A 221,924-nucleotide genomic window follows, 5' to 3' on the forward strand; every position below is an offset into this window, starting at 1 on the left:
GGCGCCGAGCTTCACCATCGCGCGGCTCACATGGGTCTTGGCGGTGAGCGGGCTCACGACGAGCCGGCGGGCGATCTCCTCGTTCGACAGCCCGATCCCCACGAGGGCCATCACCTCCCGCTCCCGTTCGGTCAGGGCGCCGAGCGCCGCCGTCGCCGCCGGGGCCTTGGAGCGGGCCGCGAACTCCTCGATGAGCCGACGGGTGACGCCCGGGGAGAGCAGCGCGTCCCCGTGGACGACGGCGCGCACGGCCCGCAGCAGTTCCTCCGGCTCCGTGTCCTTGACCAGGAAGCCGGAGGCTCCGGCGCGGATCGCCTCGAAGACGTACTCGTCGAGTTCGAAGGTGGTCAGCATGACGACCCGGACCTCGCCGAGGTCCGGGTCGTCGGTGATGCGCCTCGTCGCCTCCAGGCCGTCGAGCCGGGGCATCCGGATGTCCATCAGGACGACGTCGGGGCGCAGGGCGCGGACCCGGTCCACCGCCTCGTCGCCGTCGGCGGCCTCGCCGGCCACCTCGATGTCGGGCTGGGCGTCGAGCAGCGCGCGGAACCCCGCCCGTACCAGCGACTGGTCGTCGGCGAGCAGGACACGGATCACGGGGTGCTTCCCTCCGGGCGGAGCGGGAGTACGGCGTGGACGCGGAAGCCGCCGTCCGGGCGGGCGCCCGCCTCGATGGTGCCACCGAGGGCGGCGGCCCGCTCCCGCATTCCGGCGAGTCCGTTGCCGCTGCCGCCCGCTTCCGTGCCGGTGGCGGGCCCGTCGTCGTCGACGGTGAGCTCCAGGCGGCCGGGGCCGTGGTCGATCCGTACGCGGGCGGTACGGGAACCCGAGTGGCGCACGACGTTGGTGAGCGCCTCCTGCACGATCCGGAAGGCGGCGAGGTCGGCGCCGGGCGGCAGGGCGGCCGGTGGGCCGCTCGTCGAGACGGTGACGGCGAGGCCCGCGGCGGCGGCCTGCTCGACGAGTTCGGGGAGCCGGTCGAGTCCGGGTGCGGGGGCGCGGGGGGCGTCGCCGGGGGTACGGAGGGTGGCGAGGACCTGTCTCACCTCGCCGAGCGCCTCCTTGCTGGCCGTCTTGATGGTGGCCAGGGCCGTGCGGGCCTGCTCCGGGTCGGAGTCCAGGAGGGCGAGGCCGACGCCCGCCTGGACGTTGATGACGGAGAGGGAGTGGGCGAGCACGTCGTGGAGTTCGCGGGCGATGCGGAGCCGTTCCTCGTCGGCGCGGCGCCGCTCGGCGGCGGCCCGTTCGGCCCGCTGCTGCGCCCACTGCTCGCGCCGGATCCGGACGGCCTCGGAGGCGGCGAGCACCGCGACGGCGAACGCGGCGGCCGGCAGCTCCTGGCCCCAGGGCGCGGCCCCGTCGCCCGGTGGCGGCAGCCATCGGTAGAGCCAGTGCGAGAGCAGCAGATGGCCCGCCCACAGGAGGCCGATGGCCCACCATGCGGCGGTGCGGTGCCCGTGGACGACCGCCGCGAAGCAGGCGACGGCGATCATGACGAAGACCGGGCCGTACGGATAGCCCGCCGCGAGGTAGCCGAGGGTGACGGCCGCGACGGCGAACACCACCGGCACGGGCCTGCGGTGACGGAACAGCAGCGGGACGGCGCCGAGCAGGAGCAGGACCCGGCCGAGCGCGTCGAGCGCCTCCCGGTCCGGCTGGTTCCGTGCGGAGAACCCGGTTCCCACCATGACGAGGACGGCGATCAGCACCGTCGACGGCCAGGGCAGTCCGCCGCCGCGCTCCCACCGCCGCCAGGGCGGTCCGCCGCCGCGCTCCCCGCGCTCCCAGGGCCGTCCGCCGCCGCGCTCCCCGCGCTCCCAGGGCCCGCGCGGCCGCTCCCTGTGCATCCCGGCGTCCATACCGGTCACGCTAGCCGGGGCCGCCCCGCGCGCACGTCAGCCCGGCGGGGTGGTCACCCGTACTCCCGCGGGAGTAGGCGGCGGTGTCAGCCGCGCGGGAGCAGGCCCACGTCCTGGCCCAGGCGGCGGGCGGCGGTGGCGAAGAAGGTGTCGCGGTCCTCGACGACATTGTTGAACTGGCCGAAGACCTCGAAGGAGACGAGGCCGAAGAGCTGCGCCCAGGCGGCGACGAGCGCGACGGCGAGGGCCGGCGGGAGGTCCGGGGCGAAGTCGGCGCTCATCCGGGCGGCCTCGGGGCGCAGGGCTTCGGCGAGCGGGGGGAGGGCGACGCCCTCGCCCGTGTGGGCCCGGCGGGCGATCTCGATGAGGACGAGGCCGACGCGGGAGGCGGGGACGATCGTGTCCTGCGGGGCGGTGTAGCCGGGGACCGGGGAGCCGTAGATCAGGGCGTACTCGTGGGGGTGGGCGACGGCCCAGGCGCGGACGGCCCGGCAGACGGCGGTCCAGCGGTCGAGGGGGCGCTCCGCCTCGGTCTCGGCGGCGGCCTGTTCGGCGGCGGCGCCGACGGAGTCGTAGGCGTCGACGATGAGGGCGGTGAGCAGGTCGTCGCGGCTGGGGAAGTACCGGTAGAGCGCGGAGGACACCATGCCCAGTTCGCGGGCGACGGCCCGCAGGGACAGTTTGGCGGCGCCTTCGGCGGCGAGCTGGGTGCGGGCCTCGTCCTTGATGGCGGCGGTGATCTCGATACGGGCGCGGGCGCGGGCTCCTCGAACGGTCGTCATGGAGAGCAGTGTGCCACTTTCGGAGCACTGGAACGAAACGAGAGCACTGCTCTTGCTTGTGAGCTCCGAACCGTGCACACTGATCTCAAGCGAGAGCAGTGCTCACACTTTGAAGCCGCAGGAGGCCCTCATGTCCGCTCAGCCCGCTCAGCCCGCAGACTCCTCCCCCGCCACCCACGTCATGAAGCCCGGCTGGTTCACGGTGAACGTCTTCAACCGCGCCGTCGCGTGGATGACCCGCCGCGGCATCAGCGTCTGGGGCTCCCGCGTCCTCGCCGTCCGCGGCCGCAAGAGCGGCGAATGGCGCCGCACCCCCGTCAACCTCCTGACGGTGGACGGCGCCCAGTACCTCGTCGCCCCCCGCGGCCACGTCCAGTGGACCCACAACATGCGGGCCGCCGGTGGCGGGCAGCTCCACCTCGGCAAGCACGTGGAGGAGTTCACGGCCGTCGAGGTCGGCGACGACGACAAGCCCGCCCTGCTCCGCGCCTACCTCAAGCGCTGGAAGGCCGAGGTCGGCGTCTTCTTCGACGGCGTCGGCCCCGACTCCTCCGAGCAGGAGCTCCGGGCCATCGCGCCGAAGCACCCCGTCTTCCGCATCACGACGACGGGCTCCGCCACCCCGGCGGCCTGAAGCGGCCGGGGCAGCGGAGCCCGTGACGAACGGATCGGACGGTCAGACCTCTTCCGGGGCCTCCACACCCTCCGGCTCGGACGCCGCCCGCTCGCGCGTGCTGACACCCCGCCCCGCCGGACCGACACCGGCCGTGGTGTCCATGCGCTTGTCGAGGAGCTCCAGGGCCCGCCGGGCCATGCCGTTCGAGCGGACCATGCCACCGAGCGAGGCCGAGCCGCGGGTGATGTCGGCGAAGGCGTTCCAGGCCGGCCGCAGCCCCGTGATCGTCGCGTGCAGCAGGCCGGGACGCCGCTCGAAGACGGCGAGCATCCGCCGGCCGACCGCCATCTCGACACCGAGCCCCGCCTTGATGGCGAAGGCGTAGTTCAGGGCCTGGCGCCGCGCGTCGACCGCGTCGCTCGACTCGGCGACCCGCACCGCCCACTCGCCCGCGAGACGACCCGAGCGCAGCGCGTACGAGATGCCCTCGCGCGTCCACGGCTCCAGGAGACCGGCCGCGTCACCACAGACCAGGACCCGGCCGCGGGAGAGCGGCGAATCGTCCGTGCGGCAGCGCGTCAGATGGCCGGAGGAGATCGTGGGCTCGAAGCCGGCGAGGCCGAGCCGGGCGACGAAGTCCTCCATGTACCGCTTGGTGGCGGCGCCCTCGCCGCGCGCCGAGATGACGCCCACGGTCAGCGTGTCCCCCTTGGGGAACACCCAGCCGTAACTGCCGGGCATCGGGCCCCAGTCGATGAGGACGCGCCCCTTCCAGTCCTCCGCCACGGACGGCGGCACCGGAATCTCCGCCTCCAGGCCCAGGTCGACCTGGCCGAGCTTCACCCCCACATGGGCCCCTATCCGGCTGGCACTGCCGTCGGCACCGACGACCGCGCGCGCCAGGATCGTCTCCCCGTCGGAGAGGACGACGGCGACCGTCCGCCGGTCCGGCACGGCCGGGCCGTGCTGCTCCACCCGGCTCACCGTCGCACCGGTCCGCAGCTCGGCACCGGCCTTCTGCGCGTGCTCGACGAGCTGCGCGTCGAACTCCGGACGGTTGATGAGCCCGAACAGCATCCGGCGCGAGCGGCGGGTACGGGCGAAGCGGCCCTCCAGGGAGAAGGTGACCGCGTGCACCCGGTCCTGGAGGGGCAGTTCGAAGCCCGGCGGGAGCGAGTCGCGCGAGGGGCCGATGATGCCGCCGCCACAGGTCTTGTACCGGGGCAGCTCCGACTTCTCCAGGAGCAGCACCCGCCGGCCGGCGACCGCCGCCGCGTAGGCCGCGGACGCGCCGGCCGGTCCGGCGCCGACGACCACGACGTCCCAGACCTCCGCCGACTCCTCGGCCTCACGGGCCGACGCCTCGTCCGACACCCTGTCATCCGGAAGGTGCGCCGGCTCCGCGCCCGTACCCTCGGCGGCGCTCCCGCCGGCCTCAGGGGCCGCGCCCGCGGGCTCGATGTGCTCCGGACCGGTGTTCTCTGCGTGCTCGCTGCTCACGTGTGCTTCTGCTCCTGATCCGACCGGTGGTCTGCTCCTGACGCATCCTACGGCGCGGTAGCCAGGGGCCCGCCCGTAGGATCGACGGTGCGTTCGCCGTACCACGACCTACGGTGAACGTCGTCCTCACGTCGTAACGTCGCACCCATCAGGAGCGTGCCCATGACCTCGAATCCGATCGCCGAGACCGTCCGGTCACTGATGCCCCGGGCCAAGGCCGAGCTCACGGAGCTGGTGGCCTTCGAGTCGGTGGCGGACGAGGCCGTGGCGCCCCGCAGCGAGTGCGAGGCCGCCGCGAACTGGGTCGCGGACGCCCTGCGCGCCGAGGACTTCCAGGACGTGGCGCTGCTCGACACCCCGGACGGCTCGCAGTCCGTCTACGGCATCCTGCCCGGCCCGGCCGGCGCGCCGACCGTCCTCCTCTACGCGCACTACGACGTGCAGCCGAAGCTGGACGAGTCCGTGTGGCTCTCCCCGCCGTTCGAGCTGACCGAGCGGGACGGCCGCTGGTACGGACGCGGCACCGCCGACTGCAAGGGCGGCTTCATCATGCACCTGCTCGCGCTGCGCGCCCTCAAGGCGAACGGCGGCGTGCCCGTGACGGTCAAGGTCATCGTCGAGGGCTCGGAGGAGCAGGGCACCGGCGGTCTGGAGCGGTACGCGGAGCGGCACCCCGAGCTCCTGACGGCCGACGCCATCGTGATCGGCGACGCGGGCAACTTCCGCGTGGGCCTGCCGACCGTGACCGCCACCCTGCGCGGCATGACGATGATCCGGGTCACGATCGACACCCTGGAGGGCAACCTGCACTCCGGTCAGTTCGGTGGTGCCGCGCCCGACGCGCTGGCCGCGCTGATCCGCGTCCTGGACTCGCTGCGCGGCCCCGACGGCTCCACCGTCATCGACGGCCTCGCGGGCGACCAGGTCTGGGAGGGCCTGCAGTACCCGGAGGAGGACTTCCGCCAGGACGCCAAGGTGCTCTCCGGCGTGTCCCTGCCGGGCGCCGGCACCGTCGCCGACCGGATCTGGGCCCGCCCCGCGGTCACGGTCATCGGCATCGACGCCCACCCGGTGGCCGGCGCGACCCCGTCGGTCCCGAAGTCGGCCCGTGCGCAGATCAGCCTGCGGGTGCCGCCGGGCGAGGACGCGGCCGAGGTGACGAAGCTGCTCTTCGCCCACATCGAGAAGCACACCCCGTGGGACGCCCGGGTCTCCCTGGAGCAGGTCGGCCAGGGCCAGCCGTTCCAGGCGGACACCTCCAGCCCGGCGTACGCGTCGATGGCCGACGCGATGCGGGTCGCGTACCCCGGCGAGGAGATGCAGACGGCGGGCATGGGCGGCTCGATCCCGCTGTGCAACACGCTGGCCTCGCTCTACCCGGAGTCGGAGATCCTCCTCATCGGTCTGAGCGAGCCCGAGGCGCAGATCCACGCGCCGAACGAGTCCGTCTCACCGGAGGAGCTGGAGCGGCTCTCGGTCGCCGAGGCGCACTTCCTCGTCAACTACGCCCGCTCGAAGCAGGTCTGACGGCGGGTCGGTTCAGCGCTCGGCGAAGCTCGCCGAGAGCGTAGAAGCATACGGCGGACCTGCGTGGATCCGTAGGTTCGCCGTATGACATCCATCGAACTCACCCGGATCACCCCGCGACTGCACCTCCTCGACTTCTCCATCGGCCAGGCCTATCTGTGGCAGGACGAGGAGGAGCTGACCCTGATCGATGCCGGCTGGGCCGGCACGGCCGACGGCATCGACGCAGCGATACGGTCCGCCGGCCTCGCCCCGGAGCGACTGCGCCGGATCGTGCTGACCCACTGTCACCGGGACCACGTGGGATCGGCCCAGGAGCTGGCGGACCGGCACGGGGCCGAGATCCTCGCGCACCCGCTCGACGCGCCGGTGATCCGGGGCGCCGCCCCGGTCCCGGAGCCCGACCTCCTGGACTGGGAGCGCCCCCTCTTCGAGCACGGCCTGAGCACGCCCGAGGCGCCGCCGACCCGGGTCGACCGGGAGGTCGAGGACGGCGAGGAGCTGGGCTTCGGCGACGGCGCCGTGGTGGTGCACACCCCCGGCCACACCCCCGGCTCGATCGCCGTCCATCTGCCCCGTCACGGCGTGCTGTTCGCGGGGGACACGGTGGCGTCGGTGCAGGGCGTGACGTTCGGCGTGTTCCATGTCGACCGCGCGCTCGCCCTGGACTCGATGCGGGCCCTCGCGAAGCTCGCCCCTTCGGTGCTGTGCTGCGGGCACGGGGCACCGGTGACCTCGGACACGGCGGCCCAGCTCACGGCGGCAACCCACCAGTGAGGGGTCAGCCCACGGGGACCCCTGCCTCCAGGTTGAGGACCGTGCCGCGTTCCCGGGCGCGCAACGCCCAGCGGAGGCGGCGGTAGCGGACGGGGGGCAGCAGCTCCTCGGCCTCCTGCTCGGTGACGAACCGCCAGCCGCGGAGTTCGGCACCGGGCAGGCGGAGCCGCTCGGCGTCGGCGGTACGGAGCGTGCCGCCGTCGAAGAGCAGGCGCAGCCCGCCGTAGCCGGGGGGCTGCGGGCGCTCCCAGTCGACGAGCAAGAGCCGGGGCACGGCGTCCAGTTCGAGGCCTATCTCCTCGGCCACCTCGCGCATGCCGGCCCGGGCCGGGGGTTCGCCGGGCTCGACGACGCCGCCGGGGAACTCCCAGCCGGGTTTGTAGGTGGGGTCGACGAGCAGGAAGCGGTCCTGCTCGTCGAAGAGCAGGACGCCGGCGGCGAGGGTCTCGCCGGTGGGCTCGGGCGTCTGGACGATGCCGCAGGACGCGACCTGCCCGGCCCGGACCGCGTCGGCGACGGCCCGGGCGGCCTCGGCCGCGGTGAGTGCCGAGGTGTCGAGCGTGTACGCGTCGGCGGCGAGCCAGTCGAGGGCGGCGCGGTACGGCGGCAGGTGCTGGTGACACCACTCCCGTACGCGCGCGTCGACCTCGGGATCGCCGTACTCCGCGCGGCCGTCGATCCGCTCCCGCAGGATCGTTTCCTCCGGAGCGAGCAGCACATGGCGGACCTCGATCCGGCGGGCCGCGAGACCACCGAAGATCTCGTCCCGGTACTCCTGGCGGAGCAGGGTCATCGGGACGACGAGGACGCCGCCGACCTCGGCGAGCAGGGCGGCGGCGGTGTCGACGACCAGACGGCGCCAGATCGGCAGGTCCTGGTAGTCCTCGACCTCGGCGAGCCGCTTGGCCGGAAGGAGCCGGCGCAGCCCCCCACCGGTGAGCTCGGGGTCGTACAGGGTGCTGTTCGGGATCAGATCGACCAGCTCGCGCGCGGTGCTGGACTTTCCCGCACCGAACGTACCGTTGATCCAGACGATCACGTTTTCCCCCTCTTCGATAGCCCCCAGTGGCTTGCCCGCAACACCCTGCCACGGAAACCACGAACACATGTCTCGGCATGTGCGTGACACTTCCGGGCGGCCGTCGTTGAGAACGGCAAGCACGAGGGGGTGCCGAATGAGTCGTACGGTTCTCGAACGGTTTCCGGCCGGCGGCCCGCGGGGCAGCTGGCCGGCGGAGGAGTTCGCGGGCGCCCGGCGCGAGGAGGGGGTGCCGGCCCGGGTCGTGATGGACCTGGAGTCCGACGCGTTCCTGGTGATCGTCGAGCAGCGGGCGCCGGAACGGGTGCGGGAGTGAGCCCGGGCCGGGTGCGGGAGTGAGCCCCGGGCCGGATGCGGGAGTGAGTGCCGGAGCGGTGCGGGAGTGAGTGCCGGGCCGGCTCAGCCCGTGGGTCCCGCGCCCGCGTGCAGGGCCGCCGCCGCGGCTCCGAGAAGGCCGGCGTCCGTGCCCGTGACCGCCGGGACGACCGTCAGGTCCCGGACGAAGGAGAGCGCGGCGTAGGTGCGGAGGCTGCGCCGGAGGGGGGCGAAGAGGACCTCTCCGGCGCCCGCCACCCCGCCGCCGACGACCGCGATGTCGATCTCGACGAGGGTGGCGGTGGCGGCGATGCCCGCCGCGAGCGCCTGGGCCGCGCGTGCGAACGCGGCGACGGCGATCGGGTCCCCGGCGTGCGCGGCGGCGGCCACCGCGGCGGCGGAGACGTCACCGTCGGGCCCGGGTCGCCAGCCATTCTCCACGGCGCGGCGCGCCAGGTGCGGGCCGGCGGCGATGCGCTCGACGCAGCCGCGTCCGCCGCACGCGCAGGGCTCGCCGTCCAGGTCCACCGGGATGTGGCCGATGTGACCGGCGTTGCCGGTGGGTCCGGGGTGGACCCGGCCGCCGAGGACGAGTCCGCCGCCGACGCCCGTGGAGACCACGAGGCACAGGGCGTCGGCGTGGCCGCGAGCGGCCCCGAGCCAGTGCTCGGCGGCGGTCATGGCGACGCCGTCGCCGACGAGGGTGACCGGCCGGCCGGCCGTGGCCCGGCGGACCCGCTCGACGAGCGGGTAGTCGCGCCAGCCCGGCACGTTCACCGGGCTGACCGTCCCCCGCGAGGCGTCGACCGGGCCCGCGCTGCCGATGCCGACGGCCCCGGCGGACTCCCACAGCGGGGAGGCCGCGAGGTCGGCGAGGACCGCCTCGACCGCCGCCATCACCGTTTCGCCGTCCTCACGCGCGGGCGTGGGCCGTCGCGAGCGGACACGGATGCGGCCCTCGCCGTCGACCAGGGCGCCGGCGATCTTGGTGCCCCCGATGTCGAGGGCGGCGACGAGACCCGTGGCGGAGTCGGTGGGCATGGGTGGCGGGTCTCCAGTCGGCGGCCGGGAAGCGGGAAGTCGTTCCGTACAGTCTCCACAGTCTTTCCCGGGTTGACAACGTTGTCCAGGCTCTATGCTCGAACCGAGATCGACTCGTCACGCTTGGGAGGAACCGCAGATCGTGGCCGACATCGCCCGCCGCACCGAGCCCCGCTACGGCAATCGGCCCACGATGAAGGACGTCGCCGCCAGGGCGGGCGTCGGACTCAAGACCGTGTCCCGGGTGGTCAACGGCGAGCCGGGCGTCACCCCGGACACCGAGCGCCGGGTCCGGGAGGCCATCGAGGCGCTCGGCTTCCGCCGCAACGACAGCGCGCGGGTCCTGCGCAAGGGCAGGACGGCGACCGTCGGGCTGGTCCTCGAAGACCTCGCCGACCCCTTCTACGGGCCGCTCAGCCGGGCGGTCGAGGAGGTCGCGCGGGCGCACGGGGCTCTGCTGTTCAACGGCTCCAGCGCCGAGGACCCCGACCGGGAACAGGAGTTGGCACTCGCGCTCTGCGCGCGCCGGGTCGACGGGCTCATCGTCATCCCCGCCGGCGACGACCACCGGTATCTGGAGCCCGAGATGCGGGCCGGTGTCGCCACGGTCTTCGTCGACCGGCCCGCCGGACGCATCGACGCCGACGCCGTCCTCTCCGACAGCTTCGGCGGGGCACGCGCGGGCGTGGCCCATCTGATCGCGCACGGCCACCGCCGGATCGGCTTCATCGGCGACCGTCCCCGCATCCACACGGCGGCCGAGCGGCTGCGCGGCTACCGCGCGGCGATGGAGGACGCGGGCCTCCCGGTCCGGGACGCCTGGATCTCCCTCGGATCCACCGACCCGGAGCGGGTGAGCACCGCGGTACGGGAGATGCTGGCGGCGCCCGAACCCGTGACGGCCCTGTTCTCGGGGAACAACCGGGTCACCGTGACCGTGGTCCGTGCCCTCGCCCGGCACGGCCGGCCGGTCGCCCTGGTCGGCTTCGACGACATCGAGCTTGCCGATCTGCTCGGCGTCACCGTCGTCGCCCAGGACGCCGCCGCCCTGGGCCGGACGGCGGCCGAGCGCCTCTTCCGGCGCCTCGACGGGGCGGACGAGGCGCCGGAGCGGCTGGTGCTCGGCACGACGCTGCTCGTCCGCGGATCGGGCGAGATCGCGCCGCCGGCCGTCTGAGGCCCTTCGCTCAGCAGATCCGCAGGCCGGCCACGGGGCCGCCGCCGGCACCGCCCGAGAGGTGGAGCACGCTGAGGTAGACGTTGGTGTTGCCGCTGTCGTCGTCGGTGCGGGCGAACCAGCGGCTGGTGCTTCCGCCGTACGTCTCGGTCCGGTCGAGGTCGACCTGGCAGGAGAAGGAGTGCGGGCCGGCGCCGACCGTGCCCATCTCGCCTCCGTCGTACCGGGTCGTGGTGGCGCTCCGGACGACCTGGCAGGTCGCGGAGGAGCCGGAGGCGGTGCAGCCGGAGGCCGCCGGAGGGGCCTCGGTGGTGGGCGCGGCGGTGGTGCCTCCCGCGGAGGAGCCCCCGGCCGTGCTCGTGCCGCCGGCCGTCGTGGTGCCCCCGCCGGGCTTGCCCGGGGCCGTCGAGCCGCCTCCGCCGCCCGCCCCGGACGCGGTGTCCGAACCGGCACCGCCGGCGGTCGAACCGCCCGCCGCCGAGCCCGGATCCGAGCCGTCCGTGCCCGGACCGGCGGTCGCCGGTGCTCCGCCGGCCGCCGCGCCCGACTCCCGACCGGAGGGGGTGGGGCCGCCGGAGGGGGTCGCGGTGCCGCTCGGCTGCCCGGAGGGCGCGGCGCTGCTCCCCGGGTCCAGGACATGGCCGGGGTCGCCCCCGGCGCCGCCCTGGTCCCCGTCCTGCTGGGTCTCGCCGCCGGCCCGCGCGCTGTCGCCGTGGTCCATGAGGGCGTACGTGATGCCACCGCCGGCCAGGAGGACGGCGGCCACGGCGGCGGCGACCAGCACGTTCCCCCGGCGCGGCTTCGTCCCGGCGCGCCGGGCGGCTCGCGTCGCCGCGCGTCCGCCGGTGCCCGCGTCGAGCTGTACGGGCGGCACGGGGAGGGCCGGGCCGAAGGCCCCGCCGTGCGGCGGGGTCGACGGCGTGCCCGCGGCCGCCCCGACGTACGGGTTCGGCTCCACGGGACTCGCGTACGGATGCGACGGAGGCGCCCCCACAGCGGGCGTCCCCAGCGCGGGCGCCCCCACAGCGGGCGTCCCCAGCGCGGGCGTCCCCGGCGCGGGCGTCCCCCCGGCAGGTGTTCCCCCGGCGGGCGTCTCCGCGACGGTCGATTCCGCGACCGGCGGCTCCTGAGCAGTCGTCCCCTGAGCTGTCGTCCCCTGAGCGGCCCCCGCCCCCTCCCCTTCCGGTCCCGGCGCCGTCCGCGCCACCTCCGCGAGCAGGCGCGCCGCCTCGCGTGCGGTCGGGCGGGAGGCGGGGTCCTTGTCCAGGAGGCGGAGCAGGACGGGGGTGAGGGGTCCGGCGCGGCGCGGCTCCGGGAGGGGTTCGGTGACGATGGCGGCGAGGGTCGACCAGGTCGACGTACGGCGGAAGGGCGAGGAGCCCTCGACCGCCGCGTAGAGGGTCGCTCCCACCGCCCACACGTCCGACGCGGGCCCCGGGTCCTGTCCCTGGGCGCGCTCGGGGGCGAGGAAGTCGAGGGAGCCGACGATCTCGCCGCTGCGGGTGAGGTGGGTGGCGGAGCCGTCGCCGGGGTCCTCCATGGTGGCGATGCCGAAGTCGGTGAGGACGATCCGGCCGGACCTGTCGAGCAGGATGTTGCCGGGCTTGACGTCCCGGTGGAGGACGCCGACGTCGTGCGCGGCGGCCAGCGCCTCCAGGACGTGGGCGCCGATGCGGGCGGCCTCGGCGGGGTCGATCGTGCCGCGCTCGCCGAGGACGCCGTCGAGGGAGGGCCCCTCGACGAGCTCCATGACGATGACCGGCCGTCCCTCGTGCTCGGTGACGTCGTGGACGGCCACGACTCCGGGGTGGCGGACGCGGGCGGCGGCGCGGGCCTCGCGGGTCATCCGCAGGCGCAGGTCGGCCAGTTCGGGGGCGGCCGCGTCCGAGTACGTGCGGAGTTCCTTGACGGCCACCTCGCGGCCGAGGACCTCGTCGACGGCCCGCCAGACGACGCCCATGCCTCCGCGCCCGAGCTGCCGCACGATTCTGTAGCGGCCCGCGAGCCGTCCGTTCTCCCCCGATGACACCGCTGCCCCGTCCCCCAGTCGATCATGTGAACTCGACCAGAGTACGGGGCACTTGGCGGAAAAGTGACCGTTTAGCGATCAGTGGTGGCGGTGAGGTCGCCTCGGCGCGGGGCGGCGAAGCGGTCGAGGTCGGCGCGCGTCATGCCGGTGAGGGCGTCGACCTCGGCGGTGTCGAGGGCGCCGCACTGGAGGCCGCGCAGCAGGTAGGAGGAGAGGGCCTTGGCGGTGGCGGGCTCGTCCATGACGTCGCCGCCGGCGTGGTTGGCGTAGGCGGAGAGGCGCTTGGCGGCGGTCTCGAAGCCCTCGCGGTAGAAGGCGAAGACGGCGGCGTAGCGGGTGGGGATGTGGCCGGGGTGCATGTCCCAGCCCTGGTAGTACGCGCGGGCGAGGGCGCGGCGGGTGAGGCCGTAGTGCAGGCGCCAGGCCTCGTGGACGTGCTCGGTGCTGCCGACGGGCAGGACGTTGGTGGAGCCGTCGGAGACGCGGACGCCGGTGCCGGCGGCGGCGACCTGCATGATCGCCTTGGCGTGGTCGGCGGCCGGGTGGTCGCTGGCCTGGTAGGCGGCGGAGACGCCGAGGCAGGCGCTGTAGTCGAAGGTGCCGTAGTGGAGGCCGGTGGCGCGGCCCTCGGCGGCGTCGATCATGCGGGCGACGGCGGCGGTGCCGTCGGCGGCGAGGATGGACTGGCTGGTCTCGATCTGGATCTCGAAGCCGAGGCGGCCGGCGTCGAGGCCGTGGGCCTTCTCGAAGGCCTCCAGGAGGCGGACGAAGGCGGAGACCTGCTCGGGGTAGGTGACCTTGGGGAGAGTGAGGACGAGGCCGTCGGGGAGGCCGCCGTTCTCCAGGAGGCCGGTGAGGAAGATGTCGGTGGTGCGGATGCCGCGGTCGCGTACGGCGGCCTCCATGCACTTCATCCGGATGCCCATGTACGGGGCGGCGGTGCTGTCGGCGTACGCCTCGTTGATCAGGCGGGCGGCGCGGGCGGCGTCCTGATCCTCGTCCTGGCCCGCGTAGCCGTCCTCGAAGTCGACGCGGAGGTCCTCGATGGGCTCGCGCTCCAGCTTGGCCCGTACGCGGCCGTAGACGTCCTCGGCGAGGTCGTCGGAGAGGCCGAGGACACCGGCGAAGGAGGCGGCGTCGGGGGCGTGCTCGTCGAGGGCGGCGAGTGCCTGGTCGCCCCAGGAGCGGATGGTGCCGGCGTCGAAGACGTTGCCGGGTACGTAGACGGTGTGGACGGGCTGGCGGGTGCCGGGGTCTCCCGGGTAGCGCCGGTCGAGCTCGGCGTCCACCGCTGCGAGGGAGGCGCTGATGCCCTCGCTGACCGCGCCTGCGAGGCTCGTCGACACCTTCTCCTGCTGACCCATCCTGCATCCTCCTGTTTTCCGCTTCACGGAATCAACAATCCGTATAGCGAAGTTAGTAGGCCGTCGGGACCTGAGTCAATGGTTGTCCGAAACGGCCGGGGGCCGCACGGCGACAGATCGCCGTGCGCCCCCCGGGACCGACAGAACCGCAGGTCATCAGCCCTTGCGGGACTTGACCTCTTCGGTCAGCTGCGGGACGACGTCGAAGAGGTCGCCGACGACGCCGTAGTCGACGAGGTCGAAGATCGGAGCCTCGGCGTCCTTGTTGATGGCGACGATGGTCTTCGAGGTCTGCATGCCCGCGCGGTGCTGGATCGCGCCGGAGATGCCGGAGGCGATGTACAGCTGCGGCGAGACCGACTTGCCGGTCTGGCCGACCTGGTTGGAGTGCGGGTACCAGCCGGCGTCGACGGCGGCGCGCGAGGCGCCGACGGCGGCACCGAGCGAGTCGGCGAGCGCCTCGATGATCGCGAAGTTCTCGGCACCGTTGACGCCGCGGCCGCCGGAGACCACGATCGCGGCCTCGGTCAGCTCCGGGCGGCCGGTCGACTCGCGCGGGGTGCGGGCCGTGACCTTGGTGCCGGTGGCCAGCGCGCCGAAGGAGACCGCGAGGGCCTCGACGGCGCCGGCGGCCGGGGCGGCCTCCACGGGGGCCGAGTTCGGCTTGACCGTGATGACCGGGGTGCCCTTGGAGACACGGGACTTGGTGGTGAAGGAGGCGGCGAACGCGGACTGCGTCGCGACCGGGCCCTCGTCACCGGCCTCCAGGTCCACGGCGTCCGTGATGATGCCGGAACCGATGCGCACCGCGAGGCGGGCGGCGATCTCCTTGCCCTCGGCGGAGGACGGGACGAGCACGGCGGCCGGGGAGACGGCGGTGACGGCGGCCTGGAGCGCGTCGACCTTGGGGACGACGAGGTACTCGGCGAACTCGGGGGCGTCGGCGGCGAGGACCTTCACGGCGCCGTGCTCGGCGAGCGCGGCGGCGGTGTCGGCGGCGCCGTTGCCGAGGGCGACGGCGACCGGGTCGCCGAGGCGGCGGGCGAGGGTCAGCAGCTCCAGGGTGGGCTTGCGGACGGCTCCGTCGACGTGGTCGACGTAGACGAGAATCTCAGCCATGGGACTTCAATCTCCTGCGAACGAAAGGGGCGGTCTGAGTGGCTCTCGGGAGCCTTAGATGAACTTCTGGCTCGCGAGGAACTCGGCCAGCTGCTTGCCGCCCTCGCCCTCGTCCTTGACGATCGTGCCCGCGGTGCGCGCCGGGCGCTCGGCGGCGGAGTCGACCGCGGTCCAGGCACCCTCCAGGCCGACCTCCTCGGCCTCGATGTCGAGGTCGGAGAGGTCCAGGGACTCGACCGGCTTCTTCTTGGCGGCCATGATGCCCTTGAAGGACGGGTAGCGGGCCTCGCCCGACTGGTCCGTCACGGAGACGACGGCCGGAAGCGAGGCCTCCAGCTGCTCGGAGGCGGTGTCGCCGTCGCGGCGGCCCGTCACGACACCGTCCTCGATCTTGACCTCGGAGAGCAGGGTGACCTGCGGGACGCCCAGGCGCTCGGCGAGGATCGCGGGGAGGACGCCCATGGTGCCGTCGGTGGAGGCCATACCGGCGATGACGACGTCGTAGCCGACCTTCTCGATCGCCTTGGCGAGCACCAGCGAGGTGCCCATGACGTCGGTGCCGTGCAGGTCGTCGTCCTCGACGTGGACGGCCTTGTCGGCGCCCATGGAGAGCGCCTTGCGCAGGGCGTCCTTGGCGTCCTCGGGGCCGACCGTGAGCACGGTGACCTCGGCGTCGTCGGCCTCTTCGGCGATCTGCAGGGCCTGCTCGACGGCGTACTCGTCGAGCTCCGACAGCAGGCCGTCGACGTCGTCGCGGTCGACGGTCAGGTCATCGGCGAAGTGCCGGTCGCCGGTGGCGTCGGGCACGTACTTCACACAGACAACGATCCTCAAGCTCACGCCGGCTCTCCTACTGCATCGGTCATAACTGGGCTGCCTTGTTGCTCGCAGCATAGGCGCCTGAAGGGCGGGTTTCCGGTCGGGGCGCCAGACGCCCCGACCCGAATATTACTCGTCAGTACACCCAGTTCGTTACCGCTGAGCAAGCGCTCAGGCATGTGACCTTGCCAACGCGCGGAGAGCGGCGCGTACGGGAACTCTCAGTCGCGCAGCGCGTTGAAGCGGCCGTGGTGGTAGAGGAGCGGCCGGCCCGCCCCGTCCGGATCCCCGGCGACCGCCTGCGCGATGACGATCCGGTGGTCCCCGGCGGGCACCCGGGCCACCACGCGGCAGACGAGCCAGGCGAGGACGCCGTCGAGCACGGGGACGCCCTCGGGGCCGATGCTCCAGCGGGTGCCCTCGCCGAAGCGGTCGGCGCCGCTGCGCGCGAAGGTGGCCGCGAGCTCCTGCTGGTGCTCGCCGAGTATGTGCACGCCGATGAACTCGGCCTCGGAGACCACGGGCCAGCTGGAGGAGGTCGTGCCGACGCCGAAGGAGATCAGCGGGGGTTCGGCGGCGACGGAGTTGAGGGAGGTGGCGGTGAAACCGACCGGACGTTCGCCGTGCGCGGTGATGACCGCGACTCCGGCCGCGTGCCGGCGGAAGACGGAGCGGAGCAGATCGGGAGAGGCCTGCCGGGGTGCGCCGATCGTGGGAACGGTGCTGAGCTGGAGGTCCGGCGTAACCGTCATGGAGTTGTCCTTCTGCGAGGGCGTCATCAAAGGGGTCCTGGGGTGGTCAGACACCCGGACAGCGCGCGCTCGCGTTGCGGGCCAGATCCACGTGGGCCCGGCCGTAGAGAAGGAGTTCTATGGGCACTCCGTCAGGGTGACGATCGGTGGACGGTGCAGTCAAGTGCGTACCGGGATGTGGGAGAAGTGTCACGGCGTCAGACCGCCGGCCGAGCGGTACGGACCGCCCGTCAGACCGCCCGGCCCAGAGCGGCGATGACGTCCGCCCTGCGCGGCTGTCCGGCGGCCCTGCGGACGACCCGGCCGGCGGCGTCGAGGACGAGGACGGTGGGGGTACGGGCGATGCCGAGCTCGCGCACGAGGTCGAGGCGCTCCTCGGCGTCGATCTCCACGTGCCCCACGCCCGGCACCATCGCGGCGACCTCGGCGAGGGTGCGGCGGGTGGCCCGGCAGGGCTGGCAGAAGGCCGTCGAGAACTGGACGAGGGTCGCCCGCTCCCCCAGTGCGGCGCCGAGCGCCTCCGGCCCCAGGACCTCGGTCATCCCACTCCCCTTCGCTCTCCCGTTCCTCCGGTGCAGCGTCCCACGGGGCCGATCGATTCCCGCCACGACCACCGCGAGTGACGAGAATCTCCCCCTACGAAGCCGTCTGGACTGGTCACGGGGCCGCACATGGGGCACGATCTGCCCAAAGCCGAAAACCTACGGCCGCGTAACTTCGCCGGGAGAACACGCTCCGGGCACATGAAGAAGAGGTTCCTCTCCGATGGCAGAACTCGTCTATCGACCGGTCATCGGCGCCGCTCTGACCATGTTCAAGGCGCTCGACCTGAAGATCGACACGCAGGGTTCGGAGCACATCCCGCGGACCGGCGGCGCGGTGCTCGTGAGCAACCACATCAGCTATCTGGACTTCATCTTCACCGGTCTCGCCGCTCTCCCGCAGAAGCGCCTGGTGCGCTTCATGGCGAAGGACTCGGTCTTCAAGCACAAGATCTCCGGGCCGCTGATGCGCGGCATGAAGCACATCCCGGTGGACCGCGCCCAGGGCGAGCACGCCTACCAGCACGCCCTGGAGTCGCTGCGGGCCGGCGAGATCATCGGCGTCTTCCCCGAGGCGACCATCTCGCAGTCCTTCACGCTGAAGAGCTTCAAGACGGGTGCCGCGCGTCTGGCGCAGGAGGCGGGCGTCCCGCTGATCCCGATGGCGCTGTGGGGCACCCAGCGGCTGTGGACGAAGGGCAAGCCGCGGAACTTCAAGCGGAGCCACATCCCGGTGACCATCCGCGTCGGCGAGCCGGTGGAGGCCCCCGCCGACCAGTACGCGGGCGCGATCACCCGGCGACTGCGCGAGCGCGTCCAGGAGCTCCTGGAGGCCGCGCAGCGCGCCTACCCGGTGCGGCCGAAGGACGCGAGCGACACCTGGTGGATCCCCGCGCACCTCGGCGGTACGGCTCCGACGCCGGCCCAGGTCAAGGAAGCCGGCTGACGGAACCGCTCCCGCCCGGCCGGCGGCGTCAGAGCGCGGCCGGCAGGGTCCGGTCGAGGTACGGGCGGTCCGGGGCGGCCTTCAGCGCGCCCAGGACGGCCGGATGCGGCTCGGCGTACAGCTCGGGGTAGTCCACTTCGCCGAGCTCCGGACGTACGGTCCAGGCGGGCCGCTCCTCCCCCAGCGAGAACCGGGCGTCGATGCCCGGCTTGTTCCCCCGCACGTCCTGCCGGGCCCAGGCGCGCTCGCCGGGCAGCAGGACGGCGACCAGGCCGTGCACCACCGGGTCGGAGCCGTCGTCCTCGGTGAGCCGCTGGTAGCACAGGGCGGCGGGGATGCCGCGGGCCCGCAGCAGCGCCGCATAGGCGAGGGACTTGGCGTAGCAGATGCCGTTGCGCTGCTCCAGGACGTCGGAGGCGCGCCAGGTGACGCGGAGATCGCCGGAGTCCATGGAGTGCGGGATGGCGTCGCGGACGAAGGTATAGGCCGCTTCGGCGTATGAGTATGCGTCGGGGTGATCGTCTGCGAGGCGGTCCGACACCTCCCTGACGAGCGGGTGCTCATGATCGATGGCCTCGCTCGCCGCGAGGTACGCCTCGATGTCAGGGTTCTGCTGGATGAGTTCCATGCGGGACGACCCTATGAAGACGGCCGGACGGAGTCAATGACTTTCCGTCCGGCCGTATATTCATTCACCTGGAGCTAGCGGGCCAGCTCTTCCTTCAGGGCCTGGAGGAAGGCGTCCACGTCGTCCTCCGTGGTGTCGAAGGCGCACATCCAGCGGACATCGCCGGCGGCCTCGTCCCAGAAGTAGAAGCGGAACCGTTCCTGCAGGCGGCGGCTCACCTCGTGCGGGAGGCGGGCGAAGACCGCGTTGGCCTGCACCGGGTAGAGGATCTCCACCCCGTCGACCTCGCGCACCCCGGCCGCGAGACGCTGCGCCATCGCGTTGGCGTGGCGGGCGTTGCGCAGCCACAGGTCCTTCGCGAGGAGGGCCTCCAGCTGCACCGACACGAAGCGCATCTTCGAGGCGAGCTGCATGGACAGCTTGCGCAGGTGCTTCATGTGGCTGACCGCGTCGGGGTTCAGGACGACGACGGCCTCGCCGAAGAGCATGCCGTTCTTCGTCCCGCCGTACGAGATCACGTCCACGCCGACCGCGTTGGTGAAGGCACGCATCGGTACGTCGAGCGAGGCGGCCGCGTTGGCTATGCGGGCCCCGTCGAGGTGCACCTTCATGCCCTTGGAGTGGGCGTGCTCGACGATCGCGCGGATCTCGTCCACCGTGTAGACGGTGCCGAGCTCCGTGTTCTGGGTGATCGAGACGACCTGGGGCATGGCCCGGTGCTCGTCCTCCCAGCCCCAGGCCTGCCGGTCGATCAGCTCGGGGGTGAGCTTGCCGTCCGGGGTCGGGACGGTGAGCAGCTTGAGGCCGCCCATCCGCTCCGGCGCGCCGCCCTCGTCCACGTTGATGTGGGCGGTCTCGGCGCAGATGACGGCGCCCCAGCGGTCGGTGAGCGCCTGGAGGGCGGTCACGTTCGCCCCGGTCCCGTTGAAGACCGGGAACGCCTCGGCGGTGGGGCCGAAGTGGCTGTGCATGATCCGCTGGAGGTGATCGGTGTACTGGTCCTCGCCGTAGGCGACCTGGTGGCCTTCGTTGGCGAGGGCGAGGGCCGCGAGGACCTCGGGGTGGGCGCCGGCGTAGTTGTCGCTGGCGAAGCCCCGGACCGACGGGTCGTGGTGACGACGTGCGTCGGTCCTGGGGCCGAGTGCCGCGGTCACGGCTTGGGGGTCAGCCACAGACGCTGTCCATTCACTTCCTGGGCGGGCTTGTCCCAGAGCCCGGCGATCTCATCGGCCAGGTCCTTGACGTCGGTGAAGCCCGCGAACTTCGCGTTGGGGCGCTCGGCGCGCATGGCGTCGTGCACCAATGCCTTGATCACCAGGATGGCAGCAGCGGCCTGCGGGCCTTCGTCGCCCCCCAGCTTGCGGAAGGAGTCCGCCATGGCCAGGGTCCACGCCTCGGCCGCCGCCTTGCCCGCGTTGTACGCGGCGTTGTTGGCGACCGGCTTGTGCGCGCCGGACTGGCTGATCAGGGCGTACCGGCCGCGGCCGCCGGCCCGCAGCAGCCCGTCGTGGAAGGCGAGCGAGGTGTGCTGGACCGTGCGGATGAGGAGCTTCTCCAGGAAGTCCCAGTCCTTGAGGTCGGTCTCCGTGAAGGAGGGGGCGCCGCGCCAGCCGCCGACGAGGTGGACCAGGCCGTCGATCCGGCCGAACTCCTTCTCGGTCTTCGCGGCCCAGTCGCGGGTGGCGTCCAGGTCGAGGAGGTCGACGGTGTCGCCGACGACCTTGGCTCCGCCGTGGGCGTAGCGGGCGGCGTCGACGGCCTCCGCGAGGCGCGCCGGGTCGGCGTCGGAGGCGACGACCGTCGCGCCGGCCTCGGCCAGGCGCAGCAGCGCCGCTCGGCCCGCGGGGCCGGCCGCGCCGGCGACCGCGATGACGGCGCCGTCGAGCGGTCCGCCGTTTCCGTTGGAGATCATGGGCGACGCCTCCTCGGTGTTCTCGGTGAGGTCGCTCACGCGGCGGCCCGCTCGGTGCTCGGGACGTCGGCGGCGGTGATGCCCTTGGTGTCGGCGATCACGCCCTTCAGCTTCTTGGCGAGGGCCTCAAAGAACATGCTGAGCGGAAACTCGTCGGGAAGCACGTCGTCGACGAGCTTGCGCGGCGGGAGGGAGAGGTCGAGGGCGTCGGGACCCTTGGCCCACTTCGATCCCGGGTGGGGGGCGAGGTAGGTGCTGACGAACTCGTACGCCTTGAACCAGTGGACCAGCTTGGGGCGGTCGATGCCCTCGCGGTAGAGGGTCTCGATCTCGGAGCAGAGGCGGTTGGTGACCTCGGGGGCGCGGTCCCAGTCGATGGTGAGGATGTTGTCCGTCCAGCGCACCACGTCGTTCTTGTGGAGGTACGCGAAGAGGAGCTGGCCGCCCAGACCGTCGTAGTTGCGGGTGCGGTCGCCGGTGAGCGGGAAGCGGAACATCCGGTCGAAGAGGACGGCGTACTGCACGTCGCGACCGTGCCCGTTGCCCTCGGACTCCAGCTTCACGGCCTCCTTGAAGGCGGTGAGGTCGCAGCGGAGCTCCTCCAGGCCGTACATCCAGAAGGGCTGGCGCTGCTTGATCATGAAGGGGTCGAAGGGCAGGTCGCCGCGGCTGTGGGCACGGTCGTGGACCAGGTCCCAGAGGGCGAAGGCCTGCTCGCAGCGCTTCTGGTCGCCGAGCATGACGGCGATGTCCTCGGGCAGCTTCACGCCGAGGGTGTCGACGGCGGCCTCGGTGACCTTGCGGAAGCGCGCGGCCTCGCGGTCGCAGAAGATGCCGCCCCAGGTGAAGCGCTCGGGGACCTCGCGGACGGCGACGGTCTCCGGGAAGAGGACGGCCGAGTTGGTGTCGTACCCGGCGGTGAAGTCCTCGAAGGTGATGCCGCAGAAGCCCGGGTTGTCGTAGCGGGTGCGCTCCAGCTCGGAGAGCCACTCCGGCCAGACCATGCGGAGCACGACGGCCTCGAAGTTGCGGTCGAGGTTGCCGTTCTGCGTGTACATCGGGAAGAGCACGAGGTGCTGGAGCCCGTCGGCGCGTCCGGCGGCCGGGTGGAACTCCATGAGGGAGTCCAGGAAGTCCGGCACGGTGAAGCCGCTCTCGACCCACTTGCGCAGGTCCGCGACGAGGGCGCGGTGGTAGGCGCCGTCGTGCGGGACGAGCGGGGAGAGCTGCTCGACGGCCGCGGCCAGGCGGTCCACGGCGAGCTCGACGAGCGCACGGGCGGGGGCGCCCTCGGCCTCGAAGTCGATGGAGCCGTCGGCGCTCTGCCAGGGACGGATCTCCTCCACGGCATTCTTGAGCTCGGCCCAGGCCGGGTGGTCGATCACGCGGGCGTCGGTGGATATCGCCCCACCGGTCACGTCCTGCACAAGAATTTCCGTCATGCCTCTTCCTCCACAGGAGAACCTTGCGTCAAGACAACGTAACCATCGACGCTTGGTTCCCACAAGAGGAGGCAAGAGAAATTATCCTGTGCGACCCCCCTGACGGCAGAAGTTTTTCCTGTCCGTCAGGGTTGAAGCCACTCTTCCGCCGTACGAGTCAGCTCAGCGGCTTGATCAGCAGCTCGAACTCCAGGTCGTCGCGCTGGGGCAGGCCGAAGCGCTCGTCGCCGTACGGGAACGGGGTCGTCCGGCCCGTGCGCCGGTAGCCGCGCCGCTCGTACCAGGCGATCAGCTCCTCGCGCACGGAGATCACCGTCATGTGCATCTCGCGCACGTCCCACAGCTCGCGCACCCGGCGCTCGGCCTCCGCGATGATCCGCTTGCCCAGACCCGCGCCCTGCAGCTCGGGGCGGACCGCGAACATGCCGAAGTAGGCGGCCTCGCCCCGGTGCTCCAGCTGGCAGCAGGCGACGAGCTCGCCGTCGCGCTCCACGACCAGGAGCCGGCTGCCGGGGGTGGTGATGACCGCGGTCACGCCCTCGGGGTCGGTGCGCTGCCCCTGCAGGATGTCCGCCTCCGTGGTCCAGCCGCCCCGGCTGGAGTCGCCCCGGTAGGCCGACTCGACGAGCGGGACGAGCGCGGGGACGTCGTCGAGGACCGCTTCGCGGTAGCTGATCCGGCCGGTCTCCTGGGACGTGGCGGTGTCCATGTTTCGGGGCTCCCCTCGGGCGCTGACGATCGGCGTGCGCGATCGTCCCGAGCCTAACGCGCGCGCCTCCCGCTCCCCTCGTACGCCTGTGCGCGCCCGTGCGCCCGCGTGCGGCGTCCAGGGGACGGGCATCCCTTCCTGGAGGGGACGGCGTGGAGGGGGAGGTGTGCCGTGCACGGACCGGCCCTGTCCGGGTGGCTGATGGTCGCGCTGTGCGCGGCGACGGGCGTGTACTGCCTGCTGCGCATGCGGGCCTGCGCCGGTGAGGAGCGGAAGGCCGCGGGCGGCGAGGCGCTGATGGGCTTCGGGATGGCGGCCATGGCGCTGCCCGCCGCGGTCCTGACCCCGCCGGAGTGGGTTCTTGCGGGGTACGCGGCGGTGTTCGGCGCGGCGGCGCTGCACGGTCTGCTCGCGGTGCGGCGCGGCGGCCACCATCTGCACCATCTGGTGGGTTCGCTCGCCATGGTCTACATGACGGCGGCGATGGCGGCGCCCGGCACGCCGGGGGCGCACGCGGGGCACACGGCGGGGCCCGCGGGGGGCATACCCGTGCTGACGGGCGGGCTGCTCCTCTATTACGTGGCGTACGTGCTCCGCTCCGGGGCGCGGCTCGTCCCGGTGGCGGCGACGGCCGGCGGCCCGGGTCCGGCCTGGGCGACCCGGCCGGAGCTGACGCTGGCCTGCCGGCTCTCGATGGCGCTCGCGATGCTGGCGATGCTGGTGACCCTGTGAGGGGGCGCTGAAGAGATCCGGCCCGGTGCCGGCGCGTTCCGGCCAACCAAACCGTGGCGTACGTCACTTGCCGTCCCCGCCCATACCCCGGCGCGTACCGCACTCATAGGCTGACGCCATGTGGGTCTCCCTCGCGCTGTTCCTGCTCGGCGTCCTGACCGCCCTCGCGGCCCCCCGGCTGCTGTCCCGGGCCGACTGGGTGGAGCGAGAACCCGTGGTGGCCCTGTGGGTGTGGCAGTGCGTGGTGGCCACCGTGCTGCTGAGCTTCGCGCTCTCCATGACGTTCAGCGCGTCCGCCGCCTGGCAGGCCGTGCGGCGGCCGGTCTTCGCGGGCGCCCCGCGCGCGGTGGTCGACGCGTACGAACTCGGCACCTCCGGGCCCTGGTCCGCGGTGCTCGCGGTGGTCCTGGCGGCCGGCGGGCTCTGGTCCGGGGCGATGCTGGGCCGGGAGATCGGCCAAGCCCGCGCCCGGCGCCGGCAGCGCCGCTGCGAGCTGCTCGTCCGCGCACCCCTGCTGCCCGGGGAGCTGCCGGGCAGCGAGCGGCTCGTCGTCCTGGAGGGCGAGCGGGCGGGCGCCTGGTGGATGGCGGGCTCCACTCCGCGACTGGTCATCACGACCGCGGCGCTCCGGCGGTTGAAGGGGCGTCAGCTGGACGCGGTCCTGGCGCACGAGCAGGGCCACGCCCGGGCCCGGCACGACTGGCTGCTGCACAGCTCGGGGGCGCTGGCCGCCGGGTTCCCGGGGATCCCGGTCTTCGCGGCCTTCCGCGAGGAGATGCACCGGCTGGTGGAACTGGCCGCCGACGACGTGGCCTCGCGCCGCTTCGGGCGGCTGACGATCGCGCTCGCGCTGGTCGAACTGAACGAGGACCGGGGTGTGTTCGGTCCCGGCCCGGCCCCTTCGGCCGATCTGCCGCAGCGGGTGAACCGGCTGCTCACCGCCGCGCCCCGGCTCACCGCCGGACGCCGGCTGCGGCTGACGGCGGCCGCGTCCCTGGTGCCCGTGATCCCCGTGCTCGTGGCCTTCGTCCCGGCGCTCCGCGCGCTGGGATAGCGGCGGGTGACGGCACGCACGACGGACGAGGGCCCGAAGGCCGAGCCCTCGGCGCCCGCGGCGGAGGGGGCCGCGACGGCCGAGCCCACGACGCGCACGGCCGCCGAGGCCCCGGCGGCGACGCGCGCCGGTCGTCGGGAGGACGGCCGGGCGCCGATCGTCGGGCAGGATCGGCGCATGCGCACCTCCGCCCTGGTCTCCGGGGTCCTGGCCCTGACTCTGCTCGTGCTCGTCGCCGTGGGGTGGGCGCCGCTGCTCTCCTTCGACCGGTCGGTCGCGGAGGCCCTCCACCGCAGCGCGGTCGCCCACCCCGGGTTCACCCACCTCAACCGCGTCCTCACCGACTGGGTGTGGGACCCGTGGACGATGCGCGCCCTGGCCGCCGGCGCCGCGGTGCTGCTGTGGTGGCGGCGGGACCGGCGGGCGGCGCTGTGGGTGGCCGGGACGAGCCTGCTGGCCGTCGGGCTCCAGCAGGCCCTCAAGGAACTGGTGGGACGCGACCGCCCGTACTGGACCGACCCCGTCGACTCCGCGCGGTACGCGGCCTTCCCGTCGGGGCACGCCATGACGGCGACGGTCACCTGCGGGCTGCTGCTGTGGGTCCTCGCCCTGCATTGGCGGGAGGAGTGGCGCGGCTGGGGGGCCCTGGCGGGCGCCGCCGTCGTCTCGGTGCTCGGGGTCGGCTGGACACGGGTCTACCTGGGCGTGCACTGGCCCTCGGACGTCGTCGAGGGCTGGCTGCTCGGCTGGTGCTGTGTGGCCGCGGCGGTGCTCACGTACCGGTGGAGCGAGCGGCGCGTCGCCGCCCGCCACTCCCCCGAGGGCGAGGACGGCGGGAGCAGAATGGGAGAAAGACGATGAAGCCGCCTGTTCTGGACGATCCCCCGTGTCGCCCAGAACAGACGGCATCCCCGGCGGTATGCCACACGGGCATGCCGACGGGATGCGCCGAGTATATTGGCCGGCAGCCAGTCAACGCAGGAGTCCAGCATGTCCCCGCGTAGCCCATCGGTCAATGAAGAGCTTCGACGCCGGTCGCGGGAGCGGATTCTCCAGGCCACCGTGGACCTCGTCGACGCCCACGGCTACGAGGCGACCACGCTCGGCGACATAGCGGAGCGGGCCGGTACGGCGCGGGGGCTGATCTCGTACTACTTCCCCGGCAAGCACGTGCTGCTCCAGGCCGCTGTGCACCGGCTGATGCACCTGACCCTGGAGGAGGCGCTCGAACGGGAACCGCGGACGGAGGACGGCCGCGAGCGTCTCGCCCGCGCGATCGACGCCGTCCTGGGGCTCGCGGTGACGCGGCCCACCCTGATGCGGACGCACATGGCGGGCATCCTGCAGGCCGACGGGTTCGTGCAGTGCGAGGAGCAGCAGCGCCTGGCCTTCCTCCTCCGGGACACGGTCGCGCGGTACGGCTCCACGGACGTGGACACGGACTATCCGATGCTGCGCGCCCTGCTGATGGGCGCGGTGGTGGCGGTGCTGCTGCCGGGGGCCCCGATGCCGCACGCGCGCCTGCGGTCGGAGCTGTTCCACCGGTACGGCCTGGACTGGGAGGCGGGCACGCCGCCGGACGGGGGTCCGCCCGACGGCGCGCCGCGGTCGTGAAGCGGTGATCGGCCCGGGAAGGTGACCGGTCCTAGAAGTCGTCGAAGTAGTCCGGCTGGGTCTGGACGTTGAGCTCGTCCATCCGGATCCGCTTCGCCGGGTCCGTACGACGGTCGGAGAGCTTCAGGACGTCGAAGCCCTTCGCGATGTCGTTCGAGTAGATGTGGCCGTTGTAGTAGTACGCGGACCAGGAGCCGCCCGTGGCGATGGTGGTGGCGGACAGCGGGCCGCGCTCGAAGTAGGCGATCTCCTTCGGGGCGGTCGAGTCGGTGAAGTCCCAGACGGAGACACCGCCCTGGTACCAGGCCTGGACCATCAGGTCCTTGCCCTTGACCGGGATCAGCGAGCCGTTGTGGGCGACGCAGTTCTCGGTGTCGGCCTGGTGGCGCGGGATCTTGAAGTAGCTGCGGAAGACGAGCTTGCGCTGGTCGCCCTTGCCGACGATGTCGTAGATGCCGTCGGCACCCCGGTTCGGGCCGACCACGGCGTTGCAGGTGGCGCCGCCGCCACCGCCGAGCTCGTCGGTGAAGACGACCTTGTTCGCCTTCTGGTTGAAGGTCGCGGAGTGCCAGAACGCGAAGTTGACGTTGTCCTGGACCTGGTCGATGACCCTCGGGTGCTCGGGGTCCTTGATGTCGAAGAGGATGCCGTCACCCATGCAGGCGCCGGCCGCGAGGTCCTTGCCCGGCAGGACGGTGATGTCGTGGCAGCCGGTGGTCTTGGAGACGCCCGGGTTGGTGGGCCCGCCCGGGTTGCCGCCGCCGTCCGGGCCCTCGCCCGGGAAGAGGACGGGGAAGTTGACGACCGCCGCCTGCTCGGGAGCCTTGCGCGGGACCTTGATGACGGAGATGCCGTCGTGCGGGGGCTGGCAGTCCGGGAAGGCCGCGTTGGGCGAGTAGGAGGAGACGTAGATGTACACGTTCTTGCCCTTGGGCAGGATCGTGTGGGTGTGGGAACCGCAGGCGGTCTCGACGGCCGCGACGTACTTCGGGTTGGCGATGTCGCTGATGTCGAAGATCTTCATGCCCTCCCAGGATTCCTTGACCGAGGCGGGCTGCGTCGTGCTGGCGCACGAGTTGTCGCTCCGGGAGGAGTCGGTCGAGAGGAAGAGCAGGTTCCCGGAGACGGAGATGTCGTTCTGGGAGCCCGGGCAGAGGACCTGCGCGACGGTCTTCGGTTCCTTCGGGTTGCTGATGTCGTAGATCCGGAAGCCGTCGTAGTTGCCGGCGAAGGCGTACTTGCCCTGGAAGGCGAGGTCCGTGTTGAGGCTCTTGAGGGCGTCCTTGGGGACGTTCGCGAGGTGCTCGATGTTGTCGCTGTGGACGATCTCGTCCACGCCGGGTATCTCGCCGCTCTGGATGGCGGAGCGCGCCTCGGCGGCCTGCTGGGAGGAGACGGCGCCTTGTGCGGGGCCGGCGTCTCCGGGGTCGGGGGTGGCGGCCGCGGGGCCTGCGGCGAGCAGTGTGGCCAGCAGCCCGGCGGCGGCGGATGCCACACCCAGGCGTCTGAACCGGGCACGCGGGTCACGCGTGTCGGACGTGGTACGCGGGGTACGCAACGAAGTCACTCCGTCCTCCCTGGTATCCGTTCAGCTTTGAACGGGTGTTGGACCCCGGCAGTATCTTCCGTGCCATGCACATCTCAACAGATGGCAACACAGACGTAATGAAGGTTTTTGATCGGCCCCTGCGAGAAAGTGCTAGGAACGGTCACTGTTCACGCAAAAACACCTGGAGGTCGCGTTGTTGATCCGCCGTCAGCGTGCCGTCGTCGCCGCGGCCCTGTCCGCCGTCGCCGTACTCGCCCTGGGCGCCTGCGAGTCGGGGTCCGAGAAGGGCGCGCCGCAGGCCGGGGCCTCGACGGGGCCCGCGGTGGTGGCACCGGGGAAGCCCGGTGAACCGGCCCGGCGGATATCCCCCGAGGAGGCGGCCCGGCTGCTGCCCGACGAGAGCCCGAACGGGGCGGACTTCCGGTACGCGCAGATGATGATCGTGCACCACGAGCAGGCCTTGACGATGACGGCGCTGGCCCCGCAGCGGGCGTCCTCGCCGCAGGTGAAGAAGGTCGCCGAGCGGATCGCGGCGGCGCAGCGTCCGGAGATCGACGCGATGGAAGGTTGGCTGAAAAACAACGGCGGTCCGCGCCAACAGGGCGAGCACGATCACCACTCGATGCCGGGCATGGCGAGCGAGGAGCAGCTGACGCAGCTGCAGAGCGCGCGGGGGAAGGCCTTCGACGAGCTCTTCCTGAAGCTGATGATCGCGCACCACGAGGGGGCCGTGACGATGGCCGCCGAGGTGCTGAGCGAGGGGAACAACGTCCTCGTGGAGGAGATGGCGAACGACGTGATCGCCCAGCAGACCTCGGAGATCAACCGGATGCGCTCCCTGTAGTCACCCCGGGAGGCCGGATGCGCTCCCTGCAGCCGCTCCGGGAGGGAGGGTGGCCGTCAGACCGCCGTCTCTCCCTCGCGGCCGGCCTGGGCGCCGGCCGCCGCCAGGACGGAGTCGAGGAGGCCGGGGAAGAGGGCGTCGAGGTCGCTCCTGCGCAGGCAGTTGAGCTTGGCCGTGCCCCGGTACATCTGCCGGATGACGCCGCTCTCACGGAGCACCCGGAAGTGGTGCGTGGTCGTGGACTTGGTCACCGGGAGGTCGAAGTACGAGCAGCTGAGTTCGGTGTCCTCGCGCGCCATGTCCCGCACGATCCGCAGACGCACGGCGTCCGAGAGGGCGTGCAGCACCTCTTCGAGGCGGATCTGGTCGCGCGTGGGGTGTTCGAGGACGCGCGGGCTGGTGGTGGTCGTCATGGCGGCGGCTCCACTTCATCCGGGATGCGGTCCATTGTACGAGAGCCCTCGTAGTTTGACAGGTGCCGTACTACGATGAGTATCGTACGAGCACCCTTCGAGGCATCCCGAAACGGAGTCCGTCATGAGCGTCGCCCTGTTCGAGCCCTACACCCTGCGGTCCGTGACCGTGCCCAACCGGGTCTGGATGGCGCCCATGTGCCAGTACTCGGCGGAGACGAGCGGGCCGAACGCGGGGGTCGCCGGCGACTGGCACTTCGCCCACTACGCGGCCCGTGCCACCGGCGGCGCCGGACTGATCCTCGTCGAGGCGACCGCCGTCGCCCCCGAGGGCCGCATCAGCCCCGCGGACCTCGGGCTCTGGAACGACACCCAGATCGAGGGACTGCGACGGATCTCCGGATTCCTCAAGGAGCACGGCACGGTGCCCGGCATCCAGATCGGCCACGCCGGACGCAAGGCCTCCACCAACCGCCCCTGGGAGGGCCGCGGCCCGGTCGGTCCGGGCGAGGGCTGGCAGCCCGTCGGCCCCAGCCCGGTCGAGTTCGCCGAGGGCTACCCGGTGCCGACCGAGCTGACCGTGGACCGGATCCAGGAGATCACCGGGCAGTTCGCGGACGCGGCCCGGCGCGCGCTCGCGGCCGGATTCGAGGTCATCGAGGTGCACGGCGCGCACGGCTACCTCATCGGCGAGTTCCTCTCCCCGCACAGCAACCACCGCACGGACGCGTACGGCGGCTCCTTCGAGAACCGGACCCGCCTCGCCCTGGAGGTCGTCGACGCCGTCCGGGCCGTCTGGCCCGAGGAGCTGCCCGTCCTCTTCCGGATCTCCGCCACCGACTGGCTGGAGGAGCAGGGCTGGACGGCCGACGAGACCGTACGCTTCGCCGCGCTGCTCCGCGAGCACGGCGTCGACCTCCTCGACGTCTCCAGCGGCGGCAACGGCGGACCGGCCCGGATCCCGGTGGGCCCCGGCTACCAGGTGCCCTTCGCCGCCCGCGTCAAGGCGGAGACCGGGCTGCCGGTCGCCGCGGTCGGCCTGATCACCGAGAGCGAGCAGGCCGAGAAGATCCTCGCCAACGGCGAGGCCGACGCGGTCCTCCTCGGCCGCGAGCTGCTGCGCGACGCCTCCTGGCCGCGCCGTGCCGCCCGCGAACTGGGCGCGACGACCCCGGCGCCGTCGCAGTACGCCTGGGCGATCTGACCGGAGGGGCGGCGGGACGGGGTCCGTCCCGGCGGGTTTCCCGCCCCCGCCCGTCGGGCCGGGCGCCCCGGTGCGTCCTCCGGTGCCGGGCCGGGGTGTCTGCGGGGGCCGTTGTCAGTGGGTGGGTGCAGACTGGCCCGTATCCGCGACAACGGCGTCCTGGAGGTGGCAGCCATGCCCGACGTACTCCTCACCGTAGGCACCCGCAAGGGTCTCTTCATCGGCCGGCGACACGACGGACGGTGGGAGTTCGACGATCCCGCCTTCCCCGCGCAGGCGGTGTACTCCGTCGCCATCGACACGCGGCGGCCGGCCCCACGACTGCTCGTGGGCGGGGACAGCGCCCACTGGGGCCCCTCCGTGTTCCACTCCGACGACCTCGGCAGGAGCTGGACCGAACCGGCCCGGCCGGCGGTGAAGTTCCCCGAGGACACCGGAGCCTCCCTGGAGCGCGTCTGGCAGTTGCACCCGGCCCCGGAGCACTCCCCCGACGTCGTGTACGCGGGGACGGAGCCGGCCGCGCTCTTCCGCTCGGCGGACGGCGGCGAGTCCTTCGAGCTCGTCCGCCCGCTCTGGGAGCACCCGACGCGCTCGAAGTGGGTGCCCGGTGGAGGCGGCGAGGCCGTGCACACGGTCGTCACCGACCCGCGCGACCCGGACGCGCTGACCGTGGCGGTGTCGACCGCGGGCGTGTTCCGGTCGCGGGACGGCGGGGCCGCGTGGGCGCCGTCCAACCAGGGGGTGTCCGCCGTGTTCCTGCCCGACCCGAACCCCGAGTTCGGGCAGTGCGTCCACAAGATCGCCCAGGACGCGGGCGACCGGGACCGGCTGTACCTCCAGAACCACTGGGGGGTCTTCCGGAGCGACGACGCGGGCGCGAGCTGGACCGACATCGGCTCGGGGCTCCCCTCCGACTTCGGGTTCGCGATCGCCGCGCACCCGCACCGCCCCGACACCGCCTACGTCTTCCCGATCACCGCCGACTCCGACCGGGTGCCGGCCGGCCACCGCTGCCGCGTCTACCGCACGAGGGACGCGGGCGAGACCTGGGAGCCGCTGTCCCGCGGCCTGCCCGGGAGCGACCACTACGGCACGGTGCTGCGGGACGCGCTGTGCACGGATGACGCGGACCCGGCGGGCGTCTACTTCGGCAACCGGAACGGCGAGCTGTACGCGAGCGACGACGACGGGGACAGCTGGCAGCTGCTCGCGGAGCATCTGCCGGACGTGCTGTGTGTGCGGGCGGCGGTGATCTGACGGAATCCGAGATTCCGCCGAGCGGGGTCAAGTACCCGTGACGGAAGGGGAGTTCGTTCGCACGGGCATGCGATCATGGGCGCGCCTCCCGGCCGTCGGCCGGGCTTTCCCGATTGCAGAGGACCATGAAGCTCAGCCCGTTCTCCCACGTCCGCCGCGGCCTGCTCGTGCTCGCGGCCACCATCGGCATGCTCTTCGGATTCACGGCCGCACCCGCGCAGGCCCAGGACCTCGTCCTGGACGGCGTCTTCGAGCTCCAGCCGCTGCACACCTCCGGCAAGTGCCTGGAGGTCGCCGACTGGAGCACGAACGACGGCGCCGCCGTCCGTCAGTGGGACTGCACCCACAAGCCGAACCAGCAGTGGGCGCGGTACTACGCACCGGGGTCCTCGACCGGCCCGTACTGGTACGTGAACATGAACAGCGGCAAGTGCCTGGAGATCCGCGACTGGGGCACCTACAACGGGGCCGTCGCCGACCAGTGGGGCTGCCACTACGGCGCCAACCAGACCTGGTACGGGAACTCGGGCATGATCTACCCGGACTTCACCTACGCCTCCAGCAAGTGCCTGGAGATCGCCGACTGGCGCACCGACAACGGCGCCCCGGCGCGTCTGTGGGACTGCACCTACCAGCCGAACCAGAAGTTCTACTTCAAGCGGGTCTGACCCCCGCCACCGGGGCGCCGGTCCGTCCGGCGCCCCTCCGGGCTCAGGGCAGGCGCCAGTCCACCGGCTGGGCGCCCATGCCGAGGAGCATCTCGTTCGCCCGGCTGAAGGGGCGGGAGCCGAAGAAGCCCCGGTCCGCCGACATCGGGGACGGGTGCGCGGACTCGACCGCCGGCAGGTTGCCGAGGAGCGGGCGGGCCCTGCGGGCGTCACTGCCCCAGAGGATCGACACCAGGGGCTTGCCGCGGGCGGCCAGCGCACGGATGGCCTGCTCGGTGACCTCCTCCCAGCCCTTGCCCCGGTGCGCGCCCGCCTTGCGCGGGGCCGTGGTCAGCGCCCTGTTGAGCAGGAGCACGCCCTGCTCGGTCCAGGGCGTGAGGTCGCCGTTCGACGGGCGGGGCAGGCCGAGGTCGGTGTGCAGCTCGCGGAAGATGTTCTCCAGGCTCGGCGGCAGCGAGCGGACCTCCGGGGCGACCGAGAAGCTGAGCCCCATCGGCATCCCCGGTGTGTGATAGGGGTCCTGACCCACGATCAGCACCCGCACCTCGTCGAAGGGCTGCTGGAAGGCCCGCAGCACGTTCGGCCCGGAGGGCAGGTATGTCCGGCCCGCGGCGATCTCGCCCCGCAGAAAGTCACCCATCGCGGCGACACGCTCCGCGACGGGGCTCAGAGCCTCCGCCCAGCCGGGCTCCACCAGTTCGTTCAAGGGTCGCGCTGTCACGGTCCGTCACTCTACCGGCCTACATTGAATCCTCCCCTCCCTGGAGGGAGGGATTCCCCACCTTCCAGGGCCGATATGGGGATTTCTGGCTCACGCTGCCGGGCGAGGCAGCCCCACGCCCGGACTTCCACGATCAGCACCAGCCGGGTCGAGACCGGCCCGGACCAGCATCACGCGGGCGGAGTTCTTGTCCCTGAGGGACACGGCTCCGCACGCGGTGCAGGCATACGTTCGCTCGGAAAGCGGGCGAGCTTCTGCGCCGCGGTCTTGCCGTGCTGGGCATGGGGAAGGTCGTGAGCGTCGGATGTGGTAGTCGCGGTCTCCTTCACGCCCCAGTCGATCCCGATCACACGACCGGGCAACCGGTCTCTGATGTCCTTCTGCGCCTTGGCTCGGGCCTTGCCGAAGTCACGTACGACCTGCTGCTGAGGAACCGAGGACCCGTCACGCAGCCATGCGGTGCGCCTGCGGGCATCGGTCAGCATCTTGTCCAGCTCGGCCGGGCCACAGGTCCGCTTCTCACCAGTGGCTTTGTTGTGCAGGTGTACGGCCCTGGACTTCGCGACGGCCTCGTTCCAGATCCACCGGCACCGGTCCCATTCGCCCATCAGGGCAGTGCGAGCCGTGGACGACACGCGCAGCCGGAAGTTCCACCGAGCTTGCCCGGAATCCCCCGTCTGCGCTTCCTCCGCCATGGGAAGCAACCTACGGAGACCGACCGACAATTGAGAGTAAGTCATCTCAAGCGAATGGCCCACGACCGCATGCGGCATATAATGCCCCGCCCTGACGCCGAAATGACCACCGCTCCCCTGGTCCGCAGAAGTCCGATTCCCATCGGGCCCGAAGGCCGGGACATCTTCGGAGGTATCTGATGAACGAACTCTCCGAGGGCCTTGTCGTCGGCGTCGACTCCGGTGGGTCGGGGCTTCGGGTCGCGCTGGCCGAGGCCGCGGGCGGGGAGGTCCTCGACAGCCGTGCCTCACGCGAACCGGTGCGCACCGGTCCCGACGGGATCTCCGCCGAGCATTTCCTGGAGCAGGTCCTGCCCGCCGTCCGGGCCCTCAGGAAGACCTTCCGCGCGCGGCCGGTCGTCGCCGTGGCCGTGGGCGCCGCCGGGATGGCGACCCTCGGGGACGAGCTGCGGGCCGTGCTCCCGGGTGCCTTCGCGGAGGCCTGGGGGGTGCGCCGGGTCGCCCTCGCGGCCGACGCGGTCACCGCGTACGCCGGTGCGCTCGGGCAGCGGCCCGGCGTCGTCGTCGCGGGCGGTACGGGGCTGATCGCGCTCGGCACGGATCTGACGTCCTGGCGGCGGGCCGACGGCTGGGGGCATCTGCTCGGCGACTGCGGCAGCGGCGCCTGGATCGGCCGGGCGGGCCTGGAGGCGGCGATGCGCGCGCACGACGGGCGGCGCGGGGGTTCGGCGGCGCTCCTGGCCCGGGCCGAGAAGCTCTTCGGGCCGGCGGCCGGACTGCCGGGCGTGCTCTACCCGCGTACGGACCGTCCCGCGGCGCTCGCCTCCTTCGCGCCGGCGGTGCGGGACTGCGCCGAGGCGGATCCCGTGGCGGCGGGCATCCTCGCGCGGGCCGGGACGCACATCGCCGAGGCAGCCGAGGCCGTCTGCCCGGTGGAGCCGGGTGCCCTGGTGGCCCTCACCGGCGGGCTCTTCAAGTTGGGCGAGCCCCTGCTCGCACCGCTCCGGTCCGCCCTCGGGGAGCGGCTGCCGCAGGCCCGGACGGTGCAGCCGGTGGGGGATCCGCTCGGCGGGGCGGTCGCCCTCGCCCGCGCACTCGCCACGGACACGCTGCGCCTGCCGGAACACCCCTCTCTGCTCTGCCAGTTCGGCCTCGGGCCGGCCTAGGCGGAGCCGTCCACCCAGGTGGGAGGCGGGACGCCGGGGCGGGGCCGGGCCCGGACGGCGCTGCGGAGGAAGGGAAGCGGAATCGGATCGGGGGCGGAAGCGAAAGGGCTACGGAACGGAAGTCGGACCCCAGAGCGGACATAGAGGGGCAGAAGGCACGTGAGTGCACCTCAGCCGACGGCGCGGCGGGCGAAACCAGTAGCATGCGGCGCCATGAGCTCCCCCACTGGGCCTGCTTCCGGCCTGCCTGTACGAATGCCTCGACCCCGCCAGTCCGGGCGGCACCGTCGCCCCGAACCCGCGGCGGCGCCCGAGGGCGCTCCCGCACTGGTTCTCGCCGTGCCCGGCGCGCCGTCCGCCGCCATACGCTCGCTGGCCGAAGAGGTCGTGAGCATCGCCCGCTCCGAGCTGCCCGGCCTGGAGGCCGCGATCGGCTTCCTGGAGGGCGACGACACCGAGTACCCGTCGCTCGCGACCGTCCTCACGGCGACCGAGACGCTGCGCACCGAGCGGTACGAGCTGGCGCTGGCCGCCGGCCGTGAGGCCGCCGTCCCGACGGGCCCGGCCGCGGTCGTCGTCCCGCTCCTCGCGGGCCCGGACAGCGCCCAGATGCGCCAGGTCCGCCAGGCGCTGATGGACGGCGGCAACACCGCCGAGCTGACCGACGTGCTCGGCCCGCACCCGCTGCTCGCCGAGGCGCTGCACGTGCGTCTCTCCGAGGCCGGTCTGGCCCGCGCCGACCGGGCCAGGCTGTTCACGGTCGCGACGGCCGCCGACGGCATCATCCTGGCGACGGTCGGTGGCGAGGAGGCCGTGCAGGCCGCCGGGATCACCGGCATGCTGCTCGCCGCGCGCCTCGCCGTCCCGGTGATGGCCGCCGCGCTCGACCAGGAGGGTTCCATCGCCTCCGTGGCCGAGCAGCTGCGCGCCGCCGGTGCGGAGCAGCTGGCCCTCGCCCCGTACCTGATCGGCCCCGAGCTGGCCGACGGTCTTCTCGACGAGGCGTCGAAGGAGTCCGGGTGCGCGGCCGCCGAGCCGCTGGGCGCCTACCCGGCCATCGGCAAGCTGGTGCTCTCGCAGTACACGGCCGCGCTGGGCATTCCGCCGCAGCAGCCGCAGGGCGCGCCTTCGCTCTGACGCGTACGGAAGGGCCCGCTCCGGATCTGTCCGGTGCGGGCCCTTCGTCGTGTGCGGCTCAGCCGAGGACCACGCAGGAGGCCGCGGGGGCGTCGATCGAACCCGCGCGGGACGGGATGCCGGTCTCCGGGTCGAGGGTGAACCAGGTGATGTCGCCGGAGCGCTCGTTCGCCGCGTACAGGCGCCGGCCGGAGGGGTCGAGGGTGAGGTCGCGGGGCCAGGTGCCGCCGCAGGGCACGGTGGCGACGAGACGGGCCTCGGCGCCGTCCGCGCCGAGGGCGAGCACGGCGAGGGTGTCTTCGCCGCGCACGGCGGCCCAGAGGAAGCGGCCGTCGGGGGCGACGAGCACCTCGGAGGGGTAGCTCGGGCCGGTGGTGCCCTCGGGGACGACGGGGGTCTCGCCGAGGGGTTCGAGCAGGCCCTGGGCGGCGTCCCAGCGGCAGACGGTGAGGGTGGGCTCCAGCTCGTTCAGGACGTACGCGTGCGTGCCGGCCGGATGGAAGGCGAGGTGGCGCGGTCCGGTGCCGGGGCGCAGCGCGGTCTCGCCGTGGAGGGTGAGGCGCCCGGTCGCGGGGTCGAGGGCGCAGATCCGTACGGAGTCGGTGCCGAGGTCCACGCTGACGACCCAGTCGCCGCTGGGGTCGGGGAGGACCTGGTGGGCGTGCGGGCCGCTCTGGCGGTCGGCGACGGGGCCGCTGCCCTCGTGAGGCAGGACGGTGGTGGCGGGGCGGGCGGTGCCGTCCTCGGCCAGGGGCAGGGCGGTGACGCTGCCGGAGGTGTAGTTGGCGGTGAGCAGGTGGCCGGCGGCGAGTGCCAGGTGGGTGGGGCCGGCGCCGTCGACGGGGACGGGGGCGCCGAGCGGGCGGGGCGCGGGCCCGGTGATGTCGAAGGCGGCGACGGCTCCCGCGTCGGTCTCGGAGACGGCGTGGAGGACGGGTCCGGCGAGCGCGAGGAAGGAGGGGTCGGCGACGGCGTCGCTGGCGCCGGTGACGGTGAGGGCGCCGGTCTCCGGGTCCACGTCGGCGGCGAGGACGCCGCGGCCGCCCGCCGAGGTGAAGGAGCCGATGTACGCCCGTACCCCGCTCCGGCCCTGATCCGTCCCTGTGCCGCCCACGGCGCCTCCCCTGTCCCCGGGGCCGGTCGTGGTCGACCGGCCCTCGTGTCGTCGGGCCGACGGTAGCAGGCGGTCTAGACCAAAGGGGCGGACGTTCGCTCTCTCAGGAACCCTCTCAGGAACCCTCTCAGGAACGGACCACCCAAGCGCCGGGCGATGTCCGCAGCGGAGCGTCGAGCTCGGTCAGCACGCGGGCGAGCCCCCGTGCGTGGGCGAGAGCCGGCGCGCCCGTGGGGGCCTCACCCTCGGCCCGGTGGTGAGCGTCCGGCTCCACGGCGGCGGCCCCTTCGCGAGAGGTGAGGGCTTCCACCGCGGCCTCGACGCGCCAGCAGGCGGCGGCCAGGCGGGCGTCGTGGCCGGCGTCCGGGTCGGCGGCCACGGCGACCAGTCCCCGCACCTCTCCGGCCGCCTCGTCGAGGAGCACGAGGACCTGGCGGGCCCGCTGCTTCCTCCCCCGGAAAGGGGTCAGGGGATGCACCAGCGGAGCCAGCGAGAGCCGGACGCGCCCGAGGAGCGCCTCCAGCTCGGCGGCGTGGGGCGTCGGGTCGGCGGCGGCGTCGCCGGCGAGACGCTTCACGGACGCCGAGGTGGCGGACCGGACACAGAGGAGCGCCCGCTGGATCCACGCGTCGTTCGTCGTGTGCGTCCGGACGGGGAGGACCAGCGTCACGGCCAGACCGGCGCACACCGCCCCGACGACGGTCTCGGACACGCGCAGGAGGAGCAGCGCGCCGTCCAGCACGCCGAGGAGTCCGTACAGCAGGCTGGCCATCACGGTGACCGCCAGGATCATCCAGCTGTACGACACGGCGGCGGTGTAGAAGATCCCGAACACGCACACGGCGACGAGCAGCGCGGTGACGACGGGCGCACCGCCCAGCGGGATGGCGACGAGGAATCCGGCGGCGATGCCGGTGACGGTGCCGAGGACGCGGCGGAAGCCCCGTACGAGCGTCTCGCCCCGCGAGGCCGTGTTGACGAAGATCCACCAGACGGTGCCGACGGCCCAGTACCAGCGCTGCTCCGAGAGGAACTGTCCGATGACGAGGGCCGCCCCGGAGGCGACGGCGACCTGGACGGCCTGGCGGGTGGTGGCCCGGGCGAGTCCCGTCCCGGGCAGGGCGGCGGGCACCGCCGGGGGCGGGACCCGGCGCTCGATGGGCCACAGCACGAAGCGCACGGCCCCGGCCGCACCGAGGGCGACGCCGGTGGCCGAGTACAGCTGGGGGAGCTGGGCGGGCAGGGCGTGCAGGAACTGGGTCACGAAGAACTGCATGAAGGCGAAGATGCCGAGCGCGTGTCCGCGCGGTCCCCAGCGGCGCGCGTACACGCCCGCGAAGATCACGAGCAGCCAGGTCGTGTCGCGCAGGAGCGGCGCGTCGTGCAGGACGGCCGCGAGGGCGAGGACGGGGAAGCCGACCGTCGGCAGCAGGGCGGTGGTGACGGCCTGACGGCGCACCGTGGGGTCGCCGACCGTGAAGAGGGCGAGCAGCGCGGCGAGGCCGGCGGTGATGGAGGCGACGAGGGACAGACCGAGCAGCTCGGCCAGGGCGACCGCGAGGCCGACGCCGAGGACGGCACGGAGCGAGATCCTGAGCCGGACGAGCCCCGGATCCGGGGCCATGAAGTACTTCTGCACGGCGGCCAAGCCCGCCCCCCTTGATCTGTTCCTCACCGCGCACGGGGCTCCCCTGGGGTGGTGGGGGCTCGGACACGACGAAAGCACCGCGGGCCGGTCCGGCCTCGTCGCCGGACGGCGCTGCGCGGCGCCGAAGGTGTGTGATGGCTACAAGGATAGACAGAAGGGGCCACGTCGGCTCAACTCGCCGCCGAAACGGTGGGCCATTGGCCCAGTGTCGTAGGGGTACGAGTGACCGGACGGGGCCATTGGCTCACGCCGCCACCCCCTTCCCCTCCCCGACCGTCACAGGTGCGCGCTCCGCCGCCGCCGGGCGGTGGTCCGGGAAGGCTTTCGGAAGTGGGGGGATCCGGGGCGTTGACAGCGCCGCGAAGGCCTCTCGATACTGACTGACGGTTCAGTTAACGACCCTGTTGCCACCCCTGGAGGCACCATGTCCGACCTCCCCACCGAGCTGGTTCCGTTCACCCCCGAGCAGCGTGGCATCGTCGAACTCACCCGCGCCTTCGCCCGCGACGAGATCCGCCCGCGGGCGCGCGCCGTGGACGAGGCCGACGTCGAGACACCGTGGGACCTGTGGCACAAGGCCGCCAAGGTCGGCATCACCGGGTTCATGCTTCCCGAGGAGTACGGGGGCGGCGGCTTCACCGACGTCTTCACCCAGTGCCTCGTGCAGGAGGAGCTGTGCGTCGGCGACCTCGGCATCGGAAACCTGCTCTGCTCCAACGGCTTCTTCGCCGACCCGCTGCTCGAACTCGGCACCGAGGAGCAGAAGCGGACCTGGCTCACCCCGCTGACCGGCCCCGACACCCCGATGACCGCCCTCGCCACCACCGAACCCGGCGCCGGCTCCGACGCCGCGTCCATCGTGACGACGGCCACCCGCACCGACGGCGGCTACCTGCTGAGCGGCCAGAAGGCCTGGATCTCCAACGCGGGAGAGGCCGAGCAGTACGTCGTCTTCGCCAAGACCGATCCCACGCTGCGTTCCCGGGGCGTGACCGCCTTCCTGCTGCGCAAGGACACCCCCGGCGTCACCTTCGGCGAGCCGATGCGCAAGATGGGCCAGCGCGCCATCGTCTGCCGGGAGGTCTTCTTCGCCGACGCCTTCGTGCCCGAGGAGAACCGCCTCGGGGAGGAGGGGCAGGGCTTCCGGGGCCTCATGCGGACCTTCGACATCTCGCGCGTGGTGCTGGGCGCGGCGGCGACCGGCGTGGCGCGGGCCGCGTACGAGTACGCACGGGACTACGCGCGCACCCGGCAGCAGTTCGGCAAGCCGATCATCGAGCACCAGGCGGTGGCGTTCCGGCTGGCCGACATGCGGACCCGGATCGAGCAGGCCCGCCTGATGACCTGGCGCGCGGCCAAGCGGCTGGACGCCGGCCTGTCCGCGACGACCGAGGCCGCCATGGCCAAGCTGACCGCCTCGGAGACGGCCGCGTACTGCACCTGGGCCGCCGTGCAGACCCTCGGCGGCTGGGGCTACTCGCGCGAGTACCCGGTGGAGCAGTGGATGCGGGACGCCAAGCTGGAGGAGATCGAGGAGGGCACCTCGGACATCATGCGGCTCGTGATCTCGCGGGGCCTGTGATGACGACGTCACCCACGGCGGGCGAGGCCCTCACCGGTGGAGAGGCCGTCGTCCGCGCCCTCGCCGCGCACGGTGTCACCGACGCCTTCGGGATCCCCGGCACGCACAACCTGGAGATCTACCGCCACCTCCGGGCCCACGGCATACGCCATGTGACCCCCCGCCATGAGCAGGGTGCGGGATACGCCGCCGACGCGTACGCCCGGGTCTCCGGCCGGCCCGGTGTGGCGATCACCACCACCGGCCCCGCGCTGCTGAACATCGCCGCCGCCGTCGGCCAGGCCCACTCCGACAGCGTGCCGCTGCTCGTCGTCTCCCCCGGCATGCCGCTGCGGCACCCCCGGCAGTCCACCGGGCTCCTCCACGAGATGCGCAGCCAGACGGAGGCGCTGCGCGGCGTCGCGGCCTTCAGCCACCGGGTGTCGTCGGTGGACGAGATCGGCTCGGCGGTGGCACGGGCCTTCACCCTCTTCCGTACGGGTCGGCCCCGACCGGTGCACATCGAGGTGCCCCTCGACCTGCTGGAGACCGTCGAGCCGGCGGGGCCCGTACGGCGTGCGCCGCTCACCGGACCCCCCGCGCCCGACCCGGCGGCGGTGGGGAAGGCGGCCGACGTGCTGCGCGCCGCCCGACGGCCCGCGCTGGTCCTGGGCGGAGGGGCCCGGGCGGCGGCCGCGGAGTGCGCGGCGCTCGCCGAGGATCTGGGCGCACCCGTCGTGACCACCGCCAACGGCAAGGGCGTCCTCGACGAGCGCCACCCGCTCTCGCTGGGCGTGTCGCTGCACAGTCCGGCCGTGCAGAAGTGGCTGGCGGACCGCGACGTGATCCTCGCCGTCGGCACGGAGCTGGCCGAGTCCGACATCTGGGGTCCGCCGCCGGCGCTGACGGGCACCCTGATCCGGGTCGACGTGGACCCGGCCCAGATGTACGCGGGGCTCCCGGCGGACGTGCCGCTGGTGGGAGACGCGCGTGTCCTGCTCACGGCGCTGCTCGCCGAATGCCGAGGGGGAGCCCGCGACGTCCCCGCGGACCACGCCGGCGTCCGTGCCCTGCGTACCGCCCGGGACGACGAGACGCGTACTCGCGACGCGCGCTGGCTGCCGTACCTCCGAGCCGTGCGCCGCGTCCTCGCCGAGGACGCCGTCCTCACCTCCGACAGCGCCCAGTGCTGCTACTACGGCGCCCTGCCCCATCTGCCCCTCGGCCCCGAGGGCCGCTATCTGCACCCCACCGGTTTCGGCACCCTCGGCTACGCCCTGCCCGCCGCGATCGGCGCGAAGACCGCGTGCCCCGGGCGGCAGGTCGTCGCGCTCAGCGGCGACGGCGGCCTGCAGTTCTCCGTGCAGGAGCTCGCCACCGCCGCTCAGCTCCGGCTCCCGCTCCCCGTCGTGGTCTTCGACAACGGCGGCTACGGCGAGATCCGCGAGGAGATGGCGGCCCGCGGGGACACTCCCCTGGCCGTGGACCTGCCCGCCGTCGACCTCCCCGCGCTCGCCCGCGCCTACGGCGGCCGGGGCGCCGTGGTCCGTTCGCCGGAGGAGCTCGCCGACGCCCTGGCCCTCGCGCTGACCACTCCCGGACCCACCGTCCTCACCGTTCCAGAAGTTCCCGAAGTTCCCGAAGTTCCCGATGTTCCCGAGGAGTCCTCCCGATGACGCCCGCGCCCGCGACCCCCCTCACGAACACCCCTCTCATCTCCCTCACCTGGACGGACCATGTGACCGGCCGCCAGGGCCACCTGGTGATCGACCGGCTCGTGCGCGGCGTCTCCAGCGGCGGGCTGCGGATGCGGGAGGGCTGCACCCTCGACGAGGTCGCCGGCCTGGCCCGCGGCATGACGATGAAGGAGGCCCTGCACTACAACCCCGAGGGCCGCTACATCCCGCTCGGCGGCGCCAAGGGCGGCATCGACTGCGACCCGCGCGACCCCGAGGCGTACGGGGTGCTGGTCCGCTACCTCCGCGCGATGCGACCGCACATCGAGCGCTTCTGGACCACCGGCGAGGACCTCGGCCTCACCCAGGACCTCGTCGACCGTGCGGCCGCCGAGGCCGGTCTGGTCTCCTCGATCCAGGCCGTGTACCCGCTGCTCGACGACGAGGCCGCGGCCCGGCGCCGGCTCGCGGACGCGTTCGCCGTGGACGTGGACGGCATCGGACTCGACGAGCTGGCGGGCGGCTGCGGCGTCGCCGAATCGGTCCTGACGGCGCTGGACCGGGCCGGTGTCCCCCGCGCGGGGACGCGGGTGTCGGTGCAGGGCTTCGGGACGATGGGCGGGGCGACCGCCCGCTTCCTGGCCCGGGCCGGGCTGAAGATCGTCGCCGTGGCCGACGTCAAGGGGACGATCGTCCACCCGGACGGCCTGGACGTCGAGGCGCTGCTGGCCGCCCGGGACGCGTACGGGACCGTGGACCGCGCCGCCCTGCGCGCGGGCGACCGCGAACTCCCCGGCGACGCCTGGCTGTCCGCCGACGCCGACGTACTCGTCCCGGCCGCCGTCTCGTACGCGGTCGACGCCGGCAACCAGGCCGGCATCACGGCCCGCTGGATCGTCGAGGCGGCCAACATGCCGGTCCTGCCGGAGGCCGAGGAGCTGCTGGCCGCGCGCGGCATCACCGTCCTGCCGGACGTGGTCGTCAACTCGGCCACCAACGCCTGGTGGTGGTGGACCCTCTTCGGCGACATCGGCGCGGACCCGGACGAGGCGTTCGCCCACATCCGGCGCTCCATGCGCGCTCTGGTCGAGCAGGTCCTGGCCCGGGCCGAGCGCGACGGGACCACCCCCCGCGCGGCGGCGCACGGTGTCGTCGCGGACCGGCTGCCGGTGATCGCCGCGCGCTTCGGCTGGTACGCATGAGCCTGGACGCCCTCTTCGATCCGCGTTCCGTCGCTGTCGTCGGTGCCTCCGCCGATCCCGCCAAGTGGGGTTACTGGCTGGCCGCCGGCGCCCTCGCCGGACGCTCCCGGCGCACCGTCCACCTCGTCAACCAGCGGGGCGGCGCCCTCGACGGCGTCCCCTTCCTGCCGGATCTCGGGTCCCTGGCGACCGTCCCCGAGCAGGTCGTCGTCGCGGTGCCGCCGCCGCAGGTGCGGACCGTCGTCGTCCAGGGACTCGCGGCGGGCGCGCGGTGCTTCACCGTGATCACGTCCGGCGGGTCCGGTCCGCAGGAGGAGCGGGAACTCGCCGCGCTCGTCACCTCGCACGGCGGGCGGCTGCTCGGCCCCAACTGCATGGGCGTCGTCGACACCACCACCGAACTCCGCCTGAGCTGGGGGGACTTCCCGTCGGGCGCGGTCGGACTCGTGTCGCAGAGCGGCAACCTCGCACTCGAGATCGGCAGGCTCCTCGCCCGGGCCGGACAGGGGTTCTCCCGGTTCGTCTCGCTCGGCAACCAGCGCGACATCGACGCGGCGGACGCCCTCGACGCGCTGATCGCCCACGACGCGACGCGCGTCGTCGCCGCGTACGTGGAGGACTTCCGGGACGGGCGGCGCCTGGCCCGCACCCTGGCCGCCGCCCACACGGCCGGCAAGCCCGTCCTGCTGCTGACCCTCGGCCGCAGCGAGGCCTCCGGCCGCGCGGCGGCCTCCCACACGGGCGCGCTGGTGAGCGCCCGGGCGGTGGTGGACGCCGTCTGCCGCGACACCGGCGCGATCCTGCTGGAGTCGGCGGGCGAACTGGTGGACACGGCCGTGCTGTTGACGGCTGTGCGACGGGGCCGAGCGTCGTTCCCCGGGGGAAGCCGCGGAAGAAGCCGTGCCGTGCCCGCGGCCGTCGGCGACGGAGCCCTTGCAGCCCCCGAAGCACCGCGCATCACCGCCCACGGAACCCCCGCAGCCCCCGAAGCACCGCGCATCACCGCCGACGGAACCCCCGCGGCCCCCGAAGCGCCGCGCATCGCCGTCGTCGGCGACAGCGGAGGCCAGGGCGCGCTCGCCGCCGACGCGCTCGCCGCCCGCGGGCTCGACGTCCCCGTGCTCGACGAGGCCACCCGGGCCGCCGTCGCCGCGTACCTCCCCGGCCGGGGCGGCTGCGGCAACCCCGTCGACCTCGCGGGCGCCGGGGAGGCGGACCTCCGCAACTACGCCCGGATCACCCGGGCCCTGCTCGACGGCGGGGGCACCGACGCCACGGTCCTCACCGGCTACTTCGGCGACTACGCCACCGCCAACCCCGGCCAGACCCGTGAGGAGTGCGCGGTCGCCGAGGAGCTGGGGGAGGCCGCGCGGAAGGCCGGCCGGCTGCTCGTCGTCCACACCATGGCCCGCGACACCCCGGCCCTGACCGTGCTGCGCGAGCACGGCGTACCCGTCTACGAGCGCATCGAGCAGGCCGCGACGGCCCTGGCCCATGCGGCCCGGACGGCACGCGCGAGACCGTACGCGCCGCCCGAGCGGGTGCCGTCCCCGGCCCGCCCCGTCGCGGACGGGGGGTACGAGAGCGTCCGGGCCCTGCTCCGGTCCCATGGACTCGACTTCCCCACCGCCGAGTTCGTCACCACGGCCGACGAGGCGGCCGGGGCCGCGCGCCGCACCGGATACCCCCTCGCCCTCAAGGCGATGGGCCTGGCCCACAAGACCGAGGCGGGCGGCGTGGCCCTCGGCATCACCGACGAGACCGCGCTGCGCGCCGCCTTCGCCCGGATGCGTGACACCACCGGCGCCACCCGGTACGCGGTCGAGGAGATGGCCGTCCACCCGCACTCCGTCGAGCTCATCGCCGGGGTGCGGTACGACCCGGCGTTCGGGCCCGTCGCCATGGTCGGCCTCGGCGGCGTCACCGCCGAACTGCTCGCCGACACCGCGCTCGCCCTCGCGCCGCTCACCCCGGGACGGGCGCGCGAGCTGCTGCTCTCCCTGCGGCACGCACCGCTGCTCACCGGCTGGCGGGGCGCGCCCGCCGTCGACCTGGATGCCGCCGCGGACGCCCTGTGCGCACTGGCGCGGGCCGCGTCCGAGCACCCCGAGCTCATCGAGCTCGAAGTCAATCCGCTGCTCGTCCACCCGGGCGGCGCGGTCGCCCTCGACGCCCATGGAGTGCTCGTATGAACCGTTTCGACGGACGGACGTACCTGGTGACGGGCGGCGGCAGCGGCATCGGCCGCGCCCTCGCGCTCGCCCTGACGGGGGCGGGCGCCCGGGTCGCCGTCGCCGGCCGCACCCCGCAACGCCTCGACGAGACGGTCGCCCTGGTCGAGAAGGCAGGCGGGGAGGCCCTCGCGGTGCCGACGGACGTGCGGGACCCGGAGGCGGTGGACGCGCTGGTGGCCGCGGCGGTCGAGCGGTTCGGCCGGCTGGACGGGCTGGTCAACAACGCCGCCGGGAACTTCGTCGTCCCCGGCATCGACCTGTCCCCGGGCGGCTGGCGCGCCGTCGTCGACATCGTCCTCAACGGCTCGTACTACTGCACCCGTGCCGTCGCCCGCAGGCTGCGCGAACAGGGCACCGGCGGCTCGATCCTGTCCGTGATCGCCACGTACGCCTGGCACGGCCACCCGGGCACCGTCCACTCGGCCGCCGCGAAGGCCGGCGTCCTGGCGATGACACGGACCCTCGCGGTGGAACTCGCCCCGCTGGGCATCCGCCTGAACTGCATCGCCCCCGGACCGACGGAGACGGAGGGTGCCGGCGCGGCCCTGTGGGCCACCGACGAGGCTCGCGAGGAGGTTCTGGCCACGGTCCCGGCGGGCCGCTTCGCCGACCCCGCCGAGATCGCGGAGGCGGCGCTGTTCCTGCTGGGCGACGGGGCGACGTACCTGACCGGCGAGTGCCTCACGGTGGACGGCGGCCAGTGGCTGGGCAAGCAGGTGTACGGGCGGTCGGCCGGGTAGCGGACCGGACGCGGTGAGGGGCGGCCCGCGGGCCGCCCCTCACCGCGTCCGGTCCGGACCTCAGTTCTTCGTACGGCGGGTCTTCGCGCCCGCCGCGTAGAAGACGAGGCCGATGACCGCGATGATCAGCAGCGGCACGACCTGGCTCAGCGTGTACGCGAGGCGCTCGCCGGCGAAGGCCTCGGGGAGGGAGTCCGCGGGGGAACCCTCCGTGCCGAACCAGCCGATGCCGAAGCCCGGCCAGATCAGTACGACCACCGTGAAGGCGACCAGACCGGTCGACAGCGCGGTGACCGTCCAGACGCCGAGGCGGCCGCCCGGGACGGCGTACGGGCGGGGGGTGTCGGGGTACTTGCGGCGCAGCACCACCAGGCTCGGGAAGGTGATGACGTACGAGATGAAGGTCGTGCAGATCGTCAGGCCCAGGCCCGCCGCGAAGTACTTCTCGCCGTCGCCCTCGGTGAGGTTGAGGGCGGCCACGAGGAGGATCGACGCGAGGACCGCCGAGAGCAGGTTCACCCGCACCGGGGTGCCGTGCTTCTCGGAGATCGTGCCGAGCCAGGCCGGCCCGGCACCGTCGGCGCAGGCGACGGCCTGGGCGCGGTGCGCGCCCATCGCCCAGGTGACGCCGGAGGTCAACAGGCCGATGATGAGCCCGGCGGCGGCGATGCCGCCGAAGACCGCGCCCGCACCGGTGAGGGTGACCGTGCCGTCGGCGGCGATGGAGCCCCCGTAGACCGTGAAGACGGCCTTGCAGGCGTCGATGAAGCCGCCGAGGCTGCCGATCCTGTCGCTGGGCAGGACGAACATGATGCCGAGGATGGGCCCGCCGTAGAGCAGCAGCGAGGCGACGCCGGAGCGGAGGATGGAGAGCGGGATGTCACGGCGCGGGTTGCGCATCTCCTCGGCCGCGGAGCTGGGCAGTTCGAAACCGACGTAGTTGAAGATCAGGACGGGGACGAGCGCCACGAAACCGGCGTAGGTCGGTGAGAACTCGCTCGCGGGCAGGGCGTGCACGCCGTTCCGCACGGCGAAGACGACGACCGAGACGAGGAAGAAGCCGAGCAGCACGATCCGCGCGACGGCGCCGGCGATCGGCACCCACTTGCCGACCCGGACGGACTGGACGACGGCGAGCGCGCCGCCCCAGATGAAGACGAGCCCGGCGGCGTACTTCCACAGGCCGGGCAGCGGCGTGAAGAACTCCTCCCAGGTGGTGAGGGCGATGATGCACAGACTGCCGCCCACCCACACCGGGTTGGAGATCCAGTAGAGGATCTGGTTGAGGCCCGCGGTGAGCCGGCCGAAGGCGAGCCGGGTCCAGACGTACGGGCCGCCCTGGACGGGGAAGGCGGAGCCGAGTTCGGCGACGAGGAGTCCGTAGGGGAGGAAGAAGAGCAGCGCGAGGATGGCCATCCAGGTCAGTCCCTGCGGGCCCTGCGCCGCGACCGACCCGATCGTGTCGAGTCCGACGAGGGTGCATATGAGGAACAGCAGGACGTCGAAGCGGCGCAGCTCCTTGCGGAGCCGGCCTCGCTGTTCGCCCCAGCCCTCGGAGAGGTCGGGGGTCTCGGGTGCGGGCTCTTCGGCCCTGCTGGCGGTGACGGGTGCTTGGGTCACGGGCGGACTCCTACGGCGGCACGGGGGAGGGTCACGTACGGAGCGGCACATCATCTGACTGAACGGCCAGTCAGTAGCCAGCACTGTGAGCCCGGCCACATCGCACTGTCAAGAGCTGTGTAGGGTAAAGCCGTGGCCAGAGTCCGGTTGAGCGTGGAGGAACGGCGCGCGGAGATCCTGCGCGTCGCCGTCGAGCAGATCGAAGCCCGCGGCGTCAGCGGCGTACGCATCGCGGACGTCGCCTCGGCGCTCGGAGTCAGCAGCTCCCTGGTGCTCTACCACTTCTCCACGAAGGAACTGCTCGTCGCCGAGGCCTTCGCCCACGCCGCCGAGGGAGACCTCGCCCACCTGCGCCGACTGCTGGACAGACCCCGCACCAGCGCCGCGCTGCGGCTGCGCTCGGCCGTGCGCTGGTACGCGCCGACCGGGCAGGCGAAGGGCTGGCGGCTCTGGATCGAGGGCTGGGCGGCCGCGCTGCGCGAACCCGCCCTCAGGAAGGTCGCCCACGACCTCGACCAGCAGTGGAAGGCCGCGATCGCCGACGTCGTCGCGCAGGGCGTGGCGGCCGGCGAGTTCGTCTGCGACCGCCCGGAGGACGTGGCCTGGCGTCTGACCGCGCTGCTCGACGGACTCGCCGTGCAGATGACCTCGTACAAGGGACCGCTCGGCCGCGCCACGATGCTGGAGTGGGTGGACGACGCGCTCGTGGCCGAACTGGGCATCGACCGCGAGACGTTGACGTCCGGTCGTTAGGGCCGGACCGGATCCGGTCTCGTCTGCCGCAACCATTGACGCGCCCGTCAGTGTTGCCGCATCCTCTCGGGCCATGGAGAGACAGAGCGGAACGCATCTGATCGCATCCGATGTCGTCGTCGTGGGCGGAGGGTACGCCGGACTGGCCGCGGCACTCCGACTTCACGACAACGCCGTCGACTTCACCCTGGTCGAAGCCGCCGACCGGGTCGGCGGGCGGGTCCTGACCGAGATCCGGCCGGGCGGCGGACCCCTCGACCACGGCGGCCAATGGGTCGGTCCCACCCAGACCCGCCTCGTCGAACTCGCCGCGCGCTTCGGCTGCCCCACCTTCCCGACCTGGGAGAAGGGCAGCCACATCGAGGTCTGGCACGACGGCGCGAGGGTCCCCTACAGCGGTGCTGCGCCCGCCGACGGGCCCGGCATCACCGAGTACGTCCGGATCACCGAACTCCTCGACGCGTTCGCCCGCACGGTCGACACCGTCCGGCCGTGGCGCACGGCCCGCTTCGAGGAGTGGGACGCGCTGACGGCCCGGTCCTTCTTCCGCTCCGAGACCGACGACGTGGACGCCCTGCGCCGCCTGGCCCTCGCCGTCCAAGGACTGTGGTGCGCGGAGCCGGACGAGATCTCGCTCTTCCATGTGCTCTTCTACATCGCCGCGGCCGGCGGCTTCGAGCAGCTGATGGAGACCCGCGGCTGCGCCCAGGACAGCCGGTTCCGCACGGGCGCCGCCGGCCCGGCCCGCGCGGTCGCGGCCCTGCTCGGGGACCGCGTCCGCCTCGGCGAGCGGGTGCTCTCGATCGCGTACGCCGCCGACGGCGTCCGCGTCCGCACGCCGACCGCCTTGCTCCGGGCGCGCCGGGCGATCGTGGCCCTGCCCCCGCACGCCGTACGGGCCGTGGGCTTCGCGCCACCCCTGCCCGCCGCCCGGGACGGCTGGCTGTCGCACAGCCCGATGGGACGCGTCGCCAAGATCCACGCGGTCTACGACGCCCCGTTCTGGCGCGAGGAGGGACTGTCCGGGGTGGCGACCCTGTACGACGACGGGCCGATCGGCGTCGTGTTCGACAACTCCCCGGAGGACGGCTCGCGCGGGGTTCTCGTCGGATTCGTGTACGGCGACCGCGTGGACCGCTTCGCCGCGCTGGACGAGACCGGCCGCAGGGCCGCCGTTCTGGACGGCCTCGTCTCCGTGGTCGGCCCCCTGGCCGGTCGGCCGCGCGACTACACGGAGAAGATCTGGCCCCAGGACCCCTTCGCCCGGGGCGGATACGAGGCCTATACGACCCCCGGCGGTTGGAGCCGCCACGGCGAACGCGGCTGGCGGGAGCCGACCGGGCCCCTGCACTGGGCGGGGACGGAGACCGCTTCGGAGTGGAACGGCTACATCGACGGCGCGGTGTCGTCGGGATACCGGGCCGCCGACGAAGTCCTCGCCGTCCTGGCCGGGACGGAGGGGTCGGACGGGTCGGACGGGTCGGACGGGTCGGACGGGTCGGACGAGGCGAGCGCTTTGGGCGGGTCGGACGAGGCCGTCGAGGCGAGCGGGGTGGGCGGGTTGGACGAGGCCGACGGGGCGAGCGGGTCGGACGAGGTCGACGGGGCGAGCGGGTTGGACGGGGCGGCGCGATGACAGTGATCCGGCAGGCGCAGGACGACGACGCCCGGGCCGTGGCGGACCGGGCGCGTTTGGTGGTGCGCTCGGCGGCGATCAGCCAGCGTGAGTTCGCCGCCCGCATCGGCATGGAGCCCACCGCGCTGTCCAAGGCCCTCAACGGCAGCCGCCGCCTCGCGGACCGCGAGCTCGCCGCCATCGCGCGGACCGGGAAGGTGTCCCTGCGGTACCTGCGGACCGGGGAGGGCCGGCCGCCCGCCGCCGCGGACGACCCGGCGGTGCCCGAGGCGCGGCGCCGTGCCGACGCCGTCGACGCGGAGGTCCGCCGGGCCCAGATCCTGGAGGAGACCGCGCGGCTCATCGCCCGCCGCGGCTTCCACCAGGTGCGGGTCGCGGACATCGCCCGCGCCTGCGGAACCAGCACCGGCACGATCCACTACCACTTCCCCACGAAGGGCGACGCGCTGCGCGCTGCCCTGCACCACTACGCCGAACGGCTCCACCAGCGCCTCGAAGCCGAGTTCCGGGACGCGGACGGGCCGGTCGAGAAGCTGCGGCGGCTGATCGACGTCCAGCTGATCAGCGGCGAGGACGACAACGACGAATGGTCGGTGTGGGTGCAGTCGTGGAACGAGGCGATCCTCGACCCCGCCCTGCGGGAGGGCCAGCGCGAGATCTACGCCCGCTGGCGGCGGACCGTGCTCGACCTGGTGCACGCCTGCCAGTACGAGGGGATGGCCACGGACGCCGACGCGGAGGCGCTGACCAGCCGGTTCACCGCTCTCGCGGACGGCCTGGCCATCCAGGTCCTCGCGGGGAACGGGGAGATGACCCCGGCGCGGATGCGGGACCTGCTCCTCGACGCGTTCGAACCGCACCTCACGCTCCGCTGACGGGGCGCGGCGGCCCTCCCCCGGCACGCCGCCCGTCCGGGCCCGAGAAAGGACGTCCCATGACGACGCGTTTCCCGCACCTGTTCAGCCCCCTGAGGATAGGCGGCGTCACCGTTCCCAACCGGATCCTGTCCTCCGGCCACGACACGGTCCTGGCCGAGGACGGCGCGGTGACCGAGGACCTGATCGCCTATCACGAGGCCCGCGCCGCGGGTGGCGTCGGCCTGATCGTGCTCCAGGTCTCCGGCGTGCACGAGTCCGCCCGCTACACCACGCACGTGCTGATGGCCACGGCCGACGCGTGCGTGCCCGGCTACGCCCGGCTCGCGGAGGCGGTGCACCGGCACGGTACGAAGGTCTTCGGCCAGCTGTTCCACCCCGGCCGGGAGATCCTGGAGTCCCCGGACGGCACGGCGCCGGTGGCGTGGGCGCCGTCGGCGACGCCGAGCGAGCGCTTCCACGTGATGCCGCGCGCCATGACCGAGGCGGAGATCCACGAGGTCGTCGACGGCTACGGACAGGCGGCGCGCCGACTGCGCGAGGCCGGGCTCGACGGCGTGGAGGTCGTGGCCAGCCACGGCTATCTGCCGGCGCAGTTCCTCAGCCCCCACGTCAACGTCCGGACCGACGGCTGGGGCGGCGACCGCGAGGGGCGGCTGCGGTTCCTGCGCGAGGCGCTGCGCAGCGCCCGGGCGGAGGCCCGGCCGGACTTCGCCGTCGGCCTGCGCATCTCGGGCGACGAACTCAGCCACGACGGCCTGGACACCGAGCTGGTCCTGGACACCGTCGCCCGGCTCGACGCCGAAGGACTCCTCGACTACGTCTCGGTGTGCGCGGGCAGCTCGTCCAGCCTGTCCGGGGCCGAGCACATCGCTCCGCCCATGTTCCGGCCCGCCGGTTACACCGCCCCGCTGGCCGCGAAGGTACGCGCGGTGGTCGGGGTGCCGGTGATGGTGGCCGGCCGGATCAACCAGCCGCAGGAGGCCGAGCAGATCCTCGCGGACGGGCAGGCCGACGCCTGCGCGATGACCAGGGCGCTGATCTGCGATCCGGACCTGCCGGCGAAGACCGCCGACGGCCGTACCGAGGAGATCCGTGCGTGCATCGGCTGCAACCAGGCGTGCATCGGCCACTTCCAGCTCGGCCACCCCATCTCCTGCATCCAGCACCCGGAGACGGGGCGGGAGCGTCGCTTCGGGGTCCTGCCGCTCGTGACACGGCGCAAGAAGGTGCTGGTGGTCGGCGGCGGGCCGGCCGGCCTGAAGGCCGCGGCCGTGGCGGCCGCACGCGGCCACGACGTGGAACTGCACGAGGCGGGCCGGCGTGTGGGCGGCCAGGTGCTGCTTGCCGAACGGCTCCCGGGGCGGGCCGAGTTCGGAGGGGTGATCACCAATCTGGCGGGCGAGGCGCAGCGCGCCGGAGTCCGCGTGGTGACGGGTTCGCGGATCGACGCCCCGGAGCTCGCCGCCGCGGCCCCGGACGCCGTGATCCTCGCGACCGGGGCCCGGCCCCGCCGACCGCGCCTGGAGCTGATGGACGACCCGGTCGTGCTCGACGCCTGGTCGGTGATCCGCGGCGACGCCGAGATCCCGCGCGGTCGCCGGGGGCGGATCGTGGTGGCGGACTGGCGCGGCGACTGGATCGGCCTCGGCGTCGCCCTCCTCCTGGCCGGCCAGGGCCGGAAGGTGACGCTCTGCGTGACCGGCTTCGCGGCCGGCGAGCACCTGCAGCAGTACGTGCGCGCCTCCGTGCTGGCCCAGGCGGTGCGCGCCCGGATCGAGATCGTTCCGAACGTCCGGCTCCACGGCGCGGACGACGACACCGTCTACCTCCAGCACACCCTGACCGAGGACCCGGTGGTGCTGGAGGGCACGGCCGGAGTCGTCCTGGCCCAGGGCCACCTCCCGGTCACCGACCTCGACCCGCTCGCCCTGGGCCTCGCGCCCGACCGCGTCTTCGCGGTGGGCGACCGCGTCAGCCCGCGCACCGTGGAGGAGGCGGTACTGGAGGGCCTGACGGTGGCGTCCAGGCTGTAGACGTGGCGCCCCGGGCGGGACTTTCCCGACAGGCCCTAAGCACCGTCCCCGCCCAGCTCGGCCCAGACGGTCTTGCCCTCGTCGGTGTACCGCACGCCCCAGTTGTCCGCGAGGGAGGCGCAGATGAGGAGGCCGCGGCCGCCCTCGTCGACGGCTTTGGCGTGGCGGAGGTGGGGGGCGGCCTGTCCCGCGTCGGTCACCTCGCAGGTGAGGGACGGGCCGTCGGCGATGAGGCGGAGGGTGACGGGGGCGGCGCCGTAGCGAAGGGCGTTGGTGACGAGTTCGCTGACGACGAGCGTGACCGTGAACGGGTCGGCGGGATGCTTCCAGCGCCGCAGCCGGTCCTCGACGTGGGCCCGCGCGGTGCCGACGGCGGACAGGTCGTACGGGACGTCCCACTCGGCCAGTTCGCCCGGCGGCAGATGGCGGGTGCGGGCGAGGAGCAGGACCCGGTCGGGGGCGAGGAGCCGCTCCACGTCGTCGGCCATCGCCTCCGGGTCGCGTTCCGGGTGCGCGAGGGCCGCCATGAGGTCCTCCGCCCGTGGCCCTTCGCCGGCGGAGGCCAGACAGAGGGTGCTGCCCTCGGGAAGGAAGAGCGTCGCGCAGGCGAACGGCGGGCCTTCGCCGCCCAGCAGCGGCCCGTCGTCGAGCGGTCGGCTGTCCGCCGTCCCGTCGGGGTGGACGACGACGAGCAGTGAGGCGCCGGCGCCCGCGATGTCGAGCCGCCCGTCGACGGGGTCGTGGACGGCGATCGTGCATCCGGCGGTGGGGTGGGGGGCGGCGGGGGCGGCCGGGGCGAGCCGGGGCCCGGTCGCGGCGGCGCCCGCGTCGAGGAGCGGCGCCGCCTCGGGGACTCCCGCGGGGGCCGGCGGCGCGGCGGTTCGGATCCCCGTCGTCCCGTCGCCCTCCGCGGCGAGGCGGAGCGTGGTGGCGTGGAGGCGGGCCAGGAGTTCGTGCGGGTCGAGGTCGAGCGTGGTCAGGCTGTGGACGGCGGTCCGCAGCCGGCTCATCGTGGCGACGGCTCCCGGCCCCGGGGACTCGACCTGCCCCACGACGAGGGCCACGCGCGCGCCCGGCAGCGGGATCACGTCGCACCAGGAGCCGGCGCCGCTGCCGCCCGGCCGGTGGCGGCGGGCGACGTCGACGGCGCTCTGGGCGGCTTCCTCCCTGGGCTGCGGCCAGCTCTGCAGGGCGGTCATGACGATGTGCTCGCGGGTGAACCGGAGGGCGTTCTCCAGGCAGTTCGCGGTACGGGACGCGAGTGCGTCGGCGAGGGCGCGGTCCTCGGTGCCGTACGGCTCCGCGTCGTCGAGGCGCTGGAAGGCGACCGCTCCGAAGATCTGCCCCCGCACGGTGAGCGGTACGACGAGGCGCGTCGCCGGGCCGGCGCCCGGCGCCGCCGGAGGGAAGGGGCCTTCCGCCGTCGGCAGCCGGTCCCCGAAGATCCCCGGCAGCAGGACGGCGCCCGCCTCCGGGACCTCCGGTCCGTGCTCCGTCCTGCCGGTGGCGGCGCAGCGCAGCAGCGGGACCGTGTCCCGGGACTGGAGGGCCGGGTCCTGGCCACGGAAGACGGCGTCGGTGAGGGCGACGACGACGGATGCGGCGAACTCCGGCACGGTCACGTCGACGAGTTCCCGGGCGGTGCGTTCCACGTCGAGGCCGGTGCCGATGCGCTCATGGGCGTCGTGCAGGAGCCGCAGCCGGTCCTGCGCCCGTTCGCGGTCGGTGACGTCGGTGCTGGTGATGACCACGCCGAGCACCCGGCCCCTGCTGTCCTGGAGACGGTGCGCGGACGCCGAGTAGACGTGCTCGGTGTGCTCGACACCGGGTGAGTGCCCGGCGACGAGCAGGTCGGCCGCGGAGCGGCCCGTCGCGAGGACCTCGCGCAGGACGGCGTCGTCGATGCGCACACCGGCGTACGCGGCGTACGCCTCGACCGCGGGCATGCCGAGGACCCGGTCGGCGGGGATGCCGTGGATCCCCGCGACGACGGCGTTCACCCGGACGATGCGCAGCTCCGTGTCCAGTACGTGGACCCCGATGTCGGACTGGGTGAAGACGGCGTCGAGGACGGCGTCGCCCCACGCGGTCTCCGCACCCCAGGGTTCGCCGCCCCCGGGCGGGGGTGGCGGACCCGCCTGATCCTGCTCACGGTATGCGTCCACTCGTCGTCGCTCCCGCCGGACGTGCACGGCCGCGCCTCAGCCGGTCCTGACGAGCCTCTCCCAGATCCGGCCGTCCCGCGAACGGAGCAGCGGTGCGCGTGGGCGGGATGGGTAGAGTCGGAAATCGGACGAGCCGGGGCGAAGGAGGCCGACGGAGCATGGCGGTGGACGAACTCGACACGCGGATCCTGCGGCTGCTGATCGAGCAGCCGAGGACGAGCGTGCGCGAGTACGCGCGGATCCTGGGGGTGGCGCGGGGCACCGTGCAGGCGAGGATCGACCGCCTGGAGCGGGACGGGGTGATCACGGCGACCGGGCCGGTCCTCTCCCCCGCCGCCCTCGGGCACCCGGTACTGGCCTTCGTGCACGTCGAGGTGACCCAGGGGCACCTGGACGAGGTCGGAGACGCGCTCGCGGCCGTGCCGGAGATCGTGGAGGCCTTCTCCATCACCGGCGGCGGCGATCTCCTGACCCGGGTGGTGGCCCGGGACGCCGGGCATCTGGAGGACGTCATCCAGCGGCTGATCCAGCTGCCGGGAGTGGTCCGCACCCGGACCGAGATCGCGCTGCGCGAGCGGGTGGCGCACCGGCTGCTTCCTCTGGTGGAGGCGGTCGGGCGGCGTTCGGGAACGGCCTGAGCCACCGCGCCGGTTGGTCGGTTCCTCCAAGTCGGCTGGCAGATGCCATGAGCCTGACGCCGATCCCTTGCAGATGAGATCCACCAGCGCCTAACGTGATCGGTATGCAGTCCTACACGATCGGTCAGGCGGCACGCCTGCTCGGCGTCAGCCCCGACACGGCACGCCGCTGGGCCGACGCGGGCCGGGTCACGACCCACCGCGACGAGAACGGCCGGCGCCTCATCGACGGCCGCGATCTGGCCGCGTTCTCCATCGAGGTCGGACAGGGCGCCCACGGGGACGAGGAGGAGCCCTACACCTCGGCCCGCAACGCCTTTCCCGGGATCGTGACCGCCGTCAAGCTCGGCGACGTCGCCGCCCAGGTCGAGATCCAGGCCGGTCCGCACCGGCTCGTCTCGCTGCTCACCCGCGAGGCGGTGGAGGAGCTGGGCCTTGAGGTCGGCATGCAGGCCACCGCCCGGGTGAAGTCGACCAGCGTGCACATCGACCGGACCTGAAACCTCCGGGACGCGGACCTCCGGAAGCCCCGGAGTCCGTGGGCCCGGAGCGGGCGGTGGGGTCTGCCCGAATCCGGGGGGACGGGCAGCCCCCATACCGTCGCACCGACAACCTCCGTGGCGGATCGTCAACACCACCGTCCCGGAGCGATATTCGCGTGCGTCCCGGAAACGCCTGTGGCAGGGTTCGACCGCCCTGCCCCCCGTGTGATCCGGAGCGTCCCGTGTCCCTGCCCGAGCGGCTCGTCCCCCTTCTCGACCAGTTCGACTTCGCCCGGAAGCGGCTCGCCGACCGGATGGCCGGACCGGTGATGGACAGCGGCAACGGTACGGACGTCGAGGTCGGTCCGATGACCGACGCGGAGTATCTGTGGGAGCCCGCGCCCGGCTGCTGGTCCGTCCGGCGGCACGCCGACGGCCCGGGGGCGCGCGCGACCCTCCTGGTCGGCGCCGGGGAGTGGGGCCGGGACACGACGCTGCCGCCGCACCCCACGCCGCCGCCGTTCACGACGATCGCCTGGCGGCTCAGCCACCTCTCCGAGATGCTCGCGCTGCGCGCCGACCACACGAACGGCAGCCGCAGTCTGACCCGTGACGACCACCCGGTCGGCGGGGACGTCGTCACCGCCCTCGCCGCCTTCGACACCGCCGCCGACGCCTGGCGCGAGGCGCTGCTGTCCGTCGACGACAAGGCGCTCGACACGGTCGGCCACTGCACCTACCCGCACGGCAGCGACGCGGAGAACCCCTTCCTGGAGATCGTCTGGTGGGTCAACCAGGAACTCCTCCACCACGGCGCGGAGATCGCCCTCCTCCGGGACCTCCACCGGCTGCTCCCGTAACGGGGTTCAACGGGTCGTACGGGCCAGGAGCATCGCCACGTCGTCCTGGGCGGCTCCCGGCAGGAGCCGCCCGATGACCTCGTCGCACAGGGTGTCCAGGGGCCGGTCCAGCGGCCGGAGCGCCTCGGCGAGCTGCCGCATGCCCTGGTCGAGGTCCCGGTCGCGGGCCTCGATGAGACCGTCCGTGTAGAGGACGAGGAGTCCGCCCTCCGGCAGGACTACCTCCTCCGCGCCGAAGTCGTGGGCTCCGGTGCCGAGCGGCGTCCCGGGCGGTCCGTCGAGGAAGGTGATGGCGCCGTCCGGGGTGGCGACGGCCGGCGGCGGATGGCCCGCCCGGGCGATGACCCAGCGTCCGTCGGCCGGGTCGTGCACCGCGTACACGCAGGTGGCCATCTCGTCCTCGCCGAGGTCGGCCACGACGGCGTCGAGGGAACGCAGCATGCGGGCCGGCGCGATGTCGTGGCGGGCCAGGGTCCGTACGGCGGTGCGAAGTTGGCCCATGACGGCGGCCGCGTGGATGCCGTGGCCCATGACGTCGCCGATGACGAGGCCCGTCCGGCCGCCGGGCAGCGCGATGACGTCGAACCAGTCGCCGCCGACGTCGTGGGAGCTCGCGGGGAGGTAGCGGCCGGTGAGTTCGAGGCCGGTGACGTCGGGGAGCTCGCTGTTGGTGAGGCTGCGCTGGAGGGTGAGGGCGGCCTCCCGCTGGGTGGTGTAGAGCCGGGCGTTGTCGATGTTGAGGGCGGCGCGGGCGACGACCTCGTCGATGAGGACGCAGTCCTGCGCGTCGAAGGGCTCACGGGTACGGAGTCGGGTCACCGTGATCGCCCCGAGCACCTGCCCCCGGGCCACCAGGGGGACGAGCCGGGCCGAGCCGATGCGGGTGGCGAAGTAGGTGCGGAGCGACTCGGTGCGCGGATCGGTGAAGAGCTTCGGGATGTCGGAGGTGTAGAGGTTCGTGGGGCGTCCGTGGACGACCACCTGCTCGTACACGGAGTCGAGGGGGATCTGGAAGGTCTGGCCCGGGGCGAGGAGCGCCGTGGGTGCGGTCGGGTCGGGGAAGCGGGCCGCGAGGCGCCGCAGCACACCCCGGGTGGAGGCCGCCGGATCGTCGGGTTCGAGGACGGACTCCAGCATCTGCACGTCGGCCGAGTCGGCAAGCTGGGGCACGAGGAAGGCGACGGCCTCCTCGGCCGTCTGCTTCAGGTCCAGGGTGGTGCCGATCCTGGCCCCGGCCTCGGCGAGCAGGGCGAAGCGGTGCCGGGCACGCTCGACCTCGGAGTGCGCCTCCTGGCTCTCGGTGATGTCCACGAGGGAGGCGATCAGCCCGAGCGGCCGGCGCTCGGCCCGGTCGACGAGCGGGGCGTAGGAGCAGGACCAGATGTGGTCGCGGTCGGGGTCGGCGGGGGTACGGCCGACCCGGCGGGCGTCCACCACGGCCGTGCCGCTCTCCAGGACCTGGCGCATCAGGGACTCGAGCGAGGCGGCGTTGACGCCGGGCACGACCTCGGTGAGCCGGAGGCCCACGTGCCGGGCGGCCGACACGCCGTTCATCCGCGCGAGGGCGTCGTTGACGCGCAGGAAGCGCAGGTCGGGGCCGAGCAGGGCGAGCCCTATGGGCGACTGGGTGAAGAGGCTCTCCATCGCCGCCAGGTTCTCCCGCATCCGCAGGACCTCGGAGGTCTCCACGGCGATGAGCATCGCCCCCGGGCGTCCGTCCGGGTCGGTTGCCGGGACGATCCACATCTCCATGGCGACGGTGTGGCCGTCGCGGTGGCGGACGGGCAGCGTGCCGACCATGGTCTCGCCCGCCTGGACGCGATCGGTGAGCCGGTCGGCGAGCTCACGGTTCGCGTCGGGGACCAGGAGCGGGGTCGCGAGCCTCCCGAGGACGTGCTCGGGGCGGTGGCCGAGGAGGTCCTGCGCGGCGAGGGACCACTCGACGATGCGACCCTCGGCATCCTCCCGCCAGAGGGCGATCGGCAGCAGCTCGCGGAGCACACCCGCGTCCCCGACGGCCGCCCGGGGCGGCTGCGGAACCCTGCTCGACGACTGATGAGTCTCCAACGCATCGACCTACGCATCGGCCTGGCCCCAGGGGGCGCAATCCCTACCGAATCACCCTAGCCGAGGAGCTGACGGCGGGCGCTCCGCAGTGCGGCCGTTCGGGACGGGGCGGTGTCCCGGAGCGGGCGGCGGCCCCGTGTCCCGGCCCGCTCCGGTGGGCTCGCTCCGGGACCGGCCTCGGGGCCGGGCGCCGGTGAGGGTTCCGTAGTTCTACGGATGTGCGGGGCGGCGCGGGGGTGCGAGAGTCGGTCCGACCTGTGTGTACGGATCTCCCGCCCCTTCCCCCTTGCCCTCCGGAGCAGCCCGCATGAGCAGCCGCTCGCCCGACGCGTTCCGCCTCGGCGCGCCTCCGTACGACCGGGGGCACGGCGACGGCGGCGAGCCCGAGGACCCGCACGAGCTGCTCCAGCGGGCCCGGCGGCTCACCGCCGACGGGCATCCCTCGGCCGGCGGCGCCTGGGAGCGGGCGGCGACGGCGCTGCGGCGCGCGGGCGGCTCCCTCACGCCCGGTGACCACGCCCACGCCCTGGACGCGACGGCGCTCGACTGCCGGGGCCGGGCGCTGCCGGCGGCGGGCCCGCTCTTCTCCCGCGCCGCCGACCTGCACGAACGGGCCGGTCAGCGCGGCGAAGCCGTGGTCTCCCGGGCACGGGCGCTGCTCACGGGCCCGGAACCGGGGGCGACGGTCTGTGCCGGGCTCGCGGTACTGGGCGAGCGGGCGACCGCCCTGCACGCCGCCGGGCAGGCCACCGCCGCCGAGACCGCGACGGTGCTGCTGCTGCGCTGCCGGGCCCGCGCGGACCTGCTCGACACCGGCCCCGACCCGGTCGCCGAGGCCGCCGCGCTGCGCGCGGAGCTCGTACGGCTGACCGCCTTCGCCGCACCGCACCGGGCCGCACCGGCCGTCCTGGGTGTGCTCGCCGAGGCCCGGGCGCTGCTCGGCCGTGTCACCGCCCCAGACGATCCGGTGGCCGCCCTCGGCCTGCTGCGGTCCGCGGCGGCGGATCACCACGCCGGTGGCGGGCTCCGGCCCGCGGCCGAGAGCGGGCTCCTGCTCGCGGGGGTGCTCCGCGCCACCGGCGCCCACCGGGAGGCCACCGCCGTCCTCCGCGCCGCCCTCGGCCCGGCGGCCTGCGCCACGCCCCCGCGTGGTGCCGACCGGGCGCGGCTCTGCCTCGCCCTGGCGCGGACGCTCGCCGGAGCCTCCGCGGAGCCCGCCGGGGACGGGGAGGTCCTGGCGCTTCTCGGGGAGGCCGTCCGGCATGCCGACGCGCCGGCCGGGGACAGGCGGCTGAGTACCCTGGCGCGCCTCGCGCTCGGCATCGCGCGGGCGGAGCGGGGGCGTTGGCGCGAGGCCACCGCCGTACTGGCGGAGGTCTTGTCCGGGCGTGCCGGGGACGGCGACGGGGCGGCGCGCGTACGGGCCAGGGCCTGGCTCGCGTACTGCGCGCTGTGTCTCGGCGAACCCGCCCGGGCCGCACGGGAGTTCGCGCGGGCCGCGGCGGAGGTCCGCCGGTGGGGGGACCGGCGCCACGGCGCGGCCCTGAGCCGGCTGACGGCGCACGCCCTGGGCGCGGCCGGATCGCCGGAGAAGGCCGCCCGGGCCTACGAGCGGGCGGCCGACCTGTGGCGGTCGGTCGACGACCACGCCTCCGCGGCGAGCGCCCTGCGCGCCCGGGCCCGGCAGGTACGGAGGGTGTGGGGCGCGGCCGCCGCCGAGGCGGTCGAGGAGGAGGCGCTGCGGGAGGCCGGGCGGGGGCGGCCGGGCGACGGCGACGGGGAGCCGGGCGGTGCCCGGGCCTGGCTGCGCGCCCTGCCCGAGCCGTACGGGCCGCCCGGGCGCTACCAGGTGGACGTGTACGGCGAGGTGGGCGGGACCGGGCCGGGCGGCCGTCGGCGCACCGAGGAGCAGGGTGTGACCCGAGTACAGGGGTGCGTGTGAGCAGAGTGATCGACGGCCGTTTCGAACTGGTGGAGCGGCTGGGCGGCGGTGGGATGGGCACGGTGTGGCGCGCCCGCGACCTGGCCCTCCACCGTGACGTGGCGGTCAAGGAGGTGCGTCCGCCGGACCCCGCGATGGCCGAGCACGACGTCGAGGGGGCCAGGACCCTGCGGGCGCGCGTGCTGCGCGAGGCGCGCGCCCTGGCGAGGATCGACCACCCCAACGTGGTGACGATCCATCACATCGTGGACGCGGGCGAGGGCACCTACCCGTGGCTCGTGATGGAGCTGGTCACCGGCGGCTCCCTCCAGGACCGTCTGGATCGGGGCACGATGACCCCGGCCGAGGCCGCCGCGCTCGGCCGTGAGCTGCTGTCCGCCCTGCGCGCCGCCCACGAGCGGGACATCGAGCACCGCGACGTGAAGCCCGCCAACGTCCTGCTGCGACCGGACGGACGGCCGGTGCTCACCGACTTCGGCATCGCGGCGATCCGCGAGTCCACCGTGCTGACGGCCTCGGGTTCGATCATCGGCTCGCCGGACTACATGGCGCCCGAACGGATCCGGGGCCGCACGAGCGGCCCCGCCGCCGACCTCTGGTCGCTCGCCATGCTGTTGTACGTGGCGGTGGAGGGCCACCATCCGCTGCGCCGGGAGAACACCCTGGCCACCCTCGCCGCCGTCCTCTCCGACGACGTGCCCGCTCCGCTGCGGGCCGGTGCGCTGACCGACGTGCTGACCCGGCTGCTCGTACGGGACCCGGCCGCCCGTCCCGACGCGGAGGAACTCGACCGCGCGCTGGCGGCGGTCGGGGCGGAGGGGCCGGTGGCCGAGGAGGCGGCGCCCGCCTCCGAGGGCGGAGGGACCACCTCGTTCCGGCTCGCACCGCCGAGCACCGCACCGGGGAGCGCGGCGCAGGCGGCGGTGACGGTCACGCCGGCGGACGGCGCACCGCCGAGCACCGGACCGGTGGCGGCGGTATCGCCCGCCGTCGCCGGACGGCGCCGGCGCGGGCGCCTGGCCCGGTTCCTGGGGGCGGTCGCCGTGGTCGTGCTCGCCGTCGGGGTTCCCGTGGCCGCCATGAGCGGGGAGTGGCGGCCGGCCGACCCGGGGAGCGGGCCGAGCGCCGCCCCTCCCTCGCGGCGGCCGGTGACATCGTCGGCTCCCGCCGGGGCGGCGGCTCCCGAGAAGCTCGATCTGCTCACGGCCGACGGGGTACGGACCGCCGTGGCCGCCGTCAAGGCGGCCTCGGGCGGGGCGAAGGTCACCGGGTTCGTCGTGTACGCGGACTACGCGGTGGCCGAATCGCTGGTCAAGGGCAGCACGAAGCGGTACGACCGGTACGTGTACCGGGGCGGTGACGTGGCCGTCCGGCAGGGGCCCGGCGGCACCGCCTTCCCGGGCGCGGTCCCGGCCGACCTGGACGCGTTCGCGTGGGACGCGCTGCCGGCGCTGATGAAGCGCGCCGACAAGGAGCTGGGCGTCGACGCGCCGACGAGCCGCTACCTCGTCCTCACCCCCGGTTCGACGCTCCTCGGGAGCGAGGCGGGGCTGAGCGTCTACCTCTCCGACACCTACGGCGTGGCCTATCTGACGGCCGACGCCGAGGGCCGGGTGACCGCCAGCTATCCCCGCAAGGACTGACGGGCCGGCGTCTCGTCCCTGACGACCAGCGAGGCCAGGCCGGCGCGGGTCTCCACGCCCGTCTTGCGGTAGACCCGGGCGACGTGGCTCTCGACCGTGCGGGGACTCAGGCAGAGCCGTTCGGCCACGGCCTGGTTGGTGAGCCCCTCGGCCACCAGGGCCGAGATCTCCCGCTCGCGCGGGGTGAGGACGGCGAGCCGGCCTCCGGTGGCGTCGCCGCGGGGCGGTGCGGTGCGGGTGCGGTCGGCCAGGTCCACCAGCATGCGGGCGCCTGCCTCGGCGGCCAGCCGCCGGCCCCTGCGCCGGAGGGCCGCTGCCTGCGGCGCGTCGCCCGAGGCCTGGAGCTGCGGGGCGGCGAGGAGCAGGCTGTGGGCCTCGCGCAGGACCGCCCCGGAGCGCGCGCCGTCCCGCGCGGCTTCGGTGAACTCCCGGGCCGCGGCGGCCGGTTCACCCCGCCCGGCCAGGACCCGTCCCCAGGCGCGGCGCGCGGCACCCCGCTGGACGGACAGGCCCAGCGGCTCGGCCTCCGCGAGGGCCCGGCGGGCGACCCGCTCGGCCTCCGGAAGGTCACCGGCGGCGAGGGCCGCGGCCGTGAGGACTTCGAGATAGCCGGGGCGCAGGGAGGGCTGGAGCCCGGAGAGGTCGCGGTCGCCGCCCGCACGCACCAGCACCTCACGGACCCGGTGCGGGTCCTGGTCGAGCGGGAGGGTGTGGGCGAGCATGCAGCGGGCCTGGGTGGCCCACCAGCCCTCGGCGGTCCCGACGGTCGCCGCCGCCTCCTCGGCCGCGGCCCGCGCTCCTGGGTCGCCGAGCGGGCGGGCGTGCAGGAGCACGGTGGCCCGCATCGCCCCGCTGAACCCGATGAGTTCGGCGCCGCCGAGGGTGCGGGCCACCGCGAGGGACTCCTCGGCCAGGTCGAGCGCGGTGCCGACCCTGCCGGTCAGGAGGTGGACGTACGCCGAGCAGAGCAGGAGCTGCGAGAGGGCGAAGGGGCGTCCGGCGCGGCGGGCCATCGCGATGCCCCGGGTGGCGTGCCGCTCGGCCGTCCCGTACTGCTCAAGGAAGGCCTCGCTCCAGCCGAGGCGCACCAACGACTCGGGGTGGTGGGCGAGTCGGCCGTCGGTGAAGGAGTCGGTGAGGGCCGCGGCCCCGGCGGCGTGCGCGCGGGCGGCGGCGGTCTCGCCCTCGTACACCTCGCCGAGGGCGGCCAGGGTCAGCAGCTCGGCCGTCCCCTCGTCGTCGCGGCGCCGCCGGGCCTCGTGGAGGTTCTCGGCGACCACGGCGCGGAGTTCGGGGTAACGGGCGGCGAACAGGGCGCGGCAGCCCCATTCGACGACGATCCGGGTCCGCAGGTCCGGCCGGGGGCCGGGGTCCCGCTCCAGTTCGCGGCGGAGCAGGGCGTCCGCCTCGGGGTAGCGGCCGAGGTGGCGCTCCATGAACGCGCAGAGCAGGACGGCCGAGGTCCGCAGCTCCGCGTCCGCGGGTCCCCCTTCTCGGTCGTGGGTGTCGTCGATGAGGTGGTGGAGGATGTCCCGGCTCTCCGCGACGCGTCCCGCCGAGCCCAGGGCGCGGGCCCGGCGGAGCGTCAGTTCGCGTCGGTCGCCTTGGTGTTCGGTGGTGTCGGGCAGCAGGTCGAGCACGGCGCCCAGCCACTCGGCGGCGCGGGCGGGGTCGGCCGCCCCGATCCGCTCGGCGGCCTCGGCCAGCTCGGCGGCGGTGGCCGGGTCCCAGACGGTCGCGGCCCGGACGAGGTGCGGGGCACGCTCGGTCACGGGAGCCCCGGCGCGGGCGAGTGCGGCCGCGGCCCGCCGGTGCAGCTCCCGGCGGCGCCAGGGGGCGAGCGCGCCGAGGAGCAGCTCGGGCAGCGCGGGATGCCGCAGCGCGAGGACGCGCCCGTCCGGCCCGCCCCGCACGAGATCCCGTCGCATCAACTCCCCCAGGGCCTCCCCCTGGGAAGGGCTCGGGGCGTCGTCCCCGGCGACGGCCGCGAGCAGTTCGGTCGTCGCGTGGGTGCCGAGTACCGCGATGGCCTCGACCAGCGAGCGCTCCTCCCGGTCGAGCGCGGCGAGTTCGGTGAGCGGGGTGGCCGCCGGGCCGGTGCCGGACGTGCGGGCGGCCGCGAGTGCCCGGTAGTAGAGCGGGTTGCCGAGGCTGGTGGTGTGGATCTCCCGCGCCTGCTCCGGTGAAAGCCCGGGGCCGAGGCCCTCGGCGCAGTCGCCGGGCGTGAGCGGGGTGGGCGTCAGGCTCGCGAGTGAGCCCGTGTCCCCGGCGCGTGTGAGGACGGAGGCCAGGGCCGGTGGGGTCTGGCGCTCGCGCCGGGCCAGGACGAGGAGGACGGGCGACCGCGGGGGGTGCCGGAGGAGGTGGTCCAGGAGCGCGACGGAGGCGGGGTCCGCGTCCTGGAGGTCGTCGAGCAGGAGCACGAGGCCGGGTGCCGTCACGCGCCCGACCGCAACCGCGATCCGCCGCACGTGTCCGGCGCCCTCGACTCCGGCGCGCTCGACGAGCTCCGCCAGGTCCGCAAGGTCCGGGGCCGTGGCGCGATCGTGGTGGTCCAGGTCGGCGAAGGCGTCCACGAAGGGCTGGAACGGGGTGCCGTGCCCGGCGGCCGATCCCGCACGGCCGTGCAGGACCGTCGCCCTGCGCCGCCTCGCCCGCGCCGCGAACTCCGTGAGCAGGCGGGTCTTGCCGATGCCCGGCTCGCCCGTGACGTCCACGGCCACCGGTCCCGCGCCGCCGGTCCTGGCGCGCACCAGGCCGTCGAGCCGGTCCAGCTCCCGGCTCCGGCCGACGAAGGGCGCGCGGTCGACGCGCCCGAGGTCCGCGAAAGCGTCCATGTCCACCGTCCCCCTGTCCTGCTCCTGCCCCCGCTCCCAGTTGTACGGCACGCCACCGACAACGGCCTCATCCGGTGGTGAGGGACTTGAAGGCGCGGGTCTGTTCCGTGATGGCCCGCTCCGTGGGGAGACGTTCGATCGCCCCGAAGAAGCCGACGACGCCCGTCGTGTGCTCCAGGACGTAGCGCGCGTCCTCGGGTTCGGCGATGGGTCCGCCGTGGCAGAGCACGAGGATGTCGGGGTTCATCCGCCTGGCCGCGCCGTGCATGCCGCGCGGCGCGCGGCGGGGGTGACGGGGCCGCGGCTGCTGAGGTCCCGCTCAGGGATGCATCCTGGCGCCCTTGAGCACCTTGTCCACGGCGTTGCGCGGCCCGTACACGGCGATCCCCGCCAGATCGAGCTGTCCCGCGCCCACGGCCCGTACCGCGGCACGGTTGTCCCGGTCGTTGCCGGTGGTGAAGAGGTCGGTCGTGAAGACCGCGCGGGGCAGCCCGCGCGAGAGGGCCCGGCCGTGGGCGGCGGTCAGCGTCTCCTTGGTCCCCTCGAAGACCAGGACGGGCTGGCGGAACATCGGCAGGTACGGGGTGTCGTCCGCGTCGGCGTACCGTTCGCCGATCACCTCGGGGAGCTCCGTGCCGAGGCCGCTGACCAGGAACGCCGTGACGTTCAGCCGCTGCCAGGTCTCCAGGTCCTCGCGCAGCAGCACGGCGATCTTGGTGTCGAAACGTACGGGGGTGTGGTCGGTCGTCGTCATGCTCCGAGACTGCCGCCGGCCCCTCGGCGCGGTCTTGTACATTTCTTGCATGGTGGCCCGGACGGCGGCCCGTCAGGAGGTCTCGGCGTGGCGCCCGCGCGTGCCGGGTGTTGTGGAGGTCTTCCACGCCCGGTTCACCGAGCACGCGTACCCGATGCACGTGCACGACGTGTGGACGCTGCTCATCGTGGACGACGGCGCGGTCCGCTACGACCTCGACCGGCACGAGCGCGGCACTCCCGGCGACACGGTGTCCCTGCTGCCGCCGCAGGTTCCGCACAACGGCTCGCCCGCCACCTCCGACGGCTTCCGCAAGCGGGTCCTGTACCTGGATCTGACGCAGCTGGACGAGAGCTTCATCGGTCCCGCGGTCGACGCGCCCGATCTGGTCGACCCGCTGCTGCGGCGGCGCGTCGGGCAGCTGCACACCGCGCTCGCGGAGCCGGGCGACGAACTGGAGGCGCAGAGCCGTCTCGCCCTCATCGGCGACCGCCTGCGCGGCCATCTGCGGCCGCGCCTGCTCACGCCCGCGCGTGCGGCCGATCCTGGGGTGGCGCACGGCCTGCGGGAGCTCCTGGACGCGCGCCTCGTGGAGGGCGTGACGCTGGACGAGGCCGCCCTGCTGCTCCACGCCCATCCGGCGCATCTCGTACGGGCGTTCAGCGGGGCCTTCGGCATCGCGCCGCACCAGTACCTGACGGCCCGGCGGATCGACCGGGCGCGGCGGCTACTGCTCGACGGGCAGCCGCCGGTGGAGGTGGCCGCCGCGACCGGCTTCTACGACCAGCCGCATCTGAACCGCTCGTTCAAGCGGATCGTGGGCACCACCCCGGGGCGCTTCGCCCGGGTGCGGGGCGGTCCGTCCCCGCTGTCGTGAACTGGCCACCGGGCGAGGGCGCGAGGCCGTTCCGGAAGCCGTCGACCGGCGCCGGGCGGGCGGCAGGAGCGCGTGAACCCGCCCGGAAAGGCGAGCGATCCCGCGCGGATAAGTGACGAACGCTCCAAGTACGCCCTCCCCGGCCCTGCGGACGACCGAATTCCGCCTACCGTCACTCAAGACGGACCAGATGATGCACAGATGCACGAGGCCCGCGCCCTGGTGCTCTGGGCACGCGCCCGTGAGGCCGTTCGTCCTGGTGCGGCCGGACGGTCACGTGGCCTGGCGCGGGACGGCTCCGCCGACCGACCCCGGGCGGCTCGCGGACCTGGTGCGCGGGGCGGGGACATGAGCCGGGCCCCGGGAGGAGCCGGGCCCTTGGAGGCGTTCGATCCGGCGCGACTCGATCGCGCGGACCCGTTTCCCGTCTGCTCGTCCTGGGCTCGGCGCACCGGGACCCGGCGCGGTTCCCGGACCCCGACCGGCTCGACATCCACCGGGACGGCGGCGCGCGACTGACGCCGTCCCACTGACACACGTGCCCCAGGTGGCGACGGGAACCTCTCCCCACCCTCCCGCGTTATACCCCCCGAGGGTATACAGAACGAGTTGTCCGGAGGGGTTCCATGACGACGAGAAGACTGGCCGCGCTCGCCCCCGAGCAGGCCCCCGGGCGTGCCCGCGAGCTGCTCACCGACATCGTCGAACGGCACGGTTCCGTCGGCGAGATGGTGTCCACGATGGCGCACTCGCCCGCGCTGCTCGACGGCTATCTCAGCCTGTCGCGCGCCATGAAACGGGTGAAGATCCCGCGCGCCCTGAGCGAGAAGCTGTCGCTCGCCGTCCAGGAGTGGATCGGCTGCGGCACCTGCCGCGAGGCGCACCGCGCGGCAGGCCGCGCGGCGGGACTGACCGACACCGACATCGAGCTGGCCCGTCAGGGCACGTCGACCGACCCGCGCGAGGCCGCTCTCATCGGCCTCGCGCTGCGGGTCCTCGCCGAACCGGGCGCGCTCTCCGACGAGGACGTCGCCGAGGTGCGGGCGCACGGCTGGAGCGACCGGGTGATCGCCGAGGTGGTCGGCGTGGTCACCCTCAACCTCCTGACCGGCGCCTTCAACCTCCTCGCGGGCATCCAGCCGGAGCCCGAGGGCTGACGCGGGAAGGGGTGACGACGGGGCCGCTCGCGTCGCCCGCCGCTGATCAGCCGGGCCACGTCGCCGGAGGGCGGCGCCGAGGGGGCCCCGACCGGGAGGCCGGTCAGTCGGCCCACGAGAGGCTTCGATCCGCGAACTTCGCGAGAAGGGCGTGGTACTTCTCCGGCCGTGACGCGAAGTCGACCGACGCGGCCAGTCCGGCGGGATCCGCGTCCGGTCCGCGCAGCAGGTCGACGGACGCCTGCGCGAACCATGGGGCGAGGCCGTCCCGTTCGGCCCGGTCCAGCAGCCGGCGCAGTTCGGCGAGGGCGGCCCTCGCGCGGCGGATCCGGCCCGGCCCCGCGGTCAGCAGAGGTCCGATCCGGACGGCCGGCGCCGCCTCGGCGAGCAGCTTGTCCAGGCGTGCGGCCAGGGTCTCGCCGCGTTCCGCCGCGCCCTTCGCCCGCGGCCCGGCCTCGACCAGGACCCGGAGGGCACAGAGCACCGCCGCGATGCCCGGCTCCTGTCGGTCCGGGTCGATCCGTACGGTCACGACTCCGGCCCGTTCCTCGGCGAGCCTTCGCGCGGCGGCGACCGCCGTCCCCGCGACCCGCCGGTCCACCCCGGCGTGTTCGAGGCCCCACTCCTGGGCGTCGAGCACCTCCCGCACGGTGTGCACGCCGTGCTCGGCCAGCTCCCCCGCGGGGAAGGCCCTCCCGGCCACCCGCCTGAGCCGTGCGACCGGCATCAGGTCGAGCTCCGCGTCCACGAGGGCCCGGTGCGAAGGGGCCCAGGCCGTACGGACCGCCGCCACGGCCTGCCGGTAGTCCCGGGCCACGAGGGCCGCGGTGTCCCTCAGCGCGGCCGCCCGGCGGACGGTCCGACGGTGGCCGGGCGTCACCGGCGCGACGACATCCCTGAGCAGCTCCACCGGCCGACCGGGGCGCCGATGCACGCCGTGCGGCCGGGACCGCGCGCGGACGGCCCCGCCCGCGAGGCCACCGGCGACGAGGAGGAACCCGCCCGTCCCGAATCCGTCGGCCAGCGCGAAGAGCGCGCCGCCGGCAGAGTCCGGCACGACCCGGTACAGGGCGAACGAGCAGCCCATCAGGAACAGACCGAGCGTCGCCACCCAGCGGAAGAACGGCACATGCCTCATCCGGGGTCCCCCCTGCCACTCGTCGAGGACGCATGCGCGCTCAGCGTCCGCCGCGGGGAGACCGGCCGACTAGGGCGGAGCCGGGCAACCGCACGGGCACGGTGCCTTCCTGCCTCCGGCAACGGGCCCCGCGCCTTCGTGGAGGAGACGCTGCCTCAGCGCGCCTCGGGGGCCGTGAACGTGACCTCGGCGGCCGGGACGGTGGTCTCGGCGTCGCTGCCGAGGGAGTACGCCGCGACGCGGGAGACCGTCGCGGCCGGGACGGCCTCGCCGATGCCCGGCGCCGCCGGGATGTCCTGGGTGGCGTGGGCGTCGTGCGGGACGACGACCCGATAGCCGAGCGCCAGGGCCGTACGGGCCGTGGCCTGCACGCACATCTCCGACATCACGCCGCAGACGGCGACCGCCCGCACCCCCGCCTCGCCGAGCACCAGGCCGAGAGCGGTCTCCTCGAAGCCGTCGTCGTGGGGCTTGCGGATCACCACCTCGGTGGGGCCGGGCCGCACGGGGTGGTGGAGTTCCCAGCCGGGCGTGTGCGGTTCGTCCTCGGCACCGGGCGGCCCGTCGTTCTGCAGGTGGGCGATGAACGCCCCGTCCCGCCGGGCCCGGGCGATCAGATCGGTCGTCCGCTCGACGAGCCGTTCGGCGGCGGGCACGGCCCCTTCGCCGGTGACGAAGGCCGACTGCACGTCGACGACGATCAGGGCATCCACGGGCTGCGCGCGCTCGGTCATCCGGCCATCATCACGCCCACCCGCCTTGCGCGCCACGGGATTTCGCCCTCGCCGCAGCGGGGCTCGATCCCCTCCGCGCACGCACCGGACCTGCGGGTATCCTCACGGGCCAGGGAAACAGGGGGAGGTCCGCATGACCGAGTCGACGCCGTCCGAGTGGTGGACGCTGCTGCCGGAGGGCATCCGCGGGGAGGTCGACGGATACGTCCTCCAGGACGCCCGGCTCCGCGCGGTGCGTACCGTCTGGGAGGCCTGCCGGGGCCGTGGTCTGGGCCTCCACGAGGCGGAGGCGGTGGTCCACGCGCGGTATCTCCACCACGGCGACCGGGTCGCGCGCACCCCGCTGAGCCCGCTCGACCCGGAGTCCCTGGCCGCGCGGGCCTCCGGCTGCCCGGGGCCGGTGGTCGCGATCGAGGCGATCTGGGACGGCGACACCGTCCACGACTGGTTCGTGATCCTCCTCGCGATCACCGCCGAGCCCGCGGGCGAGCACGGTCTCGCCACGATCTACCGGGAGACGGCCGTGCGGTACCTGGGCGACGCTCGGGACGAGAGGGCGCTGCACCCGGAGGCCGCGGCGGCCGCCGCGGCAGGCCGGGCCCTGGCCGAACACCTCGCCGTGCCCTTCCACTTCGGCAGTCCGGACACCCCCGACGACGAGGCGCCCCGCTGGCGGCCGTGAGGGCCGTGCGGTCGCCGAATTCGTTTGCGGGCGGTGCGTCCGGTCCGATAGGAAACCCGCATGCTGAAAGGTACGACGATCGGGCTGAGGGCCCGGCACGAGGACGACATCCCGATCCTGCGGACCGAGCTCTACGACGACGTGGTCAACGGCTCGCGGGCCGAAGCCGCGCCCTGGCGGCCGATCACGCCCGGCTCGAAGGACCCGCGCCTCGTGGTGGACGACACCAACGAGAGGAACGTCTCCTTCTCCATCGTGGAGCTGGAGGGCGGCACGCTGATCGGCAGCGCGAACCTCTGGGGCATCGACAACCACAGCCGGTCCGCGCACATCGGCCTGGGGCTGCTTCCGTCCGCCCGCGGCAAGGGCCACGGCACCGACGTGGTCGCGGTCCTCTGCCACTACGGCTTCATCGTGCGCGGCCTGCAGCGGCTGCAGATCGAGACGCTCGCGGACAACCACGCGATGCTGCGCTCGGCCGAGCGCAACGGCTTCGTCCGCGAGGGCGTGCTGCGTTCCTCGGCCTGGGTCCTCGGCGAGTTCCTCGACGAGGTCCTGCTCGGTCAGCTCGCCCACGAGTGGAAGTCCGGCCGGTCCGTCTAGAGCGCCGTGTCCTCGCCCCGCCGGACGGCTCGGGTCAGCAGCCAGTGGCCCGAGGCGCCCGTGGCGAAGAGTCCGGCGACCAGGGTGACGAGGGCGGCTCCCGGGCCCGAGGCCCAGTCGACCGTGGCGGCGCGGGCGCCGAGGACCACGGCGAGGGCCAGGGCCACCGCGGGGACGGCCCTGAGCGCGGGGCGGATACGGGCCAGGTCGTCCTCCACCAGGGAGCCGAGGACGCCGACGCCGAGCGCGAGCGCCCACACGCCGAGGCCCTGCGCGTCGGCACGGTTCACCGTCCACGGGAGCAGGGCGCCCCAGAAGGCCGGGAAGAACAGCAGGCCGGCGCCGATGCCGAGCCAGCCCGAGCCGAGTACGGCGAGCGGCGGCTTCGACCAGGCGGGCAGCGGGGCGACCGGGCGCCGGCCCGACGCCTCCGCGCCGGCGGGCCGTCTGCGGTACTGCGCCGCCAGGCAGCCGACGGCGGCGAGGGCGAGGACGCCGAGGGTGGCGACCCAGCCGAGGCTGAACAGGGCGAGGAACAGCGGGCCGCCGCGTACGGCCTGGAGGCTTCCGGCGTTCAGCAGGGTCACCGTGAAGAGGCCGACGAGGACGATCGCGAGCGGCAGCACCAGGCATCGGACCTCCTCCCAGACGCGGGCCCGGCCGACGGTGAACAGCGCGGGTGCCACCCCCGCCATGGCCGCCCCGACGAGACCGGGGCTGAGCGCCTCGGGCGACACCCAGGCGCCCGCCGCGTGCCCGGTGAGGCTCGCCACGGCGAGCAGGGTGCCGACGGTGGCGCTGATGCCTCCGACGACGCCGCTCAGGACCACCACGGCGGGCGAGAGGGCACGGCCCCCGGGAGTTGCGGTGCTCATCCCCGGCCTCCTTCAAGGGCGGGCTCGGCCTTCGCCGGAGCCGTCGGCAGGTCCGCGAACTCCCGCTGCCGCCTGAGGACTTCGCGGGCGTACAGGATCCGCAGGCTCACCACGGTGACGGCCGCGTAGGCGAGCATGCCGCAGCCGATGCCGACGCCCGCGACGAGCGCCGTGATCCGGTCGAGGCCCAGGGTCCGTTCCAGTACGGGCACGGTCGCCGCCGAGAAGGCGGGGGCCAGGCAGAGGGCGGCGAGGTGCAGCGACCACTCCTCGCGCGCCCAGTCCGCGCCCCGGGAGCCGGCGCGGGCCGCCCGGACGGCGATGACGGCGTAGATCACGGCGTAGGGGACGAGGTACGCGAGGAGCAGGCGCCGCCCGGCGGTTCCCTCGCCGAGGAAGGCCACCGTGATCCACACCAGGCCCGCCGCGCCCGCGAGATGGGCGGCCACCCGCACCGGCAGCGGGCACCAGGTGCCGGTCAGGCCGGGGACGGCGGCCCGCTGGTCGAGGGCGCGGGAGGCGAGCAGCGCACCGAAGGAGACGAGCGCCCCGAGATGCATGATCGCGACGCGGTTGATGTCGCGCAGGTCGAGCCCTGGGTAGAGCGAGGGCAGGACTCCCCATTCGAGCCGCAGCAGCGGAGCGGTCATCAGGAAGCCGTAGCAGAGCAGCAGCCAGCGCTGGTGGAGGTCCGGGAAGCCGCGGACGGCGGCGAGGATCCCGAAGGTCACGCTGCCGACGGTGCCGACCAGGATCGTCGCGAGGACGATCCAGAACGCGGCCCCGCTGAAGGCCTCCGCCGGCGGGGTCCGCACCAGGTAGAGGGCGGCGCCCGCCATCGACACGTACACCGTGACCGCGAAGACCGTGCCGGTGATCCGGTGCAGCCGGATGCGGCGCCGGACCGCGGAGAGCAGCTGTACGGGGCCGAGCAGCATGAGGAGACCGCCGAGGACCGAGTGCACGATCAGAGGGACCAGGCTGCGTCCGTACGGTCCCATCCGGTCGCGCACGGCCTCGGCGACGAACTCCGGGGAGACGGACCGGCCGAGCAGCCACTCGCCGACGGCGGGTGCTCCCGGGCTCGCGTACGGCCAGAGTTCGGTCATGGCGATCGGCGCGTACGTCAGGCAGACCACGGTCACCGCGAGGGTGGCCGCCCTCCCCCACCCCCGTCTCGTGCCGGTCGTACGCGCCATGGCGGTCCCCCTTCACCGATAGTCCTGTCTGGACTATGGAGGAAGGTAGGGCGGGAGACGACCGGGGTCAACCGGTCGGTAACAAGCTGTCGTCGGCGAACTCAGGGCTCGCGGCGCTCCACCCACTGCCAGAAATCGACCATCATCCGCTCATAGCGGATGCCGAACTCCAGCGCCTCGCGCTGCCCGCGCGTCAGCAACTCGCCGACCTCGTCGGCCAGCCCCTCGTACTGGTCCAGGGTCTTGCGGTGCTCGTCGATCTGGACGGGGGCGTGGACGCGCGGGCTGGCGCCGAACCACAGCTTGAGGATGCCCCGCTCGCGCGCCTCGACCGGGACGAAGGCGGGGTCGGCCAGCCAGCCGCGCAGAGCGGCCGTTCCCTCCTCCGTGAGGCTCATCAGGCGCCGGTTGCGGCCCCCCGGCTGCCGCACCTCCGAGAGCAGCCCCGCCTCCAGGAGCCGGTCGCACTGCGCGTACACCTGCGCGTGCGGCATCGACCAGAACGGGGCCACCGTCCGCGCGGCCTCCACCTTCACGTCGTACGGACTGGCCTCGCCCAGTTTGTCGATGATGCCGAGCACGAGGAAGGAAGGCGTGGTCAACCGGACTTCAGACATGCCGCGACGGTATCGCGGCGGGGCGGCGGGGCGGCCGGGCAGGCGGGACGGCGCCGCCCGCCGCGAGGCCGCCCCCGGCTACTCCGCCCGCAGCGCCCGCGCCGTGGCCGTCCGGGCCGCCCAGCCCGCGGGGAGCAGGGCGCCGGCCGTCGCGATCACGACGCCCGCCGTGGCGAGGAGCACGAGCAGCGGCGTGCCGTAGACGTCGATGTCGGCGGGCGGGATCGTGGTGCCGACCGCGCGGCCCATCGCCGGCATCACCCGGCCGTGGAGGGCCACCCCGAGCGGCACGCCGACGAGGCCCGACACCAGGCCGACGGCCCCGACGGAGGTGAGGACCTGCGCGACCGTCTGCCGCGGGGTCATCCCCAGGGCCTTGAAGACGCCCAGGTCACGGACGCGGTCGCGGGTGTCGAGGACCACCGTGTTCAGGACGCCGAGGCAGGCGACGGCGACCAGCATCAGGGTGAGCATCACGATCAGGGCCTGCATCGCCCGGATGACGCTCGACTTGCTCCCCTCGGTGACGGCGGCCTCCGCCCCCAGCGGTGCCACGGCGGCGTCGAGGCGCTCCGCGTAGCGCGCCGCGTCCGTGCCCCCGGTGACGGACACGGCGAAGTCGGCGGGCTGGTAGCGGGCGCGCAGCGCGGCCACGGACGCCGCCGCGGTGCGCAGGGTCATGCCGTCGTCGCCGAGGTCGAAGACCTCGCCGACGATGCGGATCCGGACCGTGCGGCCCTGCTCGGAGAGGGTGATGGTGTCCCCGAGGCGGACCCCGGTGGCGTGCAGGAACCGGGTCGCCGCGACGGCCTCCCCCGTGGCCCCGAACCAGCGCCCGGCGACCATCGTGTGACGGCTGCCGGCCGTGTCCCCCTCGTACGCGACGAGGGGCGCGCCGCCCTTGAGCCCGGCCACGTCCAGCTGGGTGCGGGCCGTCCGGTACACCGAGCCGGTCCCGGGGAGTCCGGCGATCGCCGCCGCGACGGCGGCCGGGTCGGCGGGCCTGCCCGGCAGGGCCGCCGGACCGCCGGGGTTCCCCCGGGCCAGGGTGACCGTGTGGACGGTGACGTCGCCGCCGCGGTCCGGGTCGCCGTCGGCCTTGACGGCGACGAGCGTGCTGCCGAGGCCCACGGCGAGGGTCACCGCGAGGGCTCCGAAGGTCACCGCCGCGGCCGTGCTCGCCGCCCGTGCGGGGCGGGCGAAGGGCGCGGCGAGTCCCAGGGTGACCGGCCGGGGCAGGGGCAGCCGCCCGAACAGGCCGCGGATCGCACGGCCCCGGCCGCCGCCGGTGGCGGGGCCGAGGCGCAGGACCGCCGCGGTCGGCAGCCGGGCCGCGCGCAGGGCGGGCCCGAAGGCGGTGGCGGCCACGAGGGCGAGCCCGCCGGCCGGGACGACGAGGTCCACCCACAGGGGGACGAGGATCTCGGTCGTCCCGTACACCTCGGCGACCTCCGCCATGAGGGGCACGGCGAGCACGTTCCCGAGGGCGACGCCGAGTACGGCCCCGACGGTGCCCGGGATCAGCGCCTGCGCCACGTACGCGCGTCCCACCTGGAACGGGGTGAAGCCGAGGGACTTGAGGATCCCGATCCGGCGGGTCGCGGCGCCGACGGCGCCGCTCACCACGATGCCGATCACCAGGACCGACATCGCGAGCCCGAGGAACGCGAAGGCGGTGACGAAGGGCACGAAGGCGGCCGTGGACGCGCGCGCGGTCTCCCGCACGTCGAGGTACGAGCGGGTGCCGGTGACCGCCCCGGCCGGTACGGAGGCGGTGACGGCCTGCTGTCCGGCCGTCACGTCGGCGGCGGTGTCGGCGGCGGTGAGCCGGTAGAGCATCTGGAGCGCGGGCGGCCGTCCTCCGGCGAGCGCGGTCAGTTGCCGGGGTACGACCCAGGCGTCGGCGCTCTCGCCGACCGACTCGGCGATGCCCACCACGGTGAGGGTGACGCCGCCGGCGGTCACCCGGGTCCCCGGGCCCGCGTTCGGCGGTTCGGATCCCCGTTCCAGGACGATCTCCCCCGGGGCCGAGGCCCACCGCCCCTCCGTCACGGTCACCGCGTCCACGGGCTCGGCTGCGGAGGCGCGGCCGACGACGGTCAGCGGGGGCGGTGCGAATCCCGGCGGGGCCGCCCGGTCCGCGCTCAGGCGCAGGGAGGTGACGGCGAACGGGCCCGAGGCGGCGGCCACTCCGGATGCCCGTGCGGTGGCGGCGAGCCGCTCCGGGGTGACGGCGGAACCGTCGAACCGCACCGTCAGATGGGCGCCGTGCTGCCGTGCGAAGGCCCGGTCGAAGGGGGCGCCCGAGGCGACGAGGAGACCGAGCGCGAGGACGGCGGAGGCGACGGAGAGCAGCGTGGTCAGGACCATCACGGCGGTCTGCGTACGACGCCGCCCGACCCCGGCCCGTACGACCCGGCCGAGGGCGCCGCCCCCGCGCCCCGCGGCCCCTCGGGTCGTGGTGACGGGCTGCGCGCCGCTCGGGCTCCCGGTGACGGAACGCGCGCTCATCGGGACACCGCCGGGACGTCGCGGGTGATGCGTCCGTCGACGAGTTCGATCGTGCGCGTCGCGCAGGCCTCGGCGAGCGCGAGGTCGTGGGTGACGAGGACGATCGTCTGTCCCTCGGCGTTGAGTCCGCGCAGGAGGTCGCGGACGTCCGCGCCGGACGCCGTGTCCAGCGCTCCGGTGGGTTCGTCGGCGAGGAGCAGCGGCGGCCGGTTCATCAGGGCGCGGGCGACGGCGACGCGCTGCCGCTCGCCGCCGGAGAGCCGGCCGGGGTGCACGCGCGCGTGGCGGGCGACGCCGAGTCGTTCGAGGAGTTCGGCGGCGCGTGCCGCCGCCCGGCCGCGGGCCGTTCCGGCGAGCTGGGCGGGAAGCAGCACGTTGTCGAGGACGGTGAGGTCGTCGAGGAGGTTGAAGAACTGGAAGACCATGCCGATGCGGTCGCGCCGGTAGCGGGCGGAGGCCGTCTCGCTCAGCGCGTCGACGCGGAGCCCGTCGACCGTCACCCGGCCGGTGCTCGGACGGTCGAGGCCGGCGAGGAGGTTGAGAAGGGTCGACTTGCCGCTGCCGGACGGGCCGAGCACGGCGAGCGACTCCCCGCGTGCCACCCGCAGGTCGAGCCCCGCGAGCGCGGCGGGCCCCTCGTCGTAGGTCCTGCCGACCTCGCTCAGGTCGATGAGCGGCTCGGCTTCGCGTGGCGTCATGGGGCCTCCAGGGCTGGGGGGCGGGCGGGTTCGCACCGACGCTAGGAGCGGCCCGCCGCCGGGCGCGTCGGCCGTGGTGGCGACGATCCGTACCGTGGACGGCGGAGACGCGGGCGGGTCATCCGCGCGATGTACACCGTGCGGACGGCGCCCTGGTCCTCCGGGGCGATTCGCGTCCACGCGCCCGCTTGGCACACTGCAGCGGTGATCAGGTACGAGGACCTCATGACCCGGGTGCGCGGGTCGCGGACCATCGGCGCGCCGCCCGTGCTGTCCCGCTGGGCGTGGCTGGCCGACGGGCTGCTGGCCCTGTCGCTGACGGTCGCCACCCTCGTCGGGAACATGAACCGCTCGTACGTGGAGCTCCGGCCGGACCTGGCCGGGAGCAAGACCCGGGTGCCCGGGCAGCTCCCGACCCCGCCCGCGCCCCCCTACGTACCGGGGGCTCCGGAGGGCCCGCGCCCGGTGCCCGCCGTGGAGCACGTGCTGCCGCCGGTGGAGGCCTGGGAACTGGCGGCGGCGGTGCTGACCGCGCTGCCGCTCGTACTGCGGCGCCGCTTCCCGCTGGCCGTCTACTGGCTCGTGATGGTCGCCACGGTGGTCCTGCACCTGGGGGACGCCGCCGACGACGCCACGCGCGTCACCTTCGCCTCGGGGCTGGTCGCGGCCTACAGCGCGGCCATGTACAGCCCGCACCGCAAGGCGGTGGTGGCGTCGCTCCTGGCCGGCGCCCTGCTCTACGCGGTCTTCCCGCTGGTCCCGGCCGTCGACACCGACCTGGTGCCCGTCCTCGTCCTGCTGCCGCTCGCGCTCGCCTCGCACGGCGTCCATCTGTGGCGGCAGCGGGAGCGGGTGCTGCGGGAGGAGCAGGAGGCGGCGCTGCGGCGGGCGGTGGAGGCGGAGCGGTCCCGGATCGCGCGGGAGCTGCACGACGTGGTCACCCACAACGTGAGCATGATGACGATTCAGGCCGGTGCGGCGCGCACGGTCCTCGCCACCTCCCCCGACCTGGCCCGGGAGGCGATGCTCGCGGTGGAGGCGGCCGGACGGACGGCGATGTCGGAACTGCGGCACGTGATGGGGCTGCTGACGATGGCCGCGGACGGCCCGGATCCGGCCGCCGACGTGGCGCTCGCCCCGCAGCCGGGCCTGGACCGGCTGACGGAGCTGACGGACCGGGTGCGCTCCTCGGGGGTGCCGGTGGAGGTGGCGGTGCGCGGCGTCCCGGTGGAGTTGCCGGCGGGTGTGGACCTCGCCGCGTACCGGGTGGTGCAGGAGGCGCTGACGAACGCGGTGAGGCACGCGGCGGGCGCGCGGGTGTCGGTGACGGTGGCGTACGGCTCGGACCGGCTGTGCGTGGAGGTGTCCGACACGGGCGGCCGCCGGCTGCGGACCGCGGAGCCGGGCGGCGGCCACGGGCTGCTCGGACTGCGGGAACGGCTTTCGGTGTACGGCGGTACGCTCGACGCGGGCAGCCGCCCGCAGGGCGGGTACCGGGTCCGTGCGGTGATTCCGTGGGAGGTTCCGTGACCGTGGCCGACGCTCCGCGCGTGGTGATCGTCGACGACCAGGCGCTGGTGCGGACCGGTTTCCGGATGATCCTCGCCGCCGACGGCATCGACGTGGTCGCGGAGGCCGCCGACGGGGACGCCGCCGTGTCGGCGGTCCGCAGGACCCGGCCGGACGTGGTCCTGATGGACATCCGGATGCCCGGCACGGACGGCCTGGAGGCCACGCGCCGCATCCTCGCCGACGAGACGGCGACACCGCCGAGGATCGTCGTCCTCACCACGTACGACCTCGACCAGTACGTGTACGCGGCACTGGCGGCGGGCGCGAGCGGCTTCCTGCTCAAGGACGTCACTCCCGAGCACCTGACGGCGGCGGTCCGGCTGGTCCGCTCCGGGGACGCGCTGCTCGCCCCCGCGATCACGCGGCGCCTGGTCGAGCGCTTCGCCACGTCGGGGACGGGGACGGGGCCGCGGACGGTGGCCCCGCACCGCGAACTGGCCACGCTCACGCCGCGCGAACTGGAGGTCCTGGAGGCCCTGGCGCGCGGCCACACCAACGCCGAACTGGCCGCGAGCTTCCGGCTGAGCGAGGCGACGGTGAAGACCCATGTGGCCCGCATCCTCCAGAAGCTGCGGCTGCGGGACCGGGCCCAGGCGGTGATCGCCGCCTACGAGACGGGTCTGGTCACCCCGGGCTCCACGGGAAGCGGACCCGTCGGGGCGGGCGGGGCCGACTGACCGACCGAACACGGCAGGCCGACCGGATCCAGCGGCCCGAGCGGGTCCAGCGGCCCGACCGGATCCAGGGGCCCGACCGGATCCAGCGGCCCGACCGGGTCCAGCAGGCCGAGCGGGTCCGGCCGGCCCACCGCGTCCGGCCCCTCCACCGCGTCCGGCTGATCGAGGAGATCCGGCGGTCCCGCCTCGGGCCGGAGGACGTCGCTCAGCTCGGTCAGCCGGATGAGCCGCAGGATCCACGGCTGGTCGCAGACGAGCCGCCAGCGCGCACCGCGCCGGTGCATGCGCCCGGCGCAGTGGGCGAGGAGTCCGAGCCCGGTGGCGTCGCAGAAGGTGAGGCGCCGGATGTCGACGGTCAGGGCGTCGGACTCCCGGACGAGGGCGTCGAGCTCGGGCCGCAGGTGCCGCACCAGGACGAGGTCGAGCTCGCCCCGGAGGGCGGCGACCGTGAGATCGCCGGTCGAGCGGACGACGAGGTACGGGTCATGACGGGGGATCAACTGCATCGGACGCTCCACAGGGTGGCTCCATGTGTCACGTCGAGCGTGGCCGTCCCGCTGAGGGGAGGGACGTTTCGCCTCGTCCGCAGTCACCTGAATCGGTGAACATCCGAGCCTGTTTCTCTCGTTCGGACGCACGCGGGCCGGTCATGTGTACGGACTTCCGGCCCCTCCGTACGCGCGCGCGTGCGGCCAGGCCGTGGCGGGGCGCGAGCAGCCAGACCAGCGCGAAGAACCCGGTGAGGACGACCACGACCGATCCGCCCGCCGCCAGGTCGTACGCATAGCTCACGTACAGCCCGGCGAGGCTCCCGGCGCAGCCGAGGACCGAGGCCAGCAGGGTCATCGCCCACAGCCGCTCGGTGAGCAGCCGGGCCGTGGCGGCCGGGGTGATGAGGAGCGCGAGGACCAGGATGTTCCCCACGGCCTCCAGGGACATGACGATGGTGGCCGTCACGACCACGTAGAGGGTCAGGTCCAGCGGCAGGACCGGCAGCCCCGAGGCCCGGGCCGTCTCGCGGTCGAGGCTGACCGCGACCAGCTCCTTCCGGAGGGCGAGGACGACGGCGACCAGGACCGTCCCGAGGGCGGCCACCCGCCACAGGTCCGCCGTGTCCACGGCCAGGACCTGCCCGAACAGGAACGAGGACAGGTCCGTCGTCCAGCTGTCGCGGGTCGAGACGAGGACGATGCCGAGCCCGAAGGCGAAGGCGAAGAAGACCCCGATCACGGTGTCCTCCTTGAGGCGCCGGTTCTGCGAGACGAAGGCGATGAGCACCGCCGTCGTGACCCCGGCCGCCGCGCCGCCGAGCAGCAGGTTGCCCTCGAAGGCGTACGCGAGCGCCACCCCGGGGAAGGCGGAATGGGCGACGGCGTCGCCGATGAAGGCCATCCCCCGGAGCACGACGTACACACCGACGACTCCGCAGACGAGGCCGACGATCGCGGCGACGCCGAAGGCCCGCCGCATGAACGGCAGCGACCAGGGCTCGGCGAGGAGGGCGAGGAACCCGTTCATGCCGCTCCCCCGATCCGTTCGGTCCGGTCCAGGCCGAAGGCCCGGAGCATCTGCCCGGCGTCCGCGAGGAGTTCGGGGCCTCCCTCGGCGACGAGGGTCCGGTTCAGGAGCAGCACCCGGGTGCAGGTCCGGGCGGCGGCCGCCAGGTCGTGGGTGGTCATGAGCAGCCCTCTGCCTTCCGCCGCGAGCCGGCCGAACATCTCGTTGAGCAGGTCCTGGGTCGGCACGTCGACCCCCGTGAACGGCTCGTCCAGGAGCAGCAGCCGGGGTTCCGCGGCCAGGGCGCGTGCCACCAGGACGCGCTGGCGCTGGCCGCCGGACAGCTCGCCGATCGGCCGGCGGCGGAGCGCGGTGAGACCGGCCCGCTCCAGGGCCTCGTCGGCCGCCGCGCGGTCGCCCGGCCGGGGCCGGCGCAGCCGGCCGACCGTACGGGTGCGCCCGCTGAGCACGGCTCCGGCCACGTCGATGGGGAAGTCCCAGGCGAATTCGTGCCGTTGGGGTACGTAGCCGACGGGGCCCGGGGCGTCGACCGCGCCGGACGACGGGGCGATCAGCCCGAGGACGGCGCGGAGAAGGGTGGTCTTGCCCGCGCCGTTCGGGCCCAGCAGCCCGACGAGCTCCCCGCCGGACACGGCGAGCGAGACGTCCGCGACCGCCGTCCGGCCGCCGAGCGCGACGGAGACGGAACGGACCCGCAGCAGCTCCTCTCGGTCCTGGCTCATGCGCGGCGCCTCCGTCGCCCGACGAGGACGGCAGCGGCACCGACGACGGCGAGCACGGCGGCCGTTCCGGCGAGCAGCGCGGTGGACCCGGCACCGGTGGAGGCCATGGAGCCACGGGGGCCGGTGCCGCCCGTGCTGCCGGTGGCGCCCGTGGCACCCGTGGCACCGGTACGGCCGGTCGTGCCCGTGGTGCCACTGTCAGCCGGGGCGGCCCCGCCCGTGGCGGAGCCGCCCGAAGAGGTACCGGAGCCTGACGTCGTCCCCGTACTGGTACGCGTACCGGAGTCCGGGCTGCCGGCGGTCGATCCGCCCGTCGAACCCCCGCCCCCGCCGGGATCGCCCTGCCCGCCCGAGCCGACCTCGAAGGTGAACGTCTCGGTGTCGCTCGTCCTGCTCCCGTCCGCGAGGAGGCCGGACATCCTGAGGGTCAGCCGGTACGTGCCTTCGGCGCCGAAGGCCCAGCCGCCGTGCGCGTGCGTGTTCTGCGGGACGCCGAAGGTGTCCGGAACCCCGTCCGCGCTCGCGAAACGGACGGTCGCGCCGGAGAGACCGTCGTAGTTGAAGAGGGCGAAGCGGCCCGGCCCTTCGGCCTTCACCAGGGAGAACGCGATCTCGCCCCGCGTGGCGCCCGCCGCCATGTTGTCGGTGGACCAGCCGGGCCACAGCAGCCCCGGCCGCTGGACCTGGTCGAGCAGCCACACGGGCTCGCCGGCCTTCCCCAGGAAGGCGAAGTCCGGGTTGGCCGGCACGGTCCGGCGGGCCTCCGGCTTGACGCGGAGCACCAGCGAGGAGGGCTCGCGCCAGACGGTCCGGCCGGGCACCGTCCCGTCCTTGACCTGGATCTGGAGCCCGTCGTCCACCACGCGCGCGGCGATGTCGACGTGCCCCTCGTCGAGGACCGTGCGCGCCGTCCCGGCCTTCTGCGCCGCGGGAGCGGCCTTCCGGGCGACGGACACCGGGGCCTCGGGCCTCGCGGCGGGCACGAGCAGGGGCACGGGCGTGAGGGCGGCCGGCCCGACCCGTACGGTGAACGCGGCCGTGGCGGTCCCGGCCGGTTCGGCCTCCGCCGCGAGTGCGATCCGGTACAGGCCCGGGGCCGAGAAGGCCCAGCGGCTCTCGCCCCGGCCGCCCGCGGGAAGCCCGGACGCGTCCGGGAGCCCGTCACCGCTGTCGAACCACACGCCGGACGCCTCGTCCTCCGCCCCGCGCACGGTCACCGTGCCGGGCCCTTCCGCCTCGGTCAGGGACCAGCGCACCGATCCGCCCTCCGGGAGAGCCGTGGTGTCCCAAGGGGGCCTGAACTCCCAGCGGACCGTGCCGTCCTCCCCCACGACCCGGTGGGAGTCGTCGAGGTCGATCACCCCGTCCCCGCCCAGCCCGAGCACGCCATCGGCCCACCCCGGCGTGGCCGGAGCAGGTGTCACGGGTGCGGGCACCTCCACGGGCGGCTCGGCCATCGCCGTACCGCCGAGGGCGAGCGCCCCGGCCGCCGCGAGGGCGACGCTCGTGTTCCGTGCGAGCCGCATCGGGCTCACCTCCCCTCCCGGCCCAGGCAGCGGGCCAGTTCGTTCGCGTTGTGGCGCATCATCGAGACGTAGTCGTGGACCTTGTCGTCGAAGGAGTCGCCGTAGATCGTGCAGACGGCGACGCCCTCGTCCTCCGCCACCCGGCGCAGGACGTCCGCGCGGGCCGCCAGATGGGGTTCGACGAAGACGGCGGGGACCTCGCGGTCGCGGATCGTGGCGCGGAGGCGCGCGATCTCGGCGGCGCTCGGTTCCCGGCTGGGCACCGGGACGACGAAGCCGGCGATCTCCAGGTGGTAGGCGTGCGCGAGGTAGCCGAAGGCGTCGTGCGTGGTGATCAACTTCCGGTTCTTCTCCGGGATTTGGCCGAGGGTTCTCGCCACCTCGTCGTCGAGGGCGGCGAGCCGCTTCAGGTAGCGGGCGGTGTTGCGCTGGTACGTGGCGCGTCCCCCGGGGTCCGCCTTCGTCAGCTCGTCCTGGATCCGGCGGACGTACGCCTCGGCGTTGGCGACGTCCTCCCAGGTGTGGGGGTCGGTGTCGCCGTGCACATGGCGCCCGAGCACGGCCTGGGGCAGCACCCACAGGGTGGCGCCTGGCCTGCCGAGGAAGCGGTAGGCCTCCTCGCGGGGCACGGTCTCCGTGGCCCGCCGCGGTACGGAGAGGACGACGTCGTCCGTGGAGCGGTGCACGCGCCGGCCGGTCGCCGGATCGTCGGAGCGGATCCGCACCGACTTCGTCCGGGTGTCGAGCGCGATGTCGGCGTGGCCGCCGTCGAGCACGGTCCTGCCGGCCGGCGCCGGGGCGCCGCCGACGACGAAGGTGACCGTCCCGCCGCCGATCGGGGCCGTCCCCCCGTCCAGGGTCTCGGTCTGCCCCCGTACGGTCAGGCGGTACGTACCGGGCTTGCTGAAGGCCCAGTTGACGTGGGTGTGCGCCTCGGGCGGCAGGGTGAAGGAGTCCTTGGTGTCGAAGCCGTCGGCGGAGTCGACGACGACCTGCGGGGTGCCGAGGGTGTCCGTCAGATAGACGTGGAGGTCACCGGGACCTTCGAGCGCGGTGGCCGTCGTCCGGACGTGGGAGCCGTCGCCCGCCACCTCGCCCTCGACGGCCCAGCCCAGCCAGAGCACGTCGAGCCCGAGGTCCTCCGCGAGCCGGATGGCGGAGCCGCCGTACTGTTCGAGGCGTTCGCCGAGGGGGACCTTGGGGGCGCCCTCGGGGGCGTTGGTGTGGATCATCTTCGTGATCCCCGGCTCTTCGAGGAGGAGCCCGTTGCTGAAGACCAGGTCCGAACGCGCGACGCGGGCGGCGTCGCCGGGGCTGGGTTCGTAGGAGTGGGGGTCGCCGTGCCGCGGCACGACGGAGGCGACGTCGACGCGGTCGCCGCCCACGTTGCGGACGAGGTCGGCGACGATCGCGGTGGTCGTGGAGACGGTCAGTTCGGCTTTGCCGCCGGTGCGGCCTCCGGGTCCGCCGGCGCAGCCGGACACCAGCAGCACGGCGCCGAGCGCGAGGGCCGCGGTCGTACGGGGAGTGATCATCGGGCCGCTCGCTTCCTGCGCACGAGGACGACGGTCACGGCCCCGGCCGCGAGCGCGAGACCGGCGAGGCCGGCGGGCAGGGCGAGCGGGACCGCGCCGGTGGCCGCCAGCTGATGACGGCCCGTGGCGGCGGCGGTGGGCCGGGGGTCGAAGGGGGACACGGGGGTCGGCGCCGCCGTGGGGGACGACGACGTACGGGTCGGGCCCGGCGTCGGATCCGGCGCACCGGTCGGCGTGCGGGTCGGTGTGGGCGTACCGGACGGCGAGGGCGTACCGGAGGGCGACGAAGTCGGAGTGGACGTAGGCGTAGGCGTCAGAGTCTGCGTAGGCGGCGAAGTCGGAGTGGACGTGGACGTGGGCGTGGGCTCAGGCGTCCCCTCCCCCGCACCCGGCTCGATCGTCGACGGGTCGACGTCGCCCACGGCGACGGCGAGGGTCTCCCGGTCCGAGACCCGGGCCCCCGAGGGCAGGGTGGCGGTCATCTCCAGGGTGATCCGGTAGACGCCCTCCGTGTCGAAGATCCACAGCGGGTGGGCGTGCGTGAACGCCGGCAGGGCGACGGTGCCGTGCCCGGCCTTCGCGCTGTCGACGTCGACGCCGATGCGCAGGCCGAGTTCGGGATCGTCCGCCCACTGGCCGAGGACGAACCGGCCGGGCCCGTCGATCGCGGGGAAGGCGACCTCGACGCCGCCGGTCACGTCGCCGGGCGCGATGCCGAGGGTGTTCCAGCCGGGCCAGAGGAGGCCTTCGGTCGACGCGAAGTCCTTGTCGACCCAGAGGCTCGCGCCGGGCGCGCCGAAGCCTTCCAGCTGCGGGACCTCCTCGCGCGGCGGGATCACGATCTCGTGGCGCGGGTCGAAGTGGAGGAGGACGTCGGAGGGTTCGCGCCAGACGGTGGCGCCGGGGACCGTGCCGTCCTTGACGCGGAACTCCAGGCGGCCGCCGGCCAGTCGGGCGGCGAGGTCGAGGTGGCCGCCGTCGAGGACGACGCGCTCGCCCGCGGGGGCTTCGCGCGGGGGCGGTTCGGCCGCGTGCGCGGGTGGTCCGGCGGACGGCAGGGCGAGGGCGGCCGCGAGGGCGAGGCAGGCCGTGAGCGCGGCAGCGGGTGGGGTGGAGGGTGCGTTGCGGGCCCGCATGACGGGGCGGCTCCTTCGGGGGTGCGTACGGGCAGGCCACGGCCGCGCCGGGGGCGGTTCGAACGGCGGGTTGTCCCGCCCCCGGCGCGGGGCTCATGGGCGGGCGGGCGTCAGCCGACCTGGAAGGTGTACGTGGCGGAGGTCGGGCCGACCGGGGTGCCGTTCGTCAGGGTGCCGCTGACGGCGAAGGTCGCGGTGTACGAACCGGCCTTGGTGAAGACCCAGTTGGCGTGGTCGTGCTCTCCGGCGGCGATGTCGCGGGTGTTGGCGACGGTGGCGTCCCCGCTGTCGTAGGAGCGGTTGTTCCTGGGGCACAGGCCGTTCTTGTAGACGGTGAGCTTGCCGGGCCCGCTCAGGGAGACCAGCTTGACCTGCACCGTGTCGCTCCGGAAGACGCCGGCGGTGAGGTGCTCGCCGGATATGCCGGGCCAGAGCAGGTCGGCGTTCTGGGTCTGCGGCAGGCGGTACACGGTGCTTCCCGCCGTGCCGAGGTGGCTGTAGCAGGTGCCGGTGGGCACGGTGTAGGCGGCGGCCGGAAGGGCCCGGAGGACGACGTCGGCCGGGGCGTACTCGACGCCCGGGGTCACGGACTCGTCGTGGACGTGGAGCGCGAGGCCGGTGCCGTCGTACTCGACGTCGAGGACGTCGACGTGCCCCGTGGAGAGGGTGGTCCCGGCGGCGTGGGCGGCGGTGAGTCCGCCGACGGCGAGGGTCGCGGCGACGGTTCCGGCGAGAGTGAGAGAACGCGTGAAGGCACGCAAAAGAAGCCCCCCTTGGGCAAGTGGTTGAGTGTGCGCGAACAAGGGAGACGATAATCGTTTTCATTAAGAGCTGACAAGCGAGCCCCCGGAGCCGAGGCCGGGGCCCTGAGCCGAGGCCGGGTCCGGCGGCCGCTCTGCCGCACGGACGGACCCCGGCCCGAGAGGGATCAGCGCTTCAGCGTGAAGGTGAAGTCGCCGGAGAGCCTGCCGCTCAGCCGGACCGCAGAGACGAGACTCCCCTCCGCGATCAGCTGCTCGACCTCGGCCCGCGCGAGGCCGCAGCCCTCGGCGATCAGTCGCGTCGGCCGGACGGGGATCCGGGCCGCGAAGCGGACCGATACGTCCAGCACCTCACGGTCCGGGTGGTCCGACCCGCCCGTGTCCAGGCGCCAGGCGCCGTCCCAGTCGAGGGCGATGCGGTTGCGCCGCAGGACGGCCGGATCCTGGAGCAACTCGGCTGCCAGGGAGAGGTCGTTGGCATGCAGGCGGTCGAGCAGCTCGGGCCGTACGGAGCGCACGTTCGCCCGCTCCAGGAGCGTGAGCTTCGCGGTCTCCCCGCAGGAGGCGCAGAGCACGAGGAGCCAGGCGTCGAGGAGCTTGTGGTGGGCGTTGACACGGAACTTGCCGTTCGCCCGGAAGCGTTCGGACGCGCACGTGTGGCAACGCCGGAGGACGAGCGGAAGGCCGGTGGGCATGACGAACCAGGTGGTGAGCACAGAAGGACACCGGTTTCGGTGAGAAGTCCGCAGCAGGAAGCAGCGCGGCGCAGCGACGCGACGCGCGACCGATCAGCGCTCGGGGGTCTCACACGGTGTACAACGGCACGTCCTTGCCCAGACGACGGGTTCGTCAGCACGGTAGGCGCGCCCGAGGGTGCCGCTCCACCGATTTTCGGCTCCGTCCCCGCCGACGACACGAGGGGCCGGCCGCACGCGTGCGCGTGGCCGGCCCCTCGTGGGCGCGACGGATGCTCAGCCCGCGAACCGGGCCATCCATGCCTCGACCTCGGTGGAGGAGCGCGGCAGTCCGGCGGACAGGTTCTCGTGGCCGTCCTCGGTGACGACGAGGTCGTCCTCGATGCGGACGCCGATGCCGCGCCACTCCTCGGGCACGGTCAGGTCGTCCGGCTGGAAGTACAGGCCGGGCTCGACGGTGAGCACCATGCCCGGTTCGAGGACGCCGTCGACGTACTCCTCCGTGCGGGCCTGGGCGCAGTCGTGGACGTCCAGGCCGAGCATGTGGCCGGTGCCGGCCATGGTGAAGCGGCGCTGGAGGCCGAGCTCGTAGGCCCGGTCGACGGGGCCCTCGATGAAGCCCCACTCGACGAGGCGCGCCGTCAGGTGACGCTGGGAGGCCTCGTGGAAGTCGCGGTACGGGGCACCCGGCTTCACCGCGGCCATGCCGGCCTCCTGGGCCTCGTACACGGCGTCGTACACCTGGCGCTGCACGGGGGTGAAGGTGCCGCTGATGGGGAGGGTGCGGGTGACGTCGGCGGTGTAGAGGGAGTGCGTCTCCACGCCGGCGTCGAGGAGGAGCAGCTCGCCGGGGCGCACCGGGCCGTCGTTGTCGGTCCAGTGCATGATCGTGGCGTGGTCGCCGGCGGCGCAGATCGAGCCGTAGCCGACGTGGTTGCCCTCCAGGCGGGCCCGGCGGAAGAAGGTGCCCTCGATCCACCGCTCGGAGGAGGCGATCGCCCGGGAGAGCTCGGCGACGCAGTCGGTGAAGCCGCGGACGGTGGAGTCCACCGCCTTGCGCATCTCGCCGAGCTCCCACGCGTCCTTGACGAGGCGGAGGTCGCTGAGCGCGCCCTCCAGCTCGGCGTCGCGCTCCTCGTCGGTGGTGACGGCGGCTTCGAGGGCCGGGTCGATGCCGCGGACGATGCGGGTCGGCAGGCCGGAGCCGGCGGCCAGGTCCTCGGTGATGGTGCGGACGTCGCGGCAGGGCAGTCCGAGGACGGTCTCGGCCTCGGCGAGGGAGCGGCGGCGGCCCATCCACAGCTCGGCGGTGTAGCCGATCCAGAACTCGTCGTTGTCGCGGCTGTCGCGGGGCAGCTGGTAGCAGTAGGCGTCGTGGCCGCCGTCGGCGCGGGGTTCGAGGACGAGCGCGCCGTCGCGGGCCTGGTCGCCGGTCATGTGCACATAGCCGGAGTACGGGCGGAACGGGTAGGTGTCGTCGTTGGAGCGGACCTTGAGGTTGCCCGAGGGGACGATGAGGCGCTCGCCGGGGAAGAGCGCGGAGAGCGCGGCGCGGCGTCCGGCCGCGTACGGTGCCTGCTCGGCCGGTTCGAGATCGTGCCGCTCGGTGTCCGCCCACCCCGTCCTCATCAGAGCGGAGAGCTCCTCGGAGACGCCGTTGTAGAGGCCGTTCTTGCGACCCTTCGCCACGTCCTGCACCTTCTTCCGGATACGTTCTGGGCCGCCGGTCGTCGGCGGCACCCGGACGGTACTCCGCCGTGGGGCCCCGGGGCGCCCGGATCGGACAGTGGCACGGATCGGCCACACCCGGGCGGCGGAGGCGGCCGGGGCCGGTCGATAATGCGGTCCATGGCGAACGAGAAGCTCGGTGAGGCGCTCCGGCTCCTGGGGATCGGCGACGAGGCCCGGCGGGTCTACGTCCGGCTCCTGGAGCTGGGGCCTGCGCCGCTGAGCGCGATCGGTGCCGCGGCCGGTCTCGACGGTGCGGAGCTTTCTGCGGCGTACGGGGAGCTGGTCGACGCGGGCCTGGCGAGCCCGGCGGCGCAGGGCCCGGACCTGGTGGCGCCGGTGCCTCCGGCCGCGGGCCTGGAGATCCTGGGCCGGCACCGGGCGGCCGAGCTCGACGAGTCGCGGATCACGGTCGGGGGCGCCTTCGAGTCGTTCCGGCGGCAGCGGCTCGCCGCGTACAACGACGATCTGGTGGAGGTCGTGACCGGCGACGCGATCGGTCCCCGGAGCCGGCAGGCCTGGGCGAGTGCCCGTGAGCAGATCCGGCAGTTCGACACGCCTCCGTACACGCCCATCCCGGGCTCGACGGACGACGCGCTCGCGACGCTGGCGCGGGGGGTGACCCAGCGGGTCATCTACTCCCAGGCGTCCCTGGAGCATCCGGACAAGATGCGGACGGTCATCGAGCCGTGCATCGAGGCGGGCGAGCAGGCCCGGGTGCTGCCGCAGCTCCCGGTGAAGCTCATGATCATCGACGAGGCGTACGCGCTGGTGTCCCTGTCGATCAGGGAGGCCGACGTGCACAACACGATGCTGGTCGTGCAGCCCTGCGGGCTGCTCTCCGCGCTCGTGGCCCTCTTCGAGCAGACCTGGCGGAGCGCCCTGCCGTTCCACGGCCGCACGGCCCGTCCGGCGGGCGTGCTGCCCGCCGGACTGCTGCCCGCCGACCGCCGGCTCCTCTGGCTGCTCGCGGGCGGCGCGAGCGACGACGTCATCGCCCGGGAGATCGGGGTCAGCCGCCGTACGCTCTTCCGCCGGATCCAGGTGCTGATGGCCCGGCTGGGTGCCACGAGCCGTTTCCAGATGGCGCTGCAGGCGCAGCGCCAGGGCTGGTTGTGAGACCCCTCAGGTGAGGTGCCGCCGGAGGAAGGTGTGCACGAGGGCGCTGTTGTGGGCGGCCTGTTCGTTGTCCCCGGCGCCCGCGTGGCCGCCGCCGGTGTTCTCGTGGAAGAGGACGGGGTGACCGAGTTCCCGCAGCCGGGCCGCCGTCTTGCGGGCGTGGCCGGGGTGGACGCGGTCGTCGCGGGTGGAGGTCATCAGGAGCACCGGCGGGTAGGCCCGGTCGGCCGTGAGCCGGTGGTACGGGGAGAGCTCGCGCAGGTGGGCGAGGTCGGCGGCGTCGTCCGGGTCGCCGTACTCGGCGATCCAGGACGCGCCCGCGAGGAGCTTGTGGAAGCGGGTCATGTCGAGCAGCGGGACCTGCGCGACGATCGCGCCGAACAGCTCCGGGTGGCGGGTGAGCATCGCGCCCATGAGCAGGCCGCCGTTGCTGCCGCCGGAGGCGCCGAGCCGGTCCGGGGTGGTGATGCCCCGGGCGACGAGGTCCCTGGCGACGGCCGCGAAGTCCTCGAAGGCCCGCGGCCGGTCCGCGCGCAGGGCGGCCTGGTGCCAGTCCGGTCCGTACTCGCCGCCGCCGCGGATGTTCGCGATGACGTACGTGCCGCCGCCCTCCAGCCAGGCGCGGCCGGTGACGGCGCCGTAGTAGGGGGTGAGGGAGACCTCGAAGCCTCCGTAGCCGTAGAGCAGGGTGGGGCCGGGGCCGGTGACGGCGTGGTCGGGGCCGATGACGAAGTACGGCACGCGGGTGCCGTCGGCGGAGGTCGCGAAGTGCTGCTCGACCGTGAGTCCGGCGGTGTCGAAGCGGTCCGGGGCCTGCTTGAGGACCTCCGTGTCGCCGCCGATGTGCCCGCGGTGGAGGCTGGACGGCTGGAGGAAGCCGGACACGTCGAGGAAGTACTCGTCGGAGACGTCCGGGTCGGTGTCCACGACGCCGACGGCGGAGAGCGCCGGGACGCCGACGAGCGGGGTGCGCGTCCAGCCGGCGCCGTCGGCGCCGGGGGTGAGGACCTCGATGCGGGCGCTGACGTCCCGCATCGTCTCCAGGATCAGATGGTGCCGGGTCCAGGAGTGCCCGGCGAGCGCCGTCCGCGCGTCGGGGGTGAACAGCACCTCGGGGGTGCGGTCGCCGGCGAGGAAGGCGTCGAAGCCGAACGCGAGGAGGGAACCGGTCGGCTGCCCGAGCCACTCGGACTTCAGGGTGACGAGCAGGTGCCGGCGGTGGGCGTGGACGAGGGCGTCGTCGGGGACGTCGATGCGTACGGTCGTGCCGTCGGGCTCCAGGAGGTACGTCTCGCTGCGGAAGAAGTCCAGCGAGCGGCCGACGAAGTCCCGCTCGAAGCCGGGGGTGTCGTCCCGGTACCCCCAGGCCGACACGTCGCCGTCCTCCGCCTCGTACACGAGCTCGGACTCCTCGATCGGCGTGCCCCGCCGCCAGCGGCGGACCGTGCGCGGGTAGCCGGAGTCGGTCAGCGAGCCCGGGCCGGTGTCCGTGCCGACGAAGACGGTGTCGGCGTCGATCCAGCCGATCCGCGTCTTCGCCTCCGGCACCCGGAAGCCGTCCTCGACGAACTCCCGCGTGGCGAGGTCGAATTCGCGGACCACGACGGCGTCGCCGCCGTCCCGGGACAGCCGCACCAGAGCCCGGTCGTAGGCGGGGCGGCGCACCCGCGCCCCGTCCCACACCCACTTCTCGCCCTCCGCGGCGGCGAGCGCGTCGACGTCGAGGAGGACCTCCCACTCGGGCGCGTCCTTGCGGTACTGCTCCAGGGTCGTGCGCCGCCACACCCCGCGCACGTGCTCGGCGTCGCGCCAGAAGTTGTAGAGGTGGGCACCGCGCCGCGTGGTGTACGGGATGCGGTCCGAGGCGTCGAGCACCTCCCTCACGCGCGCCTTCAGCGGGGCGAACCCGGCGTCGGCGGCCAGCACGTCCGCCGTCTCGGCGTTCCGCTCGGCCACCCACGCGAGGGCGGCCTCGCCGGAGATGTCTTCCAGCCACAGGTACGGGTCGTCATCGCTCACCCCCGTATTGTGCAGGTTCGGGCGTCAGCTCCGGCTTTCGCGGCGCAGCCGTACGGCGAGGTGGTGCTGGAGCGGCCGGCCGACGGCGGCCAGGTCGTGCACGAAGTCGAGGGTGTCCTCGCCGGTGAGCGTGTAGCGGCGGCGGGTGGCGTCGACCTGCTTGGCGGTGGGCGCGAGGGCGACCTCGTGGGTGGTGAGGTCGACGGTGGTGCCGTCCGCGTGGCCGACGGCGATCTCCGCGATGCCGGTGGGCTGGGTGATCAGTGCCTCGACGCGCCCCTCGGGCTGCAGCCGCCACCAGCCGCTCTCCCGGGCCGAGGGCCGCAGCGGGGTGCCGGCCTCGTCGATGAGCCAGGCCCGCGCCTCGTAGTGCAGAAAGGGGCGCCCGTCATGGCTGAAGGTGACCTCCTGCTCGTACGCGAACTCCTCGGCGAGCGAGGGATAGCCGCCGCGCCCCCGCCCGGTCCAGGTCCCGAGCAGCCAGGTCACCGGGGCGAGCAGCGCGTGCGGCGCGGGCGCCTCGTCCGGCCGGAACGCGTCGGGATAGGGGTGCTGCCGGTCGCGGTCGTTCATGGGGTGCGCTCCTGGGTCGGGACCTGTGCCGTACGGCAGCTTAGGCGGCGGCGTTCGGCAGCTCAGGCAGCGGCGTTCGGCGCTTCGGCCGCGGCGTTCGGCGCGCCCCGCAGCGAGAGCCGGAGGACCGTGGTGGCCACGGCGCCGGCCGCGAGGCCGAAGGTGAGCGCGGCCGGGACGCCGTTGCCGATGCCGGCGGAGAAGTGGAGCAGGCCCTGCTGGGGGCCCGCCTGGACGACGGCGATCCGGAGGAGCTGGCTCGCGAGGAGCCCGAGGACGGTGGCGCAGACCGCGCCGGCCGCCATGGCGGGGAGCGTGGCCCGGGTGAGGAGCCCGGGCAGCGTCCGCAGGGCCCACCAGACGACGACGAGCAGGAGGACGTCGGAGGCACGGTAGAGGAGCCACTCGCCGAGCGGGCCGCCCTCCGGGCCGGACCAGGCGCCGAGCAGCAGCCACTGGCGCAGCAGGTCGCCCGGCTCGGAGAGGAATCCGCCGTCCGGGGAGAACTCCTGGAGGGCGGCCGCGGCCGAGTGGTACGAGAGGACCACGACGGACAGCGCGATCACGGCCGTCCCCGCGGTGGCGGCCAGACGCGCGGCGCGGGCCGGGACGTCCGTGCGCGGCAGCGGTTCCGCGCCCCTGGCGGTGATCCGTGCGACGAGGACCGTGGCCGCCGCCGCGACGAGGCCGACGGCCACCGGGAGCTGTCGCCCGGAGGCGATCACGCTCGCCAGCTGGGGCAGGAAGCGGTAACTGCCGTGCCCCGTCGAGGCGATCAACCACGGGGCGGACACGGCCAGCGCCAGGGTGCCGGCCACCGCGCCCCAGGCCCACAGCGCGAGGAACGCGGCGGCGGTGCGCCCGCGCACCGGCGGCAGCCTGCGGACCAGGAGCAGCGCGCCGAGCACATGGGCGACGAGGACGGTGCCGTACCGGATCTGCAGGCCCGTCGTGTACAGGCCTGCGTAGTGGCCGCGGTCGTCGCCGCCCATGGTGTCCGCGACGTATCCGGAGACCATCGCGCCCGCGTCGAGGAAGGCCGGCGGGTCGTACGCCCACGGGGCCAGCCAGCTCTGGAGCTCGGCGACCCGCTCGGCGCCGAGCTGGTCGCCGCTGCCGGGCAGCCGCAGCGCGTCCGCGGTGGCCCCGGCCCACCACAGGAGTGCGGTGAGCAGCAGCCCGCCGATCAGTGCGGGTATCACCGCGCGCCCGTATGTCATGTCCTGTCCCCCGTCGTGAACGCGTCCTGTCAACCGGAGACTAGAGCCTGGTGATCACGCGCGGGGCACGGCCACACGTCGGTTCCGCGGGCGGAGCCCGTGCGTCCAGCGTCCGAGACGCCGTTGACCGGGCGCGCGGCGGCCGCTACCTTCGCGCCATGTTGCGTACAGCCCTGCTCACCACGCGCGGTCACATCGACCTGCTGCGGGTGGCCTCCGCCGCGTGTCGCCGCGGCTGCTGACGCCCTTTCACCTGCACCCCCGCCTCCGCTGAGGCCCTGATCGCCGTGCGCGCGTGTCCGCTCCGCGCCCACGGGCGATGACGCGTACCTTCACCTCCCTCTCCCCCGGAGTCCGTCATGACGGTCGACCACGCCCCTCCCTCCGCCCCGCCCGACATATCGCCTTTGCCGGATGTCGAGTCCTTGACCCCCGCCCGGGGGCCGGGCCGCCGCCCGTCCGTTCCGCGCTGGCTGCGCCGGGCCGTGGGGCCCCTCCTGCTGCTCGTCCTCTGGCAGGCGAGCAGTGCGGCGGGGGTGCTTCCGGCGGACGTGCTGGCCTCGCCCGGGACCATCGCCCGGGCCGCCGGCGAACTGGCCGGGGACGGGACGCTGCCGACCGCGATGGGCGTCTCGCTGCGGCGGGTCGCCGTGGGGCTGCTGCTCGGCGGGGTGGTGGGCATCGCGCTCGCCCTGGTGTCCGGGCTGTCACGGCTCGGCGAGGACCTCGTCGACGCGCCCGTACAGATGCTGCGGACGGTCCCGTGGGTGGGCCTCATCCCGCTGTTCATCATCTGGCTGGGGATCGGGGAGGCGCCCAAGGTGGCGCTCATCGCCCTCGGCGTCGCCTTCCACCTCTATCTGAACGTGTACGCCGGGATCCGGGGCGTCGACGCCCAACTCGTCGAGGCGGGCGAGTCCCTGGGGCTCGGCCGGTGGGGCCTGGTCCGGCACGTCGTGCTGCCGGGCGCGCTGCCCGGGGCCATGACCGGGCTGCGGTACTCCCTGGCGACGGCCTGGCTCGCGCTGGTCTTCGGCGAGTCGATCAACGCCGACGCCGGGATCGGCTTCCTCATGAACCAGGCGCGGGAGTTCTTCCGCACGGACGTCATCGTCGTCTGCCTCGTCGTCTACGCCTTCCTCGGCCTGCTGGCCGACGCCGTCGTCCGTACTCTCGAAAGGCTGCTGCTGCAATGGCGACCGACCTTCACGGGGCAGTGACCGTCCAGGGCCTGACCCGCTCCTTCGACGGGCGTCCCGTCGTCGACGGGCTCGATCTGACTCTGCGCGCCGGCCAGTTCACCGCGCTCCTGGGACACAGCGGCTGCGGCAAGTCGACGCTCCTGCGGATCCTCGCGGGGCTCGACCGGGAGATCTCCGGCACGGTCCTCGTGCCGCGCCGCCGCGCGGTCGCCTTCCAGGCGCCGCGCCTGATGCCCTGGAAGAAGGTCTGGCGGAACGTCCTGCTCGGGCTGCCGGGGAAGCCCGGCCGGGCGGTGGCGGAGAAGGCGCTCGCGGAGGTGGGCCTCGACCACCGCTCGGGAGCCTGGCCGAAGACCCTGTCGGGCGGCGAGGCCCAACGTGCCTCGCTGGCCAGGGCGTTGGTACGGGATCCGGACCTGCTGCTGCTCGACGAGCCGTTCGGCGCGCTCGACGCGCTGACGCGGATCAAGGCCCAGCGGCTCGTGGCCGAACTGTGGCAGCGACGCGGCTGCACGGTCCTGCTCGTCACGCACGACGTCGACGAGGCGCTGCTGCTCGCCGACCGCGCCCTGGTCATGCGGGACGGCGCGATCGCCTACGACACCGCCGTCGACCTCGACCGGCCCCGCTCCCCCGGCGATCCCGCGCTCGCCGCGCTCCGCACCCGGCTGCTCGCCGAACTCGGCGTGACCGACGGCTCGGACCGAGGCCCGGCCGACGGCTCGGACCGAGTCCTGGCCGACGACTCGGACCACGGCGTGGCCGACGGCGAACTGGCCGCGCACGCGGCCGCCTGACCCCTCCCTCCCCCCCCGTTACCCGAGGAGACATCCGTGAAGTCCATCCGCCTGTCCGCCGCCGCGCTGCTCGTGCCGCTCGCCCTGCTCGCCTCCGCCTGCTCCGGCGCCTCCGCCGCCGGCGAGGCCTCGAACTCCGACGGCAAGGGCTCCCTCGTCCTGAACGTCGGCGACCAGAAGGGCGGCGCCGAGGCCCTGCTGCGCGCCGCCGGTGAGCTCGACGACCTCCCGTACCGGGTGAAGTGGTCGACGTTCACCTCCGGTCCACCGCTCCTCGAAGCGATCAACGCCAAGGCCGTCGACTTCGGCTCCGTCGGCAACACCCCGCCCGTCTTCGCCGCCGGAGCCGGCTCGAAGATCACCGTGGTCGCGTCGACCCACGGCGACTCCGCGGGCGAGGCGATCCTCGTCCCGAAGGACTCCCCGCTGCGCACCGCGCGGGACCTGAAGGGGAAGAAGGTCGCCGTCGCCCAGGGAAGCTCCGCCCACTTCCAGCTGCTCGCCTCACTCCGGAAGGCCGGCCTGCAACTCTCCGACGTCCAGGTCAGCCTCCTCCAGCCGGCCGACGCCCTGGCCGCGTTCACCAGCGGCAAGGTCGACGCCTGGGCCGTCTGGGACCCGTACACCTCCCAGGTCCTGCTCAGCGGCAAGGGCCGGGTGCTGACCGACGGGCGCGGCCTCGTCAACGGCCTCGGCTTCCAGGTCGCCGCCCCCTCGGCGCTGGCCGACAAGGAGAAGGCGAAGGCGATCGGCGACTTCGTCGAGCGGCTGCGCCGCGCCCAGGGCTGGGTGTTCGACCACCCCGAGGAGTGGGCGAAGGTCTGGGCGAAGGAGACCGGACTGCCGTACGAGGTGGCCCTCGCGGCCGTGAAGCGCAGCAACGGGACCCGTATCCCCGTCGCCCTCGACGACACGGCGATCGCCTCCGAGCAGCAGATCGCCGACACCTTCGCCGAACTGAAGCTGATCCCGCACACGTTCCGCTTCGCCGACTACGTCGACACCCGCTTCAACAAGGACCTGCCGCCGTCCACCACCCCGGCGCGCAGCTACGGAAAGGCCTCCTGATGACCGTCCATCTGCACTGGTTCCTGCCGACCGGCGGCGACGGCCGAACCCTCGTCGACCGGCACGCCTACACGGACGGCGGGATCAGCCGTAACCGGACCGTGTCCGGGGTCCGCGCCCCCGACATCGACTACCTCGTCCAGATCGCCAAGGCGGCCGAGCAGTTGGGCTTCGAGGCCGTGCTGACGCCGACCGGCACGTGGTGCGAGGACGCCTGGCTGACGACGGTCGCCCTGGCCCAGCACACCGAACGGCTGAAGTTCCTGGTGGCGTTCCGGCCGGGGGTGATCTCCCCGGTGCTCGCGGCCCAGATGGCGTCCACGTACCAGCGGATCACCCGGGGCCGGCTCCTGCTCAACGTCGTGACCGGCGGCGACTCGGCCGAGCAGCGCCGCTTCGGCGACCACCTCGACCACGACCGGCGGTACGCGCGCACGGCCGAGTTCCTCTCGGTGGTGCGGGGCGTGTGGGGCGGGCGGCCGTACGACTTCGACGGCGAGCACTTCCGGATCGAGGGCGGGCTCACCGCCCTGCCGCCGGACCCGCTGCCGGAGATCTTCTTCGGCGGCTCGTCCGCGGCGGCCGGCCCGGTCGCGGCGGAGCACGCGGACGTGTACCTGACGTGGGGCGAGCCGCCGTGGCAGGTGAAGGAGAAGATCGACTGGATCCGGCGGCTCGCGGAGGAGCGCGGGCGCACCGTCCGGTTCGGGATCCGGCTGCACACGATCTCCCGCGACTCGGCGCGCGAGGCCTGGGCGACGGCCGACCGGCTGCTCTCCGATCTCGACGCGGAGACCGTCGCCGCGGCGCAGGAACTCCTCGGGCGGAGCGAGTCGGTCGGCCAGCAGCGGATGCTCGCGCTGCACGGCGGCGGCTCGCTCGACCGCGACCGGCTGGAGATCTCGCCGAACCTGTGGGCGGGCGTCGGTCTGGTACGGGGCGGGGCCGGGACCGCGCTGGTCGGCAGCCACGCCGAAGTCGCCGACCGGATCGAGGAGTACCACGACCTGGGCGTCGAGCACTTCGTCCTGTCCGGGTACCCGCACCTGGAGGAGGCGTACTGGTTCGGCGAGGGCGTGACGCCGGAGCTCGCGGCGCGCGGGCTGCTGCCCTCGGCGCCCGCCTCCCCGCTGCTCGGCGTCCCGGCCGCGAACGGCCGCCCGGCCTCGGCCCCCGGCGGGGCACCGCTGCTCGTGCCGGGCGGGCGGTAGGAGGCACCCCCGGGTTGTTCCCGGCGCTGGACGGTGCACGCCGTGTTCACCGCTCGCGCCCGCCGTGGTCCTCCATGAAGGACCACGGCGGGCGCGGGTGTCGGCAGGAGCACGTTCACCGGAAAGGACGACGTCCGCCCTCAGGCGCTTGACCAGGGCGGGAAGAACCTCGCCCCCACCCCGGTTGGTGGAAACGTGAACGATTTCGGGTTCGAAGAGGTCAGGACGGTGGACGTCGTCGTCATCGGCGCCGGGCAGGCGGGGCTCTCCGCCGCCTTCCACCTGCGGCGCACCGGCCTGGAGCCGGACCGGGACTTCGTCGTCCTGGACCACGCCCCCGAACCGGGCGGCGCCTGGCAGTTCCGGTGGCCCTCCCTCACATACGGCAAGGTCCACGGGATGCACGCACTGCCCGGCATGGAGCTGACCGGTGCCGATCCCGCGCGCCCCTCCTCGGAGGTGATCGGGGCGTACTTCGACACGTACGAGCGGACCTTCGAGCTGCGGGTGCACCGGCCCGTCGACGTCACCGCCGTCCGGGAGGGCGAGGGCGGACGGCTGCGGGTCGAGACCTCGGAGGGCGTGTACGCGACGCGGGCCCTGATCAACGCAACCGGCACCTGGGACCGTCCGTTCTGGCCGCGCTACCCCGGGCAGGAGACCTTCCGGGGCCGCCAGCTGCACACCGCCCGGTACCCGGGGCCCGAGGCGTTCGCCGGGAAGCGGGTGCTCGTCGTCGGCGGCGGGGCCTCCGGCACCCAGCACCTCATGGAGATCGCCGAGGTCGCCGCGGAGACGACCTGGGTCACCCGGCGCGAGCCCGTCTACCGCGAGGGTCCCTTCGGCGAGGTGGAGGGCCGCGCGGCGGTCGCCCTCGTGGAGGAGCGGGTACGGCGCGGGCTGCCGCCGCAGAGCGTCGTCTCGGTCACCGGGCTCCCCCTCAACGACGCGATCCGGGCGGCCCGGGCGCGCGGGATCCTGGACCGGCAGCCGATGTTCGACCGGATCACCCCGACGGGGGTGGCCTGGGACGACGGCCGGACCGTCGACGTGGACGTCATCCTGTGGGCGACCGGATTCCGGGCGGCGATCGACCATCTGGCGCCGCTGCGGCTGCGGGAGCCGGGCGGCGGCATCCAGGTGGAGGGCACGCGCGCGGTACGGGACGAGCGCGTCCACCTCGTCGGCTACGGCCCTTCGGCCTCGACGATCGGCGCCAACCGGGCCGGCCGCGCCGCCGCCTCCGACATCCGCCGCCTCCTCCACCACGACCGCACGGCCGCCACGCCGGTCGTCTGACCTGCCCGTTCAGCGCTGTCCGGCGCTCCGGTTGGCGTTGAACTCGGCCACGTTCGCCCGGTGGGCCGCGTAGTCGGCGGTGAAGCGGGTGTCCCCCGGGGCGACCGTGACGAAGTAGAGCCAGTCGCCGTCCGCCGGGCGGATGACCGCGTCCATCGCCTCGTCCCCAGGGTTGCCGATGGGCGTCGGCGGCAGGCCCTTGCGGGCGTACGTGTTGTACGGGCTCTGGGACTTCGTGTCCGCGAGGCTGGTGTCGACGGTGCTCCGGCCGAGGGCGTAGTGGAGCGTCGAGTCCATCTGGAGCGGCATGCCCTGGGCGAGCCGGTTGTGGAGGACCCGGGCGACCTTCGCCATGTCGTCCGGGTTGTCGGCCTCGGCCTGCACGATGCTGGCCGCGACGACCGTCTCGTACACGCTGAGTCCGCGCGCCCGCGCGCCCTCGGCGATCCGCGCGGCGCCGTAGCGCTTGCCGGCGGTGTCCACCATGAAGCGCAGCAGTGCCTGCGGGGTGGTGGTCGAGAGCACGGGGTAGGTCGCGGGGAAGAGGTAGCCCTCGGGGTTGCCGCCGGCCGCGGCGGGCAGCGGGAGGACGCCGGGGCTGGTCGCGGCCTTCCGTGTGGTGCCGTCGGGCAGATGGAGTGCGCGGTCGACGGCCGTGTAGACCTGGCCGGCCCGCCAGCCCTCCGGGACGAGGAGGGCGCGGGGCCGTTCGACGGCGGGTTCGTCCTGGGTGAGCAGGAGCGGGACGGTGACGGCGCCGGCCACGGTGAGGACGGCTCCGAGCAGCAGCGCGAGCCGCCCGCGCCGGGTGAGACGCGCACGGCGGGGAGACCGTGGCAGGCGTGTGCGGCGGGGAGGCCGGGGCAGGGAGGGACGGCGGGTGCGGCGCGGGGGTGCGTACGGGGAGGACGGCCGGTACGTCATGGGCGCACGCTAACCCGGTCCGTGCGCGAATCCGGGGAACCGCGCACGCGGCGGCGCCGCCGGCCCCCTGGGACGGGGGACCGACGGCGCCGGGCACTGCGATCGTCAGACGAGCCATCCCAGGAAGTGGAGGACGCCGGCGAGCAGGTTGGTGATGACGTTCATGGTGGTGCTTCTCCTCGTGCAGGTACATCAGTGGGACGGTGCGGTCGCGGTCTGCAGCCCGTCGCTCGCACTCCGTAATCTTCCGATGCCGCACGGGAGTCGGGCGACGAATCCCGGAACGATCACACGTTCTGGGGAACAACCGCTCCCACGTTCGCCTGTTCGGTACGGGCGTCCCGGCGGACCAGGGCCGCGTACCGCCCGTCCCGGGCGAGGAGCTCCTCGTGCGTCCCGCGCTCGGCGATCCTGCCGGCCTCCAGGACGACGATCTGGTCGGCGTCGCGGACGGTGGAGAGCCGGTGGGCGATGGTGAGGGTGGTGCGGCCGGCGGACAGGGCGTCGATGGCGCGCTGCACCGCGTGCTCGGTCCGGGTGTCGAGGGCGCTGGTCGCCTCGTCGAGGATCAGGACCGGAGGGTCGCGCAGGATGGTGCGCGCGATGGCGAGGCGCTGCTTCTCGCCGCCCGAGAAGCGGTAGCCGCGCTCGCCGACGAGGGTGTCGTACCCGTCGGGCAGCGAGGCGATGTGGTCGTGGATCTGGGCGGCGCGCGCGGCGGCCTCGATCTCCTCGTCGGTGGCGTCCGGCTTGGCGAAGCGGAGGTTGTCCGCGACGGAGGCGTGGAAGAGGTACGTCTCCTGGGAGACGACGCCGACGGCGCGGGCGAGGGTGTCGAAGTCCAGGTCGCGCACGTCGACCCCGTCGAGGGTGACGCGGCCGCCGGTGACGTCGTACAGCCGGGGCACGAGGTAGCTGAGGGTGGACTTGCCGGAGCCGGTGGGGCCGACGACCGCCAGGCTGCCGCCGGCGGGGACGGTCACGTCGATGCCGTCCAGGGTCGGGCGGCCCTGCCCCTCGGGGTCGTAGTGGAACTCGACCTTCTCGAAGGAGACCTCGCCGCGGATCTTCGGCAGCCGGACCGGCTCGTCGGGCTCGGTGATGTCGACGGGCAGGTCGAGGTATTCGAAGATGCGCTGGAAGAGCGCGAGGGAGGTCTGCACCTGCACGCCGGTGGAGAGCAGGCTGACGGCGGGGCGGAAGAGGCCCTGCTGGAGCGAGACGAAGGCGACGAGCGTGCCGAGCGAGATCTCCGAGCCGCCCGAGCCGAGGGCGATGCCGGCGGCCCAGTAGATCAGGGCGGGCATCGCGGCCATGACGATGCCGATGGTCGACATCCGCCACCGCCCCGCCATGGAGGAGCGCACTTCGAGGTCGACGAGGCGCTCGGACTCCTCGGCGAAGGACTTGGTCAGCGAGTCGGCGCGGCCCATGGTGCGGCCGAGCAGGATGCCGCTGACCGAGAGGGACTCGGTGACGGTCGCGGCCATGGCGGCCATCTGCTTCTGGCGCTGGGTGGTGATCGCCTTGCGCTCACGGCCGACGCGCCGGCTGATCCAGACGAAGACGGGCAGCAGGAGCAGCGAGACGAGGGTGAGGCGCCAGTCGAGGGCGAGCATGGCGACGACGGTCGCGACGACGGCGGTGAGGTTGGAGACGAGGGAGGTGGCCGTGGAGGTCACGGTCGCCTGCATGCCGCCGATGTCGTTGGCGATGCGGGACTGCACCTCGCCGGTGCGCGTGCGCGTGAAGAAGGCGAGCGGCATCCGCTGGAGCTGCTCGTAGACCCCGGTGCGCAGGTCGTGCATGACGCGCTGGCCGACGGTGGTCGAGATGAGGGTCTGGAGCACGCCGAAGACGCTGGTCAGGACGGCGGTGGCGATCATGCCGAGGGCGAGCAGGCTGAGCAGCCCGGTGCGGCCCTGGGGGATGGCGGTGTCCAGGATCTCCCGGAGGAGGAACGGCGAGGCGACCGAGACGAGCGAGGCGGCGCCGACCAGGAGGCCGACGAGCGCGAGGCGCGCGCGGTAGGGGCGGAAGAGCCGAAGGATCCGCCGCACCTGGGCGGGCTCCTTGGGCTGGCCGGAGTCGCGGGGCGGGGGCGTCCAGTCGGACTGGTCGTGGGGGCGCATGGGCTCCTTCGAAGGTAGACGATTCCATCGGAGCATAGCTCACTGTTACCTATACTCACAATGAACATGGTCCTGATATTGTTCCCGTATGAGCACCTCCGACCGTACGAGCAGCTCCGACCGTACGAGCAGCTCCGAGCGACCGAGCGGGACCGACCGGCCGAGCGGGACCGACCGCCCGAGCGGGGCCGAGCGGCCGAATGGGGCCGCCGACACCGACGGCCTCCTCGCCGAGCAGCTGCTGCGGCTCACCCGGCGCCTGCACCGCATCCAGAAGCGCCACCTGGAGCCGGTCGGCATCACACCCGCGCAGTCCCGGCTCCTGCGCACCGTCGCGCACTTCGGCGAGCCGCCCCGGATGGCCGACCTCGCGGCCCGTCTGGAGGTCGTCCCGAGGGCCGTGACCAGTCTCGTCGACGGACTCGAGGCGGGCGACCGGGTGCGCCGGGTGCCCGACCCGAACAACCGCCGGGTGGTCCGGATCGAGCTCACCGACGCGGGCCGCGCCACGCTGCGCGAGCTGCGCAGCGCGCGCCGGGCCGCCGCAGAGGACATCCTTGCTCCATTGACCGTCGATCAGCGCGAGGTGCTCGAAGGTCTGCTGTCCGCCCTGGTCGACCCCGGCCCGGAGCGCGGCTGCTGACCCGTCGGGTGCGGGGACGCGCCGAAGGGGAGCCGTGACATGCCGCTGCTCGAACCCGACCCGCGGGCACTCCGTCCCGGCACGAAGCGGACCCCCGCCCCCGACCGCGTGCCGGAGCTCCAGGCCCGGGGCACGCCGCGGCGGCTGCGCGAGGAGCTCACGGAGCTCCTCGGGCCCGGGAAGGTCCTGTCGAAGATCTCCGACCTGGTGCGCTACGCCTCGGACGCGAGCCCGTACCGCTTCGTCCCGCAGGTCGTCGTGGTCGCCGAGGACATCGACGACATCTCCACCGTCCTGTCGTACGCCCACGGCAAGGGCCGCGAGGTGGTCTTCCGGGCCGCCGGGACCAGCCTCAACGGGCAGGCGCAGGGCGAGGACATCCTCGTCGACGTGCGCCGCCACTGGGTGGGCGTCGAGGTCCTGGACGGCGGCGCCCGGGCCCGGATCCGGCCCGGCACCACGGTGGTGCGGGCCAATGCCGCGCTCGCCCCGCACGGGCGGGTCCTGGGGCCCGATCCGGCCAGCGCGGTCGCCTGCACGATCGGCGGGGTCGTCGCCAACAACGCCTCGGGCATGACGGCCGGCACCACGAGGAACTCCTACCGGACCGTCGCCTCCCTCACCGTCGTCCTGCCGAGCGGGACCGTGGTCGACACGGCGGACCCGGACGCCGACGAGGAGCTGGCCCGCGCCGAGCCGAGGCTGTGCGCGGAGCTGATGGCGCTGAAGGCGGAGATCGAGGCGGACGCCGAGCTGACCGCGCGGATCCGCGCCAAGCACGCCATCAAGAACACCAACGGCTACCGGCTGGACGCCTTCCTCGACGGCGACACCCCGGTGCGGATCCTGCGGGGTCTGATGGTCGGCTCCGAGGGCACCTTCGGCTTCATCTCCGAGGTCGTCTTCGACACCCTGCCGTTGGACCGCGAGGTGTCGACGGCCCTGCTGTTCTTCCCCTCGCTGCCGGCCGCCGCCGCGGCCGTGCCGCTGTTCAACGGGGCCGGGGCGCTCGCCGTCGAGCTGATGGACGGCAACACGCTGCGGGCCTCGGTGAGCGTGGCGGGCGTGCCCGCCGACTGGGCGGAGCTGCCGAAGGAGACGGCGGCGCTCCTGGTCGAGTTCCGGGCCCCGGACACGGCGGCCCTGGAGGCGTACGAGCGGGCGGCGGCGGGCGTGCTCGACGGGCTCGGCCTGGTCGCCCCGGTGGCGTCCGTGGAGAACGCGTTCACCCGCGACCCCCGGCGGATCTCCGGCTACTGGAAGGCCCGCAAGGCCTTCGTGACGGCGGTCGGCGGCTCCCGCCCCTCCGGTACGACCCTGATCACCGAGGACTTCGCGGTGCCGCCGGAGCGGCTCGCGGAGGCCTGCGAGGCCCTGCTCGGGCTCCAGGCCCGGCACGGCTTCGACGCGGCCGTGGCGGGCCACGCGGCCCACGGCAACCTCCACTTCCTGCTCGCCTTCGACGCGGCCGATCCCGCCGACGTCCAGCGGTACGCGGCCTTCATGGACGAGTTCTGCAAGCTGACCGTGGAGCGCTTCGACGGCTCGCTGAAGGCGGAGCACGCCACCGGACGCAACATCGCGCCCTTCCTGGAGCTGGAGTGGGGGGCGAAGGCGACCGAGCTGATGTGGCGGGTCAAGGAGGCCGTCGACCCGGCGGGTGTGCTCGCCCCGCGGATCGTCCTGGACCGCGACCCGCAGGCCCATCTGCGCGGCCTGAAGACGATTCCGACGGTGGAGCGGATCGCCGACCCGTGCATCGAGTGCGGCTTCTGCGAACCGACCTGCCCCAGCCACGATCTGACGACCACTCCGCGCCAGCGGATCGTGCTGCGCCGGGAGATGATGCGCCAGTCCGACGGCTCCCCCGTCGAGGCCCGGCTCCTGGAGTCGTACGGCTACGACGCGGTGGACACCTGCGCCGGCGACTCCACCTGCAAGCTCGCCTGCCCGGTCGGGATCGACACGGGGGCGCTGATGAAGGACTTCCGGCACGAGCGGCACTCCCCGCGCGAGGAGCGGATCGCCGCCCTGGCCGCCAGGAACTTCCGCGCGGTGGAGGCCTCCGCCCGGCTCGCGGTGGCCGCCGCGGACCGGATCGGCGACCGGGTCCTGGCATCGGTGACCGGTCTCGCGCGCAGGGCCGTCCGTCCCGACCTCGTGCCGGAGTGGCTGCCGGAGATCCCGGGCGCGGCGGCGCGGCGGCTGCCCCGCACCCACCGTCCGGCGGCCGTCGCCGTCTACTACCCGGCCTGTGTGAACCGCATCTTCGGCAACCCGGAGGGGGAGCCGGGGCCCTCGCTCCCGGAGGCCGTCGTCACGGTGTCCGCGCGGGCCGGGCGGCCGGTGTGGATCCCGGACGACGTGGCCGGAACGTGCTGCGCGACGATCTGGCACTCCAAGGGGTACGAGCGGGGCAACGAGGTGATGGCGAACCGGATCGTCGAGGCCGCCTGGGGCTGGACGGCCGGCGGGAAGCTGCCGCTGGTGGTGGACGCCTCCTCGTGCACCCTGGGGATCGCGGACGAGGTGGTGCCGTACCTGACGGAGGACAACCGGGAGCTGCACGCCGAACTGACCGTGCTCGACTCGCTCGTGTGGGCGGCGGACGAGCTGCTCCCCCGCCTCGACGTGCGGCGCCGCGTCGCGTCGGCCGTGGTCCATCCGACCTGCTCGATGCGGCACCTGGGCGACGAGGAGAGGCTCACCGCGCTCGCCGGGGCCTGCGCGGAGGAGGTCGTCGTCCCGGCCGACGCGGGCTGCTGCGCCTTCGCCGGCGACCGGGGCATGCTGCACCCGGAGCTGACGGCGTCGGCGACGGCCCGCGAGGCGGCCGAGGTCACGGCCCGGCCGTTCGACGCGCACCTCTCGGCCAACCGGATGTGCGAGATCGGGATGGACCGGGCGACGGGCCGGAGCTACGGATCGGTGCTCCTCGCCCTGGAGCGCGCGACCCGGCCCTGACCGTCCGTCAGCGGGACCGGCAGGGCCCCTCACCCCGAGCGGTGAGGGGCCCTTCGTATGTTCGAGTGATCACCGGCGGCCGGTGCTGCTCGACGCGGGAACCGGAACAGTACAGTCCAACCACCCGTCAGCAGGGAGGTTCCATGGACGACCAGACACCGCGCCCCCCGAGCCGTCGCACGGTCCTGAGAACCACCGCGGGCGCGGCCGGGGCCGGGCTCGGCCTCGCCGCCGCGAGCGGGCAGAGCGCCCGGGCCTCCACCCCGGTCACTCCGGAGACCCCCGGGGTGCCGGAGCGCCGGGGCGCCACCATGGCCGGGGTGCCGTTCGAGGGCCGTTCCACCGTCCGGATCGGCATCGTCGGGCTCGGCAACCGCGGCGCGAGCATGATCGGCAACTTCCTCGCTCTCCCCTGGGTCCGGGTGGTCGCCGTCTGCGACCCGGTGCGCGCGAAGGCCGAGCGGGCCGCCGCGACGGTGGTCGCCGCGGGCCGGCCCGCCCCCGCCCTGTACACCCACGGCGAGGACGACTACGAGAACCTCTGCACCCGCACCGACCTCGACTTCGTCTACGTGGCCACGCCCTGGGAGACCCACTTCGCGATCGCCCGGTCGGCGATGCTGGGCGGCAAGCACGTCGGCGTGGAGTGTCCGGTCGCGATGGAGGTCGCCGAGCTGTGGGAGCTGGTCGACCTGTCGGAGCAGACCCGCCGCCACTGCATGCAGCTGGAGAACTGCTGCTACGGGCGGAACGAGATGCGGGTGCTGCGGATGGTGCACGCCGGCAGGTTCGGGGAGCTGCTGCACGGCGCGGGGGCGTACAACCACGACCTGCGCGGCCTGCTGTTCTCACCGACGTACTACGAGGGGCCGTGGCGCCGGCTGTGGCACACGCGGCGGCGCGGGGACCTGTACCCGAACCACGGCTTCGGTCCGGTCGCCAACTACATGGACGTCAACCGGGGCGACCGGGTGGTGAGCATCAGCAGCTTCGGCACCCCGGCGCTCGGTCTCGCCGAGTACCGCGCGGCGCACATGCCGCCCGGCGACCCGAGCTGGAAGGAGACGTACATCGAGAGCGACCGGACGGTCAGCATGGTCAAGACGGCCAAGGGCCGGCTGATCCGCCTCGAACACGACGTCTCCACCCCGCACCCGTACAGCAGGATCAACAGCCTGGGCGGGACGCGCGGGGTCTTCGAGGACTACCCGGCGCGGATCTATCTGGAGCCGGACCACAAGGACGACGTGTGGGGCGACTTCACGGCGTACGCGGCCGAGTTCGACCACTGGCTGTGGAAGGAGCACGCCGACCCGCCGGGCGCCCACGGCGGCATGGACTACCTCATGGTGCACCGCCTGATGCAGTGCCTCCAGCTGGGCCTTCCGCCGGACTTCGACGTGTACGACGCGGCCACCTGGTCGGCTCCCCTGCCGCTCAGCCACGCGTCGATCAAGGCGGACGGCGCGCCGCAGGAGATCCCCGACTTCACGCGCGGCGAGTGGCAGAAGGCCCGCTCGGGCGTGGACTCGGCGAAGCCCGCCTGACCGGGCCGTGCCGCCCCGGCCCCTCGCCGTGGGGGGCCGGGGCGGCCGTGCGTCTCAGCAGCGCCGCAGGTCCTGGGTGACGGTGCCCTGGACGGTGGTCAGGCTCCGGTCGTAGCAGCCGTCGGAGCCGTACAGGCGGTAGCGCTCGGTGCTGGTGCCGACCGCGTGCCGCTGGTCGCGCGGGACGCCGAGGGTGAAGGAGGCGTCGCCGGTGTACGTGTCGTCCAGACGGGACCAGGACAGCCGCCTGCCGTCGCGGACGACGTCGACGGCGGCGCGGTCGCCGACGGTGAGGACGGTCCGCAGGCGGTTCCCGCCGTCCACCGAGATCTCGCCGTCCATGGTGTACGTGCGCCGGGTGCGGGTCGCGGTCCGGCCGACGGTCACGGTCTCGTCGTCGGTCCAGCGGGCGGCGAGCGCGTCCGGGTTCTCGTCGGCGCCCCAGCTGTGCGTGGAGCGGTGGTCGACGGTACGGGTGACGGTGGTGGCGACCCGGCCGTGCGAGGTGTTCAGATGCCCGGCGACGGTGAGCGTGTCACCGCCCGTGGTCTCCAGGACGTCGGGTGAACCGGCCGTGTACACGGCGGAGTTGCGGGGGGTGCCGAACTCGTGCCGGTCCAGGCCGCCGGTGACGACCTCGCTGCCCTCGTCCTGCCAGAGGAGGACGTTGGTGGGGATGCTCCAGCCGGACTGGCCCGCGGGGACGCCGGCGACGGAGACCTCGACGCGATGGGCCGCGCCGTCGTTGAGCCGCGCCGCGAACGGCGTGAGGTCGTAGACGATCGGCTGCACGTCGAAGGCGCGCGGCGCGGGCGTCACGTACCAGAGGAAGGGGTTGGACCAGCCGCCGGTCCAGACGTGCGGGAAGGGGGCCGCGATGCCGGCGAGCTTCCCGTCGACGGAGATCCGCACCTCCCGGTAGGGCCCGTCGGTGGCCTTGCAGGAGTAGGGGGCCGCGTCCGGGACGGTGAGGTACCAGAACTCCTCGCAGCCGCCGCCGGATCCGGTGGCGTACACCTCGGCGAGGACCCGTTCGGTGTTGCGCGGGGTGGTGAGGGTGGCGCCGGTCAGCGGGACGACGCGGTCGGGGGTGCCGGCGGCGGGCTTCACCCCGCCTTCGGCGGTGTGGAAGGTGAGGGTGACGCGGACGTCGATGACCCCGGTGTACGTCTCGTTCACGACGTTGCCGATGAGCATCTCGACGGGCTGCGGGCGGCTGAGGGTGTCGCGGTAGCGGGTGACGTCCTTCTCGACGGACCAGGTGATCCCGTCGGGCGAGGGCTCGGGGGTGGAGGTGCGGAGCAGCTCGACGCCGCCGAGGGTGAGGTAGCCCAGACGGTCGTACTGGCGGCCCTTGACCTGTCCGTCGAGGCGCAGGACGACCTTGTTCCAGCGCTTGCCCGTGCCGCACTCCTTCGGCGGGGTGTAGCTCCCCTTGTACGGGGTGAAGTCGCGGAACCGGGCGGCGGCGAGGGTGACTTCGCAGCTGCGGGTTCCGGGGGTGTCGACGGGCGGGGCGGCGGTGACCGGGTCGTGCCAGTCGGTGGTGAACTCGGCGGGCGGCGTCGGGCCGTTCGGACCGTCGGCGGCGGCCGGGTGGGCGGTGAACAGCGCTCCGGCGGCGAGCACCAGAGCGCCGATCACGCTCGTGATCTTGAGTGATCTCATGGGCCGGAAGTGAAGCGCGCCCGTGCCGCGCGGTCCAGAGGACGATGAGCGGACATGGCGCGATCTGTTCCCTCATGGGGAAATTCGATTGCCGCTCCCCGGGGAAGAAGCGAACCTTGCACGGTTTCCCCATCGTGGTCGCACACCGCCCGGCACACCACCGGCACGCGATCCCCCAGACGGACCCGGAGATCCTGGGCAGCCATGCAGATTCGAGATCTTCCCTTCGCCGACCCAGGGGTCCCCGACGTCCGCTCGGGCACCCGGTTCCTCCTCTGGCTCGGCCGACAACAGCTCGGCGGGCAGGTGAAGTCCCTGCTCTGGGGGCTGCTGCACCATCTGGGCATCGCCGGTCTGCCGCTCGGCGTCGGCCTCGCCGTCCAGGCGGTCGTGGACCGCGACGGCGGACGGCTCGCGCTCGCCGGGGTGCTGCTCCTGGCCCTCGGGGCGGCGATCGCGGCCGGCGACGTGATGCTCCACCGCACCGCCGTCACCAACTGGATCACCGCCGCCGCCCGTGTGCAGCAGCTCCTCTCCCGCAAGACCGCCGAACTGGGCTCCGTCCTGACCCGGCGGGTCGCCGCCGGAGAAGTCGTCGCCGTGTCGACCGGTGACGTCGAGCGGATCGGCTGGTTCGTCGAGGCGCTGTCCCGGTTCGCCGCGGCCGCCCTCACCCTGGTCGTCATCTGCGTCGGCCTCGTCGTCTACCAGCCGGCCCTCGGCGTCGTCGTCGCGGCCGGCATCCCCGTCCTGGCCCTCGCCGTGCTGCCGCTGCTCCCCCGCGCGACCCGCCGGGCGGACGTCCAGCGCGAGAAGGCCGGCAAGGCCACCGAGCTGGCCTCGGACACGGTCGCCGGGCTCCGGGTGCTGCGCGGCATCGGCGGCGAGGAGCTCTTCCTCGGCCGCTACCGCGCAGCCTCCCAGGAGGTCCGCCGGGCCGCCGTGCACAGCGCGCGGATGTGGGCACTGATCGCCGCCATCCAGGTCGTCCTGCCCGGCCTGCTGCTCATCGCCGTGGTGGCGTACGGGACGCGGCTCGCGCTCGACGGGCGGATCGAGGTCGGCGAACTCGTCACGGTCTACAGCGCGGTGGCCCTGACCCATCACGCGCTGCGGAACTTCGAGGAGATCGCCCAGGCCTTCTCCTTCTCGCGGCCGTCCGCGAAACGGGCCGCCCGCGTCCTCTCGCTGACCCGCACCACGACCACGGTCCCGGAGGCCCGGAAGGTCGGGGCCGGCGGCGCCCTGTACGACCCGCTCACCGGGCTGCGCGCCCCCGCCGGGCTGTTCACGGCCGTGGTCTGCGGCGATCCGGACGTGGCCGGGCGGCTCGCGGACCGGCTCGGCGGCCACCCGACGGAGCCGGCCGACGACCACACCTCGGTCCTCCTCGGCGGGGTGCCGCTCGACGAACTGTCGCTGGAGGACGCCCGTACCGCCGTCCTCGTCCAGGACAAGGAGCCGGTGCTGCTCTCGGGCACCCTCCGCGAGCTGCTCGACGTGCCCACCTCGGGCAAGGTCCGGGCCGAGCACGCGCTCGCCGCCGCCCAGTGCGACGACGTCCTCGACGCGCTCGCGCAGGCCTCCGTCACCACCGGCGGCGACCCGATGCTCACCCGCATCACCGAGCGGGGCCGCTCGCTCTCCGGCGGCCAGCGCCAGCGGCTCGCCCTGGCCCGGTCCCTGTTCGCCGACCCGGAGGTGCTCGTCCTCGACGAGCCGACCTCGGCGGTCGACGCGCACACCGAGGCGGCCGTCGCCACCTGGATCGGGGAACTGCGCAGGAACAGGACCACGGTGGTGCTCACCTCCTCGCCGCTGGTCCTGGACCGCGCCGAGCGGGTCGTGCTGGTCCACGAGGGCCAGGCGGTCGCCATCGGCAGCCACCGCGCACTGCTCGCCATGGAGCCGCGCTACCGCGCGGTCGTCACCCGCGAGACCGACGAGGAGCTCGCCACCGCGTCCCGGGGCGCGGGCGAACTCGAAGCACTGGAAGGGGAATCGGCATGATCGGCCTGGCGCCGCCGGAGTACGACCCGGCGGCCCCGAAGACGGCGACGACGCTGCCCGTCGCCGGGACGGCCACCGTCCGCGACTACGTCCGCGAGCTGCTGCGCCGGCACCGCCGGGCGTTCGCGCTGCTCATCGGGGTGAACGCGGTCGCCGTGATCGCCTCGATGGCCGGCCCGTACCTGCTCGGTTCGGTGGTGGACGGCCTCGCGGACGGGGCCCGTGACCTCCCTCTGCAGCGTACGGTCGCGCTGTTCGCGCTCGCGCTGCTCGTCCAGACCGTGTTCGTACGGCTCGTCCGGCTGCGCGGGGCGATGCTCGGCGAGGAGATGCTCGCGGATCTCCGCGAGGACTTCCTCGTCCGCGCGGTCCGCCTGCCGCCCGGCGTGCTCGAACGGGCCGGGACGGGCGATCTGCTCTCCCGGATCACCACGGACATCGACCGGCTGGCCAACGCGATGCGCCAGGCCGTCCCCCAACTGGCCATCGGGGTCGTCTGGGCGGGGCTGCTGCTCGGCGGCCTCGCCGTGACCGCGCCGCCGCTCGCGCTCGCCGCGCTGCTCGCGGCGCCGGTCCTGATCGTGGGCTGCCGGTGGTACTTCAAGCGGGCGCCGTCCGCGTACCGCTCGGAGTCCGCGGGGTACGCGGCGGTGGCCGCCGCGCTCGCCGAGACGGTCGACGCGGGCCGCACGGTCGAGGCGCACCGCCTCGGCAAGCGGCGCATCGCGCTGTCGGACCGGCGGATCTCGGAGTGGGTGGCCTGGGAGCGGTACACGCTCTTCCTGCGCTCGGTGCTCTTCCCCGTCATCAACCTGACGCACACGACGGTGCTGTGCGCGGTCCTGCTGCTCGGCGGGGTGTTCGTGCTCCAGGGCTGGATCGACGTGGGGCAGCTGACGACGGGCGCGCTCCTCGCGCAGATGCTGGTGGACCCGATCGGGATCGTGCTGCGCTGGTACGACGAACTCCAGGTCGCGCAGGTGTCGCTGGCCCGGCTCGTCGGCGTCCGGGAGATCGAGCCGGACGCGGGCGACCGGGAGGTGCGGCCCGAGGGCCGGGCGATGGAGGCGGACGAGGTCCGGTTCGGCTACCGCGAGGGCGTCGACGTGCTGCACGAGGTGTCCCTGAAGCTGGCGCCCGGCACCCGGCTCGCCCTGGTCGGGCCGTCGGGCGCGGGCAAGTCCACCCTGGGCCGGCTGCTCGCGGGGATCTACGCCCCGAGGGCGGGCTCGGTCACCCTCGGCGCCGCCGAGCTGGCCAGGATGCCCGCGGAGCGGGTCCGCGAGCACGTGGCCCTGGTCAACCAGGAGCACCACGTCTTCGTGGGCTCCCTCCGCGACAATCTGCTCCTGGCCGAGCCGGGGGCCACGGACGCGGACCTGTGGGCGGCGCTCGCGGCGGTGGACGCGGAGGGCTGGGCCCGGGCCCTCGACGAGGGCCTGGGCACGGAGGTCGGCTCGGGCGGCCGCTCGGTCACCCCGGCGCAGGCCCAGCAGATCGCGCTCGCCCGGCTCGTCCTCGCGGACCCGCACACCCTGGTCCTCGACGAGGCGACCTCGCTGCTCGACCCGCGCGCGGCCCGGCACCTGGAGCGCTCGCTCGGCCGGGTCCTGGACGGCCGGACCGTCGTGGCGATCGCGCACCGGCTGCACACCGCGCACGACGCCGACCTGATCGCGGTGGTCGAGGCGGGCCGGATCAGCGAGCTCGGCAGCCACGAGGAGCTGGTCGCGGCCGACGGCGCGTACGCGGCGCTGTGGCGGTCCTGGCACGGCTGACCCCGCGCGCCGCACACCGGACCCGGGCCGGGCCGTCGCACGACGGCCCGGCTCGGCGGGGTTCGGTGACCGGTCGTGAGGCGCACCCGGCCCGGCGGGGTTCGGTGCCCGGTCGTGAGGCGCACCCGGCCCGGCGGGGTTCGGTGGCCGGCCGTGAGGCGCACCCCGCCCGGCGGCGCGCTCAGAAGTCGGCCGTGACGCGCACCCGGTCCGGCCGCGCTCAGTAGCCGATCGTGAAGCGGCGCTGGACGAAGCGGGGCAGCTCCGCCTCGTCCACGAGGGCCACGGCCGCGTCCTCCGCCGAGACGCGGCTGCGGCCCTCGGCGTCCCGGACCGGCTGGTCCTCGCCGATGCGGAAGCGACCGGTGCGCTCGCCGGGCGCGATGTCCTCGGCGGGGCTGAAGTAGGTCCACCGGCGGTTCGAGGTGCGCAGCACGTTCAGGGCGTCGCGGTGGCCGCGTACCGCCGCCGCGTACTCCCGGGGCAGGCCGACGGCGTCGAGGGTCTCGTGGAGGCGCTCCTCCGCGTCGGCGAGCACCACTCCGGGCTCGACCTCCAGGCTGCCCGCGCCGCCGATCACGATGAGCCGGGTCCTGGGGTGGCTCTCCAGGGCCTTGAGCAGGGCCCGTGCCGCCTCGGCGTAGACGCCGGAGTCGGCGATGGAACGCTTCACGGTGTCCGTGAGGTCCCGGGCGGCGTTCCCGGGCTGGAAGGCGCTGACGAGCACGTCGAGTCCGGGCAGGACGGCGGCGATGCCGTCCGCGTCGCACACGTCGAGGCTCGCCCAGGTGATGTTCTCGCGGGTCTCCCCCGCCGCCGCGTCCGTGGCGTCGCGGCTGAAGGCGCTGATGTGGTGCCCGCGCTCCAGGGCTTCCGCGACGACGCGGCTGCCGATGGTTCCGGTGGCTCCGATGACTCCGATGTGCATGGCTCTCCCCTGTGGTCGCATCACTGGCGTGACGCCGTGAGAAAACTATACGCCGTGAAGTTCACGGCGTGCAGTTTCCATACACCCCTCACGAAAGCGGTAGGCTGCCCGGATGACCGGGACTTCAGAAGCACCGAAGGGCACGGCTCCGGCCGGGCGGGGACGCCGTCAGCGGCTCCGGGCCGAGACCACCGCCGAGATCAAGGACACGGCGCTGCGCCTGATGGCCTCGGGCGGTCCCGACGCCATCACCCTGCGGGCCATCGCCCGCGAGATGGGCATGACGGCCAACGCGATCTACGGCTACTTCGCCACGCGCGACGACCTGGTCACCGCGCTCATCGACGACGTGTACTCCGCGCTCGCCGACTCCGTCGAGGCGGCCTGGGCCCAGACCCCCGCCGAGGACCCGGCCGCCCGGATCCTGGCCTGGGCCCGCGCCTTCCGCACCTGGGCCCTGACGAACCCCGAGGGCTTCCGGCTCGTCTACGGCGACCCCGTGCCCGGCTACCGCGCCCCCGAGGCGGGTCCCGCGCCGGACGCGGCCCGCCGGGTGTGCACCGGGCTCGCCGGCCTCGCGGCGGCGGCCTGGCCGCACGCCGAACCCCTGTACCGGGACAGCGCGTTCACCTGGTCCGACTTCGACGCCGGACTCCTCGACAAGGTCCGTCCGGCCTTCCCCGAGCTGCCGCCCGCCGGCGTCGCCCTGGCACTGCGGCTCTGGGGGCACCTGCACGGACTCGTGGCCCTGGAGGTGTACGGCCACCTCGGCCGCCAGACGGCCAGCCCGGACAAGCTCTTCCAGGAGGAGCTGGCCCGGCTGGTGACGAGCCTCGGGGTCCCGGCCTAGAGGAATCCGAGCGGCCGAGGCTCCGCCGACGCCGCCGAGGAGCATGAAGGCGGGCATCAGGACCTTGAGCTCGACCCAGCTGCCGGCCCGGAAGCGCATGCCCTTGGGCGGGCCGAGCGGGTACCAGCGCTTGCGGCCCACGGGGATGGGCCACAGGATCGGGCAGCCCGAGACGGTCAGTGCGTCACCGATGTCGTGCACGAGGGCGCCGAGGACGATCGGCAGGCCGAGCCACAGGTACTCCTGGCCGGGGCCTGTGAAGAACCAGTCCGAGCCGTTGCCGGGCTTGTCGAGGACGCCCGCGAGGATCCAGGCGCTGGTGGCGCCGAGCAGCCAGACCAGGACGTCGCTGGACATCCGGGCGGCCCGCCACAGCAGGCCTTCCACGGCGAGGACCAGATGCACGAAGAGGATCGCGAGGACGGCCCAGCGGCCGCCGGTGACCGCCGCGACGGAGGCCCCGGCGCCGATCAGGACCGCCCAGAGCCAGGTGTGGGTGAGGGTCCGGTGTCCGCCGGACCTGCGGGGGTCCGAGGAGGAGCGGGTGGCCTTGTAGACGGCGTACGACAGCTTGTCGACGATCTCGCAGAGGCCCCGGGAGACCGGTCCGAAGGCGCGGGAGATGGTCGCCGACTTGTGGTCGAGGTCGGGCGCGAGGGCCGCGCCCGCGCAGATGAGCGCGCCGACGACGAGAACCGGCCAGGGCATCGGGTGGTCGGAGGCGGCCGCGGCCGCTCCGACCCCGAGCCATGCCGCCGCTCCGGACAGCGAATGCGCCGGTCCCATCATGGTTGGTGCGCCCCGTTTCTCCCCTGCCGGCGCCGAGTTGACGGCCGGTCGACGGACGAGCCTATCGTCCGTGATCAAGACCGCCGATGGCCGGTTCCCTCATCCGAGCGGAATGCGGGCAAGATGGGGGCGTGACCCTTATCGATCAGCTGCCGCCGACCGCCGACCCCGACGCCCTCTTCGAGGCCTTCTCCTCCTGGGCCGAGGACCGGGGCATCACGCTCTACCCGGCCCAGGAAGAGGCACTGATCGAGGTCGTCTCCGGGGCCAACGTGATCTTGTCCACACCCACCGGATCGGGAAAGTCGCTGGTCGCGGCGGGTGCGCACTTCACCGCGCTCGCCAATGACCAGGTGACCTTCTACACGGCGCCGATCAAGGCGCTGGTGTCGGAGAAGTTCTTCGACCTGTGCAAGCTCTTCGGCACCGAGAACGTCGGCATGCTGACCGGCGACGCCTCCGTGAACGCGGACGCCCCGGTGATCTGCTGCACGGCCGAGGTGCTCGCCTCGATCGCGCTGCGCGACGGCAAGTACGCCGACATCGGCCAGGTCGTCATGGACGAGTTCCACTTCTACGCCGAGCAGGACCGCGGCTGGGCCTGGCAGATCCCGCTGCTCGAACTCCCCCAGGCGCAGTTCGTCCTCATGTCGGCGACGCTCGGCGACGTGTCGATGTTCGAGAAGGACCTGACCCGGCGCACCGGGCGGCCGACCTCCGTGGTCCGCTCGGCGACCCGGCCCGTGCCGCTGTCGTACGAGTACCGGCTCACGCCCATCACGGACACCCTGACCGAGCTCCTGGAGACCAAGCAGGCGCCCGTCTACATCGTGCACTTCACGCAGGCGCAGGCCGTCGAGCGCGCGCAGTCGCTGATGAGCATCAACATGTGCACGCGCGAGGAGAAGGACCAGATCGCCGAGCTCATCGGCAACTTCCGGTTCACCACCAAGTTCGGCCAGAACCTCTCGCGGTACGTCCGGCACGGCATCGGAGTGCACCACGCGGGCATGCTGCCGAAGTACCGGCGGCTGGTGGAGAAGCTCGCCCAGGCGGGTCTCCTGAAGGTGATCTGCGGGACGGACACCCTTGGCGTCGGCGTGAACGTGCCGATCCGCACGGTGCTCTTCACGGCCCTCACCAAGTACGACGGCAACCGGGTGCGGACCCTGCGGGCCCGGGAGTTCCACCAGATCGCGGGCCGGGCCGGCCGCGCCGGCTTCGACACCGCCGGCTTCGTGGTGGCCCAGGCCCCCGAGCACGTCATCGAGAACGAGAAGGCGCTCGCGAAGGCCGGCGACGACCCGAAGAAGCGCCGCAAGGTGGTCCGCAAGAAGGCCCCCGAGGGCTTCGTCGCCTGGAGCGACACCACCTTCGAGAAGCTGATCGACGCCGAGCCGGAGCCGCTGACCTCCCGCTTCAAGGTCACCAACATCATGCTGCTCTCGGTGATCGCCCGTCCCGGCAACGCCTTCGAGGCGATGCGCAAGCTCCTGGAGGACAACCACGAGCCGCGCAAGGCGCAGCTGCGGCACATCCGCCGGGCCATCGCGATCTACCGCTCGCTGCTCGACGGCGGTGTGGTGGAGCAGCTCGACGAGCCGGACGCCGAGGGCCGCACGATCCGGCTGACCGTCGACCTCCAGCAGGACTTCGCGCTCAACCAGCCGCTGTCGACGTTCGCCCTGGCCGCCTTCGACCTGCTCGACCCGGAGTCCCCCTCGTACGCCCTGGACATGGTGTCCGTCGTCGAGTCGACGCTCGACGACCCGCGCCAGATCCTCGCCGCCATGCAGAACAAGGCGCGCGGGGAGGCCGTCGGGCAGATGAAGGCGGACGGCGTCGAGTACGAGGAGCGGATGGAGCGGCTCCAGGACATCTCGTACCCGAAGCCGCTGGAGGAGCTGCTCTGGCACGCGTACAACGTGTACCGGAAGTCGCACCCGTGGGTCGGCGACCACCCGGTGTCGCCTAAGTCGGTCATCCGTGACATGTACGAACGGGCCCTGACGTTCACGGAGTTCACCTCCTGGTACGAGCTGGCCCGGACCGAGGGCATCGTGCTGCGGTACCTGGCGAGCGCGTACAAGGCGCTCGACCACACCATCCCCGACGACCTGAAGACCGAGGACCTGGAGGACCTGATCGCCTGGCTGGGCGAGATGGTGCGCCAGGTGGACTCCTCGCTGCTCGACGAGTGGGAGCAGCTCGCCAACCCGGAGATCCAGACGGCCGAGGAGGCCCAGGAGAAGGCCGACCAGGTCAAGCCGGTCACGGCGAACGCCCGCGCCTTCCGGGTCCTGGTGCGCAACGCGATGTTCCGCCGGGTGGAGCTGGCCGCCCTCGACAACGTCGACGCGCTCGGCGACCTCGACGCGGAGGCCGGCTGGGATGCGGACGCGTGGGGCGAGGCGATGGACGCCTACTGGGACGAGTACGACGACCTCGGTACGGGTCCGGACGCGCGCGGCCCGAAGCTGCTGGCGATCGAGGAGGACGCGGCGCACGGGCTGTGGCGCGTCCGGCAGACCTTCGCCGACCCGAACGGCGACCATGACTGGGGCATCAGCGCGGAGGTGGATCTCGCGGCCTCCGACGAGGAGGGCCGGGCCGTGGTCCGCGTGACGTCCGTCGGACAGCTGTAGAGGAGAACCGGGATGACCAACCCCGCCGAGAGGCTCGTGGACCTGCTCGACCTGGAGCAGATCGAGGTGAACATCTTCCGTGGGCGCAGCCCGCAGGAGTCGCTGCAGCGGGTCTTCGGCGGGCAGGTCGCCGGTCAGGCCCTGGTGGCGGCCGGCCGCACCACGGAGGGCGACCGGCCGGTGCACTCGCTGCACGCCTACTTCCTGCGGCCGGGGCGGCCCGGGGTGCCGATCGTGTACCAGGTGGAACGGGTGCGCGACGGGCGGTCGTTCACGACCCGCCGGGTCACGGCGATCCAGGAGGGTCGGACGATCTTCAACCTGACGGCCTCCTTCCACAAGCCGGAGGAGGGCGCCTTCGAGCATCAGCTGCCGCCGCGGCACCTGACCGACCCGGACAGCCTGCCGAACCTCGCCGACGAGATCCGGCAGCACCTGGGCGCGCTGCCGGAGGCGCTGGAGCGGATGGCCCGCCGACAGCCCTTCGACATCCGGTACGTGGACCGGCTGCGGTGGACGCCGGAGGAGGTCAAGGACGCGGACCCGCGGAGCGCGGTGTGGATGCGGGCGGTGGGCCCGCTGGGCGACGACCCGCTGGTCCACACCTGCGCCCTCACGTACGCCTCGGACATGACGCTCCTGGACGCGGTCCGGATCCCCGTCGAACCCCTCTGGGGCCCGCGGGGCTTCGACATGGCCTCCCTGGACCACGCGATGTGGTTCCACCGGCCGTTCCGGGCGGACGAGTGGTTCCTGTACGACCAGGAGTCCCCGATCGCGACGGGCGGCCGGGGCCTGGCCCGCGGCCGCATCTACGACCGCGAGGGCAGGCTGCTCGTGTCGGTGGTCCAGGAGGGCCTGTTCAGGAAGCTCTGACCACGGCCCGGGTCACTCGAACTCGGTGCCGCCCTTGCGGGTCAGATAGGCCGGGCTGACGGCCTTGGCGATGGCCCGGCCGCCGGTGACCGGGCTGTACCGCTCGGTCGCCGGCCGGATGACGACGCCCTCCCGCAGATGCGTCTCCCTGCCGGAGACGGTCTCGCGGCCGCTCGCGTGCACGAGGACGGTGTCGAGGTCGTACGGCCCGGAGTACAGGCGCGGTACGAGCGGCACCTCACCGGCGTCGGTCACCGCCTCGGGGTCCAGCCACCGCACCTGCCCGTCGATCTCGGCGGACACGTCGAAGAGGGCGTACCCGACGGTCTCGGAGCGGGCGTCGGCGCCGTAGGCGAGGTCCTGCACCCCGGAGCCGTACACCTCGCCGAAGAGCCCCACGCGGCGGGCGCCGAGCCTCTTGGCGAGCCGCTCGGCGACGCCGGCGAGCCCGTGGCCGTGGACGGCGCGCCAGTACAGGTTGCGCGGGTCCTCCTTGAGGGCGAGCCCCTTCGCCCCGAACCCCTTGGAAGTGACCTGGACCCGGCCCTCCTCGGCGTGGAAGGTCAGGAGGCAGGCGGTGCCGTGCAGCTTCTCCGTGAGGACGACCGCCTCGCCGGGCTCGAACACGTCCGGATAGCGCTGCAGGTTCTCGATGTCGACCCAGGGCAGCAGCTCGGGCGCGGGCTCGACCTCCCCGCTCATCGTCGGCGGTATCGGCGGCACCCACTTGGTGATCCCGAGCGTCTCCGCGAAGTCGGCTCCCTCGGCCGCGGCCCGTACCAGGTCGACGTCGGCGAGCGCGGCCGGGCGGCACACGAGCCCCTGCGACAACTCCCCGCGCAGCCGCACCGCCTTCACCCGGTCCGCGTTGCCCCCGGCGAGCCGACCGGTGAGTCCGAGCTCCTCGACGAGCGCGAGGGGCAGCACGGCCTGCTCGGGGATGTAGACGGCGGCATCGCCCGTCTTGTAGATCCCCTTGGCGACGACGGCCCGGTAGAGCCCGACCTGGGCGAGTTCGAGGGCGTCGGCGTTGGGATGCGGATGGACGGTGAGGACTTCGGCGGTGACGCGCAGGGTGGACATGCTCAGGACTCCGGTTGCTCGGGTTTCGGTCTCATCGCGGCCCACCCTGCCGGGCCACGAAACCGCTGGCCCACCGGTTTTGACGGCTGATAGCGTCACGCCCTTCGCCGGGGCGCGGCCTTGGCCAGGGACGCCTCAGCCGGCCGGCGGCGGGTCCAGGCCCGGGAGGGTGTCCTGTGTCACCTCGTGGCGGCGGGTGCGGATGTCCGGGGGCGCGGGGTGGAGCTTGGCGTCGCAGGTGGGGCCCAGGCCGGTGCGGCGGGAGTCCGCGCCGGTCAGGGGGCGGCCGCAGAGGCGGCAGTACACGCGGCGCGGTCCCGGCTCCGGCGTGGAATCGATCGCGATTGCCAGTGGTTCGTCTCCCATGCTGAGATCAAACCCTATTCCGACGAGGAGCAGTCCATGAGCCTGTACGACATTCCGTTGAAGACCCTGACCGGTGAGCCGGTCTCCCTTGCCGACTACCGTGACCGGGCCGTGCTGGTGGTGAACGTCGCCTCCAAGTGCGGGCTCACCCCGCAGTACGCGGGTCTGGAGCGGCTGCAGAAGGCGTACGGGGAGCGCGGCCTCACCGTGCTCGGGGTGCCCTGCAACCAGTTCGCCGGGCAGGAGCCGGGCAGCGCCGAGGAGATCTCGACCTTCTGTTCGGCGACCTACGGGGTGTCCTTCCCGCTCCTGGAGAAGACGGACGTCAACGGCGACGGCCGCCACCCGCTCTACTCGGAGCTCGTGAAGGTCGCCGACGCCGAGGGCGAGGCCGGTGACGTGCAGTGGAACTTCGAGAAGTTCCTGATCGGCCGCGACGGCGGGGTCACCCGCTTCCGTCCGCGCACCGAGCCCGAGGCTCCCGAGGTCGTGGCGGCGATCGAGGCGCAGCTTGTCTGACCTGGGAGTCGTCGAAAGGCTGCGCGCCGCCGGCTGCGTCTTCGCCGAAGAAGAGGCGGAGATGCTCCTCGCGACCGCCGCCGGGCCCGCCGAGCTCGACCTCATGGTCGAGCGGCGGGCCTCCGGCCTGCCTCTGGAGCACGTCCTGGGGTGGGCCGAGTTCGCCGGGCTCCGGATCGAGGTCGACGGCGGGGTCTTCGTGCCCCGGCGGCGTACGGAGTTCCTCGTCGGCCGGGCGGTGGAGCTGGCCCGGCCGGGCGCCGTCTGCGTCGACCTGTGCTGCGGCTCCGGCGCGGCGGGCGCGGTGCTGCTCGCCGAGGTCGAGGGCGCGGAGGTGCACGCCTCGGACATCGAGCCGGCGGCGGTGCGCTGCGCCCGGCGGAACGTCGAGCCGCGCGGCGGCCGCGTGTACGAGGGGGACCTCTTCGCTCCGCTGCCGCGGGAGCTGCGCGGCCGCGTCGGGGTCCTGGTCGCCAATGTGCCGTACGTACCGACCGGCGAGATAGGGCTGCTGCCGCCCGAGGCCCGCGACCACGAGCCGCACGTCACGCTCGACGGCGGCGCGGACGGGCTCGACGTCATGCGGCGGGTCGCCGCCGAGGCGCCGGAGTGGCTGGCGCCGGGCGGGCACCTGCTGGTGGAGACGAGCGAGCGGCAGGCGGAGACGGCCCTCGCGGTGATGTCCGCGGCCGGTCTGACGGCGCGCGTCGTCACCTCCGAGGAGTGGTGGGCGACGGTCGTCGTCGCGACCAGGCTGTAGGGGGAGGACGGGGAGCGGCCCGGGCCGGCCGCTCCCCCGCCCGGTCACGCCGTCCTGGGCACCAGCCGGCAGCGGGCCGGGCCGTGCGTGGTGAGGGTGATCGCGGAGCCCACGGGCACCTCCGTGTCGACGGCCTCGAAGTCGTACTTCTGGAGGATCATCGCCAGTGCGATCACCGACTCCAACATCGAGAAGTGCTGGCCGATGCAGGCCCGGGGGCCGCCGCCGAACGGGAACCAGGCGTACCGGGGCCGGGCCGCCTCCGCCTCGGGCGTGAAGCGGTCCGGGTCGAAGCGCTCCGGGTCCTCCCAGTAGGCGGGGTGCCGGTGGGTGACCCAGGAGGCGACGATGACGTCCGCGCCCGCCGGGATGGTGACGCCGTCGATCACGGTCTCCGCGACGGCGCGGCGGCCGGTGGCCGGGGCGGCGGGGAAGAGGCGCATGGCCTCCTTGAGCACCTGCGTGAGGTAGGGCAGCGCGTCGAGGTCGGCGGCGCCGGGGGTACGGCCGCCGAGGACCCGGTCGACCTCCTCGTGGGTGCGCTTCAGCACCTCCGGGTGGCGGGCGAGGAGGTGGAGGGCGAAGCCGAGGGAGGTGGCGGTGGTCTCGTGCCCGGCGAGCAGGAAGACGAGGACCTGCTCGCGCAGCTCGGTGGCGTCGAAGCTGCCGTCCTCGGCGCTCTCGGCCTCGACGAGGAGGGTGAGGAGGTCGTCGCCCTCGGCGGAGGCCCGGCCGGAGGCGCGCCGCTCGGCGATGATCCGGTCGCAGACCTCGTACAGCGCCTGGTGGACGGCGGCGGCCTTGCGGTTGCCGGGGGTGGGCCAGTGGCGCGGGAACTTGACCGGGGAGTAGCCGCGGCGGAGCACGTAGGCACCGAGTTCGGGGAAGCAGCGCTCGACGATCTCGACGGCCGCGTCCACGTCGGTGCCGAAGAGGATGCGGGCGACCGCGCGCAGGGCGAGGCGGGTCATCTCGTGGAGGACGTCGACGGTCTCCGCGCCGGCGTCCTGCCATTCGCCGAGGAGGGTCGTGACCTCGTCGGCGATGGCCCCCGCGTAGCTGTCGACGCGGCGCTTGGTGAAGAGCGGCTGGACGAGCCGGCGCTGGCGGAGGTAGTCCTCGTCCTGGCTGGTCAGCAGGCCGTTGCCGAACGACTCGCGGATCTCCTGGTAGAAGGCGTTGTCCTTGCGGAAGTTGGCGGACTCTCCGGCGAGGACCTGCTGGGCGCCCTCGGCGGAGAAGACGCCGTAGAAGGTGGCGCCGATTCCGGGCGGGCCCGCGGTCAGCTTCACGACGTCGCCGTGCTCGCTCCGGGCGCGCAGGAAGGTGCCCAGCGAGTCCTTCTTGAGGTCGAGCATGGAGCCGAGGAGCGGGCTTCCCGCGAGCCGGGGCGCTTCGGTTCCGGTGGTGGTGGCCATGATCGGTTCCCCCTTGGTCGTCGCTGGCCCGGTGATTGTCCCTCAGGAAGTGACTCACAGGTAGCCTGGGCCCCGAACAGCGGATCAGTTTCGGCCTGTTGGCGCGAACGGCCCGGCCGTTCGTCCTCCCCGCCGTTGTCAGTGGCGTCTGCGAGGCTCGTTCCCATGGAGCGACCCGAGCTGACACTGCAACTGACCATCGACTGCGCCGACCCCCAGCGCCTGGTGCCCTTCTGGCTGGACGCCCTGCGGTACATCCCGGACCCGCCGCCCGCCGGTCATGCCACCTGGCGGGCGTACTGGGAGGCGATCGGCGTGCCGGAGGACGAGCTGGGTGAGGACGCCGGGGAGCTCCCGGAGTCCATCGTCGACCCGAAGGGTGTGGGCCCCCGGGTCTGGTTCCAGCAGGTCCCGGAGCCGAAGACCGTCAAGAACCGCGTCCACCTGGACCTGAAGGTCGGCGGCGGCCGCGAGGTGCCCCTGGCGGTCCGGCGCGAGCGCGTGGACGGCGAGGTGGCCCGGCTGACGGCGCTCGGCGCGACCGTGCTCTACGCGATGGACGAGCCGCACGGCATGGACTACTACGCGGTGGTCCTCCAGGACCCGGAGGGCAACGAGTTCTGCATCGTGTGAGGGCGGGCGCGGGGCGACGCCCCGTCCCGGCCGCTTCCCGGGACGTCCCACGCCTCTTCGGGCCTTGGACGGGCGGTGTCCCCGGGCGAGACTTCCGGCCGCCAGGGGGCTGATTTTCGGCCTCGAAGAGCGAAAGGGAACACGATGTCCATCACACTGCGTCGCACCGCCGTCAGGTCGCTCATCGCGGCGGCCATGGCCTCCGTCGTCGTGGCGGGGACCGCCGGCAGCGCCTCGGCGCACTCGTACTCGAACCAGCTCGTGAAGGGGGAGTACCTCGGAGCCGGCGAGTACATCCAGCGTGCGACCTACACGGGAGACGGCGACTTCACCCTGATCATGCAGTCCGACGGAAACCTGGTGCTGTACCGCAGCAACGGCTACGGGGCCCGGAAGGTCTGCTGGGCCTCCAACACGCGGTACGCCGGTGGGACGCACGTCGTCTACCAGCAGGACGGCAACTTCGTCATGTACCCGGACTGGAGCACCCGCGCCGTGTGGTCGAGCAACACCTACGGCGGCGCCGGAAGCACGGTCGACATCAACAAGTTCGGCGTCCTGTACGTCGGCACCACGCCGATCAGCAGCAACTGCCCGGCGTTCTAGCCGGGCGCGGGCCCGCCGGGCCCTCACGGACCCGGCGGGCGGGCGTTTCGCTACTTGGCGAGCGCGCGGCTGATGACCATGCGCTGGATCTCGCTCGTGCCCTCGAAGATCGTGTAGATGGCGGCGTCGCGGTGCATGCGCTCCACCGGGTACTCGCGGGTGTAGCCGTTGCCGCCGAGGATCTGGATGGCCTGGGCGGTGACCTTCTTGGCGACCTCGCTCGCGTACAGCTTGGACATGGAGCCCTCGGCCGCGGTGAAGGGCTTGCCGGCCGTGGCCATCCAGGAGGCGCGCCAGACGAGGAGCCGGGCGGCGTCGATCTGGGTGGCCATGTCGGCGAGCTGGAAGGCGACGCCCTGGTTCTCGATGATCGGGCGGCCGAACTGCACGCGGGTCCTGGCGTAGTCGAGGGCGACCTCGTACGCGGCGCGGGCGGTGCCGACCGCCATGGCGCCGACCGCGGGGCGGGAGGCCTCGAAGGTGGCCATGGCGGCGTTCTTCACGCGCTCGCCGCCCGCCTTGGCCTTCTCCCGGGCGCGGGCGAGCCGCTCGTCCAGCTTGTCCTTGCCGCCGAGCAGGCAGGAGCCGGGCACGCGGACGTCCTCCAGGACGACCTCGGCGGTGTGGGAGGCGCGGATGCCGTGCTTCTGGAACTTCTGGCCCTGGGACAGGCCGGGGGTGTTCGGCGGCACGATGAACGAGGCGTGGCCCTTGGAGCCGAGCTCGGCGTCGACGACGGCGACGACGACGTGGACGTTGGCGATGCCGCCGTTGGTCGCCCAGGTCTTGGTGCCGTTGAGGACCCACTCGTCCTTGGCCTCGTCGTACACGGCCCGGGTGCGCATGGAGGCGACGTCCGAGCCGGCGTCGGGCTCGGAGGAGCAGAAGGCGGCGACCTTGACGTCGTTCGCGTCGCCGTACATCTGCGGGACCCAGGTGCCGATCTGCTCCTCGGTGCCGTTGGCGAGGACGCCGACGGCGGCGAGGCCGGTGCCGACGATGGAGAGGGCGATGCCGGCGTCGCCCCAGAAGAGCTCCTCCATCGCCATCGGGATGCCGAGGCCGGTCGGGTCGAAGAACTGCTGGGCGTAGAAATCGAGGGAGTAGATGCCGAGCTTGGCCGCTTCCTGGATGATCGGCCAGGGAGTCTCCTCACGCTCGTCCCACTCGGCGGCCGCGGGGCGCATCACATCGGCGGCGAAGCCGTGGAGCCAGTCGCGGACCTGCTTCTGGTCCTCGTTGAGTTCGAGCGTGAACTCGCCCATGTTCCCTCCCAGCATGACGTTACTTGCGGTAACAGCAGTCTGTTACCGGCGGGTAGAGGCTGTCAACCTGCGGTGGAGCGGCTCGGCCCGACCGACATCGGATCCCGGCCGGGTGTTACGTTGCGACAGCCTCACGAATCGCACGGGCGGGGAGACACGCACATGGACATCGCACACCGGGCCACCGACCAGCAGACGCCCGCCGAGCAGCGGCGCCGCGAGCTGTTGGAGGCGGCGGACCGGGTGGTGCTCCGGGACGGCCCCCAGGCTTCCATGAACGCGATCGCGGCCGAGGCCGGGATCACCAAGCCGATCCTCTACCGCCACTTCGGCGACAAGGGCGGCCTCTACCGCGCCCTCGCCACCCGCCACACCGACGCGCTCCTCGCCTCGCTGCGGGCCTCGCTCGACGCCCCCGCCGACCGGCGCCGCCGCGTCGAGGCCACCCTCGACACGTACCTGGCGTCCATCGAGGCGATGCCCCAGGTCTACCGCTTCCTCATGCACCCCGCGGAGGAGCCCCACCAGACCGAGCAGGGCTTCGACGTCGGCCGCCACTCGGCCCCGCTGCTGCGCCGCATGGGCGAGGAGCTCGGCCAGGTCATCGCCGAGCGCGTCGACCTGGGCCCGGCCGCCGAGGCCCAGGCCCGGATCTGGGGCCACGGCATCGTCGGCATGATGCACGCGGCCGGCGACTGGTGGCTCGGCGAACGCCCCTGCTCCCGCGCGGACCTCGTCAAGAGCCTGGCGGACCTGCTGTGGGGCCGGCTCGCGGAGGCGGACGACCGCCCGGGCGGACCCGGCTTCTAGGCCCCGCGAGCCCGGCAGGATCCGAAGGACAGGCCCTGGGCGGTCTTCTACGAGATCCGGTCCGCTCCGCTCCCCCACGGCTGCTTGCGGATCGTGCGCAGCAGGCGTGACTTGCGCCACCCCGTGACGTGGTCCGCGTAGACCCCGCCCTCCAGGTGGTCCGTCTCGTGCTGGAGGCAGCGGGCGAAGAAACCCGTGCCCTCGATCCGTATCGGAGTGCCGTCCATCCGGACGCCCTCGACCACCGCGCGGTCGAAGCGGGGCGTCGGCGCCTCCAGGCCCGGCAGGGAGAGGCAGCCCTCGGGGCCCCGGATCTCGTCGCCGTCCGCTTCCACCAGGCGCGGGTTCACCACATGGCCCAGGTGGCGGTTGTCCTCGTCGTCGGGGCAGTCGTACACGAAGACCCGCAGGTCCACGCCGATCTGGTTCGCCGCCAGGCCCACGCCGTGCGCCGCGTACATCGTGGCGAACATGTCCTCGACGAGCCGGGCCAGTTGGGGTCCGAAGTCGGTGACGGGCGCGCAGGGGCTGTGCAGCACGGGGTCGCCGAGGAGCGTCATCGCTCGGACGAGGCCGGAACTGCCGGGGATGGGGCGGTTTCGCATGGCCGTAAGGGTACGGTCCACTGTGACCTCCCTGTTTCGTGCGGCCGCTCGACGGTGCCGCTGTTCGGGCTCCTGGCCGGATCTCGATAGGCTGAGCCCGGACCGACGCAAGGAGGAACAAGAACGATGTCAGGACACCCCGGTAATCCAGAGCCGCTGTCGCCGCGCGCCAAGCTGGCCGTGACGGCGGGCAAGGCCGCGGCCGCGGTGTCGCGTGCGGCGGGACGCGGCAGCGGATCGGTGATCGGCGGCCGGGTGGCGCTGAAGCTCGACCCCGACCTGCTGGGCCGGCTCGCGCAGCATCTGGACGTCGTCCTGGTGTCGGCGACGAACGGCAAGACCACGACGACCCGGCTGATCGCGGAGGCGCTGCGCGCCAGCGGTCCGGTCGTCTCGAACGCCCTGGGCGCCAACATGCCCGCGGGCATCACCTCGGCGCTGGCCGGCGGCTCGGAGTCCAAGTTCGGCGTGATCGAGGTCGACGAGAAGTACCTCGCCGGCGTCGCCCGGGACACCACGCCCAAGGTGATCGCGCTGCTCAACCTCTCGCGCGACCAGCTCGACCGCGCGGCCGAGACCCGGATGCTCGCCGAGAAGTGGCGCGAGGGCCTCAACGGCACCAAGGCCGTGGTCGTCGCCAACGCCGACGACCCGCTCATCGTGTGGGCCGCCTCCTCCTCCCCGAACGTGGTGTGGGTCGCCGCCGGCCAGGAGTGGAAGGACGACGCCTGGTCGTGCCCCGCCTGCGGCGGTGTGATGCAGCGCCCGGGCGACGACTGGTTCTGCGGCGAGTGCGGCTTCCGCCGTCCCGCGCCGAGCTGGGCGCTCAGCGGCGACCACGTGCTCGACCCGCACGGTTCGGCCTGGCCGATCCGGCTCCAGCTGCCCGGCCGCGCCAACAAGGCGAACGCCGCGACCTCGGCCGCCGTCGCCGCCGTCTTCGGGGTGCCGCCGCAGGTGGCCCTGGAGCGCATGTACCAGGTGCAGGCCGTCGCCGGACGCTACGACGTGGTCTCCTTCCAGAACCGCGACCTGCGTCTGCTCCTGGCGAAGAACCCGGCCGGCTGGCTCGAAACGTTTTCCCTCATCGACGGGCCGCCCGCCCCGGTGATCCTGTCCGTCAACGCGCGCGGCGCCGACGGCACGGACACCTCCTGGCTGTGGGACGTGGACTACGGCCGGCTCGCCGGCCACCCGATCATGGTGATCGGCGACCGGAAGCTGGACCTGGCGGTCCGCCTGGAGGTCGCGGGCGTGGACTTCCGCGTCTGCGAGACGCTCGACGAGGCCGTCGCGATGGCCCCGCCCGGGCAGATCGAACTGATCGCCAACTACACCGCCTTCCAGGACGTCCGCCGCCGCGTCGGCAACTGACCCGTAGAGGACTTGCAGCATGAGTGACAGCAGCCTGCGCCTGGTCTGGGTCTACCCGGACCTGCTCAGCACCTACGGCGACCAGGGCAACGTCCTCGTCGTCCAGCGCCGTGCCGAACAGCGCGGCCTCAGCGTCGAGCGCGTCGACGTCCGCAGCGACCAGCCGGTGCCGACCTCGGGCGACATCTACCTGATCGGCGGCGGCGAGGACCGTCCGCAGCGGCTCGCGGCGGAGCGGCTCCGGCGGGACGGCGGCCTGAGCCGGGCCGCCTCCAACGGCGCGATCATCTTCTCGGTCTGCGCCGGGTACCAGATCCTGGGCCACGAGTTCATCAACGACCTCGGCGAGCGCGAGCCCGGCCTCGGGCTCATCGACGTGATCTCGACCCGCGGCGAGGGCGCCCGCTGCGTCGGCGACGTCCTCGCGGACATCGACCCGCGCCTGGGCCTGCCCCAGCTGACCGGATTCGAGAACCACCAGGGCATCACCCATCTCGGCCCGACGGCCCGGCCGTTCGCCCGGACCGTGTTCGGCAACGGCAACGGGACCGGCGACGGCACCGAGGGCGCGTACAACGACACCGTCTTCGGCACGTACATGCACGGCCCCGTCATGGCGCGGAACCCGCAGATCGCGGACCTGCTCCTGAAGCTGGCCCTCGACGTGAACGCACTGCCGCCGACCGACGACCGCTGGTACGAGGCGCTGCGCGCGGAGCGCATCGCGGCGGCGACCCAGCCCGCCTGAGTCAATCCGCGCACCGCCGTCGGTCCCTCGTACGAACGTACGTTGTCCACTGTGCGGACATCCGGTTCGGCCCCGCCACCCTGCGACGATAGGGTGGCGGGGATCCAGCCGGACGACGTGGTCCGGGAGTCGGCCCACGTTGCAAAGGTTTTTGGGCTATGCGCATTGGCGTGCTCACCTCCGGCGGAGACTGCCCCGGTCTGAACGCTGTCATCCGTTCCGTCGTGCACCGCGCCGTCGTCGATCACGGCGACGAGGTCATCGGCTTCCACGACGGGTGGAAGGGCCTCCTGGAGTGCGACTACCGCAAGCTCGATCTCGACGCGGTGGGCGGCATCCTGGCCCGGGGCGGCACCATCCTCGGCTCCTCGCGGGTCCAGCCCGCGCACCTCGTCGACGGCGTCGAGCGGGCCAAGGGCCACGTCGCCGACCTCGGTCTCGACGCCATCATCCCGATCGGCGGCGAGGGCACCCTCAAGGCGGCCAACCTGCTCTCCCAGGCGGGCCTCCCGATCGTCGGCGTCCCCAAGACGATCGACAACGACATCGCCTCCACCGACGTCACCTTCGGCTTCGACACCGCCGTCACCGTCGCCACCGAGGCCCTCGACCGGCTGAAGACCACCGCCGAGTCGCACCAGCGGGTCCTCGTCGTCGAGGTGATGGGCCGCCACACCGGCTGGATAGCGCTGCACTCCGGCATGGCCGCCGGCGCGCACGCCGTGGTCGTCCCCGAGCGCCCCTTCGACATCGACGAGCTGACCGCCCGGGTCGGCGAGCGCTTCGAGGCCGGCAAGCGGTTCGCGATCGTGGTCGTCGCCGAGGGCGCGAAGCCGCGCGAGGGCTCGATGGACTTCAAGACCGCCGGCACCGACATCTACGGCCACGAGCGCTTCACCGGCATCGCCAACCAGCTCTCCGCCGAGCTGGAGGGACGCCTCGGCAAGGAGGCCCGCCCGGTCATCCTGGGTCACGTCCAGCGCGGGGGCACCCCGACCGCGTACGACCGCGTCCTCGCCACCCGCTTCGGCTGGCACGCCGTCGAGGCGGCGCACCGCGGCGAGTTCGGCATGCTGACCGCGCTGCGCGGCACGGAGATCACGATGGTCCCGCTCGCGCAGGCCGTCGAGACCCTCAAGACGGTCCCGGCCGACCGCTACGCCGAGGCGGAGTGCGTGCTCTGACGGCTCCCGTCCGTGACATCCGCCCCCGGTCGCAGTCGCGGCCGGGGGCGGTTCTAGTCTGGTGCGGACAACAAGCGCGAATCGGGCTCCAGGAGTGTACGGATGGATCACAGCGGGCACGGCATGACCACGGATCTGCCGCCGTTCACGCTGGGGCGGGGCCTGGAGTTCTCTCCCGACCTCTTCTTCCTGATCGGCTGCCTCGCGGCGCTCGGTCTGTACGGGTGGGGAGTGGCGCGGCTGCGGCGGCGCGGTGACGCGTGGCCGGTCAGCCGGACGGTCCTCTTCACCGTCGGCGTGCTGACCGTCGCCCTGATGATGTGCACCAAGCTCAACGACTACGGCATGGTCATGTTCAGCGTGCACATGGTGCAGCACATGGTGATCTCCATGCTGTCGCCGATCCTGCTGCTGCTCGGCGCTCCGGTGACCCTCGCCCTGCGGGCGCTGCCGGTGGCGGGCCGGGGCTCGACGGGGCCGCGCGAGCTGCTCCTGAAGCTGCTGCACAGCCGGTACATGAAGGTGATCACGCACCCGGCGTTCACCATCTCCATGTTCATCGCGAGCCTGTACGGGCTGTACTTCTCGCCGCTCTTCGACTTCCTGATGGGCTCCAGGGTCGGGCACATCGGGATGATGGTGCACTTCCTGATGGTGGGCCTGATCTTCTTCTGGCCGATCATGGGCGTGGACCCGGGTCCGCACCGGCCGGGGTACGTGATGCGGATGCTGGAGCTGTTCGCGGGCATGCCGTTCCACGCGTTCTTCGGCATCGCCATGATGATGGCGACGCAGCCGATGGTGGAGGCGTACAAGAACCCGCCGGCCTCGCTCGGGATCGACGCGCTCGCCGACCAGAACGCGGCGGGCGGCATCGCCTGGGCGTTCAGCGAGATCCCGTCGGTGCTCGTGCTGATCGCGCTGGTCTACCAGTGGTACCACTCCGAGCAGCGGCAGGCCGTCCGCAAGGACCGGGCCGCCGACCGGGACGGCGACAAGGAGCTGGAGGCGTACAACGCCTATCTGGCGAGCCTGCAGGGGCGGAGCAGCTGACCTTCTCCGGCCTCGCTTCCGGGTCCGGTGCCGCGCGCGGCGCCGGGCCCTTTCGCGTCCCGGCGCACGCCGGAGCGTCCGGGGAGTAGCGCGCGCCCCTCTCGGGGGGTCACGATGGGCTGAACGGCTTCCGCGGCCCCGGTCGGGAGGAGGGCGGGCTGATGTCCGGTCCCACGAAGACGATGACGGTGCTCACGTGCGCCGCGCTGGTGCTGACGACGGCCTACACGGTGGCGCTCGGCAGCAGCGGCTGGCTCTGGTTCGGCCTGGTGGTCCTGATCGTGGTGACGATCGGGATGGCGGCGGCGGACAGCTCCGTACCACCTTCTCCACGGTCCCGCCCGCCGGGCACCACCTCCTGACCGGCGGCACGCGCCAGGGCCTGATCCCAAGGACAGGCCCTAGCCGCGCGGGGCCAGGACGATCCAGGTCTGGCCCGGGGCGAAGGGCAGGGGCTTTCCGGCCGGGGTGGCGAAGGTGGTGCCGGACGCGGCCGAGGGGCGGGACCAGCGGGCCTCGTAGGCGCGTCCGTCGCGCAGGACGAGCGCCGTACCGCTGCCCACGGTCTCGCTGTACGGGGAGACCGAGCCGAAGCGGTCGTGGAAGCGCGAGGGACGGATCGTGACGCGCTGGACGACGACCGTCTCCGGGGTGAGCGGGCCGGTGTCGGTGGCACGGGCCTGGCGGCCGTCCATGGCCACCCGCCAGGCGTGGTCGGCGGCGGACCACGTGAAGGTGTAGCGGGCCGCCGGGTAGCGGACGGCCGAGGTCTTCACCGGGGTGCCGCCGGGCGGGGCGGGACCGAAGCGGAAGCCGATGTCCCGCGGGTCGTCGGCGCCCGGGGCGGCCGCGAGGGCGCGGCCGGGGCGCAGGTACAGGTTGTGCGGGACGGGGCGGTCCGCCGAGCGCCGGAAGGCCTGGGGTGTGGTGCCCTCCGTGACGAGGTGGAGGGGCGCGGCCCGCAGCAGCGGGTTGAGGGCCGACTGGGCGCCGGAGTAGGCGAGGACGGGGTGGCCGAAGTCGCTTAGCAGGGCGATGTCGGATTCTCGGGCGCTGCGGACGGGGCCGGTGAGGGCGGGGAGGTGGGAGGAGTAGACGGCCATGAGCCGGGTCACTCCGCCCTCGACCTGTTCGACGTAGACGAGGTCGGCCGCGCCGAGTCCGGTGTGGGGGCGGGCCGCCGGCACGTTGTCGAGCTTCACGGCCAGGACGGGGGCCGGCCGGGCAGGGAGTCCCGTGAAGGGCGAGAGGCCGGTGCGCGTGGGGGCGGGCGTCGTGGGGGCGGGCGTCGTGGCGGGCGCGGTCGTCGGCGTGGGGCTGGGCTCCGACGGGCCCGAGCCGGAGCAGCCGTGGAGCCCGGCCGCCGTCAGCGCGCACAGCAGCGCGGTGAGGACGCGGCCGGGGCGCCTGACCCCGCGCTCGCCTGTCATGTGACGCTCCCCCACCAGTGGACCACGGGCGCGCGCGGGGATACAACGGGGCGTGACGGACGACGAACGGGGGTCGCGCGTGTTCTACCAGCTGATGAAGTACGTCCTGCTCGGACCGCTCCTCAGGCTGCTCTTCCGGCCGCGGATCGAGGGGCTCGAACACATCCCGGAGGAGGGGGCCGCGATCGTCGCGGGCAATCACCTCTCCTTCTCCGACCACTTCCTGATGCCGGTCGTGCTCGACCGGCGGATCACCTTCCTCGCGAAGCAGGAGTACTTCACGGGGCCGGGGCTCAAGGGCCGGTTGACGGCCGCCTTCTTCCGGGCCGCCGGGCAGATCCCGGTGGACCGGTCGGGGAAGGAGGCCGGCAAGGCGGCGATCCGGGAGGGGCTCGGCGTCCTCGACCGGGGCGAGCTGCTCGGGATCTATCCCGAGGGGACGCGTTCGCACGACGGCCGGCTCTACAAGGGCAAGGTGGGGGTGGCGGTGATGGCGCTGACGGCCGGGGTGCCGGTGGTGCCGTGCGCGATGGTGGGGACCTTCGAGATCCAGCCGCCGGGGAAGGTCGTGCCGAGGATCCGCCGGGTCACCATCCGGTTCGGGGCACCGCTGGACTTCTCCCGGTTCGCCGGGTCGGCGGGTGAGAAGGCCGTGGTCCGCGCGGTGACGGACGAGATCATGTACGAGTACGTGGACGAGTACGCGGCGGTGGTGAAGGCCGCGGAGTCCGCCTCGGAGAAGTTCCCGGACGGGGAACGCTGAGGGCGGATCCGCGCACGGCGCAATTCTCTGTGCCGCCGCCCCGGGCGGCCGTAGCGTCCCGGTCATGACCAAGGGAAACGCGTTCGTGCTGGGTGCGACGGGACAGGTGGGGCGGGCGGCCGTGCGGGCGCTCGTCGCGGACGGCTGGGAGGTGACGGCCGCCTCGCGGGGCGGTGCCGGGGACGACAGGTGGCCGGACGGGGTCCGGTCGGTCGCGCTCGACCGGAACGAGGAGGGGGCGCTGGCGGCGGCGCTCGGTGAGGGCACCGACGTCCTGGTGGACGTGGTGGCGTACGACGCCGGGCACGCCGCCCAGTTGACCGGGCTCGCGGACCGGATCGGCTCGGCGGTGGTGATCTCCAGCGGGGCGGTGTACGAGGACGCGCAGGGGCGCAGCTTCGACACCCAGGACCAGCCGGACGGCTTCCCGCGCTATCCGGTGCCGATCCCGGAGTCGCTGGCGACGGTGGCCCCGGGCGACGGCACGTACAGCACGCGGAAGGTCGCCCTGGAGCAGGCGCTGACGGCGGCCGGGGAGCTGCTGCCGACGACGCTGCTGCGCGCGGGCTCGATCCACGGCCCGCACTGCCGGTCGCCGCGGGAGCTGTTCTTCGTGAAACGGGCCCTCGACCGGCGGCCGGTGCGGGTGCTCGCGTACAACGGCCTGTCGCAGTTCCACCCGGCGAACGTGGACAATCTGGCCGAGCTGATCCGGCTCGCGGCGGCGCGGCCGGGCACGCGGGTCCTCAACGCCGGCGATCCGGACGTGCCGACGACCGCGGAGATCTCCGCGGCGGTGGACGCGGTCGTGGGCGTGGAGAGCGAGCTCGTGCTCGTGGACGGGCCGCCGCCGGTGGGCATCGTGGGCGAGACGCCGTGGGGCCTGGACGCGCCGATCGTGTACGACATGACGGCGGCGGAGCGGGAGCTGGGCTACCGGCCGGTGGTGGGGTACGCGGAGTCGCTGTCGGCGACGGTGGAGTGGCTGACGGAGCGGCTCGCGGGCCGGGGGTGGCTGGAGGCGTTCCCGAACCTGGCGAAGTACGGGCAGGACTGGTTCGACTACGCGGCCGAGGACGCCTGGCTCGCCTCGCGTTGACACCCGCGCGGCGACGCGCGGAGGGGCGGCCGCCGTGTGGCGACCGCCCCCCCTGTTCCGTGGTGCGGGTGTTACGGCTTGGGCGTGGCGTGCGGCGCGCACGTCACGTCCTGGCTGTCCACCTTGCCGGTGAGCAGGTACGTCTCGACCCGCGGGTTGATGCAGGAGTTCACCAGGCCGGTGACGCCGTGCGAGCCGGCGTTCTGCTCGGTGATGAGACGCGAGCCCTTGAAGCGCTTGTGCAGCTCGACCGCGCCGGCGTACGGCGTCGCCGCGTCACGCTCGGACTGGACGATGAGCACCGGCGGCAGGCCCTTGCCGGTCTTGACCTCGGTCGGCTTCTGGCGCGGCGCGGACCAGGTGGCGCACGGCAGGTTCATCCAGGCGTTCGCCCAGGTCATGAACGGGTACTGCTCGTGGAGGCGGGAGTTGTCCCGGTCCCACTTGTTCCAGTTCGTCGGCCAGGGCGAGTCGGCGCACTCGACGGCGGTGTAGACGGCGTTGCCGTTCTCCGACGCGATGTTGCCGGCGGTGTCGGTGAGGTCGGCGGCGGCGCCGTCGATGAGCGGCTGCGGGTCGCCCGCGGCGTACGCGCTCCAGGCCTCCGCCACCGGGACCCACGAGGAGTCGTAGTACGGGGCGCTCTGGAAGAAGCCGATGAGCTCGGCCGGTCCGACCTTGCCGCCCAGGGGCTCCTTCTTGGCGGCGGCGCGCAGGGTCACCCACTGCTGCTGGACCTTCGCCAGGGTGTCGCCGAGGTGGTACGTGGCGTCGTTCTGGGCGACCCAGTTCATCCAGTCCTCGAGGCGACCCTCGAAGGCGATGTCCTGCTCCAGGTTGGCCTGGTACCAGATGTTGCTCTTCGCCGGGTTGACCACGCTGTCGACGATCATGCGGCGCACGTGGTTCGGGTACAGCGTGCCGTAGACGGCGCCGAGGTAGGTGCCGTACGAGACGCCGATGAAGTTGAGCTTCTTCTCGCCGAGCGCGGCCCGGATGACGTCGAGGTCACGGGCGGTGTTGCGCGTCGTCATGTAGGGCAGCATGTCGCCGCTCTTCTCGGCGCAGCCCTTGGCGTACTCGGCGGCCAGCTTGCGCTGGGCGAGCTTGTCGGCCTCGCTGTCCGGGACCGGGTCGAGCTTCGGGCCCTTGACGAACTCGGTCGGGTCGACGCAGGAGATGGGCGCCGAGTGGCCGACACCGCGCGGGTCGAAGCCCACGAAGTCGTACGCCTTCGCGGTGTTCACCCAGAGCGGGTTGTTGGTGGTGACCCGGCGCGGGAAGCGCAGGCCGGAGCCGCCGGGGCCGCCCGGGTTGTAGAGCAGAGCGCCCTGGCGCTCGGCGGGCGTGCCGGTGGACTTGGCGCGGTCCACGGCGAGCTTGATCTTCTTGCCGTGAGGCTCGGCGTAGTCGACCGGGACGGTGACCCAGCCGCACTGGATGGGCTTGGCGAAGCCCCAGTCCGCCGGACAGTCCTGCCAGTCGATGCCGGCCTTCGCGGCCTCGGCGGCGGCGATGGTCGCGCCGCGCGCCTCCTCGTCACGGTCGTGGCCGGTGACCGCACCGGCCGTCGGCGCCGCGAGCGCGGTCGCCATGAGCGTGCCCGCTATCAGAGTGCCGGCCGAGCCGAGCACTGCTGTGCGTCTCAATGGTCCTCCCCCAGAAGGAGTCTGTGTGTCCGGGGGATCCTTTCGTCCCTGGGGCTCGCGATGAAAGAGCGAACGCCTGTTTCTTTGCCGAACCAATAACCGGTGACAGGTGTACCGCTGAGCGGTGAACATGAGGAGTCGGTCAGAACGGGACGATTCCGGCAAGTACTTCGTCGAGGAGCCGGCGCAGCGCGAGCGCGTCCGGGGCGACGGCGGTGGCGAGGGCGGCGGGCCCGGCGAGCGGGCTGACCACCGCGTTCTCCCCGTACCGCCGCGCCTCCACCGGCTTCTCGGCGAACGCCAGGTCGACGACAAGCAGTTGGCCGGTGGCCCGGTGGCCGCCGAGGACCGCGCCGCCGTCCCAGCCGCCGGGCGCACCGGGTCCGAAGGCCAGCTCCTGGTCGAGCAGGGGGCGGCCGGCGCGGCGCACGGTGAGGCGGGTGCTGAGGGTGCCGGGCCCCTCTCCGTGCCGGCCGAGGACCTGTTCCTCGCGGAGGACGAGCCGGGCGGTGGGCGCGAGGTCGACGGTGGTGCGCATCCGCAGGTGCGAGCCGGCGGCGGAGACGAGCTGTTCGGGCAGCCAGCGGAGCACCGCGTCCTCGCCGACGGCGATCCGGACGTCGTACGCGGCGGGCTCGGCGCTCCGGCCGGGCAGGGCGAGGGTGGCGGCGGCCGAGTCGACGAGGAGCCGGGCCCCGTCCCGCACCTCGGTCTCGATCGCGAGCCGGTCCCCGCCCAGCGGTGCGCTCATCGCCCCGACGACGGTGACCCGGGTGTACGGTCCGGCGGCCCGGGTGCGACGCAGGGCGAGGGGGCCGTCGCTCACCAGGAGCGGCAGTCCGCCGTCGGCGTCGGCGGCGATCCGGGCGGTGGCGCGCAGGCTCACGCGGTCCACGCCGCGAGCTGTGCCCGGACCCAGTCGGCGACGGGAGCGACGCCGTTCTCGCCGCGCAGCGAGGTGAAGGCGACGGGCAGGGCGCCGCGCTGCTCCCCGGCGTCGCGGGCCATCCGCGCCAGGTCGGAGCCGACGTGCGGGGCGAGGTCGGTCTTGTTGATGACGAGGAGGTCGGCGGTGGTGACGCCGGGGCCGCCCTTGCGGGGGATGTCGTCGCCGCCGGCCACGTCGATGACGAAGATCTGGGCGTCGACGAGCCCCTTGGAGAAGGTGGCGGTGAGGTTGTCGCCGCCGGACTCGACGAGGATGAGGTCGAGCGGGCCGACGGTGTCCTCCAGCTCCTCGACGGCTTCCAGGTTGGCGGAGATGTCGTCGCGGATGGCGGTGTGCGGGCAGGCGCCGGTCTCGACGGCCTGGATGCGCTCGGGCGGCAGGACGGCGTTGCGGAGCAGGAACTCGGCGTCCTCGCGGGTGTAGATGTCGTTGGTGACGACGGCGAGGGAGAGGGTGTCGCGCAGCTCCCGGCAGAGGGCGGCGACGGTGGCGGTCTTGCCGGAGCCGACCGGTCCGCCGAGGCCGATGCGCAGGGCGCGGCGGGTGCCGTCGGGGCGGTGGGCGTCGGCGGAGACGGCGCCGTGGTGGGTGTGGGCGTGGTCGAGGTGCATGGGGAGGCTCCTGGGAGGTTCTGCGTGCTATGACGCGAAGAGGCGGACGGGCCAGGCCGCGTGCTGTTCGGCGGTGAGGTCGAGCAGCGGGGCGGAGGCGGCGGGCAGGGCGTCGACGCCCTGCCGGGCGGCAGCGGCGGCGCGTTCGGCGACCTGATCCATCTCGGGTGCGAGGCGGGCGAGGACGGCGGTGGCCTGGTAGGGGTCGAGGCTGAGGAGGCGGACGGCCGCGGTCGCCGGGCCGCCGACCGTCTCGTACGCGACGCAGTGCGCCGCGTCCTCGGGGCCGAGGCCGGCGGCTCGTGCGGCGGTGCCGAGGACGACGGGCTGGTGCGCGCCGCGCGGGAACGCGGCGGCGAGCGCGTCGAGTTCGGGGCTCGGCCAGGTGGCGCGGGCGGCCCGCATCAGCTGGCGGCCGAGCTTGCGGGCGGCGGCGCGCAGGGCCTCCGAGGGCGTGCGGGCGTCGGCCGCCGCGTCGAGCGCGTACGGGTCGAGTCCGTGCGCGGCCCCGGCGGCGAGGGCGGCCGAGGTGAGGCCCGTGGTGTGCAAGCGGCCCCGGCAGAAGGCCTCGAGCCCGGCGGCGTCCTTGATGCGGCCGGCCTTGACGGCGGCCTCGGCGCCGCCGGAGTGGGCGTGCCCGCCGGCGGGGAAGCGCCCGTCGGCGAGCACGAGGAGGGCGGAGCGCGACATCAGAAGAGGAAGTAACGCTGGGCCATGGGGAGTTCGGCCGCCGGTGCCGGTTCGACCGTCTCGCCGTCGATGGACACCGAGAAGGTGTCGGCGTCGACCTCGACCCGGGGCAGGGCGTCGTTCTCGCGCATGTCGGCCTTGGTGACCCGCCGGGTGGAGCCGATGGCGGTGAACTCCTTGTGCAGCCCGAGCTTCCGCGGCAGGTCGTCCTCGATCGCCGCCTGGGCGACGAAGTTGACCGAGCCGGCCGCCGCGGCCCGGCCGAGCGCGCCGAACATCGGGCGGGGCAGGACGGGCTGGGGCGTGGGGATGGAGGCGTTGGCGTCGCCCATCTGCGCGTACGCGATCTGGCCGCCCTTGACGACGACGAGCGGCTTCACGCCGAAGAAGGCGGGCTCCCAGAGGACCAGGTCGGCGAGCTTGCCGGGCTCGACCGAGCCGATGAGGTGGCCCATGCCCTGGGCGACGGCCGGGTTGATCGTGTACTTGGCGACGTAGCGGCGGGCCCGGTGGTTGTCGGCGGCACCGTCGCCCGGCAGGGCTCCGCGGCGCTTCTTCATGACGTGGGCGGTCTGCCAGGTCCGCATGATCACCTCGCCGATCCGGCCCATGGCCTGGGAGTCGGAGGAGATGATCGAGATGGCCCCCAGGTCGTGGAGGACGTCCTCGGCGGCGATGGTGGAGGGCCGGATGCGGGACTCCGCGAAGGCGAGGTCCTCGGGGACGGCCGGGTTGAGGTGGTGGCAGACCATCAGCATGTCGAGGTGTTCCTCGATGGTGTTGACGGTGTGCGGCCGGGTCGGGTTGGTCGAGCTGGGCAGTACGTACGGCTCGGAGACCACCGTGATGATGTCGGGGGCGTGCCCGCCGCCGGCGCCTTCCGTGTGGTACGCGTGGATCGTGCGTCCGGCGATGGCGGCGAGGGTGTCGCCGACGAAGCCCGCCTCGTTCAGGGTGTCGGTGTGGATGGCGAGCTGGGCGCCCGTCTCCTCGCACACGCTCAGACAGGCGTCGATGACGGCGGGGGTGGCGCCCCAGTCCTCGTGGATCTTGAAGCCGAGCGCGCCGCCGCGCAGCTGGGAGTGCATCGCCTCCCGGGACGTCGTGTTGCCCTTGCCGAGGAGGCCGATGTTCACGGGGAAGGTGTCCAGGGCCTCGAACATCCGGGCCATGTGCCAGGGGCCGGGGGTGATCGTGGTCGCCTTGGTGCCCTCGGCGGGGCCGGTGCCGCCGCCGACGAGGGTGGTGACGCCGGTGGCGAGGGCCTGCTCGACGACGGTGGGCGAGATGAAGTGGACGTGGGTGTCGACGGCGCCCGCGGTGACGATCCGGCCGTTGCCGACGATGATCTCGGTCTCGGGCCCGATGACGAGGTCGGGGTGGACGCCGTCCATGGTGTCCGGGTTGCCGGCCTTGCCGAGGGCCGTGATGCGGCCGTCCCGGATCCCGATGTCCGCCTTCACGACGCCCCAGTGGTCGATGACCACGGCACCGGTGATGACGGTGTCGGGGGCGCCCTCGGCGCGGGTGGTGCGGGCCTGGCCCATGGACTCGCGGACGACCTTGCCGCCGCCGAAGACGGCCTCCTCGCCGGCGCGGCCCGGGCCGCCGCAGCGGTCCTCCTCGATCTCGACGAGGAGGTCGGTGTCGGCAAGGCGGATGCGGTCGCCGGTGGTGGGGCCGAACAGGTCGGCGTAGACGGCGCGGTGGAGGTCAGGCACGGTCGCCGTCCTTGTCGTGGGCGGTGCTGTCGAGGGGTCCGGCGGTCTCGCCGCGCAGGCCGGGCACGATCCGGCGGCCGGCGATCGGGACGAGTTCGACCTCGACGGGGATGCCGGGCTCGAAGCGGACGGCGGTCCCGGCGGCGATGTGCAGCCGCTGCCCGTGGGCGGCGCCGCGGTCGAAGTCCAGGCCGGGGTTGACCTCGGCGAAGTGGTAGTGGGAGCCGACCTGGACGGGCCGGTCGGCCGCGTTGAGGACGGTGAGGCGGGTGACGGGGCGCCCTTCGTTGAGGGCGACGGGGCCGTCCGCGTACAGGATCTCTCCGGGGATCATCGGCGGCCGCCCGTCAGATGATGGGGTCGTGGACGGTGACGAGCTTGGTGCCGTCCGGGAAGGTGGCCTCGACCTGGACGTCGTGGATCATCTCCGGGATGCCGTCCATGACCTCGTCGCGGGTGAGCACCTTGCGCCCGGAGGCCATCAGCTCGGCGACGGTACGGCCGTCCCGGGCGCCTTCCAGGATGTGGGAAGTGATGAGCGCGACGGCCTCGGGGTGGTTGAGCCGCACACCGCGGGCCCGGCGCCTCTCGGCCACGTCGGCCGCCACATGGATGAGCAGGCGCTCCTGCTCGTGCGGGCTCAGTTGCACTCTTCCACCTCACAGTCGTCGACCGGGACGGGACCCGGACAGCTGCGGACCCTACCGACCGTCAACACTCTGTTGAACTGCGGAGATGCGGTGCGCGGCCAGACATTGCACGTTAGGGCGGAAGTTTTTCCGGCTCGTTAACTCCGGCTTTGCGTTCTCATGATCATCCGATCGGGCGGGCGTTCCCGGCCACGGACATCGACATCAGGCCACGCAGTCCGTCCTCCAGGACCTCGACGGACACGTCGCCGAAGAGGGCCTGCTGGGCGATGAAACCCTGGGCGGTGGCGATCAGGGTGCGTGCCACATGGTCGGAAGGGACGTCGGCGCGGAGGAGGCCGTTCTCCCGGTAGGCGGTCACGAGCCTCGTCCACGCGTCCCGCATCCCGTGGTAGCCCTCGGAGAGGGTGGCGGCCAGCTGCTCGTTGCGCAGCGTCTCCGTCCAGACCTGGATGATCAGGCGCGCGAAGGCCTGCCGGTCGGCGCCCACGATCCGCTCCTCCAGGAAGAGCCGGAGGACCGCGCCGAGCAGGACGTCGGGGGTGGGTGGCGGGGTGGCGCGGGACGCCTCCTCGAAGGCGCCCCGGATGCCGGCGAAGGCCTCGGTCGCGATGGCCGCGATGAGCTCCTCCTTGCCGCGGAAGTAGCGGTAGACCGCGCCCGCGGACAGGCCCACCTCGGCGAGCACGTCCTGCATGGACGTGGCGTGGAAGCCGTTGCGGGCGAAGCAGCGCGCGGCGCCGTCGAGGATCTGGCGGCGGCGGGCGTCGAGGTGTTCCTGGGAGACACGTGCCATGGACTGAACCTAAAACGAATGTTCATTCTTGACAACTTCCCCGGGGCGGCGCACGCTGGGGCCGACGTAAAACGAACGATCCTTCTCTTTGAATCGAGGACGCCATGTCCGCCGCCACCGCCCCCTCGGCCGCCGCGGGGCGCAGAACCCTCGCGGTGCTCGTACTGATACCGGTCGTCGCCGCCCTCGCCCTCGCGGTCTTCGCCTGGCCCGCCGCGCGCATCGCCCCCCGCGACCTGCCGATCGGCGTGGCCGGGCCCGCCGCCGCGGCCGACGCGGTCGAGAAGCAGCTCGGACGGCACGAGGGGGCCTTCGAGATCCACCGGTACGAGGACGCCGAAGCCGCCCGGGCCGCGATCGAGGATCGCGACGTATACGGAGCCGTGGTCGTGGGCCCGCGCGGTACGGAGCTCCTCACCGCCTCGGCGGGGAGCCCGGTCGTGGCCGGGCTGCTGCGCGAGGCCGTGGCCGCGCAGGCCCCGGCGGGAACACCCGTCCCGGTCACGGACGTGGTCGCCGCACCGGCCGACGACCCCCGGGGCGCCGTGCTCGGCGCGAGCCTGCTGCCCCTCGCCCTCGTCGGGGCGGCCACCGGGGTGGCCACCGTGCTGCTCGGTCTGCGCGGGGCCGGGGCGGTCGCGGCGCTGGTGGGCGCGTCGGCGCTCGCGGGGCTCGTGGGTGCGGCGCTCGCCGACAGCTGGCTCGGCGCGCTGACCGGCGACTGGTGGGCCGAGGCCGGGGTCCTCGGTCTGACCGTCCTCGCGATCGGCTCCGCCTTCGCGGGGCTCGCGACGCTGCTCGGCAAGCCCGGCTTCGGACTCGGGGCCGCCCTGACGATCCTGCTCGGCAACGCGTTCTCGGGGATGTCGAGCGCGCCGGAGCTGTTGCCCACCGGGGTGGGCGCGCTCGGCCAGTGGCTGCCGCCGGGCGCCGCGGGCTCGGCCCTGCGGTCCGTCTCCGCCTTCGACGGCGCGGCGGCGGGCGGCCCGCTCCTCGTCCTCTCCCTCTGGGCGGCGGCGGGCCTGGCCGCGACCGCGTTCGGCGCGCGGCGCCGCCGGGCGGAGGCGGCACCCGCGACGGAGCCCGCACCGGTGCCGGTGGGCTGAGGCCCGCACCCCAAGACGGCCGCGTACCCCCGCTGTAGCGGACGGGGGTGCGCGGCTTTTCGCGTTGCCCGCCGCAAGAGGCAGGTCAGGAGGTGCCGGGCTCCTGGTGGTGCGCGGCGATGCCGAAGCGGCGCTGTTCGCCGGGAGCGGAGTCGACCGGGTGGAGGCGGGACAGCGAGCTGACCACCTGTTCGTCGGCGGGTTTCTCCGCCGCTTCGAGTTCGGCCAGGTCAGCGGCGGAGACCAGGGCGACGAGCGGCTTCCCGTGGCGGGTGACCACGACGCGTTCACCGCCGTAGACGACGCGGTTGATGAGGTCGGCGAGCTCAGCCCGCGCTTGCGTCACCGGGATCTCGTAGGTCATGCTCCTCATCTTACGGCCTGTACGTCCTGTACATTTTTTACAGACCACTGGAGGTGCTCAGCCATGGACGCCCGCTACGTTCTGCCCGAGTTCACGGAGCGGACCAGCTTCGGAACCCGCACCCTCGACCCGTACTCGAAGCTCCTCGAATCCCGGATCGTCTTCCTCGGCACACCCATCGACGAGACCTCGGCCAACGACGTCATCGCCCAGTTCCTGCACCTCGATCACGCGGCCCCCGGCCAGGACATCGCGCTCTACATCAACTCCCCCGGCGGCTCCATCAGCGCCATGACCGCGATCCACGACACGATGCGGACGCTCTCCTGCGACGTGGAGACCACCTGCCTGGGCCAGGCCGCGTCCACCGCCGCCGTCCTGCTCGCCGCCGGCACCCCCGGCAAGCGGCTCGTCCTCCCCGGCGCCCGGATCACCCTCCGGCAGCCGACGATGGACGAGCCCCTCCAGGGACAGCCGAGCGACCTGGACATCCACGCGCGCGAACTGCTCAGGCTGCGCGCCCTGGTGGCCGGGATGCTCACCGAGTACACCGGCCAGGAGCGGGAGCGGATCGACGCCGACATCGACCGCCTCACCGTCCTGGACGCGCCGACGGCCGTCGCGTACGGCCTGGTGGACCACGTCATCACGAGCCGGCGCGACACCGGCGCGGCACGGTGAGCCGGCCGTGGTGCCCGAGCTGCCGCCGCTCCCCGCGCTGACCCGCGCCGAGGGCGAGTTGATCGACGCGTACCTCGAAGTCGTCGACCTCCTCGGGAAGATCAACCCATCCAGGGGTACGCATACCTATGGGGCGCTGCGCGCGGCACAGGCCCTGGTGGGACGCGCGGAGGCGCTGCGCGAGGCCCTGACGCTCATGCATATGCGGGGCGAGAGCGAGGTCCACGCGGACACTCTGGCGCGCGCCCTGAGGGTGTTGGACGGCGAGCGCCGCGCCGACCGCGTCACCGTCCCCCGCGCACGGGCGAGTTGACATTCCGGCATGTCGTGTCGAGGTCCGGTCGGCCGACACGGATCGCAGAATCGCTCCCCCGTTCGGCGTAGTCGACGAGTCGACTTTTGTGTCGGGTGAGTTGCGCAACAGGTGTACACATCTGGCGGAATGGGGTGTTCCACCCCTGGTGCGAGGCTCGTCGGCCAAACCTCCGGCGGTCACGAAAGCAGCCTGTCCACCTGAATGGATCAGTCGTGAGGAGCCTCACATATCGCCGTTTCAGCTCGGATTTCGCCCTGGGTGTGGGTCAAGATCCCTGTCGACGACAAGCCCCCGCCATCCGAGGCGGGGCGGTCCGGGCGGACGCCGAGTCCTGCCGCTGTCCCGGACGTCTGGTCGACAGGAGTGGATCGGCAGGAGTGGAGGACCCGAGCAGTACGGGACGTACGCGCTGTTTCTCGCAGCGGGGCCGTCCCTTGGGGTGAAGCCGCAGCCGCGGCCGGGCATCTTCGCCAGTCCGAACCCGACAGGTCATCCTTCGCAGGCGGCTGACGAAGGGTTGCGCATGACTGCGCAGATGCACGTCCCGTCCCTGCTGTCCCGGGCCGGAGCCGTCTCGGCTCTCACCCTCGCCGCCGTCGGCGGCACGTTGCTCGCACCAGGTGCGGCACCGGAGGCCCGGGCAGCCACCACATACGCGAACAAGGCACTGAGCGTCGCCGCGTCCAAGAAGGGAGCCCCGTACCGGTACGGAAGCGCCGGACCCTCCAGGTTCGACTGCTCCGGTCTGACGCTCTACGCGTACAAGCAGGCGGGCAAGTCGCTGCCCCGCACCGCGCAGCAGCAGTACAACAAGACCCGGCACATCTCCGCGTCCGGCAGACAGAAGGGGGACCTGGTCTTCTTCCACTCCGGTGGAAGCGTCTACCACGTGGGCATCTACGCCGGTGACGGCAGGATCTGGCACTCGCCCAAGACGGGATCCTGGGTGAAGCTCGACAAGATCTGGACGTCGAAGGTCTACTACGGCCGCGTCTGACGACGCCCGCCGGGTACTGACCCCGCCCCAGGGGTGCGGTGGCGCCGCCGCACCCCTGCGCCGGGACCTCTACACGTACGAGGCGGCCGCAGACGTCCACGGGAGCGTGATCCAGACCGTCTTGCCGCCCTCCTCGGTCGGCGTGACCGAGAGCCGGCCGCCCGCCTCCGCCGCCAGGGAGCGGATGATGACCATCCCCCGGCCGTTGTCCTGCTGGACCGCCGCCGGGAGCCTTCGGGGCCAGCGCGGATGGCTGTCCGTGACACCGATGTGGAGTCGCTCCTCGCGCTCCAGACGGACGTCGACCGTGAAGGTGGGCGACTGGCCGAAGGTGTGCAGGACGGCGTTGGTGGCCAGTTCCGAGACCATCAGGCGGATCGCGTCCGCCAGGTCGTCGGCACCGTCGAGGCCCCAGCCGTCGATGACCTCCGCGACGAACCGCCGGGCCGTGGGGACCGACGCGGGCTCGCTCGGCAGAGTGACGGATGCTTCCTGATGGTCTGCCATGGCGACGCTGTCCCTTTCCCGCCGGGACTTCCGCCCCGGATCGCGCTTCGCGTCAGAATCGCACCGATCGTGCCGCCCCGGCAGGCGTTCCACCAAGATATGTCCGCATCTGTCGCCCGAAGCGGTGAACTCTGCTGCCCCTGACCGCCCTTGGACCTCCCGACGGCCCGTCAGATCTTCGGCGCGGTCCGCAGGATCGTTTCCACCGCGCGCGTGATCTCCGCGTCCGTCAGATCCGCCCGGGCCGTGAGCCGCAGCCGCGAGATGCCGTCGGGGACCGACGGGGGCCGGAAGCAGCCGACCGCCAGGCCCTGTTCACGGCAGTCCGCCGCCCATCGCAGCGCCGCCTCCGGGGAGGGGGCGTGCACCGAGACGACGGCCGCGTCGGGCCGGGCCGCGGTGAGACCGGCCTCCGTGAGCAGCCGGTGCAGCGTGGCCGCGACGGTACGGGCCCGCTCGGCGAGGCCCGGTTCGGCCGCGATCAGCCGCAGGCTCGCGAGCGCGCCGCCGGCGGCGGCCGGGGCGAGCCCGGTGTCGAAGATGAAGGTGCGGGCCGCGTTCACCAGGTGCTCGATCACCCTGGCCGGGCCGAGCACGGCCCCGCCCTGGCTGCCGAGGGACTTCGACAGCGTGAGGGTGGCGACGACGTCCTCGTCGCCCGCGAGCCCGGCCTCGTGCAGGGCACCACGGCCGCCCTCGCCGAGCACCCCGAAACCGTGGGCGTCGTCGACGACCAGTCCGGCGCCGTGCGCACGGCAGGCCTCGGCGAGCTCGCGGAGCGGCGCCTTGTCACCGTCGACGGAGAAGACGGAGTCGCTGACGACCAGGGCCCGGCGCCCCGGGTGCGCCTCCAGGGTCTTGGCGACGGCCTCGGGCTCGGTGTGCGGGACGACGGCGGTCTCGGCACGCGCGAGACGGCAGCCGTCCACGATCGAGGCGTGGTTGGAGGCGTCGGACACGATCAGCGAGTCCCGGCCGCCGAGCGCGGTGAGCGCGGCGAGGTTGGCGGTGTAGCCGGAGGAGAAGACGAGGGCCGCCTCGAAGCCGCAGAACTCGGCGAGTTCGCGCTCCAGGCGGGTGTGCAGCCGGGTGGTGCCGGTGACCAGACGCGAACCGGTGGAGCCGGCGCCCCAGCGCCCGGCCGCCTCGGCCGCGGCCCCGGTGACCTCGGCGCGGCGGGTGAGACCGAGGTAGTCGTTGCTCGCCAGGTCCAGGAGGTCCGACTCGGCCGCCCGGGGCCGCAGCGTCCGGACGAGACCGGCCTCGGCCCGGCGGCGCGCCTCGGCGTCGGTCCAGTCGAAGGCGGTGCGGCGCGGGCCCGCGGCCCGTACGTCGTCGGCGCTCGGGTCCGCGGCCCGTACGTCGTCGGCCCCTGCGGCGCGTGCGTCCTCGTCCCGTGGCATGCGGCGATCCTTTTGTAGGCAGCGCACAGACCCTAACCGCAGGATGCCGAGGTCGGGATGTGGTCATCCACACACCTCTATCCGGGCCGTTTGTTCGGATCCTCCTTGGCCCGGGGGCGGGCGGTAGGCAAGGATCTGAGGTTATGGACCTGCTGAACACGCTGGTGGAGAAGGGGCTGCGGCGCGAGCTGCCGACCCGTGAAGAAGCGCTCGCCGTGCTGGCGACCTCCGACGACGAACTGCTCGATGTGGTGGCCGCGGCCGGCAAGGTGCGCCGCCAGTGGTTCGGGCGCCGGGTGAAGCTCAACTACCTGGTCAACCTGAAGTCCGGTCTCTGTCCCGAGGACTGCTCGTACTGCTCGCAGCGGCTCGGCTCGAAGGCCGAGATCCTCAAGTACACCTGGCTGAAGCCGGACGAGGCCTCCCAGGCCGCGGCGGCGGGTGTCGCCGGCGGCGCCAAGCGGGTCTGCCTGGTGGCCAGCGGCCGCGGTCCGACGGACCGGGACGTGGAGCGCGTCGGGAAGACGATCGAGGCGATCAAGGAGCAGAACGAGGGCGTCGAGGTGTGCGCCTGCCTCGGTCTGCTCTCGGACGGCCAGGCGGAGCGGCTGCGGGAGGCCGGCGCCGACGCGTACAACCACAACCTGAACACGTCCGAGGCGACGTACGGGGACATCACCAAGACCCACACCTACGCGGACCGCGTGGACACCGTGCAGAAGGCGCACGCCGCCGGACTGTCGGCGTGCTCGGGTCTGATCGCGGGCATGGGCGAGAGCGACGAGGACCTCGTCGACGTCGTGTACGCGCTGCGCGAGCTCGACTCGGACTCGGTGCCGGTCAACTTCCTCATCCCCTTCGAGGGCACGCCGCTCGCCAAGGAGTGGAACCTCACCCCGCAGCGCTGCCTGCGGATCCTCGCGATGGTCCGGTTCGTCTGCCCCGACGTCGAGGTCCGCATCGCCGGCGGCCGCGAGGTGCACCTGCGCACGATGCAGCCGCTCGCGCTGAACATCGCGAACTCGATCTTCCTCGGCGACTACCTGACCAGCGAGGGCCAGGCCGGCCAGGCCGACCTGGACATGATCGCGGACGCGGGCTTCGAGGTGGAGGGCGCGGGCACGACCACCCTTCCCCAGCACCGCGCGGACGCGCTCGCGGCGGCCGGCGCGACGGGCGGCTGCGGCTCGACGGCCTCGGCGGGCTGCGGCTCCGAGGCCTCTTCCGGCTGCGGCTCGCACGCGGAGGAGGGCGCCGGCTGCGGCCCCTGCGGCGGTCACGCTCCGGCGGCTCCCGCCGTGAACGAGGCCCGCACCGACCTGGTGGCCGTGCGCCGCCGGGGCGCCGGCACGGACCTCGCGCCGAATGCGTAACGACGAACTCCTCGCCCTGGACCGGGCGCACGTCTGGCATCCGTACGGCCCCATGCCGGGCCGGGCGGAGCCGCTGGTCGTCGCGTCCGCGTCCGGGGTGCGACTCCGGCTCGCCGAACCCGTCGAGGGACAGGACGAGTTGGTCGACGGCATGTCCTCGTGGTGGTCGGCGATCCACGGCTACAACCACCCCTTGCTCAACGAGGCGGTGCGCGGCCAGCTGGAGAAGATGAGCCACGTCATGTTCGGCGGCCTCACCCACGAGCCGGCCGTCCGGCTCGCCGCCCGGCTCGTGGAGATCACCCCGGAACCGCTGCGGCACGTCTTCCTCAGCGACTCGGGCTCGGTCTCCGTCGAGGTGGCGGCCAAGATGTGCCTGCAGTACTGGCGCTCCCTCGGCCGCCCCGAGAAGCAGCGGCTCTTCACCTGGCGGGGCGGCTACCACGGCGACACCTGGCAGCCGATGTCCGTGTGCGACCCGCAGGGCGGGATGCACGAGCTGTGGTCGGGGGTGCTCCAGCGGCAGGTCTTCGTGGACGCGCCGCCGGTCTCGTACGAGGAGTCGTACGCCGAACTGCTCCGCTCCCGGATCGCCGAGCACGCGCACGAACTGGCCGCGGTGGTGGTGGAGCCGGTCGTGCAGGGCGCGGGCGGCATGCGCTTCCACGACCCGGCGTATCTGCGGGTGCTGCGCGAGGCCTGCGACGCGCACGACGTCCTGCTCGTGTTCGACGAGATCGCTACCGGGTTCGGGCGGACGGGCACGCTGTTCGCCGCCGACCTGGCCGGGGTCTCCCCCGATGTGATGTGCGTGGGCAAGGCACTGACCGGCGGCTACCTGTCGATGGCGGCGACGCTCTGCACGAGCCGGGTCGCCGACGGGATCTCGCGCGGCGAGGTCCCGGTCCTGGCGCACGGGCCCACCTTCATGGGGAACCCCCTCGCGTCGGCGGTCGCGCTCGCCTCGATCGACCTGCTGCTCTCCCAGGACTGGGAGGTCGAGGTCAAGCGGATCGAGACGGGCCTGCGGGAGGGCCTCGCCCCGGCGGCCGGGCTCCCGGGCGTCCGCGAGGTGCGGGTGCTCGGCGCGATCGGCGTCGTCCAGCTCGACCACGAGGTCGACATGGCGGCGGCGACCCGCGCGGCGGTCCGGGAGGGCGTCTGGCTGCGCCCGTTCCGCGACCTGATCTACACGATGCCGCCGTACGTGACGGGGGACGAGGACGTGGCCCGGATCTGCAGAGCGGTCAGGGCAGCGGCAGCGGCGGGCTGACGCCGCTCCGTTGTGGGCGCGCTTCCGCCGTTGTGGGCAATCGTTCCGCTGGGGCGATGGGGGTCCCCCCTGCTCGAGCGAAGCCGAGAGCTTGGGGGAGGGTGGGCACAACGGAACGGCGCCCTTGCCGGCGCCAGAGGCTCCCGAGCCTGAACCCGCACCGCGACCAAGGCCGCACCGAACAAGAAAGGACGCCCCCATGGGCATCATCGTCGTGACCGGCACCGGCACGGAGATCGGCAAGACGATCGTCACCGCGGCGGTAGCCGCCGTCGCCACCACCGCCGGAAGATCCGTCGCCGTCCTCAAGCCCGCCCAGACCGGCGTCACCCCCGACGAACAGGGCGACGCCCACGAGGTCGTCCGCCTCTCCGGCGCCGTGGCCTCCGCCGAACTGGCCCGTTTCCCGGAGCCGCTGGCCCCCGGGACGGCCGCCCGGCGCGCCGGGCTCGCCCCGGTCGGTCCCCGGGAGGTCGCCGAGGCCGCCCGGAAGCTGGCCGCCGAGCACGACCTGGTGCTCGTGGAGGGCGCGGGCGGGCTCCTCGTCCGCTTCGACGAGGAGGGCGGCACGCTCGCCGACGCGGCCGCGCTGCTCGGCGCCCCCGTCCTGGTGGTGACCCCGGCCGGCCTGGGCACGCTCAACTCGACCGCCCTGACGGCCGAGGCGCTGCGGGCCCGCGGGATCGAACAGCTCGGCGTCGTCGTCGGCAGCTGGCCGGACGCGCCGGACCTGGCGGCGCGCTGCAACCTCGCGGACCTGCCCGAGGCGGCGGGCGCTCCGCTGCTCGGGGCCGTACCGGAGGGTTCGGGGGCGCTCGACCCGGCGGAGTTCCGGGCGGCGGCGGGCGGCTGGCTGGCGCCGGAGCTCGGCGGCACATGGGACGCGGAGGCGTTCGCGGGCGCGCAGGCGGCACCGGTCTCCGTACGCTGACGGTATGCGCGCACGAGTTCAGGAGATCGTCTTCGACTGCGCCGCCCCGGCGGCGCTCGTCCGCTTCTGGGCCGGGCTCCTCGGCGGCGATCCCGTCGACCGGAGCGCCGACTGGTCGTACGTGGATCCGCCGGGGTTCGTACGGATCGCCTTCCAGCGGGTGCCGGAGGGCAAGGCCGTGAAGAACCGGGTCCATCTCGATGTGGAGGTGGCGGATCCGGCACGGGCGGCCGGGGAGGTGCTGCCGCTGGGGGCGGTGGCGGTCGGCGGCCTCGTCACCGACGAGCAGGGCTCCTTCCAGGTCATGCGGGACCCGGAGGGCAACGAGTTCTGCTTCGTGACGGGATGAGGTGACCGACGATGACGCACCCCGGCGCGCCTCCTCGTGTCCACCACCCTCTGTTCGCCCGCTTCTACGCCCGGTTCAGCGTCTCGGCCGACACGCGCGGCGGGCTCGGTGCCCTGCGGAGCGAGCTGCTGGCCGGGCTCTCCGGCCGGGTCGTCGAGATCGGCGCGGGGAACGGCCTGAACTTCGCGCACTACCCGTCCGGGGTCACCGAGGTCGTGGCCGTCGAGCCGGAGGCCCATCTGCGCCGGCTCGCCGAGGAGGCCGCGGGCCGGGCCTCCGTCCCGGTGACCGTGCTGCCGGGGACGGCCGAGGCGCTGCCGGGCCCGGACGGCTCCTTCGACGCGGCGGTGGCCTCGCTGGTGCTGTGCACCGTACGGAACGTGCCGGAGGTCCTCGCCGAGCTGCGGCGGGTGCTGCGGCCCGGCGGTGAGCTGCGGTTCTTCGAGCACGGGGCGGCGGACACGCCGGGGCTCGCGCGGCTGCAGCGGGGCCTCGACCGCACGGTCTGGCCGCTGCTGTTCGGCGGCTGCCACACCTCCCGTACGCCGCTGGCCGCGATCGGGGCGGCGGGCTTCGAGCTCGTCTCGTACCGCTCCTTCGACGTTCCCGAGCAGGGCCCGCGGCTGCCGTCCTCGCCCTGCGTCCTGGGCACGGCCCGGCGCTAATCCCTGGCAGGGCCGCCGCGCAACGTGATGGGATCGGGCCATGATCGATGTGAAGATTCGCGCCGCCGTGACCGACGAGGCGGAGGCCGTCCTGGCCTTCTGGCGGGAGTCCGCCGAGGGCACGTCCATCTCCGACGACGTGCACGGGGTGATCCGGCTCCTGGAGCGCGATCCCGAGGCGCTGATCCTGGCCACGCTGCCCGACGGGCGGATCGTGGGGTCCGTGATCGCCGGCTGGGACGGCTGGCGGGCCTCGCTCTACCGGCTCGCCGTGCTGCCCTCGCACCGGCGGCAGGGCATCTCGACTGCGCTGCTGCGCGCTGCGGAGGATCGTTTCGCCGCGCTCGGCGGGCGCCGCGCCGACGCGATGGTCCTGGTGGCGAACGAGACGGCGCACGCCGCGTGGGGGGCCGCGGGGTACGAGCGGCAGGAGCAGTGGCGCCGGTGGGTGAAGCCGTTCACGGCGTGATCGCGGGAGTGCGATGATCGCACCGCTTTGCCGATCCTTTACCATGGTGTCTCATCCCGACGACCGAAAGGTGTGAACGTCCGCCCATGGGCGAGCCCCCCAGTAGCACTGGTTCCGACCATCGACATCGAGCGATCCCTCTCCCGCTGACTGATCATGGGACGGAGGTGAACCGATGACCGAAGTGCTTCTGCTCGTGGTGGCGCTGCTGCTCGCTCTCGCGTGCGGCGCGTTCGTCGCGGCCGAGTTCTCCCTGACCACGGTCGAGCGCGGCGAGCTCGAGGCCGCCGTCGAGCGCGGCGAGCGGGGTGCGGCGGGCGCGCTCAAGGCCGTCCGCTCCCTCACCTTCCAGCTCTCCGGCGCCCAGCTGGGCATCACCGTGACCAACCTGGTCGTCGGCATGCTCTCCGAGCCCTCGATCGCCAAGCTGATCAGCGGCCCCCTGGAATCCATCGGACTCTCGTCCTCGGCGGCCTCCTCGGTCGCCCTCGTCCTGGGCACCGCCCTGTCGACCGTCGTCCTGATGGTCGTCGGCGAGCTGGTCCCCAAGAACTGGGCGATCTCCTCGCCGCTCGCCGTCGCGAAGGTGGTCGCCACCCCGCAGCGCGTGTTCACGGCCGCCTTCAAGCCGTTCATCAGCCACCTCAACAACACCGCGAACCGGATGCTGCGCCGCCTCGGCCTGGAGCCGACCGAGGAACTGGCCTCCGCCCGCTCCCCGCAGGAGCTGGTGGCGCTCGCCCGGCACTCCGCGAAGGAAGGCGCCCTGGAGGCGGACACGGCCGAGCTGTTCGTCCGTACGCTCAACCTGGCGGAGCTGACCGCGGAGAACGTGATGACGCCCCGCGTGCAGGTCACCGCCCTGGAGGTGCAGGCCACCGCCGAGGACGTCGCCAACGCGACCCGCGCGACCGGCCTGTCCCGCTTCCCCGTCTACCGGGGCAGCCTCGACGCGGTCGTCGGCATCGCCCACATCAAGGACGTGCTCGCGATACCGGCCGAGGACCGGCACCGCCGCCGGATCGGCGAGCTGCTGCGCGAGCCCCTGCTCGTCCCCGAGACGCTCACCGTGGACCGGCTGCTCGACCGTCTTTCGGGCAAGCAGACGATGGCCGTCGTCATCGACGAGTACGGCGGCACTGCCGGGGTCGTCACCCTGGAGGACATCGTCGAGGAGGTCGTCGGCGAGGTACGCGACGAGCACGACCCGCACGAGACGCCGGACCTGGCGCGGGCGGGCGAGGACGCGGACGGGCGCGAGCTGTGGTCCGCCGACGGCGCCGCCCGTACGGACCAGCTGGCCACGATCGGCCTGCGGGTGCCGGACGGCCCGTACGAGACGCTCGCGGGCGTCCTCGCGACGGAGCTCGGCCGCATCCCCACCGCCGGCGACAGCGTGGAGCTGGCCGGCTGGCGGCTCGACGTCGTCGACGCCTCGGGCCGGCGCGCCGCGCGCGTGCTGCTGCACGCCCCGGCGCGGCACCACACCGATGACGAGGACGGGGAGGCCGGCCGATGATCGCGATCCAGCTGTTGATCGGTCTGCTGACGCTGGTCGTCAACGCCTTCTTCGTCGGCGCCGAGTTCGCCCTGATCTCGGTCCGCCGCAGTCAGATCGAACCCCTGGCCGACTCCGGCAACCGGCGGGCGCGCAGCGTCATCTGGGGCCTGGAGCACGTCTCCGCGATGCTCGCGGCGGCGCAGCTCGGCATCACGCTCTGCACCCTGGTCCTCGGCATCGTCGCCGAGCCGGCCATCGAGCACCTGCTCGAACCGGTCTTCGACGCGGTCGGCGTGCCGCACGGCGTGGCCGCCACGATCTCGTTCGCGATCGCGCTGGCCCTGGCGACGTATCTGCACATGCTGCTCGGCGAGATGGTGCCGAAGAACATCGCGCTGGCCGAGCCGACGCGTTCCGCGCTGCTCCTCGGGCCGCCCCTGGTGACGCTGGCGCGGGCGCTGCGGCCGGTGATCTTCGCGATCAACGCCTTCGCCAACGCCCTGCTCAAGCTGTTGCGGGTGGAGACCAAGGACGAGGTCTCGGCGACCTTCTCGGACGACGAGCTGGCCCGGATGGTCACGGACGCGGGCGACGCGGGTCTCCTGGACGACCGGGCCGCCGAGCGGCTGCACGACGCCCTGGAGCTGGGCCGGCGTCCCGTGCGGGACGTCGTGATGCCGGCGGAGAAGGTGGTGTACGCGCAGGTCGGCACCACTCCGGAGCAGCTGGAGGCACTGTCGGCGCGGACCGGGTTCTCCCGCTTCCCGGTGCTCGACGCCGAGCGCCGCATCCTGGGCTACCTGCACGTCAAGGACGCCCTCGACGTCACTCCGCGCGATCTGCCGTTCCCGGTGTCGGCGCTGCGGCCGATCGCCCGGGTCCGGGCGGCGACGCCGCTCGACGACGTCCTCACCGCGATGCGCCGCAGCCGGACGCACCTGGCGGCCGTGCTCGACGAGGACGGCAAGCCGGCCGGCCTGGTGGCGATGGAGGACGTGCTGCGGGAGCTGGTGGGGCGCCCGGCGGCGCCGTAGCCCGCGCAACGGAGGCGGAGGGCCCCGGGATCGGTCCCGGGGCCCTCCGGCGTGTCAGAGCGCGGTGGCGGCGAGCCAGTCGTCGAGCAGGTCGCGGTCGCCGCTGTGGGTGAAGCGGGGGTCGTCGGCCGTGTACCGGCGGTGCAGCAGGAGCAGCAGCTCGCCGGTGTCGGCCGCGACGCCGGCGGTCGGCTCGCCGCGGTCGCTCCCCCGGCTCCAGGTGAAGCCGCCCCCGCCGAGGGCGAGGGTCCAGACGGTTCCGGTGTCGCGGGCTTCGAGACGGAGGACGGCGCCGTCGCGGTCGAGGTGGGCGAGGGGTTCGGCGATCCAGGGGATGTACGGGGCGTTCCCGAGGAAGTGGTCGATCGCGTCCGCCGCCGTGCCGGGGTCGAGGGGGCCCGTCGTCCCGGCGACGGCGAGTTCGGCGTCGGCGAGGTGGATCACGGTCTCGAAGAGGACGTGGCGGGGGTAGTGGCGGACGTGCGGGTCGGCGCCGGGCGACCAGACCGGGGCGTCCGGGTCGGCCTCGCGCGCGGTGGCGGCGAACCGCTCGGCGCCCGCGACGAGCCAGTCGGGGTACGCGGCGGGGTCGGCCGGCAGGTCGAGCGGGACGTCCCGGGCGAGGACCCGGGCGCCGGCCCGGGTCCGTACGAGGTGTTCGGCCCAGTGGTGCACGGTGCCGAGGTGCCGGGTGAGGTCCGCGAGGGTCCAGCCGGGGCAGGTCGGGACGGGGGTCGCGGGGTCGGCCGCGCGGACGGTCGCGGCGAAGCGCCGGGCGTGGTCCAGGGCGGCCTCGCACAGGGCGGCGTGGGTGTCGTCGGCGGGCTCCTCGGTGAGTCCGAAGCCCTCGGAGACCTTGAGCAGCTCCTCCCGCCAGGGGCCCTCGGGCTGCCGCAGCGCGGCCTCGCGGAGGAGTCCGTCGAGGGTGCGGCGGTCGGCGGCACCGAGTCTGCCCAGGGTGTACGCGGTGCTCTCCAGCCACTTCACGGCCGTGTCCGGGTCGAGGTCCTCGTCGTCGGAGGTCTCGACCGCCGTCACCAGTTCCGCCAGCGCCTCGGTCAGCGTGCTCAGGAGCGCGTCGCTCATCGGGTTTCCCCTCCCGGGTTCTCCGGGGCAGCGCTCGCATACCGCACGGTATGATCGCTCCGCCATGGAGATCAATGCCACGTACAACAGTCTTGTCGCCGTCGGGGACAGCTTCACCGAGGGTATGTCGGACCTGAGGCCCGACGGCTCCTACGGGGGCTGGGCCGACGTCCTCGCGGGCCGGCTCGCCGCCCGCTCCCCCGGCTTCCGCTACGCCAACCTCGCCGTGCGCGGCAAGCTCATCGGCCAGATCGTCGACGAGCAAGTCGACCTGGCCGCAGGCATGAAGGCCGATGTGGTGACCCTGGTCGGCGGGCTCAACGACACCCTTCGCCCGAAGGTCGACATGGTGCGGGTGCGGGACCTGCTCACCGAGGCAGTGGAACGCCTCACACCCTCCTGCGGGCAGCTGGTCCTGATGCGCAGCCCCGGCCGCAACGGACCGGTCATGGAGCGCTTCCGCCCCCGGATGGAGGAGCTGTTCGCCCACATCGACGCGCTCGCCGCCGAGCACGGCGCCCTGGTCGTCGACCTGTACGGCGCCCCGTCGCTGGGCGACCCCCGACTCTGGGACGTGGACCGGCTGCACCTGACGGCCGACGGGCACCGGCGGGTCGCCGAGGCCGTGTGGCAGACGCTCGGTCTGGCCGCCGAGGAGGACTGGCGCACGCCGCTGCCCCCGGCGGTACCGCCCGGCTGGGCGAGCCGGCGGATCGCGGACGTACGCTTCGCCAGGGAGCACCTGGGCCCCTGGATCGGACGGCGCCTGACCGGCCGCTCCTCGGGGGACGGCCGCGCGCCCAAGCGTCCCGAGCTGCTTCCGTACGAGCCGCCGGCCGGTCCGTAGCGGGGGCACGGTCGCACGCGGGTGACCTGCGTCTCGTAGCAAGCTCCACACCGGACCCTGGCGCTGGCCTGCAGAAACCACCAGTAAACTCTGTGCACGTGACTGCTGTGACTGCGAAGCCCCGCATCCCCAACGTTCTGGCCGGCCGCTACGCCTCCGCGGAGCTCGCCGTCCTCTGGTCCCCCGAGCAGAAGGTGAAGCTGGAGCGTCAGCTGTGGCTCGCCGTGCTGCGTGCGCAGAAGGACCTCGGGATCGAGGTTCCGGACGCCGCCCTCGCCGACTACGAGCGCGTTCTCGACCAGGTCGACCTCGGCTCCATCGCCGAGCGCGAGAAGGTCACCCGGCACGACGTGAAGGCCCGGATCGAGGAGTTCAACGCCCTCGCCGGCCACGAGCACGTCCACAAGGGCATGACCTCGCGCGACCTCACCGAGAACGTCGAGCAGCTCCAGATCCGCCTCTCCCTGGAGCTCATGCGGGACCGGACGGTCGCCGTCCTCGCCCGTCTCGGCAAGCTCTCCGGCGAGTACGCGGAGCTGGTCATGGCCGGCCGCTCGCACAACGTCGCCGCCCAGGCCACCACCCTCGGCAAGCGTTTCGCGACGGCGGCGGACGAGCTGCTCGTGGCCTACGCCCGCCTGGAGGAGCTCCTCGGCCGCTACCCGCTGCGCGGCATCAAGGGCCCGGTCGGCACCGCGCAGGACATGCTGGACCTGCTCGGCGGCGACGCCGGCAAGCTCGCCGAGCTCGAGCAGCGGATCGCCGGTCACCTCGGCTTCGCGCACGCCTTCACCTCGGTCGGCCAGGTCTACCCGCGCTCGCTCGACTACGACGTGGTCACCTCGCTGGTGCAGCTGGCCGCCGCGCCGTCCTCGATCGCCAAGACGATCCGCCTGATGGCCGGCCACGAGCTGGTCACCGAGGGCTTCAAGCCCGGCCAGGTCGGCTCCTCGGCGATGCCGCACAAGATGAACACCCGCTCGTGCGAGCGCGTCAACGGCCTGATGGTCATCCTGCGCGGCTACGCGTCGATGACCGGCGAGCTCGCGGGCGACCAGTGGAACGAGGGCGACGTGTCCTGCTCCGTGGTCCGCCGGGTCGCGCTGCCGGACGCCTTCTTCGCGCTCGACGGTCTCCTGGAGACCTTCCTCACCGTGCTCGACGAGTTCGGCGCCTTCCCGGCCGTCGTCGCCCGTGAGCTCGACCGCTACCTGCCGTTCCTGGCGACCACCAAGGTCCTCATGGGCGCGGTCCGCGCCGGCGTGGGCCGCGAGGTCGCCCACGAGGCCATCAAGGAGAACGCCGTCGCCTCCGCCCTCGCCATGCGCGAGCAGGGCACCGTGCAGAACGAGCTCCTCGACAAGCTGGCCGCCGACGAGCGCATCCCGCTGGACCGGGCGCAGCTCGACGAGCTGATGGCGGACAAGCTGTCCTTCACGGGCGCCGCCGCCGACCAGGTCGCCTCGGTGGTCTCCCGTATCGAGGAGATCCTCAAGCAGCACCCGGAGGCCGCCGCCTACACCCCCGGGGCGATCCTCTGACCCGGACTCCCCGGTTCACCCAGGAGGAGCTGGAGGCCGCCCGTGACCGCGTCGTTCCCGACGTGGTGGCGGGCGGCCTTTCCGTGCTCTTCTGCGGGATCAACCCGGGTCTGATGACGGCGGCGACGGGCCACCACTTCGCCCGGCCGGGCAACCGCTTCTGGCCGGTGCTGCACCTGTCGGGGTTCACGCCGAGGCTGCTGCGGCCGGACGAGCAGGAGGAGCTCCTCTCGTACGGGCTCGGGATCACGAACGTGGTGGCGCGGCCGACCGCGCGGGCGGACGAGCTGAGCCGCGAGGAGTACCGCGAGGGCGGGCGGCTGCTCGTGGAGAAGGTGGAGCGGCTCGCGCCGCGCTGGCTCGCGGTCGTCGGCGTGACGGCGTACCGCACGGCCTTCGGGGAGCCGAAGGCGGCGATCGGGCCGCAGGACCGGATGATCGGATCGACCCGGATCTGGGCCCTGCCCAACCCGAGCGGTCTGAACGCGCACTGGACGGCGGCGACGATGGCCGAGGAGTTCGGCCGGCTGCGGGCGGCGGCCGAGGTGTAGGCGCATCAGGGCGGATCGACCTCGGTGATCACGGCGAGGAGCTCGAACGGCAGCTCCTTGTCGTGCTGGGAGACGCCGATGCCTATCCACCGGCCGTCCACCCGCCACAGCCGCAGGTCCGGTGTGTGGCAGCTGAGGTCGGCCCACGGCTCCGGCATCCCTTCGTCGTCCAGGATCCGCTCCAGGACGTACCACAGGCTCAGCTCCCGCGGCGGGCCCCAGCGGACGGTGAACAGGGCGGCGAGTCCGTCCCGCTCCGCCTCGTACTGCTCCGCGACGAGGAGGCTGCGGGTGCCGTCGTCCTCCCAGAAGTCCTCGCTCGTCGCGAGGATCCCTACGTGGAAGCCCGGGCCGCTCTCGACGCGTCCGGATCTCTCCTGTCCCGCCGGGAAGGCGCGGGTGCGGAGTAAGTCGATCGTCGCCAGGTGCTGTGCCGTGGTCATGGGTCCAGTAAAGCGGCCGCCACTGACAGTTGGCGTTCCGTCAGGATTCGGGACACGGTCCGCTCAGGGGCGTCGCGGGGGCGGCACTCGCCGCAACCGGACCCATTGAGTACCATCCGCCGGAGAGGCGCACGAGCTGGGAGGAAACACTGTGGGGCGGCTGACCGGCGGGGATCCGTCTCTGCTGCGGCGGATCAACTCCGCGGTGGTACTCCATGCGCTGCGGGGCGCCGACGCGCCCACGCTCACGGATCTGACCCGGATCACGGGCCTTTCGCGGCCCACGGTCGAGGGGGTCGTCGAGGGCCTCATGGAAGGTGGTCTCGTCGTCGAGTCGGCGCCCGAGGAGGGCGAGGCCCGGCGGCAGGGGCGTCCGGCACGGAGGTTCCGCTTCCGCGCAGAGGCCGGTCATCTGCTCGGCATCGAGATCGGCCCGCACCGCGTGGCCGCGCTGCTCTCCGGTCTGGACGGGCGCATCATCGGCGCCGGGTCCCGTGAGGTGTCGGAGACGGCTCCCGAGGACGAGCGCCTCGACCGGGTGCGTACGGTCGTGGCCGACGTGCTGCGCAGGGCCGGGGTCCCCCGGTCCAATCTGCGGGCCGTCGGCGTCGGCACGCCCGGCATCGTGGAGGCCGACGGCACGGTGCGCCTCGGCACGGCGCTGCCCGGCTGGACGGGGCTCGCGCTCGGCGAGCGGCTGAGGCGTTCCTTCCGCTGCCCGGTGATCGTGGAGAACGACGCCAACGCGGCGGCCGTCGCCGAGCACTGGAAGGGTGCCGCGACCGACTCCGACGACATCGTCTTCGTCCTGGCCGGCCTGAGCCCCGGCGCCGGTTCGCTGATCGGCGGCCGGCTGCACCGCGGCTTCGGCGGGGCGGCCGGGGAGATCGGCGCCCTGCACCTGCTCGGCCGGGGTGTCACGCCCGAGACCCTGCTGTCGACCACGGACGAGCCGCTGCATCCGCTGGACGAGCAGGCGGTCGCGGAGGTCTTCGCGCTGGCCCGCAAGGGCGACGCGCGCGCACAGGCGGCGGTGGAGCGGTTCATCCAGCGGCTCGTGCACGACGTGGCGGCCCTGGTCCTCGCCATCGACCCCGAGCTGGTGGTCGTCGGCGGCTGGGCGGCCGGGCTCGACGGGGTGCTCCAGCCGCTCCGCGAGGAGCTGGCGCGGTTCTGTCTGCGGCCGCCCCGGGTGGTGCTGTCCCTGCTCGGCGAGGCCGCCGTGGGCACCGGCGCCCTGCGGCTCGCGCTCGACCACGTCGAGGAGCAGCTCTTCGCCGTCGACGGAACGGTGACGGCCCGCCGCTAGGAAGGTGCCTTCCTGACGACGGGCCGGTGCCGAGGCGCGGCTGCTACGAGGCCATGACCAGGTCGACCGAGTCGCCGAAGGTGAGGCGGCAGGTGTCGGCGCGGTAGGTGGCCACGGAGACGGCGGCGGTGCGCCCGGCGGAGAGGTAGCGGGTCGTCACGACGAGGACGGGCGCGCCCGGCAGCCGGTCGAGCTCCTTGGCGTCGTCGGCGCGGGCGGAGCCGAGCTCCACGGAGCGGTCCTGGCCGTCGAGGGCGAGGTGCTGGAGTTCACGGAGCACGGCGCGGGCGCGGGCGGGGCCGGCGGGCGTGTCGATGGCGCTGAGGCCAGGGACGGAGCCGGCCGGCACGTAGAGCAGTTCGGCCGCGACCGGCTGGCCCTGGCTGATGCGGATGCGGCGCACGACGTGCACCTGCTCGTCGGTGCCGGTCTCCAGGACGCGGGCGACGGCGGCCGGGGCCACGTCGGCGGCGGAGTCCTGGGGCTGCCAGACGTCGTCGCCGACGCCGGGCCAGGTGTGCTGGGTGGTGGAGACGTCGACGCCGACGCGGGGCGGGGCGACCGTGGTGCCGACGCCGCGGCGGCGCTGCAGGCGGCCCTCCAGCTCCAGCTGCTCCAGGGCCTGACGGAGCGTGGCGCGGGCGACGCCGAAGCGGGCCGCGAGCTCGCGCTCGTTGGGGAGGATCTCCCCGACGGCGAAGTCCGAGTCGAGTGCTTCGCCGATCACTGTCTTGAGGTGCTGGTACTTCGGCTCCGGTACCGATGCCAGCTGCGTGGTCCCCACCCTGATCCTCCGCAATTCGCCGTGTCCCGCGGCGTTTTTCCGCGCCCTTGTTTATTAAAGGTTCCTGCACTAACTCTGCGACCATAAGGCGAGCCACCCCCTTGGTCAAGACCAATCCTCCGTCGAACGCCCCTGAATGTGACCCTCTGACCTAGATCGTTCACAGGACGTTCGCGCCCCCGTGAGGCCCGCGCAGCAAAAAGCCCCGCCTCCCCGGAGGGGAGGCGGGGCGAGATCCGGCCGGATGGCGTGATCGTGGAGCGAGGCCGTCAGGCGTCCGCGAGGCCCTGGAGCTTGTCGGGGTTGCGGTGGATGTAGACGCACTGGACGAGCCCGTCGCGGAGCTCGACCTGGAAGACGGTGTCGGGCTTCCCGTCGACGAGGACGAGCACGGCCGGGGTGCCGTTGAGCTCCAGGAAACGGATCGCGTACCCGGCCCACGAGTCAGGGGCGATCGAGGCGAGGAAGCGGCCGACCTTGTCGGCGCTCTCGATGATCCGCAGCGGTGCCTTGGACTTGCCGCCGCTGTCGCCGACGAGCCGCACGTCCGGGGCGAGGAGCGCGAGGAGCGCGCCGAGGTCGCCGCCGGCGGCGGCGGAGAGGAAGCGCTCGGTGACGTCGCGGCGCTCGGCCGGGTCGACGTCGTAGCGCGGCCTGCCCTCGTCGACGTGGCGCCGGGCGCGTCCGGCGAGCTGGCGCACGGCCGCCTCGGAGCGGTCGAGGGCGGTGGCGATCTCCCCGTACGGGAAGCCGAAGGCCTCGCGCAGCACGAAGACGGCCCGCTCCAGCGGGGAGAGGGATTCGAGGACCACGAGGACCGCGAGGGAGACGGAGTCGGCGAGCAGCGCGCGCTCGGCGCTGTCGGGGGCGGCGGGGCCGAAGTCGGTGACGAGGGGCTCGGGGAGCCAGGGGCCGACGTAGGACTCGCGGCGCACCTGCGCCTGCCGGAGCCGGTCGATGGCGAGCCGGGTGGTGATCCGTACGAGGAAGGCGCGCGGTTCGCGGACGGCGTCCCGGTCGGCGGCGGTCCAGCGCAGCCAGGCCTCCTGGACGACGTCCTCGGCGTCGGCGGTGCGGCCGAGCATCCGATAGGCGACGCCGAGGAGCATCGGACGGTGCTCCTCGAAGAGTTCGGTGAGGGTGTCGGTGCGGGTGGGAACGGCTGCTGGGATGTCGGTGGGCACGCGTCCATCCCAGCCCACGCCGTCGGCCGTGTCCAGTTTCCGGCTCCCGTCTTGAACTCCTTGCTACCGAGCGGTAATTCTTACTGACGGGACGTCTAAAAGCTGGCGCCTGCCGGTGTTCACGAAGCGCGTCACGAGGAACCGAGGAGCCCGCATGCCCGCACGGATCGCGTTCACGATCGAGACCCCGACGGGTCCCCGCACCACGGCCATGACGTACGAGCGGCGGGGCGCGGGCGAACCCCTGCTGCTGCTCCACGGCATCGGGCACCACTGGCAGGCCTGGGAGCCCGTCCTCGACGTCCTCGCCGCCGAACGCGAGGTGATCGCCGCCGACCTGCCCGGTTTCGGGGCCTCCGACGGGCTGCCGGAGGGCGTCCCCTACGACCTGTCCACGGTCGTCCCCGTCCTCGGCGCCTTCTGCGAGGCCGTCGGCTTCGAGCGGCCGCATGTCGCGGGGAACTCGCTCGGCGGCCTGCTCGCCCTGGAGCTCGGCCGGGAGAAGCTGGTGCGCTCGGTCACCGCCCTCTCCCCCGCCGGCTTCTGGTCGGAGGCCGAGCGGCGGTACGCCTTCGGGACGCTGCGGGCGATGCGGGGCGCCGCCCTGTCGCTGCCCATGCCGGTGATCGAGCGCCTCTCCCGTACGGCCGCAGGGCGCACGGTCCTCACCAGCACCATCTACGCGCGGCCCGGCCGCCGGTCACCCGAGGCCGTCGTCGCCGAGACGCTGGCGCTGCGCGAGGCCACCGGCTTCCACCAGACCCTCGCTGCGGGCCGGACCGCCCTCTTCCGCGACGACGTCCCCGCGGTTCCCGTCACCGTCGCCTGGGGCAGCCGCGACCGGCTGCTGCTGCGCCGCCAGGGCGTCCGCGCCAAGCACACCCTGCCCGCCGCGCGCCTGGTCCGGCTGCCCGGCTGCGGGCACGTGCCGATGAACGACGATCCGGCTCTGGTCGCGCGCGTCATCCTGGACGGCAGCCGCTGAGACGGGCCGGGGCGTCCTCGTGAAAAGGCCGGTGCCGAGGGCGGCGCCCGCGCCCACGAGGAGGCTGCCGGCCGCCTGCGGGAGGCCGAAGGCGCCGCCTCCGACCAGGGCGGCGCTCAGGGCGGCGGCGATCGGGATGGCCCCGGTGTAGAGAGTGGCCCTCTCCATGCCGACGCGCTGGACGCCCATGTAGAAGAGGACGAATCCCACGACCGTGGCCAGGGCCGCCTGCCAGACCAGGGCCCCCGTCTCCGCGGCCGTCGGCATCCGCACGAACCCCGCGCCGTCCACGACCAGGCCGACGAGGGCCGCCTCGGCCGCGCCGATCCCGCACACGGCCGCCGTCAGCAGCTTCGGCCCGAGCAGCCGGAGCACCGGGACGGCGAGGACGGTGAACCCCACCTCGCCGGCGAGCGCCGCCACCGACCAGCCGATCCCGGCCAGGTCCGTCCGGCCCCAGCCCTGGACGGTGAAGGCGCCGGCGGCGACGAGCAGCGCTCCGTACAGCACGGCGGGTGCGGGCCTGCGGCCCTCGGTCAGCGGGACCAGGACGGCGACGACTACGGGGGCGCAGCCGACCAGGACGCCGGGGACGGCGGGCTCGGCGGTCCGCTCGGCGGCGAGCACGGCGAGGTTGAAGCCGACCATGCCGACGGCCGCGAGGGCGGCGAGCCGTACCCAGTGACGGGCGGTCAGGAGCCGCAGCGGGGCGAGCCCGCCGCGGCCGAGCAGCGGGAGGAGGAGCAGGCAGGCGGCGCCGTACCGGAGCGCCTGTCCCCCCGCGTACGGGTAGGCGCCGAGCAGGCTGTTGGCGGTGAAGGAGGCTCCGACGAGGGCGTAGGCGAGGGTCACCAGGAGGACCCCGCGCAGGGCGTTCGCGTTCATGCCTCCGACGCTAGGAACCGGCGCGGCCCCGTTGAAGGTCCACTTCCGTCACGCCATCGGGGACCACTTCTCGTCGCGCACGGGCCGGGTCCGGGAGCGGAAGGTGCGGCGGTAGGTGTCCGGGGGGACGCCGACGGTGCGGTGGAAGTGGCGGCGGAGTGTCGTGGCGGTGCCCATGCCGGTGGCCTCCGCGATGGCGTCGATGCTGTCGTCGGTGGCCTCCAGGAGCTCCTGGGCGCGGCGGATCCGCTGGGTGAGCAGCCATTGCAGCGGGGTGGTGCCGGTCGCCGCCCGGAAGTGCCGTCCCAGGTGGCGCGAGCTCATCCGCGCCCGGCGCGCCAGGTCCTCCACGGTCAGCGGCTCGCCGAGCCGTGCGACGGCCCAGGGCAGCAGCTCGGTGAGCGGGTGGTCCCGCCGGGTGGGTACGGGGGCGGTGACGAACTGGGCCTGGCCGCCGTCCCGGTGCGGGGGCACGACCAGGCGGCGGGCGGCCGTGTTGGCGATCGCCGAGCCGTGGTCGAGACGGACGAGGTGGAGGCAGAGGTCCATCGCGGCGGCCTTGCCGGCGGAGGTGAGCACGCTGCCGTCGTCCACGTAGAGGACGTCCGGATCGACCTCCACCCGGGGGTACCGCTCGGCGAGGGCCTCGGTGTGCGCCCAGTGGGTGGTGGCGCGCCGGCCGTCGAGGAGGCCGGCGGCGGCCAGGACGAACGCGCCCGTGCAGAGGGAGGCCACGCGCGCGCCCGCCTCGTGGGCGGCGCGGACCGCGTCGACCAGGTCGGCGGGTGGTTCCTCGTCGACGTCGGCCCAGCCGGGGACGATCACCGTGTCCGCGTACGGGAGCCGGTCGAGCCCCTGGTCGGGTTCCATGCGGAACCGCTCCACGCGCGCGGGGCCCGGCCCGCAGAGGGTCACGTCGTACCAGGGGACGTCCACCGCGTCCGGGGCGGTGCCGAACACCTCGTAAGCGAGGGAGAGTTCGAAGTGCAGCATGCCGTCGGTGACGGCCAGAGCCAGCGTACGCATGTCCGTAATTGTACGGGGCATGGCGTTCCGGACACTCGCGGTCGCCGCCGACAGGCCCCAGGATGGAGGTAGTTCAACATTCGACAACCGGGCACGTGCGATGACCGGGAACGGCGGGAGAAATCATGGGATCGGATCAGCGGGTCGTGGTGTTCGGGGCCTACGGCCACACCGGGCGCTTCGTGGTGGCGGAGCTCCTCGAGCGGGGGTTCGTCCCGGTGCTGTCCGGCCGCGACGCCGACAGGCTCCGGACGCTCGCCGCGTCGCACGAAGGCCTCGACGTCCGCCCGGCGTCGGTCGACGACCCGGCCTCGCTCGACCGCGCGCTGGCCGGCGCGGCGGCCGTGATCAACTGCGCCGGGCCGTTCGCCGTGACCGGCGCCCCGGTGATCGACGCCGCCCTGCGCGCCGGAATCCCGTACGTGGACGTGGCCGCCGAGATCGAGGCCAACGCCGACACCTTCGCCCGCTTCACGGACCGGGCCCGCGCCGCCGGAACCGTCGTCCTCCCCGCGATGGCCTTCTACGGCGGCCTCGGCGACCTCCTCGCCACCACGGCCATGGGCGACTGGACGGCCGCCGACGAGGTGCACGTCGCGTACGGGCTGAACAGCTGGCACCCCACGCCGGGCACCCTCGCGGCGGGCAAGGTCTCCCGCGAGCGGCGGAACGGCCGGCACGTCCGCTACACCGGCGGGCGCCTCGAGTACCACGACGACGCGTTCTCGGTCGTGGAGTGGCCCTTCCCCGCTCCGCTGGGCAGGCGGCCCGTGATCGGCGAGTTCACGATGGCCGACGTGGTGACCGTCCCGAGCCATCTGAAGGTGCCCGAGGTACGCACGTACATGGCGGTCGACGCGGCCCAGGACCTGTCGGCTCCGGACGCGACGGCACCGGCCGCCGTCGACGAGCGCGGCCGGTCCGCGCAGACCTTCCTCGTGGACGTCGTCGTGCGCTCCGGGGGCACGGAACGCCGGGCCGTCGCCGCCGGCCAGGACATCTACGCCGTCAGCGCACCGCTCGCGGTGGAGGCGGTCGACCGCATCCTCACCGGCCGGACCCGCACGACGGGCGTCGCCTCGGCCGGCGCGCTGTTCGACGCGCCGGACTTCCTGCGCGCGCTGTCCGGGCATCTGACCCTGGACGTGCGACGGTGACGATCAGTCCGGGGTGGCGGCGGAGCCGGGCAGCCCGCGAGCGCCTTCGGTGCGGGCGTCGTCGAGCCTGGCCCCGGTCAGCGTGGCCCCTCTGAGGTCCGCGTCGCTGAGGTCCGCACCCGTGAGGTTCGCGCGGGTCAGGTTCGCCTGGCGGAGGTCGGCGCCGTGCAGATCGGCGCCGTGCAGGTCCGCGCGGGTCAGGTTCGCGCGGGTCAGGTTCGCGCTCTCCGCCACGGTGCCGGCGACGACCTCGGCCTGCAGGGACCTGTCGGCCGCGCTGAACCGTGCACCACGGAGATGGGCTCCGGCCAGGGACGCGTCCGTCAGATCGGCATCGGCCAGGATCGCTCCCGTCAGAGTCGATCCGCCGAGATACGCGCCGGTGAGATCCGCGTCCCAGAGCACGGCACGGGAGAGATCGGACGGCTTGACGCGCAGCGGGGCATCGTCCGTCGTGCCCAGGAACGTCCCTCGCAGGATCGCACCGCTGAGGTCCGCGCCGACCAGGTTCGTCTCCAGCACGTTCGCCTCGGACAGGTCGGCCAGGCTCAGATCGGCCTCGCCGAGGTCGACACGCAGGAGCGACGACCTGCTCAGGTTGGCCTCGGCCGCGAACGCGCTCCGCAGGTCGATTCCCGACAGGTCGGCATGGCGCAGGTCCGCGCCTTCGAGGTTGACGTACGCGAACGGGGCACGCTCGCGCGGGAACGCACCGCCCTCGGGCACCTTCGCGAGGTCCTTGACGGCCCAGCTGGTCAGGAACAGACCCCGGAGGTCCGCCCTGCTCCAGTCGACCTGGGTGCCCCCGTCGTGGCGGGGGGCGCGGTGGGCCAGGACGTTCACCACGGCGGTCACGTCCGTCGGCGGACGGCGATGGTCGGGCGTCTCCTGTCCTTCCGGCGGTTCCTCCGGCTCCTTCACGAATCCGGTCGCCGGGACGCTCGCATGGCGGCGCACGTACGCCGAGAGCACCTGGACGACCCTGGGCTGGTCGCGCGGCGAGTCCTGCATGATGCGTTCGAGGGCGTAGATGCCGCCGAAGCGCACGTCGAGCGACGGGGATCCGAGGTTGGTGATCGCGTCGTTGAACCGGCTCGTGAGCTGGCCCTGTTCCGTGACCCGTACTTCCCGCCAGGTGAAGAGCAGCGCCACCATCGCGGCCAGACCGGGCAGCACGGCCACCACCAGCACGGGCCACTGCGAGCGGCCGGCACGGCCCGCGCCGGAATCGCTCGCACCCCGGCGCCGGCGCCGGGCTTCGCGCCGGTCCGCGATCCGTGCCAACAGCCCGCTGCCCGTGCGTCCCCTCACCCGACCATGGCAGTCGACCGACCCCGGAACGGGCCGATGCCACACCGCCGATGCACCCGATCGACGTAGCTGCCGCCGCACGGGCCCCGGCATCATGGGTCCCGACCGGGACGGACCGAAGGGCCCGGCGCGGGGGCGGCGCGGGGGCGGCGAGAAGGGCCATGGGGCATGGGGAGTCAGGGGCAGGCGGCCTGGGAGGTGCTGCTGCCGGCCGTCGGGGCTCCGGCGCGGCGGCGGGGGCGGGCGTTGCAGGAGGCGCTGCGCGAGGCGGTGCGTTCGGGGCGGCTCGCGGCCGGGACGCGCCTGCCGTCGACCCGTGAGCTCGCCGCCGACCTCGGCGTCTCGCGGGGGCTCGTCACCGAGGCGTACGAGCAGCTGACGGCCGAGGGATATCTGCGCAGCGACCGGGGCGCGGGGACCTGGGTGGGCGGTGCGGCCCGCGCGGCCGTGCCCGGGGCCCGTGACCTGGCCGCCGGGACGCCGGGCGTCCGGGTGGACTTCCGCCCGGGGACCCCCGACCTGTCGCTGTTCCCGAGGAGCGCGTGGGCGGCGGCGCAGCGGTCCGTGCTCACGCGGCTCCCCCACCCGGCGCTCGGCTACCCGGACCCGCGCGGACTCCCCGGGCTGCGCGAGGCACTGGCCGCGATGCTGGCACGGCGCCGGGGCGTGGTCGCCGATCCGGAGCGGCTCGTGGTCTGTTCGGGCGTGGCGCAGGCGTCGACGCTCCTCGGCTTCGTCCTGCGCGCGCGTGGACTGCGTCAGGTGGGGATCGAGGATCCCGGCAGCCCGGAGCACGGACGGCTGTTCGCCTCCACCGGCATGGAGACGGTGTGGCTGCCGCTCGACGAGGAGGGACTGCGTCCGGGGCCGCTCGCCGACTCCGGGGTGCGGGCGGTGGTCGTGACGCCCTCGCACCAGTTCCCGTCCGGCATCAGCTGGTCGGCGGAGCGCCGGGCCGCGCTCCTCGACTGGGCGCGCGCGGTGGACGGATACGTCCTGGAGGACGACTACGACGGCGACTTCCGCTACGACCGAGCCCCCGTCGGCGCGCTCCAGGGCCTCGACCCCGAGCGGGTCGCCTACGCGGGCTCTGTCAGCAAGTCGCTGGCCCCGGGGCTGCGGCTGGGCTGGATGCTCGTGCCGGAGGCGCTGCTCGCCGAGGTCGTCGAACGCAAGCGGACCATGGACCTCGGCAATCCCGTACTCGACCAGGCCGTCCTCCAGGAGTTCGTGACGCGCGGCGGGTACGACCGGCAGCTGCGCCGCTGCCAGCGCGCCTACCGGGAACGGCGGGACGCGCTGCTCGCGGCGCTCGCGGAGCATCTGCCCGGCACCCGGGTGAGCGGAATCGCCGCCGGCCTGCACGTCATCGCGCGCGTACCGGGGCGGTTCGGGCCTCCCGAGCGGTTCCAGGCACGGGCGGCGGAGGCCGGGGTCGCGCTGCGGCCCCTGGAGGAGTACGGCACGGCACGGCCGGCGGACGGGGACGTACGGCTCGTCATCGGGTACGCGCACTTGGCACCTTCGGCCATCGACACCGGGATCAGGCTGGTGGCGGAGGCGTGTGGGAGGGGGTGAGGCGGAGGCTTTGGATCCGGGATCCGGGATCCGGGATCCGGGATCCAATGTCCTGGATCCCGGATTCAAAGTCAGGATCCAATGTCCTGGATCCCGGATCCGAGGTCCTGGATCCCGGATCCGAGGTCCTGGATCTCGGACATTGGATCCAAGCCCCAGGCCCCCAAGGACGTTCTGTTCACGCGGGGTTCGCGCGGGAGCCGCACCCGGCCGTTAGGCATGGGTCGGCGCCCCGGCCGTGCAGGCACGGGGCGGCGCACCGTCCGCGACCGGAACGACCCGACCCCGGAGGCCTTTTCATGTCCCTTCCCGTGCCCGGCTCCTCCCCTTCTCCCGCCCGGCGCAGCGTCCTGCGCGGCTCGCTGGCCGCGTCGGCGGCGCTCACCCTCGGCGGCACCGGTCTCGCCGCCCCCGCGTTCGCGCTGTCGGGCCGGCCCCGGGCCGAGTGGGGGGTGCAGGCGGGTGACGTCACGGCCTCCTCCGGTCTGGTGTGGGTGCGTGCGGACCGGCCGGCGCGGATGCTGGTGGAGACCTCGGCGACCGAGTCCTTCCGGCACGCGCGCCGCCACCTCGGGCCGCTGATCGGCGCGGACACGGACTTCACCGGCACGACCGCCCTGCGCGGCCTGCCCGCCGGCGAGCAGGTCCACTACCGGGTCACCCTCGTCGACCCGGACGACCCGCGCCGGGCGGGAGAGCCGGTCCTCGGCACCTTCCGTACGGCCCCGGACCGGCGCCGCGACGGGGTCCGCTTCCTCTGGTCCGGCGACATCGCGGGGCAGGGCTGGGGCATCAACCCGGACATCGGGGGCTTCCGCGCGTACGAGGAGATGCGCCGGCTCGACCCGGACTTCTTCCTGTGCAGCGGCGACACGATCTACGCCGACGGGGTCATCCAGCCGAGCGTGACCCTCCCGGACGGGCGGATCTGGCGGAACGTCACGACGCCGGAGAAGTCGAAGGTCGCCGAGACCCTCGACGAGTACCGGGGCAACTTCCGCTACAACCTCCTCGACCACAACGTCCGGGCCTTCAACGCCCAGGTCCCCTCGGTGGTGCAGTGGGACGACCACGAGGTGCGGAACAACTGGTACCCGGGCCAGATCCTGGACGACGCCCGCTACACGGAGAAGGACGTGGACGTCCTCGCGGCCCGCGCCTCGCGCGCGTTCGGCGAGTACTTCCCGGTCTCCACCCTTCACGCGCGCGGTGAGGGGCGCGAGCGGCGGATGCACCGGGTGGTGCGGTACGGGCCGCTGCTCGACGTGTTCGTGCTCGACATGCGCTCCTACCGGAACGCCAACTCGCCCGGCCGGCAGGCCGACGACACCACCGGGATCCTCGGGGCCGAGCAGCTGGCGTGGCTCAAGCGGGAGCTGGCCGCGTCCAGGGCGGTGTGGAAGGTGCTCGCGGCGGACATGCCGATCGGTCTCGTCGTCACGGACGGCGCGACGAACTTCGAGGCGATCGCACAGGGCGACCCGGGTGCGCCGCTCGGCCGGGAGCTCCAGATCGCGGAGCTGCTGCGGTTCGTGAAGCACCGGCGGATCACCGGCACGGTGTGGCTGACGGCGGACGTCCACTACACCTCGGCGCAGCACTACGCGCCGGAGCGGGCCGCGTTCCAGGACTTCGCCCCCTTCTGGGAGTTCGTGTCCGGGCCGCTGGCGGCCGGCGGGTTCCCGGCGAACGCCCTCGACGCGACCTTCGGCCCGGAGCGGGTCTTCGTGCGGGCGCCGGAGCGGGCGAACCTGTCGCCGATGGAGAGCCCGCAGTACTTCGGCGAGGTCGACATCGACGGCGGGAGCGGGGAGCTGACGGTACGGCTGCGGGCCGAGGGCGGGACGGTGCTGTTCAGCAAGGTCCTGCAGCCGGGGCGGGTCGGGCAGTAACCGCAGGTCAGAGGCGGTCGGAGGCGCGGTCCGGTTGATTGTCAGTGGCGGGTCCTAACGTCGTTCCCATGACGCGATCCGTTCAGGCGCTCGCCTACGTCCGCCCGTCCGCGCTGGAGTCCACGGGCTCCGGCCAGCTGCTCGGCGTGGAGACGGCGGGGGGCCTGACGCCCACGGGGGCGCAGGCCCATCCGCGCTTCTTCTCGGGCTTCCTGGCCGCACCGCGGATCGCCGCCCGGGGTCTGCTGGCGGTCGCCGACGTGGCCGCGGCCCGCTACCACCAGCGGATGCGGCCCGGCTCGCTCGACCCGGTGGTGACGGGGAGCGGGGACCGGCTGCGGTTCGAGTCCTTCTCCGGCTGCGGCGGGGTGTACGCGCGCCTGGACGTGCTCGACGAAGGACTCGGCGGTACGGAGACGGGGCACGGCACGACCCATGTCGACGTGAACGCCCCGCTGCGCGAGGCCCTGTCCCGGATGACCGGGGACGATCCGCCGCATCTGCGGGTCGGCCCCGAGGAACTGGCCGTGACCACGCTCGCCGGCGCGGTCGTGGAGAAGAAGGTCCCGCTGCCGGACCGCTGGCTGCGGGGCTTCGCGGAGGCGCAGGTCGCCTCGGCCCGCTTCGACCTGCGGGCCGAGCTCGGCGGGCCGGAGGCCGTCCGGTTCCTGCGGTCCCTGCCGCGGGGGCGGGCCCGGGGGCGCGGCCCGCTGTGGGTCGCGCAGTCCGGCCGGGCCCTGCGCCCGACGACCCGGCCGGGCGCGGGCGCGGTGTGCCTTCCGGGGCCGGACCGGCTCGCCGCCCTGGAGCGGGTACTGCGGTACGCGACGGGGCTGCGGGTGTACGGCCCGGTGCCCGACGGGACCCTGGCCACGGCGAGCGCCTGGGAGGCGACCCTGCCGGGCATGCGGCTCACGTGGACGCTGTCGCCGGACCCCGCGCGGGGCTTCTCCGGCGAGGGCGGTGTCCTGGAGGCGCTGGCGACGGAGGAGGCGGCGCGGGACGCCGAGCCTGCCGGCGGACGGGGCGGTGGAGCTCGACGGGGAGCTGGCCGCGGTGACCTCGGGCGAACGGCGCTACCGCGTGCGCGAGTCGTCCGGGGCGCTGACCTGCACGTGCCCGTGGTGGGCGGACCACCAGGGCCGCCGGGGCCCGTGCAAGCACGCGCTCGCGGTCCGGATGGCACGCCGGGGCGCGACGGCCACAGCGACGACCACAGCGGGGGCGTCGTGAGCGCGGAGGTGCGGGCGGAACAGCAGGGCGTGGAGAGCGGGACGGGGGACGGCATGGGGAACGGGACAGGGGGCGCCATGGGGAACGGGCCGGGGAAGGACGTGGGGACGGGGATGAGCAAGGTGGAGGACGTGGCTGCCGACACGCCGCAGGGGCCGGATTCGGGAACCGGCGCGGAGCGCCTGTCCGGTGTCGACCGGCTGCTCGCCGCGGTGCTCGCCGGGGAGTCCGACCGGGTGCCGGGACTTCTGGAGCCGCTCGACGCCGCCGAGCGCAAGGTGGCGTTCGCACGGCTGAAGGTGCTGCGCGCCGAGGTGCGTGCCGGGAAGTGGGCGACACCCCCGCACGTGCCGAACCGCATCCGCAGCGCGCTGTACGTGGCGGGCGCCGGCTGTCTCCCGACGCCGGCGGGCGCCGCGAGCTGGCTCGGCGCGCGCGACCTCCAGATCTGGGAGGAGGACAAGCCCCTGGCCCTCGCGGCGCTCGGCGATCCCGACCCGGAGTGGGCCGCGGACCTGGCGGTGCGTCTGGCCGGGCGCCGGGCGGTGGCGGAGAACAGCTACCCCCTCCTCCACGGGCTGATCGTCCGCGCCGGACACACCGTTCCCCCGACCGACGGCTACGTCACCGGGTGGACCTGGCACCTCACCGACGACCGGCTGGTGGAGCGGCTCCGGGAGGACCCGCAGACACCCGCCCTGGTGGCGCACGCGCTCGCGATGGCCGAGCCCCCCGAGCGGCTGACCCGGCCGGTCGGGCGCCGGCCGGAGAGGCACTGGCCGTCGGCGCTGCGGACGCTCGTCGAGGAAGGGGTCCTGGACCGTACGCGGGTCCTGGACCTGTGCGTGTCCCGGCTGCTGCGCGGCGGCCTCCTCCGGAACCTGCGCCTCCCGCTGGAGACGGTGCGGCTCCTGGCGCCGGACGCGGAGGAGCTGCGGGCGCGGATCCCGGACTGGGTCGGGATCGCGGCCGACGCGCCGTCGGTCGTCGCCGGATACGCCCAGGACGTCCTGGTGGAGCTCGCCTCGGCAGGGTCGGTGCCGGTCGGGGCGCTGGCGGAGATGACGTCCGGCGTTCTCTTCCGTACCGAGAAGAAGCTGGTGCGGGCCCAGTTGGCGCTGGTCGGCAAGGTGCTCGCGCGGGAGCCGGGCGCGGCCGGGGAGCTGCTGCCCGCGGTGACGGAGGCCTTCGGGAACGAGGACACCGATCTCCAGGAGCGGGCCCTCAAGCTGGTGGGCCGTCATCTGGACGCCGTGGACGAGGGCGTGCGCCGCGAGCTGGCCGAGGCCGCCGGGCTGTTGAGCCCGACGCACCGGCAGGCCGCCGGGGAGCTGTTCGGCGCGGACCTGGAGCCGGAGCCGGCACCCCCGTACGAGGAGATCCTGCCGCCGGTGCCCGGGGCGCAACTGGTCCCGCCCCCGGCGACGACGGTCGAGGAGCTGGTGGCCGAGCTGGTGGTGAAGCGGCTCTCGGAGGACCCCGTGGCGTTCGAGCGGGCGCTCGACGGCCTGGTGCGGCACGCGCACCGGGACCGGGCGGCGGTCGAGGAGGCGGTGCGGGAGGCTTTCCCCTCGGCTCCGTGGGAGCAGCGGACCCACTACTTCACGCACACCGCCCAGGGGATCCACGTGGTGCTCGCGGGGGTCCTCGGGCTGCTCGACCCGACGCTCGTCGAGTTCCATCGGACCAAGGGGCACGGCGCGGACTCCTGTCTCCATCAGGCGCTGTCGGCGGTCCTCGACGCCCGTCTGTGGGAGGCCGCCGCCCTCGTCGGCACCGACGCGCTGCCGTTCCTCCTCGCCACACCCACCTGGCACACGGGTGCGATCGACCCGCTGGTCCTGGTGGAGCGGCTGCGGCAGTACCGGGAGGCGGACGTCGAGCCCGCCCCGGCCGATCTCGCGCAGGCCCTGCTCCGGGTGCCGCGGGCCGATCCTTCGGCGGGGCGGGCGGCCGGGGAGGCGGATGCGCTCGGCACCGCGGCCGGCCGGGGGCTCGCCGCCTGGCTGAGGGAAGAGGCGGCCGTGGGCGCGACCGTACGGTTCCTGCGGCGGGACGAGGACAAGACCCTGCGGCGGTACCACCTGGTCGACCGGCTCGTGGTCGACGCCGGCGAGCACCGGGCGGTGCGGGCGGAGTTCCCGCCCGCCTTCCAGTGGCTCGGTGGCGCCCTGGAGGCGACCCCCCGTCGCTGCCACCACTGGATCGAGGACCGCGCGCAGTGGGCTCCCGTGCTGCCGGCCGACCGTGAGCTGCTCGCGGCCTGTCTCCTGCCGACGCTCGTGGGTGCCGAGGGGGACGCGCGCGGCGCGACCGAACCGCTGACCGCGCTGGTCGAGGCCGAGGGCCCGGTGGGCCGGGCGGTGCTGCTGGCCCTGGCGTGCGGTCTCGGCTGCGTGGACGCGGACGACCGGCTGCGCGCGGTGGACGCCGTGCTCGTCCTGGCGGCGCGGGGCGAGCTGGACGCCCGTGGGCTCGGTGAGGAGCTGGCGTGGCTGGTCGCGGAGGGCTCGGTCAAGCCGAACCGGCTGGCGGACGCGGCCCGTACGGCGGCCGCCACGGGGGCGTACGGGACGGTCTGGGCGATCCTCGGGGCGCTGCTCGCGGCGCTGCCGGCGCAGGCGAAGCCGGTCCGCGGGCTCGGCGAGATCCTGGCGGTCGCCGCCGACTGTGTGGAGCGGTGCGGGGCGCGCGGTGAGGTCTCCGGGCTCGATGCGCTCGCCTCCGGGCGGGGTTCCTCGCAGCTGATGGTGCAGGCCAAGCGGCTGCTGAGCGCACTCCACCAGGGAGCCGATCAGCCTCTGACAGAAACGGCCTGAATCGGTCGTTAAGCCGCCAGATCGGCGCTTAACCCGTCAGTCACAAAGCGTTCGTGATCACGCAACACCGCTGGGTCACAGTGAAGCCATGACCGATGTGACGTCCTCGAAGAGCACCCGCCGTCCGCACCACTGGCGGCACGACCTGATCGAGCTCGCCGCCATGTTCACCGCCGTGGTGGTGGCCGACTCGATCGCCAAGACCATCGCCAAGGGCCCCGACGGCCCCTCCCTCCTGGTCTTCTCGGCGATCGCGCTGGTCGCCACCGCCGCGTTCCACACCTGGTGGGCGCGGCGGCACAGTCATGCCAGCCATGCCCCGCCCGCCGGTGAGACCGACGGGCGCGCCACCGCGGAGGCCGTGACCTCACCCGTACGCGACGAGAAGGAGGAGTCCGCGCCGCCCGCCGAGACGACGCTGTGGCGGATGCGGACCACCGTCGCCGACACCCCGGGCAGCCTGGCCGCGCTGTGCACGGTCCTCGCCCGCCTGGGCGTGGACATCCTCACCCTCCAGACCCACCCGCTCGGCGACGGCACGGTCGACGAGTTCCTGCTGCGCGCCCCCGCCGACCTCTCCGCGCAGGCCCTCGCCCGCGAGACGGCGGCGGCCGGCGGCCGCGACACCTGGACCGAGCGGGCCGACGCCCACGACCTGGTGGACACCCCCACCCGGGTCCTCGGCCTGGCCACCCGTACCGCCCTCGACGCGGCCGAACTGCCGCTCGCGCTGCGCCAGCTGCTGGGCCGCTGCACCCTCCACTCGGTGCCGGCGGTCTCCCTCACCGGCCGCCCCACCGGCGAACAGGCCCCGGTCGAGGGCGTCCTGGAGGAGACCGTGATGCGGCTGCGCGACCCGCACGGCGGCACCCTCATCATCGAGCGGCCCTATCTGCCGTTCACCCCGACCGAGTTCGCCCGGGCCCGCGCCCTCGTCGAGCTCGACGCCCGGCTCGGCCCCCGTGTGCCGCGCAGCCAGGACGTGCTGACCCTGCCCGAGGGCAACGAGATCACCGTCCGCCGGGCCGACCAGCGCGACCTGGCCGCCGCGCGCGCCATGCACGACCGCTGCTCGGCCCGCACGCTGGGCCTGCGCTACCACGGCCCGGTCGGCGACGCCGAACGCTATCTCGACCACCTGCTCAGCCCCCGCTTCGGCCGCACCCTCGCCGTCCAGACGGCCTCGGGCCGGCTCGTCGCCCTCGGCCACCTGCTGTGGGACGGCGACGAGACCGAGGTCGCCCTCCTCGTCGAGGACGACTGGCAGCGGCGCGGCATCGGCTCCGAGCTCCTCGGCCGCCTGGTGGCGATGGCCGAGGAGACCGGCTGCGACAGCGTGTACGCCGTGACGCAGTCCTCCAACACGGGGATGGTGGCCGCGATGCGGGCGCTGAACCTCCCCCTCGACTACCAGATCGAGGAGGGCACCCTGGTCATCACCGCCCGGCTGGCCCCGGCACCGCGACCGGCCGCCCGGACGCAGCAGGAGCAGCCGCACGAAGGGGCGCGCCGGGCGGAGCGCTGAGCGCCTGGGTCAGGTCGCGCCACAGGTCCTCGACGTCCTCCAGGCCGACCGACATGCGCAGCAGCCGGTCGCTGACGCCCGCCGAGCGCCGGTCTCCCTCGGCCACGATCCGGTGGCTGATGGAGGCCGGGTGCTGGATGAGGGTGTCGACGCTGCCGAGGCTGACCGCCGGGGTGATGAGCCGCACGCCGCCGATCACGTCGTGCGGGTCCCCGTACACCTCGAAGGCGATCATCGCGCCGCCGATCCGCGGGTAGTGGACGCGGGCGATCCGGGGGTCGGTGGCGAGCCGCCGGACGAGCTCCGCGGCCGTCGAGGACGCCGCCCTGACCCGTACCGGAAGGGTGGAGAGACCGCGCAGGAGCAGATAGCCGGCGAGCGGGTGGAGCACCCCGCCGGTGGCGAAGCGGACCTGGCGGAGCGTACGGGCGAACTCCTCGTCGCAGGCGACGACTCCGCCCATGACGTCGCCGTGGCCACCGAGGTACTTGGTGGCGCTGTGCAGCACGATGCGGGCGCCCTGCTCGACGGGGCGCTGGAGCACCGGTGTGGCGAAGGTGTTGTCGACGAGCAGCGGGACGGAGCCGCAGGAGTGGGCGATGGCCCGTATGTCGGCCTCGGCGAGGGTCGGGTTGGCGGGCGACTCGACCATGACGAGGCCGGTGTCGGGACGGATCGCGTCGGCGATGCCCGCCGGGTCGGTCCAGGTCACCTCGGTGCCGAGCAGCCCCGCGTCGAGGAGGTGGTCGCTGCAGCCGTACAGCGGGCGGACCGCGACGACGTGGCGCAGGCCCTGGCTCGCGCGGGCGAGGAGCACGGCGGTGAGGGCGGCCATGCCGCTGGCGAAGGCGACGGCGGCCTCGGCACCCTCCAGGCGGGCGAGGGCCTCCTCGAAGCGGGCCACGGTCGGGTTGTCGAGCCGGGCGTAGACGGGCGGACCGTCGAGCCGGGCGCCCGTGGTGGCGAACTCGTCGATGCGGGCGGCCTCGGCCCGGGCGTCGTACGAGGGGTAGGTGGTGGACAGGTCGAGCGGCGGGGCGTGCAGCCCGAGTCCGGCGAGGTCTTCGCGGCCGGCGTGCACGGCTTCGGTGGCAAGGGCCCTCGGGGTGACCGAGAGGCCGTGATCCATGGCGTCCATGGCGGCACTGTGAACGGATACCGGGAAGTAGTGGGAATCGGCCGTGCTACGTTCGCCAGATGGCCGATTCTGTCGTACTGGACGCGGTCGATCTGCACATTCTTCGCCTCCTGCAGAACGACGCCCGGAGCACCTACCGCGAACTCGCCGCCGAGGTCGGCGTCGCACCCTCCACCTGCCTGGACCGGGTGGCGCGGCTGCGCCGCACCGGGGTGATCCTCGGACACCAGCTACGACTGGATCCGGCCAAACTCGGGCGTGGGCTCGAAGCGCTGCTTCTGGTCCAGGTCCGACCGCATCGGCGTGAACTGATCGGTCCGTTCGTCGACCGGATCCGGGCCCTGCCCGAGTCCCGGGCGCTCTTCCACCTGACCGGTCCCGACGACTACCTGGTGCACGTGGCCGTGGCGGACCCCGCCGACCTGCAGCGTCTCGTCCTGGACGAGTTCACCTCGCGCCGCGAGGTGGCCCGCGTGGAGACCCGGCTGATCTTCCAGCAGTGGGAGTGCGGCCCCCTCCTGCCACCCTCTCCCGGCCCTTCCTTGTCAGCCGACTGAGCCCGGACGAGGGTGACGCGGGCCCGTCGGAGGCATCAGGATGACCCCCATGCCAGACACTTCCAGCAGCCCGCTGCCCCGCCAGGTCGCCGACGACCACGTCGACGCCCTCATCGCCCTCGACCCGATCATCGGTACGTACCTGGGAGTCAAGGAGAGCGCCGGACGGCTGCCGGACTTCTCGCCCGCAGGGCAGCGCGAGATGGCCGACCTCGCCCGCCGCACGCTCGCCCGGCTCGACGAGGCGGAGCGGGCCCCCGGCGCGGACAGCGACGCCGAGCGGCGCTGCGCCCGGCTGCTGCGGGAACGGCTCGCGGCGGAACTCGCCGTGCACGAGGCCGAGGAGTACCTCTGCGCGGTCAGCAACATGCGCTCGCCCGCGCACAGCGTCCGGATCGTCTTCACCGTGATGCCGACGGAGACCGAGGCGGACTGGACGGCGGTCGCCGCCCGGCTGCGCGCCGTCCCGGCCGCTTTCGAGGGCTATCGCGCCGCGCTCGCCCTCGGCCTGGAGCGCAAGCTCTACGGCGGGCCGCGCCCCACCGCCACCTTCATCGGCCAGCTCACCGAATGGGCGGGCGACGGCACCGGGAAGCCCGGCTGGTTCGAGGAGTTCGCCGCCGCCGGCCCCGACACGCAGCCGGAGGAGCTGCGGGCCGAGCTCGCGGCGGCCGCCAAGGATGCCACCGCGGCTGTCGAGACGCTGCGGGACTGGATGCGGGACGTGTACGCGCCGGCCGTCACCGACGCCCCGAACACGGTGGGCCGCGAGCGCTACCAGCGCTGGACCCGCTTCTTCAACGGCACCGATCTGGACCTCGACCAGGCGTACGCGTACGGCTGGGCCGAGTACCACCGGCTCCTCGGCGAGATGCGGACCGAGGCCGAGCGGATCCTGCCGGGCGCCGACCCGTGGGAGGCGCTCGCCCACCTCGACGAGCACGGCACCCACATCGAGGGCGTCGAGGAGGTCAGGGTCTGGCTCCAGGAGCTCATGGACGAGGCCATCGGGGCGCTCGACGGCACCCACTTCGAACTCGCCGAGCGGGTACGGCGGGTGGAGTCCCGGATCGCCCCGCCGGGCGGCGCCGCCGCGCCGTACTACACCGGCCCCTCCGAGGACTTCGCGCGCCCGGGCCGCACCTGGCTGCCCGTGGACGGCACCACCCGATTCCCGGTGTACGACCTGGTGTCGACCTGGTACCACGAGGGCGTGCCCGGCCACCACCTCCAGCTCGCGCAGTGGGTGCACGTCGCCGACCGGCTCTCCCGCTACCAGGCCACGATCGGCAAGGTCAGCGCGAACTCGGAGGGCTGGGCGCTGTACGCGGAGCGCCTCATGGACGAACTCGGCTTCCTGCCCGACGCGGAGCGCCGCCTCGGCTACCTCGACGGCCAGATGATGCGCGCGTGCCGGGTGATCGTGGACATCGGCATGCACGTCGGCCTGGAGATCCCCGCGGAGTCGCCGTTCCACCCGGGCGAGCGGTGGACGCCGGAGCTCGCCCAGGAGTTCTTCCAGCTGCACAGCAGCCGCCCGCCGTCGTTCGTGGAGAGCGAGATGACCCGCTACCTGTCGATGCCGGGCCAGGCGATCGGCTACAAGCTGGGCGAGCGCGCCTGGCTGCTCGGCCGCGCCAACGCGCGGGCCGCGCACGGCGACGCCTTCGACGCGAAGGCCTGGCACATGGCGGCGCTCTCCCTGGGCCCGCTGGGCCTGGACGACCTGGTGGACGAGATCTCCCGCCTCTGATCGCACGGACCACTCCCCGAGAATCCCCGGTCGTTCACTTGATCGACCGGGGATTCCCCTGCACGCTCTCCCCCATGAGCACCGAATACACTCCGGACGCCACCGACTGGCGCATCCTCGAAGCCCTCCAGTCCGAGGGCCGCGCCAGCTTCGCCGAACTCGCCCGCGCGGTGTCCATGTCGCCGTCGGCCGTGACCGAGCGGGTGCGGCGCCTCGAGGACGCCGGGGTGATCACCGGGTACACGGCGATCGTCGACCAGGACCGTCTGGGCCTGCCCATCCTCGCGTTCGTACGGCTGCGCTACCCGCACGGCAACTACAAGCCGTTCCACGACCTGCTCGACACCACGCCCGAGGTCCTGGAGGCCCATCACGTCACCGGCGACGACTGCTTCGTCCTCAAGGTCGCCGCCCGTTCCATGAAGCACCTGGAGGCGACCACGGGGAAGATCGCCACGCTCGGCGCGGTGACCACCAGCGTCGTCTACTCCTCCCCGCTGCCCCGGCGCTCCCTCAGCCGCTGAGCGCTTCCCCTCCGGTGCGCAGCCGGACCGCCGAGCCCTGTCGTGCCTTGACGACCTCCAGCTGGGCCGGGATGCGGCGGCGCAGGTCTCCGACGTGGCTGACGATGCCGACGCTGCGGTCCCGCTCGCGCAGCGAGTCGAGGACGTCGAGGACCTCGTCGAGCGTCTGGTCGTCGAGGCTTCCGAAGCCCTCGTCGATGAAGAGGGTGTCGAGCCGGACCCCGCCGGCCTCGTCGGTGACGACGTCGGCGAGGCCGAGGGCGAGCGCGAGGGAGGCGAAGAAGGTCTCGCCGCCGGAGAGCGTGGCCGTGTCGCGCTCGTTGCCGGTCCAGGAGTCGACGACGTGCAGCCCGAGGCCGGACCGCTTGCCGCCGGAGCGCGCGTCGGAGTGGACGAGGGTGTAGCGGCCCGAGGACATGCGCTGGAGGCGGGCGCTCGCGGCGGCCGCGACCTGTTCGAGCCGGGCGGCGAGCACGTACGACTCCAGGCGCATCCGGCGCTCGTTCTCCGCGGAGGTGCCGGCGGTGAGGGCGGCGAGGCGGGCCACCCTGTCGTACTCCTCGCGCAGCGGCCCGAGGCGGCGGACCTCGGTGACGGCCTGCCGGGAGAGTCCGTCGAGGCCGGTGGCCCGTTCGCGGGCCGCGGCGAGCGCGGAGTCCGCCTCGCGGAGCGCGCGTTCCGCCGCCGTGTGCGCGGTCTCGGCGCTCGCGGGGTCGGCGGGCGGCAGGGCGGCGGCCTCGGCCGTGCCGGGTTCGGCGAGCCGGTCCGCGACGGCGGCGGCCTCGGCCTGCCAGGCGTCCACGCGCCGCTGGAGCTCGCGTCGTTCGCTCTCGCCGAGGAGTGCGCCTGCCGCCTCGGCGGGCGTGGCGAATCCCGCCCGGTAGGCGGCGTCGGCGAGCCGGTCGTCGGCCTCCTTGAGGCGCTGGGCGGCGAGTTCGGCGGTGCGTACGGTTCCGGCGGCGTCGACCAGGAGGGCGATGCGCCGCTCCAGGAGGGTGGCGTGTTCGGCCACGCTGGCGAACGCGCCGCGTCCCCGGGCGAGTTCCTCGTCGAGCGCGGACTGCTCCCGCTCCAGGGCCTCCCGGCGCGAGGTCCGCGCCGCGACCCGCCGCTCGGCCTCCCGCTGCGCGCCGACCCGCTCCTCGTACTCCCGCTCGGCGCGCGCGAGCGCCTCCCGTGCGCTGTGCGTCTGTCCGGCGAGCGCGTGCGCCTCGGCGTGCTGCCGGGCCAACTCGTCCACCTCGTCCGCGAGTTCGCGAGCGGTGGGCTCCGGTGACTCAGGGCCTGCCAGGACCTCCGTACGCGCCGCGGACCAGGCCTCGCGGGTGACGGCCAGGTCGCGTTCGGCGGCCGTGCGGTGCTCCTCGGCGCGGGTGTAGGCCGCGTAGGCGGCGTCCTCGGTGGCGCGGTCCACGTGGTCGGCGGTGGTGCGGGCGGGCGCCGGGTGGGCGGTGGAGCCGCAGACCTGGCAGGGGTCGCCCGGGGTGAGGGTGACCGCGAGTTCGGCGGCGATGCCCTCCAGACGGCGGGACTTGACGTCGAGCCAGCTCTCGTGGGCGGAGTTGCGCCGCTCGCGGGCCTCCGCGAGGCGGGTCTCGGCCGTCCGGGTGTCCTCGGCGAGGGCGTCGCGGCGGCGGGCCGCGGCGAGCCGGCGGCGGGCGGGGTCGAGACGGCCGGCGAGGTGCTCGGCGCGGGCGGCGGCGTCGCGGGCGGCCTCGACGCGTTCGGTGAGCGCGGCGCGGCGCGGTTCCCAGCCGGCGAGCCAGTCGGCCGCGTCCCGGAGGACGTCCTCGTCGGCGCGCGCCTCCCGGGCGAGTACGGTGCGCTCCTCGGCGACGGCGGTCGCGCGCTGCTCGGCGCGGCGGGCCGCGTCGAGGCCGCCGAGCTCCTCGCGCAGCCGGTGTTCGAGGGCGGAGAGGTGTTCGGCGCCGGCGTCGGCGAGCTCGGGCGGCAGCTGGCCGCGGGCCCGCTCCCGGGCCGTGTGCGCGGCGGTGTGCTCGCGCTCGGCGTCCCGGCGCAGTCCGAGCGCGGGGGCGACCCGGTCGGCCTTGAGGCTCCGGTCGAGGGAGTCCTGGAGGCGGTCGCGCTCGGGGGCCCGCTCGGCGAGCCGCTCGCGGCGGCGGAGGGCGTCGGCGTGCCGTGCCTGCCGGGCGGCGAGGTCGTTCGCCGCGTCGAGGGCGGCGCGCGCGACGGCCCGGACGCCCTCGGCCGCGGCGAGGCGCAGACCCGTGATGTCGAGGGCCTCGCGGGCCTCGGTGCGGGCGACGGCGGCCCAGGTCAGGACGGAGTCGGCGAGCCCGGGGTCGCCGGGCCGCCCCTCGACGGGGCCGCGGGCGGCGTCGAGGCCGCCGGCGGCCTGGGTCATGCGGTGGGCGAGGGTCAGCAGCCGTGCGTCCCCGTCCTCGACCTGCTGCTGGGCGGTGCGGCGCAGTTCGGCGAGGCGTTCCTCGACGGCGGCGAAGCGGCGGGTGTCGAAGAGGCGTCCGAGGAGCTTGCCGCGGGCCTCGGCGTCGGCCCGCAGGAAGCGGGCGAAGTCGCCCTGCGGAAGAAGGACGACCTGGCAGAACTGCTCCCGGCTCATGCCGACGAGCTGGGTGATCTCCTCGCCGATCTCCTGGTGGGAGCGGCTGAGGCCGGCCCACTCGCCGGTGGCCGGGTCGTACGCGCGGAGCCAGGTCTGGGCCTTCTCGGTGGTGAAGCCGCCGCCGCGCTTCTTGGGCCGCTGCTGGGCCGGACGGCGGGTGATCTCCAGGCGCCGGTCCCCCACGGTCAGTTCGAGGAGGACCTCGGTGTACGTGCCGACGGGGGCGTGGTCGCTGCGCAGGGTGGCGCCGCGGGTCTGGCGCTCGCCGGGCACGCTCCCGTACAGGGCGAAGCAGACGGCGTCGAGGACGGAGGTCTTGCCGGCGCCGGTCGGCCCGTGGAGGAGGAAGAGCCCGGCGGAGGACAGGGCGTCGAAGTCGATCCGCTGCGTGGTGCCGAACGGCCCGAACGCGGTGATCTCCAGGCGGTGCAGCCTCACCGGCCCACCTCGCGCTCGGCCGTGTCGACGCGGACGTCGTCGAACGCCCCGTACAGGACGGCCCGTTCGGCACCGTCGAGGGCGGCTCCGCCGCGGACGTGGGCCACGAAGTCCTCCGCGATCTGCTGGTCGCTGCGGTCCCGGAGCCGCTGGGCGTAGGAGGCGCCGGTGTCGTCACCGGTCCGCTCGGGGTCGAAGACCAGATGGAGGGTGTGCGGGAAGCGTTCGGTGAGCCGCGCCATGGGCTCGGCGGGGCGCACGGGGTCGGTGAGGGTGGCCTCGACCCAGGACTGCTCGTGCGGGGCGAGCGCGGGGTCGTCGAGGAGGTCGTCGAGCCGGCCGCGGATGCGGGCGAGGGGGCGCGGAACGGGGCAGTCGAGCCGTACGTCGCCGGTGATCGTCCCGTCGGGACCGCTGGGGCCCAGGTCGATCAGCCACATCGTCTTGCGGTGGTCGGCCTCGGAGAAGGAGTAGGCGAGCGGCGAGCCGGAGTAGCGGACGCGCGGGCTGAGGGTCTGACTGCCGTGGAGGTGGCCGAGGGCGACGTAGTCGACGCCGTCGAAGATCCCGGTGGGGACGGCGGCGACACCGCCGACGGTGATGTCCCGCTCGCTGTCGCTGGGGGCGCCGCCCGCGACGAAGGCGTGGGCGAGGACGACGGAGCGGGTCCCGGCGGGCCGCCCGGCGAGGTCGGCGCGGACCCGGTCCATGGCGGCGGCGAGGACCGCCTCGTGGCCGGCCTTCTCGGCGCCGAGCCGCTCGCGGACGAGTGCGGGTTCGAGATAGGGCAGCCCGTAGAGGGCGACCTCGCCGTGCGCGTCGGAGAGGACGACGGGGGTGCCGATGCCGTCGGGGTCGGTACGGAGGTGGATGCCGGCCCGTTCGATGAGGCCGGCGCCGACGCCGAGCCGGCGGGCCGAGTCGTGGTTGCCGGAGATCATGACGGTGGGCACCCCGGCCTCGGCGAGGCGGTGCAGCGCGGTGTCGAAGAGCTCGACCGCGGGCAGCGGGGGCACGGCCCGGTCGTAGACGTCCCCGGCGACGAGGACGGCGTCCACGTCGTGCGCGTGGACGGTCGCCACGAGGTGGTCGAGGAAGGCGGCCTGGGCTTCGAGGAGGCCGACGCGGTGGAAGGACCGGCCGAGATGCCAGTCCGAGGTGTGCAGGAGCCTCACGATGCCGTCCCACCCCGCATGTGCCCCGCTCCTCGCCGCCGGTTCCCGTTGATGCGCGCTTCGCCGCCGCGTCGATGCCGCTTCGATGCGCGCTTGCGCTGCGCGCTTCCGTTGCGCGCTTCAGTTGTGCGCTTTCGTTGCGCGCTTCGGTTGTGCGCCCACCACGCTATCCCGAGCGGGAGGGTGGGCGGGGCGGGTCCACGCGCGCGCGTGGGGCGGTCCCTGGTGCGGGGGCGGCTTCGGCACGTCAGGTGTGACGCATCACGCGTCCCCGTACGCCTCGCCGCCGAGTTCGAAGGAGGCCGTGCCCGCGGTGGCGTCGGCGAGCCAGCCGCGGAAGGCGGGGACGTCCGCGTCCGGGAGGCCGATCTCGATCGTCACGGCGTCGGCGTACCGCACGTCGCGGACGGCGCGGCCGGTGGCCCGGAGATCGTTCTCCAGCTTGCCCGCGCGCTGGTGGTCGACGGTGACGGTGGCGAGCCGGAAGCGCTGCCGGGTGACGGTGCCGAGCGCGTCGATCGCCTCGCCGACCACCCCGCCGTACGCGCGGATCAGACCGCCGGCGCCGAGCTTCACGCCGCCGTAGTAGCGGGTGACGACGGCGGCTACGTACCGCATGTCGCGGCGCAGCAGCATCTGGAGCATGGGGACGCCGGCCGTGCCGCCGGGCTCGCCGTCGTCGCTGGCCTTCTGTACGGAGGCGTCGGCGCCGAGGACGTACGCGAAGCAGTTGTGGGTGGCGGTCGGGTGCTCCCGGCGGATCCGCGCGACGAACTCCTGCGCCTCCCGCTCGTCGGCGACGGGCGCGAGCGCGCAGAGGAAGCGCGAGCGGTTGATCTCGGTCTCGTGCACACCCTCGCGGGCCGGCGTGCGGTACTGCTCCTGCATCCGACCAGCCTACGTTCCGCCGGGCCCGGGCTCTGCGGCGGTGGCGTCGAGGCCCGCTTCGAGGCCCGCTTCGGGGGCGGCCGCCTCGGGGGCGAGTCCGGCGTACGGGAGGGCGCGGAGCGCCAGCGCCCAGCCGAGGCGGGCCTCGCCGGACTCGCTGGAGCGGCCGGTGAGCTCCGCGATGCGGCCGATGCGGTTGAGGACGGTGTTGCGGTGACAGTAGAGCTGTTCAGCGGCCCGGGAGGCCGAGCAGCCGTGGTCGAGCCAGGCTCCGAGGGTGGTGAGGAGCGCCGCCCGCTCGCCGCCGGTGGCGAGCACCGGCCCGAGGTGGACGGTGACGATCCGCTCGGCGATGTCGGCCCGCCCGCTGAGCAGCACCTCGGCCAGACGGTCGTCGAAGACGGCGGCCTCGCCGCCGCCGGCGGGGAGGGTACGGAGGGTCTGCTCGGCGAGCCGGAGCGCGCGGCCGGCCTGGGAGAGGCGTTCGAACTCCGGGGAGACCCCCGCGGTGGCGCCGGTCCGCTCGCGCAGCGCGGCGAGCAGGGTCCGTACGGCCGGGTCGGCACCGCGGCCCGTCACGGTCCCCGGCCGTCCGCCGTGGACGACACGACAGGGCAGCCGGACGATGCCCGCGTAGCGGCCGGAGCGGGGCCGCCAGAAGGACCACATGCCCTGCGCCTCCAGGGCGGGCGCGGGGTGCGGCGGGGCGGCCGGGTCCTGCGCGGCGACCACGACCACGTACCGGTCGACGGCGGGCACGCCGAGCGCGGCCGCCGCGGCGGAGGCGACGGCCGGGTCGTCGGCGCGGCCGTCGAGCAGGGCCTCGAAGAGGGCGACGCGGCGGGTGTCCCGGCGGCTCTGCAGCTCCAGCTGGGCGATCCGGTACGCGTCGGCCATCGCGACCGAGTAGTGGTCGATGGTCTCCCAGACCTCGCTCGCCATGTCGAGTTCGAGGTCCCGGCTGTCGGACTGGCGTCCGGCCCGGCTCCGGAGGTGCTCGGCCATGACCTGCCACAGGACCCGGCCGCCGCGCCGGTAGGCCTGGAGCACGGTGTCGAGCGGGACGCCCTGCTCGGCGCGGCGGCGGCCGGTCTCGCGGGCCGCCCGCTCGGAGTCGCCGCCGGTCGGCGGGAGGCCGCCGAAGTCCTCCAGGGCCCGCCGGAGGTTGTCGCGGCAGATCTCCCAGAGGTCCTCGCGGGTGACGGGCGTGTCCGAGGCGTAGGTACCGGAGTGGGCGCGGATGTCGTCGACGGCGCGGTCGGTGAGCCGGTCGACGTCGGCGAGCATCGCCGTGGCCAGGGAGCGGCGCAGTGCCCCGGAGCCGCCGGAGGCGCCGAGGGGGGTGGGGGTGCCGCCGGCGCGGGCCGCTCCGGGCTCGCCGGCGGTGGCCGGGCTGTGCGTCATGGCTCGCACGGTAACGCCGGGATTTGGCGATTGCCACGGGCCGGGCGCGACGGCGGGGCCGCTGCCCAGCTCGGCCGGCCGCATGGTGGGCATCTGCACATGGCGTCCGGCTCGCCCCGCGCAGGATTCTGTGCGGTGTCAGCCGATCGTCGACAGCGCCGTCACCTCCGCTGTTGCCGCCGTGTCCCTGGAGCGTGTCATGTCACTGAGCGTCGCCGGCGTGCTGGGCGAGTCCGCCCGCCTCTTCCCCGACCGGATCGCGGTCGTCGAGGGCGCGACCCGGCTCACCTACCGGGAGTTGTGGACGGAGGCGCTGCGCTGCGCGGCGGGCCTGCGGGAGGCGGGGGTGAAGCCGGGTGACCGGCTCGCGGTGCTGCTCCCGAACACGTCCGAGTTCCCGCGGGTGTACTACGGGGCGCTCGCGGCCGGTGCGACGGTCGTGCCGGTGCACGCGCTGCTCGTCGCCGACGAGGTGCGGTACGTCCTGGAGCACAGCGGCGCGGTCGGCATCGTGAGCGGCGGGCCGCTGTGGCCGGTGGCGGACGAGGCCGCGCGGGCCGCCGGGGTGCGGGCCTTCCAGGGCGCGCCGTCGGCCCCGGAGCCGCTGGCCGCGCCCGAGCCGGCCGAGCCTTCGGACACGGCCGTGATCCTCTACACGAGCGGGACGACGGGCCGCCCCAAGGGCGCCCTCCTCACCCATCTCAACATCGTCATGACGCGTCCGTGACCTCGCAGGACCTGCTCGGCCTCGGCGCGGGCGACGTGGTCCTCGGCTGTCTGCCGCTCTTCCACAGCTACGGCCAGACCTGCGCGATGAACGGGACGCTCCGGCAGGGCGCGACGCTCGTCCTCATGCCCCGGTTCAGCGGTCCCGCGGCTCTCCGGGTGCTGGTCGACGAGGGCGTGACGGTCTTCATGGGCGTCCCGACGATGTACCACGCCCTGGTGGAGGCGGCCGCGGCCTCCGCGCCGCGTCCGGAGGCCCTGCGGGCCGCCGTGTCGGGCGGCGCGGCGCTGCCGGTCGCCGTCCTGGAGCGCTTCGAGGAGACCTTCGGCACCCAGGTCCTGGAGGGGTACGGCCTGACGGAGACCTCCCCGGTCGCCACCTTCAACCAGCCGCACATCGGCCGCAGGCCCGGGACCGTCGGTCACCCGGTCCGGGGCGTCGAGGTGGGGATCGCGGACGCGGCCGTCGAGGGGCGGATCCGGCTGCTCGGGGACGGCGAGACCGGCGAGGTCGTGGTGCGCGGGCACAACGTCTTCGCCGGCTACCTCGACGACCCCGGGGCGACGGCCGCCGCGATCGTGGACGGCTGGTTCCGCACGGGCGACCTGGGCGTCCGGGACGCGGACGGCTTCCTGCGGATCGTGGACCGCAAGAAGGACCTGGTCATCCGGGGCGGCTTCAACATCTACCCGCGCGAGGTCGAGGAGGTCCTGGTGCGCCACCCCTCGGTCTCGCAGGTCGCGGTGATCGGCGTCCCCGACGAGGCGAAGGGCGAGGAGGTGTGCGCGGTGGTGGTACGCCGGGCCGGCGCCGCCCCGCTCTCCGAGGAGGAGCTCGTGGAGTGGTCGCGGGAGCGCCTCGGCCGCCACAAGTACCCCCGGATCGTGCGCTTCGTCGAGGAGCTGCCGCTCGGCCCGACCGGCAAGGTCCTCAAGCGCGCGCTGGTGTCGCGGGGTTGACCGGAGGCCCCGCCCTGACCGCATGATCTGGACGGTGCGTCACCGTCCACCCTGAGAAAAGGTGAATCGATGTCGGAGCACGTCGCTGAACACGTCCAGGACGGTCCCGGGGTCCGCACGCGGAACGGAGTCCTGCGGGGCAGTCTGAAGGACGACGTGGCGGCCTTCCTCGGAATCCCTTACGCGCAGGCCCCGTTCGGGGCGCTGCGGTTCCGGGCGCCGGAGCCGGTGGAGCCCTGGGAAGGGGTACGGGAGGCCACCGCGTTCGGACCGACGGCGCCCAAGCGCGCGTACGCCCCGCCGCTCGACGCGCTGCTCCCCGACCCCGGGGTCGCGGGCGACGACTGCCTCAACCTCAACGTGTGGGCTCCCTGGCCCGCCGCCGGTCCCGGCGGTGGCGGTCCCGGCGACGGCGGGCGTGCCGTCATGGTCTGGATCCACGGCGGGTCGCTGATCCACGGCTCGTCGGCGGTCCCCGTCTACGACGGCACCGCCTTCGCCCGGGACGGCGTGGTGCTCGTCTCGGTCAACTACCGGCTCGGCATCGAGGGGTTCGGGGTCTTCCCCGACGCGCCGGCCAATCTCGGTCTGCGCGACCAGATCGCCGCACTGGCCTGGGTCCGGGAGAACATCGAGGCCTTCGGCGGGGACCCGGAGCGGGTCACCGTGTTCGGCGAGTCGGCCGGGGCGATCTCGATCGCCGCCCTGCTGGCCTCGCCGTCGGCGAAGGGCCTGTTCCGGCGGGCCGTGATCCAGAGCGGGGCGCCGAGCGCCCGGTCGATCGACGTCGCCCGGAGGACGACGGAGGCGATCGCCGCCCGGCTCAAGGTGCCGGCGACGGCGGAGGCGTTCGCGCGCGTGGACCGGGAGCAGCTGCTCGCGGCGCAGACCGCGGTGACGGGCAAGGGCAATCCGGTGCTCAGCAGCCACACCTTCCACATCGCCGTGGACGGCGACGTCCTGCCGGACCATCCCGGGGACCTGCTCGCGGACGGCGCTTCGGCGGACGTGGAGCTGCTGATGGGCACGAACACGGACGAGTACCGGCTGTGGTTCGTGCCGGGCGGGCACACCGAACGGGTGGGGTCCCTGGTGCAGCGGCTCCTGCTCCGCAGGGGGCGGATATCGCCCCGTGTGGCGAAGGTGTACCGGGCGGAGCGGCCGCAGGAGAAGCCGGGCGAGGTCCTGGGCGTGCTCGCGGCGGACAAGCTGCTGCGGATCCCGCAGAACATGTACGCGGACGCCCGGCTGAGCGGCGGGGCCGCCGCGACGTATCTGTACGAGTTCGGCTGGCCCTCCCCCGTCCTCGACCTCCGCGCCTGTCACGCGCTCGAACTCGGCTTCGTCTTCGACACGCTCGGCCTGCCGGAGACCCGCGCGCTGACGGGCCCGGACGCGCCGCAGGAGCTGGCGTCGGCGATGCACGCGGCCTGGGTGGCGTTCGCGAAGACCGGCGACCCGGGCTGGCGCCCGTGGGACCCGGCCCGCCCGGTGATGACCTTCGGCCCGGGCCTGCCGTCCCTGGTCGAGGCGCCGCGGGAGGCCGAACGGCGGGCGTGGGAGGGGTGACCGGCCCGTAGGGGACATCTCGGGGGCGCTCGTCCAGGCGTACGGGAATCACGGCCCGGCGCGGCTCGTTCACGTGAGGGACGGGCCGCGCCGACGAGAGGCAGCAGAAGCGATGAGCGTAGACACGACGACCACGGACCCCAGCGCGTACTCCGCGTCGGAGGCGGTGCGGCGGATCCTGACGTCCACGGGCGACACGTGGGCGGTGGTCGGGCTGTCGTCGAACCGCGCCCGTGCCGCGTACGGGGTGGCGGCGGTGCTCCAGCGCTTCGGCAAGCGGATCGTCCCGGTCCATCCGAAGGCGGAGACGGTGCACGGCGAGCAGGGGTACGCCTCGCTGGCCGACATCCCGTTCCCGGTGGACGTCGTGGACGTCTTCGTGAACAGCGAGCTGGCGGGCGCCGTCGCGGACGAGGCCGTGGCGATCGGCGCCAAGGCGGTCTGGTTCCAGCTGGACGTCATCGACGACGAGGCCTTCACCCGGACGCGCGAGGCGGGCCTCGACATGGTCATGGACCGCTGCCCCGCGATCGAGATACCGCGCCTGGGCTGAGGCCCCGTCGGTTCAGCCGACGGGGACGCCGAGGCCCTCCAGGACGACGGCGCCGGGGAGTTGGGCGAAGGCCTTGCCGGGGACGATGAGCTTGCCCCGGCGACGGCCGCTGCCGATGAGGACCCACTCCGTGTCGACGACGGCGGCGTCGACGAGGAGGGGCCAGTCGGCCGGGAGGCCGATCGGGGTGATCCCGCCGTACTCCATGCCCGTCTCGCCGGTCGCCGTGTCCATCGGGGCGAACGAGGCCTTGCGGGCGCCGAGGTGCTTGCGGACGACGCCGTTGACGTCGACGCGGGTCGCCGACTTCACGACGCACGCGGCGAGCGTCGTCGTCTCGCCGCGCTTGCCCGCGACGACCACGCAGTTGGCGGACGCGTCGAGGAGCTCGGGCCCGTGGTGCTCGACGAAGACGGCCGTGTCGGCGATGGCCGGGTCGGTGTCCACGTACACCAGCCGGTCGGCCGGGACGGGGCCTGACCAGGCGCGGACGGCGGCCGCGACGGGGTCGGTCAGCAGGTCGAGGCAGTCGGGGGCGGGCCGGGCGTCGTCAAAGTGTCCGATGGGTGCGCGCATACGCTTCACGCTAACAACCGCGAGGGGGTGGACGGCGGCCCGTCTCACCGTTCGGGCGCCGGAGTTCGGGCGTCGACACAGAGGCGCCGGAGGTCGGGCACCGGCACAGAGGCACCGGCACAGAGGCGCCGGAGTTCGGGCCTCAGCGTACGGGCGGGATGGAGACGGCCATCGTCATCTCGGCCGGTTCCTCGCCGTCGTTGCGGTAGGAGTGCGCGACGTTGGCCTCGAAGACGGCGGAGGTGCCGGCCGGCAGCGGGTGCTCTTCGTCGTCCACGATCAGGGTGAGCGTCCCCGCGGTGACGTGCAGCAGCTCCACCGTGCCCTCCGGGTGCGGGTCGGAGGCGCTGCCGTCGCCCGGCATGAGGGTCCAGGACCAGAGCTCCAGGGGGCCGCGGGCCTCGGTGCCGACCAGGAGGGTGGTGTGGCTGCCGGTGGAGGTGGACCACATGCGGACGGCCTGGTCCGGCGGGACGAGGCGGACCTGGGGGCCCTGCTCGTAGTCGAGGAGGGTCGTGATGGAGACGCCGAGGGCGTCGGCCAGCTTCACGGTGGTGCCGACGCTGGGATTGGTGCGGGCCTGCTCGATCTGGATGATCATGCCGCGGCTTACGCCCGCGCGGGTGGCGAGCGCGTCCAGGGTGAATCCCCGCTCCTTGCGCCAGCGCTTCAGGTTCCGGGCGAGCGACTGCGTGAGCTGGTCGAGGTCCGACACATTCCGTCCAATATTCTGGATGACAGAGTTCAATGCACTGAACTACGGTGGGGTGCACCCGATGGTTCACTGCACTGTACTGCCGCACGCCCCTGCGAGGATTCATGACCGCCCTGTTCGCCCTGGCCACCAGCCTTCTCTGGGGCCTCGCCGACTTCGGGGGCGGGCTTCTCACCCGGCGGATCCCCGCCCTCACCGTCGTCGTGGTCTCCCAGGCCCTCGCGGTGCTCGTCCTCGGCACGGTCGTCCTCGCGACCGGCGCCTGGACCGAGGCGGGACCCCAGCTCTGGTACGCGGTCGGGGCGGGCGTCGTCGGCCCGGCGGCCATGCTCGCCTTCTACAAGGCGCTCGCGCTCGGGCCGATGGGTGTGGTCTCCCCGCTCGGCTCGCTCGGCGTCGTCGTCCCCGTCTCCGTCGGCCTGCTCGTCGGCGACCGGCCGGGGCTGCTCCAGTTCGCCGGGATCGCGGTGGCGATCCTCGGCGTGGTGCTCGCGGGCGGACCGGAGCTGCGCGGGGCGCCCGTCCAACGCCAGGCGGTCCTGCTGACCCTGGTCGCGGCCTTCGGCTTCGGCTCGGTGATGGCGCTCATCGCCGAGGCGTCCACGACCGTCACGGGCCTGTTCCTCGCCCTGTTCGTGCAGCGCGTCACCAACGTCCTGGTCGGCGGCGGCGCCCTCTACGCCTCGGTGCGGCGCGGCGGCCGCGCGCTCCCCGAGGGCGGCTCCGGGGTCGTCCGTGCCGCGGTCCCGGCCCTCGCCTTCGTGGGCCTGGCGGACGTCGCCGCCAACGGCACGTACGCGCTCGCCGCCCAGCAGGGCCCGGTCACCGTCGCCGCCGTCCTCGCCAGCCTCTACCCGGTGGTCACGGCCCTGGCGGCCCGCGGCGTCCTCAAGGAACGCCTCCGTGCCGTCCAGGCGGCGGGCGCGGGCCTCGCTCTGGTGGGCACGGTCCTCCTCGCGACGGGCTGACCGCCGGCCGCCGTCCCGGACCACCGGCCACCGGCCACCGGCCACCGGGACCCGTCAGATCACGACGGGACGGACTCGGAGCTGCCCGTGCGCTGGGCCTCCCACACCGCGAGGGCCGCCAGCTGCTCCGGGGTGACGTGTTCCGGGATCGGGGTCGGGGCCGGAGTGCGGAGCGGGGGCTGCCAGCCCTTCTCCGGGTCCCAGCTGCGGACGACCTTCGCCGGGGCGCCCGCCACGACCGAGTGGTCCGGAACCTCACCCCGTACCACCGCGCCCGCCGCGACGACGACGTTCCGGCCCAGGCGCGCCCCGGGGAGGATCACGGCGCCCGTGCCGAGCCAGCAGCCGGGGCCGATGGAGACCGGTTCCGAGCGGGGCCACTGGCGGCCCACGGGCTCGTCCGGGTCGTCGTAACTGTGGTTGGTCGAGGTGACGTAGACGTACGGCCCGCAGTACGTGTTCGAGCCGATCGTCACCTTCGCGTCGGCGATGACATGGCTGCCGCGCCCGAGCACGACCCCGTCACCGAGGGTCAGGACGGTGTCCTGCCCGAGGTCGAGGTCCGGCAGCATCCCCGCCGTGAGCGTGACCTGCTCGGCGATGATGCAGCACTCGCCGATCTCGATCCACGGGTCGCCGAAGACCGTGCCCTGCGGGAAGGCGAGCCGGGTGCCCGCGCCGAGGCGGCGGAACCGCAGCTTCCCCGGGTGTTCGGCGGTGACGGAGCCGGCCTGCTGCACCCAGCGCCAGCCGCCCTGCACGGCACGGGCGAGGACCCGGCGCCGCCAGGCGGCGAGGGATGAGAACGTGTTTCTGTTCCTGGGCACCCGGCCACCGTAGTCGGCGCCGTCGTGCCTGATCACCGCGGTGCGCTGTGATGTCCGTCATGAGCACGGCATAGGCTGCGCCCGGGGGTACCCCCGGGCGTGACATGACGGCTGACGATCAGGAGCGAACCATGACAGAGGCGTTGATCAAGGGAGTGGGCGGCAAGGAGCCGCAGATCGACCCGACCGCCTTCACCGCCCCGACCTCCGTGGTGCTCGGCGAGGTCACCCTCGGCGCGCGCGCCAGCATCTGGTACCACGCGGTGCTGCGGGCGGACTGCGGTCCGATCGCGATCGGCGAGGACTCCAACATCCAGGACAACTGCACCGTCCACGTCGACCCCGGCTTCCCCGTCTCCATCGGCGACCGGGTCACCGTCGGCCACAACGCGACCGTGCACGGCTGCGTGATCGAGGACGACGTCCTGGTCGGCATGGGCGCGACGGTCCTCAACGGGGCCCGGATCGGCGCCGGCTCGCTCGTCGCCGCCCAGGCGCTCGTCCCTCAGGGCATGGAGATCCCGCCGGGCTCGCTGGTCGCCGGCGTCCCCGCCAAGGTGCGCCGCCCGCTGACCGACGAGGAGAAGGCGGGCATCCGGCTGAACGCCGAGATGTACCTGCTGCTCGCCAAGGGCCACGCCGAGGCCTTCGAGGACTGACACGCACGCGAAGGAGGGCGGCACCCGTTCCCGGACACCGCCCTCCGTCGCGTACGCGTACCGTCCGCGCTCAGTCGGCCGCCGGGACCGGCTCCGGCTCCGCGGCCTCGGCCCGCTGCGCGGCCGCCTTCTTGGCGCGGTTCTTGACGATCAGCATCGAGGCGATGCCGATCAGGACGGCGAGGACGAGGCCCAGCCAGGAGAAGCGCTTGAGCCAGGCCTCGGCGACGATGCCGACCGTGTAGATGACGGCCGTGGTGCCGCCGGCCCAGAGGATGCCGCCGAGGACGTTGGCGATGAGGAACTTCCAGTACGGCATGTGCAGGACACCGGCGAGCGGGCCCGCGAAGATCCGGAGGAGGGCGATGAAGCGGCCGAAGAAGACCGCCCACATGCCCCACTTCTGGAAGGAGTTCTCGGCGAGCCCGATGTTGGCCTCGCTGAAGTGCTTGGGGAACTTCCTGCCCAGCCAGGCGAGCAGCGGCCGCCCGCCCTTGCGGCCGATCGCGTAACCGATCGAGTCGCCGATGATCGCGCCGGCGGTGGCGCAGGCGCCGAGGACGTACGGATTGATGTCGCCGTGCTGGGAGGCGAGCAGCGCCGAGCTCACGAGCACGATCTCACCGGGGAGCGGGATGCCGAGGCTCTCCAGCCCGATCACCACCCCCACAAGGACGTAGACGGCGACCGCGGGGATCGTCTCCAGCCACTCCTGGACGTGCACGCGGTTCCTCCCGTGTCGGCTGCTCAGCTGCGCGATGGCCCGGCACGCACGTCGGCGGGCACGCCGGGGAAGCCTACCTGGTCAGGGCGAACGGACCTCGACTCCGAGGCGGCACCTCGGGGAAGCGCGACCGCCCCCGCACCCGGGCGGGGTGCGGGGGCGGTGGGCGCGCGCCCCGGGATCAGGAGTTCGGGCGCAGCGTCCAGACGACCGTCATCTCGCCGGTCACGGCGCCGTCCTCGCGGGTGATGTCGATCCGGACCGGGAACTCCGGCCGCTCTCCGGCGTCGAGTTCGGCGACGACCTCGGCGGCGGGGCGGCCGAGGGTGGCGGTGGCCGTGACGACACCCATGGCCAGCTTCTTGTAGCCGATCTCGGCGCTGACGGCGAGCGGGACCGCGCGGCCCAGCTGGTCGCCGAAGGCGGCGAGCACGATGGCGCCGCTGGCGGACTCGGCCAGGGTGAACATCGCTCCGGCGTGCGGGCCGCCGACGTGGTTGTGGTAGGCGGGCTGGTCCGGGAGGCGCACGACGGCGCGCTCGGCGGTGGTCTCCAGGAACTCCAGGTTCAGGGTTCCGGCCATGGGGACCGTGGCGGCGAGCATCTCGCCGACGGACATCTGGTCTGCGCTCATGGACCGTGATGTTACCCACGAGTAGCAGCCTTGGCCATCCCCCTCCGGCCCCCGGCGCGGGGGCGGGCGTGGTCGAGCGGCCCCCGCACCTCTATGGTTACTGGCCATGTGGCCAGGACAGCAGCCGCCCGGGGGCGAGCAGAACCCGCAGGACCAGAGTCAGAACCCCTACCAGCAGTCGGGGTACCAGCAGCCGAACCCGTATCAGCAGCCGCCTGCCCAGCCCGGGTACCCGCAGCAGCCGCCGACGCAGCCCGGCTACCCGCAGCAGCCGCCCGCGCAGCCGGGGCATCCGCAGCAGGGGTACGGCGCCCAGCCGGGGTACCCGAACCCGTACCAGCAGCCGACCGTGCCGCAGCAGTACGCGGTGCCGGGCCCCGGACAGCCCGGTGGGCCCGACGGCGGGAAGAAGAAGCAGACGACGCTCGTGGCGATCGTCGCCGCCACCGCCGTGGTCGTCGCGGCCGGAGTCACCGGTTACCTCGTGCTCGGCGACGACAACGACGAGAAGAACAACGCCGACGACCCCAAGCCGTCCGTGACGGCCACCGCCTCCGCGGACCCCTCGTCCGCCCCGGCACCCGACCCGAGCCAGTCCTCCGGGATCGCCAACCCCCGCGACGGTGCGGCGCAGCAGGCGACGATCCCCGGCTGGAAGGTCGTCTACAACCCGAAGTACGGCACCCTCTTCGACGTACCGCCGGAGTGGGAGGTGTACAAGCCGGGCTCGATCACGTTCTTCGAGGACGAGAAGAAGGGCGGCGGCACTCCGCTGGTGACGATGTCCAGCCCCACGAGCCTCAAGAGCAAGTGGTGCACCTACGACGTCGACAAGAACGGCACCCAGGAGAGCTGGGGCCTGTCCACGGCCGGCACCAAGGGCGGCCAGGGCGCCAAGGACACCTCGTCCCTCGCGCGCAGCGAGGCCGGCACCTGGGTGTGGGGCGGCTACGCCCAGCACATGCCGCAGAGCACCATCCAGATCACCAAGCCGGTGCCGTACACGACGAAGTCCGGTCTCACCGGCAGCATGGCGACGGCCACGGCGCCGGGCGTCAAGAAGCGCAACAAGTGCGAGACGGACGGCAAGTCGATCGCCTTCTCCTTCAAGAACGCCGCGGGCGACTTCTCGACCTGGGTGCTCTACGGGGCCGACGGCGTCAAGGACGAGCTGCCCGACGCGACGATCCGCCAGATCCTCTCCACGGTCCGGCTCGCGCCCTCCGCCTGACCCTCCGGCCACCGGGCCCGGCCACGCCGGTCCCGGTGGCCCCGGCCGGCCGGGCTCCCGCGCCCTGACAGACCGTCCGGATATCGGGTTGGCAGTACGGGGAGAGGACGGGGATAGTCCCGGGGTGACCACACCCGCCTCCTCCCCCTCCCCCCGCCTGGCCGCGACCCGCTCCCGCCGTCCCGAGTGGGCCGGCCGCAACTACCTCCTGCTCACCGCCGCCACGATCGTGACCAACCTCGGTACGCACGGCGCGCTGATCGCCACGACCTGGGCGGTCTTCGACTCCGGGGGCGACGCGGGCGACGTGGGCCTCGTGGCCATGGCCCGCTTCCTGCCCCTGGTCCTCTTCCTCCTCATCGGCGGCGCCGTCGCCGACCGGCTGCCCCGGCACCGGGTGATGGTCGCCGCGAACGCCCTCAACTGCGTCTCGCAGGCCGCCTTCGCCGTCCTCGTGCTCTCCGGCGAGGCCCGCATCTGGCAGATGATGGTGCTCACCGCGCTCTGCGGCACCGGCCAGGCCTTCTTCAACCCGGCGGCCGAGGGCATGCTCATGTCCAGCGTCAGCGGGGAGCAGGCCAGTCGCGCCTTCGCCGTCTTCCGGATGGCGATGCACGGCGCGGCCATCGGCGGAGCCGCGCTCGGCGGCGCGCTCGTCGCCTTCGTCGGGCCGGGCTGGGTCCTCGCGATCGACGCGGTCGCCTTCGCCGTCGCGGGCGGTCTGCGGGCCTTCCTCGACGTGAGCGGCATCCCGGACCGCGCCCCCGGCGGCGGGCTCTTCGCCGACCTGCGGGAGGGCTGGCAGGAGTTCGTCGGCCGGCCCTGGCTGTGGTCGATCGTCGCCCAGTTCTCGGGGGTGGTGGGACTGATCGGCGCGGTCGAGTCGGTGTACGGACCGCTGGTCGCCCGGGACGAGCTGGGCGGCTCGCGCCCCTGGGGCATCGCGCTCGCCGCGTACGGGGCGGGAACCGTCGCGGGCGCCGTCCTGATGACCCGCTGGAAGCCGCGCCGGATGCTGTTCGTCGGGACCCTGTGCGTCTTCCCCATCGCGCTGCCCTCGGCGGCGCTCGCGGTGCCGCTGGACGCGGCGGGCCTGACGGCGGCCATGTTCGTCAGCGGCGTCGCGATCGAGGTCTTCGGCGTCTCCTGGATGACGACCATGCACCAGGAGATCCCGGAGGAGAAGCTGTCCCGGGTCTCCGCGTACGACTGGTTCGGGTCGACGGCGCTGCTTCCGCTGTCCACGGCCCTCGCGGGCCCGGCGGAGAACGCGTTCGGCCGGAGCGAGGCGCTGTGGGGCGCGGCGGCGCTGATGGTGCTCGTCACCGCGCTGGTCCTGTTCGTGCCGGACGTACGGAACCTGACGCGGCGCCCGCACACGAAGGAGGTCGCGGGCGCTCCGGCCGCGGAGGCCTCAGCCGATGCCGAAGGCGCCCTCCGGGGGAACGGGTGACGGTACGGCCCCGGCGTCGAGGACCGGCTCGGCGCCGCCGGTGAACCGGGTCAGCGTCTCCCCGTGCTCCACACGCGCGGGGAAGGCGTCGGCCGCCGCACGACGCGCGAGGTGGGCGATGTCGATCGGGCGGCCCGAGGCGACCAGGACCGCGTTCCCGAAACGGCGGCCGCGCAGTACGGCGGGCTCCGCGACGAGCGCGAGCTCCGGGAAGACGGCGGCGAAGGTGGCGAGCTGGGAGCGGAGGAAGGGGAACGGCGCGCCGTCGGCCAGATTGGCGGCGTAGAGCCCGCCGGGCCGCAGCACGCGCCGGACCTCGCGCGCGTACTCGACGGAGGTGAGGTGCGCGGGCACGCGCGAGCCGCCGAAGACGTCGCCCACGATCAGATCGGCCGAGGCGTCCGGTGCCGCCTCCAGCCAGGCCCGGGCGTCCGCCCCGTGCACGGTCGTCCCCGAGCCCTCGGGCAGCGGCAGGTGCTCCTCGACCAGGGCGAGCAGCCCCCGGTCGGCCTCGACGACGTCCTGCCGCGAACCGGACCGGGTGACGGCCACGTACCGGGGCAGCGAGAGAGCCCCGCCGCCCAGGTGCAGGACGTCGAGGGGCGCGCCGGGCTCGGCGGCGCCGTCGACGACATGGGCGAGGCGCCGCGCGTACTCGAACTCCAGGTAGGCCGGATCGTCGAGGTCGACGTACGACTGGGGCGCCCCGTCGACGGTCAGCAGCCAGGCCCGCTCCCGGTCGACATCGGGCATGAGGCGCGCGGTGCCGTGGTCGACTTCGCGGATGACGGGAATGGGCTCGTTCACGCCTTCATTGTGCCGCGACCGTCGCCAGGCCCCGGGCCGGGCGCCCGCGCCGCTGCCGCTGCCGCTGCCGCTGCCGCTGCCGCTGCCGCTGTCGCTGTCGCTGTGGGCAATCGTCCCGCAGGGCGGGACGGGTGGGCACAGCACCCGATGCCGGGTTCCGGCTCCCTCCGCGGCGCCCACCAGGTCCTGGCCGCACCCTCGGTGCCAGGTACCCCGCACCGGCGCGGGATTACGGACCCGTCAGCCGGTCCACACCGCCGCGACGGCCGACGCATGGGCCGCCGCCTGCGCCCGCCCCGCACGGGCCGCGGCCGCCCGGTGCGCCGGGTCCAGCGCGTTCCGCCCGATCGCCTGCCGGGACGCCGCGTCCGGTGTGATCACCTCCACCCGCGCCCCGCCGGCCGCGAGCGCCGCGCCCTGCCGTACCGGCGAGAGCACGACCTTGCTCCCCCGCGCGCTGGGCGCGACGACGACGATCCGGTCGTGACCCGCGGCGAGGTGCGCGTTGGCGGTGGAGTGGATGCCGCCGTCGATCCAGCGCCGCCCGCCGACGGTCGCCGGAGGCCACACGCCGGGGATGGCGCAGCTCGCGGTCACGGCGTCGGTCAGCAGGACCCCGCTGTCCTCGTCGTAGGCGGTGAGTTCGCCGGTCTCGGCGTCGACCGCGGTGATGAGGAGGGGCCGAGCGGGCCAGTCCCCGGCCCGGCCAAGGCGCCGGGCGACGGCCGCGCGCCGGTCGGCCTCGGCGACGGTGGGGGCGGCGAGGGCGAGCCGGCCGAGCCGGCGTCCGTACTCCTCGGGGGTACGGGACCGGAGCACGGCCACGGCGTACCGGAGGATCGTCGGGAGGCCGAGCCGCGCGGCCGGCTCGGTGGCCTCCCCGTCGAGCTGCTGCTCGTACAGCGCGTCGAGCCCGCCCCGCCCGCAGGCGGCGAGCTGCGCCCCGACGACCGCCCCGGCGGAGCTGCCGACGATGAGATCGGCACCGGTCAGATCGGTCCCGGCGTCGAGGAGCCCGCGCAGGATCCCGATCTCCCACCCGGCCCCGACGAGCCCACCGGCCCCGAGCACCAGTGCCGTCCGCTTCCCCGCCCGCGTCCCCGTCTGCGTCATGTCCCGAGTCTCGCGCAGGAGTTGTCCCGCCCGGCGGGCGGGGGCGGGTCAGAGGTTCTTGAGGGCCTCGCGGACGGAGAGCGGGGAGAGGCGGGTGCCGTGGGCGGCGACGAAGGCGCGGACCTCGGCGGGGGCCGTCTTGCCGTACTCGCGCAGGCTCCAGCCGATGGCCTTGCGGATGAAGAAGTCGGGGTGGGCCGAGCGGCGCAGGCAGTAGTCGAAGAGCCGGTCCGCGTCGGTGGCGTCCTTGTAGCGCAGCTGGTGGAGGAGGGCGCTGCGGGCGACCCACAGGTCCTCGTCGTCGATCCACGTGTCCATCTCGCGCGCGAGGGCGGGATCGGCCGCCACCAGGCCGCCGACGACGTGGGCGGCGAGGTGGTCGACGGTGTCCCACCAGGAGACGGTGGTGACGAGGCGGAGTGCGACGGGCAGGAAGCCGGAGGAGCAGCGCCTGACGTGCCGACGGAGGTAGTCGACGGCGAAGTAGTGGTACTCGCGCTCCGGGAGGGCGAAACAGCGCAGGGCGATCGCCGTGCAGTCGGTCTCGTCGGGGCGCGGGGTGCCGTCGAGGACCGTGCGGGACAGGGCGCGGCGCTCGGGCGTGCGGATGCCGAGGAAGGGAGCCGCGCCCTTCATGTACGCGACCATCTCCTGGGCCCGGAAGGGGTTGCCCGCGGCGGGGTAGACCCTGGTGAGCCGCTCCAGGACGGTGTCGGCGAGGGCGCTCGCGGGCGGCGCGGTGTCGTTCATGGGGCCCTCTCGGTCACGGCGCGCTCCGGGTGCGCATCGGTCGGAAGGTCCGTGCGCCCCGGACGGACGGCCCCGGCGCCCCGGACGGACATGACGCACATTACGGCGCTCCTACGGACTCGTCCGTTACTCTCCCCGAATGCTCGCTCCCGTCCCCCGGCCGCCGGGCTCCCTCGCCGTCCGCTGCTCCCGGGCCCTGCTCTCCCCCCGCGCGCGGCTGTCGCTGCTGGCCCTGCTGCTGCTCTCGGCGGCCACCCTCGTGGTGCTGTACGAGCCGCAGCGGATGCTGGCCTCGGGCTGGCCGCCGCACACGAGCGGCGCCGGCGCGGTGCTGCTGTTCGGGCTCGCGTACGGGGTGTGCGCGGCGGCGTTCGTCCCGCGTCCGGTGCTCAATCTGGCGGCGGGCGCGCTGTTCGGTTCGGCGGCCGGTCTGACGGGCGCGCTGGCGGGGACGGTGCTCGGGGCGGGGATCGCGTTCACCCTGGGCCGGTTCCTGGGGCAGGACGCGCTGCGGCCGTTCGTGCGGGGCCGCTGGCTGACGGCGGCGGACGGCCAGCTGAGCCGGCACGGGTTCCGTTCGATGCTGGCGATCCGGTTGTTCCCGGGGGTGCCGTTCGCGGCGGCCAACTACTGCGCGGCGGTCTCCCGGATGGGATACGTGCCGTTCCTCGTGGCGACCGCGCTCGGCTCCCTGCCGAACACGGCGGCGTACGTGGTGGCGGGTGCCCAGGCGGGTACGCCGGGCTCGCCGGCGTTCCTCTTCTCGGCGGGGTTCATCGTCCTGTCGGGCCTCGGCGCGGCGGTGGTGGCCTGGCGCAAGCGGCACGGCCTGCGGGCGGCGGCCGGAGCCGCGGCCGGAAAGCGCGAGCCGGAGCGGGAGCCGGTGCTCCGGTAGCGCCAAGGGCCTCGCCATGGGCCCGTCATCTTGGGCATGTACGCTGCGCACGACCTTCTGACCGCACACGTACATAACGGGACGGCCCTAGCCCCATGAGTTGGTTCGAATCGTTCATCCTGGGACTCGTCCAGGGGCTGACGGAGTTCCTTCCCATTTCCTCCAGCGCGCATCTGCGTCTCACCGCGGCCTTCGCCGGCTGGGAGGACCCCGGCGCGGCCTTCACCGCGATCACCCAGATCGGCACGGAGACCGCGGTCCTGATCTACTTCCGCAAGGACATCGCCCGGATCGTCTCGGCCTGGTTCCGCTCGCTCACGGACAGGACGATGCGCTCGGACCACGACGCCCAGATGGGCTGGCTGGTGATCGTCGGCTCGATCCCGATCGGTGTCCTGGGCGTCACGCTCAAGGACCAGATCGAGGGCCCGTTCCGCGACCTGCGGCTCACCGCCACCACGCTGATCGTCATGGGCGTGGTCCTCGGCATCGCGGACCGGCTCGCCGCCCGCGACGAGGCCGGCGGCCGGCACCGGGCCGCCCGCGAGCGCAAGACGCTCCGCGACCTCGGCGTGCGGGACGGTCTGATCTACGGCGCCTGCCAGGCGATGGCGCTCATCCCCGGCGTCTCCCGGTCCGGCGCGACCATCTCCGGCGGTCTGCTCATGGGCTACACCCGCGAGGCGGCCGCCCGCTACTCCTTCCTGCTCGCCATCCCGGCGGTGCTCGCCTCTGGCGGTATGGAGCTGAAGGACGCGGCCTCGGACGGCAGCGTCTCCTGGGGCCCGACGATCTTCGCCACGATCGTCGCCTTCGCCGTCGGTTACGCGGTGATCGCCTGGTTCATGAAGTTCATCACCACGAAGTCCTTCATGCCGTTCGTGATCTACCGGATCGCGCTGGGCATCCTGCTGTTCGTCCTGGTCGGCGCGGACGTCCTCAGCCCCCACGCGGGCGAGTCCGCCGGCTGACGGAGATGACGAGGAAGGGCCCGCACGGTCGACAGCCGTGCGGGCCCTTCCGCACTCCGGCCCCGTCGTCCCGTCCCCGCGCACGTGGGTCGCTTTTCTGCGCAGCGGCCCCAGGCGCACCTTTCGGAACTCCGGTATCGCATCGTCACCGAATGGTCACCGTGTGATGACCAATGGGTCCGCACGCCTTCTCATCCGCCTCGCGGCCCGAATATCATAGCCCTGCGTTCCGGTCCGCTCGCCGTGTGTGACGCAGGGGGTGCTGTTTCGTCTGGGCGGCCGGTCTCGCATTTCGTCATCGGATCCGTGACTCATGGAATTGGGTGACCCATGCCTCCTCGGCTCGTCGGCCATCAGGGCTCTCTGGCGGGACAGCAGTTTCCGATCGGCGCCACACCGCTCACCCTGGGTCGCAACGGCGACAACAGCGTGGTGATAACGGTGGGGAACGTCTCGCGCTTTCACGCCGAGGTGCGTCGCGAACGCCATGGATTCGTCCTCTACGACAGCGGCAGCAGTAATGGAACCCGCGTCAACGGAACACGCGTCACCTCGCACGAACTGCAGCCCGGAGATCTCATCGAGATCGGCACCGAGACGTTCCGCTTCGAAGCCGCCGACGCGATGGAGACCATCCTCGACCTCTCCGTGCTCGGGCCGGTCGCTCCGTCCGAGGCGACCCTCGCGGCAGGGCCGGTGCTGAACGTCACGGTGACCGGCGGCGGTCCCGTCGGTCTGAGCTTCGCGCTCCTCCTGGAAGACCTCATGGGGCCCCGCGTGGCCATCACCGTGTACGACGGCCGGTGGGTCCAGGACGGAGCGAAGGTCGTCTGGAAGAGCGCGGGGCAGGGCAACGTCAGGCGGCAGCAGGTGGTCACCGTGCAGAGCCGCCAGTACCTCAACCTCCCCGAAGAGGTGCAGGCCCGGCTCTTCCGCGGCGACGCGTACTCCGAAATGTGGCCGGTCGGCCCCGATTCGCTCCGTGACCGCAAACCGAGGAACCTCCGCATCGCGTACATCGAGGACACCCTCCTCGAATTGGCCAACGAGAAGCCGGAGCGGATTCGGCTGGTTCCCGAGAAGTTCGACCCGGCCGCGTACCAGAAGGCGGAGACCCGGGGACATGTGCTCGCCGTCTGCGAGGGGAGTCGCTCCCGGACGCGCGAGCATTTCACCGACAAGTTCGGCAACGCCGACAAGTCCATCTACTCGCTGAACGGGCAGCACCTTCAGGACGTGGTCCTCGGTCTGCGCGTCAAATCGACCCTGACCGACCCCATGACGGTCCTGTTGACCGTCTCCCAGAACCGCTTCCTCCTCAACGCCCTGCGCGGCGAGGGTTTCCTGAACATGCGGCTCACCGACGCCGAGGCCGCGGAAGTGATCGGTATCGACCCGGTCCGGCACGTCTTCGAGGACTGCATCGCCTCCCGCCCGTGCGTCATGGGGCGGGACGACCACGGCGACTTCCAGTGCTCGACGCACAGCACGCTCTTCCTGCCCGCGATGGTCAGGGGTTCGGCCCTGTGGAGGCGGGTGAGGGAGGGGCTGGCACTGTTCGGGGTCGCCGAGCGGGACCTGAGCGCCGTCACCGCCTTCCGGCTCGACATGGTGCAGCGGCCACGGTTCACCACCCGGCTGCTGCCGGCCACGGCGACGACCCCGGGGACGTACGGCTTCCTCCTCGGCGACGCCGCCAACGCGATCCACTTCTGGCCGGGACGCGGGCTCAACAGCGGTCTGGGCTCGGCCATCTCCCTGGCCCGGTCCCTCAACGGCGCCTGGACCGGCAGGCCGTTCCGGGACGCCGACTTCACCCGCCACGAAGCGGCCATGTCCATGCTTCAGTACCGGCACAAGAGCCGTGCCTGGAACACGATGATCACCACCGACGAGAACGGCGTCAGCCGCGCGATCAAGGAGAGGATCGCCCAGAGCATCGAGGAGTCGGAAGGGAAGGACCTGGAGAGGGACGCGGACATCGACGCGCTCATGGAACGGCTGCGGGGAATCCGCGACCGGCTGGCACCACGCGTCCCCGGCATGCCCGACGACGCGACGCTCCGCGACCACCTGGAGACGCTCGACTCCTCGACCCTGCGGACCCTGTGGGAGAGCGGCGCCTGGGACACCCTGATGGTCGGCGGCGAAGAGGTCGACATCGACATCTTCTACCGACCGGCCGCGGCCACCGCCGCCCCCACCAGGACCCCCGCCCCGAGCTGATCGCGCGCGTCGCCGGAAGCGCTCGTCCGTCCCGACCCGGATGCCGAAGGAGGCGGGCCGCGCGTGCGACGGCAGGGCCACGGCCCGCATCCGCACGCGCCCGCCGAGGCGAAGAACCGGCGTAGGGCGTGTACGCCAAGGCCATCGGCGAAACGGATCAGCGCATGAACACTCCAAGCCCGGCCGGAGGCGCCCGCTGCCTGGTCACCGGCGCGACCGGCTACGTCGGCGGCCGCCTGGTGCCGGAACTCCTCGACGCCGGTCACCGCGTACGCTGCCTCGCCCGGCATCCGGACAAGCTCCGTGACTTCCCCTGGGCCGACCGGGTGGAGGCGGTGCGCGGTGACGTCACCGACGCCGCGAGCCTCCGCGGGGCGCTCGACGGCGTCGACGTCGCCTACTACCTCGTCCACTCCATGAGCTCCACGGCGGAATTCGAGGACAGGGACCGCCTGGCCGCCCGTGTCTTCGCCGCGGAGGCCCGGTCCGCCGGAGTGCGGCGGATCGTCTACCTGGGCGGCCTCACCCCGCGCGGAGTGCCGGAGAGCGAGCTCTCGCCGCACCTGCGCTCCCGCGCCGAGGTGGGCCGCATCCTCCTCGACTCGGGCGTCCCCACCACCGTGCTGCGCGCCGCCGTCGTCATCGGCTCGGGATCGGCCTCCTTCGAGATGCTGCGGTATCTGACGGAACGGCTGCCGGTCATGGTCACGCCCAGCTGGGTCGGCAGCAGGGTCCAGCCCATCGCCGTACGCGACGTCCTGCGCTGTCTGGTGGGCAGCGCCGGCATGCCCGCCGACGTCAACCGGACCTTCGACATCGGCGGACCCGACGTGCTCAGCTACCGGGAGATGATGATGCGGTACGCCGAGATCGCCGGCCTCCCCCGGCGCCTCATCGTTCCCGTGCCCGTCCTGACCCCGCGACTGTCGAGCCAGTGGATCGGTCTCGTCACACCGGTGCCGGCCTCCCTGGCCAAACCCCTCACCGAGTCGCTCAAGCACGAGGTGGTCTGCGGCGAGCACGACATCGCCCGGTACGTTCCCGACGGACCCGGCCGGCCCATCCCGTTCGAGGAGTCCCTCCGTCTCGCCCTCCGCCGGGTGCAGGACGCCGAGGTCACGACCCGCTGGTCCTCCGCCTCGCCGCCCGGCGCGCCGAGCGACCCCTTGCCGACCGACCCGGAATGGGCGGGCGGCAGCCTCTACACGGACGAACGGTCACGCGCCGTCGACGCCGGCCCGAACGCCCTGTGGCAGGTCATCGAGGGCGTGGGAGGGGAGAACGGCTGGTACTCCTTCCCGCTGGCCTGGGCCGTCCGGGGCTGGGCCGACCGGATCGTCGGCGGAGTGGGACTCCGGCGGGGCCGCCGGGACGCGACGCGTCTCCGGGTCGGCGACGCCCTGGACTTCTGGCGCGTGGAGGAGATCGACCGCGGACGCCTGCTCCGGCTCCGCGCCGAGATGCGTCTGCCCGGCCTCGCGTGGCTGGAGATGATCGTCGAACGGGACGAGGCGGGCCGTACGTCCTACCGGCAGCGGGCGCTCTTCCATCCGAAGGGCCTCGCGGGCCAGGCGTACTGGTGGGGGGTCTCCCCGTTCCACGCCGTGGTCTTCGGCGGCATGGCCCGGAACATCGCCCGCACCGCCGAGACGAGGAACGCGCGGCGGAACACACCGTGAACCGGCAGGGACCGCCGCCGCGCGCATCCGGCAGGCGGGGCGGCGGGGAACGGCGGAGGCAGGCAGGGGACATCCATACGCCGGCGGCGCGCTCGCGACCGGCGGCCGAACAGGGAGGACGCGATGACCGTCGCCGTCGTTCTGTACACCTCCGACCTCCGGGTGCACGACCACCCGCCGCTGCGGGCCGCCTTGGAAGGGGCCCACGAGGTGGTGCCGCTGTTCGTGCGCGACCGGGCCGTGGACCGGGCCGGCTTCGCGGCCCCCAACCGGCTGGCCTTCCTCGCGGACTGCCTGGTGGACCTCGACCGGGCGCTCAGGGAGCGGGGCGGCCGGCTCGTGGTGCGGAAGGGCGACACGGTGTCCGAGGTCAGGGCGGTGGTGCGACAGACCGAGGCGGACGAGGTCCACCTGGCGGCCGGTGCGACGGCCTTCGCCCGGGCGCGGGAGGAGCGTCTGCGCAAGGTGCTGGAGGAGGACGGCTGCCGGCTGTACGTGCACGACGGCGTGGTGGACGTCGTGCCGCCCGGTGACATCACCCCCCAGGGCTCGGACCACTTCGCGGTCTTCACGCCGTACCACCGGCGCTGGGCGGGCGAGCCGCTGCGGACACCGCTGGCCGCCCCCAGGGCGGTGCGCGTGCCGACGGGGGTGCGGTCGGAGCCGACGCCCCGGCGCTCCGGGATCGCGGACGTGTCGCCGGGCCTCGCCGTGGGAGGCGAGAGCGAGGGGCGCAAACGGCTCGCCTCGTGGCTGACGGCACACGGCGACGCGTACGAGCAGCGCCATGACGACCTGGCCGGCGACGCCACGTCGCGCCTCTCGCCGTACCTCCACTTCGGGGCCGTCTCCGCCCTGGAGGCCGTGCAGCGGGCCAGGAAGCGCGGCGGCGCCGGAGCGGACGCCTTCGTGCGGCAGCTGTGCTGGCGCGACTTCCACCGTCAGGTGCTCGCCGCCCGGCCCCGGGCGGCGAGCGCGGACTACCGTCCGCGTCACGACCGCTGGCGCCGGGGCGCCGGGGCCGAGGCGGACCTGGCGGCGTGGCGCGAGGGACGGACCGGCTATCCCGTCGTCGACGCCGCCATGCGGCAGCTCGCCCACGAGGGCTGGATGCACAACCGCGGCCGGCTGCTCACCGCCTCCTTCCTCGCCAAGACGCTGTACATCGACTGGCGCGAGGGTGCCCGCCACTTCCTCGATCTGCTGGTGGACGGCGACGTCGCGAACAACCAGCTCAACTGGCAGTGGGTGGCCGGGACAGGGACGGACAGCCGCCCCAACCGCGTCCTCAACCCGGTGCTCCAGGGCAAGCGGTACGACCCCGACGGCGCCTATGTCCGGCGCTGGGTGCCGGAGCTCGCGGACCTCGGCGGACCGGCCGTCCACGAGCCCTGGCGCCTCACCCGCCTCGATCGGGCCGCCTACGACTACCCGGACCCGCTGATCGAGCTCTCCGAAGGGCTGGCGCGCTTCCGGCAGGGCCGGGGGACCTCCTGAGCGGTGCCGCATCACCGGAATTCCGATGCGGAAACGATGCGGGTTGAGGAGCGGGGGGCCGGCGCCGGAACGTGAGGACACGGAATCGACGAGGTTCCGCCGTACCGCCGCTCCGACACCGGCGGTCGCACGCCCCGGTGGTCACCCGCGCCACCGCCCGGAGGAGGAACCGTCATGACCGCGCCCCGGACGACCGGCCCCCTCGCCACCCCGGCGGAGACCCACGACCACCGCACGCGGCGCGGCACGGCTGCCGCCGACGACGAGCGGATCGCGCAGGGGCTGGTCCACGGGGACGAGCGGTGCCTGGACATGGCGTACCACCGCTGGGGACGGCTCGTGCACTCGCTCGCGGCCCGCGCCCTGGGCGACCCCCGTGAGGCGGAGGACGTCACCCAGCAGGTGTTCGTCGCCGCCTGGCGGGGCCGCGCGAACTTCCGTCCCGAGCGGGGGACCCTGCCGGGGTGGCTCACCGGCATCACCCGCCGGAAGATCGCCGACGCGCTGACCGCCCGCACCCGGCGCACCGAGCTCACCGCGGCCCTCGGCGCCGCCCTGGAGCACACCGGCGGCTCCCAGGAAGGCCCCGAGGGGATCATCGACCGGCTCCTCGTCACCGAGGAACTGGCCCGACTCCCCCGCGTCCAGCGCGACGTCCTGGAGCTCGCCTACTTCGCCGACCTGACCCAGACGCAGATCGCCGACCGCACCGGCATGCCGCTCGGCACGGTCAAGAGCCACGCCCGCCGCGGCCTCCTGCGCATGCGCCACGGTCTCGGCCTCGCGGCGACGGGTGGGTGACCCGAGGCGGCGGGGTCAGTCCTCCTGACTCACGGCCGGTTGCCCGTACGGCTCCGTGCTCTCGGCCGGTTGCCCGTACAGCCGGGAGATCACGCCGAGGGCCTCGGGCAGCCCGGTGGGACGCACCGTGCCGGGAGCCGGGGGCCGGCCGAGCCAGCCGGGGCCCGCCAGCAGGACCAGGGGGGCCGTGCGTGCTCCCCGTACCCCGAACGCCGTCCCCGCGACGTGCCGGGCCAGGGCGTGGTTCGCGGTGGACCTCGCCTGGGACCAGAGGGCGACGGCGGCCGGCCCCGAGCGTCGCACCGCCGCGTCGAGGGCCTCCGCGGGCACCGCGGCGCCGAACATCCTGGTCGGCAGGCCCCGCTCCGCCAGTCCCGCCGCGAGCGCCTCCAGGGGGAGCGTGTGCTGCTCCCCGGGGACGCACGCCAGCACGACCGGGGCGGCCGGGGAAGCCGTCGCCGGGCCCGTCACGGCGGCCCGGCGCAGCGCGGTGGAGACGTGCCAGGACAGCAGGTGCTCCACCTCGACGTAGCGGTCGCCGGACGACTCCCAGGTGCGGCCCACGGCGTGCAGCGTCGGGACCATGATCTCCTGCCAGGCGGTGACCAGGCCGTGTTCGGCCAGCGCCTCCTGGAGCAGCCTCTCCATGGCGGGGCCGTCGAGGCGTACGGCGGCGCGGGCGAGCCCGCGGGCCTCCCGCCGGACGTCGCCCCGCGGCAGGCCTTCGCCGGGTCCGGGTCGACGGGTCCTCCCGGGGACGACGGGGGCCGCAGGGGCGCCGGGGGCGGCATCGGGAACGGTCGGCTCCGCCGAGGTCCGCGCCTGCCGTGCGGCCTTCGCGGCCTCGGCGGGCGGGACGCCCGAGGCCGTGAGGCGGCACATCTCGTCGAGCACCGCGAGGTCCGCCGGGCTCCACCGACGGTGCCGGCCGTCCGCGCGGACGGCCGGACCGATGCCGTACCGCTGGTCCCAGGAACGCACCGTGGTGGGAGAGACGCCCAGACGCCGCGCCACGGCACCGGTCGTGATCCCGTGCGCCGTATCGGACATGCCACCCACGATACGAGGTCCGATGCGGAAACGATGCACGGAAAGTGCGGTTCGCGGGCTGGGGGCTCTCAGGTCCGGTAGGGCACCCTGGCGATCTCCTCGATGCCGCCCAGGGTGCCCCACTCGTTCTTGCCGAGCCGGGTCAGCGGGCGCATGAGAGTCATCTCGGGGTGGCCGTCGACCATGACCGACTCGTCGACCGCCGCGTGCACGACCCGGCCGAAGACGACCGTCGAGTCGCCGATCCGCAGGGTGCTGTGCAGCTCGCACTCCAGGGCCACCGGCGACTGGGCGACCCGCGGCGGCTTCACCCGCAGGCTCGGCTCCCGCTCGATGCCGCAGGCGTCGAACTCGCTCACTCCGCGGGGGAAGTCCGTCGAAGTGGCGTTGATCCGCTCGAAGAGCCCCTCGGGGGCGAGGTTCACCACGAACTCCCCGGTCTCCTCGACGTTGCGCAGCGTGTCCTTCCGCCCGACCGAGGTGAACTGCACGACCGGCGGCGCCACCGAGGAGATGGTGAAGAAGGAGTGCGGGGCGAGGTTGTCCGTCCCGTCGGCCGAGGCCGTGGACACCCAGGCGATCGGCCGGGGCACGACGGTGGCGGTGAGGAGACGGTAGAAGGAGGTGCGGTCGGTCAGTCCGGGATCGATGTTCACGCGCATGGCCGCCAGTATGACCGGCCTCCTTCCGACCTCTTGGCCCCTGGCCCCCGCTGACCGACACTGAGCCGATGACGCAGCGCGTGGACCTCGCGACCGTGATGGACCGATTCGCCCTCGACGACCTGGTCACCGGGTACGCGGCGGCCGTGGACGAGGGCGACTGGGACGCCTACCGGGGGCTGTTCGCCCCGGACGGCCGGGCCGACTACCGCGGTTCGGGCGGGATCGAGGGGCCGGCGGCGGAGGTCGCGGAGTGGCTCGCCGCGACGCTGCCCCTGTTTCCCGTACGCCAGCACCTCATCGTGAACCGCCGGGTGCGGTTCCGTGAGCCGGGCGGCTACCCGGAGACCGGGGACCGGGCGGACATCGGCGCCGACTACGTCAACCCGATGCGGTTCGCCTCCGGCGAGGAGTTCGTCTGCGGCGGGCGGTACGCCTTCGTGGCGCGCCGCACGGCCGAGGGCTGGCGGCTGGCCTCGGTCGTCGTCGACGAACGGTGGCGCCGCCACAGCTGACCCCTGGTCACCGGGGGTTTCGCGGACACTGGAGGCATCGACGGGAGGCACGTCATGCGTGGTCCGTTCGTGATCCGACGCCGAGGAGGCCGGGCCGACCTCTCCCCCGCCCCCCGGCGTTCCGGGCGCGGGGCCGCGCGTTCCCTGCTCGCCGTCGGCTGCGGCGCCCTGCCCGTGCTCGCCTTCCCGGCCCCCGGGCTCTGGTGGCGGGCCTGTCTGGCGCTCGTACCGTGGCTGCTGCTGATCCGTTCGGCGCCGGGGGCCCGGCGGGCCGGCCTCGACGGCTGGTTCGGCGGCCTCGGGTTCATGCTGGCGATGCACCACTGGCTGCTGCCGAGCCTGCACGTGTTCCTGCTCCCGCTAGCCGCGCTGCTCGGTCTGCTGTGGCTGCCCTGGGGGTGGCTCGTCAGGGCGCTCCTCGGCGGTACGCCGTCGCTGCCGCGGGCGGCCGTGGCGCTGCTCGCGGTGCCCTCGGGCTGGCTGCTCGTCGAGCTGGCCCGCTCCTGGGAGGGGCTCGGCGGACCGTGGGGGCTGCTCGGGGCGAGCCAGTGGCAGGTCCCGGCGGCCCTGCGGCTCGCCTCGGTCGGCGGGGTGTGGCTGGTGAGCCTCCTGCTCGTGGCGGTGAACACGGCCGTGGTCCTGCTGGTGGCGTCGCCCGGGCGGCGTGCCGTCGGGGTGGCGGGGCTCGCCGCCTGCGCCCTCGTGGTGGGGACGGCGGCCTGGGGCGTCCCGGCCCCGCGGGAGAGCGGGACGGTGCGGGTGGGCCTCGTGCAGCCGGGGGTGTTCGGTGGCCCCGACGGGCCCGAGGGGCGTCTCGCGCGGGCCGAGGCGCTGACCCGCTCCCTCGCCGGGCAGCGGCTCGACCTGGTGGTGTGGGGCGAGAGCGGGGTGGGCGCCGATCCGACGGGCGACCCGAAGCTCGCGGCCCGGCTCACCGCGCTGTCGCGGGCGGTGGGAGCGCCGCTCCTGGTGAACGTGGACGCACGGGGGGCCGACCGTCCCGGCATCTACAAGAGCGCGGTCCTGGTCGGCCCGTCAGGTCTCACGGGTGACCGCTACGACAAGATGCGGCTCGTGCCGTTCGGCGAGTACATACCGGCGCGTCCGCTCCTGGGCTGGGTGACGTCCGCCGGCCGGGCCGCGGACGAGGACCGGCGGCGGGGCTCCGAGCCGGTGGTGATGGCCCTGCCCGGCCGCGGGGCCGGTGCGTCCCCGCCGCGGGTCGGACCGCTCGTCTGCTTCGAGTCCGCGTTCCCCGACATGAGCCGCCGCCTCACCCGCGACGGGGCCGGCCTCCTGGTCGTGCAGTCGTCGACCAGTACCTTCCAGGGCAGCTGGGCGCCCGCCCAGCACGCCTCCCTCGCGGCCCTGCGGGCGGCGGAGACGGGTCGTCCCGTGGTCCACGCGACGCTCACCGGGGTCAGTGCCGCGTACGGTCCCGACGGGCGGAGGGTCGGCCGGGCGCTCGGCACCGACGCGAGCGCCGCCGTCGTGCGCGAGCTGCCGCTCTCGGGTACGACGACGGCCTATGTGCGGTGGGGCGACTGGCCCTTGTACGGCGCGCTCGTGGTGGTGGGCGCGGTGTGCGCCGCCGAGGGCGCGGGTGCTTTCAGGACGCCTGCGCCAGCGCGTCGCGGACGACGCGCTCGCACAGCTCGTGCGTGAGGAGCGCGTCGCGGGCGCTGAGCACCCGGCCTTCGCGTACGGAGTCGAGGAAGGCGAGGACCGCCTGCTCGATGCCGCGCTGCCGGGCGACGGGCACCCAGTCGCCGCGCCGGCGCACGCTCGGCTGCCCCTTGTGGTCGACGACCTCGGCGAGGTTGAGGACCTGGCGCTTGGTGTCCTGCCCCGACACCTCCAGGATCTCCTCGGTGGAGCCGTTCATCCGGTTCATCATGCCGATGGCGGTGAAGCCGTCGCCGGAGAGCTGGAGCACCACGTGGTGCATGAGCCCCTCGCGGATCCGGGCGCGCACGTCGATGTGCTCGACCTCGCCGGGCAGCAGGAAGCGCAGGGTGTCGACGACGTGGATGAAGTCGTCGAGGACGAGGGTGCGGGGGTCCTCGGGCAGGCCGATGCGGTTCTTCTGCAGGAGGATCAGCTCGCGCGGGTGGTCGAGGCACTGGGCGTAGCTGGGGGCGAGGCGCCGGTTGAAGCCGACGGCGAGGCTGACCGAGCGCTTCTCGGCGAGTTCCACGATCCGCTCGGAGTCGGCGTACTCGTACGCGAGGGGCTTGTCGACGTACGTGGGGACTCCGGCTTCGACGAGTCGGGTCGCGATCTCGGCGTGGGCGGCGGTGGTGGCGTGGACGAAGGCCGCGTCGAGTCCGGCGGAGAGCAGCGAGTCGAGGTCGAGGTGGCGTCGTCCGGCGGGCAGGTGCAGGGTGTCGGCCACCCGCTCCAGGGTCGCCGGGGTGCGGGTCTGGAGGTGCAGTTCGACCCCGGGAAGGGTGCCGAGGACGGGAAGGTAGGCCTTCTGCGCGATGTCGCCGAGTCCGATGCAGCCAACCTTCACGGGGTCTCCCTTGTCGTCGTCCACCGGCCCGCAAGGGCCGTTCGCGCCGGTCAGCTTACGCGGGACGGATCATGCCCTCGGCCGAGGGCACGGGGCCGACGGGCGGGTGCCAGTCGCAGATGCCGTCGAAGCCGCGCAGCGCGAGACCGGGTCCGAACAGGGAGACGGCGCTGACGGCGGCGTTGCGCAGGGCGACGGCGGGGCCGGCGGAGAGCAGGGTGAGCGCGCCGGTGCGGGCGGCCTTGCGGACGATGCCGGTGGTGCGCGGCAGCCGGTCGGCGGTGTACGCGGCGAGGGCGCGGCTCGGCAGGAAGCCGGGGGCGGCGCCGGCGTGGTGGGCGAGGACGACGGCGTCCTCGACGGCCTGGTTCCCGCCCTGGCCGAGGCTCGGCATCATCGCGTGCGCGGCGTCGCCGAGGAGGGCCACTCTGCCCTGGTGGAAGGCGGGCAGCGGGTCGGGCAGGTGGTGGACGTCGTGCCGCAGGATCCGGTCGGGGTCGACGCCGGCGAGGATCTCGGGGACGGGGTGGTGCCAGTCCCCGAAGAGCCGGAGCAGTTCGGCCTTCTCGTCGTCGGGTGCGTGACCGCCGGCGGGGGCGGCGGCCATGGCGTACGCGTAGACCCGGCCGTCCTTGAGGGGCTGGCTGCCCCACAGCCGGCCGGCGCCCCAGGTCTCGTGCGGGGCGAAGGGCCGCGCGGGGGCGGGGACGACGACGCGCCAGCTGGTGGCGCCGGAGTAGCGGGGGCCGGGGTGGTCGGGGAAGAGCGTCGTGCGGGTCGCCGAGTGGATGCCGTCGGCGCCGAGGACGAGCTCGGCCTCCAGTTCGCTGCCGGCCCCGGTCCCCTCCGTGACGGTGAGGCGGGCGGGGCGGTGGTCGTCGCCGGGGTCGGTGACGGTGGCGGTCACGCCGGTGCGGACGGCGCCTTCGGGGAGGGCGGAGGTGAGGATGTCGACGAGGGTGGCGCGGTGGAGGAGGACGAGGGGCCCGCCGAAGCGGGCGGCGGCGGCCTTGGCGTCGGTACGGGCGAGCCAGCGGCCGCCGGGGGTGCGCATGCCGCCGTCGCCCTGCCAGGCGGAGAGCTCGCGCACGCGGTCGCCGAGGCCGATGACGTCGAGGGCGCGCTGCGCGTTGGGGGCGAGGGCGATGCCGGCGCCGACGGGGGTGAGGTCGGCGGCGCGTTCGAGGACGGTGACGTGCCGGCCGCGACGGTGCAGGGCGACGGCGGCGGTGAGTCCGCCGATGCCGGCTCCGACGACGACGGCGCGGTGCTGTTCCATGGCTGCTCCTCGGCTCGGTACGGGCGGGGCGACGGGCCCTGCGGGTGCGGTCGGCCCTGCGGGTGCGACGGAACACCGCGGGTGCGGTGTGCCGGGCGAGCACCCTCCTCACTACAGCTGTAGTGAGGTCGACACCGTGACCGTACTACAGCTGTAGTCGCGCCGGTAGTAGGTTGTCCCCATGACCTCAGCCACCGCCGGGACCCCGGCCCCGGAGTCCCCCGTCTCCCGCGCCGATCGGATCGGCGACGCCGCCCTCGCCCTCCTGGTCGAGCGGGGGATGCGGGGCCTGACCCACCGCGCCGTGGACGAGCGCGCGGGGCTGCCGCAGGGCTCGACGTCCAACCACGCCCGCACCCGCCAGGCCCTCCTGGAGACGGCCGTACGGCGCCAGGTCCAGCGGGAGGCCGAGGTCCTCACCCCGCACGAGCTGCCGGGCCCGGAGAGCGGCGGCGAGGCACTCGTCGACGCGCTGGCCCTCGCCCTGCACCGCTATCTCACCGACCACCGCTCGCTGCTGGTCTCCCGCTACGAGCTGGCCCTGGAGGCCACCCGCCGCCCCGAGCTCCGGAGCTTCTTCGACACGGCCGGCGCGACCTTCCACACCCCGCTGATCGCGATGATGACGGCGGCCGGCTCGCCGGAGCCCGAACGGCACGCGCTCTCCCTGATCGCCTGGAGCGAGGGGCTGATGTTCTCCTGCGCGGCGGGCTCCTTCCACGCGTCCGTGCCGAGCCGCGCGGAACTGCGCACCGGCTTCGACGAGTTGCTGCGCGGCATGCTCGGGGACCGGGGCTGACAGTCCTGCCGGAGGGCCGCGAAATCCCTGGCGCCGTCGGCGATCATGGGGGACGATGCCGCCCATGACCACCGAAGGCACCGAAACCGTCCCGCGCGTCGACCCCGCCACCACCACGGGCGAGCGCGAAGCGCTGGAGCAGTGGCTCGACTTCCATCGCGCGACCCTCGCGGTGAAGTGCGAGGGGCTCGACGACGCCCAGCTGCGCACCCTGTCCGCCCGGCCCTCGGACCTCAACCTGCTCGGCCTGGTCCGACACATGGCCGAGGTCGAGCGCGGCTGGTTCCGCAACGTCCTGGCCGGCGAGAAGGCGCCGTGGATCTACTCCACGGAGGCGGACCGCGACGGGGACATCCACGTCACGGACGAGGACACCTACGAGGAGGCCCACGCCACCTGGCAGGCCGAGATCGCGCACGCGCGCACCCTGGCCGCCGGCCGTGACCTCGACGACCTGGGCGTGGGCCGGCACCGCACCGGGCGCACCTTCAACCTCCGGTGGATCTACCTCCACATGATCGAGGAGTACGCCCGCCACAACGGCCACGCGGACCTCATCCGCGAGCGGATCGACGGCGCGACCGGCGACTGACCTCGCACCGGACCCCACCCGGGGCCGGTCAAGAGCGGGCCCCGCACCTCTCACCCGTGCGGGGCATTCCCCGCCGGTAGGGGAGCGAAGATCGCGTACGGACCAGCAGAGTTGCGCGGGTGCATGGAACCCGAACCACAGTGAAGATCCTGGTCGGAGCGGCGGTCGCCGCCCTCGCGGGCTGCGTCTCGGTGGACGCCCCGCCGACGGCGCCCGCCCACGCCCCCGCGCCCGCGGCCGACACCGTACGCCCCGCCCAGGACGTGGCACCGCAGATCGTCGAGGGCCCGGCCCGCGAGGCCCTCGAAGCGGCCCTTCCCGCTCCCCCGCCGTCCGCCGCGCCCCGCGCGGCGCCTCCGGCGGGGCAGCACCGGCGGACGGTGACGCCGCCCCGGCCGGAGGCCCCGCACCCCGGCTCCGTACCGAAGCAGCACGACCGACCGCGCCCGTCGGCCCGGCCGGGCCTCCCCGGCCTGCCGGACCTCGGGAGGCTGCCGAAGGAGCCGCCGGTCTCCCGCGACGAGGTCTGCGGTCTGGGCGAGCGGTACGGGGGCTGGGACCCCGGCAGCGATCAGGCGAGGATCTGCCACGGCACGTACGGCCGGTGAGTCCCCGCCGTACGCCCCGGAACCGTCACGCGCCCCCTCATCCGCCCCTACACGTGCCCCTTCACGCGCCCCTTCACGCGCCTCCGAGCCGCCGCTCCAGGCGCTCGATCGCGGCCCGGACCCCGTTCCCGTAGCCGTCGTCGTCGAGGTGGTCCGAGGCCGCGCGGGCCCGGTCCAGATGGACCCGCGCGGCGTCGGGCCTCTGGAGCTTGACGTAGTCGGCGGCCAGGTTGAGATGGAGCGAGGGGTACAGCGCCCGGAGCGCGGCCGCCGAATCGTGCTCGGCGAGCCGCTCCTCGGCGAGGCCCTCGGCCGCGCTCAGCGCCCGCAGGTCCCAGGCCAGCTCGGTGTCGGGATCGTCCTGCGCGTCCGCCATGTAGTGCGCGAGGGTGCAGCGGTGCAGGGGGTCGCCGTCCGGGCCGATCTGCTGCCAGAGGAGACCGAAGCGGTTCCGGGCCTCCTCGCGGTCGCCGCCGTGGAGCAGCATCATGGCCTGCCCGATCCTGGTCATGACCCCGTCGTCCGACACCTGCTGCTGCTCGGTCACCGCGACCTCCACCCGCTCTCCCACTGGGAGTGACGACGCTAGCCGCAGCGGGCCCGGATCGGGCCGAGGCTCAGCCGAGGTCCGGGATGCGCCAGTCGATCGGCTCGTGTCCCTGGGCGGCGACGGCCGCGTCGATCTGGGTGAAGGGACGCGATCCGAAGAACTTCTTCGCCGACAGCGGCGAGGGGTGCGCCCCCTTCACCACGACGTGCCGCTCCTCGTCGATCAGCGGCAGCTTCTTCTGCGCGTAGTTGCCCCACAGGACGAAGACGGCGGGGTCGGGGCGGGAGGCGACGGCGGTGATCACCGCGTCCGTGAACTTCTCCCAGCCCTTGCTCTTGTGCGAGTTCGCCTCGCCGGAGCGGACCGTCAGCACGGCGTTGAGCAGGAGGACGCCCTGCTCGGCCCACGGCATCAGATAGCCGTTGTCCGGGATCGGGTGGCCGAGCTCCTCGTGCATCTCCTTGTAGATGTTCCGCAGGGAGGGCGGGGTCTTCACGCCGGGGCGGACGGAGAAGCACAGGCCGTGGCCCTGCCCCTCGCCGTGGTACGGGTCCTGACCGAGGATCAGGACCTTGACCTTGTCGTACGGGGTGGCGTCGAGGGCGGCGAAGACCTCGTCCTTCGGCGGGAAGACCGGCCCCTTGGCGCGCTCCTCCTCGACGAACTCGGTGAGCTGGGCGAAGTACGGCTTCTGCAGCTCCTCGCCGAGGACACCCCGCCAGGACTCGGGCAGCATGCTGGTGTCGGTCACGGTCACAACCTCCGGTGGACGTTCGTGCTTCTCGTCCGAGAACCTATCGGGGGCCACTGACAGTGGCCCCCGGCAGGTCCTGCTGAGAGGTCCGCTACCAGCTGGCCCGGCGGCTCAGCTCCCACATCTGCATGACCGTCTGCGGGTCGAGCGCGCGCTCGCCGCCGCCGATGTCCTCGCCGGCCGCGATGTACAGCTTGCCCTGCCACAGGGGCAGCAGCCGGACGTCCTGGACCATGATCTCCTGGGCCTCCACGAACTCGTCCGTGACGGTCCCGCGGTCGCTCTCGCGGCGGGACTTCGGGAGGAGCTCGTTGGTGATCCGGGGGCTCTCGTACGGCGTGCCGAGGACGTTCTCCTTGCCCAGGAAGGGGGCGACGAAGTTGTCCGGGTCCGGGAAGTCGGGGAACCAGCCGCGGCCGAAGACCGGGTACTCGCCCTTCTGGTAGCCCGCCTGGAACTCCTTCCACGGCTTGCCGTGCAGGGTGACCTTGAAGAGGCCGGACTCCTCCAGCTGCCGCTTGAGCTCGGCGAACTCGGCGGCCGTCGAGGAACCGTACCGGTCGGTGGTGTACCAGAAGTCCAGGGCGACGGGCTCGGTGATGCCGGCGTTGCGGAGGATCTTCTTCGCCTTCTCCACGCTGGGCGAACCGAAGCGGTCGAAGAACTTGGTGGTGTGGGCGGCGATGCCCTTGGGCACCATCGAGTACAGGGGCTCGGCGGTGCCCTGGTAGACCTTGCTGACCAGTTCGTCGCGGTTGACGAGCTGGGCGATCGCCTTGCGCACGGCGGGCTTGGCGACGGACTCGTCCTCGGCGTTGAAGACCAGGTAGCGGATGTCGGCGCCGGTCGACTCGACGAGCTGGAGGCCCTTGTTCTCCGGCTTGTCCTCCTGGAGGTTGACGACCTCGGCGGCGGTGAGGCCGCGGTAGGTGGCGTCGATCTCGTTCTTCCGGAGGGCGGCGACCATGGCGTCGGAGTCGTCGAAGTACTTGATCGTGACGCCGCCGTTCTTGCGGTCGGCGAAGCCCTTGTAGGTGGGGTTCTTCGTCAGCTCCGCCGCCTCGCGCTCGGTGTACGAGTCGAGGACGTACGGGCCCGAGCCCATGACCTTGCCGTCCTTGCGGAGCTGGTCGGCCGGGTACTCGGCGGGGTCGACCAGCGACATCGCGGGGGTGGCGAGGACGAACGGGAAGGTGGCGTCCGACTTGTTGAGACGGAAGACGACGGTGCGGTCGCCGACGGTCTCGATCTTGTCGAGCGAGCCGAGCATCCCGTTGGGACCGCCCTTGTGGTTGATCGTGCGGATGCGCTCGATCGAGTACTGCACGGCGTTGGCGTCCAGCTTGTGCCCGTTGGAGAACGTGAGGCCCTCCACGAGCTTGCACTCGAAGACCCGGCTGGAGGTGTCCGTGAACTTGCAGTCGGCGGCGTCCGACTGCGGGGTGGTGCTTCCCGTCGGGAAGGCGACCAGGGTCTGGAAGACATTCCGGAAGAGCTCCCAGGAATTGTCCCAGGCGGCGGCCGGATCAAGCGTGGTGGGAGAACTCGTCGTGCCGACGACGATTCTCTGATCCCCGGCGGATTCACTGTCCGAGAAGACACCGCATCCGGTTACCAGGGATATGGACACAAGGGCTGCAGCGGCCTGCAGACTGGTCCGGTTGAACACGTGCACGCTCCTCGTTCAGCCAGGGGTCGGCCGACGATACCGCAGCACCCCGCCAGGTCAATCTTCGAGCCCGACGGGGCACTTGAGGCATTCGACGTATAACCGGGCTCAATCCGGACAGGAAATCCGGAGAGTGTCCGGTTATCGGTCACCCGACTCCGGCGTTCAGGAAAATGCCGCCGTCGACGACGAGCGTCTGACCGGTGATCCACTCCGACTGCGACGAGGTCAGGAAGGCGGCCGCGCCGCCGATGTCCTCCGGCGCGCCGAGCCGGCCGAGCGGATAGGCTGCGGCCGCCTCCGTCTCACGGCCCTCGTAGAGCGCCCGCGCGAATTTCGTCTTCACGACGGCCGGCGCGATGGCGTTGACCCGCACGAGAGGCGCGAATTCGTGCGCCAGCTGAAGGGTCAGATTGATCATCGCGGCCTTGCTCACGCCGTACGCGCCGACGAAAGGCGAGGCGGAGACGCCGGCGATCGAGGCGATGTTCACGATCGCCCCGCCGTTCTCCTTCTGCCAGGCGTGCCAGCTGCGCTGGGCGAAACCGAGCGCGGAGATCACGTTCGTCTCGAA

Annotated in this window: 201 protein-coding genes, 5 pseudogenes and 1 riboswitch (2 of these 207 only partly in view); of the genes and pseudogenes, 108 read left to right on the forward strand and 98 right to left on the reverse strand. The window is 73.7% G+C overall.

The window, feature by feature from the left end; genetic code table 11:
• The 3 genes from AB5J54_RS05685 to AB5J54_RS05695 form a co-directional block, all read right to left on the reverse strand.
• Positions 1–597 carry the 5' portion of a response regulator gene (locus AB5J54_RS05685; RefSeq protein WP_369142795.1) on the reverse strand. The gene continues 69 nt to the left of window position 1, outside the view, so 597 of the gene's 666 nt are visible here — the first part of the coding sequence; it begins with the start codon at positions 595–597; its stop codon lies off the left edge, out of view.
• Entirely contained in the window at positions 594–1,688 is a 1,095-nt protein-coding gene (locus tag AB5J54_RS05690) for a sensor histidine kinase (protein ID WP_369149228.1), read from the reverse strand. Before AB5J54_RS05690 ends, AB5J54_RS05685 begins: the two co-directional genes overlap by 4 nt.
• Before the next feature lie 257 nt (positions 1,689–1,945).
• Entirely contained in the window at positions 1,946–2,641 is a 696-nt protein-coding gene (locus tag AB5J54_RS05695) for a TetR/AcrR family transcriptional regulator (RefSeq protein ID WP_369142796.1), read from the reverse strand.
• A gap of 130 nt (positions 2,642–2,771) precedes the next feature.
• On the opposite strand from AB5J54_RS05695, the gene AB5J54_RS05700 reads away from it, so the two are divergent.
• Positions 2,772–3,275, forward strand: a complete 504-nt coding sequence (locus AB5J54_RS05700; RefSeq protein WP_369142797.1) for a nitroreductase family deazaflavin-dependent oxidoreductase — start codon at positions 2,772–2,774, stop codon at positions 3,273–3,275.
• Between the two features lie 42 nt (positions 3,276–3,317).
• Here the strand turns inward: AB5J54_RS05700 and AB5J54_RS05705 are convergent, their stop codons facing one another.
• The gene (locus tag AB5J54_RS05705) at positions 3,318–4,631 is read right to left on the reverse strand and encodes a geranylgeranyl reductase family protein (RefSeq protein ID WP_369149229.1); all 1,314 of its coding nucleotides are present in this window, start codon (positions 4,629–4,631) and stop codon (positions 3,318–3,320) included.
• Between the two features lie 288 nt (positions 4,632–4,919).
• On the opposite strand from AB5J54_RS05705, the gene AB5J54_RS05710 reads away from it, so the two are divergent.
• A complete protein-coding gene (locus AB5J54_RS05710; RefSeq protein ID WP_369142798.1) occupies positions 4,920–6,284 on the forward strand; it encodes a dipeptidase in 1,365 nt (454 codons plus the stop codon).
• 84 nt (positions 6,285–6,368) lie between these two features.
• A complete protein-coding gene (locus tag AB5J54_RS05715) occupies positions 6,369–7,061 on the forward strand; it encodes an MBL fold metallo-hydrolase (RefSeq protein ID WP_369142799.1) in 693 nt (230 codons plus the stop codon).
• 4 nt (positions 7,062–7,065) lie between these two features.
• Here AB5J54_RS05715 and AB5J54_RS05720 read toward each other — a convergent pair whose 3' ends face one another.
• Entirely contained in the window at positions 7,066–8,100 is a 1,035-nt protein-coding gene (locus tag AB5J54_RS05720) for an NUDIX domain-containing protein (protein WP_369142800.1), read from the reverse strand.
• Positions 8,101–8,236: 136 nt separating this feature from the next.
• Here AB5J54_RS05720 and AB5J54_RS05725 point away from each other — a divergent pair, with 136 nt between their 5' ends.
• Positions 8,237–8,416: a hypothetical protein gene (locus tag AB5J54_RS05725; RefSeq protein ID WP_041127951.1), complete on the forward strand. Its 180-nt coding sequence runs from the start codon at positions 8,237–8,239 to the stop codon at positions 8,414–8,416.
• Positions 8,417–8,499: 83 nt separating this feature from the next.
• On the opposite strand, the gene AB5J54_RS05730 is transcribed toward AB5J54_RS05725, so the two are convergent.
• Positions 8,500–9,456: an ROK family protein gene (locus tag AB5J54_RS05730; RefSeq protein WP_369142801.1), complete on the reverse strand. Its 957-nt coding sequence runs from the start codon at positions 9,454–9,456 to the stop codon at positions 8,500–8,502.
• Between the two features lie 142 nt (positions 9,457–9,598).
• On the opposite strand from AB5J54_RS05730, the gene AB5J54_RS05735 reads away from it, so the two are divergent.
• The gene (locus tag AB5J54_RS05735) at positions 9,599–10,633 is read left to right on the forward strand and encodes a LacI family DNA-binding transcriptional regulator (RefSeq protein WP_369142802.1); all 1,035 of its coding nucleotides are present in this window, start codon (positions 9,599–9,601) and stop codon (positions 10,631–10,633) included.
• Between the two features lie 10 nt (positions 10,634–10,643).
• Here the strand turns inward: AB5J54_RS05735 and AB5J54_RS05740 are convergent, their stop codons facing one another.
• From AB5J54_RS05740 to AB5J54_RS05765, 6 genes are all read right to left on the reverse strand, one after another.
• Positions 10,644–12,662: a protein kinase gene (locus tag AB5J54_RS05740; RefSeq protein ID WP_369142803.1), complete on the reverse strand. Its 2,019-nt coding sequence runs from the start codon at positions 12,660–12,662 to the stop codon at positions 10,644–10,646.
• A gap of 71 nt (positions 12,663–12,733) precedes the next feature.
• On the reverse strand, positions 12,734–14,026 hold the full coding sequence (locus tag AB5J54_RS05745) for an aldolase/citrate lyase family protein (protein WP_369142804.1): 1,293 nt from the start codon (positions 14,024–14,026) through the stop codon (positions 12,734–12,736).
• A 156-nt stretch (positions 14,027–14,182) separates the two neighbouring features.
• Entirely contained in the window at positions 14,183–15,145 is a 963-nt protein-coding gene (locus tag AB5J54_RS05750) for an electron transfer flavoprotein subunit alpha/FixB family protein (protein ID WP_369142805.1), read from the reverse strand.
• A gap of 54 nt (positions 15,146–15,199) precedes the next feature.
• Positions 15,200–15,985: an electron transfer flavoprotein subunit beta gene (locus tag AB5J54_RS05755; protein WP_369142806.1), complete on the reverse strand. Its 786-nt coding sequence runs from the start codon at positions 15,983–15,985 to the stop codon at positions 15,200–15,202.
• 200 nt (positions 15,986–16,185) lie between these two features.
• Positions 16,186–16,716: a flavin reductase family protein gene (locus tag AB5J54_RS05760; protein WP_369142807.1), complete on the reverse strand. Its 531-nt coding sequence runs from the start codon at positions 16,714–16,716 to the stop codon at positions 16,186–16,188.
• A 230-nt stretch (positions 16,717–16,946) separates the two neighbouring features.
• Complete coding sequence (locus tag AB5J54_RS05765) at positions 16,947–17,258, reverse strand: thioredoxin family protein (RefSeq protein WP_030686007.1); 312 nt, start codon at positions 17,256–17,258, stop codon at positions 16,947–16,949.
• 223 nt (positions 17,259–17,481) lie between these two features.
• Between AB5J54_RS05765 and AB5J54_RS05770 the strand changes: the two genes are divergently transcribed.
• Positions 17,482–18,204: a lysophospholipid acyltransferase family protein gene (locus tag AB5J54_RS05770; protein WP_369142808.1), complete on the forward strand. Its 723-nt coding sequence runs from the start codon at positions 17,482–17,484 to the stop codon at positions 18,202–18,204.
• A gap of 28 nt (positions 18,205–18,232) precedes the next feature.
• Here the strand turns inward: AB5J54_RS05770 and AB5J54_RS05775 are convergent, their stop codons facing one another.
• From AB5J54_RS05775 to AB5J54_RS05795, 5 genes are all read right to left on the reverse strand, one after another.
• A complete protein-coding gene (locus tag AB5J54_RS05775) occupies positions 18,233–18,832 on the reverse strand; it encodes a transglutaminase family protein (protein ID WP_369142809.1) in 600 nt (199 codons plus the stop codon).
• Between the two features lie 74 nt (positions 18,833–18,906).
• Positions 18,907–19,986, reverse strand: coding sequence for a low specificity L-threonine aldolase (locus AB5J54_RS05780; protein ID WP_369142810.1), 1,080 nt, complete (start codon positions 19,984–19,986; stop codon positions 18,907–18,909).
• Entirely contained in the window at positions 19,983–20,744 is a 762-nt protein-coding gene (locus tag AB5J54_RS05785; protein WP_369149230.1) for an SDR family NAD(P)-dependent oxidoreductase, read from the reverse strand. Before AB5J54_RS05785 ends, AB5J54_RS05780 begins: the two co-directional genes overlap by 4 nt.
• Before the next feature lie 35 nt (positions 20,745–20,779).
• On the reverse strand, positions 20,780–22,186 hold the full coding sequence (locus AB5J54_RS05790; protein ID WP_369142811.1) for a DUF6421 family protein: 1,407 nt from the start codon (positions 22,184–22,186) through the stop codon (positions 20,780–20,782).
• Positions 22,187–22,343: 157 nt separating this feature from the next.
• Complete coding sequence (locus tag AB5J54_RS05795) at positions 22,344–22,895, reverse strand: GNAT family N-acetyltransferase (protein WP_369142812.1); 552 nt, start codon at positions 22,893–22,895, stop codon at positions 22,344–22,346.
• Positions 22,896–23,066: 171 nt separating this feature from the next.
• Between AB5J54_RS05795 and AB5J54_RS05800 the strand changes: the two genes are divergently transcribed.
• From AB5J54_RS05800 to AB5J54_RS05815, 4 genes are all read left to right on the forward strand, one after another.
• A complete protein-coding gene (locus tag AB5J54_RS05800; protein WP_369142813.1) occupies positions 23,067–23,627 on the forward strand; it encodes a DUF5134 domain-containing protein in 561 nt (186 codons plus the stop codon).
• 118 nt (positions 23,628–23,745) lie between these two features.
• Positions 23,746–24,681, forward strand: coding sequence for a M56 family metallopeptidase (locus AB5J54_RS05805; RefSeq protein ID WP_369142814.1), 936 nt, complete (start codon positions 23,746–23,748; stop codon positions 24,679–24,681).
• 177 nt (positions 24,682–24,858) lie between these two features.
• A complete protein-coding gene (locus AB5J54_RS05810; protein WP_369149231.1) occupies positions 24,859–25,542 on the forward strand; it encodes a phosphatase PAP2 family protein in 684 nt (227 codons plus the stop codon).
• 129 nt (positions 25,543–25,671) lie between these two features.
• On the forward strand, positions 25,672–26,295 hold the full coding sequence (locus AB5J54_RS05815) for a TetR/AcrR family transcriptional regulator (RefSeq protein ID WP_369142815.1): 624 nt from the start codon (positions 25,672–25,674) through the stop codon (positions 26,293–26,295).
• Positions 26,296–26,326: 31 nt separating this feature from the next.
• Here AB5J54_RS05815 and AB5J54_RS05820 read toward each other — a convergent pair whose 3' ends face one another.
• Positions 26,327–27,862, reverse strand: a complete 1,536-nt coding sequence (locus AB5J54_RS05820) for an LVIVD repeat-containing protein (protein ID WP_369142816.1) — start codon at positions 27,860–27,862, stop codon at positions 26,327–26,329.
• 175 nt (positions 27,863–28,037) lie between these two features.
• Between AB5J54_RS05820 and AB5J54_RS05825 the strand changes: the two genes are divergently transcribed.
• On the forward strand, positions 28,038–28,688 hold the full coding sequence (locus AB5J54_RS05825; protein ID WP_369142817.1) for a DUF305 domain-containing protein: 651 nt from the start codon (positions 28,038–28,040) through the stop codon (positions 28,686–28,688).
• A gap of 56 nt (positions 28,689–28,744) precedes the next feature.
• Here the strand turns inward: AB5J54_RS05825 and AB5J54_RS05830 are convergent, their stop codons facing one another.
• Positions 28,745–29,101, reverse strand: a complete 357-nt coding sequence (locus AB5J54_RS05830) for an ArsR/SmtB family transcription factor (protein ID WP_369142818.1) — start codon at positions 29,099–29,101, stop codon at positions 28,745–28,747.
• Positions 29,102–29,225: 124 nt separating this feature from the next.
• On the opposite strand from AB5J54_RS05830, the gene AB5J54_RS05835 reads away from it, so the two are divergent.
• The 3 genes from AB5J54_RS05835 (at position 29,226) to AB5J54_RS05845 (ending at position 32,230) form a co-directional block, all read left to right on the forward strand.
• Positions 29,226–30,305, forward strand: coding sequence for an NADH:flavin oxidoreductase/NADH oxidase (locus AB5J54_RS05835; protein ID WP_369142819.1), 1,080 nt, complete (start codon positions 29,226–29,228; stop codon positions 30,303–30,305).
• Between the two features lie 174 nt (positions 30,306–30,479).
• Positions 30,480–31,562 carry a WD40/YVTN/BNR-like repeat-containing protein gene (locus AB5J54_RS05840; RefSeq protein ID WP_369142820.1) on the forward strand — a complete coding sequence of 361 codons (1,083 nt, stop codon included), beginning with the start codon at positions 30,480–30,482 and terminating at the stop codon, positions 31,560–31,562.
• 125 nt (positions 31,563–31,687) lie between these two features.
• Positions 31,688–32,230 (forward strand): RICIN domain-containing protein, encoded by a 543-nt coding sequence (locus AB5J54_RS05845; protein ID WP_369142821.1) that lies wholly within the window; start codon positions 31,688–31,690, stop codon positions 32,228–32,230.
• Between the two features lie 43 nt (positions 32,231–32,273).
• Here the strand turns inward: AB5J54_RS05845 and AB5J54_RS05850 are convergent, their stop codons facing one another.
• Both AB5J54_RS05850 and AB5J54_RS05855 read right to left on the reverse strand, forming a co-directional pair.
• Positions 32,274–32,951 (reverse strand): uracil-DNA glycosylase, encoded by a 678-nt coding sequence (locus AB5J54_RS05850; protein WP_369142822.1) that lies wholly within the window; start codon positions 32,949–32,951, stop codon positions 32,274–32,276.
• 90 nt (positions 32,952–33,041) lie between these two features.
• Positions 33,042–33,646 (reverse strand): annotated as a pseudogene (locus AB5J54_RS05855) (hypothetical protein).
• A 179-nt stretch (positions 33,647–33,825) separates the two neighbouring features.
• On the opposite strand from AB5J54_RS05855, the gene AB5J54_RS05860 reads away from it, so the two are divergent.
• Both AB5J54_RS05860 and AB5J54_RS05865 read left to right on the forward strand, forming a co-directional pair.
• On the forward strand, positions 33,826–34,812 hold the full coding sequence (locus AB5J54_RS05860) for an N-acetylglucosamine kinase (protein WP_369142823.1): 987 nt from the start codon (positions 33,826–33,828) through the stop codon (positions 34,810–34,812).
• A gap of 213 nt (positions 34,813–35,025) precedes the next feature.
• Positions 35,026–35,949, forward strand: a complete 924-nt coding sequence (locus tag AB5J54_RS05865; protein ID WP_369142824.1) for a sirohydrochlorin chelatase — start codon at positions 35,026–35,028, stop codon at positions 35,947–35,949.
• Between the two features lie 58 nt (positions 35,950–36,007).
• Here AB5J54_RS05865 and AB5J54_RS05870 read toward each other — a convergent pair whose 3' ends face one another.
• Both AB5J54_RS05870 and AB5J54_RS05875 read right to left on the reverse strand, forming a co-directional pair.
• Entirely contained in the window at positions 36,008–37,063 is a 1,056-nt protein-coding gene (locus tag AB5J54_RS05870) for a lactonase family protein (RefSeq protein ID WP_369142825.1), read from the reverse strand.
• 127 nt (positions 37,064–37,190) lie between these two features.
• A complete protein-coding gene (locus tag AB5J54_RS05875; RefSeq protein WP_369149232.1) occupies positions 37,191–38,687 on the reverse strand; it encodes an FUSC family protein in 1,497 nt (498 codons plus the stop codon).
• A gap of 448 nt (positions 38,688–39,135) precedes the next feature.
• On the opposite strand from AB5J54_RS05875, the gene AB5J54_RS05880 reads away from it, so the two are divergent.
• From AB5J54_RS05880 to AB5J54_RS05900, 5 genes are read left to right on the forward strand one after another with little or no spacing between them, the layout of a single operon-like run.
• Positions 39,136–40,293 carry an acyl-CoA dehydrogenase family protein gene (locus AB5J54_RS05880; RefSeq protein ID WP_369142826.1) on the forward strand — a complete coding sequence of 386 codons (1,158 nt, stop codon included), beginning with the start codon at positions 39,136–39,138 and terminating at the stop codon, positions 40,291–40,293.
• A complete protein-coding gene (locus tag AB5J54_RS05885) occupies positions 40,293–41,948 on the forward strand; it encodes a thiamine pyrophosphate-binding protein (protein WP_369142827.1) in 1,656 nt (551 codons plus the stop codon). The genes AB5J54_RS05880 and AB5J54_RS05885 overlap by 1 nt, the downstream gene beginning before the upstream one ends.
• A complete protein-coding gene (locus tag AB5J54_RS05890; RefSeq protein ID WP_369142828.1) occupies positions 41,945–43,150 on the forward strand; it encodes a Glu/Leu/Phe/Val dehydrogenase dimerization domain-containing protein in 1,206 nt (401 codons plus the stop codon). The genes AB5J54_RS05885 and AB5J54_RS05890 overlap by 4 nt, the downstream gene beginning before the upstream one ends.
• A complete protein-coding gene (locus AB5J54_RS05895) occupies positions 43,147–45,342 on the forward strand; it encodes an acetate--CoA ligase family protein (protein ID WP_369142829.1) in 2,196 nt (731 codons plus the stop codon). The genes AB5J54_RS05890 and AB5J54_RS05895 overlap by 4 nt, the downstream gene beginning before the upstream one ends.
• Positions 45,339–46,124, forward strand: a complete 786-nt coding sequence (locus AB5J54_RS05900) for a glucose 1-dehydrogenase (RefSeq protein WP_369142830.1) — start codon at positions 45,339–45,341, stop codon at positions 46,122–46,124. The genes AB5J54_RS05895 and AB5J54_RS05900 overlap by 4 nt, the downstream gene beginning before the upstream one ends.
• Positions 46,125–46,184: 60 nt before the next feature.
• Here the strand turns inward: AB5J54_RS05900 and AB5J54_RS05905 are convergent, their stop codons facing one another.
• On the reverse strand, positions 46,185–47,744 hold the full coding sequence (locus tag AB5J54_RS05905) for an APC family permease (protein ID WP_369142831.1): 1,560 nt from the start codon (positions 47,742–47,744) through the stop codon (positions 46,185–46,187).
• Positions 47,745–47,876: 132 nt separating this feature from the next.
• On the opposite strand from AB5J54_RS05905, the gene AB5J54_RS05910 reads away from it, so the two are divergent.
• From AB5J54_RS05910 to AB5J54_RS05925, 4 genes are all read left to right on the forward strand, one after another.
• Complete coding sequence (locus AB5J54_RS05910) at positions 47,877–48,497, forward strand: TetR/AcrR family transcriptional regulator (protein WP_369142832.1); 621 nt, start codon at positions 47,877–47,879, stop codon at positions 48,495–48,497.
• Positions 48,498–48,570: 73 nt separating this feature from the next.
• Complete coding sequence (locus tag AB5J54_RS05915) at positions 48,571–50,133, forward strand: flavin monoamine oxidase family protein (RefSeq protein ID WP_369142833.1); 1,563 nt, start codon at positions 48,571–48,573, stop codon at positions 50,131–50,133.
• Positions 50,130–51,008: a TetR family transcriptional regulator C-terminal domain-containing protein gene (locus AB5J54_RS05920; RefSeq protein ID WP_369142834.1), complete on the forward strand. Its 879-nt coding sequence runs from the start codon at positions 50,130–50,132 to the stop codon at positions 51,006–51,008. Before AB5J54_RS05915 ends, AB5J54_RS05920 begins: the two co-directional genes overlap by 4 nt.
• Positions 51,009–51,067: 59 nt before the next feature.
• Complete coding sequence (locus AB5J54_RS05925; RefSeq protein ID WP_369142835.1) at positions 51,068–53,044, forward strand: FAD-dependent oxidoreductase; 1,977 nt, start codon at positions 51,068–51,070, stop codon at positions 53,042–53,044.
• A gap of 35 nt (positions 53,045–53,079) precedes the next feature.
• Here AB5J54_RS05925 and AB5J54_RS05930 read toward each other — a convergent pair whose 3' ends face one another.
• Positions 53,080–55,209 (reverse strand): SpoIIE family protein phosphatase, encoded by a 2,130-nt coding sequence (locus AB5J54_RS05930; RefSeq protein ID WP_369142836.1) that lies wholly within the window; start codon positions 55,207–55,209, stop codon positions 53,080–53,082.
• Positions 55,210–55,367: 158 nt separating this feature from the next.
• Between AB5J54_RS05930 and AB5J54_RS05935 the strand changes: the two genes are divergently transcribed.
• From AB5J54_RS05935 to AB5J54_RS05945, 3 genes are all read left to right on the forward strand, one after another.
• On the forward strand, positions 55,368–55,847 hold the full coding sequence (locus AB5J54_RS05935) for an Lrp/AsnC family transcriptional regulator (RefSeq protein ID WP_361742527.1): 480 nt from the start codon (positions 55,368–55,370) through the stop codon (positions 55,845–55,847).
• A gap of 104 nt (positions 55,848–55,951) precedes the next feature.
• Positions 55,952–56,347 carry a molybdopterin-binding protein gene (locus AB5J54_RS05940; protein WP_369142837.1) on the forward strand — a complete coding sequence of 132 codons (396 nt, stop codon included), beginning with the start codon at positions 55,952–55,954 and terminating at the stop codon, positions 56,345–56,347.
• A gap of 224 nt (positions 56,348–56,571) precedes the next feature.
• Positions 56,572–57,189, forward strand: a complete 618-nt coding sequence (locus AB5J54_RS05945) for a DinB family protein (protein WP_369142838.1) — start codon at positions 56,572–56,574, stop codon at positions 57,187–57,189.
• 6 nt (positions 57,190–57,195) lie between these two features.
• Here the strand turns inward: AB5J54_RS05945 and AB5J54_RS05950 are convergent, their stop codons facing one another.
• On the reverse strand, positions 57,196–59,256 hold the full coding sequence (locus AB5J54_RS05950) for a SpoIIE family protein phosphatase (protein WP_369142839.1): 2,061 nt from the start codon (positions 59,254–59,256) through the stop codon (positions 57,196–57,198).
• Between the two features lie 307 nt (positions 59,257–59,563).
• Here AB5J54_RS05950 and AB5J54_RS05955 point away from each other — a divergent pair, with 307 nt between their 5' ends.
• Both AB5J54_RS05955 and AB5J54_RS05960 read left to right on the forward strand, forming a co-directional pair.
• Positions 59,564–61,198, forward strand: a complete 1,635-nt coding sequence (locus tag AB5J54_RS05955; RefSeq protein ID WP_369142840.1) for a hypothetical protein — start codon at positions 59,564–59,566, stop codon at positions 61,196–61,198.
• Entirely contained in the window at positions 61,195–62,841 is a 1,647-nt protein-coding gene (locus tag AB5J54_RS05960; protein WP_369142841.1) for a protein kinase, read from the forward strand. The genes AB5J54_RS05955 and AB5J54_RS05960 overlap by 4 nt, the downstream gene beginning before the upstream one ends.
• Here the strand turns inward: AB5J54_RS05960 and AB5J54_RS05965 are convergent.
• The 3 genes from AB5J54_RS05965 to AB5J54_RS05975 form a co-directional block, all read right to left on the reverse strand.
• Positions 62,823–65,678 carry an AAA family ATPase gene (locus AB5J54_RS05965; protein ID WP_369142842.1) on the reverse strand — a complete coding sequence of 952 codons (2,856 nt, stop codon included), beginning with the start codon at positions 65,676–65,678 and terminating at the stop codon, positions 62,823–62,825. The genes AB5J54_RS05960 and AB5J54_RS05965 overlap by 19 nt on opposite strands.
• A gap of 67 nt (positions 65,679–65,745) precedes the next feature.
• Positions 65,746–65,946 carry a phosphoenolpyruvate hydrolase family protein gene (locus AB5J54_RS05970; RefSeq protein WP_369142843.1) on the reverse strand — a complete coding sequence of 67 codons (201 nt, stop codon included), beginning with the start codon at positions 65,944–65,946 and terminating at the stop codon, positions 65,746–65,748.
• Positions 65,947–65,997: 51 nt separating this feature from the next.
• Positions 65,998–66,432 (reverse strand): DUF2000 family protein, encoded by a 435-nt coding sequence (locus AB5J54_RS05975; RefSeq protein ID WP_369142844.1) that lies wholly within the window; start codon positions 66,430–66,432, stop codon positions 65,998–66,000.
• Positions 66,433–66,481: 49 nt separating this feature from the next.
• On the opposite strand from AB5J54_RS05975, the gene AB5J54_RS05980 reads away from it, so the two are divergent.
• The 3 genes from AB5J54_RS05980 to AB5J54_RS05990 all read left to right on the forward strand — a co-directional run bounded on the left by AB5J54_RS05980 (position 66,482) and on the right by AB5J54_RS05990 (position 68,466).
• Entirely contained in the window at positions 66,482–67,309 is an 828-nt protein-coding gene (locus AB5J54_RS05980) for an AraC family transcriptional regulator (RefSeq protein WP_369142845.1), read from the forward strand.
• Between the two features lie 193 nt (positions 67,310–67,502).
• Complete coding sequence (locus AB5J54_RS05985) at positions 67,503–67,661, forward strand: hypothetical protein (protein ID WP_369142846.1); 159 nt, start codon at positions 67,503–67,505, stop codon at positions 67,659–67,661.
• A gap of 274 nt (positions 67,662–67,935) precedes the next feature.
• Entirely contained in the window at positions 67,936–68,466 is a 531-nt protein-coding gene (locus tag AB5J54_RS05990) for a carboxymuconolactone decarboxylase family protein (RefSeq protein WP_369142847.1), read from the forward strand.
• A 103-nt stretch (positions 68,467–68,569) separates the two neighbouring features.
• On the opposite strand, the gene AB5J54_RS05995 is transcribed toward AB5J54_RS05990, so the two are convergent.
• Together AB5J54_RS05995 and AB5J54_RS06000 are read right to left on the reverse strand one after the other, a co-directional pair.
• A complete protein-coding gene (locus AB5J54_RS05995; protein ID WP_369142848.1) occupies positions 68,570–69,604 on the reverse strand; it encodes a hypothetical protein in 1,035 nt (344 codons plus the stop codon).
• A 155-nt stretch (positions 69,605–69,759) separates the two neighbouring features.
• On the reverse strand, positions 69,760–70,338 hold the full coding sequence (locus tag AB5J54_RS06000; RefSeq protein ID WP_369142849.1) for an isochorismatase family protein: 579 nt from the start codon (positions 70,336–70,338) through the stop codon (positions 69,760–69,762).
• Between the two features lie 133 nt (positions 70,339–70,471).
• Here AB5J54_RS06000 and AB5J54_RS06005 point away from each other — a divergent pair, with 133 nt between their 5' ends.
• On the forward strand, positions 70,472–71,020 hold the full coding sequence (locus AB5J54_RS06005; RefSeq protein ID WP_369142850.1) for a hypothetical protein: 549 nt from the start codon (positions 70,472–70,474) through the stop codon (positions 71,018–71,020).
• A 60-nt stretch (positions 71,021–71,080) separates the two neighbouring features.
• On the forward strand, positions 71,081–71,623 hold the full coding sequence (locus AB5J54_RS06010) for a GNAT family N-acetyltransferase (protein WP_369142851.1): 543 nt from the start codon (positions 71,081–71,083) through the stop codon (positions 71,621–71,623).
• On the opposite strand, the gene AB5J54_RS06015 is transcribed toward AB5J54_RS06010, so the two are convergent.
• From AB5J54_RS06015 to AB5J54_RS06035, 5 genes are all read right to left on the reverse strand, one after another.
• The gene (locus tag AB5J54_RS06015; RefSeq protein ID WP_369142852.1) at positions 71,620–72,498 is read right to left on the reverse strand and encodes a hypothetical protein; all 879 of its coding nucleotides are present in this window, start codon (positions 72,496–72,498) and stop codon (positions 71,620–71,622) included. The two genes, AB5J54_RS06010 and AB5J54_RS06015, sit on opposite strands and share 4 nt — an antisense overlap.
• Positions 72,495–73,697, reverse strand: coding sequence for a DUF2306 domain-containing protein (locus AB5J54_RS06020; protein ID WP_369142853.1), 1,203 nt, complete (start codon positions 73,695–73,697; stop codon positions 72,495–72,497). The genes AB5J54_RS06015 and AB5J54_RS06020 overlap by 4 nt, the downstream gene beginning before the upstream one ends.
• Positions 73,698–73,798: 101 nt before the next feature.
• Positions 73,799–74,314: a helix-turn-helix transcriptional regulator gene (locus tag AB5J54_RS06025; RefSeq protein ID WP_369142854.1), complete on the reverse strand. Its 516-nt coding sequence runs from the start codon at positions 74,312–74,314 to the stop codon at positions 73,799–73,801.
• 78 nt (positions 74,315–74,392) lie between these two features.
• Complete coding sequence (locus AB5J54_RS06030) at positions 74,393–76,825, reverse strand: ABC transporter permease (RefSeq protein ID WP_369142855.1); 2,433 nt, start codon at positions 76,823–76,825, stop codon at positions 74,393–74,395.
• Positions 76,822–77,523 carry an ABC transporter ATP-binding protein gene (locus AB5J54_RS06035; RefSeq protein ID WP_369142856.1) on the reverse strand — a complete coding sequence of 234 codons (702 nt, stop codon included), beginning with the start codon at positions 77,521–77,523 and terminating at the stop codon, positions 76,822–76,824. Before AB5J54_RS06035 ends, AB5J54_RS06030 begins: the two co-directional genes overlap by 4 nt.
• Before the next feature lie 204 nt (positions 77,524–77,727).
• Here AB5J54_RS06035 and AB5J54_RS06040 point away from each other — a divergent pair, with 204 nt between their 5' ends.
• Together AB5J54_RS06040 and AB5J54_RS06045 are read left to right on the forward strand one after the other, a co-directional pair.
• Entirely contained in the window at positions 77,728–79,053 is a 1,326-nt protein-coding gene (locus AB5J54_RS06040) for a sensor histidine kinase (RefSeq protein WP_369142857.1), read from the forward strand.
• Positions 79,054–79,055: 2 nt separating this feature from the next.
• Positions 79,056–79,772 carry a response regulator gene (locus AB5J54_RS06045; protein WP_369149233.1) on the forward strand — a complete coding sequence of 239 codons (717 nt, stop codon included), beginning with the start codon at positions 79,056–79,058 and terminating at the stop codon, positions 79,770–79,772.
• Here the strand turns inward: AB5J54_RS06045 and AB5J54_RS06050 are convergent.
• The 9 genes from AB5J54_RS06050 to AB5J54_RS06090 all read right to left on the reverse strand — a co-directional run bounded on the left by AB5J54_RS06050 (position 79,703) and on the right by AB5J54_RS06090 (position 89,354).
• Positions 79,703–80,278, reverse strand: a complete 576-nt coding sequence (locus AB5J54_RS06050; RefSeq protein WP_369142858.1) for an STAS domain-containing protein — start codon at positions 80,276–80,278, stop codon at positions 79,703–79,705. The genes AB5J54_RS06045 and AB5J54_RS06050 overlap by 70 nt on opposite strands.
• A 28-nt stretch (positions 80,279–80,306) precedes the next feature.
• Positions 80,307–81,290 (reverse strand): anchored repeat-type ABC transporter permease subunit, encoded by a 984-nt coding sequence (locus AB5J54_RS06055; protein ID WP_369142859.1) that lies wholly within the window; start codon positions 81,288–81,290, stop codon positions 80,307–80,309.
• Positions 81,287–82,012 carry an anchored repeat-type ABC transporter ATP-binding subunit gene (locus tag AB5J54_RS06060; protein ID WP_369142860.1) on the reverse strand — a complete coding sequence of 242 codons (726 nt, stop codon included), beginning with the start codon at positions 82,010–82,012 and terminating at the stop codon, positions 81,287–81,289. Before AB5J54_RS06060 ends, AB5J54_RS06055 begins: the two co-directional genes overlap by 4 nt.
• Positions 82,009–83,538: a choice-of-anchor M domain-containing protein gene (locus tag AB5J54_RS06065; RefSeq protein WP_369142861.1), complete on the reverse strand. Its 1,530-nt coding sequence runs from the start codon at positions 83,536–83,538 to the stop codon at positions 82,009–82,011. Before AB5J54_RS06065 ends, AB5J54_RS06060 begins: the two co-directional genes overlap by 4 nt.
• A 5-nt stretch (positions 83,539–83,543) precedes the next feature.
• A complete protein-coding gene (locus AB5J54_RS06070; protein ID WP_369142862.1) occupies positions 83,544–85,073 on the reverse strand; it encodes an anchored repeat ABC transporter, substrate-binding protein in 1,530 nt (509 codons plus the stop codon).
• On the reverse strand, positions 85,070–86,209 hold the full coding sequence (locus AB5J54_RS06075; protein ID WP_369142863.1) for a choice-of-anchor M domain-containing protein: 1,140 nt from the start codon (positions 86,207–86,209) through the stop codon (positions 85,070–85,072). Before AB5J54_RS06075 ends, AB5J54_RS06070 begins: the two co-directional genes overlap by 4 nt.
• Before the next feature lie 110 nt (positions 86,210–86,319).
• Positions 86,320–86,970: a choice-of-anchor M domain-containing protein gene (locus AB5J54_RS06080; protein WP_369142864.1), complete on the reverse strand. Its 651-nt coding sequence runs from the start codon at positions 86,968–86,970 to the stop codon at positions 86,320–86,322.
• A gap of 167 nt (positions 86,971–87,137) precedes the next feature.
• Complete coding sequence (locus AB5J54_RS06085) at positions 87,138–87,686, reverse strand: DUF1062 domain-containing protein (RefSeq protein ID WP_369142865.1); 549 nt, start codon at positions 87,684–87,686, stop codon at positions 87,138–87,140.
• Between the two features lie 255 nt (positions 87,687–87,941).
• On the reverse strand, positions 87,942–89,354 hold the full coding sequence (locus AB5J54_RS06090; RefSeq protein ID WP_369142866.1) for an aminopeptidase P family protein: 1,413 nt from the start codon (positions 89,352–89,354) through the stop codon (positions 87,942–87,944).
• Positions 89,355–89,513: 159 nt separating this feature from the next.
• On the opposite strand from AB5J54_RS06090, the gene AB5J54_RS06095 reads away from it, so the two are divergent.
• Entirely contained in the window at positions 89,514–90,512 is a 999-nt protein-coding gene (locus AB5J54_RS06095) for a LuxR family transcriptional regulator (RefSeq protein WP_369142867.1), read from the forward strand.
• 6 nt (positions 90,513–90,518) lie between these two features.
• On the opposite strand, the gene AB5J54_RS06100 is transcribed toward AB5J54_RS06095, so the two are convergent.
• The 3 genes from AB5J54_RS06100 to AB5J54_RS06110 all read right to left on the reverse strand — a co-directional run bounded on the left by AB5J54_RS06100 (position 90,519) and on the right by AB5J54_RS06110 (position 94,324).
• A complete protein-coding gene (locus AB5J54_RS06100) occupies positions 90,519–92,531 on the reverse strand; it encodes a prolyl oligopeptidase family protein (RefSeq protein ID WP_369142868.1) in 2,013 nt (670 codons plus the stop codon).
• Positions 92,532–92,555: 24 nt separating this feature from the next.
• A complete protein-coding gene (locus AB5J54_RS06105; protein WP_369142869.1) occupies positions 92,556–93,104 on the reverse strand; it encodes an FABP family protein in 549 nt (182 codons plus the stop codon).
• A gap of 62 nt (positions 93,105–93,166) precedes the next feature.
• The gene (locus AB5J54_RS06110; RefSeq protein ID WP_369142870.1) at positions 93,167–94,324 is read right to left on the reverse strand and encodes a hypothetical protein; all 1,158 of its coding nucleotides are present in this window, start codon (positions 94,322–94,324) and stop codon (positions 93,167–93,169) included.
• A gap of 158 nt (positions 94,325–94,482) precedes the next feature.
• Here AB5J54_RS06110 and AB5J54_RS06115 point away from each other — a divergent pair, with 158 nt between their 5' ends.
• From AB5J54_RS06115 to AB5J54_RS06140, 6 genes are all read left to right on the forward strand, one after another.
• The gene (locus AB5J54_RS06115; protein ID WP_351816447.1) at positions 94,483–94,566 is read left to right on the forward strand and encodes a putative leader peptide; all 84 of its coding nucleotides are present in this window, start codon (positions 94,483–94,485) and stop codon (positions 94,564–94,566) included.
• A 117-nt stretch (positions 94,567–94,683) separates the two neighbouring features.
• Positions 94,684–95,544 carry an ABC transporter permease gene (locus tag AB5J54_RS06120; RefSeq protein ID WP_369142871.1) on the forward strand — a complete coding sequence of 287 codons (861 nt, stop codon included), beginning with the start codon at positions 94,684–94,686 and terminating at the stop codon, positions 95,542–95,544.
• A complete protein-coding gene (locus tag AB5J54_RS06125) occupies positions 95,517–96,323 on the forward strand; it encodes an ABC transporter ATP-binding protein (RefSeq protein ID WP_369142872.1) in 807 nt (268 codons plus the stop codon). The genes AB5J54_RS06120 and AB5J54_RS06125 overlap by 28 nt, the downstream gene beginning before the upstream one ends.
• Before the next feature lie 36 nt (positions 96,324–96,359).
• Positions 96,360–97,391, forward strand: coding sequence for an ABC transporter substrate-binding protein (locus AB5J54_RS06130; protein WP_369142873.1), 1,032 nt, complete (start codon positions 96,360–96,362; stop codon positions 97,389–97,391).
• Complete coding sequence (locus AB5J54_RS06135) at positions 97,391–98,602, forward strand: LLM class flavin-dependent oxidoreductase (RefSeq protein ID WP_369142874.1); 1,212 nt, start codon at positions 97,391–97,393, stop codon at positions 98,600–98,602. The genes AB5J54_RS06130 and AB5J54_RS06135 overlap by 1 nt, the downstream gene beginning before the upstream one ends.
• A 195-nt stretch (positions 98,603–98,797) precedes the next feature.
• A complete protein-coding gene (locus AB5J54_RS06140; RefSeq protein ID WP_369142875.1) occupies positions 98,798–99,901 on the forward strand; it encodes an NAD(P)-binding domain-containing protein in 1,104 nt (367 codons plus the stop codon).
• Positions 99,902–99,910: 9 nt separating this feature from the next.
• On the opposite strand, the gene mltG is transcribed toward AB5J54_RS06140, so the two are convergent.
• A complete protein-coding gene (gene mltG, locus AB5J54_RS06145; RefSeq protein WP_369142876.1) occupies positions 99,911–100,825 on the reverse strand; it encodes an endolytic transglycosylase MltG in 915 nt (304 codons plus the stop codon).
• A 287-nt stretch (positions 100,826–101,112) separates the two neighbouring features.
• Positions 101,113–102,957 carry an ABC transporter ATP-binding protein gene (locus tag AB5J54_RS06150; RefSeq protein WP_369142877.1) on the reverse strand — a complete coding sequence of 615 codons (1,845 nt, stop codon included), beginning with the start codon at positions 102,955–102,957 and terminating at the stop codon, positions 101,113–101,115.
• Positions 102,958–103,045: 88 nt separating this feature from the next.
• Here AB5J54_RS06150 and AB5J54_RS06155 point away from each other — a divergent pair, with 88 nt between their 5' ends.
• The 3 genes from AB5J54_RS06155 (at position 103,046) to AB5J54_RS06165 (ending at position 108,111) form a co-directional block, all read left to right on the forward strand.
• Positions 103,046–103,600, forward strand: coding sequence for a MarR family winged helix-turn-helix transcriptional regulator (locus AB5J54_RS06155; RefSeq protein ID WP_369142878.1), 555 nt, complete (start codon positions 103,046–103,048; stop codon positions 103,598–103,600).
• Between the two features lie 39 nt (positions 103,601–103,639).
• On the forward strand, positions 103,640–106,564 hold the full coding sequence (locus tag AB5J54_RS06160) for an FAD-binding and (Fe-S)-binding domain-containing protein (RefSeq protein ID WP_369142879.1): 2,925 nt from the start codon (positions 103,640–103,642) through the stop codon (positions 106,562–106,564).
• Positions 106,565–106,707: 143 nt separating this feature from the next.
• Entirely contained in the window at positions 106,708–108,111 is a 1,404-nt protein-coding gene (locus AB5J54_RS06165) for a Gfo/Idh/MocA family protein (RefSeq protein WP_369142880.1), read from the forward strand.
• Positions 108,112–108,165: 54 nt separating this feature from the next.
• On the opposite strand, the gene AB5J54_RS06170 is transcribed toward AB5J54_RS06165, so the two are convergent.
• Complete coding sequence (locus AB5J54_RS06170; protein WP_369142881.1) at positions 108,166–109,779, reverse strand: peptide-N4-asparagine amidase; 1,614 nt, start codon at positions 109,777–109,779, stop codon at positions 108,166–108,168.
• A gap of 204 nt (positions 109,780–109,983) precedes the next feature.
• On the opposite strand from AB5J54_RS06170, the gene AB5J54_RS06175 reads away from it, so the two are divergent.
• Positions 109,984–111,789 (forward strand): ABC transporter transmembrane domain-containing protein, encoded by a 1,806-nt coding sequence (locus AB5J54_RS06175; RefSeq protein ID WP_369142882.1) that lies wholly within the window; start codon positions 109,984–109,986, stop codon positions 111,787–111,789.
• Entirely contained in the window at positions 111,786–113,567 is a 1,782-nt protein-coding gene (locus AB5J54_RS06180; RefSeq protein ID WP_369142883.1) for an ABC transporter ATP-binding protein, read from the forward strand. Before AB5J54_RS06175 ends, AB5J54_RS06180 begins: the two co-directional genes overlap by 4 nt.
• 220 nt (positions 113,568–113,787) lie before the next feature.
• Here the strand turns inward: AB5J54_RS06180 and AB5J54_RS06185 are convergent, their stop codons facing one another.
• Positions 113,788–114,495 (reverse strand): NAD(P)-dependent oxidoreductase, encoded by a 708-nt coding sequence (locus AB5J54_RS06185; protein ID WP_369142884.1) that lies wholly within the window; start codon positions 114,493–114,495, stop codon positions 113,788–113,790.
• A gap of 112 nt (positions 114,496–114,607) precedes the next feature.
• Between AB5J54_RS06185 and AB5J54_RS06190 the strand changes: the two genes are divergently transcribed.
• On the forward strand, positions 114,608–115,345 hold the full coding sequence (locus tag AB5J54_RS06190) for a TetR/AcrR family transcriptional regulator (protein WP_369142885.1): 738 nt from the start codon (positions 114,608–114,610) through the stop codon (positions 115,343–115,345).
• 12 nt (positions 115,346–115,357) lie between these two features.
• Here AB5J54_RS06190 and AB5J54_RS06195 read toward each other — a convergent pair.
• Positions 115,358–116,134 (reverse strand): annotated as a pseudogene (locus AB5J54_RS06195) (metal-dependent hydrolase); the annotation flags it as partial.
• Between the two features lie 86 nt (positions 116,135–116,220).
• Between AB5J54_RS06195 and AB5J54_RS06200 the strand changes: the two are divergent.
• Both AB5J54_RS06200 and AB5J54_RS06205 read left to right on the forward strand, forming a co-directional pair.
• Positions 116,221–118,779, forward strand: coding sequence for a DEAD/DEAH box helicase (locus AB5J54_RS06200; protein WP_369142886.1), 2,559 nt, complete (start codon positions 116,221–116,223; stop codon positions 118,777–118,779).
• Positions 118,780–118,791: 12 nt separating this feature from the next.
• Positions 118,792–119,655 (forward strand): acyl-CoA thioesterase, encoded by an 864-nt coding sequence (locus AB5J54_RS06205; RefSeq protein WP_369142887.1) that lies wholly within the window; start codon positions 118,792–118,794, stop codon positions 119,653–119,655.
• A gap of 12 nt (positions 119,656–119,667) precedes the next feature.
• Here AB5J54_RS06205 and AB5J54_RS06210 read toward each other — a convergent pair whose 3' ends face one another.
• On the reverse strand, positions 119,668–120,738 hold the full coding sequence (locus AB5J54_RS06210) for an RNA ligase (ATP) (protein WP_369142888.1): 1,071 nt from the start codon (positions 120,736–120,738) through the stop codon (positions 119,668–119,670).
• Between the two features lie 135 nt (positions 120,739–120,873).
• Positions 120,874–121,104, reverse strand: coding sequence for a DUF6011 domain-containing protein (locus AB5J54_RS06215; protein WP_369142889.1), 231 nt, complete (start codon positions 121,102–121,104; stop codon positions 120,874–120,876).
• A 36-nt stretch (positions 121,105–121,140) separates the two neighbouring features.
• Here AB5J54_RS06215 and AB5J54_RS06220 point away from each other — a divergent pair, with 36 nt between their 5' ends.
• Positions 121,141–121,623, forward strand: a complete 483-nt coding sequence (locus AB5J54_RS06220) for a glutathione peroxidase (RefSeq protein ID WP_369142890.1) — start codon at positions 121,141–121,143, stop codon at positions 121,621–121,623.
• Positions 121,616–122,383, forward strand: coding sequence for a putative protein N(5)-glutamine methyltransferase (locus AB5J54_RS06225; protein WP_369142891.1), 768 nt, complete (start codon positions 121,616–121,618; stop codon positions 122,381–122,383). The genes AB5J54_RS06220 and AB5J54_RS06225 overlap by 8 nt, the downstream gene beginning before the upstream one ends.
• 44 nt (positions 122,384–122,427) lie before the next feature.
• Here the strand turns inward: AB5J54_RS06225 and AB5J54_RS06230 are convergent, their stop codons facing one another.
• Positions 122,428–123,801: a cytochrome P450 gene (locus tag AB5J54_RS06230; protein ID WP_369142892.1), complete on the reverse strand. Its 1,374-nt coding sequence runs from the start codon at positions 123,799–123,801 to the stop codon at positions 122,428–122,430.
• Positions 123,802–123,966: 165 nt separating this feature from the next.
• On the opposite strand from AB5J54_RS06230, the gene AB5J54_RS06235 reads away from it, so the two are divergent.
• Both AB5J54_RS06235 and AB5J54_RS06240 read left to right on the forward strand, forming a co-directional pair.
• Positions 123,967–124,434, forward strand: coding sequence for a VOC family protein (locus AB5J54_RS06235; RefSeq protein ID WP_369142893.1), 468 nt, complete (start codon positions 123,967–123,969; stop codon positions 124,432–124,434).
• Between the two features lie 144 nt (positions 124,435–124,578).
• Entirely contained in the window at positions 124,579–125,040 is a 462-nt protein-coding gene (locus tag AB5J54_RS06240) for a hypothetical protein (protein WP_369142894.1), read from the forward strand.
• 50 nt (positions 125,041–125,090) lie between these two features.
• Here the strand turns inward: AB5J54_RS06240 and AB5J54_RS06245 are convergent, their stop codons facing one another.
• A complete protein-coding gene (locus tag AB5J54_RS06245; RefSeq protein ID WP_369142895.1) occupies positions 125,091–126,305 on the reverse strand; it encodes an acyl-CoA dehydrogenase family protein in 1,215 nt (404 codons plus the stop codon).
• Between the two features lie 162 nt (positions 126,306–126,467).
• On the opposite strand from AB5J54_RS06245, the gene AB5J54_RS06250 reads away from it, so the two are divergent.
• Positions 126,468–127,115 (forward strand): TetR family transcriptional regulator, encoded by a 648-nt coding sequence (locus tag AB5J54_RS06250; RefSeq protein WP_369142896.1) that lies wholly within the window; start codon positions 126,468–126,470, stop codon positions 127,113–127,115.
• Positions 127,116–127,162: 47 nt separating this feature from the next.
• Here AB5J54_RS06250 and def read toward each other — a convergent pair whose 3' ends face one another.
• A complete protein-coding gene (gene def, locus AB5J54_RS06255; protein ID WP_369142897.1) occupies positions 127,163–127,720 on the reverse strand; it encodes a peptide deformylase in 558 nt (185 codons plus the stop codon).
• A 126-nt stretch (positions 127,721–127,846) separates the two neighbouring features.
• Between def and AB5J54_RS06260 the strand changes: the two genes are divergently transcribed.
• The 5 genes from AB5J54_RS06260 to AB5J54_RS06280 all read left to right on the forward strand — a co-directional run bounded on the left by AB5J54_RS06260 (position 127,847) and on the right by AB5J54_RS06280 (position 132,441).
• On the forward strand, positions 127,847–129,094 hold the full coding sequence (locus AB5J54_RS06260; RefSeq protein ID WP_369142898.1) for a MurT ligase domain-containing protein: 1,248 nt from the start codon (positions 127,847–127,849) through the stop codon (positions 129,092–129,094).
• 19 nt (positions 129,095–129,113) lie between these two features.
• A complete protein-coding gene (locus AB5J54_RS06265) occupies positions 129,114–129,842 on the forward strand; it encodes a type 1 glutamine amidotransferase (RefSeq protein WP_041128037.1) in 729 nt (242 codons plus the stop codon).
• Positions 129,843–130,000: 158 nt separating this feature from the next.
• The gene (locus AB5J54_RS06270) at positions 130,001–131,026 is read left to right on the forward strand and encodes a 6-phosphofructokinase (protein ID WP_369142899.1); all 1,026 of its coding nucleotides are present in this window, start codon (positions 130,001–130,003) and stop codon (positions 131,024–131,026) included.
• A 102-nt stretch (positions 131,027–131,128) separates the two neighbouring features.
• Entirely contained in the window at positions 131,129–132,079 is a 951-nt protein-coding gene (locus tag AB5J54_RS06275; RefSeq protein WP_369142900.1) for a cytochrome c oxidase assembly protein, read from the forward strand.
• A gap of 161 nt (positions 132,080–132,240) precedes the next feature.
• A complete protein-coding gene (locus AB5J54_RS06280) occupies positions 132,241–132,441 on the forward strand; it encodes a hypothetical protein (RefSeq protein ID WP_369142901.1) in 201 nt (66 codons plus the stop codon).
• 39 nt (positions 132,442–132,480) lie between these two features.
• Here AB5J54_RS06280 and AB5J54_RS06285 read toward each other — a convergent pair whose 3' ends face one another.
• Positions 132,481–133,509 carry a DUF3048 domain-containing protein gene (locus AB5J54_RS06285; protein WP_369142902.1) on the reverse strand — a complete coding sequence of 343 codons (1,029 nt, stop codon included), beginning with the start codon at positions 133,507–133,509 and terminating at the stop codon, positions 132,481–132,483.
• Between the two features lie 79 nt (positions 133,510–133,588).
• On the opposite strand from AB5J54_RS06285, the gene AB5J54_RS06290 reads away from it, so the two are divergent.
• On the forward strand, positions 133,589–134,272 hold the full coding sequence (locus tag AB5J54_RS06290; RefSeq protein WP_369149234.1) for a lysophospholipid acyltransferase family protein: 684 nt from the start codon (positions 133,589–133,591) through the stop codon (positions 134,270–134,272).
• Positions 134,273–134,336: 64 nt separating this feature from the next.
• On the forward strand, positions 134,337–135,371 hold the full coding sequence (locus tag AB5J54_RS06295) for an NAD-dependent epimerase/dehydratase family protein (RefSeq protein ID WP_369142903.1): 1,035 nt from the start codon (positions 134,337–134,339) through the stop codon (positions 135,369–135,371).
• A gap of 71 nt (positions 135,372–135,442) precedes the next feature.
• Here AB5J54_RS06295 and AB5J54_RS06300 read toward each other — a convergent pair whose 3' ends face one another.
• From AB5J54_RS06300 to AB5J54_RS06335, 8 genes are all read right to left on the reverse strand, one after another.
• Positions 135,443–137,020, reverse strand: coding sequence for an alpha/beta hydrolase (locus tag AB5J54_RS06300; RefSeq protein ID WP_369142904.1), 1,578 nt, complete (start codon positions 137,018–137,020; stop codon positions 135,443–135,445).
• 142 nt (positions 137,021–137,162) lie between these two features.
• Complete coding sequence (locus AB5J54_RS06305; protein WP_369149235.1) at positions 137,163–137,906, reverse strand: urease accessory protein UreD; 744 nt, start codon at positions 137,904–137,906, stop codon at positions 137,163–137,165.
• Positions 137,903–138,580, reverse strand: a complete 678-nt coding sequence (ureG, locus tag AB5J54_RS06310; RefSeq protein ID WP_369142905.1) for an urease accessory protein UreG — start codon at positions 138,578–138,580, stop codon at positions 137,903–137,905. Before ureG ends, AB5J54_RS06305 begins: the two co-directional genes overlap by 4 nt.
• Positions 138,581–138,607: 27 nt before the next feature.
• Positions 138,608–139,270 (reverse strand): urease accessory protein UreF, encoded by a 663-nt coding sequence (locus AB5J54_RS06315; RefSeq protein ID WP_369142906.1) that lies wholly within the window; start codon positions 139,268–139,270, stop codon positions 138,608–138,610.
• A complete protein-coding gene (locus AB5J54_RS06320; RefSeq protein WP_369142907.1) occupies positions 139,270–140,991 on the reverse strand; it encodes an urease subunit alpha in 1,722 nt (573 codons plus the stop codon). The genes AB5J54_RS06315 and AB5J54_RS06320 overlap by 1 nt, the downstream gene beginning before the upstream one ends.
• The gene (locus tag AB5J54_RS06325) at positions 140,984–141,325 is read right to left on the reverse strand and encodes an urease subunit beta (RefSeq protein WP_369142908.1); all 342 of its coding nucleotides are present in this window, start codon (positions 141,323–141,325) and stop codon (positions 140,984–140,986) included. Before AB5J54_RS06325 ends, AB5J54_RS06320 begins: the two co-directional genes overlap by 8 nt.
• A 13-nt stretch (positions 141,326–141,338) precedes the next feature.
• Positions 141,339–141,641: an urease subunit gamma gene (locus AB5J54_RS06330; RefSeq protein WP_369142909.1), complete on the reverse strand. Its 303-nt coding sequence runs from the start codon at positions 141,639–141,641 to the stop codon at positions 141,339–141,341.
• Between the two features lie 163 nt (positions 141,642–141,804).
• Positions 141,805–142,437, reverse strand: coding sequence for a TetR/AcrR family transcriptional regulator (locus tag AB5J54_RS06335; protein ID WP_369142910.1), 633 nt, complete (start codon positions 142,435–142,437; stop codon positions 141,805–141,807).
• Positions 142,438–142,541: 104 nt separating this feature from the next.
• On the opposite strand from AB5J54_RS06335, the gene AB5J54_RS06340 reads away from it, so the two are divergent.
• Positions 142,542–143,543: an ABC transporter permease gene (locus AB5J54_RS06340; protein WP_369142911.1), complete on the forward strand. Its 1,002-nt coding sequence runs from the start codon at positions 142,542–142,544 to the stop codon at positions 143,541–143,543.
• An 85-nt stretch (positions 143,544–143,628) separates the two neighbouring features.
• On the opposite strand, the gene AB5J54_RS06345 is transcribed toward AB5J54_RS06340, so the two are convergent.
• The gene (locus AB5J54_RS06345) at positions 143,629–143,907 is read right to left on the reverse strand and encodes a type II toxin-antitoxin system Phd/YefM family antitoxin (RefSeq protein WP_369142912.1); all 279 of its coding nucleotides are present in this window, start codon (positions 143,905–143,907) and stop codon (positions 143,629–143,631) included.
• Between the two features lie 63 nt (positions 143,908–143,970).
• On the opposite strand from AB5J54_RS06345, the gene AB5J54_RS06350 reads away from it, so the two are divergent.
• The 3 genes from AB5J54_RS06350 (at position 143,971) to AB5J54_RS06360 (ending at position 145,901) form a co-directional block, all read left to right on the forward strand.
• Positions 143,971–144,588, forward strand: coding sequence for an ATP-dependent Clp protease proteolytic subunit (locus AB5J54_RS06350; protein ID WP_369142914.1), 618 nt, complete (start codon positions 143,971–143,973; stop codon positions 144,586–144,588).
• Between the two features lie 7 nt (positions 144,589–144,595).
• On the forward strand, positions 144,596–144,901 hold the full coding sequence (locus AB5J54_RS06355; RefSeq protein WP_041128054.1) for a hypothetical protein: 306 nt from the start codon (positions 144,596–144,598) through the stop codon (positions 144,899–144,901).
• A 400-nt stretch (positions 144,902–145,301) separates the two neighbouring features.
• Positions 145,302–145,425: riboswitch (cyclic di-AMP (ydaO/yuaA leader) on the forward strand.
• Between the two features lie 2 nt (positions 145,426–145,427).
• A complete protein-coding gene (locus AB5J54_RS06360; RefSeq protein WP_369142915.1) occupies positions 145,428–145,901 on the forward strand; it encodes a C40 family peptidase in 474 nt (157 codons plus the stop codon).
• A gap of 69 nt (positions 145,902–145,970) precedes the next feature.
• Here AB5J54_RS06360 and AB5J54_RS06365 read toward each other — a convergent pair whose 3' ends face one another.
• Complete coding sequence (locus AB5J54_RS06365) at positions 145,971–146,408, reverse strand: ATP-binding protein (protein WP_369142916.1); 438 nt, start codon at positions 146,406–146,408, stop codon at positions 145,971–145,973.
• Positions 146,409–146,578: 170 nt separating this feature from the next.
• Complete coding sequence (locus AB5J54_RS06370) at positions 146,579–147,811, reverse strand: 8-amino-7-oxononanoate synthase (protein ID WP_369142917.1); 1,233 nt, start codon at positions 147,809–147,811, stop codon at positions 146,579–146,581.
• Between the two features lie 143 nt (positions 147,812–147,954).
• Between AB5J54_RS06370 and bioB the strand changes: the two genes are divergently transcribed.
• From bioB to AB5J54_RS06410, 8 genes are all read left to right on the forward strand, one after another.
• Positions 147,955–149,184 (forward strand): biotin synthase BioB, encoded by a 1,230-nt coding sequence (bioB, locus tag AB5J54_RS06375; protein ID WP_369142918.1) that lies wholly within the window; start codon positions 147,955–147,957, stop codon positions 149,182–149,184.
• A complete protein-coding gene (locus AB5J54_RS06380; RefSeq protein ID WP_369142919.1) occupies positions 149,177–150,457 on the forward strand; it encodes an adenosylmethionine--8-amino-7-oxononanoate transaminase in 1,281 nt (426 codons plus the stop codon). Before bioB ends, AB5J54_RS06380 begins: the two co-directional genes overlap by 8 nt.
• A gap of 199 nt (positions 150,458–150,656) precedes the next feature.
• Complete coding sequence (gene bioD, locus AB5J54_RS06385; RefSeq protein WP_369142920.1) at positions 150,657–151,388, forward strand: dethiobiotin synthase; 732 nt, start codon at positions 150,657–150,659, stop codon at positions 151,386–151,388.
• A 4-nt stretch (positions 151,389–151,392) separates the two neighbouring features.
• Positions 151,393–151,737, forward strand: coding sequence for a VOC family protein (locus tag AB5J54_RS06390; protein ID WP_369142921.1), 345 nt, complete (start codon positions 151,393–151,395; stop codon positions 151,735–151,737).
• A gap of 11 nt (positions 151,738–151,748) precedes the next feature.
• Positions 151,749–152,402 carry a class I SAM-dependent methyltransferase gene (locus AB5J54_RS06395; protein WP_369142922.1) on the forward strand — a complete coding sequence of 218 codons (654 nt, stop codon included), beginning with the start codon at positions 151,749–151,751 and terminating at the stop codon, positions 152,400–152,402.
• Between the two features lie 40 nt (positions 152,403–152,442).
• Positions 152,443–152,871: a GNAT family N-acetyltransferase gene (locus AB5J54_RS06400; RefSeq protein ID WP_369142923.1), complete on the forward strand. Its 429-nt coding sequence runs from the start codon at positions 152,443–152,445 to the stop codon at positions 152,869–152,871.
• A 175-nt stretch (positions 152,872–153,046) separates the two neighbouring features.
• Positions 153,047–154,390, forward strand: coding sequence for a hemolysin family protein (locus AB5J54_RS06405; protein WP_369142924.1), 1,344 nt, complete (start codon positions 153,047–153,049; stop codon positions 154,388–154,390).
• Entirely contained in the window at positions 154,387–155,406 is a 1,020-nt protein-coding gene (locus AB5J54_RS06410) for a hemolysin family protein (protein WP_369142925.1), read from the forward strand. The genes AB5J54_RS06405 and AB5J54_RS06410 overlap by 4 nt, the downstream gene beginning before the upstream one ends.
• Positions 155,407–155,460: 54 nt before the next feature.
• On the opposite strand, the gene AB5J54_RS06415 is transcribed toward AB5J54_RS06410, so the two are convergent.
• On the reverse strand, positions 155,461–156,492 hold the full coding sequence (locus AB5J54_RS06415; protein WP_369142926.1) for a maleylpyruvate isomerase N-terminal domain-containing protein: 1,032 nt from the start codon (positions 156,490–156,492) through the stop codon (positions 155,461–155,463).
• 64 nt (positions 156,493–156,556) lie between these two features.
• On the opposite strand from AB5J54_RS06415, the gene AB5J54_RS06420 reads away from it, so the two are divergent.
• From AB5J54_RS06420 to mug, 3 genes are all read left to right on the forward strand, one after another.
• Entirely contained in the window at positions 156,557–157,339 is a 783-nt protein-coding gene (locus tag AB5J54_RS06420; RefSeq protein ID WP_369142927.1) for an SGNH/GDSL hydrolase family protein, read from the forward strand.
• Between the two features lie 98 nt (positions 157,340–157,437).
• Complete coding sequence (purB, locus tag AB5J54_RS06425; protein WP_369142928.1) at positions 157,438–158,880, forward strand: adenylosuccinate lyase; 1,443 nt, start codon at positions 157,438–157,440, stop codon at positions 158,878–158,880.
• Between the two features lie 62 nt (positions 158,881–158,942).
• Positions 158,943–159,431: a G/U mismatch-specific DNA glycosylase gene (gene mug, locus AB5J54_RS06430; protein WP_369142929.1), complete on the forward strand. Its 489-nt coding sequence runs from the start codon at positions 158,943–158,945 to the stop codon at positions 159,429–159,431.
• A gap of 5 nt (positions 159,432–159,436) precedes the next feature.
• Here the strand turns inward: mug and AB5J54_RS06435 are convergent, their stop codons facing one another.
• The gene (locus AB5J54_RS06435; RefSeq protein WP_369142930.1) at positions 159,437–159,874 is read right to left on the reverse strand and encodes a hypothetical protein; all 438 of its coding nucleotides are present in this window, start codon (positions 159,872–159,874) and stop codon (positions 159,437–159,439) included.
• A 151-nt stretch (positions 159,875–160,025) separates the two neighbouring features.
• On the opposite strand from AB5J54_RS06435, the gene AB5J54_RS06440 reads away from it, so the two are divergent.
• Positions 160,026–161,183 carry an ROK family transcriptional regulator gene (locus tag AB5J54_RS06440; protein ID WP_369142931.1) on the forward strand — a complete coding sequence of 386 codons (1,158 nt, stop codon included), beginning with the start codon at positions 160,026–160,028 and terminating at the stop codon, positions 161,181–161,183.
• 43 nt (positions 161,184–161,226) lie between these two features.
• On the opposite strand, the gene AB5J54_RS06445 is transcribed toward AB5J54_RS06440, so the two are convergent.
• Positions 161,227–161,967, reverse strand: coding sequence for a GntR family transcriptional regulator (locus tag AB5J54_RS06445; RefSeq protein WP_369142932.1), 741 nt, complete (start codon positions 161,965–161,967; stop codon positions 161,227–161,229).
• A gap of 269 nt (positions 161,968–162,236) precedes the next feature.
• On the reverse strand, positions 162,237–163,151 hold the full coding sequence (locus tag AB5J54_RS06450) for an RNA polymerase sigma-70 factor (RefSeq protein WP_369142933.1): 915 nt from the start codon (positions 163,149–163,151) through the stop codon (positions 162,237–162,239).
• Between the two features lie 154 nt (positions 163,152–163,305).
• Between AB5J54_RS06450 and AB5J54_RS06455 the strand changes: the two genes are divergently transcribed.
• Complete coding sequence (locus AB5J54_RS06455; protein WP_369142934.1) at positions 163,306–164,136, forward strand: alpha/beta fold hydrolase; 831 nt, start codon at positions 163,306–163,308, stop codon at positions 164,134–164,136.
• A 480-nt stretch (positions 164,137–164,616) separates the two neighbouring features.
• Here the strand turns inward: AB5J54_RS06455 and AB5J54_RS06460 are convergent.
• Positions 164,617–165,021, reverse strand: a pseudogene (locus AB5J54_RS06460) (EamA family transporter); the annotation flags it as partial.
• Positions 165,022–165,069: 48 nt separating this feature from the next.
• Complete coding sequence (locus tag AB5J54_RS06465; RefSeq protein WP_369142935.1) at positions 165,070–166,047, reverse strand: helix-turn-helix domain-containing protein; 978 nt, start codon at positions 166,045–166,047, stop codon at positions 165,070–165,072.
• 125 nt (positions 166,048–166,172) lie between these two features.
• On the opposite strand from AB5J54_RS06465, the gene AB5J54_RS06470 reads away from it, so the two are divergent.
• Positions 166,173–167,204, forward strand: a complete 1,032-nt coding sequence (locus AB5J54_RS06470; RefSeq protein ID WP_369142936.1) for a trans-acting enoyl reductase family protein — start codon at positions 166,173–166,175, stop codon at positions 167,202–167,204.
• 3 nt (positions 167,205–167,207) lie between these two features.
• On the opposite strand, the gene AB5J54_RS06475 is transcribed toward AB5J54_RS06470, so the two are convergent.
• Positions 167,208–168,515 carry a pentapeptide repeat-containing protein gene (locus tag AB5J54_RS06475; RefSeq protein ID WP_369142937.1) on the reverse strand — a complete coding sequence of 436 codons (1,308 nt, stop codon included), beginning with the start codon at positions 168,513–168,515 and terminating at the stop codon, positions 167,208–167,210.
• 168 nt (positions 168,516–168,683) lie between these two features.
• On the opposite strand from AB5J54_RS06475, the gene AB5J54_RS06480 reads away from it, so the two are divergent.
• The 5 genes and pseudogenes from AB5J54_RS06480 to AB5J54_RS06500 all read left to right on the forward strand — a co-directional run bounded on the left by AB5J54_RS06480 (position 168,684) and on the right by AB5J54_RS06500 (position 177,562).
• Positions 168,684–170,093 carry a PLP-dependent aminotransferase family protein gene (locus AB5J54_RS06480; RefSeq protein ID WP_369142938.1) on the forward strand — a complete coding sequence of 470 codons (1,410 nt, stop codon included), beginning with the start codon at positions 168,684–168,686 and terminating at the stop codon, positions 170,091–170,093.
• 299 nt (positions 170,094–170,392) lie between these two features.
• A complete protein-coding gene (locus tag AB5J54_RS06485; protein WP_369142939.1) occupies positions 170,393–171,985 on the forward strand; it encodes an alkaline phosphatase in 1,593 nt (530 codons plus the stop codon).
• 68 nt (positions 171,986–172,053) lie between these two features.
• Positions 172,054–173,218 (forward strand): annotated as a pseudogene (locus AB5J54_RS06490) (SWIM zinc finger family protein).
• A gap of 719 nt (positions 173,219–173,937) precedes the next feature.
• Positions 173,938–176,037, forward strand: coding sequence for a DUF6493 family protein (locus tag AB5J54_RS06495; protein WP_369149236.1), 2,100 nt, complete (start codon positions 173,938–173,940; stop codon positions 176,035–176,037).
• Between the two features lie 88 nt (positions 176,038–176,125).
• A complete protein-coding gene (locus tag AB5J54_RS06500) occupies positions 176,126–177,562 on the forward strand; it encodes a GNAT family N-acetyltransferase (RefSeq protein ID WP_369142940.1) in 1,437 nt (478 codons plus the stop codon).
• Here the strand turns inward: AB5J54_RS06500 and AB5J54_RS06505 are convergent.
• A complete protein-coding gene (locus AB5J54_RS06505; RefSeq protein WP_369149238.1) occupies positions 177,474–178,691 on the reverse strand; it encodes a PLP-dependent aspartate aminotransferase family protein in 1,218 nt (405 codons plus the stop codon). The genes AB5J54_RS06500 and AB5J54_RS06505 overlap by 89 nt on opposite strands.
• Before the next feature lie 68 nt (positions 178,692–178,759).
• Between AB5J54_RS06505 and AB5J54_RS06510 the strand changes: the two genes are divergently transcribed.
• From AB5J54_RS06510 to AB5J54_RS06520, 3 genes are all read left to right on the forward strand, one after another.
• Positions 178,760–179,257, forward strand: a complete 498-nt coding sequence (locus tag AB5J54_RS06510; RefSeq protein ID WP_030686247.1) for an Lrp/AsnC family transcriptional regulator — start codon at positions 178,760–178,762, stop codon at positions 179,255–179,257.
• Positions 179,258–179,306: 49 nt separating this feature from the next.
• A complete protein-coding gene (locus AB5J54_RS06515; RefSeq protein ID WP_369142941.1) occupies positions 179,307–181,010 on the forward strand; it encodes a DUF885 domain-containing protein in 1,704 nt (567 codons plus the stop codon).
• Positions 181,011–181,084: 74 nt separating this feature from the next.
• Positions 181,085–181,534 (forward strand): Lrp/AsnC family transcriptional regulator, encoded by a 450-nt coding sequence (locus tag AB5J54_RS06520; RefSeq protein ID WP_369142942.1) that lies wholly within the window; start codon positions 181,085–181,087, stop codon positions 181,532–181,534.
• Here AB5J54_RS06520 and AB5J54_RS06525 read toward each other — a convergent pair.
• From AB5J54_RS06525 to AB5J54_RS06540, 4 genes are all read right to left on the reverse strand, one after another.
• The gene (locus AB5J54_RS06525) at positions 181,524–184,556 is read right to left on the reverse strand and encodes an AAA family ATPase (protein WP_369142943.1); all 3,033 of its coding nucleotides are present in this window, start codon (positions 184,554–184,556) and stop codon (positions 181,524–181,526) included. The two genes, AB5J54_RS06520 and AB5J54_RS06525, sit on opposite strands and share 11 nt — an antisense overlap.
• Complete coding sequence (locus tag AB5J54_RS06530) at positions 184,553–185,731, reverse strand: exonuclease SbcCD subunit D (RefSeq protein ID WP_369142944.1); 1,179 nt, start codon at positions 185,729–185,731, stop codon at positions 184,553–184,555. Before AB5J54_RS06530 ends, AB5J54_RS06525 begins: the two co-directional genes overlap by 4 nt.
• A gap of 261 nt (positions 185,732–185,992) precedes the next feature.
• Positions 185,993–186,619 carry a YigZ family protein gene (locus tag AB5J54_RS06535; RefSeq protein WP_369142945.1) on the reverse strand — a complete coding sequence of 209 codons (627 nt, stop codon included), beginning with the start codon at positions 186,617–186,619 and terminating at the stop codon, positions 185,993–185,995.
• A 9-nt stretch (positions 186,620–186,628) separates the two neighbouring features.
• The gene (locus AB5J54_RS06540; RefSeq protein WP_369142946.1) at positions 186,629–188,023 is read right to left on the reverse strand and encodes a PucR family transcriptional regulator; all 1,395 of its coding nucleotides are present in this window, start codon (positions 188,021–188,023) and stop codon (positions 186,629–186,631) included.
• A gap of 199 nt (positions 188,024–188,222) precedes the next feature.
• Here AB5J54_RS06540 and AB5J54_RS06545 point away from each other — a divergent pair.
• From AB5J54_RS06545 to AB5J54_RS06555, 3 genes and pseudogenes are all read left to right on the forward strand, one after another.
• Positions 188,223–189,709: pseudogene (locus AB5J54_RS06545) on the forward strand (long-chain fatty acid--CoA ligase).
• Between the two features lie 69 nt (positions 189,710–189,778).
• Entirely contained in the window at positions 189,779–191,278 is a 1,500-nt protein-coding gene (locus AB5J54_RS06550) for a carboxylesterase/lipase family protein (protein WP_369142947.1), read from the forward strand.
• A 112-nt stretch (positions 191,279–191,390) separates the two neighbouring features.
• Entirely contained in the window at positions 191,391–191,831 is a 441-nt protein-coding gene (locus tag AB5J54_RS06555; RefSeq protein ID WP_369142948.1) for a CoA-binding protein, read from the forward strand.
• Positions 191,832–191,843: 12 nt separating this feature from the next.
• On the opposite strand, the gene AB5J54_RS06560 is transcribed toward AB5J54_RS06555, so the two are convergent.
• Positions 191,844–192,407 (reverse strand): YbaK/EbsC family protein, encoded by a 564-nt coding sequence (locus AB5J54_RS06560; protein ID WP_369142949.1) that lies wholly within the window; start codon positions 192,405–192,407, stop codon positions 191,844–191,846.
• A 142-nt stretch (positions 192,408–192,549) separates the two neighbouring features.
• Entirely contained in the window at positions 192,550–193,122 is a 573-nt protein-coding gene (locus AB5J54_RS06565; RefSeq protein WP_369142950.1) for a helix-turn-helix domain-containing protein, read from the reverse strand.
• Between the two features lie 104 nt (positions 193,123–193,226).
• Here AB5J54_RS06565 and AB5J54_RS06570 point away from each other — a divergent pair, with 104 nt between their 5' ends.
• A complete protein-coding gene (locus AB5J54_RS06570; RefSeq protein ID WP_369142951.1) occupies positions 193,227–194,090 on the forward strand; it encodes an EamA family transporter in 864 nt (287 codons plus the stop codon).
• Between the two features lie 59 nt (positions 194,091–194,149).
• Here AB5J54_RS06570 and AB5J54_RS06575 read toward each other — a convergent pair whose 3' ends face one another.
• Positions 194,150–194,917, reverse strand: a complete 768-nt coding sequence (locus AB5J54_RS06575; RefSeq protein WP_369142952.1) for an acyltransferase — start codon at positions 194,915–194,917, stop codon at positions 194,150–194,152.
• A 131-nt stretch (positions 194,918–195,048) separates the two neighbouring features.
• Here AB5J54_RS06575 and AB5J54_RS06580 point away from each other — a divergent pair, with 131 nt between their 5' ends.
• Positions 195,049–195,576 (forward strand): gamma carbonic anhydrase family protein, encoded by a 528-nt coding sequence (locus AB5J54_RS06580; protein WP_369142953.1) that lies wholly within the window; start codon positions 195,049–195,051, stop codon positions 195,574–195,576.
• A 70-nt stretch (positions 195,577–195,646) separates the two neighbouring features.
• Here the strand turns inward: AB5J54_RS06580 and AB5J54_RS06585 are convergent, their stop codons facing one another.
• Together AB5J54_RS06585 and AB5J54_RS06590 are read right to left on the reverse strand one after the other, a co-directional pair.
• Complete coding sequence (locus AB5J54_RS06585) at positions 195,647–196,300, reverse strand: DedA family protein (protein WP_369142954.1); 654 nt, start codon at positions 196,298–196,300, stop codon at positions 195,647–195,649.
• Between the two features lie 181 nt (positions 196,301–196,481).
• Positions 196,482–196,934 (reverse strand): DUF4442 domain-containing protein, encoded by a 453-nt coding sequence (locus AB5J54_RS06590; RefSeq protein ID WP_189803803.1) that lies wholly within the window; start codon positions 196,932–196,934, stop codon positions 196,482–196,484.
• Positions 196,935–197,040: 106 nt separating this feature from the next.
• Between AB5J54_RS06590 and AB5J54_RS06595 the strand changes: the two genes are divergently transcribed.
• On the forward strand, positions 197,041–198,165 hold the full coding sequence (locus AB5J54_RS06595; protein WP_369142955.1) for a hypothetical protein: 1,125 nt from the start codon (positions 197,041–197,043) through the stop codon (positions 198,163–198,165).
• A 124-nt stretch (positions 198,166–198,289) separates the two neighbouring features.
• Positions 198,290–199,618, forward strand: a complete 1,329-nt coding sequence (locus AB5J54_RS06600; protein WP_369142956.1) for an MFS transporter — start codon at positions 198,290–198,292, stop codon at positions 199,616–199,618.
• Here AB5J54_RS06600 and AB5J54_RS06605 read toward each other — a convergent pair.
• From AB5J54_RS06605 to AB5J54_RS06615, 3 genes are all read right to left on the reverse strand, one after another.
• Positions 199,580–200,425, reverse strand: a complete 846-nt coding sequence (locus AB5J54_RS06605; protein WP_369142957.1) for a spermidine synthase — start codon at positions 200,423–200,425, stop codon at positions 199,580–199,582. The two genes, AB5J54_RS06600 and AB5J54_RS06605, sit on opposite strands and share 39 nt — an antisense overlap.
• Positions 200,426–200,665: 240 nt before the next feature.
• Positions 200,666–201,538: a patatin-like phospholipase family protein gene (locus AB5J54_RS06610; protein ID WP_369142958.1), complete on the reverse strand. Its 873-nt coding sequence runs from the start codon at positions 201,536–201,538 to the stop codon at positions 200,666–200,668.
• A 48-nt stretch (positions 201,539–201,586) separates the two neighbouring features.
• A complete protein-coding gene (locus tag AB5J54_RS06615) occupies positions 201,587–202,288 on the reverse strand; it encodes a DNA alkylation repair protein (protein WP_369142959.1) in 702 nt (233 codons plus the stop codon).
• A gap of 139 nt (positions 202,289–202,427) precedes the next feature.
• On the opposite strand from AB5J54_RS06615, the gene AB5J54_RS06620 reads away from it, so the two are divergent.
• The 6 genes from AB5J54_RS06620 to AB5J54_RS06645 all read left to right on the forward strand — a co-directional run bounded on the left by AB5J54_RS06620 (position 202,428) and on the right by AB5J54_RS06645 (position 210,357).
• Complete coding sequence (locus tag AB5J54_RS06620) at positions 202,428–203,183, forward strand: TVP38/TMEM64 family protein (RefSeq protein WP_369142960.1); 756 nt, start codon at positions 202,428–202,430, stop codon at positions 203,181–203,183.
• A gap of 95 nt (positions 203,184–203,278) precedes the next feature.
• On the forward strand, positions 203,279–204,154 hold the full coding sequence (locus AB5J54_RS06625; RefSeq protein ID WP_369142961.1) for an undecaprenyl-diphosphate phosphatase: 876 nt from the start codon (positions 203,279–203,281) through the stop codon (positions 204,152–204,154).
• 330 nt (positions 204,155–204,484) lie between these two features.
• Positions 204,485–206,380 carry an FHA domain-containing protein gene (locus AB5J54_RS06630; protein ID WP_369142962.1) on the forward strand — a complete coding sequence of 632 codons (1,896 nt, stop codon included), beginning with the start codon at positions 204,485–204,487 and terminating at the stop codon, positions 206,378–206,380.
• A 164-nt stretch (positions 206,381–206,544) separates the two neighbouring features.
• Positions 206,545–208,059 carry an SDR family oxidoreductase gene (locus tag AB5J54_RS06635; RefSeq protein WP_369142963.1) on the forward strand — a complete coding sequence of 505 codons (1,515 nt, stop codon included), beginning with the start codon at positions 206,545–206,547 and terminating at the stop codon, positions 208,057–208,059.
• 123 nt (positions 208,060–208,182) lie between these two features.
• On the forward strand, positions 208,183–209,556 hold the full coding sequence (locus AB5J54_RS06640) for a deoxyribodipyrimidine photo-lyase (RefSeq protein ID WP_369142964.1): 1,374 nt from the start codon (positions 208,183–208,185) through the stop codon (positions 209,554–209,556).
• 312 nt (positions 209,557–209,868) lie between these two features.
• A complete protein-coding gene (locus AB5J54_RS06645; protein ID WP_369149239.1) occupies positions 209,869–210,357 on the forward strand; it encodes a sigma-70 family RNA polymerase sigma factor in 489 nt (162 codons plus the stop codon).
• Between the two features lie 15 nt (positions 210,358–210,372).
• On the opposite strand, the gene AB5J54_RS06650 is transcribed toward AB5J54_RS06645, so the two are convergent.
• A complete protein-coding gene (locus AB5J54_RS06650) occupies positions 210,373–211,407 on the reverse strand; it encodes a MerR family transcriptional regulator (RefSeq protein ID WP_369142965.1) in 1,035 nt (344 codons plus the stop codon).
• Between the two features lie 68 nt (positions 211,408–211,475).
• Entirely contained in the window at positions 211,476–212,069 is a 594-nt protein-coding gene (locus AB5J54_RS06655; RefSeq protein ID WP_369142966.1) for a flavin reductase family protein, read from the reverse strand.
• 68 nt (positions 212,070–212,137) lie between these two features.
• Here AB5J54_RS06655 and AB5J54_RS06660 point away from each other — a divergent pair, with 68 nt between their 5' ends.
• Both AB5J54_RS06660 and lnt read left to right on the forward strand, forming a co-directional pair.
• The gene (locus AB5J54_RS06660) at positions 212,138–212,584 is read left to right on the forward strand and encodes a nuclear transport factor 2 family protein (protein WP_369142967.1); all 447 of its coding nucleotides are present in this window, start codon (positions 212,138–212,140) and stop codon (positions 212,582–212,584) included.
• A gap of 54 nt (positions 212,585–212,638) precedes the next feature.
• The gene (gene lnt, locus AB5J54_RS06665; RefSeq protein WP_369142968.1) at positions 212,639–214,249 is read left to right on the forward strand and encodes an apolipoprotein N-acyltransferase; all 1,611 of its coding nucleotides are present in this window, start codon (positions 212,639–212,641) and stop codon (positions 214,247–214,249) included.
• Here lnt and AB5J54_RS06670 read toward each other — a convergent pair.
• A complete protein-coding gene (locus AB5J54_RS06670; RefSeq protein WP_369142969.1) occupies positions 214,194–215,099 on the reverse strand; it encodes a Gfo/Idh/MocA family protein in 906 nt (301 codons plus the stop codon). The two genes, lnt and AB5J54_RS06670, sit on opposite strands and share 56 nt — an antisense overlap.
• 55 nt (positions 215,100–215,154) lie before the next feature.
• Positions 215,155–216,378, reverse strand: a complete 1,224-nt coding sequence (locus AB5J54_RS06675; protein ID WP_369142970.1) for an FAD-dependent monooxygenase — start codon at positions 216,376–216,378, stop codon at positions 215,155–215,157.
• Positions 216,379–216,559: 181 nt separating this feature from the next.
• Between AB5J54_RS06675 and AB5J54_RS06680 the strand changes: the two genes are divergently transcribed.
• From AB5J54_RS06680 to AB5J54_RS06690, 3 genes are all read left to right on the forward strand, one after another.
• Positions 216,560–217,177: a TetR/AcrR family transcriptional regulator gene (locus AB5J54_RS06680; RefSeq protein WP_369142971.1), complete on the forward strand. Its 618-nt coding sequence runs from the start codon at positions 216,560–216,562 to the stop codon at positions 217,175–217,177.
• Positions 217,178–217,241: 64 nt separating this feature from the next.
• Complete coding sequence (locus AB5J54_RS06685) at positions 217,242–217,769, forward strand: DinB family protein (RefSeq protein ID WP_369142972.1); 528 nt, start codon at positions 217,242–217,244, stop codon at positions 217,767–217,769.
• 119 nt (positions 217,770–217,888) lie between these two features.
• Positions 217,889–218,377 carry a hypothetical protein gene (locus tag AB5J54_RS06690; RefSeq protein ID WP_369142973.1) on the forward strand — a complete coding sequence of 163 codons (489 nt, stop codon included), beginning with the start codon at positions 217,889–217,891 and terminating at the stop codon, positions 218,375–218,377.
• Positions 218,378–218,450: 73 nt separating this feature from the next.
• Here AB5J54_RS06690 and AB5J54_RS06695 read toward each other — a convergent pair whose 3' ends face one another.
• From AB5J54_RS06695 to AB5J54_RS06710, 4 genes are all read right to left on the reverse strand, one after another.
• Entirely contained in the window at positions 218,451–218,924 is a 474-nt protein-coding gene (locus AB5J54_RS06695) for a hypothetical protein (RefSeq protein ID WP_369142974.1), read from the reverse strand.
• A gap of 70 nt (positions 218,925–218,994) precedes the next feature.
• Positions 218,995–219,678, reverse strand: coding sequence for a uracil-DNA glycosylase (gene ung / locus AB5J54_RS06700; protein ID WP_369142975.1), 684 nt, complete (start codon positions 219,676–219,678; stop codon positions 218,995–218,997).
• Positions 219,679–219,772: 94 nt separating this feature from the next.
• On the reverse strand, positions 219,773–221,350 hold the full coding sequence (locus tag AB5J54_RS06705; protein WP_369142976.1) for an ABC transporter substrate-binding protein: 1,578 nt from the start codon (positions 221,348–221,350) through the stop codon (positions 219,773–219,775).
• Positions 221,351–221,498: 148 nt separating this feature from the next.
• A protein-coding gene (locus AB5J54_RS06710) for an SDR family oxidoreductase (RefSeq protein ID WP_369142977.1) crosses the window boundary here: on the reverse strand, positions 221,499–221,924 show its 3' portion. The gene runs 342 nt beyond the window's last position; only the last 426 of its 768 coding nucleotides appear in the window; its start codon lies beyond the right edge, outside the window — the gene reads right to left on this strand; it ends in the stop codon at positions 221,499–221,501.

Origin of the sequence: Streptomyces sp. R44 (assembly GCF_041053105.1) — a bacterium.
GTDB lineage: Bacteria > Actinomycetota > Actinomycetes > Streptomycetales > Streptomycetaceae > Streptomyces.

What these genes read in the sequence shown, in the direction of transcription:
- AB5J54_RS06480 (WP_369142938.1), top strand. Translation starts at nt 168,684, where the DNA reads ATGGGGAGTCAGGGGCAGGCGGCCTGGGAGGTGCTGCTGCCGGCCGTC.
- AB5J54_RS05710 (WP_369142798.1), top strand. Translation starts at nt 4,920, where the DNA reads ATGACCTCGAATCCGATCGCCGAGACCGTCCGGTCACTGATGCCCCGG.
- AB5J54_RS06350 (WP_369142914.1), top strand. Translation starts at nt 143,971, where the DNA reads ATGGACGCCCGCTACGTTCTGCCCGAGTTCACGGAGCGGACCAGCTTC.
- AB5J54_RS06180 (WP_369142883.1), top strand. Translation starts at nt 111,786, where the DNA reads ATGATCGGCCTGGCGCCGCCGGAGTACGACCCGGCGGCCCCGAAGACG.
- AB5J54_RS05760 (WP_369142807.1), bottom strand. Translation starts at nt 16,716, where the DNA reads ATGACGGTTACGCCGGACCTCCAGCTCAGCACCGTTCCCACGATCGGC.
- AB5J54_RS06240 (WP_369142894.1), top strand. Translation starts at nt 124,579, where the DNA reads ATGTCCATCACACTGCGTCGCACCGCCGTCAGGTCGCTCATCGCGGCG.
- AB5J54_RS05880 (WP_369142826.1), top strand. Translation starts at nt 39,136, where the DNA reads ATGTCCGACCTCCCCACCGAGCTGGTTCCGTTCACCCCCGAGCAGCGT.
- AB5J54_RS05750 (WP_369142805.1), bottom strand. Translation starts at nt 15,145, where the DNA reads ATGGCTGAGATTCTCGTCTACGTCGACCACGTCGACGGAGCCGTCCGC.
- AB5J54_RS06175 (WP_369142882.1), top strand. Translation starts at nt 109,984, where the DNA reads ATGCAGATTCGAGATCTTCCCTTCGCCGACCCAGGGGTCCCCGACGTC.
- AB5J54_RS05925 (WP_369142835.1), top strand. Translation starts at nt 51,068, where the DNA reads ATGACGACGCGTTTCCCGCACCTGTTCAGCCCCCTGAGGATAGGCGGC.
- AB5J54_RS06230 (WP_369142892.1), bottom strand. Translation starts at nt 123,801, where the DNA reads ATGGCCACCACCACCGGAACCGAAGCGCCCCGGCTCGCGGGAAGCCCG.
- AB5J54_RS05985 (WP_369142846.1), top strand. Translation starts at nt 67,503, where the DNA reads ATGCACAGATGCACGAGGCCCGCGCCCTGGTGCTCTGGGCACGCGCCC.
- AB5J54_RS06550 (WP_369142947.1), top strand. Translation starts at nt 189,779, where the DNA reads ATGTCGGAGCACGTCGCTGAACACGTCCAGGACGGTCCCGGGGTCCGC.
- AB5J54_RS06235 (WP_369142893.1), top strand. Translation starts at nt 123,967, where the DNA reads ATGGAGCGACCCGAGCTGACACTGCAACTGACCATCGACTGCGCCGAC.
- AB5J54_RS06580 (WP_369142953.1), top strand. Translation starts at nt 195,049, where the DNA reads ATGACAGAGGCGTTGATCAAGGGAGTGGGCGGCAAGGAGCCGCAGATC.
- AB5J54_RS05830 (WP_369142818.1), bottom strand. Translation starts at nt 29,101, where the DNA reads ATGACGACCACCACCAGCCCGCGCGTCCTCGAACACCCCACGCGCGAC.
- AB5J54_RS05835 (WP_369142819.1), top strand. Translation starts at nt 29,226, where the DNA reads ATGAGCGTCGCCCTGTTCGAGCCCTACACCCTGCGGTCCGTGACCGTG.
- AB5J54_RS06610 (WP_369142958.1), bottom strand. Translation starts at nt 201,538, where the DNA reads ATGACGCAGACGGGGACGCGGGCGGGGAAGCGGACGGCACTGGTGCTC.
- AB5J54_RS06400 (WP_369142923.1), top strand. Translation starts at nt 152,443, where the DNA reads ATGATCGATGTGAAGATTCGCGCCGCCGTGACCGACGAGGCGGAGGCC.
- AB5J54_RS05795 (WP_369142812.1), bottom strand. Translation starts at nt 22,895, where the DNA reads ATGGACACCGCCACGTCCCAGGAGACCGGCCGGATCAGCTACCGCGAA.
- AB5J54_RS06215 (WP_369142889.1), bottom strand. Translation starts at nt 121,104, where the DNA reads ATGGGAGACGAACCACTGGCAATCGCGATCGATTCCACGCCGGAGCCG.
- AB5J54_RS06190 (WP_369142885.1), top strand. Translation starts at nt 114,608, where the DNA reads ATGACCGGGACTTCAGAAGCACCGAAGGGCACGGCTCCGGCCGGGCGG.
- AB5J54_RS05940 (WP_369142837.1), top strand. Translation starts at nt 55,952, where the DNA reads ATGCAGTCCTACACGATCGGTCAGGCGGCACGCCTGCTCGGCGTCAGC.
- AB5J54_RS06535 (WP_369142945.1), bottom strand. Translation starts at nt 186,619, where the DNA reads ATGCAGGAGCAGTACCGCACGCCGGCCCGCGAGGGTGTGCACGAGACC.
- AB5J54_RS06370 (WP_369142917.1), bottom strand. Translation starts at nt 147,811, where the DNA reads ATGCCACGGGACGAGGACGCACGCGCCGCAGGGGCCGACGACGTACGG.
- AB5J54_RS06265 (WP_041128037.1), top strand. Translation starts at nt 129,114, where the DNA reads ATGAGTGACAGCAGCCTGCGCCTGGTCTGGGTCTACCCGGACCTGCTC.
- AB5J54_RS06515 (WP_369142941.1), top strand. Translation starts at nt 179,307, where the DNA reads ATGCCAGACACTTCCAGCAGCCCGCTGCCCCGCCAGGTCGCCGACGAC.
- AB5J54_RS06280 (WP_369142901.1), top strand. Translation starts at nt 132,241, where the DNA reads ATGTCCGGTCCCACGAAGACGATGACGGTGCTCACGTGCGCCGCGCTG.
- AB5J54_RS06435 (WP_369142930.1), bottom strand. Translation starts at nt 159,874, where the DNA reads ATGACCACGGCACAGCACCTGGCGACGATCGACTTACTCCGCACCCGC.
- AB5J54_RS06570 (WP_369142951.1), top strand. Translation starts at nt 193,227, where the DNA reads ATGACCGCCCTGTTCGCCCTGGCCACCAGCCTTCTCTGGGGCCTCGCC.
- AB5J54_RS06645 (WP_369149239.1), top strand. Translation starts at nt 209,869, where the DNA reads ATGGCGTACCACCGCTGGGGACGGCTCGTGCACTCGCTCGCGGCCCGC.
- AB5J54_RS05865 (WP_369142824.1), top strand. Translation starts at nt 35,026, where the DNA reads ATGAGCTCCCCCACTGGGCCTGCTTCCGGCCTGCCTGTACGAATGCCT.
- AB5J54_RS06390 (WP_369142921.1), top strand. Translation starts at nt 151,393, where the DNA reads ATGCGCGCACGAGTTCAGGAGATCGTCTTCGACTGCGCCGCCCCGGCG.
- AB5J54_RS06675 (WP_369142970.1), bottom strand. Translation starts at nt 216,378, where the DNA reads ATGGAACAGCACCGCGCCGTCGTCGTCGGAGCCGGCATCGGCGGACTC.
- AB5J54_RS06360 (WP_369142915.1), top strand. Translation starts at nt 145,428, where the DNA reads ATGACTGCGCAGATGCACGTCCCGTCCCTGCTGTCCCGGGCCGGAGCC.
- AB5J54_RS06685 (WP_369142972.1), top strand. Translation starts at nt 217,242, where the DNA reads ATGACCACCGAAGGCACCGAAACCGTCCCGCGCGTCGACCCCGCCACC.
- AB5J54_RS06005 (WP_369142850.1), top strand. Translation starts at nt 70,472, where the DNA reads ATGACCGAGTCGACGCCGTCCGAGTGGTGGACGCTGCTGCCGGAGGGC.
- AB5J54_RS06420 (WP_369142927.1), top strand. Translation starts at nt 156,557, where the DNA reads ATGGAGATCAATGCCACGTACAACAGTCTTGTCGCCGTCGGGGACAGC.
- AB5J54_RS06630 (WP_369142962.1), top strand. Translation starts at nt 204,485, where the DNA reads ATGCCTCCTCGGCTCGTCGGCCATCAGGGCTCTCTGGCGGGACAGCAG.
- AB5J54_RS06650 (WP_369142965.1), bottom strand. Translation starts at nt 211,407, where the DNA reads ATGTCCGATACGGCGCACGGGATCACGACCGGTGCCGTGGCGCGGCGT.
- AB5J54_RS06260 (WP_369142898.1), top strand. Translation starts at nt 127,847, where the DNA reads ATGTCAGGACACCCCGGTAATCCAGAGCCGCTGTCGCCGCGCGCCAAG.
- AB5J54_RS06655 (WP_369142966.1), bottom strand. Translation starts at nt 212,069, where the DNA reads ATGCGCGTGAACATCGATCCCGGACTGACCGACCGCACCTCCTTCTAC.
- bioB (WP_369142918.1), top strand. Translation starts at nt 147,955, where the DNA reads ATGGACCTGCTGAACACGCTGGTGGAGAAGGGGCTGCGGCGCGAGCTG.
- AB5J54_RS06680 (WP_369142971.1), top strand. Translation starts at nt 216,560, where the DNA reads ATGACCTCAGCCACCGCCGGGACCCCGGCCCCGGAGTCCCCCGTCTCC.
- AB5J54_RS06065 (WP_369142861.1), bottom strand. Translation starts at nt 83,538, where the DNA reads ATGCGGCTCGCACGGAACACGAGCGTCGCCCTCGCGGCGGCCGGGGCG.
- AB5J54_RS06120 (WP_369142871.1), top strand. Translation starts at nt 94,684, where the DNA reads ATGACGGTCGACCACGCCCCTCCCTCCGCCCCGCCCGACATATCGCCT.
- mltG (WP_369142876.1), bottom strand. Translation starts at nt 100,825, where the DNA reads ATGACGTACCGGCCGTCCTCCCCGTACGCACCCCCGCGCCGCACCCGC.
- AB5J54_RS06245 (WP_369142895.1), bottom strand. Translation starts at nt 126,305, where the DNA reads ATGGGCGAGTTCACGCTCGAACTCAACGAGGACCAGAAGCAGGTCCGC.
- AB5J54_RS05875 (WP_369149232.1), bottom strand. Translation starts at nt 38,687, where the DNA reads ATGGCCCCGGATCCGGGGCTCGTCCGGCTCAGGATCTCGCTCCGTGCC.
- AB5J54_RS06380 (WP_369142919.1), top strand. Translation starts at nt 149,177, where the DNA reads ATGCGTAACGACGAACTCCTCGCCCTGGACCGGGCGCACGTCTGGCAT.
- AB5J54_RS05895 (WP_369142829.1), top strand. Translation starts at nt 43,147, where the DNA reads ATGAGCCTGGACGCCCTCTTCGATCCGCGTTCCGTCGCTGTCGTCGGT.
- AB5J54_RS06250 (WP_369142896.1), top strand. Translation starts at nt 126,468, where the DNA reads ATGGACATCGCACACCGGGCCACCGACCAGCAGACGCCCGCCGAGCAG.
- AB5J54_RS06015 (WP_369142852.1), bottom strand. Translation starts at nt 72,498, where the DNA reads ATGAGCACCGCAACTCCCGGGGGCCGTGCCCTCTCGCCCGCCGTGGTG.
- AB5J54_RS06555 (WP_369142948.1), top strand. Translation starts at nt 191,391, where the DNA reads ATGAGCGTAGACACGACGACCACGGACCCCAGCGCGTACTCCGCGTCG.
- AB5J54_RS05790 (WP_369142811.1), bottom strand. Translation starts at nt 22,186, where the DNA reads ATGACGGAAATTCTTGTGCAGGACGTGACCGGTGGGGCGATATCCACC.
- AB5J54_RS06185 (WP_369142884.1), bottom strand. Translation starts at nt 114,495, where the DNA reads ATGCACATCGGAGTCATCGGAGCCACCGGAACCATCGGCAGCCGCGTC.
- AB5J54_RS05725 (WP_041127951.1), top strand. Translation starts at nt 8,237, where the DNA reads ATGAGTCGTACGGTTCTCGAACGGTTTCCGGCCGGCGGCCCGCGGGGC.
- AB5J54_RS06485 (WP_369142939.1), top strand. Translation starts at nt 170,393, where the DNA reads ATGTCCCTTCCCGTGCCCGGCTCCTCCCCTTCTCCCGCCCGGCGCAGC.
- AB5J54_RS06125 (WP_369142872.1), top strand. Translation starts at nt 95,517, where the DNA reads ATGGCGACCGACCTTCACGGGGCAGTGACCGTCCAGGGCCTGACCCGC.
- AB5J54_RS06135 (WP_369142874.1), top strand. Translation starts at nt 97,391, where the DNA reads ATGACCGTCCATCTGCACTGGTTCCTGCCGACCGGCGGCGACGGCCGA.
- AB5J54_RS05815 (WP_369142815.1), top strand. Translation starts at nt 25,672, where the DNA reads ATGTCCCCGCGTAGCCCATCGGTCAATGAAGAGCTTCGACGCCGGTCG.
- AB5J54_RS06640 (WP_369142964.1), top strand. Translation starts at nt 208,183, where the DNA reads ATGACCGTCGCCGTCGTTCTGTACACCTCCGACCTCCGGGTGCACGAC.
- AB5J54_RS06110 (WP_369142870.1), bottom strand. Translation starts at nt 94,324, where the DNA reads ATGACATACGGGCGCGCGGTGATACCCGCACTGATCGGCGGGCTGCTG.
- AB5J54_RS06410 (WP_369142925.1), top strand. Translation starts at nt 154,387, where the DNA reads ATGATCGCGATCCAGCTGTTGATCGGTCTGCTGACGCTGGTCGTCAAC.
- AB5J54_RS06060 (WP_369142860.1), bottom strand. Translation starts at nt 82,012, where the DNA reads ATGAGCCAGGACCGAGAGGAGCTGCTGCGGGTCCGTTCCGTCTCCGTC.
- AB5J54_RS06165 (WP_369142880.1), top strand. Translation starts at nt 106,708, where the DNA reads ATGGACGACCAGACACCGCGCCCCCCGAGCCGTCGCACGGTCCTGAGA.
- AB5J54_RS06505 (WP_369149238.1), bottom strand. Translation starts at nt 178,691, where the DNA reads ATGGATCACGGCCTCTCGGTCACCCCGAGGGCCCTTGCCACCGAAGCC.
- AB5J54_RS06470 (WP_369142936.1), top strand. Translation starts at nt 166,173, where the DNA reads ATGGGATCGGATCAGCGGGTCGTGGTGTTCGGGGCCTACGGCCACACC.
- AB5J54_RS06160 (WP_369142879.1), top strand. Translation starts at nt 103,640, where the DNA reads ATGCCGCTGCTCGAACCCGACCCGCGGGCACTCCGTCCCGGCACGAAG.
- AB5J54_RS05920 (WP_369142834.1), top strand. Translation starts at nt 50,130, where the DNA reads ATGACAGTGATCCGGCAGGCGCAGGACGACGACGCCCGGGCCGTGGCG.
- AB5J54_RS06325 (WP_369142908.1), bottom strand. Translation starts at nt 141,325, where the DNA reads ATGATCCCCGGAGAGATCCTGTACGCGGACGGCCCCGTCGCCCTCAAC.
- AB5J54_RS05995 (WP_369142848.1), bottom strand. Translation starts at nt 69,604, where the DNA reads ATGAGGCATGTGCCGTTCTTCCGCTGGGTGGCGACGCTCGGTCTGTTC.
- AB5J54_RS05935 (WP_361742527.1), top strand. Translation starts at nt 55,368, where the DNA reads ATGGCGGTGGACGAACTCGACACGCGGATCCTGCGGCTGCTGATCGAG.
- AB5J54_RS05860 (WP_369142823.1), top strand. Translation starts at nt 33,826, where the DNA reads ATGAACGAACTCTCCGAGGGCCTTGTCGTCGGCGTCGACTCCGGTGGG.
- AB5J54_RS05915 (WP_369142833.1), top strand. Translation starts at nt 48,571, where the DNA reads ATGGAGAGACAGAGCGGAACGCATCTGATCGCATCCGATGTCGTCGTC.
- AB5J54_RS06595 (WP_369142955.1), top strand. Translation starts at nt 197,041, where the DNA reads ATGTGGCCAGGACAGCAGCCGCCCGGGGGCGAGCAGAACCCGCAGGAC.
- AB5J54_RS05955 (WP_369142840.1), top strand. Translation starts at nt 59,564, where the DNA reads ATGAGCAGCCGCTCGCCCGACGCGTTCCGCCTCGGCGCGCCTCCGTAC.
- AB5J54_RS06590 (WP_189803803.1), bottom strand. Translation starts at nt 196,934, where the DNA reads ATGAGCGCAGACCAGATGTCCGTCGGCGAGATGCTCGCCGCCACGGTC.
- AB5J54_RS05965 (WP_369142842.1), bottom strand. Translation starts at nt 65,678, where the DNA reads ATGGACGCTTTCGCGGACCTCGGGCGCGTCGACCGCGCGCCCTTCGTC.
- AB5J54_RS05785 (WP_369149230.1), bottom strand. Translation starts at nt 20,744, where the DNA reads ATGATCTCCAACGGAAACGGCGGACCGCTCGACGGCGCCGTCATCGCG.
- AB5J54_RS06095 (WP_369142867.1), top strand. Translation starts at nt 89,514, where the DNA reads ATGGCGAACGAGAAGCTCGGTGAGGCGCTCCGGCTCCTGGGGATCGGC.
- AB5J54_RS05845 (WP_369142821.1), top strand. Translation starts at nt 31,688, where the DNA reads ATGAAGCTCAGCCCGTTCTCCCACGTCCGCCGCGGCCTGCTCGTGCTC.
- AB5J54_RS05695 (WP_369142796.1), bottom strand. Translation starts at nt 2,641, where the DNA reads ATGACGACCGTTCGAGGAGCCCGCGCCCGCGCCCGTATCGAGATCACC.
- AB5J54_RS06070 (WP_369142862.1), bottom strand. Translation starts at nt 85,073, where the DNA reads ATGATCACTCCCCGTACGACCGCGGCCCTCGCGCTCGGCGCCGTGCTG.
- AB5J54_RS06210 (WP_369142888.1), bottom strand. Translation starts at nt 120,738, where the DNA reads ATGTCCACCCTGCGCGTCACCGCCGAAGTCCTCACCGTCCATCCGCAT.
- AB5J54_RS05990 (WP_369142847.1), top strand. Translation starts at nt 67,936, where the DNA reads ATGACGACGAGAAGACTGGCCGCGCTCGCCCCCGAGCAGGCCCCCGGG.
- AB5J54_RS06415 (WP_369142926.1), bottom strand. Translation starts at nt 156,492, where the DNA reads ATGAGCGACGCGCTCCTGAGCACGCTGACCGAGGCGCTGGCGGAACTG.
- AB5J54_RS06625 (WP_369142961.1), top strand. Translation starts at nt 203,279, where the DNA reads ATGAGTTGGTTCGAATCGTTCATCCTGGGACTCGTCCAGGGGCTGACG.
- AB5J54_RS06395 (WP_369142922.1), top strand. Translation starts at nt 151,749, where the DNA reads ATGACGCACCCCGGCGCGCCTCCTCGTGTCCACCACCCTCTGTTCGCC.
- AB5J54_RS06150 (WP_369142877.1), bottom strand. Translation starts at nt 102,957, where the DNA reads ATGCGCCCCCACGACCAGTCCGACTGGACGCCCCCGCCCCGCGACTCC.
- AB5J54_RS06075 (WP_369142863.1), bottom strand. Translation starts at nt 86,209, where the DNA reads ATGCGGGCCCGCAACGCACCCTCCACCCCACCCGCTGCCGCGCTCACG.
- AB5J54_RS06035 (WP_369142856.1), bottom strand. Translation starts at nt 77,523, where the DNA reads ATGACGCCACGCGAAGCCGAGCCGCTCATCGACCTGAGCGAGGTCGGC.
- AB5J54_RS06115 (WP_351816447.1), top strand. Translation starts at nt 94,483, where the DNA reads ATGTTGCGTACAGCCCTGCTCACCACGCGCGGTCACATCGACCTGCTG.
- AB5J54_RS06000 (WP_369142849.1), bottom strand. Translation starts at nt 70,338, where the DNA reads ATGACCGAGCGCGCGCAGCCCGTGGATGCCCTGATCGTCGTCGACGTG.
- AB5J54_RS06275 (WP_369142900.1), top strand. Translation starts at nt 131,129, where the DNA reads ATGGATCACAGCGGGCACGGCATGACCACGGATCTGCCGCCGTTCACG.
- AB5J54_RS06050 (WP_369142858.1), bottom strand. Translation starts at nt 80,278, where the DNA reads ATGCAGTTGATCCCCCGTCATGACCCGTACCTCGTCGTCCGCTCGACC.
- def (WP_369142897.1), bottom strand. Translation starts at nt 127,720, where the DNA reads ATGCGAAACCGCCCCATCCCCGGCAGTTCCGGCCTCGTCCGAGCGATG.
- AB5J54_RS05770 (WP_369142808.1), top strand. Translation starts at nt 17,482, where the DNA reads ATGGCAGAACTCGTCTATCGACCGGTCATCGGCGCCGCTCTGACCATG.
- AB5J54_RS06620 (WP_369142960.1), top strand. Translation starts at nt 202,428, where the DNA reads ATGCTCGCTCCCGTCCCCCGGCCGCCGGGCTCCCTCGCCGTCCGCTGC.
- AB5J54_RS06560 (WP_369142949.1), bottom strand. Translation starts at nt 192,407, where the DNA reads ATGCGCGCACCCATCGGACACTTTGACGACGCCCGGCCCGCCCCCGAC.
- AB5J54_RS06335 (WP_369142910.1), bottom strand. Translation starts at nt 142,437, where the DNA reads ATGGCACGTGTCTCCCAGGAACACCTCGACGCCCGCCGCCGCCAGATC.
- AB5J54_RS06540 (WP_369142946.1), bottom strand. Translation starts at nt 188,023, where the DNA reads ATGACGCACAGCCCGGCCACCGCCGGCGAGCCCGGAGCGGCCCGCGCC.
- AB5J54_RS06025 (WP_369142854.1), bottom strand. Translation starts at nt 74,314, where the DNA reads ATGTCTGAAGTCCGGTTGACCACGCCTTCCTTCCTCGTGCTCGGCATC.
- AB5J54_RS06285 (WP_369142902.1), bottom strand. Translation starts at nt 133,509, where the DNA reads ATGACAGGCGAGCGCGGGGTCAGGCGCCCCGGCCGCGTCCTCACCGCG.
- AB5J54_RS06520 (WP_369142942.1), top strand. Translation starts at nt 181,085, where the DNA reads ATGAGCACCGAATACACTCCGGACGCCACCGACTGGCGCATCCTCGAA.
- AB5J54_RS05805 (WP_369142814.1), top strand. Translation starts at nt 23,746, where the DNA reads ATGTGGGTCTCCCTCGCGCTGTTCCTGCTCGGCGTCCTGACCGCCCTC.
- AB5J54_RS06155 (WP_369142878.1), top strand. Translation starts at nt 103,046, where the DNA reads ATGAGCACCTCCGACCGTACGAGCAGCTCCGACCGTACGAGCAGCTCC.
- lnt (WP_369142968.1), top strand. Translation starts at nt 212,639, where the DNA reads ATGCGTGGTCCGTTCGTGATCCGACGCCGAGGAGGCCGGGCCGACCTC.
- AB5J54_RS05900 (WP_369142830.1), top strand. Translation starts at nt 45,339, where the DNA reads ATGAACCGTTTCGACGGACGGACGTACCTGGTGACGGGCGGCGGCAGC.
- AB5J54_RS05975 (WP_369142844.1), bottom strand. Translation starts at nt 66,432, where the DNA reads ATGACGACGACCGACCACACCCCCGTACGTTTCGACACCAAGATCGCC.
- AB5J54_RS05885 (WP_369142827.1), top strand. Translation starts at nt 40,293, where the DNA reads ATGACGACGTCACCCACGGCGGGCGAGGCCCTCACCGGTGGAGAGGCC.
- AB5J54_RS05970 (WP_369142843.1), bottom strand. Translation starts at nt 65,946, where the DNA reads ATGCACGGCGCGGCCAGGCGGATGAACCCCGACATCCTCGTGCTCTGC.
- AB5J54_RS06340 (WP_369142911.1), top strand. Translation starts at nt 142,542, where the DNA reads ATGTCCGCCGCCACCGCCCCCTCGGCCGCCGCGGGGCGCAGAACCCTC.
- AB5J54_RS05730 (WP_369142801.1), bottom strand. Translation starts at nt 9,456, where the DNA reads ATGCCCACCGACTCCGCCACGGGTCTCGTCGCCGCCCTCGACATCGGG.
- AB5J54_RS06615 (WP_369142959.1), bottom strand. Translation starts at nt 202,288, where the DNA reads ATGAACGACACCGCGCCGCCCGCGAGCGCCCTCGCCGACACCGTCCTG.
- AB5J54_RS05745 (WP_369142804.1), bottom strand. Translation starts at nt 14,026, where the DNA reads ATGGGTCAGCAGGAGAAGGTGTCGACGAGCCTCGCAGGCGCGGTCAGC.
- AB5J54_RS06455 (WP_369142934.1), top strand. Translation starts at nt 163,306, where the DNA reads ATGCCCGCACGGATCGCGTTCACGATCGAGACCCCGACGGGTCCCCGC.
- AB5J54_RS06635 (WP_369142963.1), top strand. Translation starts at nt 206,545, where the DNA reads ATGAACACTCCAAGCCCGGCCGGAGGCGCCCGCTGCCTGGTCACCGGC.
- AB5J54_RS06020 (WP_369142853.1), bottom strand. Translation starts at nt 73,697, where the DNA reads ATGGCGCGTACGACCGGCACGAGACGGGGGTGGGGGAGGGCGGCCACC.
- AB5J54_RS06365 (WP_369142916.1), bottom strand. Translation starts at nt 146,408, where the DNA reads ATGGCAGACCATCAGGAAGCATCCGTCACTCTGCCGAGCGAGCCCGCG.
- AB5J54_RS05715 (WP_369142799.1), top strand. Translation starts at nt 6,369, where the DNA reads ATGACATCCATCGAACTCACCCGGATCACCCCGCGACTGCACCTCCTC.
- AB5J54_RS06405 (WP_369142924.1), top strand. Translation starts at nt 153,047, where the DNA reads ATGACCGAAGTGCTTCTGCTCGTGGTGGCGCTGCTGCTCGCTCTCGCG.
- AB5J54_RS06510 (WP_030686247.1), top strand. Translation starts at nt 178,760, where the DNA reads ATGGCCGATTCTGTCGTACTGGACGCGGTCGATCTGCACATTCTTCGC.
- AB5J54_RS06295 (WP_369142903.1), top strand. Translation starts at nt 134,337, where the DNA reads ATGACCAAGGGAAACGCGTTCGTGCTGGGTGCGACGGGACAGGTGGGG.
- AB5J54_RS06220 (WP_369142890.1), top strand. Translation starts at nt 121,141, where the DNA reads ATGAGCCTGTACGACATTCCGTTGAAGACCCTGACCGGTGAGCCGGTC.
- AB5J54_RS06170 (WP_369142881.1), bottom strand. Translation starts at nt 109,779, where the DNA reads ATGAGATCACTCAAGATCACGAGCGTGATCGGCGCTCTGGTGCTCGCC.
- AB5J54_RS05890 (WP_369142828.1), top strand. Translation starts at nt 41,945, where the DNA reads ATGACGCCCGCGCCCGCGACCCCCCTCACGAACACCCCTCTCATCTCC.
- AB5J54_RS05700 (WP_369142797.1), top strand. Translation starts at nt 2,772, where the DNA reads ATGTCCGCTCAGCCCGCTCAGCCCGCAGACTCCTCCCCCGCCACCCAC.
- AB5J54_RS05690 (WP_369149228.1), bottom strand. Translation starts at nt 1,688, where the DNA reads ATGGTGGGAACCGGGTTCTCCGCACGGAACCAGCCGGACCGGGAGGCG.
- AB5J54_RS05775 (WP_369142809.1), bottom strand. Translation starts at nt 18,832, where the DNA reads ATGGAACTCATCCAGCAGAACCCTGACATCGAGGCGTACCTCGCGGCG.
- AB5J54_RS06660 (WP_369142967.1), top strand. Translation starts at nt 212,138, where the DNA reads ATGACGCAGCGCGTGGACCTCGCGACCGTGATGGACCGATTCGCCCTC.
- AB5J54_RS05980 (WP_369142845.1), top strand. Translation starts at nt 66,482, where the DNA reads ATGGTGGCCCGGACGGCGGCCCGTCAGGAGGTCTCGGCGTGGCGCCCG.
- AB5J54_RS06495 (WP_369149236.1), top strand. Translation starts at nt 173,938, where the DNA reads ATGGCCGAGCCCCCCGAGCGGCTGACCCGGCCGGTCGGGCGCCGGCCG.
- AB5J54_RS06345 (WP_369142912.1), bottom strand. Translation starts at nt 143,907, where the DNA reads ATGACCTACGAGATCCCGGTGACGCAAGCGCGGGCTGAGCTCGCCGAC.
- AB5J54_RS06055 (WP_369142859.1), bottom strand. Translation starts at nt 81,290, where the DNA reads ATGAACGGGTTCCTCGCCCTCCTCGCCGAGCCCTGGTCGCTGCCGTTC.
- AB5J54_RS06010 (WP_369142851.1), top strand. Translation starts at nt 71,081, where the DNA reads ATGCTGAAAGGTACGACGATCGGGCTGAGGGCCCGGCACGAGGACGAC.
- AB5J54_RS06500 (WP_369142940.1), top strand. Translation starts at nt 176,126, where the DNA reads ATGACCGATGTGACGTCCTCGAAGAGCACCCGCCGTCCGCACCACTGG.
- AB5J54_RS06465 (WP_369142935.1), bottom strand. Translation starts at nt 166,047, where the DNA reads ATGCGTACGCTGGCTCTGGCCGTCACCGACGGCATGCTGCACTTCGAA.
- ureG (WP_369142905.1), bottom strand. Translation starts at nt 138,580, where the DNA reads ATGCACCTCGACCACGCCCACACCCACCACGGCGCCGTCTCCGCCGAC.
- AB5J54_RS05840 (WP_369142820.1), top strand. Translation starts at nt 30,480, where the DNA reads ATGCCCGACGTACTCCTCACCGTAGGCACCCGCAAGGGTCTCTTCATC.
- AB5J54_RS06205 (WP_369142887.1), top strand. Translation starts at nt 118,792, where the DNA reads ATGACCAACCCCGCCGAGAGGCTCGTGGACCTGCTCGACCTGGAGCAG.
- AB5J54_RS06200 (WP_369142886.1), top strand. Translation starts at nt 116,221, where the DNA reads ATGGCCGGTTCCCTCATCCGAGCGGAATGCGGGCAAGATGGGGGCGTG.
- AB5J54_RS05810 (WP_369149231.1), top strand. Translation starts at nt 24,859, where the DNA reads ATGCGCACCTCCGCCCTGGTCTCCGGGGTCCTGGCCCTGACTCTGCTC.
- AB5J54_RS06270 (WP_369142899.1), top strand. Translation starts at nt 130,001, where the DNA reads ATGCGCATTGGCGTGCTCACCTCCGGCGGAGACTGCCCCGGTCTGAAC.
- bioD (WP_369142920.1), top strand. Translation starts at nt 150,657, where the DNA reads ATGGGCATCATCGTCGTGACCGGCACCGGCACGGAGATCGGCAAGACG.
- AB5J54_RS06030 (WP_369142855.1), bottom strand. Translation starts at nt 76,825, where the DNA reads ATGAGCGCGCGTTCCGTCACCGGGAGCCCGAGCGGCGCGCAGCCCGTC.
- AB5J54_RS06105 (WP_369142869.1), bottom strand. Translation starts at nt 93,104, where the DNA reads ATGAACGACCGCGACCGGCAGCACCCCTATCCCGACGCGTTCCGGCCG.
- AB5J54_RS06315 (WP_369142906.1), bottom strand. Translation starts at nt 139,270, where the DNA reads ATGTCGCGCTCCGCCCTCCTCGTGCTCGCCGACGGGCGCTTCCCCGCC.
- AB5J54_RS05765 (WP_030686007.1), bottom strand. Translation starts at nt 17,258, where the DNA reads ATGACCGAGGTCCTGGGGCCGGAGGCGCTCGGCGCCGCACTGGGGGAG.